This is a genomic window from Chryseobacterium gleum (genome assembly GCF_900636535.1).
Taxonomy (GTDB): Bacteria; Bacteroidota; Bacteroidia; order Flavobacteriales; family Weeksellaceae; genus Chryseobacterium; species Chryseobacterium gleum.
Genome location: NZ_LR134289.1, coordinates 288,358 through 519,043, shown reverse-complemented (window position 1 = coordinate 519,043; position 230,686 = coordinate 288,358). Strand labels below are relative to the sequence as shown.

At 36.9% G+C, this 230,686-nt stretch carries 208 protein-coding genes, 1 tRNA gene, 2 pseudogenes and 1 riboswitch (2 of these 212 running past the window's edge); of the genes and pseudogenes, 94 read left to right on the top strand and 117 right to left on the bottom strand.

Going from position 1 to position 230,686, the window contains the following annotated elements; genetic code table 11:
* Positions 1-443: the 3' portion of a GNAT family N-acetyltransferase gene (locus EL165_RS02335; protein ID WP_002979779.1), read on the top strand. The gene continues 94 nt to the left of window position 1, outside the view; only the last 443 of its 537 coding nucleotides appear in the window; the start codon falls outside the window, past its left edge; the stop codon is at positions 441-443.
* A gap of 257 nt (positions 444-700) precedes the next feature.
* On the opposite strand, the gene EL165_RS02330 is transcribed toward EL165_RS02335, so the two are convergent.
* Together EL165_RS02330 and pnuC are read right to left on the bottom strand one after the other, a co-directional pair.
* Entirely contained in the window at positions 701-925 is a 225-nt protein-coding gene (locus tag EL165_RS02330; RefSeq protein WP_002979780.1) for a hypothetical protein, read from the bottom strand.
* Positions 926-1,310: 385 nt separating this feature from the next.
* Entirely contained in the window at positions 1,311-1,907 is a 597-nt protein-coding gene (pnuC, locus tag EL165_RS02325) for a nicotinamide riboside transporter PnuC (RefSeq protein ID WP_002979781.1), read from the bottom strand.
* Positions 1,908-1,931: 24 nt separating this feature from the next.
* Positions 1,932-2,039: riboswitch (TPP riboswitch) on the bottom strand.
* A gap of 125 nt (positions 2,040-2,164) precedes the next feature.
* Here pnuC and EL165_RS02320 point away from each other — a divergent pair.
* Positions 2,165-2,626, top strand: coding sequence for a PA2169 family four-helix-bundle protein (locus EL165_RS02320; RefSeq protein ID WP_002979782.1), 462 nt, complete (start codon positions 2,165-2,167; stop codon positions 2,624-2,626).
* A 128-nt stretch (positions 2,627-2,754) separates the two neighbouring features.
* Here EL165_RS02320 and EL165_RS02315 read toward each other — a convergent pair whose 3' ends face one another.
* From EL165_RS02315 to EL165_RS02285, 7 genes are all read right to left on the bottom strand, one after another.
* Positions 2,755-3,366, bottom strand: a complete 612-nt coding sequence (locus EL165_RS02315; RefSeq protein ID WP_002979783.1) for a DUF4142 domain-containing protein — start codon at positions 3,364-3,366, stop codon at positions 2,755-2,757.
* 117 nt (positions 3,367-3,483) lie between these two features.
* Positions 3,484-4,095: an alpha-ketoglutarate-dependent dioxygenase AlkB family protein gene (locus tag EL165_RS02310; protein WP_002979784.1), complete on the bottom strand. Its 612-nt coding sequence runs from the start codon at positions 4,093-4,095 to the stop codon at positions 3,484-3,486.
* Between the two features lie 220 nt (positions 4,096-4,315).
* Entirely contained in the window at positions 4,316-4,888 is a 573-nt protein-coding gene (locus tag EL165_RS02305; RefSeq protein ID WP_002979785.1) for a YciE/YciF ferroxidase family protein, read from the bottom strand.
* Between the two features lie 163 nt (positions 4,889-5,051).
* Positions 5,052-6,518, bottom strand: coding sequence for an alpha-amylase (locus EL165_RS02300; RefSeq protein WP_198418446.1), 1,467 nt, complete (start codon positions 6,516-6,518; stop codon positions 5,052-5,054).
* A gap of 21 nt (positions 6,519-6,539) precedes the next feature.
* Positions 6,540-7,292, bottom strand: a complete 753-nt coding sequence (locus tag EL165_RS02295; protein WP_002979787.1) for an SDR family oxidoreductase — start codon at positions 7,290-7,292, stop codon at positions 6,540-6,542.
* Between the two features lie 32 nt (positions 7,293-7,324).
* Complete coding sequence (locus tag EL165_RS02290) at positions 7,325-7,894, bottom strand: CinA family protein (RefSeq protein WP_002979788.1); 570 nt, start codon at positions 7,892-7,894, stop codon at positions 7,325-7,327.
* Between the two features lie 29 nt (positions 7,895-7,923).
* The gene (locus tag EL165_RS02285; protein WP_002979789.1) at positions 7,924-8,322 is read right to left on the bottom strand and encodes a low affinity iron permease family protein; all 399 of its coding nucleotides are present in this window, start codon (positions 8,320-8,322) and stop codon (positions 7,924-7,926) included.
* Between the two features lie 372 nt (positions 8,323-8,694).
* Between EL165_RS02285 and EL165_RS02280 the strand changes: the two genes are divergently transcribed.
* Complete coding sequence (locus EL165_RS02280; protein WP_002979790.1) at positions 8,695-11,304, top strand: TonB-dependent receptor; 2,610 nt, start codon at positions 8,695-8,697, stop codon at positions 11,302-11,304.
* An 86-nt stretch (positions 11,305-11,390) separates the two neighbouring features.
* Here EL165_RS02280 and EL165_RS02275 read toward each other — a convergent pair whose 3' ends face one another.
* Positions 11,391-11,963 (bottom strand): YdeI/OmpD-associated family protein, encoded by a 573-nt coding sequence (locus EL165_RS02275; protein ID WP_002979791.1) that lies wholly within the window; start codon positions 11,961-11,963, stop codon positions 11,391-11,393.
* 226 nt (positions 11,964-12,189) lie between these two features.
* On the opposite strand from EL165_RS02275, the gene EL165_RS02270 reads away from it, so the two are divergent.
* Entirely contained in the window at positions 12,190-12,771 is a 582-nt protein-coding gene (locus EL165_RS02270) for a hypothetical protein (protein ID WP_002979792.1), read from the top strand.
* 8 nt (positions 12,772-12,779) lie between these two features.
* Here the strand turns inward: EL165_RS02270 and EL165_RS02265 are convergent, their stop codons facing one another.
* A complete protein-coding gene (locus EL165_RS02265; protein ID WP_002979793.1) occupies positions 12,780-13,259 on the bottom strand; it encodes a MarR family winged helix-turn-helix transcriptional regulator in 480 nt (159 codons plus the stop codon).
* A 2-nt stretch (positions 13,260-13,261) separates the two neighbouring features.
* A complete protein-coding gene (locus EL165_RS02260) occupies positions 13,262-13,750 on the bottom strand; it encodes a GNAT family N-acetyltransferase (protein WP_002979794.1) in 489 nt (162 codons plus the stop codon).
* A gap of 167 nt (positions 13,751-13,917) precedes the next feature.
* On the opposite strand from EL165_RS02260, the gene EL165_RS02255 reads away from it, so the two are divergent.
* On the top strand, positions 13,918-14,898 hold the full coding sequence (locus tag EL165_RS02255; protein WP_002979795.1) for a BtrH N-terminal domain-containing protein: 981 nt from the start codon (positions 13,918-13,920) through the stop codon (positions 14,896-14,898).
* 84 nt (positions 14,899-14,982) lie between these two features.
* Here the strand turns inward: EL165_RS02255 and EL165_RS02250 are convergent, their stop codons facing one another.
* The 8 genes from EL165_RS02250 to amaB all read right to left on the bottom strand — a co-directional run bounded on the left by EL165_RS02250 (position 14,983) and on the right by amaB (position 25,590).
* The gene (locus EL165_RS02250) at positions 14,983-16,398 is read right to left on the bottom strand and encodes an efflux transporter outer membrane subunit (RefSeq protein WP_002979796.1); all 1,416 of its coding nucleotides are present in this window, start codon (positions 16,396-16,398) and stop codon (positions 14,983-14,985) included.
* A 91-nt stretch (positions 16,399-16,489) separates the two neighbouring features.
* Positions 16,490-19,636 carry an efflux RND transporter permease subunit gene (locus EL165_RS02245; protein WP_002979797.1) on the bottom strand — a complete coding sequence of 1,049 codons (3,147 nt, stop codon included), beginning with the start codon at positions 19,634-19,636 and terminating at the stop codon, positions 16,490-16,492.
* Entirely contained in the window at positions 19,636-20,823 is a 1,188-nt protein-coding gene (locus EL165_RS02240) for an efflux RND transporter periplasmic adaptor subunit (RefSeq protein ID WP_002979798.1), read from the bottom strand. Before EL165_RS02240 ends, EL165_RS02245 begins: the two co-directional genes overlap by 1 nt.
* 1 nt (position 20,824) lies before the next feature.
* Positions 20,825-21,280, bottom strand: a complete 456-nt coding sequence (locus EL165_RS02235; RefSeq protein ID WP_002979799.1) for a hypothetical protein — start codon at positions 21,278-21,280, stop codon at positions 20,825-20,827.
* A gap of 116 nt (positions 21,281-21,396) precedes the next feature.
* The gene (locus EL165_RS02230) at positions 21,397-21,909 is read right to left on the bottom strand and encodes a GNAT family N-acetyltransferase (RefSeq protein ID WP_002979800.1); all 513 of its coding nucleotides are present in this window, start codon (positions 21,907-21,909) and stop codon (positions 21,397-21,399) included.
* 400 nt (positions 21,910-22,309) lie between these two features.
* Positions 22,310-22,540 (bottom strand): DUF2007 domain-containing protein, encoded by a 231-nt coding sequence (locus EL165_RS02225; RefSeq protein ID WP_002979801.1) that lies wholly within the window; start codon positions 22,538-22,540, stop codon positions 22,310-22,312.
* Positions 22,541-22,602: 62 nt separating this feature from the next.
* Entirely contained in the window at positions 22,603-23,928 is a 1,326-nt protein-coding gene (gene lat, locus EL165_RS02220) for an L-lysine 6-transaminase (RefSeq protein ID WP_002979802.1), read from the bottom strand.
* 111 nt (positions 23,929-24,039) lie between these two features.
* Positions 24,040-25,590 carry an L-piperidine-6-carboxylate dehydrogenase gene (amaB, locus tag EL165_RS02215; protein WP_002979803.1) on the bottom strand — a complete coding sequence of 517 codons (1,551 nt, stop codon included), beginning with the start codon at positions 25,588-25,590 and terminating at the stop codon, positions 24,040-24,042.
* Positions 25,591-25,725: 135 nt separating this feature from the next.
* Between amaB and EL165_RS26700 the strand changes: the two genes are divergently transcribed.
* A complete protein-coding gene (locus tag EL165_RS26700) occupies positions 25,726-25,875 on the top strand; it encodes an FAM210 family protein (protein ID WP_002979804.1) in 150 nt (49 codons plus the stop codon).
* Between the two features lie 189 nt (positions 25,876-26,064).
* Here EL165_RS26700 and EL165_RS02210 read toward each other — a convergent pair whose 3' ends face one another.
* The 6 genes from EL165_RS02210 to EL165_RS02185 form a co-directional block, all read right to left on the bottom strand.
* The gene (locus EL165_RS02210; protein WP_002979805.1) at positions 26,065-26,253 is read right to left on the bottom strand and encodes a type II toxin-antitoxin system antitoxin; all 189 of its coding nucleotides are present in this window, start codon (positions 26,251-26,253) and stop codon (positions 26,065-26,067) included.
* A gap of 80 nt (positions 26,254-26,333) precedes the next feature.
* Positions 26,334-27,200, bottom strand: a complete 867-nt coding sequence (locus EL165_RS02205) for an SPFH domain-containing protein (protein ID WP_002979806.1) — start codon at positions 27,198-27,200, stop codon at positions 26,334-26,336.
* A gap of 1,055 nt (positions 27,201-28,255) precedes the next feature.
* Positions 28,256-31,525 carry a cytochrome c biogenesis protein CcsA gene (locus EL165_RS02200; RefSeq protein ID WP_002979807.1) on the bottom strand — a complete coding sequence of 1,090 codons (3,270 nt, stop codon included), beginning with the start codon at positions 31,523-31,525 and terminating at the stop codon, positions 28,256-28,258.
* Between the two features lie 213 nt (positions 31,526-31,738).
* Positions 31,739-32,818: an alpha/beta hydrolase gene (locus EL165_RS02195; protein WP_041461499.1), complete on the bottom strand. Its 1,080-nt coding sequence runs from the start codon at positions 32,816-32,818 to the stop codon at positions 31,739-31,741.
* A 100-nt stretch (positions 32,819-32,918) separates the two neighbouring features.
* Entirely contained in the window at positions 32,919-33,497 is a 579-nt protein-coding gene (locus EL165_RS02190; protein WP_002979809.1) for a Crp/Fnr family transcriptional regulator, read from the bottom strand.
* Between the two features lie 262 nt (positions 33,498-33,759).
* Positions 33,760-34,398 (bottom strand): cysteine hydrolase family protein, encoded by a 639-nt coding sequence (locus tag EL165_RS02185; RefSeq protein ID WP_002979810.1) that lies wholly within the window; start codon positions 34,396-34,398, stop codon positions 33,760-33,762.
* A 373-nt stretch (positions 34,399-34,771) separates the two neighbouring features.
* Between EL165_RS02185 and EL165_RS02180 the strand changes: the two genes are divergently transcribed.
* The 5 genes from EL165_RS02180 to EL165_RS02160 all read left to right on the top strand — a co-directional run bounded on the left by EL165_RS02180 (position 34,772) and on the right by EL165_RS02160 (position 41,210).
* Complete coding sequence (locus EL165_RS02180) at positions 34,772-37,366, top strand: FtsK/SpoIIIE family DNA translocase (RefSeq protein ID WP_002979811.1); 2,595 nt, start codon at positions 34,772-34,774, stop codon at positions 37,364-37,366.
* Positions 37,367-37,459: 93 nt separating this feature from the next.
* Positions 37,460-37,921, top strand: coding sequence for a hypothetical protein (locus EL165_RS02175; RefSeq protein WP_002979812.1), 462 nt, complete (start codon positions 37,460-37,462; stop codon positions 37,919-37,921).
* 145 nt (positions 37,922-38,066) lie between these two features.
* A complete protein-coding gene (gene lolA1 / locus EL165_RS02170) occupies positions 38,067-38,714 on the top strand; it encodes an outer membrane lipoprotein periplasmic chaperone LolA1 (protein WP_002979813.1) in 648 nt (215 codons plus the stop codon).
* A gap of 120 nt (positions 38,715-38,834) precedes the next feature.
* Positions 38,835-40,292, top strand: coding sequence for an LptF/LptG family permease (locus tag EL165_RS02165; protein WP_002979814.1), 1,458 nt, complete (start codon positions 38,835-38,837; stop codon positions 40,290-40,292).
* Positions 40,293-40,421: 129 nt separating this feature from the next.
* Positions 40,422-41,210, top strand: a complete 789-nt coding sequence (locus EL165_RS02160) for a hypothetical protein (protein WP_002979815.1) — start codon at positions 40,422-40,424, stop codon at positions 41,208-41,210.
* A gap of 49 nt (positions 41,211-41,259) precedes the next feature.
* On the opposite strand, the gene EL165_RS02155 is transcribed toward EL165_RS02160, so the two are convergent.
* From EL165_RS02155 to EL165_RS02145, 3 genes are all read right to left on the bottom strand, one after another.
* Positions 41,260-42,321, bottom strand: a complete 1,062-nt coding sequence (locus EL165_RS02155; protein ID WP_002979816.1) for a 3-oxoacyl-ACP synthase III family protein — start codon at positions 42,319-42,321, stop codon at positions 41,260-41,262.
* Positions 42,322-42,530: 209 nt separating this feature from the next.
* The gene (gene frr / locus EL165_RS02150; protein ID WP_002979817.1) at positions 42,531-43,085 is read right to left on the bottom strand and encodes a ribosome recycling factor; all 555 of its coding nucleotides are present in this window, start codon (positions 43,083-43,085) and stop codon (positions 42,531-42,533) included.
* Positions 43,086-43,379: 294 nt separating this feature from the next.
* A complete protein-coding gene (locus tag EL165_RS02145) occupies positions 43,380-44,027 on the bottom strand; it encodes a hypothetical protein (RefSeq protein ID WP_002979819.1) in 648 nt (215 codons plus the stop codon).
* Positions 44,028-44,375: 348 nt separating this feature from the next.
* Here EL165_RS02145 and EL165_RS02140 point away from each other — a divergent pair, with 348 nt between their 5' ends.
* Complete coding sequence (locus EL165_RS02140) at positions 44,376-45,734, top strand: lipase family protein (protein WP_002979820.1); 1,359 nt, start codon at positions 44,376-44,378, stop codon at positions 45,732-45,734.
* Positions 45,735-45,822: 88 nt separating this feature from the next.
* Here the strand turns inward: EL165_RS02140 and pyrH are convergent, their stop codons facing one another.
* A complete protein-coding gene (gene pyrH, locus EL165_RS02135; protein ID WP_002979821.1) occupies positions 45,823-46,530 on the bottom strand; it encodes a UMP kinase in 708 nt (235 codons plus the stop codon).
* 167 nt (positions 46,531-46,697) lie between these two features.
* Between pyrH and porQ the strand changes: the two genes are divergently transcribed.
* From porQ to EL165_RS02110, 5 genes are all read left to right on the top strand, one after another.
* Positions 46,698-47,690: a type IX secretion system protein PorQ gene (gene porQ, locus EL165_RS02130; protein WP_002979822.1), complete on the top strand. Its 993-nt coding sequence runs from the start codon at positions 46,698-46,700 to the stop codon at positions 47,688-47,690.
* Positions 47,691-47,773: 83 nt separating this feature from the next.
* The gene (gene cmk, locus EL165_RS02125) at positions 47,774-48,448 is read left to right on the top strand and encodes a (d)CMP kinase (protein ID WP_002979823.1); all 675 of its coding nucleotides are present in this window, start codon (positions 47,774-47,776) and stop codon (positions 48,446-48,448) included.
* Between the two features lie 95 nt (positions 48,449-48,543).
* The gene (locus EL165_RS02120) at positions 48,544-48,894 is read left to right on the top strand and encodes a YtxH domain-containing protein (protein ID WP_002979824.1); all 351 of its coding nucleotides are present in this window, start codon (positions 48,544-48,546) and stop codon (positions 48,892-48,894) included.
* A 79-nt stretch (positions 48,895-48,973) separates the two neighbouring features.
* On the top strand, positions 48,974-49,282 hold the full coding sequence (locus EL165_RS02115; protein WP_002979825.1) for a phage holin family protein: 309 nt from the start codon (positions 48,974-48,976) through the stop codon (positions 49,280-49,282).
* Between the two features lie 3 nt (positions 49,283-49,285).
* A complete protein-coding gene (locus EL165_RS02110) occupies positions 49,286-49,786 on the top strand; it encodes a hypothetical protein (protein ID WP_002979826.1) in 501 nt (166 codons plus the stop codon).
* A gap of 73 nt (positions 49,787-49,859) precedes the next feature.
* Here the strand turns inward: EL165_RS02110 and EL165_RS02105 are convergent, their stop codons facing one another.
* Positions 49,860-50,585, bottom strand: coding sequence for a TrmH family RNA methyltransferase (locus tag EL165_RS02105; protein WP_002979827.1), 726 nt, complete (start codon positions 50,583-50,585; stop codon positions 49,860-49,862).
* On the opposite strand from EL165_RS02105, the gene tamL reads away from it, so the two are divergent.
* Positions 50,571-53,180: a translocation and assembly module lipoprotein TamL gene (gene tamL, locus EL165_RS02100; protein ID WP_002979828.1), complete on the top strand. Its 2,610-nt coding sequence runs from the start codon at positions 50,571-50,573 to the stop codon at positions 53,178-53,180. The genes EL165_RS02105 and tamL overlap by 15 nt on opposite strands.
* On the opposite strand, the gene EL165_RS02095 is transcribed toward tamL, so the two are convergent.
* Complete coding sequence (locus EL165_RS02095; protein WP_002979829.1) at positions 53,177-53,794, bottom strand: SanA/YdcF family protein; 618 nt, start codon at positions 53,792-53,794, stop codon at positions 53,177-53,179. The genes tamL and EL165_RS02095 overlap by 4 nt on opposite strands.
* Entirely contained in the window at positions 53,791-54,915 is a 1,125-nt protein-coding gene (locus tag EL165_RS02090; RefSeq protein WP_002979831.1) for a ferredoxin--NADP reductase, read from the bottom strand. Before EL165_RS02090 ends, EL165_RS02095 begins: the two co-directional genes overlap by 4 nt.
* A 33-nt stretch (positions 54,916-54,948) precedes the next feature.
* Between EL165_RS02090 and EL165_RS02085 the strand changes: the two genes are divergently transcribed.
* The 13 genes and pseudogenes from EL165_RS02085 (at position 54,949) to EL165_RS02025 (ending at position 68,236) form a co-directional block, all read left to right on the top strand.
* Positions 54,949-55,509, top strand: coding sequence for a TlpA family protein disulfide reductase (locus tag EL165_RS02085; protein ID WP_002979832.1), 561 nt, complete (start codon positions 54,949-54,951; stop codon positions 55,507-55,509).
* 24 nt (positions 55,510-55,533) lie between these two features.
* Positions 55,534-56,502: pseudogene (locus tag EL165_RS02080) on the top strand (FecCD family ABC transporter permease).
* A 253-nt stretch (positions 56,503-56,755) separates the two neighbouring features.
* Entirely contained in the window at positions 56,756-57,133 is a 378-nt protein-coding gene (locus EL165_RS02075) for a GxxExxY protein (protein ID WP_002979836.1), read from the top strand.
* Between the two features lie 99 nt (positions 57,134-57,232).
* Positions 57,233-58,156, top strand: coding sequence for an ABC transporter ATP-binding protein (locus EL165_RS02070; RefSeq protein WP_002979838.1), 924 nt, complete (start codon positions 57,233-57,235; stop codon positions 58,154-58,156).
* Between the two features lie 165 nt (positions 58,157-58,321).
* Positions 58,322-58,774, top strand: coding sequence for a MarR family winged helix-turn-helix transcriptional regulator (locus EL165_RS02065; RefSeq protein ID WP_041461799.1), 453 nt, complete (start codon positions 58,322-58,324; stop codon positions 58,772-58,774).
* 53 nt (positions 58,775-58,827) lie between these two features.
* Entirely contained in the window at positions 58,828-61,221 is a 2,394-nt protein-coding gene (locus tag EL165_RS02060; protein WP_002979842.1) for a 3-hydroxyacyl-CoA dehydrogenase/enoyl-CoA hydratase family protein, read from the top strand.
* A gap of 119 nt (positions 61,222-61,340) precedes the next feature.
* Positions 61,341-62,522, top strand: coding sequence for an acetyl-CoA C-acyltransferase (locus EL165_RS02055; protein ID WP_002979843.1), 1,182 nt, complete (start codon positions 61,341-61,343; stop codon positions 62,520-62,522).
* A 54-nt stretch (positions 62,523-62,576) separates the two neighbouring features.
* Positions 62,577-62,945 (top strand): four helix bundle protein, encoded by a 369-nt coding sequence (locus EL165_RS02050; protein ID WP_002979844.1) that lies wholly within the window; start codon positions 62,577-62,579, stop codon positions 62,943-62,945.
* Between the two features lie 107 nt (positions 62,946-63,052).
* On the top strand, positions 63,053-64,828 hold the full coding sequence (locus tag EL165_RS02045) for an acyl-CoA dehydrogenase family protein (RefSeq protein ID WP_002979845.1): 1,776 nt from the start codon (positions 63,053-63,055) through the stop codon (positions 64,826-64,828).
* A 148-nt stretch (positions 64,829-64,976) separates the two neighbouring features.
* Positions 64,977-65,291 carry a hypothetical protein gene (locus EL165_RS02040; protein WP_002979846.1) on the top strand — a complete coding sequence of 105 codons (315 nt, stop codon included), beginning with the start codon at positions 64,977-64,979 and terminating at the stop codon, positions 65,289-65,291.
* Positions 65,292-65,317: 26 nt separating this feature from the next.
* Positions 65,318-65,653, top strand: coding sequence for a YegP family protein (locus tag EL165_RS02035; protein ID WP_002979847.1), 336 nt, complete (start codon positions 65,318-65,320; stop codon positions 65,651-65,653).
* A gap of 80 nt (positions 65,654-65,733) precedes the next feature.
* Positions 65,734-66,180 (top strand): phosphohydrolase, encoded by a 447-nt coding sequence (locus tag EL165_RS02030; RefSeq protein ID WP_041461800.1) that lies wholly within the window; start codon positions 65,734-65,736, stop codon positions 66,178-66,180.
* Between the two features lie 124 nt (positions 66,181-66,304).
* Positions 66,305-68,236 carry a M48 family metallopeptidase gene (locus EL165_RS02025; protein WP_228370531.1) on the top strand — a complete coding sequence of 644 codons (1,932 nt, stop codon included), beginning with the start codon at positions 66,305-66,307 and terminating at the stop codon, positions 68,234-68,236.
* On the opposite strand, the gene EL165_RS02020 is transcribed toward EL165_RS02025, so the two are convergent.
* Entirely contained in the window at positions 68,233-68,949 is a 717-nt protein-coding gene (locus EL165_RS02020; RefSeq protein ID WP_002979850.1) for a DUF2490 domain-containing protein, read from the bottom strand. The genes EL165_RS02025 and EL165_RS02020 overlap by 4 nt on opposite strands.
* 71 nt (positions 68,950-69,020) lie before the next feature.
* Positions 69,021-70,832 (bottom strand): TonB-dependent receptor plug domain-containing protein, encoded by a 1,812-nt coding sequence (locus EL165_RS02015; RefSeq protein WP_002979851.1) that lies wholly within the window; start codon positions 70,830-70,832, stop codon positions 69,021-69,023.
* Between the two features lie 639 nt (positions 70,833-71,471).
* Here EL165_RS02015 and uvrA point away from each other — a divergent pair.
* Together uvrA and EL165_RS02005 are read left to right on the top strand one after the other, a co-directional pair.
* A complete protein-coding gene (gene uvrA / locus EL165_RS02010) occupies positions 71,472-74,264 on the top strand; it encodes an excinuclease ABC subunit UvrA (protein WP_002979852.1) in 2,793 nt (930 codons plus the stop codon).
* A gap of 78 nt (positions 74,265-74,342) precedes the next feature.
* Positions 74,343-75,110, top strand: a complete 768-nt coding sequence (locus EL165_RS02005) for a methyltransferase domain-containing protein (RefSeq protein ID WP_002979853.1) — start codon at positions 74,343-74,345, stop codon at positions 75,108-75,110.
* 77 nt (positions 75,111-75,187) lie between these two features.
* Here the strand turns inward: EL165_RS02005 and EL165_RS02000 are convergent, their stop codons facing one another.
* Positions 75,188-75,826 carry an NAD(P)-dependent oxidoreductase gene (locus EL165_RS02000; protein WP_002979854.1) on the bottom strand — a complete coding sequence of 213 codons (639 nt, stop codon included), beginning with the start codon at positions 75,824-75,826 and terminating at the stop codon, positions 75,188-75,190.
* 339 nt (positions 75,827-76,165) lie between these two features.
* Between EL165_RS02000 and EL165_RS01995 the strand changes: the two genes are divergently transcribed.
* From EL165_RS01995 to EL165_RS01985, 3 genes are all read left to right on the top strand, one after another.
* Positions 76,166-77,275, top strand: coding sequence for an epoxide hydrolase family protein (locus tag EL165_RS01995; protein ID WP_002979855.1), 1,110 nt, complete (start codon positions 76,166-76,168; stop codon positions 77,273-77,275).
* A 10-nt stretch (positions 77,276-77,285) separates the two neighbouring features.
* Positions 77,286-78,056, top strand: coding sequence for an alpha/beta hydrolase family protein (locus tag EL165_RS01990; RefSeq protein WP_002979856.1), 771 nt, complete (start codon positions 77,286-77,288; stop codon positions 78,054-78,056).
* 421 nt (positions 78,057-78,477) lie between these two features.
* A tRNA-Arg gene (locus EL165_RS01985) sits at positions 78,478-78,549 on the top strand.
* An 89-nt stretch (positions 78,550-78,638) separates the two neighbouring features.
* Here the strand turns inward: EL165_RS01985 and EL165_RS01980 are convergent.
* On the bottom strand, positions 78,639-81,689 hold the full coding sequence (locus EL165_RS01980; protein WP_002979858.1) for a DNA polymerase III subunit alpha: 3,051 nt from the start codon (positions 81,687-81,689) through the stop codon (positions 78,639-78,641).
* A gap of 9 nt (positions 81,690-81,698) precedes the next feature.
* On the bottom strand, positions 81,699-82,847 hold the full coding sequence (gene dinB / locus EL165_RS01975) for a DNA polymerase IV (protein WP_002979859.1): 1,149 nt from the start codon (positions 82,845-82,847) through the stop codon (positions 81,699-81,701).
* Positions 82,848-84,335: 1,488 nt separating this feature from the next.
* Here dinB and EL165_RS01965 point away from each other — a divergent pair.
* Positions 84,336-84,821, top strand: a complete 486-nt coding sequence (locus tag EL165_RS01965) for a hypothetical protein (RefSeq protein WP_002979860.1) — start codon at positions 84,336-84,338, stop codon at positions 84,819-84,821.
* 4 nt (positions 84,822-84,825) lie between these two features.
* Entirely contained in the window at positions 84,826-85,869 is a 1,044-nt protein-coding gene (locus tag EL165_RS01960) for a serine/threonine-protein kinase (protein ID WP_002979861.1), read from the top strand.
* A 216-nt stretch (positions 85,870-86,085) separates the two neighbouring features.
* Here the strand turns inward: EL165_RS01960 and EL165_RS01955 are convergent, their stop codons facing one another.
* From EL165_RS01955 to EL165_RS01945, 3 genes are all read right to left on the bottom strand, one after another.
* Positions 86,086-86,646, bottom strand: a complete 561-nt coding sequence (locus EL165_RS01955) for a DUF2441 domain-containing protein (RefSeq protein ID WP_002979863.1) — start codon at positions 86,644-86,646, stop codon at positions 86,086-86,088.
* A gap of 431 nt (positions 86,647-87,077) precedes the next feature.
* Entirely contained in the window at positions 87,078-87,464 is a 387-nt protein-coding gene (locus tag EL165_RS01950) for a Rid family hydrolase (protein ID WP_002979864.1), read from the bottom strand.
* A gap of 203 nt (positions 87,465-87,667) precedes the next feature.
* Positions 87,668-88,963: a cryptochrome/photolyase family protein gene (locus EL165_RS01945; RefSeq protein ID WP_002979865.1), complete on the bottom strand. Its 1,296-nt coding sequence runs from the start codon at positions 88,961-88,963 to the stop codon at positions 87,668-87,670.
* Between the two features lie 192 nt (positions 88,964-89,155).
* On the opposite strand from EL165_RS01945, the gene EL165_RS01940 reads away from it, so the two are divergent.
* Positions 89,156-89,398, top strand: a complete 243-nt coding sequence (locus tag EL165_RS01940) for a hypothetical protein (RefSeq protein ID WP_002979866.1) — start codon at positions 89,156-89,158, stop codon at positions 89,396-89,398.
* A 302-nt stretch (positions 89,399-89,700) separates the two neighbouring features.
* On the opposite strand, the gene EL165_RS01935 is transcribed toward EL165_RS01940, so the two are convergent.
* On the bottom strand, positions 89,701-90,549 hold the full coding sequence (locus EL165_RS01935) for an AraC family transcriptional regulator (RefSeq protein ID WP_002979867.1): 849 nt from the start codon (positions 90,547-90,549) through the stop codon (positions 89,701-89,703).
* Between the two features lie 71 nt (positions 90,550-90,620).
* Here EL165_RS01935 and EL165_RS01930 point away from each other — a divergent pair, with 71 nt between their 5' ends.
* Complete coding sequence (locus EL165_RS01930) at positions 90,621-92,009, top strand: MFS transporter (RefSeq protein WP_002979868.1); 1,389 nt, start codon at positions 90,621-90,623, stop codon at positions 92,007-92,009.
* 25 nt (positions 92,010-92,034) lie between these two features.
* Positions 92,035-92,424: a hypothetical protein gene (locus EL165_RS01925; RefSeq protein ID WP_002979869.1), complete on the top strand. Its 390-nt coding sequence runs from the start codon at positions 92,035-92,037 to the stop codon at positions 92,422-92,424.
* A gap of 82 nt (positions 92,425-92,506) precedes the next feature.
* Here EL165_RS01925 and EL165_RS01920 read toward each other — a convergent pair whose 3' ends face one another.
* The 3 genes from EL165_RS01920 to EL165_RS01910 all read right to left on the bottom strand — a co-directional run bounded on the left by EL165_RS01920 (position 92,507) and on the right by EL165_RS01910 (position 95,386).
* Positions 92,507-93,157 (bottom strand): HD domain-containing protein, encoded by a 651-nt coding sequence (locus EL165_RS01920; protein ID WP_041461500.1) that lies wholly within the window; start codon positions 93,155-93,157, stop codon positions 92,507-92,509.
* Positions 93,158-93,249: 92 nt separating this feature from the next.
* The gene (locus tag EL165_RS01915) at positions 93,250-94,107 is read right to left on the bottom strand and encodes a helix-turn-helix domain-containing protein (RefSeq protein ID WP_002979871.1); all 858 of its coding nucleotides are present in this window, start codon (positions 94,105-94,107) and stop codon (positions 93,250-93,252) included.
* Positions 94,108-94,225: 118 nt separating this feature from the next.
* A complete protein-coding gene (locus EL165_RS01910) occupies positions 94,226-95,386 on the bottom strand; it encodes an MFS transporter (RefSeq protein WP_050791118.1) in 1,161 nt (386 codons plus the stop codon).
* 190 nt (positions 95,387-95,576) lie between these two features.
* Here EL165_RS01910 and EL165_RS01905 point away from each other — a divergent pair, with 190 nt between their 5' ends.
* Positions 95,577-96,179: a GNAT family N-acetyltransferase gene (locus EL165_RS01905; RefSeq protein ID WP_041461501.1), complete on the top strand. Its 603-nt coding sequence runs from the start codon at positions 95,577-95,579 to the stop codon at positions 96,177-96,179.
* 66 nt (positions 96,180-96,245) lie between these two features.
* On the opposite strand, the gene EL165_RS01900 is transcribed toward EL165_RS01905, so the two are convergent.
* Positions 96,246-97,160, bottom strand: coding sequence for a helix-turn-helix domain-containing protein (locus tag EL165_RS01900; protein ID WP_002979874.1), 915 nt, complete (start codon positions 97,158-97,160; stop codon positions 96,246-96,248).
* Between the two features lie 76 nt (positions 97,161-97,236).
* Positions 97,237-98,034: an SDR family oxidoreductase gene (locus EL165_RS01895; protein WP_002979875.1), complete on the bottom strand. Its 798-nt coding sequence runs from the start codon at positions 98,032-98,034 to the stop codon at positions 97,237-97,239.
* Between the two features lie 133 nt (positions 98,035-98,167).
* Here EL165_RS01895 and EL165_RS01890 point away from each other — a divergent pair, with 133 nt between their 5' ends.
* Positions 98,168-101,509, top strand: a complete 3,342-nt coding sequence (locus tag EL165_RS01890; RefSeq protein ID WP_002979876.1) for a DEAD/DEAH box helicase — start codon at positions 98,168-98,170, stop codon at positions 101,507-101,509.
* 382 nt (positions 101,510-101,891) lie between these two features.
* Here EL165_RS01890 and EL165_RS01885 read toward each other — a convergent pair whose 3' ends face one another.
* From EL165_RS01885 to EL165_RS01870, 4 genes are all read right to left on the bottom strand, one after another.
* Positions 101,892-103,067 (bottom strand): acetyl-CoA C-acyltransferase, encoded by a 1,176-nt coding sequence (locus EL165_RS01885; protein ID WP_002979879.1) that lies wholly within the window; start codon positions 103,065-103,067, stop codon positions 101,892-101,894.
* A gap of 156 nt (positions 103,068-103,223) precedes the next feature.
* On the bottom strand, positions 103,224-103,724 hold the full coding sequence (locus EL165_RS01880) for an endonuclease V (protein ID WP_002979880.1): 501 nt from the start codon (positions 103,722-103,724) through the stop codon (positions 103,224-103,226).
* Positions 103,721-104,095, bottom strand: a complete 375-nt coding sequence (locus EL165_RS01875) for a VOC family protein (RefSeq protein ID WP_002979881.1) — start codon at positions 104,093-104,095, stop codon at positions 103,721-103,723. The genes EL165_RS01880 and EL165_RS01875 overlap by 4 nt, the downstream gene beginning before the upstream one ends.
* 73 nt (positions 104,096-104,168) lie before the next feature.
* Positions 104,169-105,209: a M28 family metallopeptidase gene (locus EL165_RS01870; RefSeq protein WP_002979882.1), complete on the bottom strand. Its 1,041-nt coding sequence runs from the start codon at positions 105,207-105,209 to the stop codon at positions 104,169-104,171.
* Positions 105,210-105,369: 160 nt separating this feature from the next.
* On the opposite strand from EL165_RS01870, the gene EL165_RS01865 reads away from it, so the two are divergent.
* The gene (locus EL165_RS01865) at positions 105,370-106,509 is read left to right on the top strand and encodes an aminotransferase class I/II-fold pyridoxal phosphate-dependent enzyme (RefSeq protein ID WP_002979883.1); all 1,140 of its coding nucleotides are present in this window, start codon (positions 105,370-105,372) and stop codon (positions 106,507-106,509) included.
* 158 nt (positions 106,510-106,667) lie between these two features.
* Here the strand turns inward: EL165_RS01865 and EL165_RS01860 are convergent, their stop codons facing one another.
* On the bottom strand, positions 106,668-109,397 hold the full coding sequence (locus EL165_RS01860) for a sodium-translocating pyrophosphatase (RefSeq protein ID WP_002979884.1): 2,730 nt from the start codon (positions 109,395-109,397) through the stop codon (positions 106,668-106,670).
* Between the two features lie 135 nt (positions 109,398-109,532).
* Between EL165_RS01860 and EL165_RS01855 the strand changes: the two genes are divergently transcribed.
* On the top strand, positions 109,533-111,263 hold the full coding sequence (locus EL165_RS01855) for an amidohydrolase (RefSeq protein WP_002979885.1): 1,731 nt from the start codon (positions 109,533-109,535) through the stop codon (positions 111,261-111,263).
* A gap of 72 nt (positions 111,264-111,335) precedes the next feature.
* Here EL165_RS01855 and EL165_RS01850 read toward each other — a convergent pair whose 3' ends face one another.
* From EL165_RS01850 to pdhA, 10 genes are all read right to left on the bottom strand, one after another.
* Positions 111,336-111,947: an inorganic pyrophosphatase gene (locus tag EL165_RS01850; RefSeq protein ID WP_002979886.1), complete on the bottom strand. Its 612-nt coding sequence runs from the start codon at positions 111,945-111,947 to the stop codon at positions 111,336-111,338.
* Positions 111,948-111,964: 17 nt separating this feature from the next.
* Positions 111,965-112,477, bottom strand: coding sequence for a DUF7935 family protein (locus EL165_RS01845; RefSeq protein WP_002979887.1), 513 nt, complete (start codon positions 112,475-112,477; stop codon positions 111,965-111,967).
* 24 nt (positions 112,478-112,501) lie between these two features.
* Positions 112,502-113,677 carry a hypothetical protein gene (locus tag EL165_RS01840; RefSeq protein ID WP_041461502.1) on the bottom strand — a complete coding sequence of 392 codons (1,176 nt, stop codon included), beginning with the start codon at positions 113,675-113,677 and terminating at the stop codon, positions 112,502-112,504.
* 82 nt (positions 113,678-113,759) lie between these two features.
* Positions 113,760-114,692, bottom strand: coding sequence for a phytanoyl-CoA dioxygenase family protein (locus EL165_RS01835; protein ID WP_002979889.1), 933 nt, complete (start codon positions 114,690-114,692; stop codon positions 113,760-113,762).
* A gap of 73 nt (positions 114,693-114,765) precedes the next feature.
* Entirely contained in the window at positions 114,766-115,680 is a 915-nt protein-coding gene (locus tag EL165_RS01830) for a hypothetical protein (RefSeq protein WP_002979890.1), read from the bottom strand.
* Complete coding sequence (radC, locus tag EL165_RS01825) at positions 115,677-116,354, bottom strand: RadC family protein (protein WP_002979891.1); 678 nt, start codon at positions 116,352-116,354, stop codon at positions 115,677-115,679. The genes EL165_RS01830 and radC overlap by 4 nt, the downstream gene beginning before the upstream one ends.
* A gap of 21 nt (positions 116,355-116,375) precedes the next feature.
* Positions 116,376-116,954 carry a murein L,D-transpeptidase catalytic domain-containing protein gene (locus tag EL165_RS01820; RefSeq protein ID WP_002979893.1) on the bottom strand — a complete coding sequence of 193 codons (579 nt, stop codon included), beginning with the start codon at positions 116,952-116,954 and terminating at the stop codon, positions 116,376-116,378.
* Between the two features lie 16 nt (positions 116,955-116,970).
* A complete protein-coding gene (locus EL165_RS01815; protein ID WP_002979895.1) occupies positions 116,971-117,639 on the bottom strand; it encodes an ABC transporter ATP-binding protein in 669 nt (222 codons plus the stop codon).
* A 241-nt stretch (positions 117,640-117,880) separates the two neighbouring features.
* On the bottom strand, positions 117,881-119,482 hold the full coding sequence (locus EL165_RS01810; RefSeq protein WP_002979897.1) for a dihydrolipoamide acetyltransferase family protein: 1,602 nt from the start codon (positions 119,480-119,482) through the stop codon (positions 117,881-117,883).
* A gap of 108 nt (positions 119,483-119,590) precedes the next feature.
* Positions 119,591-120,592: a pyruvate dehydrogenase (acetyl-transferring) E1 component subunit alpha gene (pdhA, locus tag EL165_RS01805; RefSeq protein ID WP_002979899.1), complete on the bottom strand. Its 1,002-nt coding sequence runs from the start codon at positions 120,590-120,592 to the stop codon at positions 119,591-119,593.
* Positions 120,593-121,131: 539 nt separating this feature from the next.
* On the opposite strand from pdhA, the gene EL165_RS01800 reads away from it, so the two are divergent.
* From EL165_RS01800 to EL165_RS01790, 3 genes are read left to right on the top strand one after another with little or no spacing between them, the layout of a single operon-like run.
* Positions 121,132-121,734 carry a phosphatase PAP2 family protein gene (locus tag EL165_RS01800; RefSeq protein ID WP_002979902.1) on the top strand — a complete coding sequence of 201 codons (603 nt, stop codon included), beginning with the start codon at positions 121,132-121,134 and terminating at the stop codon, positions 121,732-121,734.
* Between the two features lie 8 nt (positions 121,735-121,742).
* Positions 121,743-122,240: a BlaI/MecI/CopY family transcriptional regulator gene (locus tag EL165_RS01795; RefSeq protein ID WP_002979903.1), complete on the top strand. Its 498-nt coding sequence runs from the start codon at positions 121,743-121,745 to the stop codon at positions 122,238-122,240.
* Positions 122,241-122,262: 22 nt separating this feature from the next.
* A complete protein-coding gene (locus EL165_RS01790) occupies positions 122,263-124,047 on the top strand; it encodes a DUF4153 domain-containing protein (protein ID WP_002979905.1) in 1,785 nt (594 codons plus the stop codon).
* Positions 124,048-124,208: 161 nt separating this feature from the next.
* Here EL165_RS01790 and rbp read toward each other — a convergent pair whose 3' ends face one another.
* Positions 124,209-124,559: an RNA-binding regulator gene (rbp, locus tag EL165_RS01785; protein WP_002979907.1), complete on the bottom strand. Its 351-nt coding sequence runs from the start codon at positions 124,557-124,559 to the stop codon at positions 124,209-124,211.
* A gap of 295 nt (positions 124,560-124,854) precedes the next feature.
* On the opposite strand from rbp, the gene EL165_RS01780 reads away from it, so the two are divergent.
* The 10 genes from EL165_RS01780 (at position 124,855) to EL165_RS01735 (ending at position 135,552) form a co-directional block, all read left to right on the top strand.
* On the top strand, positions 124,855-125,268 hold the full coding sequence (locus EL165_RS01780; protein ID WP_002979909.1) for a DUF6157 family protein: 414 nt from the start codon (positions 124,855-124,857) through the stop codon (positions 125,266-125,268).
* A 95-nt stretch (positions 125,269-125,363) separates the two neighbouring features.
* Positions 125,364-125,759, top strand: a complete 396-nt coding sequence (locus EL165_RS01775; protein ID WP_002979911.1) for an acyl-CoA thioesterase — start codon at positions 125,364-125,366, stop codon at positions 125,757-125,759.
* Complete coding sequence (locus EL165_RS01770) at positions 125,756-126,316, top strand: helix-turn-helix domain-containing protein (protein ID WP_002979913.1); 561 nt, start codon at positions 125,756-125,758, stop codon at positions 126,314-126,316. The genes EL165_RS01775 and EL165_RS01770 overlap by 4 nt, the downstream gene beginning before the upstream one ends.
* 175 nt (positions 126,317-126,491) lie before the next feature.
* The gene (locus EL165_RS01765; protein WP_002979914.1) at positions 126,492-129,338 is read left to right on the top strand and encodes a heavy metal translocating P-type ATPase; all 2,847 of its coding nucleotides are present in this window, start codon (positions 126,492-126,494) and stop codon (positions 129,336-129,338) included.
* Between the two features lie 4 nt (positions 129,339-129,342).
* Positions 129,343-130,071 (top strand): DUF72 domain-containing protein, encoded by a 729-nt coding sequence (locus tag EL165_RS01760; RefSeq protein WP_002979916.1) that lies wholly within the window; start codon positions 129,343-129,345, stop codon positions 130,069-130,071.
* A gap of 282 nt (positions 130,072-130,353) precedes the next feature.
* Complete coding sequence (locus tag EL165_RS01755) at positions 130,354-131,220, top strand: polysaccharide deacetylase family protein (RefSeq protein ID WP_002979918.1); 867 nt, start codon at positions 130,354-130,356, stop codon at positions 131,218-131,220.
* Positions 131,221-131,285: 65 nt separating this feature from the next.
* Positions 131,286-131,945 (top strand): YggS family pyridoxal phosphate-dependent enzyme, encoded by a 660-nt coding sequence (locus EL165_RS01750; protein ID WP_002979920.1) that lies wholly within the window; start codon positions 131,286-131,288, stop codon positions 131,943-131,945.
* Between the two features lie 56 nt (positions 131,946-132,001).
* Complete coding sequence (locus EL165_RS01745) at positions 132,002-133,186, top strand: sigma-54-dependent transcriptional regulator (protein ID WP_002979922.1); 1,185 nt, start codon at positions 132,002-132,004, stop codon at positions 133,184-133,186.
* A gap of 100 nt (positions 133,187-133,286) precedes the next feature.
* A complete protein-coding gene (locus EL165_RS01740) occupies positions 133,287-134,663 on the top strand; it encodes an MATE family efflux transporter (RefSeq protein WP_002979924.1) in 1,377 nt (458 codons plus the stop codon).
* 67 nt (positions 134,664-134,730) lie between these two features.
* Positions 134,731-135,552, top strand: a complete 822-nt coding sequence (locus EL165_RS01735; protein ID WP_002979925.1) for a GLPGLI family protein — start codon at positions 134,731-134,733, stop codon at positions 135,550-135,552.
* A gap of 33 nt (positions 135,553-135,585) precedes the next feature.
* Here EL165_RS01735 and EL165_RS01730 read toward each other — a convergent pair whose 3' ends face one another.
* Both EL165_RS01730 and EL165_RS01725 read right to left on the bottom strand, forming a co-directional pair.
* Entirely contained in the window at positions 135,586-136,089 is a 504-nt protein-coding gene (locus EL165_RS01730) for a GNAT family N-acetyltransferase (protein ID WP_002979927.1), read from the bottom strand.
* A 169-nt stretch (positions 136,090-136,258) separates the two neighbouring features.
* Entirely contained in the window at positions 136,259-136,822 is a 564-nt protein-coding gene (locus EL165_RS01725; protein ID WP_002979929.1) for a Crp/Fnr family transcriptional regulator, read from the bottom strand.
* A 76-nt stretch (positions 136,823-136,898) separates the two neighbouring features.
* Here EL165_RS01725 and EL165_RS01720 point away from each other — a divergent pair, with 76 nt between their 5' ends.
* Positions 136,899-137,588 carry an HAD family hydrolase gene (locus EL165_RS01720; RefSeq protein ID WP_041461807.1) on the top strand — a complete coding sequence of 230 codons (690 nt, stop codon included), beginning with the start codon at positions 136,899-136,901 and terminating at the stop codon, positions 137,586-137,588.
* A gap of 64 nt (positions 137,589-137,652) precedes the next feature.
* Here EL165_RS01720 and EL165_RS01715 read toward each other — a convergent pair whose 3' ends face one another.
* The gene (locus EL165_RS01715) at positions 137,653-140,055 is read right to left on the bottom strand and encodes a S9 family peptidase (RefSeq protein ID WP_081457787.1); all 2,403 of its coding nucleotides are present in this window, start codon (positions 140,053-140,055) and stop codon (positions 137,653-137,655) included.
* Between the two features lie 115 nt (positions 140,056-140,170).
* Between EL165_RS01715 and EL165_RS26600 the strand changes: the two genes are divergently transcribed.
* Positions 140,171-140,323 carry a bacteriocin-like protein gene (locus EL165_RS26600; protein ID WP_429826415.1) on the top strand — a complete coding sequence of 51 codons (153 nt, stop codon included), beginning with the start codon at positions 140,171-140,173 and terminating at the stop codon, positions 140,321-140,323.
* Between the two features lie 58 nt (positions 140,324-140,381).
* Here EL165_RS26600 and EL165_RS01710 read toward each other — a convergent pair whose 3' ends face one another.
* The gene (locus EL165_RS01710) at positions 140,382-140,810 is read right to left on the bottom strand and encodes a DoxX family protein (RefSeq protein ID WP_002979936.1); all 429 of its coding nucleotides are present in this window, start codon (positions 140,808-140,810) and stop codon (positions 140,382-140,384) included.
* Positions 140,811-140,876: 66 nt separating this feature from the next.
* Positions 140,877-141,752 (bottom strand): GTPase Era, encoded by an 876-nt coding sequence (era, locus tag EL165_RS01705; RefSeq protein WP_002979938.1) that lies wholly within the window; start codon positions 141,750-141,752, stop codon positions 140,877-140,879.
* A gap of 224 nt (positions 141,753-141,976) precedes the next feature.
* Here era and EL165_RS01700 point away from each other — a divergent pair, with 224 nt between their 5' ends.
* The 3 genes from EL165_RS01700 to EL165_RS01690 all read left to right on the top strand — a co-directional run bounded on the left by EL165_RS01700 (position 141,977) and on the right by EL165_RS01690 (position 143,957).
* Complete coding sequence (locus EL165_RS01700) at positions 141,977-142,540, top strand: Crp/Fnr family transcriptional regulator (RefSeq protein WP_002979940.1); 564 nt, start codon at positions 141,977-141,979, stop codon at positions 142,538-142,540.
* A 225-nt stretch (positions 142,541-142,765) separates the two neighbouring features.
* A complete protein-coding gene (locus EL165_RS01695; RefSeq protein ID WP_002979942.1) occupies positions 142,766-143,098 on the top strand; it encodes a DMT family transporter in 333 nt (110 codons plus the stop codon).
* A 148-nt stretch (positions 143,099-143,246) separates the two neighbouring features.
* Positions 143,247-143,957: a T9SS type A sorting domain-containing protein gene (locus tag EL165_RS01690; RefSeq protein WP_002979944.1), complete on the top strand. Its 711-nt coding sequence runs from the start codon at positions 143,247-143,249 to the stop codon at positions 143,955-143,957.
* A 44-nt stretch (positions 143,958-144,001) separates the two neighbouring features.
* On the opposite strand, the gene EL165_RS01685 is transcribed toward EL165_RS01690, so the two are convergent.
* The 6 genes from EL165_RS01685 to EL165_RS01660 all read right to left on the bottom strand — a co-directional run bounded on the left by EL165_RS01685 (position 144,002) and on the right by EL165_RS01660 (position 150,016).
* Complete coding sequence (locus EL165_RS01685) at positions 144,002-144,769, bottom strand: class I SAM-dependent methyltransferase (protein WP_002979945.1); 768 nt, start codon at positions 144,767-144,769, stop codon at positions 144,002-144,004.
* Complete coding sequence (gene map / locus EL165_RS01680; RefSeq protein ID WP_002979947.1) at positions 144,769-145,578, bottom strand: type I methionyl aminopeptidase; 810 nt, start codon at positions 145,576-145,578, stop codon at positions 144,769-144,771. The genes EL165_RS01685 and map overlap by 1 nt, the downstream gene beginning before the upstream one ends.
* Before the next feature lie 162 nt (positions 145,579-145,740).
* Positions 145,741-146,172, bottom strand: coding sequence for a BT0820 family HAD-type phosphatase (locus EL165_RS01675; RefSeq protein ID WP_041461503.1), 432 nt, complete (start codon positions 146,170-146,172; stop codon positions 145,741-145,743).
* Positions 146,173-146,272: 100 nt separating this feature from the next.
* A complete protein-coding gene (locus EL165_RS01670; RefSeq protein WP_126358570.1) occupies positions 146,273-147,250 on the bottom strand; it encodes an acyl-ACP desaturase in 978 nt (325 codons plus the stop codon).
* 150 nt (positions 147,251-147,400) lie between these two features.
* Positions 147,401-148,942 carry a 2,3-bisphosphoglycerate-independent phosphoglycerate mutase gene (gpmI, locus tag EL165_RS01665; protein ID WP_002979953.1) on the bottom strand — a complete coding sequence of 514 codons (1,542 nt, stop codon included), beginning with the start codon at positions 148,940-148,942 and terminating at the stop codon, positions 147,401-147,403.
* Positions 148,943-149,086: 144 nt separating this feature from the next.
* On the bottom strand, positions 149,087-150,016 hold the full coding sequence (locus EL165_RS01660; protein ID WP_002979955.1) for a DUF2268 domain-containing putative Zn-dependent protease: 930 nt from the start codon (positions 150,014-150,016) through the stop codon (positions 149,087-149,089).
* A 155-nt stretch (positions 150,017-150,171) separates the two neighbouring features.
* Between EL165_RS01660 and EL165_RS01655 the strand changes: the two are divergent.
* A pseudogene (locus tag EL165_RS01655) lies at positions 150,172-150,494 on the top strand (translation initiation factor).
* Between the two features lie 2 nt (positions 150,495-150,496).
* On the opposite strand, the gene EL165_RS01650 reads toward EL165_RS01655, so the two are convergent.
* Entirely contained in the window at positions 150,497-151,396 is a 900-nt protein-coding gene (locus EL165_RS01650; protein ID WP_002979958.1) for a leucine-rich repeat domain-containing protein, read from the bottom strand.
* Positions 151,397-151,454: 58 nt separating this feature from the next.
* On the bottom strand, positions 151,455-153,608 hold the full coding sequence (locus tag EL165_RS01645; RefSeq protein ID WP_002979960.1) for an alkaline phosphatase PhoX: 2,154 nt from the start codon (positions 153,606-153,608) through the stop codon (positions 151,455-151,457).
* Positions 153,609-154,013: 405 nt separating this feature from the next.
* On the opposite strand from EL165_RS01645, the gene EL165_RS01640 reads away from it, so the two are divergent.
* On the top strand, positions 154,014-154,433 hold the full coding sequence (locus EL165_RS01640) for a helix-turn-helix transcriptional regulator (protein WP_002979962.1): 420 nt from the start codon (positions 154,014-154,016) through the stop codon (positions 154,431-154,433).
* A gap of 201 nt (positions 154,434-154,634) precedes the next feature.
* On the opposite strand, the gene EL165_RS01635 is transcribed toward EL165_RS01640, so the two are convergent.
* Positions 154,635-156,464 (bottom strand): cytochrome-c peroxidase, encoded by a 1,830-nt coding sequence (locus EL165_RS01635; protein WP_002979964.1) that lies wholly within the window; start codon positions 156,462-156,464, stop codon positions 154,635-154,637.
* A gap of 229 nt (positions 156,465-156,693) precedes the next feature.
* Here EL165_RS01635 and EL165_RS01630 point away from each other — a divergent pair, with 229 nt between their 5' ends.
* Both EL165_RS01630 and EL165_RS01625 read left to right on the top strand, forming a co-directional pair.
* Complete coding sequence (locus EL165_RS01630) at positions 156,694-157,179, top strand: hypothetical protein (protein ID WP_002979967.1); 486 nt, start codon at positions 156,694-156,696, stop codon at positions 157,177-157,179.
* Between the two features lie 22 nt (positions 157,180-157,201).
* Positions 157,202-158,056, top strand: a complete 855-nt coding sequence (locus EL165_RS01625; protein WP_002979969.1) for a nucleoside phosphorylase — start codon at positions 157,202-157,204, stop codon at positions 158,054-158,056.
* Positions 158,057-158,201: 145 nt separating this feature from the next.
* Here the strand turns inward: EL165_RS01625 and EL165_RS01620 are convergent, their stop codons facing one another.
* From EL165_RS01620 to EL165_RS01590, 7 genes are all read right to left on the bottom strand, one after another.
* Positions 158,202-158,429 (bottom strand): hypothetical protein, encoded by a 228-nt coding sequence (locus EL165_RS01620; RefSeq protein WP_126358569.1) that lies wholly within the window; start codon positions 158,427-158,429, stop codon positions 158,202-158,204.
* Positions 158,430-158,463: 34 nt separating this feature from the next.
* Positions 158,464-158,973 (bottom strand): hypothetical protein, encoded by a 510-nt coding sequence (locus tag EL165_RS01615; RefSeq protein WP_002979972.1) that lies wholly within the window; start codon positions 158,971-158,973, stop codon positions 158,464-158,466.
* 144 nt (positions 158,974-159,117) lie between these two features.
* Entirely contained in the window at positions 159,118-159,426 is a 309-nt protein-coding gene (locus EL165_RS01610; RefSeq protein WP_041461809.1) for a hypothetical protein, read from the bottom strand.
* Between the two features lie 6 nt (positions 159,427-159,432).
* Positions 159,433-160,266: a hypothetical protein gene (locus EL165_RS01605; RefSeq protein WP_002979975.1), complete on the bottom strand. Its 834-nt coding sequence runs from the start codon at positions 160,264-160,266 to the stop codon at positions 159,433-159,435.
* 211 nt (positions 160,267-160,477) lie between these two features.
* Positions 160,478-161,287: a class I SAM-dependent methyltransferase gene (locus tag EL165_RS01600; protein WP_002979976.1), complete on the bottom strand. Its 810-nt coding sequence runs from the start codon at positions 161,285-161,287 to the stop codon at positions 160,478-160,480.
* 335 nt (positions 161,288-161,622) lie between these two features.
* The gene (locus EL165_RS01595) at positions 161,623-162,384 is read right to left on the bottom strand and encodes a Rossmann-fold NAD(P)-binding domain-containing protein (protein WP_002979977.1); all 762 of its coding nucleotides are present in this window, start codon (positions 162,382-162,384) and stop codon (positions 161,623-161,625) included.
* A gap of 40 nt (positions 162,385-162,424) precedes the next feature.
* Positions 162,425-162,994, bottom strand: coding sequence for a DNA-3-methyladenine glycosylase I (locus tag EL165_RS01590; protein WP_002979978.1), 570 nt, complete (start codon positions 162,992-162,994; stop codon positions 162,425-162,427).
* Between the two features lie 138 nt (positions 162,995-163,132).
* On the opposite strand from EL165_RS01590, the gene EL165_RS01585 reads away from it, so the two are divergent.
* Positions 163,133-163,432 (top strand): hypothetical protein, encoded by a 300-nt coding sequence (locus tag EL165_RS01585; protein WP_002979979.1) that lies wholly within the window; start codon positions 163,133-163,135, stop codon positions 163,430-163,432.
* A gap of 120 nt (positions 163,433-163,552) precedes the next feature.
* A complete protein-coding gene (locus EL165_RS01580) occupies positions 163,553-164,365 on the top strand; it encodes an enoyl-ACP reductase FabI (protein WP_002979980.1) in 813 nt (270 codons plus the stop codon).
* Between the two features lie 149 nt (positions 164,366-164,514).
* Here EL165_RS01580 and EL165_RS01575 read toward each other — a convergent pair whose 3' ends face one another.
* From EL165_RS01575 to EL165_RS01550, 6 genes are all read right to left on the bottom strand, one after another.
* A complete protein-coding gene (locus EL165_RS01575; RefSeq protein WP_002979981.1) occupies positions 164,515-165,954 on the bottom strand; it encodes a glycoside hydrolase family 30 protein in 1,440 nt (479 codons plus the stop codon).
* Positions 165,955-165,990: 36 nt separating this feature from the next.
* Complete coding sequence (locus EL165_RS01570; RefSeq protein ID WP_002979982.1) at positions 165,991-166,800, bottom strand: glycoside hydrolase family 16 protein; 810 nt, start codon at positions 166,798-166,800, stop codon at positions 165,991-165,993.
* 83 nt (positions 166,801-166,883) lie between these two features.
* Entirely contained in the window at positions 166,884-169,106 is a 2,223-nt protein-coding gene (gene bglX, locus EL165_RS01565; protein ID WP_002979983.1) for a beta-glucosidase BglX, read from the bottom strand.
* 9 nt (positions 169,107-169,115) lie between these two features.
* Positions 169,116-170,540, bottom strand: coding sequence for a glycoside hydrolase family 30 protein (locus tag EL165_RS01560; RefSeq protein WP_002979984.1), 1,425 nt, complete (start codon positions 170,538-170,540; stop codon positions 169,116-169,118).
* A 3-nt stretch (positions 170,541-170,543) separates the two neighbouring features.
* A complete protein-coding gene (locus tag EL165_RS01555; RefSeq protein WP_002979985.1) occupies positions 170,544-172,073 on the bottom strand; it encodes a RagB/SusD family nutrient uptake outer membrane protein in 1,530 nt (509 codons plus the stop codon).
* A gap of 9 nt (positions 172,074-172,082) precedes the next feature.
* Entirely contained in the window at positions 172,083-175,001 is a 2,919-nt protein-coding gene (locus EL165_RS01550) for a SusC/RagA family TonB-linked outer membrane protein (RefSeq protein WP_002979986.1), read from the bottom strand.
* Between the two features lie 176 nt (positions 175,002-175,177).
* Here EL165_RS01550 and EL165_RS01545 point away from each other — a divergent pair, with 176 nt between their 5' ends.
* The 4 genes from EL165_RS01545 (at position 175,178) to EL165_RS01530 (ending at position 180,592) form a co-directional block, all read left to right on the top strand.
* Complete coding sequence (locus EL165_RS01545) at positions 175,178-176,362, top strand: MFS transporter (protein ID WP_041461504.1); 1,185 nt, start codon at positions 175,178-175,180, stop codon at positions 176,360-176,362.
* Positions 176,363-176,378: 16 nt separating this feature from the next.
* On the top strand, positions 176,379-177,167 hold the full coding sequence (locus EL165_RS01540) for an NUDIX hydrolase (protein WP_050791148.1): 789 nt from the start codon (positions 176,379-176,381) through the stop codon (positions 177,165-177,167).
* A gap of 129 nt (positions 177,168-177,296) precedes the next feature.
* The gene (locus EL165_RS01535; RefSeq protein WP_002979990.1) at positions 177,297-178,475 is read left to right on the top strand and encodes an acyl-CoA dehydrogenase family protein; all 1,179 of its coding nucleotides are present in this window, start codon (positions 177,297-177,299) and stop codon (positions 178,473-178,475) included.
* 158 nt (positions 178,476-178,633) lie between these two features.
* Positions 178,634-180,592, top strand: a complete 1,959-nt coding sequence (locus tag EL165_RS01530) for a T9SS type A sorting domain-containing protein (RefSeq protein WP_002979991.1) — start codon at positions 178,634-178,636, stop codon at positions 180,590-180,592.
* Between the two features lie 76 nt (positions 180,593-180,668).
* Here EL165_RS01530 and EL165_RS01525 read toward each other — a convergent pair whose 3' ends face one another.
* From EL165_RS01525 to EL165_RS01500, 6 genes are all read right to left on the bottom strand, one after another.
* Entirely contained in the window at positions 180,669-183,032 is a 2,364-nt protein-coding gene (locus EL165_RS01525; protein WP_002979992.1) for a patatin-like phospholipase family protein, read from the bottom strand.
* Positions 183,033-183,217: 185 nt separating this feature from the next.
* Positions 183,218-185,905 (bottom strand): PD-(D/E)XK nuclease family protein, encoded by a 2,688-nt coding sequence (locus EL165_RS01520; protein WP_002979993.1) that lies wholly within the window; start codon positions 185,903-185,905, stop codon positions 183,218-183,220.
* Positions 185,902-186,438, bottom strand: coding sequence for a DUF922 domain-containing protein (locus EL165_RS01515; protein ID WP_002979994.1), 537 nt, complete (start codon positions 186,436-186,438; stop codon positions 185,902-185,904). Before EL165_RS01515 ends, EL165_RS01520 begins: the two co-directional genes overlap by 4 nt.
* Positions 186,438-186,842 carry a hypothetical protein gene (locus tag EL165_RS01510; RefSeq protein WP_002979995.1) on the bottom strand — a complete coding sequence of 135 codons (405 nt, stop codon included), beginning with the start codon at positions 186,840-186,842 and terminating at the stop codon, positions 186,438-186,440. Before EL165_RS01510 ends, EL165_RS01515 begins: the two co-directional genes overlap by 1 nt.
* A gap of 62 nt (positions 186,843-186,904) precedes the next feature.
* Positions 186,905-187,540, bottom strand: coding sequence for a 16S rRNA (guanine(527)-N(7))-methyltransferase RsmG (gene rsmG / locus EL165_RS01505; RefSeq protein ID WP_002979996.1), 636 nt, complete (start codon positions 187,538-187,540; stop codon positions 186,905-186,907).
* Positions 187,541-187,634: 94 nt separating this feature from the next.
* Positions 187,635-188,972: a M20/M25/M40 family metallo-hydrolase gene (locus EL165_RS01500; protein ID WP_002979997.1), complete on the bottom strand. Its 1,338-nt coding sequence runs from the start codon at positions 188,970-188,972 to the stop codon at positions 187,635-187,637.
* Between the two features lie 229 nt (positions 188,973-189,201).
* Between EL165_RS01500 and EL165_RS01495 the strand changes: the two genes are divergently transcribed.
* From EL165_RS01495 to EL165_RS01475, 5 genes are all read left to right on the top strand, one after another.
* On the top strand, positions 189,202-190,395 hold the full coding sequence (locus tag EL165_RS01495; RefSeq protein WP_002979998.1) for a pyridoxal phosphate-dependent aminotransferase: 1,194 nt from the start codon (positions 189,202-189,204) through the stop codon (positions 190,393-190,395).
* A gap of 33 nt (positions 190,396-190,428) precedes the next feature.
* Positions 190,429-193,368, top strand: coding sequence for a M16 family metallopeptidase (locus EL165_RS01490; RefSeq protein WP_002979999.1), 2,940 nt, complete (start codon positions 190,429-190,431; stop codon positions 193,366-193,368).
* Between the two features lie 148 nt (positions 193,369-193,516).
* Positions 193,517-194,149 (top strand): peroxiredoxin, encoded by a 633-nt coding sequence (locus tag EL165_RS01485; RefSeq protein ID WP_002980000.1) that lies wholly within the window; start codon positions 193,517-193,519, stop codon positions 194,147-194,149.
* A 126-nt stretch (positions 194,150-194,275) separates the two neighbouring features.
* The gene (locus EL165_RS01480) at positions 194,276-194,584 is read left to right on the top strand and encodes a thioredoxin family protein (RefSeq protein ID WP_002980001.1); all 309 of its coding nucleotides are present in this window, start codon (positions 194,276-194,278) and stop codon (positions 194,582-194,584) included.
* Positions 194,584-194,832 carry a DUF6952 family protein gene (locus EL165_RS01475; protein ID WP_002980002.1) on the top strand — a complete coding sequence of 83 codons (249 nt, stop codon included), beginning with the start codon at positions 194,584-194,586 and terminating at the stop codon, positions 194,830-194,832. Before EL165_RS01480 ends, EL165_RS01475 begins: the two co-directional genes overlap by 1 nt.
* A 775-nt stretch (positions 194,833-195,607) precedes the next feature.
* Here the strand turns inward: EL165_RS01475 and EL165_RS01470 are convergent.
* The 3 genes from EL165_RS01470 to EL165_RS01460 are packed head-to-tail and all read right to left on the bottom strand — an operon-like array spanning position 195,608 to position 197,852.
* Entirely contained in the window at positions 195,608-196,297 is a 690-nt protein-coding gene (locus EL165_RS01470; RefSeq protein ID WP_002980003.1) for a Bax inhibitor-1/YccA family protein, read from the bottom strand.
* A gap of 38 nt (positions 196,298-196,335) precedes the next feature.
* Complete coding sequence (locus EL165_RS01465) at positions 196,336-196,770, bottom strand: peptidylprolyl isomerase (RefSeq protein WP_126358568.1); 435 nt, start codon at positions 196,768-196,770, stop codon at positions 196,336-196,338.
* 47 nt (positions 196,771-196,817) lie between these two features.
* Positions 196,818-197,852: an acyl-CoA reductase gene (locus EL165_RS01460; RefSeq protein WP_002980005.1), complete on the bottom strand. Its 1,035-nt coding sequence runs from the start codon at positions 197,850-197,852 to the stop codon at positions 196,818-196,820.
* Positions 197,853-197,911: 59 nt separating this feature from the next.
* Here EL165_RS01460 and EL165_RS01455 point away from each other — a divergent pair, with 59 nt between their 5' ends.
* The 8 genes from EL165_RS01455 (at position 197,912) to EL165_RS01420 (ending at position 207,087) form a co-directional block, all read left to right on the top strand.
* The gene (locus EL165_RS01455; protein WP_002980006.1) at positions 197,912-198,262 is read left to right on the top strand and encodes a 4Fe-4S binding protein; all 351 of its coding nucleotides are present in this window, start codon (positions 197,912-197,914) and stop codon (positions 198,260-198,262) included.
* A gap of 111 nt (positions 198,263-198,373) precedes the next feature.
* Positions 198,374-199,438 (top strand): 3-phosphoserine/phosphohydroxythreonine transaminase, encoded by a 1,065-nt coding sequence (gene serC, locus EL165_RS01450; protein ID WP_002980007.1) that lies wholly within the window; start codon positions 198,374-198,376, stop codon positions 199,436-199,438.
* A gap of 110 nt (positions 199,439-199,548) precedes the next feature.
* The gene (locus tag EL165_RS01445; RefSeq protein WP_002980008.1) at positions 199,549-200,514 is read left to right on the top strand and encodes a D-2-hydroxyacid dehydrogenase; all 966 of its coding nucleotides are present in this window, start codon (positions 199,549-199,551) and stop codon (positions 200,512-200,514) included.
* A 2-nt stretch (positions 200,515-200,516) separates the two neighbouring features.
* Complete coding sequence (locus EL165_RS01440) at positions 200,517-201,761, top strand: DUF1015 domain-containing protein (RefSeq protein WP_002980009.1); 1,245 nt, start codon at positions 200,517-200,519, stop codon at positions 201,759-201,761.
* 55 nt (positions 201,762-201,816) lie between these two features.
* Positions 201,817-203,220 (top strand): M28 family peptidase, encoded by a 1,404-nt coding sequence (locus EL165_RS01435; protein ID WP_002980010.1) that lies wholly within the window; start codon positions 201,817-201,819, stop codon positions 203,218-203,220.
* Positions 203,221-203,222: 2 nt separating this feature from the next.
* Positions 203,223-204,581: a M28 family peptidase gene (locus EL165_RS01430; protein WP_002980011.1), complete on the top strand. Its 1,359-nt coding sequence runs from the start codon at positions 203,223-203,225 to the stop codon at positions 204,579-204,581.
* Positions 204,582-204,584: 3 nt separating this feature from the next.
* Positions 204,585-205,943 (top strand): M28 family peptidase, encoded by a 1,359-nt coding sequence (locus tag EL165_RS01425; RefSeq protein WP_002980012.1) that lies wholly within the window; start codon positions 204,585-204,587, stop codon positions 205,941-205,943.
* A 913-nt stretch (positions 205,944-206,856) separates the two neighbouring features.
* Positions 206,857-207,087, top strand: coding sequence for a hypothetical protein (locus tag EL165_RS01420; RefSeq protein ID WP_126358567.1), 231 nt, complete (start codon positions 206,857-206,859; stop codon positions 207,085-207,087).
* Between the two features lie 172 nt (positions 207,088-207,259).
* Here the strand turns inward: EL165_RS01420 and EL165_RS01415 are convergent, their stop codons facing one another.
* The 5 genes from EL165_RS01415 to EL165_RS01395 all read right to left on the bottom strand — a co-directional run bounded on the left by EL165_RS01415 (position 207,260) and on the right by EL165_RS01395 (position 211,231).
* Complete coding sequence (locus tag EL165_RS01415; RefSeq protein WP_002980014.1) at positions 207,260-207,481, bottom strand: hypothetical protein; 222 nt, start codon at positions 207,479-207,481, stop codon at positions 207,260-207,262.
* Positions 207,482-207,631: 150 nt separating this feature from the next.
* Entirely contained in the window at positions 207,632-208,207 is a 576-nt protein-coding gene (locus tag EL165_RS01410) for a hypothetical protein (protein ID WP_002980015.1), read from the bottom strand.
* Positions 208,208-208,359: 152 nt separating this feature from the next.
* Complete coding sequence (locus tag EL165_RS01405) at positions 208,360-209,397, bottom strand: peptidylprolyl isomerase (protein ID WP_228370561.1); 1,038 nt, start codon at positions 209,395-209,397, stop codon at positions 208,360-208,362.
* 81 nt (positions 209,398-209,478) lie between these two features.
* The gene (locus EL165_RS01400; protein ID WP_002980017.1) at positions 209,479-209,991 is read right to left on the bottom strand and encodes an FKBP-type peptidyl-prolyl cis-trans isomerase; all 513 of its coding nucleotides are present in this window, start codon (positions 209,989-209,991) and stop codon (positions 209,479-209,481) included.
* 169 nt (positions 209,992-210,160) lie between these two features.
* The gene (locus tag EL165_RS01395) at positions 210,161-211,231 is read right to left on the bottom strand and encodes a branched-chain amino acid aminotransferase (RefSeq protein ID WP_002980018.1); all 1,071 of its coding nucleotides are present in this window, start codon (positions 211,229-211,231) and stop codon (positions 210,161-210,163) included.
* Between the two features lie 85 nt (positions 211,232-211,316).
* On the opposite strand from EL165_RS01395, the gene mnmC2 reads away from it, so the two are divergent.
* Positions 211,317-211,991, top strand: coding sequence for a tRNA (5-methylaminomethyl-2-thiouridine)(34)-methyltransferase MnmC2 (gene mnmC2, locus EL165_RS01390; protein WP_002980019.1), 675 nt, complete (start codon positions 211,317-211,319; stop codon positions 211,989-211,991).
* Positions 211,992-212,144: 153 nt separating this feature from the next.
* Positions 212,145-212,561: an NUDIX domain-containing protein gene (locus tag EL165_RS01385; RefSeq protein ID WP_002980020.1), complete on the top strand. Its 417-nt coding sequence runs from the start codon at positions 212,145-212,147 to the stop codon at positions 212,559-212,561.
* 21 nt (positions 212,562-212,582) lie between these two features.
* On the opposite strand, the gene EL165_RS01380 is transcribed toward EL165_RS01385, so the two are convergent.
* The gene (locus EL165_RS01380) at positions 212,583-213,287 is read right to left on the bottom strand and encodes a DUF4294 domain-containing protein (protein ID WP_002980021.1); all 705 of its coding nucleotides are present in this window, start codon (positions 213,285-213,287) and stop codon (positions 212,583-212,585) included.
* A 51-nt stretch (positions 213,288-213,338) separates the two neighbouring features.
* Between EL165_RS01380 and chrP the strand changes: the two genes are divergently transcribed.
* The 3 genes from chrP to rpe are packed head-to-tail and all read left to right on the top strand — an operon-like array spanning position 213,339 to position 215,391.
* Positions 213,339-214,412: a chryseobasin maturation metalloprotease ChrP gene (gene chrP, locus EL165_RS01375; RefSeq protein WP_002980022.1), complete on the top strand. Its 1,074-nt coding sequence runs from the start codon at positions 213,339-213,341 to the stop codon at positions 214,410-214,412.
* 1 nt (position 214,413) lies between these two features.
* A complete protein-coding gene (locus EL165_RS01370; RefSeq protein ID WP_002980023.1) occupies positions 214,414-214,713 on the top strand; it encodes a hypothetical protein in 300 nt (99 codons plus the stop codon).
* Between the two features lie 27 nt (positions 214,714-214,740).
* Positions 214,741-215,391: a ribulose-phosphate 3-epimerase gene (gene rpe / locus EL165_RS01365; RefSeq protein WP_002980024.1), complete on the top strand. Its 651-nt coding sequence runs from the start codon at positions 214,741-214,743 to the stop codon at positions 215,389-215,391.
* Between the two features lie 216 nt (positions 215,392-215,607).
* Here the strand turns inward: rpe and chrI are convergent, their stop codons facing one another.
* The 3 genes from chrI to chrA are packed head-to-tail and all read right to left on the bottom strand — an operon-like array spanning position 215,608 to position 217,449.
* On the bottom strand, positions 215,608-216,093 hold the full coding sequence (chrI, locus tag EL165_RS01360; protein WP_126358719.1) for a chryseobasin maturation helper ChrI: 486 nt from the start codon (positions 216,091-216,093) through the stop codon (positions 215,608-215,610).
* Positions 216,094-216,129: 36 nt separating this feature from the next.
* The gene (gene chrH, locus EL165_RS01355) at positions 216,130-217,212 is read right to left on the bottom strand and encodes an MNIO family chryseobactin maturase (protein ID WP_164720324.1); all 1,083 of its coding nucleotides are present in this window, start codon (positions 217,210-217,212) and stop codon (positions 216,130-216,132) included.
* A gap of 15 nt (positions 217,213-217,227) precedes the next feature.
* Positions 217,228-217,449, bottom strand: coding sequence for an MNIO class RiPP chryseobasin precursor ChrA (gene chrA, locus EL165_RS01350; protein ID WP_002980029.1), 222 nt, complete (start codon positions 217,447-217,449; stop codon positions 217,228-217,230).
* Between the two features lie 154 nt (positions 217,450-217,603).
* On the opposite strand from chrA, the gene EL165_RS01345 reads away from it, so the two are divergent.
* Positions 217,604-219,451 carry an alpha-L-fucosidase gene (locus EL165_RS01345; protein ID WP_041461505.1) on the top strand — a complete coding sequence of 616 codons (1,848 nt, stop codon included), beginning with the start codon at positions 217,604-217,606 and terminating at the stop codon, positions 219,449-219,451.
* Between the two features lie 71 nt (positions 219,452-219,522).
* Here EL165_RS01345 and EL165_RS01340 read toward each other — a convergent pair whose 3' ends face one another.
* The 9 genes from EL165_RS01340 to EL165_RS01300 form a co-directional block, all read right to left on the bottom strand.
* Positions 219,523-219,939 carry a nucleoside-diphosphate kinase gene (locus tag EL165_RS01340; protein ID WP_034722935.1) on the bottom strand — a complete coding sequence of 139 codons (417 nt, stop codon included), beginning with the start codon at positions 219,937-219,939 and terminating at the stop codon, positions 219,523-219,525.
* A 587-nt stretch (positions 219,940-220,526) separates the two neighbouring features.
* A complete protein-coding gene (gene rsgA, locus EL165_RS01335) occupies positions 220,527-221,453 on the bottom strand; it encodes a ribosome small subunit-dependent GTPase A (RefSeq protein WP_002980036.1) in 927 nt (308 codons plus the stop codon).
* Between the two features lie 160 nt (positions 221,454-221,613).
* Positions 221,614-222,696, bottom strand: a complete 1,083-nt coding sequence (locus EL165_RS01330; RefSeq protein WP_002980037.1) for a chorismate mutase — start codon at positions 222,694-222,696, stop codon at positions 221,614-221,616.
* 401 nt (positions 222,697-223,097) lie between these two features.
* Complete coding sequence (locus EL165_RS26145) at positions 223,098-223,673, bottom strand: hypothetical protein (RefSeq protein WP_002980038.1); 576 nt, start codon at positions 223,671-223,673, stop codon at positions 223,098-223,100.
* 38 nt (positions 223,674-223,711) lie between these two features.
* The gene (dnaX, locus tag EL165_RS01320) at positions 223,712-224,797 is read right to left on the bottom strand and encodes a DNA polymerase III subunit gamma/tau (protein ID WP_126358566.1); all 1,086 of its coding nucleotides are present in this window, start codon (positions 224,795-224,797) and stop codon (positions 223,712-223,714) included.
* A 99-nt stretch (positions 224,798-224,896) separates the two neighbouring features.
* A complete protein-coding gene (locus EL165_RS01315; protein WP_002980040.1) occupies positions 224,897-225,529 on the bottom strand; it encodes a TetR/AcrR family transcriptional regulator in 633 nt (210 codons plus the stop codon).
* A gap of 5 nt (positions 225,530-225,534) precedes the next feature.
* Positions 225,535-226,791: an aminotransferase class I/II-fold pyridoxal phosphate-dependent enzyme gene (locus EL165_RS01310; RefSeq protein ID WP_002980041.1), complete on the bottom strand. Its 1,257-nt coding sequence runs from the start codon at positions 226,789-226,791 to the stop codon at positions 225,535-225,537.
* A gap of 428 nt (positions 226,792-227,219) precedes the next feature.
* A complete protein-coding gene (locus EL165_RS01305) occupies positions 227,220-227,576 on the bottom strand; it encodes a helix-turn-helix domain-containing protein (RefSeq protein ID WP_002980042.1) in 357 nt (118 codons plus the stop codon).
* A 91-nt stretch (positions 227,577-227,667) separates the two neighbouring features.
* Positions 227,668-228,405, bottom strand: coding sequence for a LuxR C-terminal-related transcriptional regulator (locus EL165_RS01300; protein ID WP_002980043.1), 738 nt, complete (start codon positions 228,403-228,405; stop codon positions 227,668-227,670).
* Positions 228,406-228,493: 88 nt separating this feature from the next.
* Here EL165_RS01300 and EL165_RS01295 point away from each other — a divergent pair, with 88 nt between their 5' ends.
* Together EL165_RS01295 and EL165_RS01290 are read left to right on the top strand one after the other, a co-directional pair.
* Entirely contained in the window at positions 228,494-229,141 is a 648-nt protein-coding gene (locus tag EL165_RS01295; protein ID WP_002980044.1) for a DUF1349 domain-containing protein, read from the top strand.
* A 738-nt stretch (positions 229,142-229,879) separates the two neighbouring features.
* On the top strand, positions 229,880-230,686 hold the start of the coding sequence (locus tag EL165_RS01290; RefSeq protein ID WP_002980046.1) for a sensor histidine kinase. It continues 2,184 nt past the right edge of the window; only the first 807 of its 2,991 coding nucleotides appear in the window; its start codon is at positions 229,880-229,882; the stop codon falls past the right edge of the window.

The window sequence follows — 230,686 nt, the reverse complement described above, 5'->3', positions numbered from 1 at the left end:
AATTTCAAAGCTGGATTCCTGAAACCCCGGAAGATGTGGAAAGTTTTATCCAAAGAAACAGTACAGAGTTCAATCAGCCCGAAAGCTGGTACCAACTGTTAATTACTGATAAAGAAACAAAAACAGTTATTGGAGATATCGGAGTTCATTTCTTCGGACATGAAAATGTACAGACGGAATTAGGAATTACTTTAAGTACAGCTTTCCAAGGCAAAGGCTACGCATCCGAAGCTTTAAAAGGTATTATCGGTTTCCTTTTTAATGATTTGCATAAGCACAGAATTACTGCTTCTGTTGATCCTGATAATACAGCTTCTATTCAGTTACTGGAAAGAATCGGGCTGAGAAAAGAGGGGCATTTTGTGAAAAGTCTCTTTTGGAAAAACAATTGGGTAGATGATGTTATTTATGCTGTTCTACGTGAAGAGTGGCCCGCAAAATAGATAGTATACTTCAATTTCAAGAGCGACTTTTTTAGTAACCGGCATTAAAAAGCAAAAATAAAACCTCCTGAATGATCAGGAGGTGAAAAAGTGTAAAATGAATTATAAGTTATGTGAAGTGGTGTCTGATAAAGCTTTTCTCAACACATCAACGAGCATGCCAAATTACTCACTTAATATTGAATAATATATTTTTGTGGTACTTTTTTACGAAAAATCCTGCAGATAAAAATCAGTGAGTGAAAAACAGGCAATTACTAGATTACTGTATATCTTTCGTAAAACGGAGTGATTTTTGTCTTTACAATCATTAAAGTAACCATATCATTACATATCATATAGGATACAACCATTGTTCTGCACCACTTCTTAGTGATAACAGTAATCCAGCCATCCTTTTCTTTCCATTGATACATTTCTTTTTTAAAATGCATAATAACATAATCCCTATTCTTACCGTTTAACGAAAATAAGTCTTGCATAATCTCTGATAATTTATTTTAACAAGCTTTTATGACAGCGCATTCCATGGATTAGTTTTATTATTCCAAATATAGTGAAATAGTTGAAATTATACTATACAGTTGTTTGATTTTAATAATTTTAACAGTAATTTTAGAATATTCCTTTAAATCGTAAAGATGAAATTCCGGATCCGTATCTTCTAATGAAAAACCACCTCTTTTTCCTATTACTTTGGAAGATGCTCAATTTATTGAGGAGATACCCTGCTGAAACAGATTTCAAATCAGAGTTTTATTCATCATGCTTCCCTGAATTTTAAAGGAATAGTACCACAAAAATATCTAAAAGCAAATTCAATGGTATTAAATCTATATTAACTTTATCCCAAAAATGAGGTTAACTTTAATAGTGAGTATCAGCTTTAGCCCTCATAACTTTCTGCCATTCTATATAACCGGAGATGGCCACTATGAATAAAAATGAGGTTAAAACAGCATATAGATATAATTCTTTATGCAGTAACAGAGGTATAGAAATTATATTGCTGATATTGAGGATTACCCAGTTCTCAATTTTTCTTCTTGCCATAAGCCACATGCCAGCCCATGCAAAAGCGCTTACCAGAGAATCCCAGACAGGAACATCCGAGTCGGTAAAATGAGTGAGAAAAGACCAGAACAAAATGAATGTTCCCAGAACAATTCCTCCCGCAATCCATTTTTCTGTCGTGGAAGTAACTGAGATTTCCATTTCAGATTTCTGCTTTCCGAATTTCCAGTAAAGCCATCCATAGATGCTCATGATCAGATAATAAAGGTTTAATGTAAATTCAGCATAAAGCCTGGAAGTCAGCATCACATATAGCGTAAGCAGAATGCCTGCAATTCCGAAAAGATAATTGTTAGAATTGTTTTTACGGGCCAGTAAGACCTGAATTACCGAAAATAAAACCCCGAACCATTCAGGCCAGGTAATTTGATTTAAAATGTCCTGCATCATGTTAATTTTGAAAATCAAATGATGAGATGATCAGTAAGCAATCCCTACGCCGGCATTATCCGGATCAGGTGTGGAATATATCCTGGGTATCATCTCAGCCACCGTTAATTTGTAGCACCCCATTGTTGAAGCAAAGTTGCTGTTTTTTTTCGGAAAAAGAAAATACATCATCCTTTATTTTAGAATTATATGACTAGGATTATAAAGAATCCGTCAGGCAAATTATAATTTTATGCTTAGTCTAAAAAAAATATATTATGAACAATCAGGAAGAAATCGCAGTATTAAATGACCTACTTCATATTACCAACGACAGAAGGGAAGGCTTTGAAAAAGTTGAAGGAAAAGTATGGGAAATGTATCCCGATGTAAAAGATGAGTATGACCATATGATTTCACAATCGAAAATTATGAAAAATGAACTGATTAACCTCATCACAGAAAAACAAGGTGTTCCTGATGACTCCACTTCCGTGGCCGGAGCCCTTCACAGAACATGGATTGATATTAAAAATTCATTTACCATGGGGAATCTGGTAGAGTCTACCCTGGAAAATGTAGTGTTTGGAGAAAAAGCAGCTATAGAAACCTATCAGAACGCTCTGACCAGCGGTAAACTTAGTGAAAAGAGTAATAAAATAGTATCCGAACAGCTTCGCAGCCTAAAAAATTCCTACAACCAGTTCAGGAAAATTGAAGAATATAAAAAGAAAGAGTAAATCCATAAAAAAACCCCTCTTAAAAAAGAGGAGCTTATTAATCAAGAACAAAATAATATTTAATCCTTTCAAAAATATCAAATATATGGTGCTCTTTTTATGATGCAGGTCATAAGATCTGCAAATCATTATTTCACTGCATTTTTTGCTTTTTCAGATTCGTGCAAGTGATGTTCTAATGTAGGAAGGGTCTTACTGGCAAACGTTTTAAGAGAAGATTCTTTTCCTTCTGAGGATTCTTTTCGGAATGCTTCAATATCTTCTTTGTGATCACTCACCATAAGATCTGTATACTTTTTGTCAAAGTCTTTTCCTTTTTTGGCTTTCAGATCATCATACATCTTCTGCTTTTCGGCATCCAAGGCTGCAGGCAAGGTATAGCCAGCTCCTGAAGCCCATTTCTTAAGTTCATCATTTGCTTTGCTATGATCTGTAACCATCATTACACCCAGGGACTTCACAGCTGAATTCTCTGCATTGGTTGCGGCCAGTTTTCCCATCATCACTTCCATCAGGCCTCCTATGGCTGCAGCATCTGCAAATTTTTTGTCCTGATCATTCAGAGTACCGATGTCACTCTTTGTTTCAGGCATTTTAGTGGAGTCAGTTACGGTCGTACCCGATTCTGCAGGGGCAGACATTGATGTACTTTCATGCGATTGGGTACTTGATGTCGATTCGTTTTTTTTGCAGGCCATCAAAGCAGCAGCTGCAAAAATTGTTACTACAAAATTTTTCATAATAATAAATTTTAAATGGTGTTATCAATAAAGTCTGTAATGACTTATTTATACAAGCAACAATTTATCTGCCAAAAAAAGAACAAACCTTACCATAAAACTTTATGAATGAATATTTTAAGACTGATTAACCAATCGAAATGTCAGATTAATACGCTCTTTCATAGCAGTTACAGATTTGGCAATACGGTGCTCCCAATGCTCCTGCAAATCTCCTTTCATAATCAATAATGATCCATGTGGAAGCGGGAGACTGTATTTACTCTGATGATGATCTTTTTTCCTGAAATCAAAATTTCTGGTCTGTCCTAAACTTACTGATGCAATCACGGGACGTTTGCCATATCTGCTTTCTTTGTCCCTGTGCCAGGCAACAGAATCATTATGATCTCTATACAGATTGAGCAATACAGAATTGAACCGATACCCGAATGTCTCCTCTATTTTTTGTTTCAAAGAAAACAGCTCAGGTGTCCAGTAACAGGTTTCCAGTTCGCCGTTACCCGAAGGATAGGCTGTTTCATCATCTCCATACCATGCGGTTAACCGCGGCGTTAAGACAGTCTTATCGTACATTTTCTGGGTTCTTTGTTTCCAGGAAACCGTTTCAAGCAGATGAGCCCTAAGCTGGTCAGCTTCTTCCCTGCTCAGGAAATGCTCTCTGTACTCCAGAAGATCTTTCGGAAATTCGTACAGATCTTCTGTATTAAATAAACTAAGCTGCTCCATTGTTGTTATTATTTTCAGTCAAAACATATAATCCTTTCCACATATTGATACAAAATATATCTGCAAATATATTAAATATGATACATAAATGAACAACAGCTCTATTTAATTATTACTTCGCAGAATAGCCGCTATTTAAGAAGCAAGCACAGGAGACCAATAAAAAGAAAAAGGAGACCTGGTTTTTGTTCAGGTCTCCTTTTTTATAAAGATTGTATGTTTACATTGCTTTGCTGTTGAGATTGGTATCAGCAACTTTTGTAAGCAGTTCATCACATTTTTTTTCTTCTTCCAATGTGCTTAAAAAGTTTTTAAGACATTCTTCTTCCTTCAATACTTTTGCGAATGCTGCCAGTGTACCATACGTAGCAATTTCATAATGTTCAACTTTTTGTGCAGCTGCAATAATTCCTGCGTCTCTTACTGCTCCCGGTTCTGTCTCTTCCATGATGCTTTTCCCTTCATCCAGCAATCCCTGCATGGCATCACACTTCTTGGCCTGGGCTTTTTTACCCAATGCTTTAAAACATTCCTCCAGTCTTTCCACATGACCTTCTGTTTCGGTGATATGCTTGTCAATGCCTTTTTTAAGTTTTTCATCGGTAGCATTCTTCATCATTACCGGCAGCGCTTTCAACAGTGCTTTTTCAGCCCAGTAAATGTCTTTCAGTGCATCTTCAAAAAGATCTTCCAGACTCTTGGCTGCATTTTTTTTAGCCGGCGTTTTGGCTGTTGTTTTTGCGGTTGTTGTTTTTCCTGTTGTTGCTTTTTTGGTTGCCGTTTTAGTTTCCATAATATAATATTTTAGTGTTTGATTGGTGATAAATCTGCAACTATAAGACCATTTTTGCCTGAAATAAGAAGATGTGGTATCTAAAACTTCCGGAGATACTATTGTAATATATAATAAGAACAGCTGTATGCAGTGAATAAGAAACCTGCAAATCCGTAACCCATTACGGTGTTTGTTTTTTCACCCATACACTTACCGAGCCGGAATTTACCCGGAATACAGCTTTTCCGTTCTGATCAGCAGCAATTTCTTCATGGCGGTTCTTTAAGAAATCAATATAGACTGAATCTGCATGTTCTTTTCCCAATTCTATTTCTTTATAGCCTTCTTCACTGTTGGACATGATCACAACACAGCCCGGATGCTTTTCATCTCCTGTCCGAACAAAAGCTATGCAGTTGGGATGATCAAAATAATCAATCTGATTACCATATGCAAAAAGCTTTCTTGCTTCAAGGAGTCCGGGAAGTTCTTCTACCTTCGGCATAATAATATGTACTTCCTGATCTTCTTTTATATCAATATATTCTGCGCCAAAAAGGTCAGGATAAAATACACAGGGATAAGCCTCATCAGTAAGGAGAATAATAGCATAAGCCAAGGGCTTAAACCAGTCTTTCACCGCAGACTCAAGAGCCTGAAGCTGCTGCGTATCATGATTTTCCACAAAGGAAACCGAGAAAACAGGTTTCTTTTCCAGAAAACTTCCTTTTAATATTCCACTCAGATCATAATTTCTACCTTCGTCTGAGGCTCTGAAGAAATTGTAATGCAGCGGCGCATCAAAACAGGAAATGAGGCCAGTCATCTGATCAGAAAAATATTCAATTTTCTCGGCTTCGTCTTTCCAGAATTCTCCCAGAATATAGCATTCAGGGTTAATTTCTGTCTTTATATATTGGGTCCAGTCTTTCAGGAAGTCTGAAGAAATGTGTTTTAAAGCATCCAGGCGTATCCCGTCAACCTTTGTTGTTTCCATATACCATCTGATCCAGTTTTTCATTTCCTGCACAACATAAGGATTACGGTATTCTATATCAGCGCCCATCAGATAATCATAATTACCAAACTGGTGGCTTACCGCATCCGTCCACTCTTCACCATATTCATTATGGATTTTAAAAACACCCTTCATCTCCTCTCCTTCTCTGATCACATAATCAATACCACTGAAGCAATGATAATCCCATATAAAGTCCGAATACACTCCTTTTCTTCCCGGAAAAGTAAATTTCGTATAGGCCGAAACCTCCATATTTTCTGAGATTCTTTCATTACGGTTTTCTTCATTCAGCTGATGCACCACCATCTTTTCTTCTTCATCTCCTCCCATCCTATGGTTTAAAACAATATCTGCGTACACAGACATTCCCACCTCATGCGCTTTCTCTATAGCCATTAAATATTCAGCTTTCGTCCCGTAACGAGTGGGTATACTTCCTTTCTGATTAAATTCTCCCAGATCGTAAAGATCATAGACATCATAGCCACGTCCTTCCATATTGAGACTGCATTTATTGGCAGGAGGAAACCAGACGGCAGTAAACCCCAGATCTTTTAAATATTCTGCTTTTTCAGCAAACTCATTCCAAAGGTTTCCCGGATGGTACCAATGGAAAAACTGAATCATAACCCCGTTCATATATTATGATTAACCGTTAACAATTAAGCCGCCATTCGGGTGAAGAACCTGCCCGGTAAACTGTGCGGAGGCCTCTGTAGCAAGAAATAAAAAGCTTGCTGCCACTTCTTCAGTAGAGGCATTACGTTCTAAAGGCGGTTTATCCTGATCCTCATCCTCTTCGCCGAATGTTTTTTCCGTAAGCGGTGTGGCTACAGGTCCTGGCGCTACGGCATTCACACGTATTCCTTTCGGTTTAGCCTGAAGCGCCAGTGAGCGTGTGAACGAAACAATGGCTCCTTTGGTTGCGGAATAATCCAATAGTTCTTCATGTCCCATATAAGCGGTGGCAGAGGTTGTATTAATAATAACACCACCCTTTTTTAAATGGGGAAATACAAATTTTGTCAGCAGGATCATTCCAATAATGTTTGAATCAAAAGTCTTTCGGATATCTTCTTCTTTGAGATCCTCTATCGCATTGCACGGAACCTGTGTCCCGGCATTATTAATGAGGATATCTATTCCACCGAATTTGGAAACGACCTCATCAACAACAGTTTTACAGAATGTACTGTCATTAATGTCTCCTTCAAATGAGAGAACTTTGTGTCCCAGTTTTTCAATTTCCTGACTTGTTTTCTGAGCATCTTTGGCGTCATGGTAGTGTATAAATGCAATATCAGCTCCTTCCTTGGCAAACAAAAGAGCGATGGCTTTACCAATTCCGCTGTCTGCTCCTGTAATAAGGACCGATTTATTTTTCAGTTGTAAATCTTTCATAAGTGTGATTATAGTATATTATTGAAATAGGCTTATTCTTTGTTTTCATGGCGTTTATCGAGTTCCAGCTTAAAGCATCCCAGAATGAATTCACTGTAATAAAGCTGAGCATTAACAGACTTTGTTCTGGAATGCAGATCTAATTTTTCAGAAAGAACAACCTTTCCTTTATAAGCAATGGCGAAGTAAGCGAAAAGCTTTCCATGTGATTCTTCCACCGGAGTAGCATACCCCGTTACTCCGATAGACCAGTCTGTTTTGTATATTTTACCTGCCTGTAGCGCCATAGTTTCAGCAATATGAGGAGATACACTGTTAAATTGCCTGGCTTCAGCAGCATCTACATCAAGAAGATTTACTTTTTCTTCTAAAGTATACGCGGTCATTCCCCCTTTAAAGAATTGGGAAGCATCTTTCATCTGGGAAAACGAAAACTGCAGGAAGCCAGCAGTAACACTTTCGGCTGTTGAAACAGTTTCATTTCCCGAAAGCAGATATTCTCCTATACGCTTAAACAGCTTTTCCAGTTCTATAACGAAATGCACTAAGGATTTCACTGATAGCGAATCAGCGTGAGCAATTTGTGAAGATTTTAAAATCATTAATTATATTTTATATCAGGACTTCCCAACTATTCATCTTTCGCAGAATCCCTGGAATCTTGTTGTTCTTTGGACTGCTTGCTAAGCTGCTCATAATATTTATGGAGTTTGTCCAGCTCTTCTTCCGTCAGATCTTCAATATCAACCAGCCGGTTGCTGGCTTTTTCATAGGATGCAATCAGTTCATTAAGCTTTATCTGAATCGCCTTGGAATCTTTGTTCTGAGTTTTTTGAATCAGAAATACCATCAGAAAAGTTACAATTGTGGTACCTGTATTGATAACAAGCTGCCAGGTTTCAGAATAATTGAAAAGAGGTCCACTTACAGCCCAGACAATAACCAGTAAACTTGCTGTAATAAAAGCACCTGGACTTCCGGTTATACAAACAACACGATCCGAAAACCTTTCAAAAAATTTTTTTTTCATAAATAATACGATTTGAATAAAATGATGATACAAGTTATCGAAACAACAGTATAATAATTATGATTCAAGTCATCTACGGCTTTTATTACTTAGCTATTATTATAATATATTTTCCAACAATATTTGGTTTTATTTAAAAATGTGAAGAACCGCATAATTATTTTTATCCGTTAAAAGCAAGCGGGTTTTGCCATGATTTCCTGTCTTAACAAATTGTAAACGAAAGAGGTAAAACAATTAACATATTCAAAAAAGTGAGCAATACAGCATGATTCAAAAACTGAATAAAATCACTTCGTTAAGATTTAATACTTAATTAAAAAATAATTATTCATCTTTGCAGCCTTAAAATCAAACACGCTAGTTTATTTCATGAGCATTATTTTTAAAAAGCGTCTAATTATAGCGCTTGTATTACCTACGGCGGCCTTGTATTACGGGCAGAGTACGAAGGATTCATTAGAAAAATCCAAATCTATTGATGAGGTGATGTTGGTGGGTAGAAACCTTTCCCAAACAGCCAAAGAGAGAAAAACTCCTGTTGCAGTTTCCAACATCAAGGCAGCAGAAATTCAGGAGAAACTGGGAAATAGAGAATTCCCTGAGATTATGAAGTCTACCCCATCCGTTTACGTCACTAAAGTAGGTGGAGGATTCGGAGACAGCAGAATCAACATGAGAGGTTTTGATGGTGCTAACATTGCGGTGATTATCAACGGACAGCCGGTGAATGACATGCAGGGAGGTACTGTGTATTGGTCTAACTGGACGGGATTGGCGGATATTGCCAGCAATATTCAGATCCAGAGAGGTTTGGGAGCTTCTAAATTTGTAGTTCCGTCTGTAGGAGGAACGATCAATATTGTAACCAAAGCTACCGATGCCGAGCAGAAAGCAATGATTAAAGGTGAAGTTGGAAATGATAACTACTCCAGAATTTCTGCGATGTACTCCTCAGGGTTAAAAAACAAATGGGGAACAACCGTATTGCTTTCCCGCTGGCAAGGTGACGGATACATCAACGGAACGAAAGGAGAAGGTTACTCATGGTTTTTCTCAACAGGATTTAAGCCTAATGAAAAACATGCTTTCAATTTAATTGCAACCGGAGCACCACAGGTACACGACACAAGAAGATCTTCTGCCACCGGAGCAAACGTAGCAACACTGCAGCAGTTTGAAACCTATGGAAGAAGATACAACCCGCAAACAGGAATGTTAAACGGTTCTCAATTCAACCTAGCTCCTAACTTCTACCATAAGCCTATCGCATCTTTGAACTGGGACTGGACAATGAATGATAATCTTAAGTTATCTACAGTTGTTTATGGTTCTTGGGGACGTGGCGGTGGAGGTACCGGACTTAACGGTTCTATCAAGAACGCCAGCGGACAAACCATGAATTTCATGAATTATGGTCCTGGTGGAGACGGTACGATCAACTGGGATATGATTTACCGTTACAACAGAGGTGGTATGGTAACTGATTATAATGGAAATACCTTCCAGAAGTCTACCTTTACTGCACCTGCAGGTTCTCCCGGTGATTACAACGGACAATATGTTTCTACTCTGAACGGAACCAGCGGTATCGTAAGAAAACAGAGTATCAATGCTCATGACTGGTATGGAGTGATTGCTGACCTTAATTACAAAAAAAATAACTGGACTTTCAACGGAGGTATTGATCTTAAGACCTATAAAGGCGCGCTGTACGATATTGTAACAGATATGTTAGGATCTGATGCGTTATTTGTTCCTTCCACAGCCAATGCTCCGAAAGGATATTACATTAATCAAACTGTAAAGCCGGAGCCGCTTACCAAGCTTAAAGATGCTCAGAAAGTATCTATCCACAACGAAGGTCTGGTAAAATGGGCAGGTATTTACGGAATGGTTGAATACAGCTCTGAAAAGCTGAGTGCATCTGTTCAGGGATCTGTTTCCGAGCAATATTACAAGAGAAGAGATTATATGCTGTACACTCCTGGAAACCAGGAAACAAAATGGTACCACAAAACGGGTTATATTGTAAAAGGAGGTGCCAACTATAATATTGACGATCACCACAATGTATTTTTCAATACAGGGGTTATTTCAAGACAGCCGTTATTCAACGCTTTATTCCCTTCAAACCAGAACATCTACAATGATGCGAAGAATGAAAGAATCTTCTCTGTAGAATTAGGTTACGGTTTCAAATCCCGTTATGTGGATGTGAACATCAACGCTTACAGAACGCAATGGGATGACAGATTCATTTCAAGAACATTCAATGCTACGGCTGCAGATGTTGCCAAATTCTCTCAGTTAACCCTTGGAAATGCTTACTTCTATAATGCATTGAACGTAGGACAATTACACCAGGGAATCGAATTGGAAGCAAAAGCAAGACCTTTCACTAATCTTAGATTAAGAGGAATGGTATCATTGGGGAACTGGAAGTATAAAGGAAACGCCAACTTCAACATTCTTGATGTTCAGAACAACCAGGAAATTGCAGGTGCAACGGGAACGATCAATATTAAAGACCTGAAGGTTGGGGACGCAGCTCAAACAACAGCCAGCATCGGAGCTGATTATAATATTACCAAAGCTTTCAGTATTGATGCCAACTGGGAATATTATGACAAGCTTTATGCACAGTTCAACCCGATCAATTTCCTTACAGAAGCCGCAAGAGAAAAAGGAATTGTAAAGTTACCAAGCTATCATTTATTTGATGTAGGGGCTTCTTACAAATTCACATTGGATGCGAAAAAGTCTTTAACATTGAGAGCGAACGTATATAACTTATTCAACAAATATTATATTTCTGAATTAAGCTCCAACATCTTCGCAGGCGATAAAATTGCCAATGGCCCGGATGCCGGAAAAACTTATCAGGAAGCTGGCAGAGTGTATCAGGGTGTTGCAGACGGTAATACAGGATTCCTTGGTTTTGGAAGAACCTGGTCTGTTGCAGCAACTTTGAGATTCTAATACAATATCATTTCAACAATGAAGTAATAAGCAGGCTGTTCCAAAAAGGAACAGCCTGTTTTATTTATTAATCAGCAATAAGAAACTTAAAAGTTTTTAGGTTTTCTGTTCTGAGCAGCCTGTCTTGCAATTTCATCAATACGATTTTTCCGGGTTTCAGGTCTTTTGGCAAGCACAATCCATTGCAGCATCATTTTTTTTATGGACTTGCTCAAACTTTGAAAATAGGCTTCAGAGCCTTCATGAATTTTAAAAGCTTCATTCAGATCTTCCGGGATTACAAGGTCTTCCACACTGTCTAAAATATTCCAGGAGCCATTTTCTTTTGCCATTCTGATGGTTTCAAATCCAGCTTTCATCATCAGATTATTTTCTATCAGCTTCTGAACCTTCTCCTTATTGATTTTAGACCAAGTACTGCCGGGCTTACGTCTGCTGAATAACTGTATAAAGGATCCTTCATCAAGGGTCTTTCTTGTACTGTCAATCCAGCCAAAACAAAGAGCTTCATCTACCAGTTCACTCCAGGAAACAGAGGGTAAATTGGATTTTTTGGTATTGCAAATAAGCCAGACAGACTGTTCTATATGATGATTCTCTTCCAGCCATTGCCGCCAGTCCTTCCTTGTTTTGACATGAAAAGTTTTTTTCTCATCCATTTTCCAGTAGTTTAGTTTTACTATGATGCAAAGTTAGGATACTTTGGCGACAACAGTTTGTCAGTAGCAAATTTCTATTTCTTAATTATCACAATCCATAATGTAAGTCTGTTTTAAAGAAATAAATGATAAATTAGCCCAAAATAAATAATTAAATATTTATCTTGTTCAGTCAGATATGGATAGGGAAACTATAGATTATATCATTAGGTATTTCAGAAGGTTAATGACAGAGAATGAAATATTAGCATTGAATCATCATATGTATACTTACAAAAGTTCTGATAGTATTTATTTGAGGAATATAATGATTGAACGAGGGTGGATTAATACTGAACCTGAAATCATAAAGCTATTGGAGAACGGATATGAAGCTTTTGAACAAAATACAGTAAAACGGATCATGAGAGAAACTCCTGAAAAAGTTTTTTTCAATTATTGTCCAAATTGCAATAAATTAGCCCGTACTCCACAAGCAAAGCAATGCAGATATTGCAGATATAGCTGGCATCATTTAACGGTTGCTCAATTTAAGCTTAATAATGCATTTCAACTTACCGGAAGAAACTTTTTCTTAATAGGACAAATTGCAGAAGGTAAAATAAAAGAAGGACAAAGAATAGATTTAAGAATATTGGGACTCAATAAAAAGCCTAAAATTCAATCCATTGAATTTGCCCTTACACGTAAAGGAGGAAAAGCATGGGAAGATATTGCACTGGGTATAGCTGAATTAACTGCAGAAGATAAAGAATATTTAATAGGTATCACACCTGTCAGAGATCCGCTTGACATAATAGTGGAATAAAAATCTACTTACTTCTCATTCTTCACCTGCATCGCTCTTTGATAAAAAGACTGACTGGCAATTTTCTCTTCTGCTTCATCAATGGCAGTCAGCAGATTATTTTTATTGTCTGCGATATCTCCCAAAACCCGGGACAACAGTTCCCAAACGGGTTTCATTTTTTCAATAAGCTCATTCCCTTTTGAAGTGAGCTTAAACAGTCTTTTTCTTTCGTCCTGCTTATCTTTTTCCCACTGTATCAGTTCCAGCTTTTCAAGTTCTTTGAGGAGGGTTATGGTTGATGGATGTGTATATCCGATTTCATTAGCTATCTCTACCACACTTGCTATTTCTTTTTTGTAAATGGTAAAAATGACCGGAAACCACTTCAATTCAAAATCGATTCCGAATGCTTTATAGATCAATGCGCCATCCTTTCTCAATTGTTCACTGAGGCGGTGTAGCCTTGTGGATATGGCAAGAATTCCTGCTTCGTTGATTACATTCATGTTCAGTCAATATGTAAATGGTAAAAAATATCATCAGCACTCATCAGAGGAAATTTACCTGGTAGATTTCCTTTTTCAATCTTCACAAAATGATTCCTTTCATAGAAACGCTGGGCTGCTTTCAGTACCGTTATGGTTCCCAAATATAGATCATCAATTCCGTTTTTACGGCAGAAAGTAATTAAAACTTCCAGTAATTCCTGTGCAATATTGAGTTCTTTTCCCCTGAATTCTTTTTTCACAAACATTTTCCTGATTGCTCCTGCCCTTTTGTCAAACTTAACCAAGGCAATGGAACCTACCAGTTCTCCGTTTACAAAAGCTCCCCAGAAGTTACCTCCGGCTTCCGCATAAAAACTTTCTATCTGCAAAAGATCAGGCTGATCTTCTATAGTAATCGGAATATTAAACTCTTTCTGCTGAATCGTTAAAATCAGGTCAATAGCTTGTTCCGAATAAGAATTTCCTATGGGCTGTATTTCCAATTTCATAGTGTTTGTATTTTAAAGTATAAAACTACGTAGTTAAATACATATTTCCAAATTAATTTTATGCTTTAAAGAAATTTAACACAAAAGAGCAAACGTGAATTTTTATCTGATGATATTTATGTAATTTTCTGATCGAATTAATACCACACAAAAACATCACTTTAAAAATGAAAATAGAAAATCTAAAGGCCTTTGACGGACAGCACTGCGAAACTACTGCAACCGGTACTCTACTTCGGCAAATTGGAATTGAACTTTCTGAACCAATGCTTTTCGGGTTGGGTGAAGGTCTGGGTTTTATCTATTGGAATATGAAAACGATGGACTTCCCTTTCATCGGAGGACGAGTAAAACCTGATCTGCTCACACAAAATTTGGCCAAAAATCTTAACCTTGAACTAACGGTTAAAGAAACCTCTTCACAACAAAAAGCATGGGATCAGGTAAAAGCGCTTCTTGATAGCGGGCAGACAGTGGGATTAAAAATGGATTGTTACCATCTGGAGTATTTTTCAAATCCTTTCCATTTTGCCGGGCATTATGCTGCTATTTATGGTTATGATCACGAAAATGCATTCCTGGTTGATACCAGACAACAAGGCGGTAAAGTAACAACTTCATTAAAAAGTCTGGCAATGGCCCGCGCTGAAAAAGGCCCGATGTCTTCTAAAAATATGTATTATACTATCCGAAAAACAGAGCGAAAATTCGATCTGAATAAAGCGGTAATCACTGCAATCAAAAATAATGCTGCGGAGTATCTGAACCCGCCTATCACAAATATTTCTTATAAAGGAATCCTCAAAACAAGTACTGAAATTGTCAAATGGTTCAATACAAGTAAAGATATTGAAGGAGAATTTAAGCAAGCAGCCTTACTCATGGAAAAAGCAGGAACAGGCGGAGCTTTATTCAGGAATTTATACCGTGATTTTTTGAAAGAAAGTTATGAACTGCTTCAACTTGATCCGTTAAAAGCTGGTTATGAAGCCTTCAAAGAAATTGCTGAACTTTGGACAAAGGTATCTCAACTGTTTGAAAAAGTAAGCCAGACAAAAGAAATGATCTATATTCATCAGGCTTCGGATATTTTAAAAACACTTTCTGAAAAAGAGAAAAAGGCTATGGAAACATTGGCCATGTTGTAAGGGTCTTACTAATTCTTTCCTCACCATAAAAAAACGTATGCCATTGCTGACATACGTTTTTATGATATTATATTGCTGAAACGGTTATTTCCAACCTCCGCCTAAAGCCTGATAAAGCTCTACGGCTGCTTTCATTTTACTGTATCTTGCATTGGAAATGTTAAGCTCTGCATTCAAGGAATTCACACTTGCATTCAACACTTCAAGATAGTTGGCCATACCATAGTTAACCAATTCCTGGGAATAGTCAACAGATTTTTTATAGGCATCCAGTTCTTTTTGCTTCAATTCAATAAATGAATCCTGTACAGAAAATACTCTGATGGCATCAGAAACTTCTTTTCCTGCAGTTAAAACTGTTTTTCTGAAGTTCAGATAAGCCGTTTCCTGATTGGCAAGACTTACGTCATAGTTGGTCTGGATCTGTCTTTTATTTAAAATCGGCTGTGCCAATCCTGCCACTACATTTGCAAACAATGAATTTACACTGAATAAATGGTCTATATCCACAGACTGCAATCCGCCGCTTCCTGTCAGTTTTAAAGTAGGATAAAATTGAGCTTTGGCAGCATTCGTCAGTTGGAAAGCATTCATTAAATTAAATTCTGCTCTCATTACATCCGGACGGTTGGCCAGAAGCTGAGTCGGATATCCGAGTTTCAGATCAATCGGAAGTTTTTGTCCTTCCAATGTAGATCTTTCAATTGAGTGAGAGGGCTCTCCCATCAAAAGACTCATGGTATTTTCCAGCAGCTGGATCTGTGTATCAATATCAATCAGTAATGATTTGGCATTGAAAACAAGCGCTTCGCTTTGCTGTACGGCTACTTCAGTAAGAGTTCCGGAAGCTTTTAAAGCTTTTGTTGCTTCAAGATTTTTCTCCCTTACGGCAATTGTTTCTGTAATGATTCTTTTCTGAGCATCAAAAGTCAGCAACTGATAATACGCAGAAGCAATGGAAGACACCAAGCTGCTTTTAACTGCTTTATGAGCGGCAACAGTTCCTAAATAAGTCGCAAGCTGTGCTTTCTCCTGTGCTTTTAATTTGCCCCAGATATCAGCTTCCCATCCGATACTTGCCGTAATGTCAAACTGGTTTACATAACGCCTTTCTCCAATAATCTGTCCAAACTGGGTGTTGATAGACTGCGTCTGAAATGTATAGTTGGGCCCGATAGAAAGTGTCGGCTGATAGGCTGCTTTACTCTGTTTAAGATAGGCCTCCGCAGAATTAATACTTTCCAAAGCAATCCTGATGTCAAGGTTGTTCTCCAGTGCCTTGGAAATATGCCCCTGCAATATCGGATCAGTGAATATTTCTTTCCAGGAAATATCTGCAATATTCGTACTGTCCGAAGGAAGCATATCTGTACGGAAAAGCTTTTCGTCCACAACGTTCTTCGGTCTTTCATATTCTTTTCTCGCCATACAGGATGAAATGGCTCCGAGTATGAAAACTGAAAAAGTGATTCCTTTTATGATGTTTAATAAACTCTTCATTATTTTTAATTAGAAGTTAGAGTTTAGAAGTTAGAAGTTAGTTTTTAGACTTATCCCTAATTGCTAACTTCTAATTTCTTAAATCTTAATTTTATTCTGCTAAATTGATATCTTCTTTTTTGATAGGTTTGATTTTTTCCTGCAGTGTTTCAAAAATCACATACAGAACCGGAATTACGAATAATCCCAAAACAGTTCCTATCAATAATCCGATTGCCGCACCCGTAGCGATAGATCTGTTACCTACTGCTCCGATTCCACTTGCCAGAACCAACGGTAATAAACCGAAAATAAAAGCAAATGAGGTCATCAGAATAGGTCTTACCCTTGCTTTCGCCGCATTGATAGCTGACATAACAATCGTTTCTCCGTGATGCCTTCTCTGAACAGCGAACTCGACAATAAGGATAGCATTCTTCGCCAGTAGTCCCACAAGCATGATCAGGGCAATCTGGAAGTAAATGTTATTTTCCAGTCCCATAATCTTCTGGCCGAAATAAGCTCCCATTACCCCAAGAGGAAGGGAAATAATAACGATCAGCGGAAGAATGTAACTTTCATACTGTGCAGAAAGGATAAAGTAAACGAAGATTAAGCTTAATCCGAAAATCAAAAGCGTTTGAGATCCTGAATTTAATTCTTCTCTCGTTAACCCGGTAAATTCTACCGCATAGTTTTGATTCAGGGTTTCATCTGCTACCTGCTGTACAGCGGCAATTGCATCCCCGGAGCTGTATCCGTCAGAGTTGGCTCCTGTTACTTTTACTGAAGTAAACAGGTTATAACGGCTTACAGATTGCGGCCCGTATGCTTTTGTCAATGTCACAAATTGTGAAATCGGAGACATGATACCAGATCCTGTTCTTACATAAAGCTGATTCAGATTTTCAATATTCTTTCTGTTTTCAGGAAGAGCCTGAACCATCACTCTGAACTGTTTTCCATACTTGGTAAAGTCAGCAGTATAAATTCCTCCGATGTATCCTTGCATAGTGCTTAGAATATCATTCACAGAAACTCCTAATTGTTTTGCTAATGGAACATTAATTTCCATCTGATACTGAGGATATTTTGTATTGAATGAAGTCTGTGCAAACTGAATTTCCGGTCTCTGCATCAGCTTACCGATGAATTCATTGGTTTTCGCATCCAGGTCAGCATATTCTCCTCCGGATTTATCAAGCAATACCATTTCAAAACCGGCACTGTTACCAAATCCCGGTACACTTGGCGGCTGGAAGAATACTACTTTGGCATCAGGAACAGATCCTACAATTCCGAATAACTTTTTAGTGATATCTTCAGAAGTCTGTCCATCTTTTTTTCTTTCTTCGAATGGTTTCAGTTTCACAAAGGCAAGACCGTTGTTACTTCCGTTTCCGGATAAGAATCCTCTACCTGTTGAAATCGTTACGTTCTGTACGCCAGGAACTTTCAATGCCTTCGCCTGAAGGGTTTTTAAAGCATTATAAGTTCTTTCCATGGAAGCTCCCGGAGGAAGCTGTACGTCGGTAAAGATAATCCCTCTGTCTTCTGTAGGTACAAACCCTTTCTTCATACTGCTGCTTGCCCAGAATAAGATACCTCCGGTAACAGCAAAAATGATTAAGGTAACCCATTTATGTCTTAACAGGAATACAAATCCTCTTCCGTAACGCTCAGTAGTTGTTTTAAAAGCAATATTAAACTTATAGAAAAACTTCTGTAACAGGTTTAGATTTTTATATTCTGCATGATGCGCTTCGTGAGGTTTAAGGAATAATGAACATAAAACCGGACTCAGCGTTAATGCATTAATCGCAGAAATGATGATGGCTATAATCAGCGTAATACCAAACTGCTGGTAGAATACCCCTGTAGGTCCTGTAATGAACGTTACCGGGATAAATACTGCTGCCATTACCAAAGTAATCGAAATAATAGCTCCTGTAATTTCATCCATCGCTTCTACCGTAGCTTTCTTAGCATCAGAAATACCGTGCTCCATTTTAGCATGAACCGCCTCGACGACGACAATCGCATCATCCACCACAATACCAATGGCCAGTACCAATGCAAATAAGGTTAAGAGGTTTAATGAATATCCAAACAAGTTCAGGAAGAAGAATGCTCCCACAATAGATACCGGAACAGCAATAGCCGGGATCAGTGTGGATCTGAAGTCCTGAAGGAAAATATATACTACGATAAATACCAGAATGAAGGCCTCAATCAAAGTATGAACTACCTTATCAATAGAAGCTTCCAGGAATTCATTGGTATCAAAGTTGAAAGTATATTTGATTCCCTGCGGGAAAGTTCCCTCAGCTGATTTCAGATAGGCTTTGATATTTTTAATAATCTCCTGTGCATTGGATCCCGGAGTCTGGAAGATCCCCATACTGATGGAAGGGTTGTTTCCGTTCTCCCCGATTCCTGTATAAGACTGTCCTGCCAGTTCTACTTTAGCAACGTCTTTTAGCATCAGGTTTTGTCCGTTTGCAAGAGATTTGATGATGATATTGTCGTACTGCTCTTTATCGTTGAATTTACCTACATATTTGATGATATACTCAAAAGAGCTTCCGCTGTTTTGTCCGATAGAACCTGCAGCGGCTTCTCTACTCTGCTCATTGATGGCATTGGTAACATCAGTAGGTGTTACGCTATAAGCAGCCATTTTTGCAGGGTCCAGCCAGATTCTCATTGAGTAGTTTTTACCCCCGAAAACGTTCGCATCCCCAACACCATTTACCCTTTTAAGGTTCGGAATAATATTGATATTCAAAAAGTTCTGAAGGTATACATCATCCAGGTCCTTATTTTCAGAATAGAAGGACATATACATCAGGGCACTGGTCTGCTGTTTCTGGGTAACCACCCCTGAACGCGTTACTTCAGCAGGAAGTAAAGGTGTAGCTCTTGCTACACGGTTCTGTACGTTTACCGCTGCAATATCCGGATCTATTCCCTGTTTGAAGAAAACCTGGATTTGCGCAGAACCGTCGTTTCCTGCAGTGGAAGTAATATAATCCATTCCTTCCACCCCGTTGATCTGTTCTTCCAAAGGTACTACAACACTTTTCATTACCGTCTCAGCGTTGGCTCCCGTATAGTTTGTGGAGACACTTACCGTAGGCGGTGCAATATCCGGATACTGTGTAACCGGTAACGAGATCAGCCCCAGCACACCGAGAATCACAATCAGGATTGAGATTACGGTGGATAAAACCGGTCTGTTAATAAAGTTTTTTATCATTAGAATTTCGGTTTTATTGATTGAACAAGACTATCCATTTTGATGGGCTTCGGCTTCACTGCTGTTCCCGGTTTCAAACCTCCGATACCAGCTGCAATAACTTTTTCGCCTTTATTAACTCCTGATTTGATCAGCGCTAAGTTGTCGATTCTGTCAATAACATTCACAACAACATTTCTGGCAGTATCTCCTTTATCTATTTTGTATACGTAGACAATACCCTGCTGTTCGTAAGTAGCACTTTCAGGAACTACAAGAACATTATCATAATGCTGAGGGAATCTGATCGTTCCGCTGTTACCATTACTTAATAATTTCTGAGCATTGGAGAACGCAACTCTGAACTGAATAGTCCCGGTTGTAGGATCAATCTGACCGGTAATGGCTTCAATTTTTCCTTTTTCAGGATAAAGACTTCCATTAGCCAACTGAAGTTCAACCATTGGTAAGTTTTTGATTTTCTCAGGCATAGAGGCTCCCGGAGATTTTTCAAGGAAATCAAAATATTCTTTTTCATTCATGGCAAAGTAAGCATAGATCTCAGATGTATCAGAAATCGTTGTCAGAGGAGTCTGATCAGACGGGCCTACCAAACTTCCCACTTTTAATGGAAGCTTTCCGATTACCCCCGAAATAGGTGCACGGATGATAGAATATTCGATGTTGGCTTCTACTCCTTTATAGTTGGCTTCAGCCTGTCTTTTGGCTGCATTGGCCTGCTGCAGCTGGGCCTGAGCCTGAGCTAACTGAGCCTGCGCAGTCTGTAACTGTACGTTGCTGATGATATTTTTCTGAACCAGAGGTTTTAGTTTGTTTACTTCAACCTGAGCCGCATTTACAGAAGCCTGAGCCGCTGCAACACTGGATGCTGCTGCACCGATTCCTGCCTTGGAAGCCGCTGCATTTTCGTTCAGGATATTGGTCTCCAGACGGAACAGTGGCTGTCCTTTCGTAACATATTGCCCTTCATCTACCAATACTTGGGTGATATATCCCTGTATTTTTGCACGTACATCATTGTTTACCCTACCCTGAATGGTAGCCGGAAACGTCTGATAACCCACTATATTTTTTGACTCCACTGAGATAACAGGATACGGCTTGGCACCATCCTGTTTCGGAGCTTCTTTTTTGCACGCTGTCAGTGAAAGCGCTGCAATGGAAAGTATAACTAGCTTATTATTCATTTTATAGTTTATTAAGAGATTCCTGAATATTTTCTATGTTTTTATTTAAGAGTGCTTTGTAAACTTCTATTCTTTCGTTGTATCCATCGTCTTTACTTGTTTTAAAATTGTTTAAATCCTCTAATAGTCTTAATTCGTCCTGCATTTTCTGGACAATTTTCTCGAATCGTATTTTTTGGTATTCATCATTGATGAAAAAATACCGTTTCCGCTCATCTATTTTGTTATGGTCTACGATAAGCTGAGCATTGAGCAGTAATGAAATACTGGTGGAAACAGAGCTTTTGCTTGCGGAGAGCACTTCAACAAATTCGTCAAAAGTAATTCCTACTTTCTCATAATCGAAAAGAAGGTAGGAATAGATTTTTGATGCTAAAGGGGGTAAGCTGAACACGGTGCCATAAAATTTTACGGCATCCTGAAAAATTTTCTCATCAATTTCTATACTTTGGTGCATAATATAAAAATTTGAACAAAAGTAGAAATTAGTTCAGAACCAAACGAACAAACCTGATAGAGTTTATAAATACACGCTCTTTTAAAAATTCAATGAAAGTTGATTTAACTTTTTACCTAAATTATAATCTTCTCAAAAGCTTTTCTCATGCCATCTCGTAACAGAACTTCTCCGCAATAAGAATATCCTCTCCCTTCAAGGATTTTCAGCATAGCGATATTGTCATGGTTCGTATCAACCTTAATACTCTGAATGCCATGGGATTTTGTAAACTCTTCGATATGGTCAAAAAGTTTTTTCACCATACCCTGTCCTGCAAATTTTTCATCAACTGCCACTCTGTGAACGACTACAAATTCACCATCACTCAGCCAGGCTCCTTCTATAGTGCTATAGGCAGGTTCATCATTCAGAATCAGGGCTGCATACACTGCAATCTCTCCATCTACAGTCAAAACATGTCCGAATCCTTTGGCAATATCACTTTCTACCGTTCCAAGATTAGGGTATCCGTTCTGCCATTGGGTGCTTCCGTCCTGTCTTCTTCTTTCAATAGATTGCTGGATGATTTCCCAAATAATGTTCCTGTCTTCAATTTCCGCTTGTCTTAGTTTAATTTCTGGATTCATGTTGTTGATTTTGATTGATTAAAAAGTATAAAGTTAAAAGGCTAAAGTCTGAACTGTTTCTCTTTGATTATATGAACTAAAACCTAATTTTTATTAACGCAAAGACTTTATTTATAAAAAATTAAGATTTTAAGTGAGCAAAGATTGCAACTCCGTCGTTGAATAAGCGAATGGCTACCCGCTCGCTTAATGAGAATCAATGAAATTGATTCCTTCTTTGCTTTCTTAAAATATAATATAGAGTTACTAAAACTTTGCGTCAAATTTAAAACTGACCAATACTTCTGGTTCTGATATAAAATAACAGTTCTTCAAGTCGTCTTATTTTAATTAAAAAACCGAAAACTAATTAAAATTAATTTTCGGTTCGAAGTAGTAAAATTTAAAATTATGAAATTGTTTATTGATTTTCACTTTGTTGAAGGTAAGCATCAATAATTTCAAATGCTTTGGATTCATCTTCCAGATCTACCATTACTTTCAGCGAAGTTGCTGTGGGTGTTGTAGTAAATGTAAGATAGTTGTTTTCAACCGTATTTGTAATCTGTGCGTCATCCAATTTAGATTTAACCAACTGAATTTCTGAAGGGTTATCACTTTCATAAACTGATACTCTCGTACTTCTTTCCATATTTCTAAATGTTTGAGTATCTAAATGTACAACGTTTTTTTTAAAATTACAAATTCCAGGTTTTAAATTTTATTAATATTGCTCTCAATTTTATCTAAAGCAAGCTGGATTTCTTCTTTCGTAACATTCAGATGAGGTCTGAAACGAAGAGACTGATCTCCACAAGGAAGGATGATCAATCCATCTTTGAAAAGCTCGTTCATCAGGTGGTTTCTTTGTTCTGCCGTTGGCAGATCGATCGCACACATCAATCCTCTTCCTCTTGCATTTGAAATTTTTTCTGGATATTTTTCAGCAAGAGCTTTTAAACTTTCCAACAGGAAGTCTCCAACAACCCTTGCATTCTCCACAAGGTTTTCTTTTTCGATCACTTCCATAACAAGCTGAAAACGCAGCATGTCAATAAAATTCCCTCCGAATGTTGAATTGATTCTGGAGCTTTCTCTGAAAACATTGTTCGGAACCTGATCAAATTTTTCTTTGTTGGCAAGGACACCACAAACCTGCGCTTTTTTCCCGAAAGAAATAATATCCGGTTTTGCTGTAAAATGCTGGAAAGCCCACATTTTTCCCGTAATGGCAATCCCTGTCTGAACTTCATCAAAAATAAGTAAGATTTCGTTGTCATCACAGATTCTTCTTAATCCCAATAAGAATTCGTCTCTGAAATGGTTGTCACCTCCTTCTGCCTGAATAGGCTCTATGATAATACAAGCCACTTTATCCGGGTGCATCAGGATAGCCTCTTCAATCTGAAGCAAAGCAAGGTTTTCGTTTTTGATGGTTTCTTCAAGGTTCTCTTCTGTAATCGGGAATTTTAATTTCGGGTTTAAAATTCTCGGCCAGTTGAACATAGGGAAATATTGGTATTTTCTTGGATCAGCAGTGTTTGTTAAGCTTAAAGTATAACCGCTTCTTCCGTGAAAAGCCTGTTTGAAATGGATACAGATTCCGGCTTCAGTATCAAGTCCTTTTTCAAAGTTTTTGCGGGTTTTCCAGTCGAAGCATGCTTTCATCGCATTTTCAACGCCTAACGTTCCTCCTTCGATAAAGAAAGCATATTGTAATTCTTCTGGTATAACAACCCTTTCAAATACTTCAAGAAAATGGGCATATTCTTCTGAATAAACGTCAGCCAAAGTAGGTTTGTTCACAGCCATTCTTCCCAGCCATTCTGATCTTTCAACAAGATAAGGATGGTTGTATCCGATAGACGCCGATGCAAACATAGAAAACATATCCAGGTATTCTCTGTCTGTAAGCTTATCATATAGCCATGAACCGTGTGATTTTTCAATATCCATCACAAAATCGAAGCCGTCAGCTAGTATATGTCTTCCTACTGTTTCTTTAACTTTATTTACTTTTATATCTAATGTTTGTTCCATAATAAATTGTAGTGTGATTTAATAAGTGAATGATTAAATGATCCAGGAATGAAGCATTTAATCATTCAGGTTATTAATTTTTTTGTTTTTAATTACTTTAAAGCTATGCTTTTATAAATCAAATTTAATCCCCTGTGCTAAAGGAAGTTGCGTGGTATAATTTATAGTATTGGTTTGTCTTCTCATATAGTACTTCCAGGCATCTGATCCGGATTCTCTTCCTCCTCCGGTTTCTTTCTCACCACCGAAAGCTCCTCCGATTTCAGCACCTGATGTTCCGATATTAACGTTGGCAATACCACAGTCTGAACCAGCATGAGAAAGGAATAATTCTGCCTCTCTTAAATTCTGGGTCATGATTGCAGAAGACAATCCCTGAGGAACATCATTCTGAATAGCGATCGCTTCTTCTAATGTTTTATATTTGATAAGATATAGGATTGGTGCAAAAGTTTCATGCTGAACAATCTCATAAGAGTTTTTCACTTCTGCCACACAAGGCTTCACATAACATCCGGATTCGTAATCTTTCCCAGATAATACTCCGCCTTCTACAACAAATTTTCCACCTTCTTTTTTACATTTCTTGATGGCTGCTTCATATTGATTCACTGCATCAGTATCAATCAACGGACCTACATGATTGGTTTCATCCAGAGGATTTCCGATTTTCAGCTGACCATAAGCTTTCGCCAGTCTTGTTTTTACTTCGTCATATACACTTTCATGGATAATCAGTCTTCTTGTTGAAGTACATCTCTGTCCTGCGGTTCCTACCGCTCCGAAAACAGCTCCGATGATCGACATATCGATATCTGCTTCTTTTGTAATGATAATCGCATTGTTTCCTCCTAATTCAAGAATAGACTTTCCGAATCTTTCTGCCACTTTGGAAGAAACCATTCTTCCAACTCTTGTAGATCCTGTGAAAGAAACAAGGGCAACTCTTTTATCGTCTACTAATTTCTGTCCGATTTCGTGGTCTGATACCAGTACGCTTGAAATTCCTTCAGGAAGGTTATTTTCCTTTAAAACTTCAGTCATAATATTCTGACAGGCAATAGCACAAAGCGGTGTTTTTTCAGATGGCTTCCAGATGGTAACGTTACCACAGATCCATGCCAACGCTGTATTCCATGACCATACGGCTACCGGAAAGTTGAATGCTGTAATAATTCCTACTACTCCAAGCGGGTGGTATTGCTCATACATTCTGTGACCCGGTCTTTCAGAGTGCATCGTATATCCCTGAAGCTGTCTTGAAAGTCCTACAGCAAAATCACAGATATCGATCATTTCCTGAACTTCACCAAGACCTTCCTGCAGTGATTTACCCATTTCATAAGAAACAAGTTTACCAAGGTCATCTTTATATTCTCTTAATTTTAAGCCCAGCTGCCTTACGATCTCTCCTCTTTTAGGAGCCGGGATAAGCCTGAATTCCTGAAATGCCTTTTGAGCAGTTTCAATTACTTTGTCATAATCACTTTCTCCGGAAGTTTTTACTTTAGCGATCAGTTTTCCGTCTACAGGAGAAAAGCTTTCTATCACCTTTCCTGAAGCGAAATATTTTCCGCCCACTGAAGTCCCTTTGTTCTCTTCTTTGATACCAAGATTTCTAAGTGTTTTTTCAATTCCGAAATCCTTTACTTTTTTTGACATAAAATCTTACTTTTCGTTCTCTCTAAAGATAAAAATATTATGTGAACCTCAAAACTTTAATTTTTAACAAGCTTTTTATTTGGACTAATTATAAACATGCTTATCTTTGCAGAGTAATCATTTTGATAATCACCAATGGAAAATTCACAAGAAAATAACTCAAAGCTTAAAAAGTGGTTCAAGCGTGTGGGATGGGCTGGATTAGCTTTCTTTACCATTAAAGGCTTGATTTGGCTGGTCATATTCTACGTTGGAGCAGATAGTCTCCAGAGTTGTATACAATAAAAAAGCAGAGAAAAATTTCTCTGCTTTCTTTTTAGTATAAGGTTAAGTGAATTGCTATTTCTTTATTGAAAAGCTAAAAAAAGAGGTCTTTTTTATGTTTTCTGTAATTTAAAAAAAAGAGGATATCATAGATTTTATTAAAAATATTCCCCAAAAAGATTATTCTTTTTCTTAATTCTTCCTTTTAAACTACTCTTTTTTCTTTCTCCCCGCATTCACAAGGCTTTGATGCAACAGGTATTCTATCTGTCCGTTTACACTTCTGAATTCATCATTGGCCCACTTTTCAAGGAGTTTATAAGTAGACTCATCTATTCTTATTACAAAGGATTTTTTGCCTTTGCTTTCCGAAGAGTTATGAGCTTTTTCTGATTTCATTTTCTATTTCTCTAGCATTATTCTTACTATTTCAGTGGAGAAACCCTCTGCACTAAAACCAAATTATTCAATTTCACTTCTTAATTATAAAGTGTTCCAGCATTTAATATAGGAGTTGCTGCTTTTTCACCACAAAGAACAACCATTAAATTGCTTACCATTGCCGCTTTTCTTTCATCATCAAGATCAACGATATTTTCTTCGGATAGTTTTTTCAATGCAAGGTCTACCATTCCTACCGCACCTTCTACAATTTTGGTTCTTGCAGCAACAATCGCAGTAGCCTGTTGTCTCTGAAGCATTGCTCCGGCAATTTCTGAAGCGTAAGCCAGGTGGGAAATTCTCGCTTCCTGAATAATTATTCCGGCTTTTGAAAGACGGTCTGTAAGTTCCTGCTCCAAAATAGAATTGATTTTATCCCCTCCTTCTCTCAAGGTAATAGGAGCATGATCATCTTCTAAATTATCATACGGGAAGCTCATCGCCAAATGCCTTACAGCGGCTTCACTCTGCATTCTTACAAAGTCAGAATAACGTTCTACATCAAAAGCTGCTTTATAAGTATCCCCCACTTTCCATACGATAACCACAGCAATTTCAATTGGGTTACCCATTTTATCATTTACTTTCAATGTCTGTCCCTGTAAATTTTCAGAACGTAAAGAAATTTTCTGTGACGAATACAAGGGATTGATAAAGAATAATCCGTTCTCTTTTACACTTCCGACATATTTTCCAAAGAAGTTCAGTACCCTCGAGTGGTTAGGCTGAATAATCATTAAGCCTTTTAAGAAAAAGCATGACAGAAGAAAGCAAAGCATTGAGATAACAACATAGGCTATACTTTGATCTACTCCGCTAACAAAGAAATAGACAGCCGCGGCAAACAAGGCAAGGCAGATAACCAGTGTAAGATAGCCCGACATGGGTTTTAATGTTTTTTCCATGATATAATTTTATTTTGATATTATTTTGATATCATAAAGATAGTAATCAATTTTGAATTATGAATGATAAATTTTGTTTTTTTTAGGTTCGAGGTGCGGGGTTCGGGGTTGCGAGGTACGGAATATAGGATACGGGTATTTCAGATAACGCAAAGTTCGCGAGGTTAATCTATTAGGATGCATTATATTTTTGTTCGCAAAGCCACTTCGTTTAGCTAAGATCAGAATTTCTTCGCTGAGTGAAACGTCTTTGCGAACGATATCTATCATCATAAAATCATTGCGAATCTTGGTGTTAGAATTCGAGTTCTCAGTATTTAATTTTACGCAAGGATCACAAGGTTAATTTTATTGGGATACATCATATTTTTGTTCGCAAAGCCACATCGTTTAGCTAAGATCAGTAATTTCTTTGCTGAGTAAAACGTCTTTGCGAACGATATCTATCATCATAAATTCATTGCGAATCTTGGCGTTAGAATTCAAGATTCTCAGTATTTAATTTAACGCAAGGTTCACAAGGTTAATTTTATTGGGATATATCATATTTTTGTTCGCAAAGCCACTTCGTTCAGCTAAGATCAGTAATTTCTTTGCTGAGTGAAACGTCTTTGCGAACGATATCTATCATCATAAATTCATTGCGAATCTTGGCGTTAGAATTCGAGATTCTCAGTATTTAATTTAACGTAAGGATCACGAGTTAATTTTATTGGGATACATCATATTTTTGTCCGCAAGGCCACTTCGTTTAGCTAAGACTACTATTTCTTTGCTAAGTGAAACGCCCTTGCGAACGATATTTTATAATCCAAAAAAATCATTGCTAACATTAGCGCCAAAAAAACACAAGCTTTTTACCTTTTACCAACCTTCCAGCTTAACTAAAACTTCTTCTCTTGCTGAATGAAATGCCTTTGCGAACGATATTTCATCCCAATACATGCTATTGCGAACTTAGCGTTTATAACTAATCATCTTAAAACAGGGAACATTATGAACAAAAAAAATCCCGGAAAACGAATTCCGGGATTTTAAATTTTATGTTCAGATCTTTATTTCTTTGTTAAAGTTTTAAACTTCCAGTAAGAAACAGCCGATAAAATAATCATTGTTGAGATTCCGATGTATACCCATGCCGGTACCGGTACCGGATCCCCTGCTGCGTATGAGTGAAGTCCGCTCAGGTAGTAATTTACTCCGAAATACGTCATTACCATTGAGCAGAATGCAAACATCGTTGCTACGTGGAACGCCCATCTGCTTCTCAATCCCGGTACCAATCTCATGTGCAATACAAACGCATATACCATGATGGAAATGAAAGCCCAAGTTTCTTTCGGGTCCCAGCTCCAGTATCTACCCCATGATTCGTTTGCCCAGATTCCTCCCAAGAAGTTACCTACCGTTAGTGCAAACAATCCGATTGTCAATGACATTTCAGAAACAATGACCAATTCCTTTAATGTTGTATCGTGGTGAATTTTATAAGTTTCTTTATTTGAAATAATATAGAACACCAAAGAGATTACAGCAATAATCATCGACAGTGCAAAGAATCCGTAACTGGAGGTAATAATTGCTACGTGAACAATCAGCCAGTAAGACTTCAATACCGGAACAAGCGGTGTAATCTGCGGATCAAGTGCTGAACCTCCGTGTGCAAATCCCATCATGATAACCGCTACCATGAATCCGGCTGCAGGAATCAATGCATTGGCATTTCTGTACAGAATTAAACCTGCCGTGATCCCTACCCAGGAGATAAAGATAATCGCTTCATACCCGTTACTCCATGGAGCGTGTCCTGAGATATACCATCTTGCCACAAGTCCTAAGAAATGGCACAGATATCCGATTAAACCAATCGCAATGATTACTTTAATTACTTTGTTTAATACTTTATTTGATTTGAATAATTCAACAAATCCTAAGATCAGAAGAAGTCCTCCGACAAGCGTGTAGAAGATCAACAATTTGAAGTTAATATCTACTTTATTCATGAATACTTCAAGATCAACCTTGGATTTTGCAGGAACTACTGCTTTACCCCATTTCTGCTGATAGTCTGAAAGCTTTTTCAATTCCGCATCTGCTTTGCTCCAGTCTCCGGTTTTTTGTGCTGTAAGAGCTTCCGCAAAGTATGGCCCCATTACCTGCTGAGATTCCATATCCGGTTCAAATTTCTGATCCAGCCACGAGTGCCATGTATGATTCGCATCATTTTTCACAGGAACAATTCTCATAAACTGACCGCTGAAGAACTCATTGAAGATCTGTACTCTTTCGTTTACAGCAATTACTTCTTTATCGTAATTCGTTTGTTCAGCCGGTTTCTTACGGAATGCGGTGTTGTAATCATGTTCAAGAATGTAGGTAAGATTACCGTTTGCATCCGCAGGGAAAAGATTCATCAGAGAAGTATAACCATCTTCATCCGCTTTTGTTTTATTCTTCAGCTCATCACCTCCTTTAGTTCCTACTTTAATAATCGGAACCATTGTCCAGCTTGGGGTGTCTGTATTGATGGAAAGGAACCATTGGTTGGCAGTAAGATACTTCCCGTCTGTTCCTTTAAATTCGTCTTTTTTGTATAGTTTTCTTAAAATATCTATAGCCTCTGTATTGATCGGAACAATTCTTCCTTCATAATTCTGTACCAGAAGATATCCGAATTTATCAGCATGTTCTTTACTGATTTTGTTTCTTGCAATAATCTCATCCGGGGAAATCATTCTCATTTTCCCCATTGGAGTTGCCAGAGAGTTTTGTTTCGGAGCGGCACCATCAAGAGGCTGGGCAGACGGAGCCGGAGCATGAGTATGGTTATCACCTTCTACATGGATGTGTTCTCTGCTACCATCAGTTGTTCCATGAGTTTCAATTTTCTGAGCATTTAATCCTAAGCTTAAGAACAACAAAAGCACACCTGCTGCTTTCTTTTTATTAACATCAGCAAGCATTTTATTTAGTTTCCAGAAATGAGTTCCTTTCCAGAAGAAAATAACAAACATTCCAAGGAATAAAAGTCCGTATCCGATATAAGAAATCAAAGTTCCCCAGTAATCGTGGTTTACAGAAAGAACAGTTCCCATTCTGTCCGGGTCAAAGCTTGACTGGAAGAAACGGTATCCTTTATGGTTAAGAACGTGATTCATATAGATTTTATAAGGCGTTTCTTTTCCTTCATCTATGATCTTCACGTGGCTTTCATAAGCACTTGGCGAAGAACTTCCCGGATAGGTTTCCATTACGAAGTCATCCAGTTTCAAGGCGAAAGGAGTGTTGTATATTTTAGGTCCGAAACCTACCATAATGTTTAAGCCATCCATCGTCACCTGCTTGTAGGCATTCGGGTTTCCTTTTTCAACAGAAAGATCTACCAGCTGTTTTGTTTTCGGTCCCTGAAGCTCAACCTGAAGCATATCCGGTACGTTTGCATCTTTTTTTCTGTCCCCTTCAATCGCCATTAGCCTTCCTTTTTTAAGGCCTTCAGGAACTACAAGCTTCAGCTCATTGATCGTATATAAACTTCTTAATGCCAGCGGCTGGAATTCATCTTTTACAGTAGTTCCAGTTGCCTGGGTAGCCATGGTCATATAGCTTGCGTCTACAGGCGTTTTGATGAATAATTTTCCACCTTCATTTTTGAATTCAACAGCTCCGTCAATCGCTCTGTTGAAAGTCACCAAGGTTCCGTTGATCGATTTTGTTTCTCCCGGTTTGATATAAATATTCTGTCTTCCGGTGTTTCCGGTAGAAACCAGATGAAGATACTCAGCACCATTTGGCTCAGCAACAAGGCTGTCTTTTTTTCTCTGAATGTATTCCTTGGCAAACACTTTCACTTCTTTTCCGTGGAAGTCATAGGTTGCCTGGAAATCTTTGTGTAACGGCGACATCAGATAAGGAACATCCTGATAGTTAAGAACATCTCCTTTTTCCTCAATCTGGATTTTAAAGAAATTTTTATCCGTTACAATTTCGTTGGAGGTTTCACCCTCTCTGATATGCATTGTTCCTTCGAAACTGATGTATCTTGTGATAGCACCACCGATAAAAATGAAAACAAAGGCAAGGTGGAAAACAAGAACCGGCCATTTATCCTTTTTCCAAAGTCTGTATCTTCCGATATTTCCTATGAAGTTAAGAATAAGCAGGACCATGATCAGTTCGAACCACTTGGCCTCATAAATTAATGCTTTTGCTGTAGGAGTTCCGTAGTCGTTTTCTAAGAACGTTGCATAAGCCATCGCAAATGCGTACACCAGCAACAATACAGCCATTGTCCTGGTTGAGATAAGAATATCTTGGAGCTTCTTCATGATTTATTGTACTTGACATGCAAAAATAAGCATGATAAACCATAAAGAGCTTAAAAAAAGCTGTTTTTTGTCACTTTGGCCTTGGTTTTGCTTATTTTGAAACGTTCTTAATAAGCTTGAAAATATTAAGGAAAATTCAATTTTTAAAAACCTCAGAATTCAGATTCATATTACCTATCCGGGTAATCGAAGTATTCTATTTAAAATTCATCTTTATTTTAAAACTTCTGAAAAGAAATGTGTTAACAATTCTTTATTGATCTCCGGATTATAAATGAAAGCATGAGATCCTTTCTCCAGGGTTTTAAATGTCCATCCTGTTGCCCTGGATTTATTTTGATTATAAATTTTAAAGACATTTTCATAGCTGAAAACACCATCATCTTTTGCATTCACAGTATACAACGGATGCTTTTTTGTGATATTCTCAAATGAAACATCCCCGATATTCAATACAGGGTTGGGAGCAAAAGCATAAAAAGCCCGGAAAGGTGTCTTTTTCTGTGATGCAAACCAGAAGGTGGCAGTTCCACCGTTAGACATTCCTCCAAGGTATATTTTATTCCGGTCTACATTGTATTTTTTCTCAATATCATGTACAATTGTAAATATATTCTCAAATGCCTTCTTCTGGTCAACCCATCCAAAATCTTTTTTAGCAAAAGGATAAACAATAATGGCATTAAAATTTTCCCCTACTGAAAAAATGGGTTCTGCTTTGACGTCAGTATTTTTATAGTAAAAATCATTCAGTGAATTTACTCCTCCATGAAGGTAAAAGATCACTCTTGTTTTTGCAGAAGCTTTATAACTCTTGGGAACGAAAACAATATATGGAATTTTCATACCTCCAGTTTCAGTAAAATACAAGGCAAACCCGGGTGAAGGCTGATTGAAGGGTTTATTTTCTGTAATCTGATTACGGATAATCTCCTGGTTCCACAGCTCTGCTTCTTTTCTTTTATCCTCTTCCTTTTGAGCCAGTTTATTTTCCATACCTGTTATAATCTGCTGAAATTCCGTATCAGAAGTAAGATTTTTAAATCTTTCATTGGTTTTCAGATAGATTATTTCATCACGGTTTTTTCCTAATCCAAGATCATAACTTTTTTTTAACCACTCTACTGCTGTTTTTGTATCACTGCAATTGGCGGCCGCTGAAGCACCACTTACATATTCATACACTCCAACTTTTGCCTGCAGACCAAAAGCGTTTTTAAAATCTGAAAGTGCAGCACAATACTCCTTTGCTTTTAATTTTTTGGAGGCATCCATCCTGCATAAAACTTTCATAAGATTGAGAAAACATACTCGAAAAACAAAGCAGACATGGCAATACTAAAGTTCTCATGGTATTTTTTTATTTCAAAAATAAAAAATATTCATATTCAATTCATTGACTTGAAATTTTCTTTCTTATTTTACTTAAAAACTCATGGGTAATTCCCAGATACGAAGCAACCTGCTGCTGGGTAATTCTCTGTTCCAGTCCCGGATACTTTCCAAGAAATTCAAGATATCTTTTATCAGCTGTTTTTCCTGTTAAAGAAAGAATTCTCCTTTGCAGTGCTACCGAAGATTTCTGATTCATAATTCTGAAAAGCTTTTCTGTGTTTGGCATTGTTTCGTATAGATTTTCTTTCTCTTTTTTGGAAATCATCAGCACTTCACTGTCTTCAAGAGCTTCAATATTCAGAATACTGGGAACATTATTGATAAGACTGTCAATATCTGTAATCCACCAGCCTTCAACAGCAAAATATAAGGTTTGCTCAAAACCGTTTTCATTAAGATAATAGATTTTAAAGCAGCCACTCAGTACAAAACCCTCAAAAAGGCAGTAATCACCTTCTTTGAGAACAACCTCTTTCTTTTTAAACATTTTGAGTTCAAAAGGCTTTACAAACTGCTGAAAATCCTCTTCTGAAAGATTGATGTATTGACTGATATTTCTAAAAAGTAAATCGGACATGGAATTATTTAAGCAAAATAAAGGTATCAAAATTATTGACACCTTTATTGATAAAGTTATGTTAAATCATTTTTGTTAGGTAAACGCTAAGGCGCAAAGTTTTATCATACATATTGTTTATTTTAAGACGCAAGAAAATCGAAGATTTTCAGCAAGATGACTTGTTTTTAAATTTTATCGGAGATAAAATCCTTGCGCCTTATAGCAAAATTTTTAATATCATTTTGCGCCTTTGCGTATCCAAACATGCTCACTTTTAAGCCTATTTATTTAAAAATTCTTTTGCATTTATTACTCGGGCATAAAGATTTCCAAGAGCAGATATCCCCGCCATGAAGGACCTTTGAACTTCTTCAGCCTTTAGTACTTCCCCATTCAGTTCACGATTTCTGGTTGCAGTGGCATCACCAATAACGGTATTAGTGAATCCGAAATCAAAAGCCGCTCTGGTAGTAGATTCCACACAGACATCTGTCATCATTCCTGTAATTACAAGACTTTTAATTTTCTTTGACTGAAGATAGTTCAGAAGGTCAGTTTCCCTGAAGCTGTTGGGAAAATGTTTGGTAATTATTTTTTCATTCTCCTGCGGTAAAACCCGATTATTGATTTTAACCCCATCTGTATCCGGAAGGAAAAAAGTCGCCCCGTCATTGGTAGAGATATGCCGGATATGAATAACAGGAAGATGATTTTCTCTGAAATAATCTAATACTTTCCGGATATTTTCTGCAGCCTGTTCAGACTTTTCCAGGGTCATTTTTCCTCCCGGGAAATAATCATTCTGTACATCGATAATTAATAATGCTGTGTTTTCCATTTTTTGTTGTTGTGCGTTCATTGTAATCATTGAAATTAATATCAGACCTAAGGTCAGAATAATTTTGAATTTGTTTTTCATATATGAAATCTTATGAGACAAAATTACTCAGGCCTCAGCTGCTGGCCTTTGAACTAGTTCAAAAAACACGATTGCATATTATATTATCAACCAGATATTCAATATTGTTATTTTTTTCAGCTATATTCATTTAGATCGAAAATTTTATTATCTTTTTTAAAGAAAAACGAATTATAATTAATTAATAGTATTTAACGGTATCAGATTTGGATAAGCAAAAAAAATAACCTTATTTTATCATAGTAAAACATAAAATAATTTTCGAGTAAAAATTTTAAATACCCTTTATAAAAGCTGGATTACCCAAATGTTTTTTGGATAAAAAAGATTCATTTAATGTTGAATAAAACATTAAATTTGCGACATTGATATTATGGATAAAAAGACACAAAAAAAACCGACTGAAATGCCTGAAAAAGGCAGAATTTTATCTAAGCCACGTATTTTTTTCGGGCTTACCTTTATACTTTTATCTGCTGTTCTTGCCTTCTCATTCATCTCTTACCTGATGAACTGGAAAGCAGATCAAAGCCAGGCAGGGACTATGCTGGACAAGAGTATAAAATCTTCCAATATCTTTGGTAAGGTGGGTGACTGGCTTGGTAATATTTTCATTTTTGAAAGTATTGGTATAGCCTCATTTATCATCGCATTTTTGCTGCTTGTAGTAGGAACACTGATTCTTAAGAAGAAAATATTCAAGCCATGGAAAACCATTGGCCACTCTCTGTTTTTTATCTGCTGGCTTCCTATTTTTATGGGAGCACTTACGAAAGGTCAGGGTGTTTTAGGTGGCGTCTATGGATATCAGATTATGGATTATCTTAATTCCATCATTGGCTCTGTAGGTCTTTGGACCGTACTGGCAGCAAGTATCCTGTTATATTTTATCCTTGAATTTAATCTTCGTCCTAGTTCAATCAAAGCGAAACTGAATAAAATTAATGAAAATACGATTGGAAAAGTAAAATCTATGATGCCGGACTCTAATGAAGATTTCGAAGCGGATGAGGAACTGAAAGAAGAAGCAGAGGAAACAGAAGAAGAAAAAGAAGCTGCTCCCCGTGTTACAGTAAGTGATGTTACCAATAACACTTCCAATACTTCAATGAATGTAAAAAAGGAACCGGAGCCGGTAAGTGTTCCGAAAGGATTTCCTGAAGTTCCCGTTTCGTCAGATATAGAAACCATTACCACTCCAAATCATACTTCTTTTGATACTTTTGATACGAATCCGGGCAGTACTTCTGAGCCGGTAAGTTTAAACCTGTCTACAAAACCAGTTGTTCCTGTATCAACTCCGGAGGAGGCATTTGACATCAGACCTTCTGCTCCATCTGCTGTTATCACAGGTTCTCAGGTGAAGGAAGATATTAAGTTTAACGTAGAAGTAGCTCCTGTTATTGATATTCTGGATGATTCCGAAAAAAAATCCCAGGATCTGGTAGAAAAGCATGGTTTATATGACCATAAGCTGGATCTGGCCAATTTCCAGATGCCACCTGTAGATCTGCTGAAAGATTATGGTAATGAAGAGATCTCCATCAATAAAGAAGAATTAGAAGAAAATAAAAATAAAATCGTTGGACTTCTGAAGAATTTCAACGTTGGAATTGCAGAGATCAAAGCAACAATCGGTCCTACTGTTACCTTATACGAAATTGTTCCGGAAGCAGGAATCAGAGTGGCAGCGATTAAAAAACTGCAGGATGATATTGCATTGAACCTTTCTGCATTAGGAATCAGAATCATTGCTCCAATGCCCGGAAAAGGGACAATCGGTATTGAAGTGCCAAGAAAAAATCCTACAATGGTTTCTATGCGTTCTGTAATTGCTTCCCAGAAGTTTCAGAATACAGATATGGATCTTCCGGTGGTTTTCGGGAAGACCATTTCCAATGAAATTTTCATGGCTGACCTTTCAAAAATGCCACACTTACTGATGGCGGGAGCTACGGGTCAGGGTAAATCTGTAGGGATTAATGCCATCCTGACTTCCCTTCTTTATAAAAAGCATCCAAGTGAACTGAAGTTCGTAATGGTGGATCCTAAAAAGGTGGAACTTTCATTATATTCAAAAATTGAAAGACATTACCTGGCCAAACTTCCTGATGCGGAAGAAGCAATTATCACAGATACCAATAAAGTAATCAATACCCTGAACTCTCTGTGTATTGAAATGGATACCCGATATGACCTTCTTAAAAATGCTTTCTGTAAAAACCTGAAAGAATACAATAAGAAATTTGCAGAAAGAAAATTAAATCCTGAAAACGGGCACCGTTACTTACCTTATATTGTACTGGTAGTGGATGAGTTTGCCGATCTTATTATGACCGCAGGAAAAGAAGTTGAATTACCGATTGCCAGACTTGCACAGCTTGCCAGAGCCGTAGGTATTCACCTTATCGTTGCCACGCAAAGACCTTCTGTAAACGTTATTACAGGTATGATCAAGGCTAACTTTCCGGCAAGAGCTGCCTTCAGGGTAATCTCCAGCGTAGACTCCAGAACGATTCTTGACTCTCCGGGAGCGGATCAGCTGATTGGTAAAGGAGATATGCTTTATTTCAACGGAAACGAAATCTTAAGACTTCAGTGTGCTTTTGTAGATACTCCGGAAGTGGAAAGACTGGCAGAATTTATCGGAGAACAGAAAGGCTATGCCTCAGCGTTATTACTTCCTGAATATGTTTCTGAAGATTCAACAAGTTCAGTAGGCGCTTTTGATCCAAATGAAAAAGACGCCCTGTTTGAAGAAGCTGCAAGAATTATTGTTTCTACACAACAAGGGTCTACATCAATGCTTCAGAGACAGTTGAAGCTTGGTTACAACAGAGCCGGAAGAATTATGGATCAACTGGAAGCAAGCGGTATTGTGGGAGGATTCAATGGGGCTAAAGCGAGAGAGGTGCTGATCAGTGATCTACATTCTTTGGAGCAGTTCCTTGAAGATTTACGAAACTAATCATTATATTATAACAATCATCAATACAAAGATTAATCCCGGATACTCCTGACTGGGTACCGGGATATAAAAAATTCAATTCAAACTATTACCATGAAAATTACCCTAAAACAAACTATTACATTGAGTCTTTTTGCATGTACATTAACATTATCTTCATGCGCCTTAAGGACTGTTCCCAGTGATTATGCTTCTGTGAAACTGGATGTTATTGATAATAACACTCTGGGAAATGGTAAAGTCCTTATTTATAATGGCGCCGGAATTCTCCATAAAATGGATAACACAGCAAGATTGAATATCGGACTTGACGGCAAATCATTAGGACAGATAAGGCCCAAAGAATATGTTATTGTTGATTTAGCAAAAGGAAAACATGAGTTTACAGTTCTTCATATAGATATGGTGAATATGAGAAGTAAGCATCCGGTTGAGATTAATGAAAACACTAAAGTAATTAAAATTGAACCAACGATTACTTCCAATAAATTAACTGTCACCAATATGCTCCCTGAAAAATTTGATCAGTACATTGAAAGACCGGAGATAAGGTAATCTGTAAACAATATCTGTCATACAGTATCCGGCATTGAAAGGTGGATTTTGGAACAGTTTTTGGAAGATCTGCGTAGTTAAAGGAAAAACACATCGTTTTAACCTTGAGAATTAAAGAAAATCTAACGATTATTAAATTAAGAAAATGAAAAATATTATTTCAAAAGTTATATTGGGAAGTTTTGTTGTAGGTGCAGTAGGTATGGCCAATGCTCAGAAGATTGATGCTAAAGCTAAAAAGATATTGGATGATATTACAGCCAACTATAATTCTAAAAAGAATTCTTACTTCAAATTTTCTTTTGGAAGCGGTCTTAACGGACAGGTGACAAAAACAGAACCCGGTATTTATTATGTTGCCGGAGAAAAGTACAAACTGAAGATCATGGATACAGAACAGATCTTCGACGGAAGCAAAATTTACAACATCAACGCTGATGATATGGAAGTAACCATTGCCAAACCTAACGGAAGCAGTACCATGTTCTCCCCTATCAATTATCTTACCACCTACAGGAACGATTATAATGTAACCTACAACGGTAAGAAAATGGTAAACGGCGTTAATGCTGACTTTATCAAGCTGACCCCGGTAAAAACAAACGGTATAAAGTATGTTTATCTTTTTGTAGATTCAGTAAAGAAGCAAATGGTAAAACTTGAACAGCATGGAACCAACAAAGATGTTGCAGTAATCGCTATTAAAGAATACAAAGAAAACCAGGAGCTGGATCCTAATATGTTTGTTTTTGATAAGAATAAATTCAAAAACTACATTATAACAGAACTTTAGAAAGGTAAAAGGCAAAACTGCTTATCCGCAAATTTGTTTTTTTGCGATTTAGTTTAAAAAAAATAACAAAATATAAAAAGCCACAAGTAAACTTTGTGGCTTTTTGATTAATTTTGGCGCATGTTAAAAATACTAGACCGATATATCATAAAAACCTTCTTTGGACCGTTTTTCTTTATATTCAGCGTATTGTTTTTCATTTTTATTGTAAACATTATCTGGGTTCAGTTGGGGCAGTTTATGGGAAAAGGATTAAGCTACTGGCAGATCCTCAAACTTCTTTTTTATCTTGGGGTGAACGTTATCAGTATGGTTCTTCCGCTTACTATCCTCCTGGCGAGTATTATGTCTTTCGGTGAATTTGGAGAACGTTATGAGCTTGCGGCAATGAAAGCGGCAGGAATTCCTTTGACCAGAGTAATGACTCCCCTTCTGGGAATTTCAACAGCGCTTGCTATTATGCTGTTTTTCTTTTCCAATAATATCATCCCGGATTTTCAGAAGAAAGCTAAAAATATGCTTTTCAATATTGCCCAGACAAAACCGGCCATCAACTTTACTCCGGGACAGTTTATCGACCAGATTCCCGGCTATATGGTAAAGTTTGACAAAATATACGGGGAAAACGGGGAAAATATTGAAGGGGTTTTTGTTCATAAAAAAGCCAACGCTTATGAAAACCAGCAATCCGTTGTTGCGGAAAAAGGAAAATTTGTTCCTGCCGCTAATAAGAATTACCTAAAGCTTGTGCTGTATAACGGATATGTATTTGAAGACGCTTTTGCCGGAAAAGGAGATAATGTAAGACAGAAACAGCCCGACCAGGCCATTAAGTTTGACACACTGGTTTCCCATTTCGACATCAGTGAAATCATCAATAAAGCCATCGAAAAGGAACAGATTACGGATGACTACCGTTTCCAGACGTACAACCAGCTCGACGGAACGATTACCAAAACCAAGAAAGACAATAAGCAGTTCTTTGATAATATAGGCTCTGAAGTCCTTAATCAGACCAATTCTGTTATTACCTATATGGATAAAGGTAATAAACATAAGGTAGCTCCTAAAACCCAGATCAAGCTGGATACGGTAAAAGGTGAAAAAAAACTTGAAATCATTTATAATTCCTACAACAGGCTGGATAATCTTAAGTCTACGCTGGAATCTAAAAAGAATGAGTACAGTTCCAATGTAAAATACTTCAGTAAAGTGGTTATTTATCAGCAAAGAATCGTTGCCTATTCGGTAACCTGTATTATCTTCTTCCTGATCGGATCGAGTTTAGGGTCTATCATCAGAAAAGGTGGAATGGGACTTCCGGTAATTATTGCTATTGTTATTTTCATTATTTTTTATGTAATGAATGTTGGCGTGGAAAACATGTCATGGAGCGGAAAAATGAATCCTTATCTTGCCGCCTGGCTTCCTAACCTGATCCTTCTTCCCTTCGGAGTGTGGATGACGTATAAAGCGCTTACAGATTCGCAATTGTTTGATGCAGAAAAGTACAAAGCATTATTCAAACCGATCACCAAAAGGTTTACAAAAAGTAAAGAACATCAGAGGTATCAGTAATGATGATATCAATATAATAAAAGGCTCCGGAGAAATTCCGGAGCTTTTTGTTGATTGCTGTAAACATATTCCGTTTCGTATTATTTTGAATATAAAAAAATTATATTTGTGGAAACTTAAAACAGAACCATGAAGAAATTACTACTTATTGGCTTATTCAGCCTTGTGTCTCTAAATGCTTATGCCCAGGATGAAGAGAACGGTACCTACAACGGTGAAAAATACGGATACATCATCAATAAAGCCGGAAAAAAAATTGAAGGGGTTGTGCATCTGCATGGCGGCTACTCCAGCCCGTGGCAAAATCAGTTAAAAGTAAAATTTGCTCCCATTGCTGATATTGATAAAGTAAAAAACAGGATTAAGTTTAAAACTTATGATACTGACGATATCAAGGAATATATGCTCTATGAAGGTGATACACCCAGGGTTTTTAAATCTGTAAAATACTCCAATATGAGAGAAGCTTTAAACAGTTCCGAAAGCTCAACAGGGCTCGCTGCAGGCTTTAAGGCGATCAATAACCTTTCAAGAACGGAACAGTTTGCAGAAGTGGTAACGGAAGGGAAAATCACGGTGTATAAACTTTACGGCTATCCTACTGCTCTTTCCGCAAACAGCACACAGGCTATCTCTCAGGCAGAAACAGACCGGTTAAGAGAGAATCCTAATTATATATTTTCAAAAAAAGGAGGAAAAGTAGAAGAACTGACTCCGGCAAAGGCCAAAATTATCCTGGCAGATTGTCCTTATGTAAAAGCCAAAATAGCAAAAGGAGAATATGGTTCCCTGAAAAATGAAGAAAAGAAAAGGTCCGGTTTTGGGAAATTTATCCGGGATGAAATCAGCAATGCTACAGTAGATAAACTTTCAATCATCAATGAAGTTGTTTATGATTATAACGAAAACTGTAAATAAATACTAAAATAAAAAAGGCTGTCTCCTAACAGGAGGCAGCCTCTTAATTTTAAAACTGATAAACAAAAGCATTAATGTTCATTCCAGCCCCTACAGACGCAAATAATACGATATCACCTTTGCTGATCTTATGATGTTCCAGCTCATCCTGCAGAATCATTGTCAGTAAAGAAGGAATCGTAGCCACACTGCTGTTTCCAAGTTTATGGATCACCATAGGCATGATGTTTTCCGGAACCGGCTTTCCATATAACTGGTAAAATCGGTTAACGATGGCTTCATCCATTTTTTCATTCGCCTGATGGATAATAATTTTATTCAATTGCTCGATGGAATATCCACTGTTATCAAGACATTTTTTCATGGCATCCGGAACATTTACCAGGGCAAATTCGTAGATTTTTCTGCCATCCATTTTGATGTACCGGGTATCAGGACATCTTTCGTTGTTGTAAGATTTTCCAAAATACAGATAATCTTTTTCTTCCAATGTATAGGAAGCGGATAAGTGAGCTTTAATACCGGAGTCATCATCATTATTGACTTCCAGAACGGCTGCTCCTGCCCCGTCAGCATAGATCATGCTGTCCCTGTCATGAATATCTACCACGCGCGAAAGGGTTTCTGCTCCAATTACAAGACACCTTTTTGCCATTCCGGATCTGATAAATGCATGGGCCTGTATCACTCCTTCAATCCAACCCGGACATCCGAAAAGGACATCATAAGCTACGCAGAAATTATTTCTGATTCCCAACAAATGTTTTACCCTTGCTGCAAGGCTGGGTACCATATCCGACTGAACCGTTCCAAAGCGGACATCTCCAAAGTTGTGGGCAAAGATAATATAGTCTAAAGTTTCCGGATCAATTTCTGAATTTTCTATAGCCTTCTTTGCGGCAATATATCCAAGATCAGAAGTAACCTGTGTATTGTCGGCATATCTTCTTTCTTCAATCCCCGTAATCTTCTTCAGCTTATCCGTAATGGAAGCATTATTCTCTTTTAATACGACTCCTTCTTCATTAAGAAAAATATGTTTATCAAAAAATAAATTGGTTATGGTTTCCGATGGGATGTAGTTTCCTACCCCGATAATTTTTGTCATCATTATAGTAAGTTTGTTACCTGTTTTTTAATCATATCTCAGGATTATTTATTAAATATAATGAATGAACGTAAATATTCATCAATATCGTATGAAACAAGAATGTATTGCATTATAAAAAATGAAAAAGAACAGCAAATAAGGAATACAGCAAGAAAAAAGAGGCTTCCTTTCGGAAACCTCTCTTATTATTTTATTTTCAAAACTGAAAATTATACTTTCATAATTTCAGCTTCTTTTGTCTTAAGATGCTCATCGCAAAGCTTAACATATTTATCTGTATACGTCTGGATTTCTTCTTCCACACCTTTGATAACGTCTTCAGAAACTCCATCCAGTTTTTTAAGTTCTTTCAAACCGTCCTGTCTTGCGTTTCTTACTGTAACTTTAGTTTGTTCTGCTTCAGCTTTTGCCTGCTTTGCAAGCTCTTTTCTTCTTTCCTCTGTTAAAGGCGGAACGTTAAGGATGATATTTTCTCCGTTGTTGGAAGGTGCAAAACCTAAGTTGGAATTGATGATCGCTTTTTCAATCGCATTGATTGCAGTTCTGTCCCAAGGTTGAATAGAGATAGTCATGGCATCCGGAATAGAAACATTCGCAACCTGGTTGATAGGAGTCATAGCCCCGTAATATTCTACCATTACATCCTGAACCATTGTTGTAGAAGCACGTCCCGCTCTGATTCTTTGAAATGCGTGATCAAGGTGCTTTACAGCTGCATCCATGTCTTGTTTTACAGATTCTAATATAAGATCTAATTCTTCCATTATTATAGTATAGTTTGATAAATTACACATCTATTAATCAGTCTGAATACTCATTAAAGCCCAAAAAACGCTGTAAACATCAATGTTTCTCATTACTTTTAATGATTTTTTACTATTCAGTGCTGCAAAAATAATGATTGTTTTCGATATTTTGGTAAGACAGCATTCTGTATTTTGGAAAACGTTGATATTTTTAAAAATGACGGTATATAAAATTATTTTATTATAGCAATTACTTTATAACAAAAGCCCTCTCAAAGAGAAGGCTATTATTAGTATTAAAGAAGAAGATATTTAATTACTAAATTTCAATCTTATTCTTATTCCTTTTGCGGCAGGTATACAGAGATAGCTTTCAGTAAAAATGTGTACTGCTACCACATGCTTACCTTGAGATGTCCATTGGTCAATGTAAGTTTTAAAATGATGATAGACAGTATTAGCGGCATCATTCGTCATTGGTGCATTATAAGGGAAAATATCTCCGTAGAATGAAGCATTATCAGCATCTTGCCCGTACGAATACTCCGCATTATTATCATAAGGAGTGGGATCGCTCAGGAAATCCCCGTATGCATTATATCCATAGTAGATTGTCGGACCTAGAGTGGGAAATGGACCATTTGCAGACGGAAATAAAGCCTCTGCAACAAATTTATCAAGATATATTTGGTTTCTTCCCCACATTGGAGTTCCTTCCTTATACAATACCTCGTAATTATTGATGTACGGATAGTTCGGATTTACGTTGATGGGATTAATGTAGCTGGTTGAACCACATTTAAAAGTAACAGGATCACCAGATGAACCTTTTTCGGAAGCTTTTTTAAAAGCTTGAATTTTTGTTTCAGAAAGTGTAGATTTTTCGTGCTTTTCTATTTCTTCATTTGTTGAGCAAGAAAATAGCAATACACTGCTTGCTAGCAGAAGTAATTTTTTCATAGTTATTAGTTTAGTTGAGTCTCAAAGATAGAAAAATTATTGAATCTACAAAATACCACACGTTTATGCATATTTTCTCAAAGAAAGCTGGCTTAATTTTTCAGATATGCACTTACTATTTTCTCATTTCAGAGTTTGTTTTCATTTTAAACAAAGAATCCGGGTATAAATACCTATAGAACATTTCGGTTATTTCTACTCTGTGAGATATCATTTTTTCTAACTTCCTTTACTATGCCTTTTAAAAGATGATTAAGGAGGCTCTACCATTGATACCTCCATGATCAACAGAGAGTCTTGAAGAAGACAATATTTAATGATTATAAACTAATTTAAACCTATCACATCATGACAAATCCATCTTTAGACGCATACCAACAGGTTTTTGCAATGTCAGGTCTTGCCAACCGTGCCGGGGGCTACAATGGTACCGGCACCGAATTGCAGCAACAGCTTCAGTATGACCTATCTTTTTATTTCAACAATGTTCCTCCTGTTAAAATAATGAATCAGACTACCCCCTCAACAGCTGATCCTTCAGTTACTCCGGTATTGGGAGACTGGAATCTTGTCTGGGGCCCAGCTCTGATTGAAGAAACCGACGAAAATGACAAACCTACAGGGGTTGCAGATAATGCTTTGTATGTAGCTCAATGTGACACAGTCGCATTTCCGGGAGGGCCTGCAGTGCCTGTCTACGTTGTGGCTATCGCAGCTACCAATCCATCCTCCCTTTACGACTGGGAAACGGAAGATTTTTCAGTATCGGAGGTGGTCAACTGGACAACGTATGATCCTTCCAATTTTACACCATCATCGTATAATGGAACTGATCCCTATATTTCAAAAGGAACCGCTACCGGTGTAGGTATACTCCTCGGACTTATAAGCCCGGATACGGCCGCATCACCTAATACCACACTCCAGCAGTTTCTTGCCGGTTTAAATCCGGATCCTGATACAGCCATTATTTTTTGCGGACACAGCCTTGCAGGAGCATTATCACCTACCCTTGCCCTCTATCTGAAAGAAAATAAAGATCTTGATGCTTTCGGGGTAACACTGGTATATCCTACTGCCGGACCTACTCCGGGTGAGACAGCGTTTGCCAGCCTGTTCAATACTACATTTCCACCTTTACCTGCCGGATGGCAGGCTCAGACAGGAGATTATCAGAGCTGGAACACCATGCACTGGAACGATCTGGATGTGGTACCACATGCCTGGCCGGCAGCAGATCTGGAAGAGATTGCAACGATATATGGCCAATCTCCTGACAGGCTTACTGCCTTTACATTAGAAACTTTGCAGAATATTGCCCTTGCTGATGCTTCCGTGTCAGGTGTAACCTATACAAGGATACAAAACCAGTCACTTCCGGGTAAACTTCAGAACTCGGATGGGCCTGGTGTCAGCATCAATACACCACCCCAGTCTTTGTATGATTATATGTACCAGTTATTTTTGCAGCACGTAGATATGTACTCGGGCATCCCTTCCTTTGGTCCTGGTTATCCTCAGGTAAACGGACTTATTCTGCAGCAGCCATTACCTCAGCCTCAGCAGGTGAAGCTGGTACCGGGAGTAACTGCTGTTACAAAATTTGAGATGATTATGAAAATAATCAATCAGATCATCGGCTGGATTTCTCTTCGTTATGCGGCGACCCAGGGAATCACTCAACAGAACGTTGAAGTGAATGAATAATTAGAATTATAGCTTAAATCAAAAACACCTGTCAAAGCTAAGTCGCCATGACAGGTGTTTTTTATATTATCGTATTGATACAGGTTGATTATAAATCAACAAGAGTACCTACATTTTCACCATCTACAATTTTTTCTAAATTTCCATCTTTATTCATATCGAATACAATGATTGGCAATTTATTTTCGTGACTCAAAGTAAATGCAGTCATATCCATTACTTTAAGGTTTTTCTCAAACACTTCATCAAAAGATAATGAATTGTATTTTACAGCATCTGCATTCTTTTCAGGATCACTGTCGTAGATTCCGTCTACTCTTGTTCCTTTCAGGATCACATCAGCACCGATTTCGATAGCTCTTAACGTAGCAGCCGTATCAGTTGTAAAATAAGGGTTTCCTGTTCCTGCACCGAAGATTACTACTCTTCCTTTTTCAAGGTGTCTTACTGCTCTTCTTTTGATGAAAGGTTCCGCTACTTTATCCATTTCGATCGCAGACTGAAGTCTTGTTTTGATTCCTGCATCTTCCAGTGCTCCCTGTAAAGCCATTCCGTTGATTACAGTAGCCAGCATTCCCATATAATCTCCCTGTACCCTGTCCATTCCTTTTGCTGCTCCTGCAACACCGCGGAAAATATTTCCTCCTCCGATTACGATCGCCACTTCACATCCCTTGTCAACTACTTTTTTGATCTCTGCAGCATACTCCTGCAGTCTTTCATTGTCAATACCGTATTGTCTGTTTCCCATTAAGGCCTCACCGCTCAGTTTCAGAAGGATTCTTTTATATTTCATCTTTTATTTTTAATAACTTTTTATTAGTACTGGTTTCCCAGGAATTTGATTTTGCAAATATAATCATTAAAAATGTTGATAAAAGAAAAATATTTAAATAGAAATAATGTAAGAAATATTTTGAAAAGTACGAAAAAGGATTATTTTTGCATTAATTATAAATTGAATTGAAGAAAATTATCATTTTTTCATTATTTCTATCAGGAATTGTTTCTTATGCGCAAACAGGAACAAATGTTTATCCGTTCTTAAATGTACCTGTATCTGCAAGACAAGCTGCCCTGGGCGGTGATGCAATTTCAGTAAGAGATTATGATGTTTCCTTTGCTATTGCAAACCCTGCCCTGTTAAATAAAGATTCTGATAAACAGCTTTCTGTAAATGCAACGGCATACCTTGCCGATTCGAAATACGGAACGATTGCTTATGCCAAAGACTTTGAAAATGGCCATATGGCGACCATCAATGCAAGGTATATGAGCTATGGAAGTATTCCGAGAACGGATGAAAGCGGTTTCGAAAACGGAGAATTTAAGGCTTCTGATGTAGCCATTGGTGCAGGCTATGCCTACCAGTTTGAAGAAGACTGGACTATTGGTGGAGGACTTAATTTTATTACCTCAAAAATTGATAATTATACTTCTTCCGCCATCTCCGGAACAGCGGGAGTTACCTATCATAATAAAAAGAACAAAGAAGTGGTTTCATTGGTGATGAGAAACTTTGGCTTTCAGCTGAAATCTTTCAATGGAACAAGAGAAAACCTTCCTTTCAGAATAGATCTGGGATACACCAAAACCATCAAGAATTTCCCTCTTGCCATCACTATTACCGCACATGACCTGCAAAAGTTTGATATTTCTTCAGAAGAAAATCTGGACGGGCAGAAAGTGGGTACCGGAAGAAAGATTGCCGATCACTTTTCATTGGGAGCAGAATTGTTCCCGGAAAAGAACTTCAATATCAGACTGGGATATAATGTAAAAAGAGGAAATGAGCTGGCGGTGGCAGATCAGAGAAACTTTTCAGGGCTTTCTGCAGGATTTGGAGTTAAAGTGTCCAGATTCCGTATAGATTATGCGCACGTTAGATATCACAACTCTTCAAATGTCAATCAGATAGGAATTTCCATGGACCTTTCCAGCCACAGAGGAGAATAATCTTCAGGCCCGAAATTTCTTAATTATTCCGAAAATTTCTTACTTCTTCTTGATTTTTAAGAAAAAATCTTGAAATTTGCAGTATGAAAAAACCTGTAATTGCTATCGATGGGTACTCGTCTACCGGAAAAAGTTCTATCTCTAAAATCATTGCTGATCAACTGGGACTTATTCATATGGATACAGGAGCGCTTTACAGAGGAGTTACCTGGTATGCTTTGCAGCATTGTGTGAATGAAAACGGTGAAATTGATCTGAATACACTGTTCTCTTCTTTTGACCGGATCAAACTTGAATTTAAAAACAACGGCGGCACACTGATTCTTTTTCTTAATGATTCTGATATCTCCAAAGAAATCCGTACCAACATCGTATCCGATAATGTAAGCCTTGTGGCCAAACAAAAAGAAGTAAGAGACTTCTTGCTACAGTCACAGCGCACTTTGGCAGAAAAAGGAGGTGTTATTATGGACGGACGTGACATAGGGACAGTAGTTCTGCCAAATGCGGACTATAAATTCTTTCTTACTGCCAGCATTGACGAAAGAACCAACAGAAGATTTCTGGAGCTGAAAGGCCTGGGCATAGAAGCTGATAAAGAACAGGTAAAACAAAACCTTATAGAACGCGACAAGATCGACAGTGAGCGTGAGATAGCCCCATTGAAGCAGGCTGAAGACGCCATTGTTATAGATAATTCTGAACTGACCAAGGACGAAACCATAGCCCTTATTTTATCTCACATCAAAAAGATTTAACAATTTTTAATAGGCTTAAAGCCTCCTTTGGTATACAAATTGTAAGTTTTATTACTGTAAAAACTAATCTATTATTAATTATTAAAAAACTTAAAATGTCTAGAAAAGGAAATAATACAGCAGGTATATTGGCAGGACTTCTTGCAGGTGCTGCGGCAGGTGTAATCTTAGGAATGTTATACGCACCGGAAGAAGGTAAAGAAACCAGAAAAAAAATTAAAACTAAGGCTAATGATCTAAAAGATCAGGCGAAAAATAAATATGGAGAGGTTTCTGAAAAAGTAAAGGACCAGTACAGCAATATTTCTTCTACTTTCAAGGAAACTGCTAGCAGCGTAGCACATACTGTGAAAGACGGATATGATAAATACAAGGATCAGATTGTTTCCAAAACTGCAGATCTGGCAAAAGATGTGGAAGCAGAACTGAATGACCTAAAAAAATAAGTAATTTATCTTTTTAAGTAAATTACGGGAAGGAACTTTTGTGCGAAAGTTCCTTTTTTTGTAACTTTAAAAAAAAACAATGATAGAAACTATTAAAGAATACGCCTCCAAGAGAATAGATCTTCTGAAAATTGAAGCCACTGAAAAGTCGTCTCTGTCTGCCGGGCTCATTACTTACTTTGTAGTACTGCTTGTTGCTTTTGCTTTTTTTATTATCCTTTTCAATTTTGGAATCGCCTTCCTTATCGGGAAAGCACTGGATAATTACTCTTACGGATTCTTAATTGTTGCAGGGTTTTATGCTTTGGTAATGGCATTTGTTGTTGCATTCAAAGGTAAAATTGTCAACACGGTTGCAGATCAGGTTATTAAATTTTTAAATCATTAAACTATGGGCAGAAAATACGAGAGCATAGAAGAATTAAGAAGAAAGAAAAAACTGCTTCAAAGTGAAATAAGTGATCTGGAAAATCTTCTTACCTTCAAAAATACGAAGGAAAGCCTGAGTGCATTTACCAATGGCTTAAGCGACCAGTATCTTCAGGAAAAAATAGATGAAGACGGTGATGAAAAAGTAGTTCTCAGAAAGGATGTCATTGCCAAGCAGCTTACTTCAGAGGTAAAAGACCTTTTGATCAGCAAAAATACAGCTGTAGGAATTGCAAGCTCCGCGTTCAAAGGAGGAAACATTACAGACAGCCTTGTTAAGCTGGGAGTTACTGCTATCGTAGGAAACTATGCCAAAAAAAATATGAAAAGCTCCAACTGGAAGAAAAAACTGATTGGCGCAGTTCTGATTTATCTAGCTCCAATAGCACTGAAATATGTCAGAAAAAAGATTGAGGTCTATCAGAAAAATAAAAGTGTTTCAAGTATGGAACAGCTTATATAGACGCTAGAAACCAGAGGTTAGAAAATACTCAGGAAGTGATGTACACGAGTTTCTAACCTCTGGTTTCCTGTTTTTATTTCGAAAACAGCTGTCCTAAAATAATCCCTGCAGCCATAGATACATTCAGGCTTTCTGTAGACTGGGATTTTCCAAATCTTGGAATACTGATACTTTTCTGCAAAAGCTTCTCTGTTTCCGGTCTCATTCCGTTTCCTTCGTTTCCTAAGATCAGGTTGATTTTCTCAGGTTTCTCAAAAGTATAGATATTCTCCCCTTCCATATCTGTTCCGATGTTTACATTTTCTGTTTTGGAAAGATATTCCACAAGATCAGTATATACCACATTCACCCTGGTAAAAGAACCCATGGTTGCCTGAATTACTTTCGGGTTGTATACGTCTACCGTATCTTCACTGCAGATAACCTGCTCAATCCCAAACCAGTCTGCCAGACGTATGATGGTTCCTAAATTTCCCGGATCCTGTATACCGTCCAAAACCAGCTGTATATTCTTATCTTCCAGTTTTTTTTCCTCAGCAAGATAACATACCGCAACGGAATCTTTTGGAGTTTTGAGAAAACTGATTTTTTTTAATTCATTTTCAGAGATATGGGTAACAGGGATATCAGTACGGTCCAATTTTTGTGGATCGGTTGACAATATTTCTTTAACTTTAAAGTTAGAATTAAAAAGTTCACAAATGATTTTATTACCTTCAACCAAAAACAAATTGTATTTTTGTCTGAACTTCTTTTTATCTAAAGATTGTAAAACTTTTATTGTATGAGCTGTAAGCATTATAAGAATTCTCCTCAAAAATATTATAAAATTATCTCATTTGCAACATTTGTTGGTCTCCTTTATGCTTGTAGTACTACGAAAAAAGTTCCTGATGGCGAATACCTGCTTACCAAGAACACTTTAGAGTTCGAAGATAAGAAAGTGTTTTTCGATGAGGAGCTCAAGGACTACATTCAGCAGAAGCCCAATAAAAAGCAATTCCTTTTTATGCCATTGAGTCTCCTTCTGTACAATATGGCTGATCCGAAATACGACACTATACTTAATGAATATATGACCTATCCCGGTGAGATGAGAAATCAGAAACTGAGAGACTCTTTATTCCTTAAATATAATATGAAAAGCAGCGTTGGAAAAAGCCTTCTTTTCGACCGTTTACTGCACAATTGGGGAACACCGCCTGTCATTCTTGATCAGGGCAGAAGTGAAAAAAGTGCTGAATCTATTAAGAAAAGACTTACCTACAGAGGATATTGGGATGCAGATGTAAAATTCAAGCATAATTTGGACTCCGCATCTAAAAAAGCATCTGTTAATTATTTTGTCAGACATAATGATCCTACACGCATCAAGGATTATTACTACAATATCCCGGATCAGGGGATCAAAGGATACTACAAGTCTTTCCTGAACAAAAGTCTTATAAGATCCGGACAAATTCTTGACCAGACAGTTCTTGAAAAAGAAGTAACAAGAATTACCGATATGATGAGGGAGTTTGGGTATTATCGATTCAATGCTTCCAATGACGAAGTTTATTTTGTAGCGGATTCTCTTAAAAGCAGGAAACAGGTTCCTTTAACAATGGAAATTCATAAAGACTCGCTGGATACCCCCTATAAGATTGCTACTTTTGGGAATATTGATGTTGCCATTGTGGATGAACCCGGTGATTATCCTAAAAATACAAAAAAAGACAGCTTAAGGAGAATAAGATTCCATACGGTGAATGATAAATATAAAATTTCATCCATTTGGAGAGCTATTATTCCGGACAGTAAAAAAGTCTTTGACCAATCTAAACTGGATGTCACCAAAAGAAATCTTTTGGCGATGAACAACTTTAGTATCGTTAAAGCAAGAGACTCTCTGAGACAAGGTGGAATGTCCTCACCTAACGACAGCATTGTTGATCTTTTATATGTACTGAAACCACTTCCTAAATATGAGTTGAAAGTGGGAACAGATATTAATTATTCCCAGGTGCTGAATCTGGGGATCTCTCCTTCTGTTGACCTTACCACACGAAATGTTTTCAGAGGTGCGGAAAACCTTTCTACCAGCCTTTCCGGAACGTTCGGATCAATAAGAAGTACGAAGGATATCAGCAAAAGAGTGGCTGCGTATGAAATATCAACACAGGCTTCATTGAATTTCCCGAGACTGCTGCTGCCGTTTAATTATTACAAACTGATTCCGAAACGATATACTCCAACATCTTCTATTTTGCTTGGAGCATCAATCCAGAATAATATTGGTCTGGGAAGGTTAATTTTCAATACAGGGCTTAATTATCAGGCAAGTGTAAATGACCAGGTATATCATAAGCTTACGTTATTTAATACTCAGGTCAGCCTTACAAAGAATAAAGATGCCTACTACGATTATTTTGTGAATGACGGAAGGGTAAAAGATGAAGTTTTCGGGAATTATTTCATGTTCAATGCGGAAACAGCACAGGTCGGCCAGGATTACAAAGATGGAAAACTGAGTGTAGATGAAGTTTCCAAACAGATTATCGATAATGAAGCTTACCGTGCAAGTCTTAACCAGCAGGGCACAGATCTGCTGACAGCCTTCAGAGGAACTTTGGTCAATAAAGACAGGCAGACACAGGATGTCCTTATTTCTTCCATGATCTATAACTTTGTTTATAGTGAAATCGGAAAAAAAGAATATCCAAATGCATTTTATTTCAACGGGAAAGTTGAACTTGCGGGTAATATCTTAAGCATATTCAATAAAAAAGACAACAGCGGAGGTGTGGTTACCGGTCCGCAAAGAACTATTTTCGGACTGCCATATGCGCAGTTTGTGAAATTTGATATTGACACAAGGAAATATTTCAGATTTAACGGGAACCAGACATTAGTTCTTCGCCAGTTTATCGGAGTAGGAATACCATACGGAAACTCCCAGGATATGCCTATTATCAAATCATATTTCAACGGAGGTTCCAATGATATCAGAGCTTGGGTAGCCTTCGGAGGATTGGGTCCTGCAGATTCTCAGGTGGATGAAAGAGTTCGTACCTATATGACGGACAACTTAAAGCTGACGACTAATATTGAATACAGAATTCCGTTTAATAAGACTTATGAAGGGGCTTTATTTACGGATATCGGGAATACCTGGAGTCTTCGTAACTACAATGACGGGTATGGTGATGAGTTTAAATTCAGTAAATTCTGGAAACAGGTAGGTATCGGAAGCGGGTTCGGATTAAGGTTAAACATTGCTTATGTTACTGCAAGAATCGACCTTGCCTACAAGATCTATGATCCGAATAAACCTGAAGGTGACCGCTGGAGAATCAAATACATCCAGCCTTTCAAACCAACAGTTAATATTGCGTTCGGGTATCCTTTCTAATCCGGAGAAACACCTAAAATAAAATACACAACAGCAATCACACGGGCGAGGATTTCCCTCGCCTGATTTCTGTAAAAGCTTTCAGGTTTTGTGACATCCTGCGCATCAAATCCCAAAGCATTCATATCATTATTTCTGGCAAAAAACAATGCTCTGAGGTTATGATATCCCTGAGATACAATGATGACATTTTTCTTTTTATAAACATCCTTACAGCGCAGAATACTTTTATAGGTATTGAATCCTTTCGGATCTTCTACAATAATATCTTCCGGAACACCTTCCTGATTCACCAGATAATTTCTCATAGCTCCCGGCTCATTGTACCCTTTGCTCTTCTCCCCGCTCACTATAATCTTTTTGATTTTTCCGTGATGATAAAGAAGTGCTGCAGCGTCCATTCTTTTGGTAAAATAAGGATTGGATTTTCCTGATCTCATTTTAGGAGATGTTCCCAGCACCAAAGCGATTTCTCTGGGTGGTATTTTTGAGATTTTGGTATAGGTTCTCCCGTTGGTAAGCCCGAAAACCCACGCATTACACAGGCATATCATCAGAATCCCTAATTCCAGTGATATAAACCCAAGGTTAAATATGTTCTTAATAACTCTCAACTAAGATCAAAGTTAAGCTTTATTTTTTTACTTTTCACAATAGACATGCAAGCTAAAATATGTCCCTGCGCTTCCTCTTTTTCGGTAAGATACTCATTCTCCAGAAGTTCCACTTCTCCCTCTTCCAAAGAGCATTCACAACTGCCACATATTCCCGACTTGCAGGAATAAGGTACCGGGAATTTCTGAATCAGAAGTTGTTGAAGAATTTTATCCTTGTTATCAGGAAGCTGGGTTGTATATTTTTTTCCCAGCATGGTAAATTCAACTTCTATATTTTCAATAAGAGGAAATTCTTTTTCTACGGGATAAATATCATCATTGAATTCTTCAAAAAGCTCAAAATGAATGTTCTTTTTCGGAATGCCATGATGATAGCATGCATTAGCCAGGGTTTTGATCATTTCTCCTTTTCCGCAGATCAATACCTCGTCTACCGCATCCCAGATGGTAGATTCTTCATCAGTATCATCCAAATGGAGAATCTGATTAATAATAAGATTCAGTTTCTTCTCATCCAGCCGGCCATAAAAAAACTGATCATCAATTTTCTCCTGTGAAAAAAAGTAAAAAATCTGAAGCCTGTCGCCACATGTTCTGGCAAGGTTATCCAATTGATCGCGATACACAAGATCATCCGAACTTTTATTTCCAAAGAATAAAAACAAACGGGTTCTGGGCTCGTTGTGTAGGATATTTTTAAAGTGGCTTAAAATAGGAGTAATCCCGATTCCTGCTGCAAAAGCAACAATAGTTCTGAATTCGCTTGGCTTGGAGACCAGTGTAAATCTTCCCGCCGGCTCACTTACCCATAGAATGTCACCCATATTGTAGTTTTGAAACAACTGGGATGTAGCTCCTTCAGAAGAGTTGATCTTTATTCCCAGGCTTATTTTTCCTTCATAAGGTGCTGAAGTCATTGAATAATCATTAATAACCTCTTTCCCATGTGACTGAAATCTTATACTGACATACTGCCCTGCTTCAAATCTGAAATTTTCCTTTACATTCTCTGGAATATCAAACTCCAGAGAAAAAGTATTTTTGGTCAGCTGTTCCTTTTTCGCTATTTTTAACGGATGAAACTGTATCAGTTTCCCTTTATAGATTTGTTGTTCCATAACTTCAATTCAAAAATAGATAAAAAATAATTTATGAAGAAGATAATTTTATCCACGTTACTTCTTACTGCATTGTACAGCTGTAAAAAAGAAGGTCAGAAAACTGAAAATACGGCTGCTGCAGATTCTCTTTCTGTATCTCAAACTACAGAAGCTGAAGGAAGTACAGTTCTTCCCAAAGAACTTTCCCCGGAAAATGTAAGCCAGCATCTGGCAAAAAATAATGACACTTTATATGTTACCAATTTCTTTGCAACCTGGTGTGGTCCGTGTATGAGAGAAATTCCAAGTTTTAAAAATAAAATGGAGGAATTAAAAGGAAAACCTGTAAAGTTCACCTTTGTAAACCTTGATGATAAGGCTGAATGGGCAGGTGCTGTTAAAAATTTTGCTGTAGAAAACAAACTGGGAAGCAGTATTATCTTGCTGGACGGACAAAAATTAGATCAAAACTTCTTCCATAACAACTTCAAACAGTGGGACGGAGGTTCTATTCCTTTTACTTTCATGAGAAAAGGTGATAAAACTGATGAATATCTTGGAATGATGACGGAAGATGTTCTGAATTCAAAAATCGATTCTTTCTTAAAATAAAATAGACTGAACGCTTTCTGAATCATGTCAAAAAGATTTAAAATCCTGTGTTTATTATTTGTGATCGCTATTATCATCAGTGCTGTCATTAATATGAACACAGGATTTTTAAGTTTAAGTTTCGGGGATTTCTTTCAGGATTCAGCTCATAACCAAATTGCTGAGATCCGTATCAACCGTGTTCTGGTTATGATGCTGGCCGGAATTTCAATTCCGACTTCAGGTTTTCTGATGCAGGAATATTTTCAAAATCCATTGGCAGGACCTGATATACTGGGAATAACATCTGTCGCCAGTTTATCGGTCGCTTTTTATATTTTCTTCTCCCATAATTTTCTACTGCCTGAGTTTTTACAGAATAGCTTCCTGAGTTTATCGGCGATTGGTGGAAGTTTACTGCTGATGCTGATATTACTATCTATGTCCAATAGATTTCAGGATAAATCATACCTTATTATTTTCGGATTCCTTGTATCTGCCTTTGCTGGTGCTATTGTGTCGCTGCTTCAGTTTTATGCGGAAAATCAAAGTCTTAAAAACTATATTTTATGGTCTTTCGGAGCGAATAATATGGTGACCAGAAACCAGATTTATGTATTGTCTGTCCTTGTTTTCATCGGTATGTTCATCTGTTTAAGGCTATAAAGCCACTTATCGGGAATTCTCTCGGCAATTCTTATGCACAAAGTTTAGGAGTAAACCTGAAGCAGCTCAAGCTTTTAATTATAATTGCATCCTCTCTCCTATCCGCTTCTATTACTGCATTTCTGGGACCTATCTTATTTATCGGAATCATTGTTCCTCACTTCTGCAGATTGGTTTATAACCCATCCAGACTATGGCAGCAATGGATTCTTAATATGTTTCTGGGAATGCTGATCATGCTGCTTTTCTCCGTCATTGCAGAAAAACACAGATTCCTTTGAATGTCATAAGCTCTGTTTTGGAATCCCTGTAATTCTGATGATGCTATTGAAACAGAATAAAGTGTGATTTTTTTGTTTGACAAACGCAAAGGCGCAAAAAACTTTTAAAAACCTTATATTTTAAGACGCAAAGATTTTATCTCCGATAAAATTGAGCAATGCATATTTTAATTCACAAAAAATTACCCCATCCTTGCCGAAAATCTTCGATTTTCTCGCGCCTTACACAAAATATTAAAGCCTTTGCGCCTTCTCGCTTACCCGACATTTTGCATCAATAAGCAACTATTCATATATTTAAGTCCAACAAAACAACACAAATGACAGAAAATGAAATTTCAAAAATTGTTTTTGAAACAGGTTTAAAGATCCATAGAAAAATTGGTGCGGGATTATTTGAGCATGTTTATGAAGAATGTTTATTTTATGAATTAACAAAATCAGGTTTTCTGGTAGAAAGACAAAAATTGCTTCCAATCATTTATGAAGATTTAAAAATAGACAATGCTTTTAAACTTGATCTACTGATTGAAAATAAAGTAATTCTGGAAATAAAAACAGTTGAGTACATATCACCTGCTCATAAAGCACAACTTTTGACTTACTTAAGAATGACAAACTGTAAATTGGGGCTATTACTCAATTTTCAATCCGATGTTTTCAAAAACGGAGTAACAAGAATTGTAAACAATTTATAAAATAAAACAGGATAAAAATTTGACAAAGTCAAATTCCTTGCGCCTTAAAACATTATTTTTGTAAAATAATTTGCGCCTTCGCGTGTAACCAACAAAAGTATGCACCTACAGATCAAACAGGCAGATATCGGCTACAATACAACTTTAATCTCCAATGCCAATGCGGATTTAAAGCTTGGTGATGTATGCCTGCTGATTGGTAATAATGGTGTAGGAAAAACAACGCTTATCAAGTCTATTCTTCACCAGCTTCCTTTACTGGATGGTAAAATCTCTATTAATGGCAAAAATGTGAAGAGCCTTTCGGTAAAGGAAATTGCAGAAAACATTGCCATCGTTTTTTCAAAGTCTGTAATACCGCAGCATTATACAGTTGAGGACCTCATTTCCCTGGGAAAGTACATTTACTATCCTTTTTATTTTGAATTAACAAAACAAGACCGCGAAGAAGTTGCCCATATTATTGAAGAACTGGACTTAAATCAATACCGATATACGCTTCTTAAAAACCTCTCAGACGGAAATCTGCAGAAAGCGTTTATCGGCCGTGCCATTACCCAAAACTCGCCTGTCATTATTCTGGATGAGCCAACAACCCATCTGGATGAAAAAAACAAAATCATCATTCTTAAAACCCTGAGAAAACTGGCCAAGGATCAGAATAAGCTTATCCTGTTTTCTTCCCATGACTGGCGATTAGCCAAAGAGTTTGCAGACAAGATCTGGTATGTAAAAGAAAATCATCTGTATTCCGGGATTGTTGAGGACATTTTACTTCAGCATGGTGAGCTTACCAATGCTTCCTTATTCCAAATCAACGAGACTTTTATTCCACCTATTATCTCTGCCCCTCAGTTTCACAAGGAAATGCTGTATTCTCTGCTTCAAAAAAACTTCCAAAAAGACCTGTCTGACCTGAATTTTGAATTTCAGGACCCATTTTGGGTAATCACTAAAGATTCCGCTCATTACCAATGTGAATCTTTTGAAGAAATCACCAAATTAATTCCAAACATTCATTAATACTAAGTTTTCTTTGATTAATTCACATACTATGCATGCATAGTATTATGCTAATCATACAATTTAATCTATTTACTATCAGGTTATTAACAAAATTTAACGTTAATAAATATTATGCATGCATAATATTTATTAAATTTGGGTAAAACCATTGACGCAAAAATGATGGATAATAATAAGGAAAAAATAGAAAACGTAGATTTGATTTTAAAGCAGACCTGGCTGGCTGTTTCAAAAATGTACACAGAATTAGCTCAGGAACATGATTCAACGGCTGTACAGGCCCTTACTCTTCTTAAAATAGACCCTAAAGAAGGAACCCGAAGTACCAATCTCGGTCCAAAGATGGCTATTGAGCCTACTTCTTTAACGAGAATCATCAAACTTCTGGAAGATAATGGATATATCTATAAGGAAAAAACAACCACCGATAAAAGAGAGGTTATCATTAAACTTACAGATAAAGGGTTAAACTCCAGAAATATGTCTAAAGAAGTCGTTGTCAACTTTAACAAGAAGGTGATGGAAAAAATCTCCCCTGAAAAAATGGAAACGTTCAAAGACGTCATGAGCGAAATCATGAAAATAGCAAACGAATTATTAAATAACAGAAAATAAATTATGATGAACCTTTCGGTTCTATCTAATCTTCTCAAAATAAAAATTTACATATGAAAAGAAGAATCAAACATGTAACGGTTCTTGGTTCAGGAATTATGGGAAGCGGTATCGCAGCTCACTTCGCCAACATTGGTGTTGAAGTATCACTCTTGGATATTGTTCCTTTTGAACTTACTGAAGCTGAACAGAAAAAAGGTTTGACCAAAGATGATAAGGCAGTAAGAAACAGAATTGCTTCCGAAAACTTTGAAAAACTTAAAAAAGCAAGTCCTGCACTTCTTTATTCACCAAAGTTTGCAGACAGAATCAAAATCGGAAATTTCGATGACGATTTACCGAAAATCAAAAACACAGACTGGATCATTGAAGTGGTAGTAGAAAGGCTTGATATTAAAAAGTCGGTTTACGAAAAGATTGAACAGTTCAGAAAACCAGGGACATTAATTTCCTCCAATACTTCCGGGATTCCTATTCACCTGCTGACAGAAGGCAGAAGCGAGGATTTCAAAAAATACTTTGCCGGAACGCACTTCTTCAACCCGGTAAGATATCTTCCTCTTTTAGAGATTATCCCTACTAACGATACAGATCCTGAGATCATTGATTTCTATATGAACTATGGAGCAAAATTCTTAGGTAAAACAACGGTTTTGGCGAAAGATACTCCGGCATTCATTGCCAACAGAATCGGAGTTTTCTCTATGATGGATCTTCTTCATAATGTACAGAAACTAGGACTTACCGTTTCTGATGTTGATAAATTAACAGGTCCGGTTATAGGACGTCCGAAATCTGCAACATTCAGAACAGCTGATGTGGTAGGTCTTGATACATTGGTAATGGTAGCCAACGGTGTTCGTCAGAGCGGTGCTGAAGCCAATGATTTCAATGATGTTTTTGCACTTCCTGACTATATCCAGAAGATGATGGATAATAAGTGGCTAGGTTCAAAAACAGAGCAGGGATTCTATAAAAAAGTGAAAAATGCAGAAGGAAAATCTGAGATTCACGGATTAAACCTTGATACTTTAGAATATGAACTACAAGGAAAATCATCATTCCCTACCCTGGAATTAACAAAATCTATTGATAAGCCGATAGATAGATTCAAAGTGCTGATCGGTGGTAAAGATAAAGCCGGAGAATTGTACAGAAAATCTCTGGGAGCATTATTCGCTTATGTCTCGCACAAAGTTCCTGAAATCTCTGACGAAGTTTATAAAATCGATGATGCCATGAGAGCCGGTTTCGGATGGGAAAACGGACCGTTCGAAATCTGGGATGCCGTAGGTGTTCAGAAAGGTATTGAACTGGCAAAAGATGCAGGATATGAAGTTTCGGATTGGGTAAAAAATGTAGAAACTTTCTATAAAGTTAATGATGAAGGACAAAGTATTTATGTTGATAAAAACTCAGGAGAATACAACAAAATTCCTGGTCAGGATGCTTTCATCATTTTAGATAATATCAGAAAAAATAAAACACTTTGGAGCAATTCAGGTGCTGCTATTCAAGATTTGGGAGACGGAATTATCAACTTTGAGATCCGTTCAAAAATGAACTCTCTTGGAGGCGAAGTTCTTGACGGATTAAACAGAGCCATTGATTTAGCAGAAAAAGAGTACGACGGATTGGTCATCGGAAACCAGGGAGCAAACTTCTCTGTAGGAGCCAACCTTGCCATGATCCTTATGATGGCTATCGAACAGGATTGGGATGACCTGAATATGGCGATCGCTTACTTCCAGAAGTCCATGATGAGAGTTCGCTATTCTTCTATTCCTGTGGTAGTTGCTCCTCACGGAATGACTTTAGGTGGAGGCTGCGAAATGACAATGCATGCAGACAGAGTGGTTGCAGCCGCAGAAACATATATCGGACTGGTAGAAACCGGAGTTGGGGTAATCCCTGGCGGTGGTGGTACTAAAGAACTGACTTTAAGAACTTCCAGAGAATTCCACAATGATGATGTTAAAAATAACAGACTTCGTGACGCTTTCATGAACATCGCTATGGGTAAAGTGGCTACTTCAGCTTATGAAGCTTATGATATGGGAATCCTTGAGAAAGGAAAAGACATCGTTTCCGTAAGCAAAAACAGACAGATTGCTGAAGCTAAAAAAGTAGCGAAACTGTTAGCAGAACAAGGTTATACACAGCCCATTGAACAGAAAGTGAAAGTTTTAGGTAAAGATGCATTAGGAATGTTCTATGTAGGAACAGATCAGATGTTAACCGGAAACTATATTTCTGAACATGATAAGAAAATTGCAGATAAGCTAGCCAACGTAATGGTAGGTGGAAACCTGTCTGAACCTACAGTTGTTACAGAACAATATCTGCTGAACCTTGAAAGAGAAACTTTCTTACAGCTTTGCGGTGAGAGAAAAACTCTGGAGAGAATTCAGTACATGTTGCAGAATGGAAAACCGTTGAGAAACTAATCATTTCAAAAAAAGATTAACGAACACTTTGTCATTCCGAAGAATCTAAACTTTGTAGAGAGGCTTCCAGCATGATAAACAGTACGATTAATTTTTTATAACAATTAATTAATAAAACAATGTCAAAGACAGCATACATAGTAAAAGGATTCAGAACAGCAGTAGGAAAAGCGCCAAAAGGCTCTCTGCGTTTTACACGTCCTGATGTGATGGCGGCTACCGTTATTGAAAAATTAATGGCTGAGCTTCCGCAATTAGATAAAAACAGAATTGATGACCTTATCGTAGGAAATGCAATGCCTGAAGCTGAACAAGGGCTGAACGTTGCACGTCTGATCTCTCTGATGGGATTAAATACCGATAAAGTTCCGGGAGTTACCGTAAACAGATACTGTGCTTCAGGAAGTGAGGCGATTGCCATTGCTTCTGCAAAAATTCAGGCTGGTATGGCGGATTGTATCATCGCAGGCGGTACCGAATCAATGTCATATATTCCAATGGGAGGTTATAAGCCTGTCCCTGAAACGGATATCGCAAAAACAAATCCTGACTATTACTGGGGAATGGGTTACACTGCTGAAGAAGTGGCGAAACAATATAAGATAACAAGAGAAGAACAGGACCAGTTTGCTTTTGAATCTCACATGAAAGCTTTAAAAGCGAATCAGGAAGGCAGATTTGCCAACCAGATCGTGCCGATTCCTGTAGAATATAACTTTCTTGATGAAAATCAGAAACTACAAACTAAAAAGTTTGATTTTTCAGTTGATGAAGGTCCAAGAGCTGATACTTCTTTAGCTGGCCTGGCAAAATTAAGACCAGTATTTGCCAACGGAGGAAGCGTAACTGCCGGAAACTCTTCTCAGATGAGTGACGGAGCAGCTTTCGTAATGGTAATGAGTGAGGAAATGGTAAAAGAATTAGGATTAGAGCCTGAAGCAAGATTAGTAGCTTATGCAGCTGCCGGACTTGAGCCAAGAATCATGGGAATGGGGCCTATCTACGCTATCCCGAAAGCGTTGAAACAAGCAGGTCTTGAATTAAAAGATATCGATTTGATCGAGCTTAACGAAGCTTTCGCCTCTCAGTCAGTGGCGATCAAGAAAGAATTAGGTTTAAATCCTGACATTTTAAATGTAAACGGAGGAGCTATCGCCCTTGGTCACCCGCTTGGATGTACAGGAACAAAGCTTACCGTTCAGCTTCTTGACGAAATGAGAAAGCGTGGCAACAAATACGGAATGGTTTCTATGTGCGTAGGAACCGGACAGGGAGCAGCTTCTATTTTCGAACTCCTTTAATAGACAAATAGAGAATGGACGGATAGATAATAAACTTAAAGACACCAAAAATGTATGAATGATTTTAAGAGGCACAATTTTAAGAAGCTTAAAATTTGGCAAATGAGTATGGAATTATCAAGATTAACTTTAGATCTTACAGATACTTTTCCGACTTATGAAAAGTATGGTTTGAAAAATCAAATGGACAGATGTGCAATTTCAATTCCATCAAATATAGCTGAAGGTTCAAGCAGGACAAATAAGTCTTTTAGTCATTTTTTAGATGTTTCTTTAGGTTCTTCATTTGAATTGCAAACACAAATATTGTTAGCAAATCATAGAAAATATTTATCTGATGAAAAAACTGAAATCTTTGAAATTAAGATTGAAGAATTTCAAAAAGCAACAATGGTATTTCAGAATACTTTAAACAAAGACTAAGAAAAGAATAAGAGGTAATAGAACGAAAGAAAATAGACAAGGATGAAAGTCTATCATCTATTTGTCTATTTTCTAAATGTCTCAAAAATTAAATAACAAAATAATATATGGCTACATTAAAAGGCGGGGAATTCCTGATCAAACAAATTCCTGCAAATGAAATTTTCAGTATTGAAGAACTGAATGAGGAGCAAAAGATGCTTCGTGATTCGGCAAAAGAATTCATAGACAGAGAGGTAGTTCCTCAAAAAGAGCGTTTCGAAAAGAAAGATTATGCATTTACAGAAGAAACTATGCGTAAACTGGGAGAAATGGGAATGTTGGGGATTGCTGTTCCTGAAGAATACGGAGGTCTTGGAATGGGATTTGTGACTACAATGCTTGCCTGCGATTATCTTTCCGGAACAACGGGTTCTTTGGCAACAGCTTACGGAGCACATACCGGAATCGGAACTCTTCCTATCGTTCTTTACGGAACCGAAGAGCAAAAGAAAAAATATCTTCCGGATTTAGCAACAGGAACAAAATTCGGAGCTTACTGTCTGACAGAGCCTGATGCTGGTTCTGATGCCAACTCAGGAAAAACAAGAGCAAAACTTTCCGAAGACGGAAAACATTATATCATCAACGGGCAGAAAATGTGGATCTCTAATGCAGGATTTGCAGATACATTTACATTATTCGCTAAAATTGATGATGATAAAAATATCACAGGATTTGTAATCAACAAATCTGAGCTTGAAAACCCTGAAAGTTTAACTTTCGGTGAAGAAGAGCATAAATTGGGTATCCGTGCTTCATCTACACGCCAGGTTTTCTTCAATGACATGAAGATCCCTGTAGAAAATCTTTTAGGAGAAAGAAACAATGGTTTTAAAATCGCTTTAAATGCATTGAACGTAGGCCGTATCAAGTTAGCAGCAGCGTGTCTTGATGCACAGAGAAGAATCTTAAACCACTCTATCCAGTATTCTAACGAAAGAAAGCAGTTTGGTGTATCCATTTCCACATTCGGGGCTATCAGAAAGAAAATTGCTGAAATGGCAACCGGAGTGTTTGTAAGTGAGGCTGGTTCTTACAGAGCTGCTAAAAATATTCAGGATAAAATTGATGAATTGGTAGCAGCCGGATTAAGCCACCAGGAAGCAGAATTAAAAGGTGTTGAAGAATTTGCTGTAGAATGTTCAATCCTGAAGGTATTTGTGTCTGACCTTGCTCAGCATACTGCAGATGAAGGAATTCAGGTATACGGAGGGATGGGATTCTCTGAAGATACGCCTATGGAAGCAGCATGGAGAGACTCAAGAATTTCAAGAATTTATGAAGGGACAAACGAAATCAACAGATTATTAGCTGTAGGAATGCTTATCAAGAGAGCAATGAAAGGTGAATTAGACCTCTTGTCTCCTGCAATGGCTATCAGCAAAGAATTGATGGGTATTCCTTCATTTGAAGTTCCTGATTACTCAGAATTCATGAGTGAGGAAAAAGCAATTATCGCAAATCTTAAGAAAGTATTCTTAATGGTTTCCGGAGCTGCTCTTCAGAAATATATGATGGATATTGAGAAACAACAGCATTTATTATTGAATGCCTCTGAAATCCTGAACCAGATCTATATGGCAGAATCTGCTGTGTTAAGAGCAGAAAAACATTTCTCTCCTGATTCTGTAGAAGCAGCTATGGCTCAGCTGAACCTTTACAAAGCTGTTGAGAAGATTATCACTGCGGCTAAAGAAGGAATTGTATCTTTCGCTGAAGGAGACGAGCAGAGAATGATGCTTTCAGGATTAAGAAGATTCACGAAGTATACCAACCATCCGAATGTAGTAGCTTTAACCGAAAAAATTGCTGCTCATTATATTGAAAAAGGATCTTATTAGTCTTTAATAACATAAATTTGATTCAGCGTCCCAAAATTGGGACGCTTTTTCTTTTCACCCCTATTTATTATGATTATCATTGGATTTATTAACAATCATTAAATACATTCAAAAAAAATCATTATTTTTATTCTAAATTAAATAACACATGAAAATCTTATTATTTCCGATATTCCTTATTTCAGTGGCTTTCTCAGCACAAAAAAAAGAAGATGTAATCCTTGTTCCCAAAGTTGATACAACAAAAATCGTTTCTAAAAGAAAATTCCCCGGGTATTTTGCTGTAAAACCTGAGCTTCCTCAAAAAGAACTTTATAAAATATTAGCAGTTAAACCTAAAGATACTACCCTCTATCTGGCTTTAAAAGAACCAGCAAAAGATTACTCTCAATATAAAATTCTGAATGCCATTACACGTGAAAAACTCGATATAAATCCGAAAAAAACAACACAATCGAAATAAAACAACACAAACTAAAAACTATTATCATGGGAAAATTTATTATCTCTAAACGATCAAACGGTGACTTTCAATTCAACCTTAAAGCAGGAAACGGTCAGGTTATTTTAACCAGCCAGGGATACAGCACCAAACCTTCATGCGAAAACGGAATTACATCGGTAAAAACCAACGCTCAGGAAGATTCAAAATTTGAAAGAAACACAGCCAATGATGGCAGATGTTATTTTAATCTGAAAGCAGGAAACGGACAGATCATAGGAACCAGCCAGATGTATGAATCTGATAATGGTATGGAAAACGGAATAGAATCTGTAAAAAACAACGCTCCGCATGCTCACATAGAGGATGAAACTACGATGTAAAAATCATCTGAAATATTATGGATAAAAATGCCTTAGTTTTTAAGGCATTTTTTATTTTTGTACTCTATTTTTCATTAAAAATGACAAAAGAAGAATTACTGAATAAAGCAATCAAAATCGCCGATAAGGCTCATAAAGGACAAACCGATAAATACCATGCTCCATACATTGCCCATGTAATGCGTGTGATGAACTATGGTAAGACACTGGATGAAAAAATCGTAGGGGTACTGCATGATGTGGTAGAAGACCACCCACAGGAATTCAGTCTGGATTATTTGAGATCGGAAGGGTTTCCAGAATATATTATCTTCGCCATCAGCTGCCTTACAAAGCTGGATCCGGAAGAAGATTATGACGAATTTATCAAAAGAACAGAAAGATCTCTCCTTTCCGTTGCCGTAAAACTGAATGACCTTCGTGACAATATGGACCTTAGAAGGGTAAACCGAGAGCTTACTCCTAAGGATATCAAAAGATTCAATAAATATCTGAAAGCCTATCGTTATCTGATAGAGAAATATTAAAAAAAACATGACTAATAACCTACCCAAAATTTCATCGGCTTATCAATCTAAGCTGGTATCTGCTATTGCATCCATTTCAGTTTTTTTCCTGATATACCTGATACTTATACTTGTCTCTTTGCTCATGATATTCTTATTAGGATATGGAGCCATAAAAATGCTGAGTATTGCTGTTAATTATTTTACCGTTTTAGCGGCAGCAGGACTCTTAAGTGTAGGTATTTTTGTGTTTATATTTCTTGTTAAGTTCATTTTCAGAAAAAACCATTACAGTACCCGTCATTTACTGGAAGTGAACAGATCTCATCAGCCACAGCTGTTTGCGATCATTGATGAAATTGTGGCTGAAACAGGAGTGAAAGCGCCTCAAAAAGTTTTCCTTTCTCCGGATGTAAACGCCAGTGTAAGCTATAATTCTATTTTCTGGAGCATGTTTCTACCTGTTAATAAAAATCTGACAATTGGTGTTGGGTTGATCAACTCTACAAGTGTAGGAGAACTGAGAACAATTCTGGCTCATGAATTTGGGCATTTCTCTCAGAAAAGCATGAAAGTGGGTGGCTATGTGAATCAAGCTGAAAAAATAATTTTTGAAACCGTTTACAATAATAAAGACTACGAAAACTTTATAATGGAGTTTTCAGGAGGAAATGCCATTTTTAAAATTTTTGGTCTTATTTCTGTCAGTTTCATTAATGCATTTCAATCCGTTCTTAAAAGTATATCCAATTTTCTTTTTAAAAACCACGCTTCCCTTCAAAGAGAAATGGAATATCATGCAGATGCTATTTCAACATACATAACCAATCCTGATGAACAGACGTCATCTTTATTAAGGCTGGAATTAAGTGATGTTGCTTTTAATTATTCTTTTAATTTTTACATTGGAAGCAATCAGAAATATCTTCCGAAAGACCTGTATAAGAATCAGTTCTCTTTGATGAAAATTTTATCTGAAAGAAACAATCATCCTTACGTAAACGGACTTCCTAAAATAGATGCTGAAGATCTTACCCGCTATAATAAATCCAGAATAGAAATTGAAGATCAATGGACGTCACATCCCGATATTTTAAAAAGAGTTGAAAGGATTAAAACAAACAAAACCAGAAATATAGCAGCAGACCATAGATATGCAAAAGAAATAATCAGCGGATTTGATAAGATCTGCGAAATTATGACCTCAAAATATCTGACTCTACATGCTGTAAAAAACGTAGGTGAAGTATTAGAAGATGAAACTTTCATCAAACTTTACCTGGATGATAATATTTATAAGACGCTCAGTTCAAATTTTAATGGATATTACGAAAGACACAACCCTGTTATAGAAAATATTGAATCTGTCATTTCTGACATATCCTCTCATCATGATGTTGATCTTTTTAGTGACAAAAAAGTATCTTTAGTCTACGAAAAAACAGGAATAGAGAATGATATTCAGACACTGCAATATCTGGCTTCCTATCCGAAAGAAATAAAGACATTCAGATTTGACGGTACTCTATATAAAGCGAAAGATGCAGCAAGTCTTATTCCTAATCTTGAAAGTGAACTGAAGAGAGTAAAAGATGAACTTCTGAAAAATGATAAAGCAATTTTTCAGCATTATTACCATATTTCCAATGAGGATATTAAGAAACAACTTCTTAGCAAGTACAGGAATTTTGCAGTATTAGACAGGGAGTTCGATGTATTTCAGAAAAGTCTTAATGATTTTACGGCATACCTGCAGTTTATGACTGTTACTTTACCGTTTGAAGAAATCCGACAACACAGAGCCAAGCTTTTGAAGGCAGAAGAACCTTTTAAACAAAAGACTAAAGAGCTGATAGAAAACTCAGCTTACAAAGAAGCTTTAAAAGCTGACGATAAAAACCTTTTACAGGAATTTGTAAACTCTGAATATATCTATTTCAACAAAGACAAATACCTTGAGCATGAAGTAAATGCCATATCAATAGTGGTTGAAAAGTATCAGACACTACTGAATGATCATTATCTTAATTCTAAACTTGAGTTACTAAATTTTCAGGCAGAATTAAATAAGAATTAATCTGCTCCCGGGAAATCGTAAGTTTTCGTGTGGTGGTCTGTTCCGTCAATGTTAATGTTTAATGCCAGGTAAATAAAATGTAAATTTTTATTTCCTTTTGCTTCGAATTCACGCTGCCACAGATATCCGCTTACGATACCAAAATAATCATCGATCTGATAGCCGAAACCGCCATAGACTCTGTTTCTGGCGAAAGTAGGCTTCATCGGAGAGACAAAGAAAACCTCATCATAAGCGTTGGCAAAAACAGTTCCTTTCTTTATGGTTTTGGCATTTAGAGGGACACTGACGTTCAGACGATACCTGTAACGCATTCTCTGAGATGTCTGGTCTGTTTTAGGCTCATAGAACCAGCTTTTTTCAGCGCGGAGTCGGTTTTCAAACTTTACGATGCCTTTTTTAAGATCAATAACATCCTGAAGCCATACTCTGAATTCTTCCCTGCTTAAACTATGATCCTTATAATTAACGTACCTTCCAAGTCCTACGAAAGGTTTGTGATTTTTAGTAAGATTATAACCTACTCCTCCTTTTATTTCATAATAATCAGGGTAAGTATAATCTTCATTACCACGCAGCTGTCCTTCTGCATACAGGAAAAATTTAGGATGAAACTTATAGGTCAGAGTTACTGCGTTGAAGCTGGAAATATGTTCCTGTGCTTTAAAGAAAGAAATTCCAAGTAGTAAGCCTAAGCCTATAAAACGTTTCATAAAAAATTTTTGCAAATGTAAATTTTTTAACAATTTGTTAATATTAACTTTAATTAATATTGAATTAACAGCTACTTAATATTAATTGTATACGAAAATCCGATGTGGAACCATCTTTGAGGCATTGCCACACCAAACGCTTCGGTATAATTTGTATTCGTAAGATTGTTAACCAACACATAAACAGAGTAATCTTTACCGGAAAAGCTCAGTTTTTCATCTACAAGATTATAAGTTCCCAGATTTACCCTTTCGTTATAACGGTAAACAAGCTCATTGGTAAAGTTTTTAAGGAATCTGACCTCTAGCTTAGAAATAAACTGATGCTTCAGATTATCCAGAATATACCTTGAAACCAGGCCTTCTTTTTCTTCATATTTACTGTCGATATACGTATATCCAACTGTATATTTCAGCCAGTCTACCGGTCTGTGGCTCCACTCTGCTTCTATTCCTTTGGTTTTGATATCTCCTACATTCTGGGCAAACCATACTTTATCACTGATGTCATTTTTCACCCAGTCAATAGAATTGCTGGAATTTCTTAGAAATCCACTGATTTTAGCTAAAATCCTGTTGTTCTGATATTGATATCCTACCTCAGACGAAACTGCATTTTCAGGCTGCAAATCAGGGTTTCCCTGTTCTGTTCTGCTGACATAATACAGTTCGGTAAAGGTTGGTATACGATGTACTTTCGCAATATTTCCGTAGATTTTATTATTGGCATTAAAGTTATATCCTACATCAAGCCCCGGATAGAAGAAATTACCTTCCTTGGAGTAATTGGCCCACGAAATCCCCGGACTGATATTCAGTTTTTTGTCAAGTAATGAAAAATGATGTTCAAAGAAAACCTGGGAAACAAAACGGTTTCTGTCTCCTAAATTACTGCTCGCCAGAAACTCTTTTCTAAGCTCAACTCCAACTCCGGTTGTTCCCAGTCCCCATTGGTAGCTGGAATTCACTTCTCCACCTACGTTATTTCCGATATGCATATTTCTGTAAAAGTCAGGATCCCATCTGTTGTAAAGATACATATCCTGCCCTCTTCTCCAATACACATTTGAATTAAGTTTAAGCTTTCCGAAAGTCTGCTGGTGGGCCACACTTACAATAGAAGCCTGTGTTTCCTCATACTGTTTTGTAGCACTACTCGAAGCATAAAAACCATTGGCTCCGAATTTCTTTTCTGAAAAACCGGCCTGTATTCTTACATCTCCGTTTTTAATATTCAACTTTCCCTGGTAAAATACATTCCTGATTTCGTAATCCGTATTGAACATATAGCCTTCTGAAGAAGCAGAATTGGCCTGAATAGCATTGGTAAACTTCTCATTTCCCACCTGCGCATTAAATCCAAGACCATACGAACCGTAATCTCCTCCTTCTGCACTGATCTTCACTTTTTTTCCCGGAGTAGTTTTCGTAATGATGTTAATAACTCCGGCATAAGCATTCTGCCCGAAACGTCTTGCTGCCGGGCCTTTTATCACTTCTATTTTCTCTACATCATCCAGGTCTACCGGAATATTCATATTATTATGGCCGGTCTGGGAATCATTCATCCTGATCCCATTTAACAACAGAAGAACCTGTTCAAAAGAGCTTCCACGGAAACCGATATCACTCTGCACACCATTGGCTCCTCTCCTCCTGATATCCATTCCCGGCACCTGCTGAAGAATTTCATCAATACTTTTGGCAGGAGAATTTACGATATCTTCTCTGGTGATAACACTAATGTTCTGGTTGGCGCTTTTATAAGGTGTAGAGATGAATTTTCCCTGAAATTCAATGCTTTCAATATCTGTTGTCTTTTCCTGTGCATTCACCCAAAGTAAAGATCCCAGAAAAAAAGCACTTCCTATCTTTTTGATCATAATCGTTTCCGTAGTTTTTTAACAGGTCCAAAAGTAAGGGAGTTCACCAAGACAGGCAAATGATAGTTGTCATAAAAAAAGATGCAACATCATGCTGCATCTGTGTGAGGGAGTAATTTCTATCTTTTTCTCATTAAATGTGTAACTAGATCTCTGAATAATTTTCTCATTTCTATATTACATATTTACGGGTACAATTTTAAATAATTTTATAATATAAAACAATAGTTAAACAAAAAAAATACAACGTATTAAAAAAAATTAAGTAAAATACCTTAATTTAAACAGGAAAATAGAAGCAAGTCCACAAAACATACTTTTTCTTGTTGTTTATTGAAAATAATATTTCGGTTTTAGTACTCTAATTTAACATTCATTATAACAATTTTTAACAATAAGATATACATCAGATTTTCGCTAAAATTTCGTAATTTTGTTGGTCTTAATTTTACGATGAAAACATTCTTTTTCAACTGGATATTGAAACAGCAATCTTAACAAAATGCTGCTGTGAAACGACAGACGAATTCAGGAATATATTCAATGTTTCAATTGATGACAGCCCCGGTATATGCTGAGGCAATACACCATTATTCTGACAGCCTTATTGCTGTACAGATACTTTAGAATAAACAAAATATGGCTAACACAACAGAAATAGACATAAAAAAACAGATCTTCGTTAAGAATGCACATCTTAACAATCTGAAACATATAGACGTCCTGATCCCGAAAAACAAACTGATCGTTATTACCGGGGTTTCAGGAAGCGGTAAATCATCTTTGGCTTTTGATACCATTTATGCAGAAGGACAGAGAAGATATGTTGAAAGTTTAAGTTCTTATGCCCGTCAGTTTTTGGGAAAATTAGAAAAACCAAAAGTAGACGACATCAAAGGGCTGGCACCATCTATTGCAATTCAGCAGAAAGTAATATCGTCCAATCCTCGTTCTACTGTAGGAACATCTACAGAGATCTATGATTATATGAAGCTTTTATTTGCAAGGATCGGAAAAACTTTTTCTCCCGTTTCCGGAGAAGAAGTAAAAAAAGATTCCGTTTCGGATGTGGTAGATTTTATTAAAGCATCCAAAAAAGACAGTTCTTTTCTATTGACAGCGCCACTGGAATATGATACCGACAATTTTAAGGAGACTTTAAATGTTTTAAAACTGGCTGGTTTCACAAGACTTGAAATCAATGGAAATGTAGCAGGTATTGAAGATCTGGAAAGTTTTGGTTTTACCCCGGAAAAAGGCATGACCATTAATCTTGTGATTGACCGTTTCTCATATGAAGAAGATGAAAGCTTTTTACAAAGGCTCGCAGATTCCATTCAGATGGCATTTTATGAAGGGCGCGGCTATTGTGCATTGAAGAACACAGATACCGGAAAGGTGAAAGAGTTTTCCAATAAGTTCGAGCTGGACGGAATGGAATTCCTTGAACCCAATGTCCACTTTTTCAGCTTTAACAATCCTTACGGAGCCTGTCCGGCATGTGAGGGATATGGTAAGGTCATTGGAATTGATGAAGATCTTGTTGTTCCCAACAAAACACTATCCATCTACGAAGATGCGGTGGTATGCTGGAGAGGAGAAACGATGAGTGAATGGAAAAAGGATTTCATCAAAAAAGCGGGCGACTTCCCTATTCACAAACCTTATCACCAGTTAACAAAAGAACAGAAAAACTTCCTATGGAAAGGTGATGGCAGGAGTAATTTCCCATGCATCAATAATTTCTTCAAAATGCTTGAAGAGAATCTCTATAAAATCCAGTACAGAGTAATGCTTTCCCGCTACAGAGGAAAAACCCTTTGCCCAACATGTGAAGGATTAAGACTTCGTGAAGAAACAAGTTGGGTAAAAGTAGACGGACATAATATCCAGTCGATGATCGAACTTCCTCTGGATGAACTCGCTCCGCTGATCAATGGACTCAAGCTTTCAGAACATGATAAAGAGGTTGCAAAACGGTTATTGTATGAAATTACAACCCGCCTGGAATTTTTATTAAAGGTAGGATTAGGGTATTTGACCTTAAACAGGACTTCCAATACGCTTTCAGGAGGAGAAAGTCAGAGAATCAACCTTGCAACAAGCTTAGGAAGTTCTTTGGTTGGTTCTATTTATATTCTGGATGAACCTTCTATCGGACTGCATTCCAAAGACACTGAAAACCTCATCGAAGTATTGAAAAATCTTCGTGACCTTGGAAATACTGTTATTGTAGTAGAACATGATGAAGATGTGATGAGGGCTGCAGATTACATTATTGATATCGGTCCGGAGGCTGGTTATCTTGGTGGAGAGCTGGTATTTTCCGGAGATTATAAAGACCTGAAAAAAGCCAACACCCTTACTTCAGAATACCTTACAGGAAGACTGGAAATTGAAGTCCCACAAAAACGCAGAAAAGCAAAAGAATGGATTCACATTAAAGGGGCCCGTCAGAATAACCTTAAAAATATTGATGTAGATGTTCCTTTGGAAAATCTTGTTGTAATCTCGGGAGTTTCAGGAAGCGGAAAATCTACTTTGATGAAAGAGATTCTTACCAATGATATTCAGATTCAGCTTGGAATGGGTGGTAAAAAAGGAGACTACGATTCTGTAGAATTCCCGAAAAAGCTGATTAAAAACATCGAATTGATCGATCAGAACCCGATTGGAAAATCATCCCGTTCAAACCCGGTAACTTATCTGAAAGCTTACGATGATATCAGAGACCTTTTTGCTAAACAGAAAGTAGCCAAAATGATGGGTTACAAACCTAAACATTTCTCTTTCAACGTAGACGGCGGAAGATGTGATGAATGTAAAGGAGAAGGCGTGATCAACGTTTCCATGCAGTTTATGGCAGATATCGAACTTGAATGTGAGGTTTGTAAGGGAACACGATTCAAAAATGAGATTCTTGAAGTGAAGTTTGATGAGAAAAATATCTCAGACATTCTTCACATGACCGTAGATGAGGCGTTGGAATTCTTTAAAGATAACAATGAAGAAAAAATCGTAACGAAGCTGAAACCTCTTCAGGAAGTAGGTTTAGGTTATCTTCAATTGGGACAAAGCTCTTCTACCCTTTCCGGAGGTGAGGCTCAGCGTGTGAAGCTGGCTTCGTTCCTTGTAAAAGGAGTAACAACAGACAAAACGTTATTCATCTTTGATGAGCCTTCTACGGGTCTTCATTTCCATGATATTCAAAAGTTATTGAAATCATTACAGGCACTGATCGATCTTGGACACTCGGTGATTGTTATTGAGCATCAACCTGATATCATTAAATGTGCCGACTATATTATTGACATCGGCCCTGAAGCAGGAAAGCATGGTGGAGAAGTTGTTTTCGCAGGAACCCCTGAGGATCTTACTAAAAACAAAAAATCCTACACTGCAAAATATATCAAAGAAAAACTTGAACAATAAATACAATCGGCTGTTTTTGAAACAGCCGATTTTTTATTCAGATTCTTTATCTTTATTAACCATTACAAAATTATTTTTATGCCCTGGAATCCCGAACTATACGACCAGTACAAAGATGTACGTTACAAACCTTTTTACGATTTAGCCGCATTAATCAAGCCTGAAAACAATATTAAAGCGATTGACTTAGGCTGTGGTACCGGAGAACAAACTTCTATTCTGACAGAAAAACTGACAGGTTCTGTATTTTTAGGAATTGATTCATCAGCAGAAATGCTTGAAAAATCGAAGAAGTACGAAAGTGAAAATCTGCATTTTAAGCTCCTGACCATTGAAGAAGCAGCACAATCTGGCCAGAGGTGGGATCTCGTTTTCAGTAATGCCGCTTTGCAGTGGGTGGATGATCATGAAACTTTATTTCCTAAAATCATCGGATTGCTAGCACCAGAAGGTCAGCTAGCCATCCAGATGCCTGTTCAGAATGAAAATATACTGAACCAGATCCTGGCGCAAATGACAGATGAAGAACCTTACGTATCTTATCTGAATCATTTCAAACGGGATTCCCCGGTACTTTCCATGGATGATTATGCACAGATATTATTTGACAACGGAATCCATGATATAGAAATCTTCCAGAAGGTTTATCCTATTATTGCAGATAATCACGAAGCTTTATATGACTTTATCTCAGGAACTGCATTATTGCCTTACCTTGAACGTCTGGACGGAGAACAGAAAGAGAGTTTCATCACCGAATTTAAATCCCGTATCGCAAAAAGATTTACAAAATATCCGGCCATTTATGCCTTTAAGCGTATCCTGATGTACGGACGTAAGAAATAAAGATCTTATTTAATAAGCTGTCACGATTTTGTGACAGCTTATTTTTTAGTATTCTTTAATTTTCAGATTGAGATTGTTTAAACTTTATTATATAAAAACGGGCGCTTCCGTATATAATCTGAATTTTCAATCTGAGAACCCAAAAACTCAGCAAGATCCGCAGCACTGATATTCTCACCCTTACAATCTGTCAGATTTGCTTCAGTTGTAAAATTTTCATCTGTAAGATTGATTAATGGTAACCTGACCAAAGTCCAGTCGAGGTTACTTTCCAGAAGGAGTTCATACTCTTTTTGTTTGTCTGCGGTTGTTTCAGGGTAATTTTGATACATCCATTCTGTAGCCATTTTTACTCTTTCATTTTTTTGATCGGATAATGTATTTACGCTCAATCCGGTAGTGACAATATACCGGCTTATTCCATGCGAGTCCATTGCTTTAATAATATTTCCGGCAGCATCACTGAAGATAGATTTCTCCCCTTTTGGCTGTCCTAAAGTACTCATGACAAGATCAGTTCCCATAATCAGTTTATGGATCGCTGCTTCATCCCTCGCATCTCCTTTTACCGTTTCAATTAAAGGATTCTGAAGGGTAAAGTTTTCAGGATGTCTCAGTAAAAGCTTAAGAGAATGTCCTTTTTCAAGAAGGTGTTTTACCAGATATTGTCCGGATTTTCCTGTTCCGCCGATAACGGCAATTTTATAGGTATTCATAATGATTGTATTTAATATTAAACATCAATAATCAACAGCCTGTTCAATGCTGATGGTCATTAAAACAACAAATGACTTATAGCCTTTTGCTTTGGTTATGATATAATATAAGTATGGGTTCAGAAGATTGAACCTAAGATTTTCAGGTTAAAAAATACCACCTGAACAAGAGTAATATGTATTACGAGATTTTAATGAATTAAAGTTACATTTTTTCCAGCATTAAAAAATCAAAAAATTTATGATTTTGACAACACTTTATAAAACATAAAGTATTTAACTTTGATAACAATCTTACTATCAATACATTCCACCTACACCAAATAAAAATATAATTATATGGAACCATTTACTGTTAACATTCCTGAATCGGTAATAACCGACATGAAAGCCCGTTTACAAAATACGCGATGGCCTGACGAGCCTGAAGATGCCGGCTGGCATTACGGAACCAACGAAACCTATCTGAAAGAACTTATTCAATACTGGATCAATGATTATGACTGGCGGATAAATGAACTGCAGTTGAATCAACATCCTCAGTATACAACACGTATAGACGGAATTCTGATTCATTTTCAATACATCAGGGGAAAAGGTCCCAATCCCAAGCCTTTAATCCTTACGCATGGCTGGCCGGATAGTTACTACCGTTTCCATAAGATCATTCCATTGCTTACAGAGGGTGAGCAAAGCTTTGATTTAGTTATTCCTTCCCTGCCGGGATTTGGATTTTCTGATAAAACAGCAGTCAGCAGTGAAAAGGTCGCAGATCTGTGGAAGAAACTGATGACTGAAGTACTTGGATATAAAAAATTCTGTGCTGCCGGAGGAGATATAGGCATGGGAGTTGTAAAATCACTGACTTCAAAATATCCTGAAATCATAGAAGCTGTCCATCTTACTGATGTAGGTTATCCAACCGGTCAGGAGGATCCGGCAACAATGAGTGAAGAAGAAAAGAAATTTGCACAGTTTGTCCAGCACTGGTGGTATAGTGAAGGTGCTTATGCCATGGTACAGTCTACCAAACCTCAGACGCTTGCGTACGGTCTGAATGACTCTCCCGCAGGACTTGCAGGCTGGATCATAAGTTTTGTGAACGCCGGCGCTCCTCCGGAACTCATCGAAACTGCATTTGGCGGAAAAGACGAAATGCTTACCAATATTATGATTTACTGGGTAACGCAAACCATAGGTTCCTCTGCGAGAATGTATAAAGAAGATGCAGCGGCTTTATGGAGCGGAACTCAGGTTCATCAAAAAACTAACGTTCCCGCAGGTGTGCTTGTATTTCCCCGTGAAGCTCAGTTTCCAAAAGAATGGGCAGAACGGTTTGTAAATGTGACCAGCTTTAAAAAAATGGATGAAGGAGGACATTTTGCCGCATTGGAATTACCGCATATATTTGCAGACGAGTTAAGGTCATTCTTTTATTCTGTCACATAAAAATCAAACCATGAAATATCCTGTATCCATTATTCTTACAATTCCTTTGTTGGTCATGAGCTGTTCTGTTCAAAAAAAGAAGACTGAACACAAGGATTACAAGGTACAACTGGATACCTTAACCCTGTTTGACCAAAGCAGACATCGAAAGATTCCTGTTGCCATTTATCACCCTGAAAACAATAAAAAGATTCCCAACCAACAGGTGATTATTTTCAATCATGGATATGGCCTTAATAAAGGCGGAGATTATTTTGTTTATTCTTATTTAACGGAAATGCTGGCTTCAAAGGGATATTTCACGGTAAGTATTCAGCATGAACTTGCGACAGACAATTTAATTCCTACGGAAGGAATTCCGCAAATCGTGAGAAGACCTTTCTGGCAAAGTGGCTCGGACAATATTCTTTTTGTGATTAACGAACTTAAAAAAACAAACCCTGATCTTGATTTCCGGCATCTTACCTTAATAGGACATTCCAATGGCGGTGACATGGCAGCACTGTTCAGCAATCAGCATCCTAATATGGTGTATAAGCTAATCACAATGGATAACCGGAGAATGTTTCTGCCGAGGACTTCCATTCCTAAAATTTATACTTTACGCTCCAATGATTACCCTGCGGATCAGGGTGTATTGCCTGATGAAGGAGAACAGAAAAAATACCATATCACAGTGCAGCCTACACTGATCAATCATGGTCATATGGACAATAAGGGAAGTGATGAAGAAAAGCGGATCTTAAACAATTGGATCTTACAATATCTTTCAGAACAGTAGTTTCTGAAGATCACCACAAGTTATCCACAAAAAAATGTGGATAACTTGTGAATTTTAACATTTAATTCATGTTTCGTATTGAAATTATCACTACATTTACTATGTAATAAACATCGAAGTGGAAACTTTATTTGCTTTTCTTACTACTATTGAAATTGCAATTAAATTTGAAATAAAAATTTAAGCACAGCATTGTCGGCTGTGCTTTTTATTGTTGTCTAATTAAAAAAATGAGATGTATTATCTACTGGATCTGCCCCTAAAGGGCAGATTCTTTTATCTGTATGCCTTCTACAATAAAGCTTTTAAAACTGATGACTCTCAAAAGCACAATAAAATATTCTCAAACTTCTCTGCAACCTGTGGTTATCTTACTCGTTGGTATTATATTAAATAATTTGTAATTTTATTACTCAAACCAGGCCTCATAGTTCAATGGATAGAATAGAAGTTTCCTAAACTTTAGATCCAGGTTCGATTCCTGGTGGGGCTACAAAAATATTCTTAATCACATGTTATACGGTAACACCTTCAAATAAATCACAAACCGGGCTTTTAAAACTTACTTTAGCCAGCTTGAAGTTATTTGATATTACTTTTTCTCGGCAGTCTGATCTCATGATCCTGCGGATACGGTGCGCGAAAAGTCATGCTAACATCTTCTTTTATTTTTTCCTGAGTCTCATATCGTTTATCTTCATCATGCGAATATCTGGGATCGGGTATGAATGGCATTTTTGCCATTTTTGTGACAGTAATGGTAGGAAAATGAAAATCAACCTCCACGGTTCCCAGGAGCAGATAGCATCCCCCACCCTGAAATGGGTATTTTTCCAGGCAGTCCGGAAAGTGCGCCGTATCAAAATAGTTTCCTTCAACATCTATCCAGGTTCCAAAAAACATGGTTCCTCTTTTGGTAGGCACATGTTTCCTTGCGATCAGATATGCCAACATCTTAACCTCCCTTTTATGGTATTTTACCAGATCACTAGCCATTATCTGCCCTTTATATTTTGTCTGTAAAAGGTCGAAAGGAGTACAGGAAACCGGGAAACTCAGTATTTCGATTTCATCAAAAGCATCTTCAAAGACATTTCGTTTCAGTTCCGGAAGCTTAAAATCCTTTACAGGTGTATCAAACAATGTCTGCAACCGGTGCTCTGGTTTAAATTCACCTAGTAATACTCTGGCTTTTAACAACAGCTCATTTTTGGGTATTCCCGTAAATCTAAAGGCTCCGATAAATATTAAGATCTGGAGTGTTTCAATACCTACAGGAATTCTTTTAATGAAATCTTCCATTGACAAATAATCCCCAGATTTCCTTCTTTCTTCCGGAATCAATTGGGCTATTTTAGATTCAACTTTTTCCAGAAGCATTAATCCCAAATAAATATTATCACCATAAATCGTTGTTTCATATTCACTTTTATTAACACATGGATTAAGTATTTTTCCCCCGGACATTTTAGCCTCATGCACATATACTTCAGTCCTGTAAAAGCCTCCCATATTATTGATGGCTGAAACCATGAACTCCAAAGGATAATAAACTTTAAGATAAAGACTTTGGTAGCTTTCAACAGCATATGATGCAGAATGCGCTTTACAGAAAGAATATCCGGCAAAAGATTCTATCTGCCTGTAAACTTCCCTGCTTAATTCTTCAGAATGGCCCAGTTCTCTACATGATTCGAAGAAATGATTTTTTACTTTCTGTAAGTCTTCCAGTGATCTGTACTTACCACTCATAGCTCTTCTGAGAATGTCTCCATCTGCAGCAGACAATCCTCCGAAATGTAAAGCAATTTTTATTACATCTTCCTGGTAAACCATTATCCCGTATGTTTCTCCCAGTTCCTCTTCAAATACTTTATGAAAATACTCAAATTGATTCGGATTGTTATGCCTGAAAATATATTCCCTCATCATTCCGGATTGCGCCACTCCAGGACGTATAATTGATGATGCCGCTACCAGTACTTTGTAATTATCACACTTCAGCCTTCTCAGCAGTCCCCGCATTGCCGGTGACTCAATATAGAAGCAGCCAATGGTCCGGCCCTGGCTTAAAAACTCATTACAGATCTTTTCATCCTTTGAAAGTGCAGTATCCTTAATATCTACTTTAATACCCCGTTTTTCTTCAATGAGCCTAACTGTGTCCTTAATGGTACCGAGCCCACGCTGTGAAAGAATATCGAGCTTTTCAAATCCAAGTTCTTCTGCCATATACATATCCCATTGTACAATCGGAAATCCTTTAGGAGGCATTTCCAGTGCGGTGAAGTTTGTTAATGGTTCCTCAGAAATTAAAATACCACAAGCGTGCATACTTCGCTGGTTGGGAAATTTCTCCAGCAGTTTTCCGTATTTTTGAACTTTCTGTACGATTTCGTCTCTGAAAACGCTTTCAGGATTTTTACTCAGTTCGTCCAACTCTTCTTTCGGTAATCCGAACGCTTTTCCAACTTCCCGTATAATCGAACGGTATTTGAACTCAACATTTGTCCCGCAGAATGCTACGTAGTCTTTTCCATATCGGTTAAAAATGTAATCCAATATAATATCCCGTTTCTGCCAGCTCCAATCAATATCAAAATCTGGTGGACTTTTCCTGTTTAAATTAAGAAACCTCTCAAAATATAAATCGAGTTCTAATGGGCATATGTCTGTAATTCCAATACAATAGGCTACAATACTGTTTGCTCCACTACCACGGCCAACATGCATAAATCCCATACTATTACTGTATTGGATAATATCCCAGGTTATAAGAAAGTAACCACTGAAATCAAGTTCATCGATGACCTTCAATTCTTTTTCAACCCGCAACTTAGCCTGCTCATTTTTCCTTCCATATCTTTTTTCTAAACCGGCATAGGCTAAACGGGTTAACAGTTTTAAATCATCTGCTTTTGTACCGGTGTAATGCTTTTTATTTCGAGGGGTAGAAAACGCAAAATCAAAGCTACATTGAGACAGAAGCCTTTTAGTATTTTCAATTATTTGAGGATAGTACTTAAATTCATCCAGTAAAGATTGTGGAGATTTAAAATACTCTGATTTATGACAGATTTCATTCTCTGGCAATAGCGACAACAAAGTATTATTGTCAATGGCCCTTAAGATGCGATGTAAATTGTATTCTTTTTTTGTTCCAAAAGTTACCGGCTGCAGGATTACCATTTTTGAAATGAGATTCCTGTATTCTGACCGGATCAGTAGATTTAATTCCTCCTGTCTTATTCCTATATATTCATTTTCCTTTAGCCCTTCCGGATTATTTTGTAAAGAATAAATGATAAAGTTATGATCCAGATTTGGTCTTTCCGGTAACTCGGTGCCATCACAGTTATATTCGGTCAGCATCTTGTTTACTTCTCCTAAACCGGCAAATTCTTTTGCAATGGCAATATATAAAAGCTTACTCCCTTTTCTGACTTCTATGCCTGCTACTGGTTTAATTCCTTGTGATTCGCATTTCTTTTTGAATTCATACACCCCGGTAATTGTGTTGATATCTGTAAGTACAAGCTCATTGATTCCCAATGCTGATGCTTGAGAAACAAGGTCATCTATAGATAGTGTTCCATATCTTAAACTATGATATGAATGACAATTCAAATACATATGTGAGCATTAATGTGTAAAATCAAACCCAACTGCTCTACCGACAGCAGCACTTCCAAATCTATTCTTAATATTGTCCATAGCCTGGTAAAGGCTCATCAGTTCCGCAGTATCTTCAAATAAATTCATTTGATAGCTTCCATGTACTAAATCTGTGAACCTTAATCCTACCAGCCTCAACCGCATACGTCTTGAATAAACTTTATCAAATAATTCCAAGGCAACCCTGGAAAGCGTGTGATCTGCAGAAGTATATGCAACACGACATTGCTTCGTTTCCGTATCAAAATTGGCATATCTGATCTTAATAACCACAGTAGACGTCAGCCATTTTTCTTGACGCAGTTGGTGAGCCAGCTGCTCAGCCATCCCTGAAATCAACCTTTTCACTTCATTAATATCCGTAGTATCACTGCTGAATGTTCTTTCTTTTGAAATAGATTTTCTTTCTGAATATGGCACTACAGGCGTTTCATCAATTCCGTTTGCTTTCCTCCATAGATCAGTGCCATTTTTACCAATCATTTGCTGCAGAACTTCAACAGGTATTTCAGAAAGCGTACCGATAGTCCTTATTCCCACTCTGGAAAGAAGTCTAAAAGTAGCATCGCCAACCATCGGCATTTTCTTTATGGGAAGCGGGTTTAAAAATGAATGAACTCCAATGGAAGGTATTTCACGATGTCCATGTGGTTTAGATTCTCCGGTTCCTATTTTGCTGACGGTCTTATTTATGGAAAGAGCATAGCTGATGGGAAGACCTGTTTCCTTTTCAATTGTTGCCCCCAGTTCATTTGTCCATTTATAAGCGCCGAAAAACTTGTCCATTCCGGTTAGGTCTAAGTAGAATTCATCGATGGATGATTTCTCCATAACCGGAGCTTTCTCTTCGATAATTTCCGTTACAGTATGTGACATTTTAGAGTACAATTCCATATCTCCTTTGACTACTTTAGCTTGGGGACAAAGCCTCAAAGCCATACGCATTGGCATGGCAGAACGCACGCCAAATTTCCGGGCTTCGTAGGAACATGAAGACACAACTCCCCTATCTCCACCGCCTATTATCAGGGGTAATCCGTCGAGTTCAGAGTTCACAAGCCTCTCGCAGGATACGAAAAAAGTATCCAGGTCCATATGTACAATTGACCGTTCCATTTTACAAAATTAGATATATTTTTAATCAATTACGACAATATATATTGATATATTTTGTATCAATTTTAATACAACAAAACAAAACCCTTTATATGTCAGAACTTGACGCAATAAAAAGTTATCCACAAAAAGTAATATAATAAAAAAACCTCCTGGGAAATTAGGAGGTTGAATACATATCATCCGATATTGAAGTAATCGAACACTTAAATATATAAAATATTTCATTATTTAGTGATGCATTAAGAAATTTAGCACAATCCCTTTATTCATAGTACTTACAGACAAAAACACCTCTCAGAAAGAGAGGGGTATACAGACTGATTAGTTCATAAATAAACCACAAACGAGTCAAAAATAAAAAAACTTCATCAAAAAATGAAGTTTAAAGTGTGTGATTAAGTATAGATAAATGATGTGGTGTTGTGTAGGTTTCATTTTTAAAAACCTGCATTAACACCAACAATACACATGCCACTATCATCACTGTTTAATGAAAAGTTGTTTTTTGTGGTATCTTTTTTTTAAAAATCTGACAACCGAACAAGTATATTAATAACCCACCTTGTTAACATTTTATCTTAAAACATCAAAAAACTCCTGCAGGAGGTGATTCTGTAAATCAGTAGAAACTTGTATTATACAAACATAAAAAATCCCCAGCCATAGCCAGGGACATTAAAAAAACTTTCTGTACTTGTTGTTATTTAAAACTCCGTAAATATACGGACTGGCTGTAGTAATAACTCTACGGGAAACCGTAATTGAGCATATTACTTATTTGTAATTAGCATAAAATAAAATCTTCCAAATCTATTCCTACTATTGTCCATAGCCTGGTAAAGGCTCATCAGTTCTGCAATATCTTCAAATAAATTCATTTGATAGCTTCCGTGTACTCAATCTGTGAACCTTAATCCTACCAGCCTCAACCGAATACGTCCTGAATAAATTTTATCAAATAATTCTAAGGCAATCCTGAAAAGCTATCCACAAAAAAATCCCCGGATTTCTCCGGGGATAAAACTAATAACCATGAACTCAAAAAAATATGAGTTGTATCTTAATATACGATGAATTATAGAATTCAGATTTAAATATCAAATAAAAACCTCCCGGGCAAACAGGAGGTATAAAAACTTATGTTAAAAATTTTATTAACAGTTCAAAATTAATAATTCTCTATTAAATGATTTATGATCATGGTCATAAAAAACTTCTGGCAGCAATTATCCACCTTCTTTACCCCAAAACTACTCAAAACAGAGAACAATTGTACTACAGAAACTGATCTATTAAAAATCCACAAAAAAACCTCCCAACACATCAGGAGGTAAAAAAATGTCTCTTTTCAAACAATTTTAATTATCGTTTTCAAATATAATACCTCCGTATTTTTACGGTTATGATTGTAGTCATAACTCTACGGAAAACCGTAAGGACTAAGTGTTAATTATTTGTACATTCGAAGTTAAAAACATAACCATTATGACATCAATAGGATTTAGAGTTCGATCTAATAACAAAATATACTATAGTATAGAAGAAGAAGATCCTGATAACAACCTAACTTATCGAGATATTTCTATATTGCACGTACCTCAATCTTTAAATTGGCCTGAAGCTCTTAATTTCACTCGCAACACGATAATTGATATTATTAATCTTTATGAAGTTAAAAAAGCAGTAATTAAAATTAATGAATATGGGAGCACATATGACAAACTAATGATTCAGAGAACTTATATCGAAGGTGTATTACAGGAAGCAATAGCTAACTCGTCGGTAGAAAAGAATAAAGCTGGACAAATTTCTGACATTTACCATCTCTTAGATATACAAAAGGAGGATTTTAAATTATACGCGAGAGGTGAACTTAATTTCATTAATTTTCCTACAGAAATTGGATGGGGCAATTTATCACTTGAAGAAAGAGAATCAATACTTGCAGCAAATGCTGCTTTAAAACTATAACTACATGTTTACAAATTCAATTCTTAATTTTACTTTAGGGGCTCAGATTGGAAATGGGGGTGAAGCAACAGTCTTCCTAGCAACAGACCATCAGTTAAATGCGGAGATTGTTATTAAAAAGATACCTCAAACCAATTTTACTGATAAGGATTTATTTTTTGAAGAATCAAAAAAAATATACCTCACCAATCATCACAATATTGTTAAAATCATGTATGGATCACAAGATGCAGACTTCGTATATTTAGCAATGCCATATTACCCAAAAGGTTCTTTAAAGTCAATAATTGATGGTAGATACCTTACTTCTAGAGAGATCATAAGGTATTCGTTACAATTTTTATCCGGGCTGAATAATATACACTCGAAAGGGCTTATGCACTTTGATGTAAAGTTGGAAAATATATTGGTGGATCAGTCAGACAAGGCATTAATATCTGATTTTGGATTAGCAGAGTATATGGGCGTTTATGGATTTGCAACTGTAAATGGAACAACTCCCGTATATGCACCACCTGAGCTATTTAGCCAGGCTAATCACAACTTAAAGTTTGATATATACCAAGCGGGAATTGCCATCTATAGAATGTGTAATGGTGACATTGAATTCATAAACCAAATGAACAATGCTTTCTTATCAAGAGGTGTTCGCAATGACAATAACTTTATAAATAATATAACAAGGGAAAGATTTCCTGATAGATCTAATTATTTACCGCATATTCCAAAGCCTTTAAGAAATGTAATTAAAAAATGTCTAAAAGCAAATCCTGCTGAAAGATATGATTCTGTAATTGATATATTAAATGATCTTAGTAAAATTGATATAGCAACGGATTGGCAATATGTAAAAATAGATACTAATTATGAACAGTGGACCAAACCAAATTGCATTGTAACATGCAACTATGTTAACAATAAATTTTCAATCCAATCGTTAAAAAATAATAGACGAAAAACCGTATATTGCAAAACATTAGACAGTAAAAACGAGGCATATAATTTGCTATATACATGTTTACATGATCCTAATTGGAATGACTCCTAAAAAAATTACATACAACCCTAAAACTAGAAAATCAATTTCTAACCCTTATAGTGATGTGTCTTATGACAAATTACTAAAGCAAGCTAATGTAACTACATTTAATGGCAATTTTGAAATTGAGCAACTGCCAAATGGCAGAATAAAGGTTCATAAGAAAAATAGCAGAAATAAATGATAATACTCTCCAATGATTTGGGGAGTATTAAATTTATAATCTTAATTTACCTTTCCTAAAATATTCACAGGCCCATAAAGAAGACATTCCCATAATGGATTTTTAGTACTTTCCCCTTTCCAATATTTTTCTGCAAATATCATAGCACCCGGTATAGATCCTAATAGTAACAAGTTCATATCTGCTTTAAAATAATTTTCACAGGACACTTTATAAATATCTCCACAACCATTACAATTTTCTAGCTTAAACCTAATCGCATCTTCAAATGTCTCCCAAGCATATGTAGATGTAAATCTAGATGGGTTAGAAGGAAATTTCAATAGCCGAATAAGCTCAAAAATAATCTCTATCGCATGATAATTTGATACATATGAATGGTGGTATTGATCATAAACGTGATCAATGCTTCCATATAAGTACTGCATGCCGTGTCTTGATATTCCGTGTGGGTATAAGTTATCAATAACAGCAAGAGCATCACTTTGAGAAAATATATCAACCACTTCGATTAAATCTATGTTAATATCCTCTTTTTTTGATAATTTAAATTGTTTAATATTTGAAATATCATCTCTGGATACTGTGTAAAATTCTGGCATATAAGTTTATAATTTAAAGAACAAAAATACACCTATTTACGACAAGCGTTTTATGGTTTACCGTAAAGAACATATCCGACTCTGCCTTTCTTCTCGGATTAACCAGTTTCGGATTTCTAACTTTATTAATTGTTTGATAAGAAAAAAACAGAATATGTAACCTCCATTATTCCACGTCTAGAAACAATCACGTCAACCTGATTTTAAGCCGGGCTACTTAAAAACAAATTATACCACAGAATCTTCCACAAAAAAAACCTCCCGAATCACTGGGAGGTCATACTGTAATTTGTCAGAAATATGAAATTTTCAATGGGCCAAATTTAGTAAGCACTTATATCATAGGTATATGATTTCAATCATAAGCCCATCTATTTCTCATACCATCATTTTGCTGTTTTGCCATTATCGTCAATAATGGAGATTTATATTTAAGCTCTTGCTGTAATTTTAATTTCTACTTTCTGGCCCGGCAAAGCCAGGTCAGTCACTCCAACAATAGTGCTGGCAACAATACAGGATTCACCATAAAATTCTTTTCCCAAAGTCTGTCGGTTTGCAAACCCTTCCTGCATATCCGTTACGTAGATCACTTCCTCCGTGATATGACTGGCATTTAACCCATATTCACTTAGTAATTTACCTATATTCTGATACGTCTGCCTGAATTGATTTTCCATTCCCTCTGCAAGATTCCCTTCCATATCATGTCCCAGTTGTCCTGAGATCCAGACCAAATCACCGCTTTTCACAGATTGTACATATCCGTATACCTTTTCCCAAGGCATATCAAAGGTTTTGAATTCTTTAGTATTCATAATTTATTTTATTATTACCATACTTTATATTCAACAAATACGCACAAAATTTCAAGTAATTAATTATCAGAAATTTACAAAATATATCGTTTTGTAAACAAATACGAAATACCGTAGTTTTATATGTGCATTATATAATATCCGGAGTTAAGAGTTCATATCAGATAATTCGCCAGGGCCCGGTAAAATTTTTATTGATTACATTATGCTAATGCTTTCTTGTACTCAGATAAGGCTCTTTCACGGGCAAAGGTATGTTCTACTATAGGTGAAGGATATTCAGGGGTATTCCATTCAGGAAGCCATTTTTTAATATACTGCAGGTCTTTATCAAATTTTTCAGTCTGAGTTGTCGGATTAAAAACTCTGAAATAAGGAGCGGCATCACAACCGCTTCCTGCCGCCCACTGCCAGTTTCCGTTATTGGCTGCAAGGTCATAGTCATTCAGCTTTGAAGCAAAATAGGCTTCGCCCCACCTCCAGTCTATCAGCAGATGTTTACATAAAAAACTGGCCACAATCATCCTCACGCGGTTATGCATATATCCTGTCTGGTTAAGCTCTCTCATCCCGGCATCTACTATGGGATATCCTGTTGTTCCTTCGCACCAGTGCCTGAATTCTTTTTCGTTATTCCGCCATTGAATATCATCATACCTTTCTTTAAAAGACTGATGAACAACTCGCGGAAAATGATATAAAATCTGCATAAAGAACTCACGCCAGATCAGTTCCGAAAGCCAGACGGCATTATGCTTCAATGCAAAAGCCACACATTTTCTGATGCTGATGGTTCCAAAACGCAAAGCAATCCCCAGCTGTGTTGTATGTTGTAATGCCGGATAATCACGGTATTGGTCATAATCATCAATAATGGAAGCATCCAGAACAGGCTTTGAAAATTTAAAATCTGTTTTTTTGAAACCAATTTCCTTTGACGTCAGGATATCAGAGTATTCCTGTGAAAAGAGGTTTTTAAAATTTAATTCAACAGCCTGATAATGTTCAGGCGTTAATAACTCACGCCACTTCTTTGCATAGGGTGTGTACACCGTGTATGGAGTGCCGTCTTTTTTAACAATCTGGTCTTTATCAAAAATTACCTGGTCTTTACAGGCTTTAAAAGGAATTTTCTTTTCAGTAAAAAAATAATAGATTTCCTTGTCTCTTTCAATCGCCTGCGGCTCATAATCACGGTTACAGAATACACTTTCAATATCATATTCTTCAGACAATTTTCTGAATATTTCTATAGGTTTGCCATAGTAGGTATTGAGCTTTGAATGGTATTTTTTTAATGAAATATTGATATCCGTCAAAGCCTGATGGATATAATCAACCCTTCGGTCTTCTTTATCTTCCAGTTTTCCGAGAATATCGGTATCAAATATAAAAACAGGCATTACCGGAGCATCTGATTGAAGTGCATGGTGAAGTCCGATATTGTCTTCCAGCCTTAAATCACGTCTCAGCCAGAACAGGGTGATTTTACTTTTCATGATTTTTAAAATTCAAACTACTTCTTTTATTCTTTTGTACAGAATGTTTTTTATAACGAAGATAAAGATACTGATTATCATATGAAATTTTAAGCCTCAACATAAATAAGCTTTATCATTACCCATTTATTTGATAATATCCATTAAAATTTACGACCTTTATCGGAATTTTAATTGAAAAACCTCACAGCAATGGAAGAATTTGAAGTACCGGTAACTTATAAAGGACAGGACCTGCTTTTCAACGGAAAGCTTGCTACTTTCTCTTATGGTTATAAACTGTATGTGGATGTTGATGGAACCGAAGTTGTTATTGAGCGTGACGACCAGGGTGACTTAAGAGCTCTTCTTCCAGATACCGCTTCAGAAAAAAATATAGATAAAGGGCTTATAGAAGCGATTGTTGAAGTTTTTAAAGGACTCCAGGTTTTATAGAAACAAGCCAGGAAATAATTCAGCCTCTGAAAAAAATTTCATTGCAAGGCTAAAAAAATCTGATTAGCTTTATTTTCAGAATTAATTCACTGTTTACATTTAATATACTGTGATATGAGAAAATTAACTTTTCTTTTTCTGATGATACCCATTCATTTGCTTCATGCACAGCAAAGCAATGTAAAACAATTCATAATTACCCGGTAAAGTGATGACATAGTTCTCTTTAAACAAAATAGCTGAAACCGATATAAAGCTAACTTATATTATTTTGAAGGGAAAATCCTTTTCAAAGAACTTAGTTATTTTAAATTTTTCCTGTATTTTCCCGGAGTTACTCCCTTATGTTTTTTAAAAAGTTTGGAAAGATGGCTTTCGTCACTGAACTGGAGTTCATAGGCAATTTCACTTAATCGCACACTGCTGTATTTCAAATAGGTCTCTACCAGCTTCAGTCTATAGTCCAGCAGATAATCCTGATAGGAAATTCCGGTCTGCTGCTTAAAATATTCCCCGAAATAGTTCCCTGAAATTCCAAAATGATCAGCAATAACATGAATTCCTGTTTTCTCACGGTCTTTTATATGCTGCTGAATATAAGCGATGATTTTCATGATGGAAAATGCTTTCCGGTTTTCCTGAAGGTCTGAAGTTTCACTCTGAAGGATATTCCGGGCAATAAGATTCAGAAGGATCGACATGCAATTTCGGATAATAAGATAGTCATCAGCTTTGTTTTTAAACTCATTGGCAATCTGCAGAACAAGGGTTTCCGCAAACTGTTCATCATTTTTATTCCTGAAAACACAGCCAGCCCTTGCGTGATAATTATGGCTGATGTATTGCAGTTTATACAAATTTTCACAGCTCTCAATCCGGTCTGCTTCCAACCGGATTCTGTCAATAAACTCAACCGGACACTGAATACTAATCAGGCGGGATCCTCCACTTTGAAAACAATATACTTCCTGCTGCGGGATAATGAAAAGCTTACCCTGAGAGAAAGTAATACTACGTTCATCATACCTAAGTGTACCCCTCCCTCTGACAACATAAACAAACGAAAGAAAAGTTTTTGTTTTAAACATGATCTCTTCTCCTTTTAATTCTATGTCTTTTACATCAATCTCTTCAAGCGGAAGCCCTTTCATATTATACCCTATTTTCCTCCAAAAGTACAATTTTAACAGAATATTTAGCGGGTATTTTTGTATAAAAAATTATGAATGTAAATCCAAAACGGTGGCAGGCGCTCAACTTTCTGATCATAGGAGCCTTTCTTTCGCCACTGGATTATTTTATTGTCAATATGGCCCTGCCTTCTATAAAAAAAGCGTTCAGCGCCAGTGATCATGAGCTCCAGATGGTTATTGCCATTTACGGCCTTACCTATGCAGCACTTGTGGTTTGCGGAGGACGGCTGGGTGATATTTACAGCCGTAAAAAGGTATTTGTATGGGGATTGTACACTTTTTTGGGTTCATCTCTCGCCTGCGCATTTTCTCCTGATATTACATGGCTGATTGCATTCAGAATGTTTCAGGGTATCGGGGCTTCACTGCTTGCCCCCCAGGTATTGGCTTCTATAAAAGATCTTTTCAACAGTCAGGAACAGCCTAAGGCTGTAAATCTTTTCAGTTCAGTATTCGGGCTTGCTTCAGTTATCGGACAATTGCTTGGCGGAGCGCTTTTAAGCATGCATTGGGGAAATTTTTCATGGGAAATGGTATTTCTTGTGAATGTACCAATCACGGTTATCTGTATTATTGGCATTCATTTTACAATGGATAACAGTAACAAAAAAGAACAAACAGGGATTGATTTTATAGGCGCTTTACTGTTAATTCTCGCTTTGCTTATGCTCATCTGCCCTCTTATTTTCGGACAGAAATATGAATGGGTCTGGTGGATTTTCGGGATTCTTTTTTCTGGGATCTTATTATTTATTTTATTCTTAAGATATGAAAGAAAAAAACTTCAGAAAAATCATCCGGTGCTGATAGATCCGGCATTGTTACAGCAGAAACCTTTTGCATTAAGCCTTCTGATTATTTTCTTCTACAATTTCACCGCGGGTTTATTTATATGCTATCCTTACTATCTTCAGCAATTTCTTCATCAAAACTCAATGCAGGCAGGACTCGCTATAGTTCCCTATGGATTGGCTTTTTTCCTGGCCCCTTTAGTGAGTTCCCGGATAAAAATGACACCTGTAAAAATGATCAATGCAGGATTGGGATTGTTAATAATAGGTTTTGTAGGAAGTGCAGCAGCTTTTTATTTTCAGCAAAAACCATCTTTTATCACCCATACGACCCTGTTCATAGCCGGATTTGGTCATGGTACGGTGATGCCCGTCATGATGCGGACAGCCATCTCTTTGGTTTCCAGGGACAAAGCCGGGCAGGCTTCAGGACTCGTCAGCATAGGAATCCAGATTGGAAGTGTTACAGGAGGAGCCATTATTGGCACTTTATTTTTCAATCTGATAAAAGTCATGGGCTTCACAGAAGCATTTACTGTCGCCATAGGAATGATTGGCATTTTTCAGTGTATTGGAATATGGGCAGGAAATAGATTAAGAAAAATTTTGATTCAACATACAGATTAATTCAAAAAATACAATACATTTAAATATGAACAATACAGAAAAAATTATCATGGAAATTATAGAATTCCATCAGAATATTGAGAAATGGTTCCAGGGCAAAACAGAAAACCGGGAAAATCTTCACAGAAAACTATTGTCAGGATTCTCACCGGAATTCAGAATGATCAATGGAAATGGTGACACAGTCACTTTATCCATGCTATCCGACTGGCTTCCAACTGTATTCGGTAAATTTCCGCAACGTACCATTCACGTAGAAAATATAGAAGTAAATCATTCTGAACATCATGGACTTGCTACCTACACGGAAACCCAGGTTACGGGAGTAACTGTTACCAGAAGAGCATCATCAGCCGTTTTTCTGCTGCATGAAGAAAAAGCCCTTTGGCTTCATCTTATAGAACGATGGATATAGAATTTCATAGCTGTAAAAATTAAACAGCCCTGATTATCCGCGATAAACAGGGCTGCATACCTTTAATGGCAGAGTTCTTCTGTTATTCAGCCCATGGGGAATGTAAAATACAGTCACAGAAATTTTTCCTTTTAAAATTCGGAATCATGAAAGCACATACATCCGCTTTTATATTTCCAAAAGTGGTTTCTGTTTTATGCTCAAAGCCACTGAAAAAAGTGGGAATAATTTTCTTTTTGAAATCATTCCTTGGAAAAATTTTAATAATCTCTTCCCGATGCTCGTCACTCAGATTTTCATACCCTTCTCCCATCACATCAAGACCTACTCCCGAGTACATTAAAGCTACTTCATTTTCTTTGTGTTCTGCAATTCCGATAGTGGTATGAAGGGCAATGGTGTCCCATACCAGCTGAAGTTTATCCTGAGCAATACCATGACCTTTTAAGAAATCTCTTGCAGCATTGGCACCATCAACTTCAAATCTGAGATCAGGGCTGCTGTAATGGGGAACAAGCCCAAGATCATGAAATACAGAGGCTACATACAACAGCTCTGAATCATGAGTCTTATTTTCCCGCTTTGCATTTAATGAAGAGAATAAAAAAACACGTAAAGAGTGATTATAGATAAATTCTGTACCGTGCTCCAATAAAAGTTCTGTAGCTTCTGTAGCGATTTTACTGTCTGGAATTATTATTCCTGCAACTTCTTTCATACGATTTACTGACATAGTTTTAAATAATTTTATCCAAAGGTATCCTGATTACTGGTCCCGGGGAATATCAATACATACTGATGACATGTCAGAATTTCAAATCTATTTTATACTTTGGTATGAATGAAAATGCTGCGGTAGTTTGCAGGAGATATGTCTGTGTTTTTTTTAAAAAAGTGACTGAACTGTTCAGAAGTAGTAAAATTAAGCTGATAAGCAATCTCTTTTACCGTATATGAACTGAATTGTAAAAGTCTTTTGGCTTCCGCTATAATCTGCCCGTTAATAATTTCTTTTGCACTTTTATGGCTGCAACGCTTACAGAGCTCACTAAGTCTTCGCGATGTAATATTCAATCTGTCAGCATAGTCACTGACGGCATGAAGGGTATGAAACCGGCTACTCAGAAGTTCCATAAATTTGCGATAGATAATATAATCCTGACTATCAAAAGTTATCTCTTTCACAATTTTCACATTGGCCAGCTTGATCATAATAATCTTTAAATAAGCTGCCAGCACATCCATCTGATTGGTATAGGAATCTGCTTTGTATTCTGTAAATAAAATTTTAAACAGGTTCAAAAATTCCTCTTTTTCAGTGTGATCTGGTTCTAACCTTTGATTTGCCGAAGCATTATTAAACAAAACAGCTTTACAATTGCTGGCACTGGAAGGAACTTTCTCCCAAAAGCAATCTCCAAAAGAAATATGATAGCCTCGTACAGACAAGTCGTTTTTAAATTTGCAGACCTGTCCCTTGGAAAGCAAAAAAATTTCCTGTCCTGATATTTCAAAAGAATGCTGATCTACCATAAACATCCCTCTGCCACTTTCTATCATAATAATATGATGATAACTGAGCCTTACGAAATCCCCCGAATAGAGCAGCTGATCATGTAACCGTTTTACAGAAAAAGAATGCTCAATAGAAGGTTCCGATAATATTTCTGAAGCCAGTTTCATAGAATGATTTTTTGATAAAGATAAAAGTTTTGCCTATAATTTGAACTGCAAGTTTACCCAACTTTATCAAAACAGAGCATGTCAGAAAACCTGTAACACATGCCAGAATTTACCAAGGTTAATTCTTATTTCTGAATACTTTCATCTGCCCGGCCATTACAGCCAGCAAAATTCCAAAACAGGCGAAAAGAGCATATGAATATCTGAGATCAAAACTTCCGGCAATATACCCGATAAGAGGCGGTCCTATTAAAAATCCTAAAAATGAAATACTGGAGACAAAAGACAATGCTATACTCGGCGCTACCGTACTCACCTTTCCTACCGTACTATAAACAGAGGGAACACTCAGGGAACTTCCAAGCCCGATGATCATAAAAGCAATGATACAAATCCAGAGCTCCGGGAAGAAAACACTAAGAAAAAGTCCTCCGCTCATCAGCAACCCGCAACATTGCAGAACAATCTTTTTCCCATATTTCTCAATAATTCTGTTTCCGATAAACCTACCTAAAGTCATCATTAAAATAAAACTCGTATACCCCAGTATAACAAGGTTTTCAGGTGCTTTAACTATAGTCTGGAAATAAACTCCACTCCAGTCAAACATAGCGCCTTCAATCGCCATACTCAGGAAGCCTATAATTCCCAGCCCAACCAGTGTTGGATTTACGGATTTAAAGATTGAACGGGTCTGCGGTTCCGCTTTATGGATAATATTGGTCAGGTTCTGTTTGCTGTATAACCATAGTATTCCTACAAGCATAAAAGTAATCATGAAATGATAGAATGTACCCACATGCAGATTAATCATCAATAAACCGAGAACTGCTCCTGTAAGCCCGGCAAAACACCATGCGCCATGATAAGATGAAAGAAGAGTTCTTTTAGTAAGAGATTCTATTTCTATTGCCTGAGTATTGATGGCTATATTACACATGTTCCCGGATACCCCGAAGAAGAACAGAACAATTGCAAGAGTCCAGTAGGAAGGTGATAACCCAATCAGTAAAAGAAAAAAAGGATATAGCAAAAAACATCTTTTAATAATCCCGCTGCTTCCGTATATACTGATCAGCTTCCCGGCCAGAACCATTGTGGAAAGCTGCCCGATCGGCATCAGAAGCAAAAGTGTCCCTAATTCTGCCTCGCTGATAGAAAGGGCATTTTTAATGATGGGAATCCGGCTGGCCCAGGAAGAAAAAACAAGTCCGTGGGCAAAGAAAAGTAAAAAGCAGGCTGTGGGCATTTTCGCATTAAAAGATTCTCTCTCATTCATTATAACAGGGTGATAAAATTCCATGGCAAAGTTAAACACACACATCAGTTAAAATATAATCCGTTTTTGTCATTTTTACGTTCCATTTTAACCAATAAAGAATAAATCACCTGACGTTTTGGTAGAATATCATTTTGCTTTTGGTTTACAGATCTTCAATTTTCATTAATTTCGTTCATAAAAATGAACCATAAAAGAGAAATGGATTCCCTATCCAACAATTTTAGAAGGAAAAACAGTTGAACTGATACCTCTTGAAAAAGAACATTTTGAAGCGTTATATGCTGCGGCTGCAGATAAAGAACTTTGGGACCTGATTCCTACAGACTGCTCAGACAGAACTATATTTTATAAAACTTATGAGTTTGCCCTTAGTGAAAGAGAAACCGGAAATCAATATCCGTTTGTAATACGTCATAAAGAAACTCAGAAACTGATAGGCTCTACTCGTTTTTTTGAAATCTATCCTTCCGATAAAAAACTGGAAATCGGATGGACGTGGATTACAAAAGAGTTCTGGGGAACAGCCATTAATCTTGAATGTAAACTATTGCTTTTAACCTTCTGTTTTGATACTCTGAAAACCAACAGAGTACAATTAAAAACAAAAGACAATAATTTCAGGTCAAGAAAAGCCATTGAAAAGATTGGTGGTGTATTCGAAGGTATCTTACGAAAAGACAAGGTATCGAGTGACGGAACTACAAGAAATGCTGCCTATTACAGTATTCTCGATGATGAATGGAATAATGCGAAGCTTACAATTGAAAAACTGATTAGGGAAAAACAATAAGTTCACTACCAATCACTAGCAGGTATGGACAAAAAAACACCCGGTATCGGAGCCGGGTAAATATCTCTAATTGAATGATTGTCTGTAACTCAACGGTGTTTTATCTGTTTTCTTTTTAAACAGTTTATTGAACGACTGCGGATGTTCAAATCCGAGTGCGTAGGCTACCTCTGATACGGAGAAACCTGTAGTAGTAAGATATTCTTTAGCCTTTTCAATCAGTTTTTCATGAATATGCTGTTGAGCATTCAGCCCGGTAAGATTACGGAGCATATCACTTAGGTAATGAGGTGATAAATTCAACGTGGAAGCCAGAAATTCAACGGTAGGAAGTCCCTTGTTCAGCGTTTCCTGCTTGTTGAAATAATCTTCCAGCACAGTATCCATTTTCGTCAGCAGATCATGATTGACAGCCTTTCTTGTAATAAACTGTCTTTTATAAAAGCGATTGCTGTAATTGAGAAGTACTTCAATATAAGAAATGATAACATCCTGGCTTACTTCATCAATCGCTGTATTCAGCTCATATCTGATGTTATCCAGAAGTCCCGTTATTGTTGTTTTTTCCTGATCAGAAAGGTGAAGCGCCTCATTGGTATCATAAGAAAAGAAACCGAAGTTCTTAATGTTTCTGGCGAGAGGATAACTTCTGATAAAATCAGGATGTACAAGTAAAGTATAGCCGGAATATTCGGCATTTTCTTCAGTTGAAAGGACCTGTCCCGGAGCCGTAAACATCATTCCTCCTTCATTGAAATCATAATATCCCTGTCCATAGCCCATTTTTCCGTTGGTAGAATATTTATACGAAATTTTATAAAAATCCAGAGTAAAACTTCTCTTCAACATCTCTTTATTGACCTTCATTTTTGTATTATCAACAAGGCTTACCAACGGATGAAGAGGTTTGGGAAGCTGCAGGATATCATGCAGTTCCGATATGGATGAAATTTTCAAAGGGACGTTGTCTTTCTTTTCCATGATATAAAGTTATAAATTATTAGAGGAAAAGACAGCATAAATGTGATTTACTTTATACTGCCTTTTAAGTTTCGGATTACATAAACTGCTTACGGAATTCTTCTCTGAAAGCTTCATCTCCTACTTCAATACGCTGTGCATATAATGCTTTTGCGTCTTCACCGGCAACGTATCTCAACTGTTTTTTACCGTCTGTAGCTGCTTCATATACCACTTCTGCAATCTGCTCCGGTGTAGAAGCAGTTTCCATCATCTCTCCCATCTTAGAAAACAGGGAATTCGTCATTTCATCATACGCCGGAGTGGATGCTGAGTCCAGGGAACGGCTTACAAAATCTGTTTTGATACCTCCCGGAGACACGGTTTTAATGTCTATACCAAATGGATTAAGCTCAAAAGCAAGGCTTTCGCTCCAGCCTTCCAGTGCCCATTTGGTTGCATGATAAGTAGAACCTAACGGAAAAGCAATCAGACCTCCAATTGAAGTGGTGGAAATAAACATTCCGTTCTTTTTCTCTCTGAAATAAGGAATAAATGCCTGGGTTACCCGGATAACTCCTAATAAATTAGTATCCAGCTGTTTTACGATCTGATCATCAGAAAGCGCTTCCAAAGGTCCTATAAGCCCATATCCTGCGTTGTTGTAAACCACATCAATGTCTCCCAGTTCAAGAGCCTGCTTAACGGTTGACTTGATCTGTTCCGGATTGGTAACGTCCAGCGGAAGTACAGTTACATTTTCCAAAGCAGCAAGATCAGCTGCTGCTTCAGGATTTCTCATGGTAGCGATTACCTTCCATCCTTTGTTTTGAAATAATTGGGCAGTTGCTTTTCCTAATCCTGTAGAAGCACCTGTTATAAAAATTGTTTTCATTTTTTTCTTGTTTTAAAATTACATGACAAAGTTCTGCATTGGAAGAAAACCGGGAGTTGCCAAAATGGGGTAAGCTGTAGCCAAAACGGATATGAAATAGATTTGTTTTTTGTAAGTTTGTTCTATCAATTTTATGGCAGAATATATTCTTGACAACGTCAATATCAGTACACTTTCCGTATACGACCTGCTGAAACATACCTCAGACAGCACATTTATCGGAATCAGGGATTTTCGGGACATCTCCCCCGTTGCCATTGAAAAAGACACCGGAATATTTACCAAACAGTCTACTTTATATGATTTTCCGATGGTAAACATTACCAGAATCGGAAGTTCATTGCTTTGCTCCTGTACCTGTAACAATGAAAAAAAGCAGCTTTGCATTCATCAGGCAGAAATTATCCATTGTATCATAGAAGATAAGAATTACAGGCTGTTTTTCGATGATATACTCCGTAAAAAGACCTTTCTTCCCAAAGCAAAAGGATATGGTCTTGAAAACGAACCGGATCTGGATCAGTATTTTGAACTGCAATATACTGATGGCAGAATTGAGATAGTTCCCAAAATCAAGGAAATGCTTCCTGTAGATGATGTCATTTTAAAAAGGGATTTGCTGCCTCAGTTTTCCTCGAAACTAGATGAACTGGCTGTTCAGGAAACGGCTAAAAAACAAATTCTGGTAATTGGCAAACACAGGTATTATAATCACCTGACCTTTTCGCTGATGGAAGCAGAAACAACACAGTCCGGAAAAATAAAAAATCCGGTTTCCCCTATCGATGCCATGGAGCTGATATGGAAAGCAGAACAACCTGCAGACATTAAGTTTTACACAGCCATTACTTCCTTTCAGAACAATTACAATGAAGATTACAATCCGGCAGAACTGGAAGCTTTAAAGCTCATTGTACAGAACCCTCTGGAACTTGAAGTCTATTATCATGACCGGGAAATCGCAGAAACGGTTTCTGCAAAATCACTTTTTAGAGTTGAATTAAACACTTTAGATGCCGAGGTACAATTATCTGTATTTAAGAAAGATCCGTTTTATGAAATAACAGGAGAATTGCAATTCAACGATGTGTCTGTCCCTTTTAAAAATGTTGTTCTCAGAAATGAATATTTTGTATATAACCGTAACATTTTCAGCTTTGTAGATGATCCGGACATGCTCAAAATCATAAGGTTTTTTAAGGCTAATAATGAGATTTTACTGGTTCATTCTTCAAAATACGAGGCATTTATGCAGAATATCCTATCAGCCATTGAAGAACGTATCCACATCAATTATAGCTATATACAGCCCGCAACGAAAGTACAGCTTGAAGATAAGAATTATCAGGTTGAAAAAGTCATTTATCTTCGCCAGCAGGAAAATTATATAGGAATTACACCGGTCATGAAATATGGTGACATAGAAGTTCCGGTATATTCAAGAAAGCAGATTTTTGATACTGATCAGAATGGCAATCCATTTAAAATAGAAAGAAACGAATCAGCAGAAGCCCGTTTTACCTCCCTGATTATGCAGCAGCATCCTGATTTTGAGGATCAGATGGATGGGTATCAGTATTTTTATCTTCACAGAGATAAGTTCCTGAATAACAATTGGTTTCTCGATGCTTTTGAGACCTGGCGAAATGAAGGTATAACGATTCTTGGATTTAACGAATTAAAAAACAATAAATTAAACGCCCACCGGGCTAAAATCAATATTCAGATCACCAGCGGACTGGATTGGTTTAATGCTAAATTAAAAGTAGGATTTGGTCCTAAGGAAGCTTCTTTACAACAACTTCACCGTGCGATCCGGAACAAGAGTAAATTCGTCCAGTTAGATGACGGCAGCATGGGAATTCTCCCTGAAGAATGGATGGAAAAGATATCCGCCTGTTTCCGGGCAGGAGAAATTGATGAAGAAATCCTGAAAATTCCTAAAATCAATTTTACGGAAGTGACATCGCTGTTCGAAAAAGAAATCCTGAGCAAAGAAATTCAGGAAGAGCTTACCTCCTATTCTGCAAAGTTTTCAAAAGTAAAGGATATTCCGGAAACAGCTATTCCTGCTGAACTGAAAGCAGAACTCAGGGATTACCAGCATGACGGGCTTAACTGGCTCAACTTTCTGGATGATTTCAACTTCGGCGGATGTCTTGCAGATGATATGGGTCTTGGAAAAACGATCCAGATCATTGCTTTCATTCTTTCCCAGAGAGAAAAAAGAGGGCATACCACCAACCTGGTTGTGGTTCCTACTTCCCTGCTGTTCAACTGGCAGGAAGAGATCAGCAGATTTGCACCATCTGTAAAGGTTCTGCTTCACTATGGTGCAGACCGGCCTAAAGCAACTGCTCATATTTCCGAATACGAAGTTGTTCTCACCACATACGGAATGCTGCTTTCAGACATTAAGTTTCTGAAAGGTTTTAATTTCAATTATGTATTTCTGGACGAATCGCAGGTTATTAAAAATCCGAATTCTGAAAGATATAAAGCCGCGCGTCTGCTTCAATCACGAAACAGGATTGTACTGACCGGTACTCCTGTGGAAAACAGTACTTTTGACCTATATAGCCAGTTGTCTTTTGCCTGTCCCGGATTGTTGGGTAGCAAGCAGTATTTTAAAGATATTTATGCCATTCCCATTGATAAGTTTGAATACAGCAAACGCGCTATGGAACTTCAGCAAAAAATAAAACCTTTCATCCTCAGAAGAACGAAGAAACAGGTTGCCAAAGAGCTTCCGGAGAAGACAGAAACAGTCATTTACTGTGAAATGAATACGGAACAGCGCAAGATTTATGATGCCTATGAAAAAGAGCTCCGTGAATTTGTTGCAGCCAATGATGACGATGACCTGAACAAAAACAGCATGCACGTTCTTACGGGACTTACAAGGCTCAGACAGATCTGTAATTCCCCTGTTTTGATGAAAGAGGGATATTCCGGTGAAAACGCCGTTAAAATTGAAATTCTGACGGAGCAGATCCTTGGAAAGTCAAAAGACCATAAAATCCTTGTTTTCTCACAGTTTGTCGGAATGCTGGATCTGATAAAAGCAGAATTGGAACAACACAATATCGGGTATGAATATTTAACAGGGCAGACGAAAGACCGGGGAGAAAAGGTAACGCATTTTCAGAACAATGAAGATATCCGGGTATTTCTTATCAGCTTAAAGGCTGGCGGCGTTGGCCTCAACCTTACCCAGGCTGATTATATTTACCTTGTAGACCCATGGTGGAATCCTGCAGCGGAAAATCAGGCCATTGACCGCAGTTACCGTATAGGACAGACCAAAAATGTAATTGCTATACGGATGATCTGTTCCAATACCGTTGAAGAAAAAATCCTTACGCTTCAGAAAAAGAAAAAGCAACTGGCTCAGAATCTGCTCACTACCGATGGAAAGAAACTTCAGGGATTGTCTAAGCAGGATCTCATGGATTTACTTGGATCCGGCTCATAATGTGCATTCTTTCATAAGCTTAAACAGAAGCCTTTACAGTTTTTTAAAAATAAAACCGACAGGTAAAAAGCCTGTCGATAAAAAAACAAAAATTGATATGGATATGATTTAGATATGATGTGTCTGTTGTATCTTCTTCCTACTGAATTATTAGGGGAAGCCTTTAAAATATTATCTTTTTTTCTTGAGACAAATTTATATTTATTTAGAATTAATAAAAATAATAAAGCAATGATATTTATCATTCATTCAAAAATAACTTCTTATAATTAAAAGAAAATACAATTTAAAACAGATTATCAGTATACTATACATAAACAGACCCATCCTGAATTTCAAGATAGGCCTGTTCTATATAATAGTAATCTAAGTATTAAACTGTTTAACCTATATTTTCAATAAGAATTGCTGAAGCGCCTCCTCCTCCATTACAGATGGCAGCTATACCGTATCTTCCTTTTTCCTGACGAAGTACATTGACAAGAGTGGTAACGATTCTTGCTCCTGAAGCGCCAATTGGATGTCCCAAAGCAACTGCCCCACCATATACATTCACTTTGCTGAGATCATAGCCGAGAATCTGCTGGTTAGATAAAATAACAGAGGAATAGGCTTCATTGATTTCGAAATAATCAATATCGGATAAAGTGAGGCCTGTCTGTTTCAGGATTTTCTGAATCGCTACAGACGGAGAAGTGGTAAACCATTCCGGAGCCTGGGCTGCATCAGCATAAGCTACGATTCTGGCCAAAGGATTCAGATGATAGCGCTCTATAGCTTCCTGAGAGCCTAACAGGATGGCTGCTGCTCCGTCGTTCAGATTACTGGAGTTGGCAGCGGTCAGTGTTCCGTCTGCTTCAAATGCAGGTTTAAGGAGAGAAATTTTCTCCGGAATCAATTTGTCAATATCTTCGTCTTTATCAACAGTTATTGTTCCTTTTTTACTTTCAATCGATATTGGGATCAGTTCATTACCAAATTTACCATTTTGGGCTGCTTCCTGCGCCCTCTGATAGGAAAACAGTGCATATTCATCAAGCTGCTGCCTTGTTAATCCATACTTTTTCACACCTAATTCTGCTGCACTTCCCATGTGAAAATCATTATAGACATCCCACAGTCCGTCCTTTATCAATCCATCAGTGAGGCTGGTATCTCCTAATTTGTTTCCCTGCCGTAGTTTTACGTAATGCGGAACATTGCTCATACTTTCCATTCCTCCTGTCATAACGATATTTTCCAATCCAAGCTGGATCTGCTGAGCCCCAATCATGGCCGCTTTCATTCCTGATGCGCAAACCTTGTTGATTGTTGTGGCGTCTTTATCAACAGGAATTCCTGCAAAAATTGCAGCCTGTCTTGCCGGCGATTGCCCAAGTCCTGCACTCAGTACATTTCCCATATATACACTGTCAATATGTTCCGGAGTAAGTCCAAGGCTTTCAAAGCTGTTCTTTATGGCAATAGCCCCAAGCTGAGGAGCTGTAAAGCCGGAAAGGCTTCCCATAAAACCACCAACAGGGGTTCGTTTTGCTGCTACAATAAATACTTCTTTCATAGATTTAAATTTTACTATATACCGATCAGTATATTTTAAATTAAAAAAAATCCCTTTTTATCTGCAAGGGAACTTAACAAAGATAATAAAAATATACCGATTGGTATATTAAAAATACAGAAAAATCTTACTTGTAAGGGTAAGATTTTAAACTTCTTATGCTCTGCTCAGCTGGTCCAGTTTTTTCAGCAGTGTTGGTATTCTGTAATTGCCATGCATCTTTTCCAGCATCAGTTTAGCTTCATCCACATCAATTCCCCTGGCAGTAACAAAAAGCGGAGTTTTGCTTTCTCCACGGAATACGCTTCTGCGTTGAGAATCCGGAGTTGTGAATTCATTTTTTGCCACTCCAACGATAGGACATTTGATTTCCAATGCTTCGTAAAGATGTCCTCCCAGTCCTATTTTCCCGTCATTATCCAAAGTAACATATCCGTCAACAATGATAATATCTCCTGGCCTTAATGCAATTTTTGTCAGCAGACTCAAAATGCAGGGTAATTCTCTCTTGTAAAAGGCTCCACTTTCATATTCCGAACTTACAGGTGTTTGTTCTATAAAGGTTTCCACTTCTTTTTCAGATGTCCAGTCTTCAAATGCAATACATACGGTATTGGCATAATCTTCATAATAGTAGGTATCAAATGCGTAAATCATATTTCTTTCTTAAAAAACTCACCGAAATGCCACAAAATTCCCGACGGATCATGTACAAAACATTCTTTCCCCCAATCCATTGTTCTTACGGGAGTAAGCTTCACATTTTTATATTTTTCTGTAAGTCTCAAAGACAAAAGTTCTTTCCAAAACTCATCGGTGTTGTCAACTTCCATAAAAACCATAGTATTGTCAACCCAGTCTTTTGTATAATAATCCTGAAGATAAAAGCCTATTTCTTCCCTTATAAACAGGGAGAGTTTTGGCTCCAGAACAATTTCTTCAAATCCCAGATCCCTGTAAAAGTCTCTGCTGATCTTAAAGTCCTTTGCACCAATAAAAGGTCTGATGGATTTAACTGTTGGTTTCATATCCCTGATTTTTTGAGTCTGTTTTTAATCCTTACCAAAGCTTTAAACCTTAAGCAAGGATTAAACTTCCTGATTATTTTCTGTCAACTACCAGTCTTTCTTCCCTGTTGGCAATGTCCCATGCAGTGGTGAAAATAAGTTGGGTTCTTTTCTCCAGCAACTGATAATCAATCTTTTCAGGATCATCTGTTGGCTTATGATAGTCTTCATGAATACCATCAAAGAAAAATGCTACAGGAATATTATGCTTGGCAAAATTATAGTGGTCTGAACGGTAATACAACTGCTCAGGGTCATTTAAATCATCATATTTGTAATTCAGTTCCAAGTTGTTCGTTCTTTTATTTGCAGCTTCATTAATTACTTTAAGCTGAGAACTTAACATGTCAGAACCAATTACGTACACATACTGTTTTCCCCTGTTGGCAGGATCATCACGTCCTATCATATCTATATTAAGATCTGCAACAGTATTGGCTAATGGAAAAACAGGATTTTCTGAATAAAACTCTGAGCCAAACAACCCATGCTCTTCTCCGGTAACATGTAGGAACAAAACAGATCTTTTAGGCCCTTTTCCTGCTTTTTTAGCCTGCTGGAATGCTTTGGCAATTTCCATTACAGCTACAGTTCCGCTTCCGTCATCGTCTGCCCCGTTGTATACTACTCCGTTTTTGGTCCCTACGTGATCATAGTGGGCAGAGACCACCACAATTTCCTCAGGTTTTTCACTTCCTTCGATAAAGGCAAGAATATTTTCGGAATCAGGAAGGTTTCCTCCTCCTCTTTTTTTCATGAATTCAGCCGGAACTTTCTGATAGTAAGAATGTAGTGCTTTAGGCGCTGAAATTCCCAAGCTTTTATAATAGTTAACGATATACTCACCCGCTTTTTTCTGCCCTTTGCTTCCGGTGTCACGTCCTTCCATATCATCTGCTGCAATCACATACAGGTTTTTCTTTAAATCCGCTGCATTAATTTCTTTATAGGCATTGTTAAATGCTTTATTATGTTTTGTTGAAACGGGATGTGAAGCGTTTCCGTCAGATATTTTTGCCGTTCCGCAACTGGTCATCATCGCCATTGCAAATAACGGAATAAGTATTTTTTTCATAAAGAATAAATTTCTTAAAAATAACAATTTTTATCCAACCATAATATGATTAATAAATATGACAAAAGAATAAACAATTTATTATGGATTTAATAATAAATCAGCTTAAAAAATAATTCGATATTAAAATTTTATTATATTTGATTTAAATACAAAATAGGTGGATAAAATTTACGGATTTACACATTACTCCTTTTTTACGGAAATGTCTGAACTGGCAGCCAGACACGGAAGCTTTGATCTTTCTCTGGGACTTCCCGATTTTGATATTGATGAACGCCTAAGGGTATTTTTAAAAGAAGCTGCAGACGAGCAGACCCATCATTATGAACCTCTCGCAGGAAACCCTCTCCTGATTGAAAGTATTATCCGTTTCAACGCAAAAAGACTCCATAAAATTTCTATTACAACCAATGAAGTTACTGTTGTACCATGTGCAACCTTTGCTTTATATACCTCCCTCAAATCTGTTATTAATCAGAATGATGAAGTGATCATTATTCAGCCGTCTTATTATACCTATGGACCTGCTGTTGTCATGAATGGGGGAATTCCTGTTTATTATGATCTTCAAGAAGACTTTACCATCAACTGGGACTTGTTTAAAAACTGTATTACTGAAAAAACAAAAGCAATCATTGTCAATTCTCCCCAGAATCCAACCGGAAAAATATGGACAAAGGAAGACTGGCATCAGTTATATGAACTGATTAAAGACCAGAATATCTATTTGATTTCCGAAGAAATATATGATACTTACTGCTACGATGAAACGGAACACTACAGTTCTTTCATTCATCCGGGGCTCAGGGAAAAGACCTTCTGTATTTTTTCTTTTGGCAAAATGTTTCATACTTCCGGGTGGAAAGTAAGCTATATGCTCACTTCTGAAGCTTTAACAAAGAAATTTCGATGCCATCAACAATATATTTCCTACGGCGCCAATGCTCCGGCTCAATTTGCGATCGCAAAATATCTTGATGTATTTAATCCGGATATCAATAAAAAGCTCATGCAGAAGAAAAGAGATATTTTTAATGAAATGATTAAAGAAACCCCTTTTCAGATCGAACAACAAGCGGAAGGAAGTGTTTTTCAGGTTGTTAATTTCAGAAATATTTCTAAAAACATGACCGATGTAGAGTTTTCAAAGTGGCTGACGATTGAGAAAAAGGTTTCGTGTCTCCCACTTTCGGCTTTTTATAATTCGAGACAGAATTCGGATTATGTCAGGTTCAGTTTTGCTAAAAAAGATGAACTGATTATTAAGGCACTGGAATATTTGAGAAAGAACCTTTAATCATTTCACATATTTGTTTTTTCCTGCAGATCACACAGATTTGCACAGATGATGATGGATATTTTATTTTTGCTGTTGTCTTTTGATCTAAATGACAAAAAAATATAATAAAAAAAGCACCGCCAAAGCGATGCTTTCCTATTATTTTAATATTGATTTTAAAGAGCCAGAACCCTTACATCAATTCTTCTGTTTTTTGCTTTACACTCATCTGTATCATTAGCTTCACATACAGGATGCTGAGATCCGTAGCCTTCTGCTTCTATTCTGTCTGCTGAAACCCCTAGCTCAAGTAATTTAAGCTTCGCTGTTTGTGCTCTCAGGTTAGACAGGCTAAGATTACTTTCTTCATTCCCACTGTTATCTGTATAACCTCCTAATTTTATTTTAAGGTTGGGGTAAGCATTTAAAATTTCAGCCAGCGTGTTTAACTGAAGTTCATAGCCTGGTTTTAAATCGCTTGAACCTGTTTCAAAATAAAGGTTTTCTATCGTGTACCACTTATTAGGATCCAGGGCAGATTTATCTTTTTGCTTAACCACATTATACAGCTGATAAAGCTGGCTTCCGTCTCCGATAGCAATTGTTTTTCCACCCTCCAGTTTTATTTTCTGAATATTTCCCGTTTCATACACAAAGTCCCCGTTTTCATTAAGATGTCCCTGAACCTGACTGGGAATCACCTGTACTGCTTTAGTATCTGTAACGACAGTAGCAGTGCCGGTTACTCCGGTAAGACTTTCAATCTTTGCTTTTCTGTTCGCTTCAATTTTATCTTTATGCAGCACAGCCAAAGTAGGCGCAATAACCAAAGAAACGATTGACATTAATTTGATCAGGATATTCATAGAAGGGCCTGACGTATCTTTAAACGGATCTCCTACCGTATCTCCGGTTACGGAAGCTTTATGAGGCTCTGAACCTTTGTAATAGGTTTGTCCGTTGATGTCCACTCCCTTTTCAAATGATTTTTTGGCGTTATCCCAGGCACCTCCGGCATTATTCTGGAACATTCCCATCAAAACTCCGCAAACAGTGGCCCCCGCCAGGAATCCTCCCAAAACCTCAGGCCCGAAAATAAATCCGATCAGTAAGGGAGAAATAATGGCTATCGCACCGGGAAGTATCATTTTTCTGATGGATGCATCTGTAGAAATAGCAACACATTTTTCATATTCAGGTTGTGCTTTTCCTTCCAGAATTCCCGGAATTTCACGAAACTGTCTCCTTACTTCTTCTACCATTGCCATAGCTGCCTGTCCAACTGCTGTGATTGCCAATGATGAGAAAATAAAAGGAATCATTCCGCCAACAAATAGTCCCGCCAGAACGTCTGCTCTGTAAATATCAATACCGTCAATTCCTGCGATTCCTACAAATGCCGCAAATAAGGCTAAAGCAGTCAAAGCAGCTGAAGCAATAGCAAATCCTTTTCCGGTAGCAGCCGTTGTATTTCCTACAGCATCCAGAATATCTGTTTTCTCTCTTACTTCTTTCGGCAGCTCACTCATCTCAGCAATACCTCCCGCATTATCGGCAATAGGACCAAACGCATCGATGGCAAGTTGCATGGCTGTAGTAGCCATCATTCCGGCTGCTGCAATAGCTACTCCATAAAGTCCCGCACAGAGATAAGAACCATAGATACCTCCTGCCAATACAATAATCGGAAGCAAGGTAGATTCCATCCCAACGGATAGCCCTCCGATGATATTGGTTGCATGTCCTGTAGAAGACTGTCTCACAATGCTGGAAACCGGTCTTTTACCCATTGCTGTATAATATTCTGTAATAATACTCATTAAAGTTCCTACAACCAGTCCGACCATTATGGCCCCGAACACTCCCATTTTGGTAAATTCATGGCCTCTGAGAACCATTTTTTCAGGAAGGATATATGTTACCAGAAAGTAAGAAGCAATAGCAGTAATCACAATACTTCCCCAGTTTCCAAGGTTAAGCGCATTCTGAACACTTGAAGTGGATGAACCTTCATTATCATTTACTTTTACAAATAAAGTTCCGACCATTGAAAATATAATTCCTGTTCCTGCAATAAGCATCGGTAAAAGAATCGGGGCAAAACCTCCGAAAGCATCATCAGAAACGGTTTCTCTACCCAATACCATGGTAGCTAAAACCGTTGCCACATAAGATCCGAAAAGGTCAGCTCCCATTCCTGCTACATCTCCCACATTATCTCCTACGTTATCTGCAATGGTTGCGGGATTTCGGGGATCATCTTCCGGGATTCCGGCTTCAACTTTTCCCACAAGGTCGGCACCTACGTCTGCTGCTTTTGTATAAATACCACCTCCTACTCTTGCAAAAAGCGCTATGGATTCTGCACCAAGAGAAAATCCGGTGAGAATTTCAATGGTTCTTTCCATTTCATGAGAATCTACTGTAGCATCCGGCGCAAAAATCTGTTTAATAATCAGAAATAAGGCTCCCAAACCTAAAACAGCTAGTCCGGCAACCCCCATTCCCATTACTGAACCTCCGGTAAAGGATACTTTAAGAGCTTTAGACAGTGAAGTTCTTGCCGCTTCTGCCGTTCTGACATTAGCTTTAGTAGCGATTTTCATTCCGATGAATCCTGCACAGGCAGAGAATATAGCCCCCACCACAAAAGCGATTCCTATACTCCAATGTGAATTGGCATTACTAGACCCCATCACTGCCAGTAAAATAGCAACCACTACAACAAAGTACGTTAAGATTTTGTATTCAGCCTTTAGAAAAGCCATTGCACCGTCTGCAATATGCCCGCTGATTGTTTTCATTTTTTCATTTCCGGCATTCTGTTTATTGACCCAGTTGCTCTGAAGAAATGTATAAAGCAAAGCTATGACACCAAAAATTGGCACTAACACAAATAGATCCATAGTTTATTATTTTATATTAAAAAATTGAGATTAGTCTTATAAATATAATGAAATTATAAACACACCATAAAATTCATTAATAATAATCTATTATTTTGTAAATTTGTTTCTCACTATGATTTGAATTAATTATTTATGAGAAAGATACTATACACCCTTATCCTATCTGCAGGCATAAGCAGCTGTCATCATAAGATGCCACAGGAAAAAGCTGAAATACTATATTTCGGAGGACCTATTATAACAATGGAGGATTCTTCTCCCCAGGTTGAAGCAGTAGCCGTTAAAGACGGAAAAATACTTTTTGCAGGAACAAAATCAGATGCAGAGCGTTTTTCAGGATCAGCCACTAAATTGATTAACTTAAATGGAAAGACTCTTCTTCCTGGTTTTATAGATGTTCATGGACATCTTACATCAAGAGCCGGGATTATGGACGCTGTAGATCTGTCCCCCGAACCTTATGGCACTGTAAATTCTATTAAAGATTTACAGATTACGTTTAAAAACTACATCAAAGACAATAAAATCTCAGTTCAACAGCCAATTATCGGAAATGGTTATGATGATGCAATAATGGCGGAACACCGTCATCCTACAAGAACAGAACTGGATGTCATCAGCAAAACCAATCCTATCATTGTCATTCACGCCTCAGGTCATGCCAGTGTAGCAAACAGTGCAATGCTGCAACTTCTGGGAATAACAGAATCATCAAAAGATCCTGAAGGAGGACACATCGGAAGAGATAAAGCAACAGGAAAACTGAATGGAAAGTTGGAAGAGAATGCCAGTTTCACAGCGTTGCTGACCTTAACGGAAAAAATGAGTAAAGGCAAAGATACCCAGGCTCATGCCATGGAAAACCTGATGAAAGCCCAGGATGAATGGCTCAGCTATGGGCAAACGACTATTTGTGATGGAAGAACTATGGGAGAAAGTGTAGTTTTGTTAGAAAAGGCAGCTTCTCAACATCTTTTTAAAGCCGATATTGTTTACTTTCCTGATTATGAATATTTCAAAAAAGATTTCAACAATTTCAAGCCAAAGTATATGAAGTATGAAAATCGTTTGAAACTGGCTGGCTTCAAATTTTCTAATGATGGTTCTCCTCAGGGAAAAACAGCCTGGTTGACACAGCCTTATTTAGTTCCGCCGGAAGGTCAGTCTAAAGACTATAAAGGATTTCCCATTTTTACGGATGAAACGTTATATAACGATCTGAAAACACTTTTCCAAAATCATATCACTGCGCAGCTTCATGTAAACGGAGATGCAGCAATTGATCAGGCTATACGCGTTATCAAAAGGTTAAAAGATGAAAATATTTACCAGCCGGAATTGCGCGCAACATTAATTCATGTACAAAACAGCCGTCCTGATCATATTCAAAAGATAAAAGAATTAGGGGTAATTCCTTCTTACTTTTCTACTCATGCTTATTTATGGGGAGATTGGCATTACTCAAGTGTTTTTGGTCCCGAAAGAGCAGCTTTTATAAGTCCGGCCAACTCTGCATTAAAAGCAGGCATTACGTTTACGATTCATCATGATGCTCCGGTTACTCCACCAGATCTGATAACGGCAGTATACGCAGCAGTGAATAGAAAAACGCGCTCAGGAATGATTTTAGGACCGAATGAAAGAATCTCTCCCATTGAAGCTCTAAAAGCGATTACCATTAACGGAGCTTATCAGTTGCAGGAAGAAAATAGAAAAGGATCTATTAAAGCAGGTAAAATAGCGGACTTTGTTATTCTGGATCAGAATCCTTTAACGATAAATCCTGAAAATCTTAGAAAGATCAAAGTTCTTGAAACTATAAAAGAAGGAAACTCCGTGTACAAAAGAGTCTCAATTTATTGATACATCAAGAGTATACATAAAGAAAAAGCAGATGAAAATTCATCTGCTTTTTGTATGCTTTTGGAAAGAATTTTATCCTCCGAATTTATCTGCATAATCTATTTGAGAAGCTTTAATCACTTTTCTCGCATGTTCTGCACCGTAAACTTCCTGGATTCTGCATTTTGCAGGCTCATCCGGTAAGTTTTTGTACGTAAGGAAATAGTGCATTAATCTCTTCACTTCTGCTTCAGGTAATTCAGAAATATCTCTGAAATGCCCGAAAGCGTGATCATTGATCATTACTGCAACAATTTTATCATCCGCTTCACCTCCGTCGATCATTTTAAAACCACCAATTGGAATAGCTTCCATCAAAAGACCTCCGGCGTGGATGTTGTGAGAACTTAAAACACAAATATCAAGCGGATCATGATCTCCCATTGTAACATCATCAGCTCCTGATTCTACAGCAAGTCTCATTACTTCTTTATCACAGTATGTTCTTGGAACAAACCCATACAAAGCAGGGATAATGTTAGAAAATTTCTGCGGCCTGTCTACCTTTAAATATCCTGTTTCTTTATCTACTTCATATTTAATAGTATCTGAAGGAACAATTTCCACAAATACGTTTACAACATTTGGCGCATCTTCTCCTGCAGAAATTCCGTGCCATGGATGTGCTTTAAAATTTGGAATCATTATTTATCTGTTATTTTTTAAGTTATTATTAAAATTTCTTTTCTTAAATCTTCTATTGTTTCGGCAATATAATCGTTGCCTTCCATATAATTCATGATGAAAACCGTTTTGAATTCATCCAGCTGAACCTCTCCCTTCAGCCCGTCATAGGTTTTATGAAGTAGTTCTATAATTGCATTTTTTGAGTCTACAATATTCTGCCATGAATTTTTTGTAATGTATAACTGCTGGGATGAGTTATATTCAAACTCTTCATTGATCGCTTTTTCTGTAAGGAAAATAAACTCATGAACGGCCAGCCCTCTGTCAAATCTATGAATAAGGTTTGAAGGCTTAATCCTGTCCAGAAACAGTGTCATTCTTTCATAGGAATGTGCTTTGTTCTCTGAATTTGATTTCACGGTAAGTAATTTGATTTCCTGGTTCTTAAGAGTAATGTATGAGTGTACAAATTGTCTGAGCAAAACCAGAAAAGGAATCGCAATAATCAATGCAAATGCATATGGTAAATATCCTGAGAGACTCGTCATAATTTTAGACTGCAAAATTACTAATTATTTTCCGTCTTCTAAAGAGTTTTTAAAGATATCCACTTTAGAAATTTGTATATAGATCAAAGAGAGAATAATGATAAGATAAAAGCCAACCATCATCCTGTTTACCAGAGCCGGAAAAATCAGAAATCTCAACATAACAGTTCCATAAATAACAGCAAAAAACAAGACCTGAGCCTGATTTTTTTTATTGCGGAAAGAAAAATGATTGGTCAGAATGACCACTATAAAAATCAGTAAGATTGGAAAATAGGAAGAATTGAATTCCAGCATTATATTACTTTTAATAAAATGAATATAATCTGAAAAGGAGAACGGATCAGGCTGTGAAACGGGATAAATCTGAACTTTCGTAAACTGATTCATAAAAAGCGTAGACCACGACACCTGATTAAAAGCTTGTATTAAACAGAAAGAAAGAAACAAATATCCGTATGATATCAATAACGGCGCTGTTTTAATCTGAAACCTGTTTCTATATAAATAAACAAAGACATACAGGAATGAATACAAAATAAAATATTCAGGTCTTGTAAGCACACATAGCATGCCTACTATACCTGCCCAGAAAATATTCTTCCTCATTAAAAAAATATAGAAGCTGAGAAGAAGAAGAAGGCATGATAAAGAATCCGCAGAAACGTGCCGGGCAGATTCCGGCAAAGGTTTGAACATCGAAATTAAAATAGTGAGGATAAAAGCAAGCGGATAATTTTTCAAAATCCTTATTAAAAAACTGAAAATCAGAATAAGAATACATGCATAAGAAATAGCCGAAATTAAAGAGATCGAGGCAGAAGCACTCAAACCAAGTTTAAAGAATGACCAGCCGATAAAGTTATAGAAAGGCTTCACCACAAAAAGTTGCAGCTCTTCTTCGTAGGCCTTAGGATTTTGTGAAATAATTTTATAATAGGTGCTTTCCCCTTCTGCTACTTCTTCCGCTATAGGATTTACAGGTCCAAGTCCGGCAAAATCAGGATTCTTTTCCCTCAATTCATGGTATACCTTCTTATGAATATCTTCAATTTTCATATCAGGATATTCCGTTTTATAAATTAGCCCCATATAGGCTTCCATATCAGTATTGTAATAGTGGTTGGTATACAGGTAGTATGACATGAAGCATACGTAGATTGAAAAGATAAAAACAAGAATACCGTTCTTTTTTTCCATATACTGATATTATATGAATACAAATGTAAAAAACTATCTTTTAATCTGTATTCCCAGGAAAGTTTACTAAAGGATCAGTATACTATAGTTCAAACAGGGCCGGTCTTTGTGTTACTTCATGGTAGCAGACACTGTTTTCATCAAAGAAGTGGTATACAAGGCTTTTTCTGGTTCTGTCTTTATCTGTATGAGGTTCTCCTCCATGAAGAATATTGGCATGCCAGATTAATAAATCTCCTTTTTTTGCTTTAAATATTTCTTTTTTTAAGCCTAATTCTTTTACCTTTTCCTCAAGGAAAGTTTCGTAAGCCCTGTAGCTTTTCTTGCCGATTTTCAAGGCAGTGCCTTCGTTATCGTAATCAGAATTCAGAAAATAAGGAAGTTTATGGCTTTTAGGAATGTAATGCAAAGCTCCGTTGCTTTCATCCACATCTTCCAGAGCAATCCAGACCCCAAGCAGTCCTCCCAACGGATAAGTAGTCATATGGATACTGTCTGAGTGTGTTTTCTGCTGGCTACCGTTAATAAAATTGATGCTCTGAAAAAGTTTGGATTTTCCGTCCAGTAAAACGGATAAAAAGTCTAACAGTTCCGGATCACTTCCTATATTTTTAATGATTTCCGAATGATGAATGGCAAACATCAGCTTTCCTCCATAAATAAACTTTAAAGTTCCGTCCTTCATCAGTTTATCAATTTCAAAATTGATCTGATCTGCCGTTTCCGGAGTAAGATAATTCCTCAGAATCATGTACCCGTTATCGTCGTATTGAAGAGCACTTTCTTTATTTTCTTCGGAAAGCTTATTAAAAAACGGAGTTTCTTTAAGCTTTGTATAATCTACCGTCCTCTCACTGGCCGGAAGGTGGGCAAAATCTTTACTGGAAATGCTTGAAAAATAGCTCTTATTGATTCCGTATTTCTTATACAATGGAATATTATGCTTTAATTTACTCTTTTTAAACAGGTTATAAAGCATATATGATAATTTGTACTGACGAATCTGTTGTAACATAACTGTTTTACTAAGGATTTTATAAAGTTACTGATTATTACCTAATTAGAACCAATCTAAACAATGCTTTTCATCATAAAAAAGATTTCCCTTTCAGGATAAGATAGGCCAGCTTTTTAAAAAGGTTTATTTTTGAATTCTCAATAATGCCATAAGGTCTCAACTCGGGCCGGAATCCTCTGAAAAATTCTTCAATATTGGGAAGTTCGCCTCCTTCAAAATCAAAAATATGAGTTTCAATATTTTCTTTAATGAGATAATCAATCAATACAGATGCTCCCGATAACTTCACATAATTCTTATCATTGAAATTACCTAAAAGCGCTACCATATTGCAATCGGAATAAGTAGCAATTACATTGATAATCTTCTGCTGATAGTAAAATGCGGTAAATTTCAGATATCCCAGATTGTAAAAGCTCTCAAAAATCCTCATGAACTCAGGCAGGTCATCTTCCTTGCTCAGCCCTATTGTGTTAGCTTCAATGAAAGCTCTGGCTTTGTCAAAAGATATCGTTTTGATTTCAGAATCTTTTAAAACAGCTTCATCTAACCGAAGTTTTCTTTTTCTTTTGGGTGAATATTTTGCGTACACTTTCTCATAAGCGTCAGGATATAATAAAAAGTTTTTCTTGATTCTGATCTTTGTACGAAGTTGATTAACATCATTAAAAGGATATGCCCGGATCATGTAATTTTTTTCCAGATATTCTAAAAAAGCCTCATTTACATCCAAATTATCTTTGGCAGAAAAGACACCAAGCTGCTGACAAAGCTTAGGATTATGTACAATTTTCATCCCGTATTTTCTTACAAAAGGAACAGGCATTACTGCTTCGTAATCTTTATAAACAAGAATTTCCCAGGGCATTGTAGAAGTAGTATCTAAAAAATGCTTTGTAGCAGAATATTTTCTTTGTTCGGAATTTTCTAAACATCGAGCATATTTAACAAAGTCAATTTCATGGTATTTTAATCTTCTAATCATAGTAATCCTGAATCCGAAAAGCTAAAATAAGACTCCTGTGTGACAATAATATGGTCTAAAAGCTGGATGCTTAACGTATTTCCGGCTTCTTTTATTTTCTGTGTGATATTAATATCTTCCCTGCTTGGTTTTAAACTTCCGGAAGGATGGTTGTGCGCAATGATAATTCCTGTTGAAAAATGATCCAAAGCTCCTTTATAAAGAGTTCTTACATCTACAATAGACTGGCTGATCCCACCCTGTGTAAGTTGGGAGATATGAATCACTTTATTATTGTTGTTCAGGAAGATGGCCCAGAATTCTTCTGTTCTCAGATCGGAAAGCTGGTTTCTAAGAACTGCATAAGCATCATGACTGTTACCTATTATCGTTTTTTCAGGGATTTCCTGTACAGCTCTTCTCTTTCCGATTTCTAAGGCTGAAATGATTGAAATAGCCTTTGTCTCTCCGATTCCTTTGAATTTCATCAGATCTTTAACAGAAAGCAAGCTTAGCTGATGCCAGCTGTTATTAACAGAATTGAGAATTTTTCTTGCAAGCTCTACAGCATTTTCGTCCTTATTTCCACTTCCCATGATGATGGCTAACAGTTCAGAATCAGAAAGCGAGCTTTTGCCTTTCTGCAAAAACTTTTCTCTGGGTCTGTCATCTTCTGCAAGAAATTTTATAGCCATGAAAAATTAAAATATTATGAATTAATAGAATGCATATAAGATCATCGGCTTTTTGGAATGATCAATGTATTTAGCAGTTTCTTTAAAAGCATTTACCGACAGCATAGGACAACCTAAACTCAGGCATGCCGGAGTTTCAGATTCCATATCGGAAACACATTCGTAAGAGTGAAGAACGATAGCTCTCTGCATGGCATTACTGTTGGTAGAGTCCAACCCTGTCAACCGATAGGCTTTGCCAAACTTTCCTACATAGCTTTCTCCAATGACATACTTTCCAAGTGAAGACTGATAAGAGCCTTCAATATTACTGAATTTTAAGGCGTCTGATTTTGGTATAACAGAACCTGAGCCATGGGAAACTACAGCCTGCTGTACAATCCTGTTATTTTTCAGGTTATAAATGAAATAACGGTATTTACCGGAAGGTTTTTTAAAATTGATAAAAACAGCCAGTTCCTGATTATACTCTTTTCCTTTAATATAATTCTTAATTTCCAAAATTCTTGCCTGTGGCACATTAAGTGAATTCAACTGCTGAGACTCAGCCTTTGAGCAGGAAATTACAATTAAAAGAAGAAAAATATAGTATTTCATCATCCTGTTTAGTATACTGTTATTCTATGATCATTCCGTCTTTCATCACGAGTTTGCGGTCAGTAATTTCTGCAAGATTCGGGTTGTGGGTAACGATCACAAATGTTTGATTGTATTTGTCTCTAAGATCAAAAAACAATCTGTGAAGGTCATCCGCATTTTTGGAATCCAGGTTACCGGTTGGCTCATCTGCAAAAATAATTTTTGGTGAATTGATTAAAGCTCTCGCTACTGCTACCCTTTGTGCTTCTCCACCGGAAAGCTGGTTAGGTTTATGATTCAGCCTCTGTTCTATCTTTAAGTCTTCAAATAAAGCATATGCCTTTTCAATAGCTTCTCTTTCATTGGCTCCGGCTATTTTTGTCGGAAGCAATACGTTTTCCAGAGCGGTAAACTCAGGAAGAAGCTGATGAAACTGAAATACAAAACCGATATTCTGATTTCTGAATTTTGATAACTGTTTATCATTCATATTGATAAATGATTCTCCCGCTATTTCAATTTCAGTATCATACTTACCGGATTGGGTCGGATGATCCAGTGTTCCTAAAATCTGCAGCAGTGTAGATTTTCCTGCTCCTGATTCTCCTACAATAGAAACCACCTCTCCTGTTTTGATGTGAATATCAACTCCTTTCAGTACTTCTAAATTCCCATAAGACTTATGGATATTTCTTGCTTTAATCATGATTCAAAAATAGTGAATTGCCTTCAAATAAAAAACCGCTTTTTGAAGCGGTTTATATTTTATTTTAGTTTTAAGATGTTTAGATTTCGGTAATCCATTCAATTACGTCTTTTCTGTTAATTTTTTTAATTATTGCTTCCAGATTTTGGGCAGAAAAGTTAGGTTTTATGTATTATTGCATCCGTTCAATTCACAAAAAAACCTCCCGGTTTGGGAGGTTTCAATATTTTTAATTCAGAAATTACAGTAACAATGTTAATGGACTTTCCAAATAGGTTCTTAATGTCTGTAAGAACTGAGCACCTGTAGCACCATCTACTACTCTGTGGTCACAAGCCAATGAAAGTTTCATGGTGTTTCCAACTACAATCTGACCATCTTTAACGATTGGTTTCTCGATGATTGCTCCTACTGAAAGGATAGCAGAGTTTGGCTGGTTAATGATACTTGTAAATGTTTCGATACCAAACATTCCTAAGTTGGAAATAGAGAATGTAGATCCTTCCATTTCGTTAGCTTTAAGACCTTTGTTTTTAGCTCTTGAAGCCATATCTTTTACAGCTGCAGAAATCTGTGTATAAGTCATCTGGTCTGTATTTTTCAATACCGGAACTACCAATCCGTCCGGAATAGCTACTGCTACACCGATGTTGATATTTCCTCTGTGAATGATCTTGTCCCCTGCCCAGCTTGAATTTACCTGAGGGTGTTTTCTTAAAGCAATGGCAGTTGCTTTGATGATCATATCATTGAAAGAGATCTTAGTATCCGGTAAAGAATTGATTTCTTTTCTGGCCTCAATCGCTTTATCCATATTGATCTCAACCATCAGATAGTAATGAGGCGCAGAGAATTTACTTTCAGAAAGACGTTTCGCGATAACATTTCTTACCTGAGAGTTAGGAGTCTCTGTATCTTCACCTTGTACGAAACTTACTGCAGCCGGAGCAGCGCTTGCCGCAGGAGCTGAAGCAGCTGGTTTCGCAGCTGGCTGATAGTTTTCAATATCTTTTTTAACGATTCTTCCGTTTTCACCGGATCCCTGAATACTGTTGATATCAACTCCTTTATCCTGAGCCATTTTTTTAGCCAGTGGAGAGATTGCAACTCTGTCCGAAGATGAAGTGTTTACAGCAGGCGCAGCTTTTTCTTCTGTTTTAGCTTCAGCTTTTTGCTCAGCCGGTTTTGCCGTTGACTGGCCCGCAGCTTTTGGAGCACCTACCGCGGAAACATCTGTTCCAGCAGGACCTATGATTGCTAACACGGAATCAACCGGAGCAGCTCCTCCTTCTTCTACACCTTGCTTCAATAATACTCCATTGAATTCAGATTCGAAATCCTGTACTGCTTTATCTGTTTCGATTTCAGCAAGAAGATCTCCTTCTTTTACTGTATCGCCTACATTTTTGTGCCATTTAGCCACCTTACCTTCTGTCATTGTATCAGAAAGTCTAGGCATTGTAATAATTTCTACTCCAGCCGGAACTTCTGCAGCAGCAGATTCAGTGGCAGGAGCCTCAGCTTTAGGCTGTTCTTCTGATTTTTTCTCTTCAGAGCCGGCACTTGGAGCAGCAGCTCCTCCTGTCAATCCTGAAATATCTTCTCCTTCATTTCCGATAATTGCCAAAACAGAGTCTACAGCAGCAGCACCTCCCTCTTCTACACCAATGTATAAAAGGGTACCTTCTACTTCAGATTCGAAATCCTGAACTGCTTTATCAGTTTCAATTTCAGCTAAAATATCTCCTTCTTTTACTTTATCCCCTACTTTTTTATGCCATTTTGCCACCTTACCTTCCGTCATCGTGTCGGACAGGCGGGGCATCGTAATTACTTCTGCCATAATTTATTTTAATTTGAAAATTTAGCAATCTGAAAATTTGAAAATTAAAAAAGGACATAATCTATCGCATTTTCAAATTCTCAAATTGTCAAATTAACTCATTATCTTTTAGTTTTCTAATTTGTCTAGGAATGGATAATCTTCCTGAGCATATACATACTCATAGATTTTTTCCGGATCCGGATATGGAGAGTTTTCCATGAACTCAATACACTCTTCAACAAAATCTCTCGATTTGTTATCGATAGTTTCCAACTCCGCTTCAGTAGCCCATCCGTTTTCTAAAATTCTGTGTTTTATCAATTCGATTGGGTCATCATTTTTATGAAGAGCAACTTCTTCTTTAGATCTGTATGGCTCAGCATCAGACATAGAGTGTCCTCTATAACGGTAAGTTCTTGCTTCGATGAAAGTAGGTCCATCTCCTCTTCTTGCTCTTTCAATAGCCTCGTAAGCAGCTTCTGCCACTTTTTCAGGATCCATTGCATCTACAGCAAGGCAAGGCATTTCATATCCTAATCCTAATTTATAGATATCTTCGTGGTTGGCAGTTCTTTTTACTGAAGTTCCCATTGCATACTGGTTGTTTTCTACAACAAATACTACAGGAAGTTTCCAGTTCATCGCCATGTTGAATGTTTCGTGTAAAGAACCTTGTCTTGCAGCACCGTCTCCGAAGAAACAGATGTTTACAGCCTTTCTGTCGAAATATTTATCAGCAAAAGCAATACCTGCACCTAAAGGGATTTGTCCTCCAACGATACCGTGCCCTCCGTAAAAACGGTGTTCTTTACTGAAAATGTGCATAGATCCACCCATACCTCCGGATGTACCAGTAGCTTTACCACAAAGTTCCGCCATGATTCTTTTAGGATCCACTCCCATCGCCATTGGATGAATGTGACATCTGTAAGCAGTAATCATACTGTCCTTTGTCAGATCCATTGCATGTGTAAACCCGGCAGGGATAGCTTCCTGACCGTTATACAAATGTAAAAATCCTCTGATCTTTTGTTTTAGGTAAAGAGAACGGCATTTGTCTTCAAACCTTCTCCACATTGTCATATCTTCATACCACTTCAGGTATACCTCTTTAGAAAATTCTTTCATGTGTTAGCTCTTGCTTTTTTATGATGAAATAGTTGAGCAAAATTATGAAAAAAACTTTGTTTTTATTCTATACATAGATAACTTTTCAATTTTTCTGTAAAATCTATTTGCGGGCTGAATGGATTATTCTTAATTTTCGAGCCCTGCAGGTCCTGATAAAACGGTGTTATCTCTTATTCTTCATGACGATCACAACTATAAAACATGCCTGTTTATAAGGCTTTCATAAAACAACAATAAATATGAAGCATCAGAAATGTTTCATATTCATCCATCAATCTGTTTCATTTTTAATTATTGTTAACATAGCTTTTGGTTATTTCAACAGCATCTTTTTTTTAATGAAGAAAGGTTTAAATTTCAAACCTATCCTTATTTTCATCAGTAAATGTAAAAGCAGGATTGAAAAACTGATAAATATTTTACGTCTGAAAAGCAATTGATAATCAAATAAATTCTCTGCTACCCGTCAGTTCCCCACCATTCTTCTTAGTTGCTTTTTGAGGTTATAATGGTATATTTGATCATTAAACCTGATTATGGAAGGAAAGAAGTCTTCATTACTGCACAAAATTTCAAGAGTCATCTCTGATTTTTTTAATCCTCTGGTCTCTCTGATCCTGTTTTTTGTATATATGAGTATCAGAGAATATTCTCTTAAAGATTCCATGCTGTACTTTATTCCTATATTATTAATGATCATTGTGCCGATCATCATATGGCTGGTCTGGAATGTAAAGACGGGAAGATATACCAACATGGATGTTTCCAACCGTGTTCAGAGAAAAACGCTGTATATATTTATTGCAGTTTGTGTAATTGCCTATCTTATTTTTAATTATGTCAGAAACGGATATATTGATCTTGTTATGCTTTTCATTTTGATTCTTTTATTTGCGCTTCAGATCAGCAATCTGTTTATCAAAAGTTCGATGCATACAGCATTTAATATATTTGTAGCAGCTCTGTTTTTCTCGCTTGACTGGAAAATAGGTCTGGTATGGCTGGGAATCGCAATTTTGGTTGGAATCACCCGGGTTATATTAAAAAGACACACCATAAAAGAAGTATTTATGGGAGCTGGAATAGCTTTTATGGTATCTTTTATCTATCTTTATTGCAATATTCAATTTCAACATTAGAATACTCTATGAAAATACATCATCTTACTGCCGCAGAAGAAAACTTTATGAAGCTGTTTTGGAAAATGGGATCTTTCTATCTGAAGGACGTTATGGAACAGCATCCGGAACCGAAACCCCATCAGAATACGGTTTCCACTTATTTGAAAATATTAGTTGAAAAAGGCTATTTATCAACTGTAAAAGAAGGAAGAATCTTCAAATATACCACGATTGTTCCATTGGAAGAGTATAAAAAATTCCTGCTGAAAGAGCTTTCTCATAATTTTTTCAGTGATTCAGGAAAGGAAATCCTGGAACTTTTATTAAGCGAAAAATTAATTTCCCAGGAAGATATGAAAGGTTATTTTGATCTTAAAATCGAAATAAAGCCTGCTAAAACCGAAGAACCAAAGTTTGAGTTGGCTGAAGAAATCTTAAGTCCGAAAAAGGAGAAGAAGGCCAAAGGAAAGGAGAAAGAGAAAGAAAAAGACAAGGACAAAAAGAAGAAAAAGAAAAAAGAGTAATCTACCTTAAAAACACCAAATCATGAAAACAAAATTCCAGGAAACAGTAAGCCGGGCCAATGAAGCCATTTTCCGGTATCCGATGATTCTGGTAATGGCTTTACTGGCTTCTATTGGTGCTATATGCATTATAGAAACGGAACACACTGAAATTACCTCTTATATAAAATTTACCATTTGTGCGTGTCTTGGAATTTCTCTGATGTTTGCATTAAAAATGCTGTCACAGAGAATCGGGAAAGAATTACTACTGCAGATTTCCGGTATTATTTTCCTTATTGGCTTTTACTTCATCCTGCCTGATAAAAAGAATTATTTCACCGAAGTCTACGCTTATATCATTGCTGTTACAGCGCTTCTCTCCCACTTACTGGTTTCTTTTATTCCGTTTCTGGAGAAAGACAGAGAACTCAGATTCTGGCAGTATAATAAAAATCTCTTTGTCAATATCTTTCTTACCGCTGTATTTACAGGAGTTCTGACCGGAGGAGTTGAATTGGCCATCTTAGCAGTTGATAAGCTTTTTGACTTTAATTTTCATGATAGAATTTATAGAGATACTTTTTTTGTCCTGACTATTTTCGGAAGCAGCTTTATCTTTCTTTTATTTAATGATAAAGGTTTAAATGATCTTGAAAAAGACGGAACTTATCCGGTTGTTTTGAAGTTTTTCACTCAGTTTATTTTAATTCCTTTACTGCTTATTTATGCAGTGATTCTTTACTTCTATTCCGCTAAAATACTTATCAACTGGCAACTTCCGAGAGGTTGGGTTACTTACCTTGTTTTAGCATATAGCATTGTTGGTATTCTTGCATTGCTTCTGGTACATCCACTGAAAGAAGAAAACTCAAAATCATGGGTCAGGATATTCTCAAAAGCATTTTATTATACGATTGTTCCTTTGATTATACTGCTTTTTACAGCGATCTTTACCCGAATTCTGGCATACGGTTATACAGAACCAAGATACTTTGTTCTCCTGCTTGCCTTATGGCTGTTAAGTGTTGTAGCTTACTTCATTTTCAGCAAAAGAGCAACCATAAAATTCATTCCGATAAGTTTATTTCTGTTTGGCGCTTTTGCTCTGGTTTTTCCTTACCTCAATGCCTTCAGCGTTGCGAAAAGAAGCCAGAAAACGGAACTTATCAATATTTTAAACCAAAACCAGCTGATCAGTGACGGTAAAATTAATTTCCAGAAGAAAATTACCGATACAATCCGTGATGAAATTGCCGATAAATTTGAATTTCTGGCTGAAAGAAAGCAGGGAGAATTTTTATCAACTTTACTAAATAAGGAAGATCAGGATGAATTAGCAGCTCATATTGATTTCGGTACATTTTACAGTATACGATATAATATTCAAAAAAGATTTTCAGATGTGAATGTCACGGTAGAAAACAAAGTATATAAAATGAACAAACAATCTCTTGTTTCTGAAAAACAGGTTGTGGAAATTGGAAACTACCAGTATCTGCTTTCTTTCTATCCTTACAGCAAAAGTCCAAAAAAGCTCAATGATGACCAGTTTGAGCTTACAGATTACCTCTTCAAAAAATCTTCATTAAAATTAAGGCTAAATTCCAAAGAGGAAATAGATTTCGGACCACAAATCATTAAGCTGTTTGATCAAAACAAAAACAAGCAAGGCATCATAAAAGTCCCTGAAATAGCAATGGAATCTGATTTAGGCAAATACCATGTCAAACTTATTTTCAGTGAAATTACACGGGAACTGTATTCAGATAATAACATGTCAACCATTTATTATCAAAATGCTTATTTACTTATAAGATTAAAATAAAAAATAGGATATCTGCGATATCCTATTTTTATTAATATTACTTCATTCTACAACACAGAAAATTATATCAGTCATCTAAGAATATAATTTTGGATTCTTACGAAACCTGACCGGAGATTAAATTTCACAAAAAAAGCGGCTTAAAAGCCGCTTCATTATTTTTACCAACGATTTCCGCCTCCGCCACGGTTGTTACCATAGCCTCCGCCTCTGTTGTTGTTATTACCGTAACCTCCGCTTCTGTTATTATCGAAGCTTCTTCTTGGTTTTTCTTCTCTTGGTTTAGCTTCAGATACGTTTAAAGTTTTTCCGTTGAATTCTTTTTGGTTAAGAGATTCAATAGCTTGCTTTCCTTCATCATCACCCATCTCTACGAAACCGAAACCTCTGGAACGACCAGTTTCTCTGTCTGTAACGATTTTAGCTGATGATACATCTCCAAATTCTGCGAATAGATCGTGCAACTCATACTCTTTAGTTGCGTAATTGATGTTTGAAACAAAAATGTTCATTTTAAATAAATTAAAAAATTAATAAAAATTTGGTATATAAAAGAAAAACAACATAAATTAATGAACAAATATTGATTCCAAATATAAACGTATGCAAGATACAATTAAAAATTTCAAATCAAAGCTTTTTTTACATATTTCTCACATTATGTTGAATCGGGATTGCTAAACACAATAAATAAACCACATAAACAATTGATATAAAACAACTTACACCACATTAATTCTTTTAGTTAAATTATTTAACATTTAAGTATCTGTCATAATTTTTTTTAACTTTTAACTCCCAGAAAATATGAAACAACACACCACCAATTATATCAATACGCTTATTGAAGTTGCTGAAGACTGCCCTGCTTCCCAGGCGAAAATTCCTGCTGAAAAGAAAGAAAAAACACTGGCCAATCTTCAATATGAAAAACTCATAAAGAATCCCTATCAATATTCTTCAGATGATATTATTTTTGAGTGTTATGCCATTAAAAATGACATTCCGGAAAGTGAAAGACAGCATGAAAGGGAAAAGTTCTTCTCCAAGGGACAGCCTTGTCTCCGCTGTTCTCCTTTAGCAAAAAAGTACGGTTTCGGATTTCATCATAACTTAGAAGGAAAAGTTGCCCTGGTTCCTATGGAAAGTAAAGAATATGAAAAATTACTGAATGATTCCTCCATAGCAAAAACCAAAGCCATGCGTTCCAAAAGAAAATGATTGAGAAAATGAATGATTCTTTTCAGATCAATAAATGCTATTGTTTTGAAAAGATCAGCTTTTAACAGTAAATTTGTACTGCAAATTATTAAAAGATGAACTATCATACAAGAAAATGGGTAAAACCCGAAGATTTAAATCCTAACCACTCACTTTTCGGGGGAAGACTCCTTCAATGGATTGATGAAGAAGCAGCGCTGTATGCAATTATCCAATTGGAAAATACAAAAGTGGTGACTAAGTTTATCTCCGAAATCAACTTTGTCAGCTCCGCCAAACAGGGAGACATTATAGAAATAGGAATTGAGGCTACCCATTTCGGATCCTCCTCTATTACATTAAAATGTGATGTCCGAAATAAAATGACTCATCAAACGATTATTACCGTAGACAAAATTGTAATGGTAAACCTTGATGCAGATGGCAATCCTGCTCCTCATGGCAAAACCAGAATCGAATTTGTAAAAGACAGGTTAAACAGCGGCCTATGAAAATTTTCATAAAAAATATGGTCTGCAACAGGTGCATTGCGGCAGTGGAAAACATTTTCCGTAATGCAGATGTGAAGATCAAAGATATTCTGCTGGGAGAAATAGAAACCGAAAATGAGATTTCTCCGGAAAAAATGAAGTCTATAGAGAAAGAATTACTGAATACAGGTTTCGAAAGAATTATGGATTCTGCCCATCAGCTTGTTGAAAAAATCAAAAACCTGATCATTACAAAGGTCAGCGAGCTGGATATTGCAGAAAATTTCCTGCTTTCTGAATTTTTAAGCTCAAAACTTCATAAAGATTACAGTTCCCTTTCAAAAACATTTTCACAGAATGAAAATATTACCTTGGAACAGTTCTTCATTCTTCAGAAAATTGAAAAAGTAAAAGAACTCTTACTCTATAACGAATTCAATCTTACTGAAATTGCAGGAAAACTAGGCTATAAAAGTGTTCAGCATCTTTCTACCCAATTCCGGAATGTAACCGGATTTACCCCTACAGAATTCAAAAAACTGAAAGAGCATCACCGCAAAGCGCTTGACAATCTTTAATACGTTTGGGCGTTTAGGTATTTCAGGGGTTAAATATTCCTTTTTCACCTAAAAACGCTCAAACCCTTACCCTCCCACTCTCAAACTCTCCAACCTAATTTTATAACTATTATCCTTAAATTTATAACAACCTTACTTTTCCATTTTGGAAATTTGTAGTATAAATTTAAGAATCATGGAACAACAGTATAAAATACTCGGAATGACCTGTTCAGGCTGCCAGAAAAAGATTTCAAATCAGCTGAACAGCATTGATGGAGTGAAAGCCGATGTAAACCTGGAAACCAATACCGCAACCATCACTTCTGACCATGGAGTGAAGCTTTCCGTTTTAAATGATGCACTGGCAAAAATAGGAAAATACAGGCTTGAAGATCCTGATAATCCTGAAAAAACCTTTGTAAAGCCCCAGGATCGCATATCACCGTCTTCAGTATACTATTGCCCAATGGAATGCGAGGGAGATAAAGTCTATTTCAAACAGGGAGAAAGATGCCCTGTATGCAATATGTATCTTGTACCCATTGAAGAAAAGCTGGCCAAAGATCCTCATCACAAACCGGCTTATTCTGCAGCCCATCTTCCTGAAAACTTTAAAGACAGCATTGGAAAATATTATTGCCCCATGTTTTGTGAAGGAGATAAAGTGTATGATGAAAAGGGAGACTGTCCGGTTTGCCATATGCATTTGGAACCTATCACTGAAGAACTAGTTCAGAAAGCAGGCACTCATCAGTATCATTCCCATTCCCACTCTCACAACCATCATCATGACGCACCTAAAGTAACAGATGAAATGGCAGGTAGATATTACTGTCCGATGTATTGCGAAGGAGATAAGACTTACGATTCCAATGTCGGATGTCCGGTGTGTGGAATGGACCTTGTAAAATACCCTGAAAAGAAAACCGCTAAATATACCTGTCCTATGCACCCGGAAATTATCCGGGATGAACCGGGAGACTGTCCGATCTGTGGAATGGATCTCGTCAGAATGCCTGACAGCGGTGATGATGAAGAAGATGAAACCTATACTATCTTAAAAAGAAAATTCATTATTTCATTAGCATTCACCATTCCGGTTTTCATTCTCTCGATGGGAGGAATGTTTATCAACTTCCCTTTTTCCCATCAGATTCAGGGATTTATTGAGCTTGCTCTTACTCTTCCGGTGATGTTCTATTCCGGGTGGTTCTTATTAAAAAGAGGCTGGGTTTCTTTCAAAACATGGAATCTTAATATGTTCAGCCTTATTGCCCTGGGCGTAGCTGCGGCATTTATTTTCAGTATTGCTGCTTTAATTTTCCCGGATATCATTCCACATGAAATCCGTGGACATAATCATGAAATTCCGCTGTATTTTGAAGCGGTCTGTGTGATTTTAACGCTTGTTATTTTAGGTCAGCTGATGGAAGCTGCTGCTCATAAAAAAACAGGGAATGCCATCAAAGAATTGATGAACCTTTCGCCGGATGAAGCCAATCTTATGGTGAACGGTGAAGAAAAAAGAGTGTTACTTTCACAGGTAAAAATAGGAGATTTATTAAAAGTGAAACCCGGTGAAAAAATTCCGGTAGACGGAAAAATCACTGAAGGCAGTTCTGTTGTAGACGAAAGCATGATCACGGGGGAGCCTGTTCCGGTTGAAAAAAATGTTGATGACAAAGTATCATCAGGAACAATAAACGGAAATCAGGTATTCATCATGAAAGCGGAAAAAGTAGGTGACGAAACCCTGCTTTCACAGATCATTAAAATGGTTAATGAAGCCAGCCGAAGTAAGGCCCCTATTCAGAAACTTACGGATAAAGTCTCAAAAGTATTTGTTCCTGTCGTGATCCTTATTGCTGCGCTTACCTTTGTTCTGTGGCAGTTTTTCGGTCCGGAAGGAAAAAGAAGCTTATTTGCCTTCGTCAATGCAGTTGCTGTACTCATTGTAGCTTGTCCCTGCGCATTGGGACTGGCAACGCCAATGTCGCTAATGGTAGGAATCGGAAAAGGTGCTAAAAACGGAATTCTGATCAAAAATGCTGAAGCACTTGAGCAAATGAACAAGGTGAATGTTCTGATCACTGACAAAACAGGAACTTTAACAGAAGGGAAACCTTCAGTAGAACATATTGAAACGGTAAATGGAGATGAAAGTCACATTTTAAAACTGGCTTTTTCTTTGAACCAGAATTCTGAACACCCACTGTCCAATGCTGTTATAAAAAGAGCAAAGGATGAAAATACAATTGCTGAAAAAGTAGACCGTTTTGAAAACATTTCCGGAAAAGGAGTGAAAGGAAATATTAATGGAAAAACAGCGTATTTAGGAAATGAAAGTCTGCTGGCCTCACATCAGATCCAGATTCCTGAAACTTTAAAACAAAAAGCAGTAGAAGTACAGTCCAAAGCACATACGATTTCTTATGTCGCACAAGACCAGCAAGTACTTGGATTCATTAGTTTTACGGATAAAATCAAGGAAAGCTCTAAGAAAGCTGTTAAACAATTAATGAGCGAAGGCATCGATGTGATCATGATGACCGGGGACAACGAACACACTGCCAAAGCTGTAGCTGATGAATTAGGAATCAAACATTTCAAAGCAAATTGTCTTCCCGAAGATAAGCTGAATGAAGTGAAAAAACTGCAGCAGCAAGGAAAAATAGTAGCCATGACCGGGGACGGAATCAATGACTCCCCTGCCCTGGCCCAGTCTGATGTGGGAATTGCTATGGGAACAGGAACGGATGTTGCCATCGAAAGTGCTGAGATCACTTTATTAAAAGGCGATATCTTAGGGGTAGCGAAAGCCAAACTACTCAGCGAAAAGCTTCTCAAAAATATTAAAGAAAACTTATTCTTTGCTTTTATTTATAATGTACTCGGGGTTCCCGTTGCGGCAGGATTATTGTATCCATTCTTTGGAATTCTGTTATCGCCGATGATTGCAGCTGCAGCAATGAGCTTCAGTTCCCTCTCCGTGATTCTGAATTCATTGAGATTAAACTCCGTGGATCTGGATATAAAATAGCATTATGAAAAAAGAAAATCTTTACATAGGGTGTTCGGGATTTTATAATAACGACTGGAAAGGGTCTTTATACCCTGAAAATGCCCAAAGTAAAGATTTTCTTTCTTTATACTCAAAAACATTCAATTCTGTAGAAATCAATTCTACTTTTTACAGAAAACCAACCTCAAAAACACTGTCGAAATGGTATGATGAAACTCCGGACGAATTCAGATTTTTTATTAAAATTCCAAAATCCGTTACCCATCAGAACCGGCTTGAAAACTCAAAAGAAGAAATTGCCCTCTTTTGCAGTCATATTGAGAGTAATCTCAAGGAGAAACTTTCCGGATTTCTCTATCAGCTTCCTCCTTCCTTTAAAAATTCAACTGAGAACACAGAAAGAATCATCAACAATATTGATCATCGATTTCTGAATGTCATCGAATTCCGTCACAACTCATGGTGGCAAAAAGAAATATTTGATCTTTTAAAAGACCATGATATCATTTTTTCCGGAGTAAGCTTTCCCGGTGATCTTCCTGAGGATGTAATCATCAATCATCCGGATATTCTTTATTACAGACTTCATGGGAAACCCATTCTTTATAAATCTGAGTACAGCAGGGATTTTATGGATAAACTTGCGGAAAAAATTAGAAACAGCGGGAAAACAGCTTATATATTCTTCAATAATACCTGGGGAACCGCTGCGATTAACAATTCATTGTATTTGAAAAACATTTTAGAATAAACCTCTGATTTTGTTAAAATAAAATAATTCCCCAATAAATGAAGGATATTGAAATCTTAACAAATATAGAGAAAAGCTATCGGTTTCGTATTTATAAATGTTAAAAATCAAAGAAAAGGAAATTATAAATTTATAACATTCTATAAAATTGAAATATCCCTTAAAATAAAGTTCTTAAAATAAGCTTAAAAAGGAAATCAGATGCACAGCATGGCATATAATTTGTTAACTTTCAATTGTTATTTTTAACGATTTTTAACAATTTAAAATTCCATTATTTTTATGAGAAAAATTTTTGCGGGAAAGTCAAAAAATAAGACTTTTCTCGGGATGTTTGCATTGGTGAGTGCAACTTCGGTTTTATTGAACAGCTGTAATTTCAAGAGTGAAGTGAATACTGACTCCGCCGTCAGTTCACAGGAACATCCTGCCGCAGAAATAGTCCCCAAGATGGACGATGAAAGCGTAGACCCGGATAAAAGAGTGATCTACCTTACCTTTGATGACGGTCCCAACCAGGGCACCGAAAATCTCTTAAAGATTCTGGACAAAAGAAACGTTTGTGCAACTGCCTTTCTGGTTGGGAAACATGCATATGGAAGCAAAAAACAGAAAGACGATCTGTTGCTGCTTAAGCAAAATCCGCTGATAGAACTGGCTAATCACAGCTTTACCCATGCCCATAACAAGTATACCGACTTTTATAAAAATGCTGATGCTGTAGTTCACGATTTTGACATTGCCAAAGACAGCCTGAGGCTTACTGATAAAATAGCAAGAACTCCCGGAAGAAATATCTGGAGGTTGAACAACATTAATGTAACTGATATCAAAAGTTCTACTGCTGCTGCAGACGGTCTTAAAAAAGCGGGCTATAAAGTAATCGGATGGGATCTGGAATGGAGACCTTCTCAAAAAATGACTTTAAAAGGAAGTCATGAAGTTATGATTAAGAAAGTAGACAGTATTTTCTTAAACGATCTTGAAAAGACTTCAAGACACCTTGTTTTCCTTACCCATGACCAGTATCTGAGAGATGCAGATTCCATCAACGAACTGGATCTGTTTATTGAAAAATTACAGAAGAGCAACAAGTTTGTTTTCAGAAAAATTTCTCAGTATCCTAAAATCAATGAGGTATTAAATTAAGTAACACTTCAGAACTGATATCACTGAACTTTGAACATTCAGAGAATTTTCGGACATTTGTATTTATGAGTATTAAAGAGAACTATAACGCAATAAAAAACCAGCTGCCATCCACTGTGCAGCTGGTTGCTGTTTCTAAAACACATCCAGCATCCGCCGTTCAGGAAGTTTATGATCTTGGACAAAAAGTTTTCGGAGAAAATAAGGTTCAGGAACTGATGGAAAAAGCTCCCCTTCTTCCTCAGGACATCCAATGGCATCTGATTGGCCATTTACAGACCAACAAAGTAAAATATATTGCTCCTTTTATAGATACTATACAAAGTGTGGATTCTGAAAAAGTATTGGCAGAAATCAATAAAGAAGCAGGAAAAAATAACAGAATCATTAAAGTTCTTTTACAGGTAAAAATTGCGGCTGAAGAAAGCAAGTTCGGACTTGACATTTCAGAAGCCAGAGACCTGTTCGGGAAATATAGGGATGGGCAGTTTCCTAATGTTGAAATTACCGGCTTAATGGGAATGGCTACATTCACGGATGATGAACAGCAGGTACGAAATGAGTTTTTAATCCTGAAAGGTCTTTTTGATGAATTCAATCAATTAAAAGCATTAAATACCTTATCTATGGGAATGAGTGATGATTTCCCAATAGCGATTGAATGCGGAGCTAACTCTGTGAGGGTTGGATCTGCCATTTTTGGAAGAAGAGACTATTCAAAATAGAATATTTAGGTACAGTTTTTGCTAATAATTGAAACAAAAAATTTAAATTTGCAACTATGCAAAAAATCCTTATAGTAGAAGACGAAAAAGCAATCTCGGGAGTACTTCACAGTATTCTTTCGGATGAACTAACCGATTATGAATTTGTTATTGCCGAAGACGGCCTTGAAGGTTACAAACAGGTAGAAAAAGAAGATTTCGCACTGGTGATTTCTGATATCAAAATGCCTAAGCTTTCAGGAACGGAGCTTTTGAAACAAAGTCTTGCATTAAAACCAGAAACTACTTTTATCATGATCTCAGGGCACGCAGACATCGATTCTGCCGTTTCCTGTTTGAAAGAAGGAGCATATGATTTTATTTCCAAACCAATTGATATCAACAGGCTTATTACAAGTGTGAAAAATGCATTGGTAAAGGAAACTCTGAAAAAAGAAAACAAGAATCTTCAGACTGAAAATAAAACCTTAAAGAAAAAAGTAAGCAAAAAGTACCAGATGATCGGTACCTCTCCTGCTCTTCAGAAAATCCAGGATATGATCGAAAAGGTAGCTGCGTCTGACGCCAGAGTACTGATCACAGGACCTAACGGTGCGGGAAAAGAATTGGTAGCCCATGCTATCCACAATCAAAGTGAGCGTGCAAGAGGCCCAATGGTAGAAGTAAACTGCGCTGCCATTCCATCTGAACTTATTGAATCTGAACTTTTCGGTCACGTAAAAGGTTCTTTTACGGGTGCTATTAAGGATAAACAGGGAAAATTTGAACAGGCTAACGGTGGTACTATTTTCCTTGATGAAATTGGAGATATGAGCCTTATCGCTCAGGCTAAGGTATTGAGAGCACTGCAGGAAAGCAAAGTTTCACCTGTAGGAAGTGATAAAGAAATTAAAGTTGACGTAAGAGTAATTGCGGCAACCAATAAAAATATGCAGAAAGAAATAGAAGAAGGGAAATTCAGAGAAGACCTTTATCACAGACTTTCTGTAATTGAAATTTATGTTCCGCCATTGGATGAAAGAAAGGAAGATATCAAGTTATTGGTTGAGCACTTTGCGGGAATGATTGCTGATGAGCATGGTACTGCTGCAAAGAAGTTTGACGATAAAGCTATTGACGCTTTAAAAGCCCTTTCATGGACAGGGAATATCAGGGAATTAAGAAATGTTGTTGAAAGATTGATTATTCTTGGTGGAAATACTGTTTCAGAAAGCGACGTTGCAAGTTTTGTAAGGAAATAATAAGCTATTATTTACCATATTATAAAAATTTGCAGTGTTACCACTGCAAATTTTTTTTTATCCTTATTTGAATAATAAACTATATGAATCTTAAAATATTATGAGCTTTTTAAACAAAAACTATACGAAGGAATGCCTGACTCTGGCTCTGCCTGTGATGCTTACCCAGGTAGGGCAGGTTTCAGTAAACTTATTCGATAATATTATTGTCGGAAAATTATTGGGTGCCGATGCGCTGGCATCCGTTTCATTGGGAAATGCTGTATTTTTCTCCATATTTGTATTGGCCCTTGGATTTTCATTTGCCATCCCGCCGCTGGTTTCGGAGGCACACTCCAGAGAAGATCATGCTACGATCAACTCTGTGTTCAGCCACGGTTTTATCATCAATATGTCTGTCGGGATTATTCTGATGGCCATTTTACTGCTGGGAATGCCACTGCTCTATCATTCAGGGCAGCCTGCCAAGATTATTCCTGATACAGTAAGCTTCTTAAGCATCATGGTGATCAGTATGATTCCATTTATGGCATTTCAGACGCTTCGTGAAGTATCTGAAGGACTATCATACACGATTGGGGTTACAAAAGCAACCATTATTGCCAATATCATCAATATTGCCTTGAATTATGTTTTCATCAAAGGACTTTGGGGGATTCCGCCGATGGGTGTAAAAGGATCAGCTTTGGCGACTCTGATTTCCAGAATTTTCATGGTTGTTTTCCTTTATTTTGTATTGCTTAAAGAAAAAAGAACAAGACGTTATATTAAAGATTTTTCTTTAAAAATTCAGGGCTTTTCAAAACAGATGTTTGATAAGATGGTGAAACTTGGACTGCCTACAGCTTTACAGATGTTCTTTGAAGTAACAGCTTTTGCCGGAGCAGCATTTATCTGCGGGTTGATTTCTGCCCACGATATTGCTTCTCACCAGATTGCACTAAGCATGGCTTCATTCACCTTTAACCTGTGTGTTGGGTTCAGTGTTGCCTCTACGGTAATGATTGGAAGAAAGTTGGGAGAACAGAACTTTGTTGAGCTGAGAAAAGTAGGAATCAACAACTTGAAGATCGCCTTTATTTTCATGTGCATCTGCGGGTTGGTGTTTATTTTAGGTAGAAATATACTCCCGACTTTCTTTACGAAAAAAGAAGAAGTGGAAGTTATTGCCCTGGCTGCAAAGCTTATGATTATTGCAGCGTTGTTCCAGCTTTCTGACGGAATCCAGGTAACAGCTCTGGGAATGCTGAGAGGACTACAAGACGTTAAAATACCGTCTATTTATACTTTTATTGCCTATTGGGTGATTACAATTCCATTGGGATATTTCTTCTGTGTTACCTTAAAAATGGGTGCATTCGGAATGTGGATCGCACTGGGACTAGGACTGACAGTATCTGCAGTTTTCCTCGTAAAACGATTTTTAAACATGTCCGCAAAACGAATTAAGCAGAATATGCAGACAAAAGCACAATAAAACTAAGCGCAGATGTAAAAAATCTGCGCTTTTTCATTATTTTTGGTGTCGATAACCATCAATAGAAATGAAAAAAACACTGATTTTCCTTGCCTTATATGCAGGTTCTTTTTTCCAATCTCAAACTAACAGATTTACTTACGAACTTCAGTACCGCAAAAATCCATCACAGCAATATTTAATAACCCTTATGAATCTGGATGTCAGTCCCGGGTCTGTCAAATTTTATGATAAAGGCTTTGCTGATTATGATGAAAAAAATAAACATGCAAATCAGCAGATTTCCCGGTACAGTACGAAAACAGACCAGGTGGTGGAAAGAAAACCGGATTCTTTTAAAAATAACTGGTACAGAGATTTTTTTGATTATTTTGTGGTAAAAACAAATGATGAAATGAAATGGCAGATCATTCAGGAGACTAAAGAATACAATGGGTATAAGCTTCAGAAAGCCAGTACAGATTTCGGAGGCAGAACCTGGAACGCCTGGTTTTCCAACGAAGTGAATATACAGGAAGGTCCTTATAAATTCAGAGGTCTTCCCGGTCTCATCTTTATCTTGGAAGACACGGATCAAAACTTTGTCTATAAACTGATTAATAATGAAAAACTTACTACAGACTACGATACCCAAGATTTTGTAGAAACGCATTACGGCAAACTGGCTATCCCGATAACCAATGAGAAATTTAATAAATACATTGAGGACATCTACCAAAATCCTACAAGAATTTTTTCCGAGAGGATACAGAACGGAGAAAAGAGTAACTTTAAAAATGAAACGATAGAATCTGTAGAAGAACTCAATAAAAAAAAGGAAATGCTCCAAAACGGAATCAAGGGCCGTTATATCTATATTGAAAAAGATAAACAACCTGAATTCAACTGATACAAATAAAGCGGCCCCCAGCCGCTTTTATATTTAACTAATTCTTCTTCCCAATATGACCAGGCTTCTTTCTATTCCGTCCAAAACTGCTACATTAGGAAGGTTTCCCCAATCTTCAAATCCGAAATGCCTGAAGAGCTTTAAGCTGGGTTCATTGTGAAGGAAAATAAGGGCAACCAGATTAAGTACTCCAAATTTCTCTGCGTTATCAATACAATACTGCAGAATGGTTTTCCCATATCCTTTTCCTCTGCAGGACTCATCCAGATAAATGCTTACCTCTACCGTACCCTTGTATGCTGCTCTTTCATGGAATGAACTGAAGCTTACCCATCCAATGACCTGATTCTGTTCATCTTCAACTACCCAAAGCGGTCTTGTCTGAGGATTATGCTCTTCAAACCATTTTAGCTTGCTTTCCACAGAAACTTCTTCCATGTCTGCAGTGACCATCCTTGAGGCAATTGTTGAATTATAAATGGCTACGATTTTGTTCAAATCTGACAATTCAGCATTCCTGAACTTTAATTTTTCCATGGATGAATATTCGACTTTATTTCACACAAAACTACTAAATTTCAAACACAACCCCTGTAGATTCACAAATGAATTATTCAATTTCGTTGTTTACCAAAGTTCACCCCTAAAAATATACATCAATCCAATCTTATCGGCACTTAACAATTTCATTTTTTATTCTGAAAAATTATTTTAAGTCTTTTAAGATTCTATTCAGACTTCTTACTGTAATTCCCAGGTAAGCGGCCATATCTTCTTTTGAAATCTGAATTCCTTCTTTGGCCTGCATTTTCAGTAATTGTGTTAAAGTATGCTCTGTTGTATAAAGCTGTTGATAAGATGCCCTGCTGGAAGTATTGATAATTCGTTCCGCAAAAATATCCAGCAATAAATTATTCAAAGCAATATCATTTTTAAGCAAAAATCTGAAATACGGAATGGCAATCTCATAGACGGAAACTTCAGTTAGTGTTTCGATACTGCATAAACAGGGTGTATTTTTGATCATCTCTATTTCTCCGACAATTTCACCGCTTCCGGAAAACTCTACGATATATTCTTTTCCGTTTTCTTCCGTAAAATAGCATTTGGTAATTCCTTCCTTAATAATCATAGGCTTGAGAATAAACTGCCCCTGTACCAGAATCTGCTCTCCCCTGGGATAAGTTTTCAACAGAATATCTCTGCCACTCTCCTGTTTATGATAAAGCGCTTCAAAATAGCTTAAAAAGGTCTGATTGGTGCGTAACATATTGATCCGGGACAAATGTCCTTTGCTTGTTGGGTTTTTATACTGAATTTTGAGATCAGAAAATTACAAAACAAAAATGAATAATCATATCACAACCATTGCATTTGATGCTGATGATACCCTTTGGATCAATGAACCGTATTTTCAGGAAGCGGAAAAAGAGTTTTGCATGCTGCTCGAAAATTACCTTCCACAGCATTCTGTATCACAGGAATTATTTAAAACAGAAATGCAGAATCTTCATTTATATGGTTACGGGGTAAAAGGTTTTATGCTGTGCATGATTGAAACCATCAGCAGGGTTTCCAATAATACGGCGCCATTGGAACTGGTTAATAAAGCTATACAATTGGGACAGGAACAGCTTCAGAAACCCATTGAACTCCTGGATGGAGTTACAGAAACTCTTGAAAGCTTAAAAGGAAAATACAGGCTTGTTGTAGCCACCAAAGGAGATCTTCTGGATCAGGAACGGAAACTGAAAAAATCAGGATTACAGGAGTATTTCCATCACATAGAAATTATGAGTGATAAAAAGGAGCATGATTATAAAAAGCTTCTGAAGCACCTTGACTGCAAACCTGAAAATTTTATGATGCTTGGAAATTCTATTAAATCAGATGTTTTGCCGGTGTTGGAAATCGGAGGTTTTGCAGCTCACATCCCTTATCATATCACATGGAGCCATGAACAGCATGATGTTAACCTGGAACATCCGAGTTTTATGGAGCTTAAGAGTGTTGATGAGATTCTGAAATATCTTTAATCTTAAGCCATTAAGATTTATTAAAAAAAAGAGACTGTTTATGATAAACAGTCTCTTTCGTAATTTATTTCTTCAGACACTTTTCAAGGAACTGATCCTGTTCCCATAAAAGGTGTAAGATATTTTCTTTTGCCTGATATCCGTGGGCTTCTTTTGGAAGAAGGACCATTTTTACAGGAGCACCCAGATTTTTCAATGCCTGGAAGTATCTTTCAGTCTGTAAAGTGAAAGTTCCCGGATTGTTATCTGCATCGCCATGTATCAGAAGAAGCGGAGTCTTCATTTTATCTGCATGCATAAACGGAGACATCGTATTGTAAATTTCCGGAACATCCCAGTAATTTCTCTGCTCACTCTGGAATCCAAAAGGTGTCAGCGTTCTGTTATAAGCACCACTTCTTGCAATTCCGCATGCAAAAAGATCAGAATGGGTCAGAAGGTTTGCCGTCATGAAAGCGCCGTATGAATGTCCTCCTACAGCCACTTTCTTCCTGTCAATATACCCAAGATGATCCACAGCATCAATGGCTGCTGCTGCATTGGCTACCAACTGCGGGATAAACGTATCATTCGGTTCCGTTTTTCCTTCACCAATAATAGGGAAAGCAGCATCATCAAGCACAGCATATCCTTTCGTGGTCCAGTATACGAAAGATCCGTAATATGGGAATGTGAATTCATTAGGGTTTTGGGTGTTCTGCCCTGCTGTATTTTTGTCTTTATATTCTGTCGGATAAGCCCAGATCAGTAAAGGTAGTTTTTCTTTTTTCGCCTTTCTGTCGTAATTAGCGGGAAGATAAAGAGTTCCTGTTAAAGTAACACCATCATTTCTTTTATAAGTAATCACTTCTTTGTAAACGTCTTTGATACTTTCAAAAGGATTTGCAAAGTTGGTTACAGCTTCCGCTTTATTTGATTTAATATTCTTTTTAAAATAATTCGGATACTGGCTTGGAGACTGCTGAGTGGTTAAAATCTCACCTTTTGAAGGATTAAGAATATCTACGATGGTCTCTTTTGCATTTTTAAGGTTAGAAGTATAAAGCCTTTTCTTCTTCAATGATTTAACATCCATTTCATCTATGAACGGGTGCTGACCATCTTTGGTAAAGCCATCTCCTATCAGGTAAGCTTTTCCGCCTTTCATATCCACTACATATCTCCCGTATTGGTTTTTCGTTGTGTTAAAGTTCCCGGGATCGCTGTAAACATCCTGATAATTCCTGTCATCAAAAACTTTAGATTCTCCGTTAGTAAGATCTATCAGGTATGATTTTGTATTTCTTGTATCGTACCAGCCTTCAGAAACAATGGCATAATGGTCATTTGTCCAGACTACATCTTCATATCTCTGCTTTGTTTTAAAGAAAGATTTCGGAGCTGCAGTAAAAGGTGCTTCCCAAGTAAATATCTCATCTCTGTAATCTGCTGCTTTTGACTGATCACCTCCGTCCAGAGCTTCAGCATAGGTAAGAGTTGCGGGAGCATCATTTCTCCATGTCATATCTCTCTTTCCGGTTCTTACTGATGAAAATCCTTTCGGCATGATTTCATTCAAAGGAACTTCATTCACTGTTTTTACAGCATTTCCTTTCATATCATATACAATCGTTGCTGATGGGAATCTGCTAAGCGGCACGATATAGGAAAAAGGTTTTTTAATTACGGTAGCCATCAGGTAATTTCCGTCAGGAGAAAAACTTAAGCCTGCAAACATATCCTGATCTTTGAATTTCTTAAGATTTCCTGTAAGGTCTACATTATAGAGTTCAGAAGCAGTAAGTGTTTCAAAGTTTTTTTCGTCCTGAGGATTTTTCAGAAGATCCTGGTATGTTCTGTTCTGGGAAACTTTACCATCAGCCGTTGAAACAATCGGGCCTGTAGGAAGATCTTTGGCTGCATCTATAAGGGCCGGTCTGTTTTGCGGAAGTGTTCTGATCAGAAAGCTTTGAGAATCATTATACCATAAATAAGGCATTCCTAAATTGGCATTCAGATTATCAGCTGTAATTTTTTTTGCAGAAGCGGTTTCCATATCTACAATCCAAAGCTCTACGCCTTTATTGGTTGTATTGGTAAAAGCGAGTTTCTTTTCATCCGGAGAAAACGAAACGTATGCAATTTTCGGATTGGAAGGCAGATTTTTTACCTGAATCTCATTTTTATCATTGATCTTTCTGATCTTCAGATTATTTGAGTAGGTCATGCTGCTTGAGATATTGGTAACCGGGTTGATTCTGAGTCCGCCAAGCTTCATTTCATTCTGGCTCAGATCTTCCAGTGTTTTATATGTTGGACGATACGTAAAAACTACCCAGTCTTTTTTGCTGTTCATCAGAACAACTGGAGGCCTTTCATAGTCTGCAAGCTTTAAAATCTCAGCAGAAGGTTTCTGGTACGTAATATTTTCCTGTGCATCGTAAAAATTGAGAAATGCCAGAAGGCAAATAGTCAGTTTTATCTTCATATAATTCATTTTCTACGAATGTAGTGAATTTAAAAGAATTTTAACATTAAAATTAAGACTCCTTTTGGTGTCATAACTATTTTTTATTACATTTACTTTACAAATTAAAAATAATATGAAAAATTTACGCAAACTAACAAAGAGAAATCTAAAGACTATTATCGGAGGAAATGCTCCATTATGTGATACAGGATATGTAGCTTGTATAGTTGCCAGAACACCAACAGGTTCTCCTATATGGGATTGCTTGCCTTCTTGCAGACCTTAAAAACAAAAAGGCACTTCAAATGAAGTGCCTTTCTTTATTTTGCATTTTATCCTTTAAATTACCAGTCTGAAGCTCTTTTTCTTTTTTCTATCATATGATCTACGGAAACTTTTCCGGCTCCTATTACCATGAGCAGAAGATAAACAGACAGATAGACCAGTGCCAGTTCTCTCTTTTCAAAAGGATCTGCACCATGCACTATAAAACCAGCAATGATCATGGTAAAAATCAGGAATCCCAAAGCAACTCTTGTAAAAAGTCCTAATATAAGTAGTATAGAACAAACAAATTCAGCAAAAACCGTAAGAATTAGCGATACCTGTGGTCCCAGTCCCATAAAATCGAAAAACTCGATTTTACCACCTTCCAATAGCATCTGAAGCTTTGGAAAACCATGAGAAAGCATTGCAAAACCGACAAATACTCTCACCACCAATAAAACAATATCTTTAGGTATTGAGCCTGAATTTGAATTATTATAGTTCATCTACTAAAAAATTTATACTAAGGTAATAAAAATCTTTTAATACAACGGGATTCCGGCCGTTTTAGTTTATCTGTAACCGAAATTTTTGAGATCCCTGTCATTCTTTCTCCAGTCTTTTTTCACTTTTACAAATAAGTTTAAATGGATTTTTTTAGTAAAGAATTTTTCAAGGTCCAATCTTGCTTCAGTTCCTACTTTTTTGATAGCTTCCCCTTTGTGGCCGATAATAATTCCTTTCTGGGTATCTCTTTCTACATAAATAATAGAATCAATAAAGATAATTCCTTCTTTCTCCTTGAACTGCTCTGTAACCACTTCTACAGAGTATGGAATTTCTTTATCATAATTCAGAAGAATTTTCTCACGGATGGTCTCATTAACAAAAAACCTTTCAGGCTTGTCTGTGAACTGATCTTTATCGTAGTAAGGAGGATTCTCAGGAAGTAACGATTTTATTTTAGGAAGAATCACTTCTGTATTGAAAGCATTCAAAGCAGAAATAGGCAAAATTTCCGCCTTTGGAATTCTGTTGTGCCACTCTTCCACCAATTTCTCAAGACCTGCCTGATCCGTCTGATCTACTTTATTCAGCAGAAGAAGGACAGGTACAGGAATTTTATTCAGTTTCTCAATTAAAAATTCTGACGGTTCTGCTTTATCGGTAACATCTACAATAAACAGGAAAACATCAGCATCCTGCAGAGAGTCTTTTACAAAGTCCATCATTTTTTCCTGCAGCCCGTATTTTGGGTCCAATACTCCTGGAGTATCAGAAAATACGATCTGAAGATCATCTTCATTATAAATACCAAAAATTCTGTGACGGGTTGTCTGCGCTTTCTGCGTTACAATCGCCAGCTTTTCACCCATTAATTGGTTAAGCAAAGTCGATTTTCCGGCATTGGGCTTTCCAACTATATTTACAAATCCAGCTTTGTGCATAAAAATAATATTACGAACTGCAAAGTTAGTAAAACAAAATCGGTCTTTACAGTTTATCTCAATATTTAGAAGAAAAAAGAGAGTTATATAACCTTAAGTGGCTGTAATAAAAGAAATTTTAAAAATAAATACAAAAACGGATATTTTGCAAGGTTAAAAAATATCCGATTATTTTGTATTGCATTACCTAAAACTGATATTTTTGAAAATTAGAATTCATCTTTATGAATATAGACCAGATTCTTGACCAGATTTACCTTCTTCCTGAAGCATCAAAAAACAGTTTAAAAAAGTATATCACTGAAGTTTCGCATCCTAAAGGTTTCTGCCTGATGGAAGCAGATAAAGTGGTTCCCTATCTGTATTTTATCAGGAAAGGAATTGCACGTGCCTATTCTTCAACGTCTGAAAATGATATTACATTCTGGTTTGGAAGCGAAGGCCAATGTATATTATCCATGAAAAGCTATGTAGAGGATAAGCCCGGCTATGAAAGTATAGAACTTCTGGAAGACTGCGATTTGTACAGAATGGAAACGGAGAACCTCAAAAAACTCTTTAATGAGGATATTCATATCGCTAACTGGGGACGAAAACTGGCAGAAGCTGAAATGATCAAATCCGAGGAACTGATCATTTCCAGACAGTTCAAAACCTCTTTGGAACGTTATAAGGATATTATGACCTATCAGCCTGAATTGCTTAAGAGGGTTCAGCTGGGTTATATTGCGTCTTATCTTGGAATTACCCAGGTAAGTTTGAGCAGAATAAGGGCGGAGATAAAATAATTTTGATTTTGAGGATGGAAGCTGGAGGATGGAAGAAGGAAGTTATGATAGTCCATTAAGAAATCCTGCTCATTTTTATTAATTAATGCTTCTAAGAACTTTATCTAAAAAATGTTTGCTAATTATCTTATGAGACAATAACTTCCAGCTTGCCTTCATTTTTTAACAATTGTAAAATTTTTTCTGCCTCCAAATTCTGAACTTTGCAGTAGAAAAATTAAAAAAATGAATTGGATTATATTAATTGTAGCCGGGTTATTTGAAGTCGCGTTTGCATCTTGTCTGGGAAAAGCAAAAGAAACTTCCGGAACAGAATCCTATTACTGGTTTGCCGGTTTTCTGGTAACAATGACTATCAGTATGCTTTTACTGATTAAAGCAACCCAGACTTTACCTATCGGGACAGCTTATGCGGTTTGGACGGGTATCGGAGCGGTGGGAACTGCTTTAATGGGAATTATCTTCTTTAAAGATCCTGTAAGTTTTTGGAGAATATTCTTTATTGTAACCCTTATTGGTTCTGTAGTAGGTTTAAAAGCCGTGTCTTCATCACACTAAAAGCGCATAACTTCAATCAATATTTAAAAACAAAAACCGTCTTCATAATAGAGACGGTTTTTTGTTTATTTAAAATCTTCACTTTAACTATACTGGCAAAACAGATAAAGAAGAAATTCTTTATATCTTTACCGGAAACTTTTAACCTATGAAAAAAATTCTATTCCTTTTAGCAGGCGGTTTACTGACTGCCCAGCAAACTTCTGAACTACTTTCCAATAACTGGTATATTTCCAAGATGGTATCTAACAGCGGCCAGACAACCAATACCCCTTTAATAGATAACGGAGTTCCTGCTACCACATTCAATTCAGCGGGAGGTACAAGCTATGTTATCAATTCAAGGTATTACAATACATCCATGATGAGTTTTGGAGTTATGCCCGGAAGTAACAATCTTATCAAAACAGCCAGCTCGTGTACTCTTTTGTTTTATAATGGCGGAAATGCATCAGCTGTTCGTGCCTACGATCAGAAAAACTGTGACACTTACATTTCAGGAGCTTATGCATCTATATACAGCTATCAGATTATTACAAACGGTAACCTCAAAACACTGATAATTACGGATCCTTCAGGAAATAAAGTTTATTATAACAATACTTCACAACTGAGTACTAAAGAAACTGATGCCGCTGCAAAAACGTTTAAAGCATATCCAAATCCGGTAAAAGAGATGTTACATATTGAAAATATTGAGAGAAATCTTCGGCTTAAGATTTATGATCTCTCCGGAAAACTGGTATTTGAAACTATAACGAGTGGTGTTAATATGTCCATTGATACAAGCAGTTTTCAAAAAGGGCAGTATATTTTAGCTCTTGAAAATTATAAATCTTATCCTTTTACGAAAGAATAACATAAAATAAAACCCGTTTTCAATTGTTGAAGACGGGTTTTATTTTATTTTTTATAAACTACAGGCAAGATCTCATTATGTCTCAGCCCATATTTTTTTATTTCTTCTTCAGAAAATTTCTGTGAGTAAAAATTGGGTTCTGTTTCAAAGCCAGCCTTTCTTAAGCGGTCAAAATAATCCATTCCATACCAGCGGACATGATCGTATTGCCCGAAGTGTTTCTGGCGTTCCTTAGGATCTTTAATGGTAAAATCTTCATAGGTTTTCTCCAGTGAATTTTTCATCGGAACCTGAAGAATTCCCCATCCGCCGGGCTTTAATACCCTGTACAGTTCGCTCATTGCTTTTGCATCGTCTTCTATATGTTCCAGCACGTGGTTACAGAAAACAATATCAAAGCTTTCATTTTCAAACGGCAGGTCCAGGATATCAGCCTTTACATCTACAATCGGAGAATATAAATCTGCTGAGATATAGTTAAGATTGCTCATTCTTTTGAACTTCCTTAAAAACTCCTGTTCAGGAGCAATATGCAGAACTTTATAATTTTTAATGAAAAAATCAGTTTCATTCTGAAGATAGAGCCACATCTGGCGGTGTCTTTCCAAACTTAAAGTTCCTGGGGAAAGAGCATTTTCACGCTGCTTACCATATCCGTACGGAAGAAATTTTCTGTAAGATCTTCCATCAATAGGGTCTAAAAACTGATCTCCTTTGAAAAACTGATAAATAAGCGGCCTTGCCCAGATGCTCATTTTAATAAGCATCGGACGTGGAATTTTATTCAGTAAAAGCTTCGTTAATTTTTTCATTAAAAATCAAGTTGGAACTGCTTTTCTTCATCACTTACAATCCCTAAAGCTTCATATACATATTCAAATGTTGAAAGTAATACCGGCTTACCGTTGATTACCGCTACGTCATGTTCGAAGTGAGCGGATGGCATGTTATCTAAAGTAGTAACCGTCCAGCCGTCATTATGGAATTTCACTTTCTCAGTTCCCATATTAACCATCGGTTCTATAGCAATGGCAAGACCGTCTTTAATTACTTTTCCGCTTCCCTGTCTTCCGTAGTTAGGAACCTGTGGATCTTCATGCATTTTTCTTCCTAAACCGTGTCCTACAAGTTCTCTTACCACTCCATACCCTTCTTTTTCACAGTGTGCCTGGATTGCATGGGAGATATCTCCTATTCTTTTCCCTCTGATACACTGCTCAATCCCCTTATATAGAGATTCCTTGGTTACCTGCAGTAATTTTTTAACTTCCGGCTTTACTTCCCCGATTTCAAAAGTATAGGCATGATCTCCAACAAAACCGTTAAGAATAACTCCACAGTCTACGGAAAGAACATCTCCTTCTTTTACTACATCGTTGTTTGGAAAGCCATGAACCACCTGCTCATTCGGAGAGATACAAAGAGAATTAGGGAATCCTCCATACCCTAAAAATGCAGGTTCAGCCCCATGATCTTTAATAAAATCATGAGCCAGTTTATCTAAATATAAGGTTGTAATTCCCGGTTTAATTTCTTTTGCCAACATTCCCAATGTTTTAGAAACCAAACGGGCACTCTCCTTCATCAGACGTAATTCGTCTATCGTTTTTAATTGAATCATTGTATATAGATGTTAGATATTAGATGTTAGAAGCTAGACTACAGCGTTATGCTTATTTTTACTTCTCATCATCTACTGAACTTTCTACTATAAATTATAAAAGACCAAAAGCACTTGATATTAAAAACTAATGTCTGATATCTGGCTTCCAATTTCTATATTCTACCAAAAAAGTCCTTTTTTCTTTTCTTTTTTAAGTTTTGAGTAGGCAAGAACTTCTTTTCCTTCTACACGGAATTCTATTCTTTCCTGAATAATGTTATAGATTTCACCCCAGCCCGGGAATCCTCCTAAGTTTCTGTCATCAATAAACCAATCTGCATCTAATTTTCTGGACTGTGTTTCAGGATCAAAAACCTCTCCTTCAAAGCTTGAGTTCACAGAATAGAACTCTATTCCGTTTTTTCTGCAGAATTCTACAGCTTCATCCAACGTTTTTCCGTGTCTGTATGTCCAAAGTATAAGTCTGTATCCTTCAGCCTGAAGTCTTTTTAAAGTTTCGAATGCAAAAGTTTTCGGTTTTCCGATTGCCGGGTAGGCATCATCAACAATAGTCCCGTCAAAGTCAACAGCAATCTTTTTATTATTTAACATTTTGTTGTTTTTTTTAGCTTTGCAAAGATAAGAAATAAAAAGAGTGCCAAAAAGAAAGGCACTCAATACTTTTTATATTTAAATAATAATAAACTTCTTATCAGCTCTTTACCCAGCTAAACTGGAACTGAAGATCCGGAGTAGAAACCCTGTCTGTGATCTTCTGAAGTCTTGCAGGAAGCTTCATCAGGTATTCCTGAGCTTTTTCTGCTTTTTCTGTAAGGCCTTTTACGTGCTCAATTTTCCATTCATCCAAAAGGTCTTTCATAATATTGATATAATCCTGTCCTGTATATACCATACATCTTTGGGCAGCATCTGAGAAATGTCCCCAAAGCTCTCCGGCTTTTTGTCCGGACTGTCTCATTAGGTGAGCAGGCATTACAATTTTCTTACGCATCATATCTTCAAACGCAAGAATCATTTCCGAAGGATCTATTTCAAGAATTTTTGCTACGAAATGCTTATATGCTTTAGCATGTCTGGCTTCGTCTGCAGCAATAACACCACACATTTTTGCCAGTTTTCCGTTACCGGATTGTTTTGCCAGCGTTCCTACCCTTCTGTGGGAGATATTGGTTGCTGTTTCCTGAAAGCTTGTATAAATGAAGTTTCTGTACGGATCCATGCTTGTTCCCAGATCAAAACCGTCATTGATAAGGTATTGGGTAGTAATCTCAACCTCTCTCATATTTACTCTTCCGCACAGGTAAAGATATTTGTTTAATAAATCTCCGTGTCTGTTTTCCTCAGCGGTCCAGGCTCTTACCCAGTTAGCCCAGCCTACTTTTTCTTCCTGATTGATTCCGTCAACACCCATCAGCCATGACTCATAGGAAGGAAGAGCTTCTTCTGTAATACAGTCACCGATTAATGTTACGAAAAGATCGTAAGGCATTTCACGGGCAAATGTCTGGATTTCTTCTAAATCATGTTTGAAATCTTCGCTTGACGGGTCTGGCAAATAATCGGAGGGTTGCCAAATTTTTTCAATTGGCGTTAAAAATTTATCAAGAAAAGAAGTCACTTCCTTTTCCAATATCCCCATTACTTCTTTCCTTACAAGCTTTTGATACATTTTACTATTCAGTTTTAATTTACAAAGATATGATTTATTTATTATTTGGCGCATAATAAAGTATGCAAGTCATACCTTATCTGACATAAATCATAAAAAAAATGCCGTTATAAAGGTATAACGGCATTTTTATTCGGATATTATTGAATTTTAATTAACCAAAACTTCTCCGGTCATAGCATCCGGTATTTCAACTCCCATTACTTTAAGGATGGTTGGAGCTACATCGCCTAGTTTTCCAGGTTTTAAATTCCATGTGTCGTCTTTATCCATTACGATAAAAGGAACCAGGTTCGTAGAGTGCTGCGTATTTGGGGTTCCGTCCGGATTGATCATAACATCTGAATTTCCATGATCGGCAAGGATGAAAACAGCATAACCGTTTTCATAGGCAGCTGTTGCTACTTTTTCAATACACTGATCTACCACCTCAGCGGCTTTAACTGCTGCTTCAAAGACACCTGTATGTCCTACCATGTCTGTATTGGCAAAATTCAGGCATACAAAATCAGCGGTCCCCTGCTCCAGTTCAGGTACAATTGCATTGGTAATATCGTATGCGGACATTTCCGGTTTTAAATCATAAGTAGGAACGTCTTTCGGGCTTGGGCACAACAGTCTTCTTTCTCCCACAAATTCCTCTTCTCTTCCTCCTGAGAAGAAAAAAGTAACGTGAGGATATTTCTCTGTTTCTGCGATTCTGATCTGAGTTTTCCCATTTTTCTCAAGGATTTCACCCATAGTTTCCGTCAGTACATTTTCATCAAAAACTACCTGTACATTCTGGAAGGTTTTATCATAGTTCGTTAGTGTAATGTAATACAGGTTCAGTTTCTTCATTCCAAACTCAGGGAAATCCTTTTGGGAAAGAACTTCTGTAATTTCTCTCCCTCTGTCTGTACGGAAATTAAAACAGATCACCACATCATCTTCAATAATTCTTGCTACCGGCACTACATTTCCTGTAGCGGTAGTGTTCATTAAAATGATTGGTTTCAGAAACTCATCGGTTACATTATTATCATAATACATTTTAATGGTTGCCAGAACATCCGTTGTCTGTTCTCCTATTCCTTCTACAAGGGCTCCGTACGCTAATTTCACACGTTCCCATCTTTTATCTCTGTCCATCGCATAGTATCTTCCCACCACTGTTGCCAGCTTTCCGGTAGTAGCTTCCATATGCTTCTGAAGTTCATCAATAAATCCTAATCCGGAATGCGGATCACAGTCTCTGCCATCGGTAAAAGCATGAACAAATACATTTTCATTTAAACCGAATTCTTTTGCAGCCGTCAGTAATCCTTTCAGGTGATTGATATGTGAGTGTACTCCTCCATTGGAAACCAATCCGATAAAGTGTACTTTTTTATTTTCTTTTTTTGCGTAGTCAAAGGCGTCCTGAATCACTTTTTCCTGTCCCAGTGTTCCGTTCTCAACCGCCATGTTCAGTTTTACCAGGTTTTGGTATACTACTCTTCCGGCACCCAGGTTCATGTGTCCTACTTCAGAGTTCCCCATCTGTCCGGCCGGTAAGCCTACAGCCAGTCCACTCGCTTCAAGCGTTGTATGTGGAAATTTTTGGTAACAGCTGTCTATGAATGGTGTATTTGCTTTATCTATTGCAGAAACGTTTGGGTTTGTTCCCAATCCCCATCCGTCAAGAATGGCCAGTATTGCTTTTTTCGACATGTTGTAAAAACTTTTGTTATACAAATTTACCTAATTTCCTATGAATAGAAGAATTTGAAGTCCTGAATTTTATGTATTCGCGATAAACAGGAACCTCAACAGACAAATCAATTCTTGAATTCACTATCTCGTTTATCTTAAAGTTTATTCTTTAAAAAAGTCTTCGAATTTGGTATTATTCTGCCTTGTATATTCTCTGATGTATTGATCTAAAAAGCCACTCTCTTTTAAAAACAAAAGCGGATTCTGAATATGTAAGATATCATAAATAGCTTTATGCTTATCTGATTGTTTATTAAAATACGCCTCAGAAATTTTATACCCCATCCAATACCCAAGATCATTAGGACGATCATCTTTTTTGGTAGTTCCATAAAGCCAGTCAGTAGGATCTTTCTTCTTTAATACAGTTACAAATTCTTTATACAGTTTATCAGCATGGGCCTCTCCATATTGATAAAATGGGCTGTTATTGGTTTCTCCAGACACCAATTCACTGATAAAATCGGCACTTCCTTCGCTTAATGTGTATTTTAAAAGGTTATCAGTTCCTTTGATATCCTGTTGGAAATGAATCGTCTCATGGGAAACAAGTCCTGCAATGCCATCCAGATTCTGAAGAGTTTCGGTACCGATCATAATTCCTTCTTTAGAAAATGTTCCTCCCGTATTAAACCTTCCGTATACAAAATATATAGGCGGAAATTTTGCCTGCGGATACCAATATTTCAATGCGCTGTAAACAGCTCTGATCCTTCTTTCTTTTTGGCTGATTCCTGCCAGAACATTACGGCTTTTCAGATAATCTTCTTTTCTCTTCCTGACCATCGTATATAAAGAATCAGCATTGATTATCCGATATTCCATGAAACCTTTTACACCTTGAGATCCGTTGCTGATATAATCTGTAAAGGGATTTTCTTTCGAAGCATCCATCTTATCGAATGCTTTCCAGAAACGGTCTGTGTCTCTTGTTTCAAATACTGCGTTCAATGGATCAGTGGAGAAGTTTGTCTGGGCTTTTGTCATTGCGGAAGCTAAAAGAAGAACTGAAAAAATGTATCTGGTTTTCATATTAGTTTTTAAAAGATTTCTTATCAAACGGTTAAAAATATAAAAACTTATATAGAATCAAAATAAAGCCTGTAAAAGTTTTAACAGGATTGAAAAAACTGGAATTTCGTTGATTATTTCAATTCATTATCATTAAATCTTTTTAATTTTGCAGTATGGATTTACGAGATCAATTGAAGAATCTTTTTCCTGATCATGAAGAGCAGGATTTTGAAATGCCTGAAGAAGAATTCAAGCAGAAAGAGCCTTTGGTATGCAAATTTGAGAAAAAAGGAAGAAACGGTAAGCCTGTAACGATTGTTGAAGGCTGGGAAGGCAGTGAGGAGGACCTGAAAAAAATCTCAAAGAAAATAAAAACCACCTTAGGTATAGGCGGCTCTGAGAAGGATGGAACGATTATCATTCAGGGGATAACCGTGATAAAATAATGAATATCCTTAAAGAAATGGGATATAAAACCAAACGTGTTGGCGGATAGTTCTAGAAATAGATCTGGGTTTCCGGCAGTAAGGTTTTTAAATTTTCAACAGTAGATTTTTCTATAGGATTTCCTGTAAGAATCAATGTTTTCAGGTTTTTGAGCTGTTTGATTTCTACAGGAATATCTTTCAGATTGTTATTGGCCAGATTCATACTGACGATATTTTTCAGTCCTTTTACTTTGGGTGATATTTCTGTGATATGATTTCCGCTTACATTCAGAAATTCAAGATTCTTTGCTTTGAAAAGATTTTCAGGAAGTTTGATGATAGCGTTCTGCTGAAGTTCAAGATATTTTAGATTTTCAGGAAAAGACAAATTTCCAAGGTCATTGATCTGGTTATCTGAAAGATTGAGAAACTTCAGATTTTTGATCTGATCCAATTTGTCTGCAATAAAGCTGATCTGGTTTCCCTGAAGGTTGATTTCTTCAAGTGCGGGAATTTCCATAAGAGCTTCAGGAAAGGTATTAAGGCTGTTGGCATCAAAATGTACCACTTTCAGGTTCTGAAGCTTTGCAAGATTAGGATTAATGCTTGTAAGGCTATTGAGATTCATAGAAAAAGTAGTCAGTTTCTTCAGATTGCTTACCTCATCAGGAATATATTTAATGCTGTTTTCATTCACATTTAAAATTTCCAGTTCTTTCAAAGCAAAGATTTCCTGATCCATTTTCTCAAGCTTATTCGCCATAATATTTAAAAAGAATAATGAATCCAGTTTTACAATCTGAGGAGGAAGGTTAAACAATCCTTTTTGTCTGAAACTTATACTGTAGACAGTCTTTTTACTTCTTAAAGCCTCTTCAATATTGGTAAAAGTAGGATACTTCACCGGATCAATCTGTGCTTTGATCTGAGAAAGTGAAACTATGGAAATCAGTAAGACAAGCTTTTTCATAAAAATAAAAAGGTCTGCCGGCAACCGTGGCCGCCGACAGACAAGAATTATAAATAATTTATTTCTTTATAAGTTTAACTGTTTTCTGGAACCCTCCTTCAGCTTCAATATTTAAAACTAAAACTCGTGATCCTTCCAACTGCTGTGTGAAATCAAGATCCAATACTTTGTTGGTTCCGTTGAATTTCTTCGTGTAAACAATTTTCCCATCCATGCTGTAAGCTGTTACAGCAATATCTTTCAATCCTTTTGCTGAATTGATTTTTACCATTCCTGAAGTTGGGTTTGGTGCTACCGTTACTGTATTCTCTTCAATTTTAGTATCAATAGTTCCTAAAGTTCCTTCAGTTCCAAGATTATTTTTAAGCGCAATAACAATCGTTGCTGATTTTCCTTTATAATCAATCGTATTTCCTGTTGCATCTACGTCTGTAGAGATCGTTGAATCCGGATGCTGAATAGAGAAGAAACCGAATTTATTATCAGGCGTAAATGTAAGTCCCGTAGGTTCTGCACCTGCCGGCATTGATGCGAATAGTCTTACTTTAGGATTGGCCTGTGTATGATCCGGAGCAATTACCCAGATGTAGTTTTTACCTCCGTCCTGAAGTACCCAAAGGTTTCCAAGCTCATCAAAGGTAAGATTGTCATTTCCATCAGCCCATACTTCAGATTTCACTCCCTGAGCTGTATTGAAAGAATACACTGTAGATCCTCCACCTACGAAAGTTTCTACCTGGGAAGCAGTAGTTCCGTTATCCTGTAAACGGTATACTCTGTCTAAACCTTTTGATGTAAAATAAATTTTCCCATCCAGCGGGCTGATATCCACATCTTCAATACCATTAAATTTTGTTCCTCCTAAAGAAAGAGCTAACGGACCTGTATTGTTCTGGTCTGCTTTTTCTTTATTCGGAACCTGGATCCATGTTGCTGTAGTTGCTGCCGGATCTCCTGCAGCCGTTAATCCCTGGTCTAATTTCAGTACATAAAGATTTCCTGAAGAAAGATCATTTGGCGTATCCATTACATATTTGTAGACCATGTGAGTTCCGCCGTCTTCTCCATAATATGCGATTGTTCCGGCATTATTGATGACCACATTCTCATGGTTCATGATTCCCATCTGCCATAGTTTACCTTTGGAACCGTCAGTATTTTTAGAAATTACCTGTGCCGTTGCAGGGTCAATTTCCACTAACCAGCCGTAATCTTTGTACCCATCATTGTTCACGTCGTTGGAAGTAACAGATTCTTCTGCTGTTACCACAGTTCCCCATGGCGTAATTCCTCCGGAACAGTTTCTGATGGTTTGTACCAGACTTGGAGCTGAGAAGCTTACCGCTCTTGATTTTGTAAGCTGCCAAAGCTTTGAAGTTGCATTATAGCTGATTTCTGCCATAGTAACTCCTCCAGGATTCGTTTCGTGGTTTACAGACAGATATCCGTTTGTACTGCTTCCTGCTTTTGCAACATAAGCGGTAAAATCGTTCTGACCTCCTACCAATCCTCCGCCTTCGGTATAATTGTCACCTTCTTTTAAGATAAGCTGGTATTTGTGTTCAGCAGGGATAATTAATTTATTGGTTTGTGCTGTAGGAACAATAGAAGTAAAGCAGCTGATATGGGTTCCGTTACAAGTTACAGGTGTAGTGGTATTGGCAGTTGTTTTCAGATAAGCATCAATTCTTAAATCTGAACTGGTTGTGCTTCTGTTATGCAATTCAATAGAAAATCTGTTGACACCATTTACAAATTTTGATTTCGGAATAGAGAAAATATTATAAACGCTTTCTGCCGCACCGTCAATAGTAGTACTGGAGAAAGTATTGAATGTAACAGCGCCTGCAGGCATATTATCTCTTACCACTTCTTCTCCGTTAAGGTATACAATAATACCGTCGTCTCTCATTACACCAAGTTCCATAGTATCAGAAAGTGTGGAAAGATCTACCGTAAAATCTTTAGCAAAATAAGCTGTTGTAAGCCCGGAATTGATGGAAGTAGTTACAGGATCTCCATATCCTAGCGGTCCGTTTCCTACCGCCCATGTTGAAATATCATAGTTCTGGGTATTCCATCCTGCCGGCTGAGCCTGGTTGTTATCTTTGTAGCTCCATGATGCATTCTTATTGAATATCATAGTCTGCGCCTGGAGGCCAGAACCGGCCAATACAGCCAAAGTTCCCACTGTTAGTAGTTTTTTCTTCATTTTCTATTTGATTTATTAGACCTTGCAAAACTATTTTTTTAGAACTTTTACTCTGTTAATAGGATTTTAAATATGGATCGGTAAATATTAACTTATCAAAAACCCAATGTTAAGGGGATTAATTTTGTGTTAAATGGTGAGGGACCTTAAGGTTGGAGAGTTTTAGGGTTAGAGGGTTTAAGTTGCGTGTGGTGGATTTGGAATTCAAATGTGTGCGGACAATTATTCATACCATAATGGACATGTATATTTATTCTATTTGTTGATGAGCTCAAAACAGCTATGTTCAACAATCTAAACAGTAAAAGAAGAGAATTTTTTATTCAAAAATGTGAATATTTTAGAAGATAATTTATTTTAAAAACGAGGTCTATTCTTATCTCTTAAAACTTTATATTTGTTATTATGATTGAGACAGCTATGCAAAATAAAAAAATACATCAGGGCAGAAATATTAAACGTTTTCGTGAAATGCTGGGTATCAAGCAGGAAGCCTTAGCTTTCGAATTAGGTGATGACTGGAATCAGAAGAAAATCTCTCTTTTGGAACAAAAAGAAACTGTGGAATCTGATATTTTAGCACAGGTTGCTCAAATTCTTAAAGTTCCGGCAGAAGCGATTGAGAATTTTGATGAGGAATCAGCAATTAATATCATTGCAAATACATTTAATAATCATGATCATTCTTCACCTCAATTTGCTACAATTATTAATAATTCACCAAGCTTCCACCCTCTTGACAAAATGGTTGAACTTTATGAACGTATGCTAAAACAACAGCAAGAAATGATTGATAAGCTGGAAAAGCTGATTCAAAACAAATAAACAGACAGACAGATCCGTTCTGAAAAACTTTAGGCTAAATTCCGAAACATGCGTAGATAACATTTACACAGGTTTCAAAATTTAGCTTATTTTTATTAAAACCATATCATTCCTACCGAATCCCGGTCTTCAGAACCTCGAATCTCCACACTCTCACTCTCAAACCCTCAAACCCTCAAACTCTCTCATTCCGCGCCCCGTCTATTTCGCTTTACTCACATCCGTAAGAGCATTCAGAAAGGCAATGATCTGTTTCTTTTCTGTTTCAGTAAGGTTTAATTTATCCGGTGCCAGCGTCTGGTTTTTCATTTTTAATCCTAATCCTTCTCCTCCGCCTTCGTTGTAAAAATCGAGGACTTCTTCCAGAGTATTGAAAGCTCCGTTATGGAAATACGGTTTCGTAAGGGCAATATTTCTTACTGTTACCGTTTTGAAAGAGTAATCATAAATCCATGATTTTTCCTTTTTCATCGGGCTGTTTCCTCTTCCCAAATCCTGATCAAGCTGTACGGGAAGCTGGCTGATAGGTTTTGTGGTAATTCCCAGGACTTCAGATTCATTTTCATTAAAAAACGGCGGAACCAATCCTGAAAAATGAGGCGCAAAATGACAGGTTGCACAATTCGCTTTTCCCATAAACAGGTTAAAACCTTTTTTCACATCCTCAGAAACAGTCTTTTCATTCCTCATAAAACGGTCAAAATCGCTGTCAAATGAATACAATGAAGCTACATAAGAACTTAATGCTTTTGAAAAATTTTCTTTGCTGATTTTTCCGTCTTTGAAAGCCGCGCGGAAGGCCTTTTTATATTCAGGCTTTGTTTTCAGCTTCTGAATAATACTCTCATAACTGGTATTGAATTCCTGTTCATTATAAATAACGTGTTCTGCCTGCTGTTCAAGATAAAAAGCACGGAGGTCATAGAAAAATCTCTTGGCAAAAGCAGCATTATATAAAGATGGCGAATTTCTCAACACTGTTTTTCCTTCCACATTGCTTTGCGATTTGGGTTTCAGGTCTGTAAAAGCATTTTCCGGAAGGTGGCATGTGGCACAGCTCATTTTCCCGTTACCGCTTAAGTTCTGATCATAGAAAATCGATTTTCCGAGGTTTCGGAGTTCCGGATTATCTTCTGAAGATTTCAATAAGGTATAAAAGTACGGATCTAAAAAATCACTGCTGAAAAAATTCTTGTTACCTACATTCCAGCCTGAAAATTCCTTCAGATCGTCTGGTCTTCCGTCCCATTTTCCAAGTTCTTCGTACAAAGGCTGTATGTATTTTTTGTAAAACTCAATCCTGTCAAAGTTTTCAAAGTCAGTATTTTTTGAAAGATAACTTATTCCGTCTGTTAAGATCTGGTCAGCCCTTTCAATATTATAATTTTTAAAATAAGGATCATCATTGATGTATTTCTGCATTCCGGAAAAAGCGTGGCTTGTTTCTTCGGAAATATTCAGGGAACCTGGTGTATCAAAACCGGACACTCCCAGGGAATAGATCCTGATCAGTTCTATACGCAAAGGCAATGTTTTGTTGTTTCCTTTGCTCAGACCATTTTTTAAAGCACTTAAATAAAACCCGGAATAGCTGTTATACAAAAAAGTAGTTATGGTTTTTATCTTTTCTTTCTCATTTCCTGCTTCGTCTGAAAATATCAGTTCATCCAGCACCTGCAATCCTTCGGGAGGAAGTGTATAGGCGGATGTTCCTGCGGCTTCAATATGAAACAAAGGAGCTGCATTAAGGTGGGTTTTTGTAAATTCAGGATAATGGTAAGCAATATAAAATTCTATTTCCTTGAATGAATTTCTTGCACTGCTGAGTGTTTTCTGTAATTCTTCGAGTGAAATCCGGTCTTCAGAGAACTTATCAACATCTGACTTCAACTGTTCAAGCTTCATTTTAAAGTCGGTCAAACCTTTATTGACAAATGTATTTTCGCTTCTTTTTCCTTGATAAACAGGATTAAAAGACATTACTGCAAACCCTATGAGAAGGGCAATTACAAGCAGTGGATAAGATCTCATGAATTTTTAGCGGCAAAACTATTCATCTGATGTTATCTGAGTTTTAATAAGAGATTAAATAATGTTTATATTTCTGATACAATATTTTTCACTAATTTTAAACCCCGAAATCAAATTCATTATTCTAAGGAAAACGGTTTTTCAACATACCGGTAAATAATGGCGGAAGATTATTGGGAGAGGATTTTTTAAAATTAAATCAACACATCAAAAAAACTAAAATAAAAGTATGAAAACAAAACTATGGTTTGCTGTTGCAGCAAGTTTCCTTTCTCTGACCGCGTTTTCACAAAAGAAAAAGCAACAGGAAAAACAACCTGAAAAGAAACAGGAAATGGCTGTGTATGCTGAGAAAAAAGGAAATGACTATTATCTGATACGTCTTGAAAATAATAAAGAAATTCCTAATGTATATGTGTATTCCAATGGAGTTACAAAGCCATACAAAACCTATACTGATCTTTCAGATATCCTCAGGGATTTTCCGGGAATGATGACTTCCAATAATTCAACAAAAGAAGAGCTTGTATCTGTTCTGAAAAAAGATGATCATTTCTATGAAATTACGTCACAGAGGAAAGATCCTAAAAATATTGAAAAAACCGTTGTTACCGTATATGAAGTAATGAACGGCCAGAAAAGAATTGTAGAAGAATACAATGACATCTACGAGGTTATGGCCTCTCCTTATAAAGAAGCCATTATGACTAATTAAAAAAACAAAAAATATACATATTATGCTAAACAAACTTGCTGCCTCAGAACTTGTTCTGAATGAAGACGGAAGTGTATACCACCTGAATCTTTTACCTGAAGATATTGCTGACAAAATCATCCTTGTGGGTGATCCTGACAGAGTGGCAAAAGTTTCAAAATATTTTGATACGGTAGAAATCAAGAAAAATAAAAGAGAATTTTATACGCATACAGGAACGCTTCGCGGAGAAAGAATTACTGTAATGTCTACGGGTATCGGGACTGAAAACATCGATATCGTGATGAACGAACTTGATGCTTTGGTAAACATCGATCTGAAAAACAAAGAGTTCAAAACTGAGCACAAAGCCCTTGAGTTATTCCGTATGGGAACTTGTGGAAGTGTAAACCCTGATGTACAAGTTGACAATATGCTTGTAACTCAAAATGTAGTTGGTTTAGACGGATTAATGCATTTCTATCAGGATTACAACTTTGAAAATGAATTTTCCAAAAGCTTCCTGGAAAAATTTCCTTATGAAAGAATCAAGCCTATGCTTTACTTCTCAGACTGGGCAGAAGAAATGGGAGAATATTACAAAGATGCCAAATACCATGGAAATACGGCAACATTCCCGGGATTCTATGCTCCACAAGGGAGACAGCTTCGTTTGAAAGCAGTAGATGATCAATTCCTTGAAACATTGAATGATCTTGGAATTACCAATTTCGAAATGGAAACCTCTGCCATCTATGCACTTTCAAAATTATTAGGCCACAAAGCCATCACTGTAAATAACGTAATTGCCAACAGAAGACGTGGGGAGTTCTCTGCAGATCATCATGCTTCTGAGAAAAACCTCATTGAATGGGTATTAGAAAGAATTATTAAGTAATTATTTAATTTATTATACAAATAAAACCTCCGGAAAATGTTTCCGGAGGTTTTTATTAGGTTTTGGCTTATCAAATTGTTCGGGTGTTGTAATTGGGATATGGTCAGGACCAATAATACGATCAGGAACTCCGTGTGTGTGTATCCTAACGGTAATTAGAGCTGTTACACCTCCTGTTCCCACTTCTACGAAAGCTCTGCTCCCTAGAAACCACTGGCACTGAATACCTGTCCCAATCCCCGGAGACTCCTCCTGTGACAGCCCCCATTAACAGGGCATTGGTAAAACCATTCCATGACCAGCTGTTCATGACCAGTGCCTGTATCGCATACATTCCTGTACTGATTAAGGTTCTTACTACTCCCCAAATCACCAGAGAAACATACTATTTTGAATCATTATATTTTTTACAATTCCCATTCTGCCATTGGAAAAGCTTTTTTGTACTCTGGTTTGGATGTTAACAGGTTTAAAAGCATTGATGTAATGTAGCTAAGTTTTTTTTGATCATTATCTGTAATTGCACAATCATTTAAAGTAAAATTATTTTCAGAATTTATTAGAATTACCCTTTCGATTACCACATTATTTCCTTCATCCTTCATTTGTAAGCATAATTTTTTATTTGGAATTTTTAGTTCTTTATACTTGGAATAAATTTTTTTTAAATCTTCTGTTGTAAGCTTAATTATAATTTCTTTATCAAAAGATGTATTTTGTTTTGTTTCGCTAATTTTAAATTTTCCATTTTTACTATTATAATGTTTTTCTCCAACCAATATAGAGTTTTTATAAAATTTTGATTGAAATACTACATTTATATTATTTTCATCTACTTTAATCTTAGACTCTTTAAAAGATCTACAATTTATTACTTGAAGCACTAAAAAAAACATTATTAAATTTAAATTTTTCATTTATCTGTATTTATTTCATTACTCTATTAAATATTGGAAATAACTTCTGATAGAATGTATTGATTTCATTTTGAACGCCTTGGGTAAAATTAATAAACTCCACAGATAATGTTTCAGTATCAATTCCAAACATTTTTAAAACATCTAAACTATTTTGAGTCCGTCTACTTCATCAGTCCAGTCAATCGTTAGAACATCAATTACAGGAACAGGATATAATCTTATCTGTTTCCAAAAAGTTGCTTCATCCATGAGTTGAGATTCAGGCTGAGTTTGAGTTACAGAAAGAGTTTTGGATTCTGTTTTTGCAGACTCTTGTACTGTTTTCCTAGCTATATCAGTTCCTCTGTATCTCTGGTTTCCTGCTTCATCATATTTAAAATAAACTTCGGTTTGGGAAAAGCCGAAGAATCCTATCATCAATGATGATAGTGAGAGTATTTTTCTTTTCATTTGTGGTTATTTTTGTGTTGATAAAAGTTGTTGAACTTGACGTTTCAGTTCTTGAAGCTCTTCGGGTTGTTTTCTTAACGTCTTAATTTCTTCTGCCTGGAGCTTTAATTGCTTATTTTGTTCAATAGAGTATAATGTTAATTCTTCAATCTTCTCAAGTAGTTTGGAATTCATATCAGCAACGTTAATTCCGTTTTCGAGTACTTCCTGAGCAGTGGGAATGTTAGGCAAATGTCCTTTTTCATTAATATGTTTTTCAACGTCTTCTAAAGAATTGAGCTTGTAGTCTTTTTTAAAAACATAATCAGCCCATACATTAGCTTTTACCTCAACTTCTTTAGCCTTAATTTTACCGTCAAATCTGGCAATGGCATTGTTGAAGAACTTTACCCAGGTTCCATTATAGCCATCCTGAATACCGAAATAGGTAGAACCATCATTACCATCATTGGGTTGAGCGATAATAATATTGTGGCTTTTTCCTAAGTTTCTAAGAACTGTATCTCCGATTTGTCCACCCCAACAGCCTGAACAACCTGATTTTCCAATCTGGAATGATCCCAAAGAATTAGCGATCTCAAAAGCCAGATTGTCTTCCTTATAGATTCTGAAATAGGCTTCACCACTTCCTCCTGGATCATTAATTCCTACTTTTACTACACCATTTGGAAGAATATTCATCACTTTTGTATTGTTCGTTTTAAAAACCAAAGGTTGACTATCCGTAGTCCCAATAAAATTATTGGCTGGATTAGTCCCTGAATTCCCTGTTGTATGCCAACTTTGTGCAAATGTAAGTGATGACACTAATAATGCCATCGAAAATAATTGTCTTTTCATAAGTGCTTTTTTATTATGTGTTTATGTTTTAAATAAATATTTATTTTATTGAATATTTAAAAATCAAAAAACAGAACCCTACCATTACTATTATTTATAATGCTATGAGAGATCAATCTTGCTTATAGGTTCTTATTCCGAATCAGATAATGCATTTGTATTTGTATCCCAACATGAATCATTAAACAGTAAATACAAATCACATTGTAGATTATTTTTTTAATACCCAAATATCTTGAGGGATATTTTTTTTAGCCAGATCATCAGAATAAACAATATGATTAAGTATAGTAAAATCTTTAAATAAGCATTTTACAAATGTTTCCGGATGGAAAGCAGAATACATCCTATGCCCTTCTTTTGTATTACCTCGTACAACAAGTTTTCCATTAGTAAATTCTTTTAGCTCTGTGGAAGTAAGTTTTAATTTAAAATTGTTTCCCTGCAGGCTTACAATCAATATACCATCCTTTTTTAAAACCCTTCTTAGTTCCTTGATCCATTCGATATGCATTTTCTCAGATAGATGCGTAAAAATTGAGATCCCATAAATGATATCAAAAAAATCATTTTCATATGATAATGGTGGAGATAGTTTATTTTTTGAAAAATCAACATGATGTATATTTTTTGAACACCAATTAATTGAATCTTCATTATAATCTGTGGCAAAAAATTGATTACTCTCTTCCAAAAGAGTTGGCATATGTCTAATTACTCTCCCCGGACCACATCCCCAATCTAAAATTTTTAGATGTTTAATTTGTTTATAGTGTTTATTAATTAAACTTATAATCCAGTCGGCTGTTACTTTCCCTCCGTTATAATAGCTGTCATAATCTAATAAAAAGGACTCATACATTAAATAATCTTTAGGAAGTTTAGTATGTGGATGAAGTGACCTGAATTGCTTATTTTTTTTATACATTTTCAACCATGTATAATAAAACCTAATTTGGTCAGCGAAACGGAGTAATTTTAGTTTCCTTAAATACTTGGATAACTTACTTTTTATTTTCATCTTGCGTTTTCTTGTCCCAAAACTATTTATATTATACAAAGATTCAAAGTACCTTTTCGTAATTACGAATATCCCTCTAAAAGTTTCTGAAACAGACTAATGATATACAAAAATATAAGCGTTTTATAGTTTTTTTTTGTTTATTACAAAAGAGATTAGAATGAGATCTTTATGTATTATTATGAATCACAAATAAAATTCTCCCATATGAACTATAGAGAAGGTGTACTAAAAAAATAAGTAATCGAGAAATTCCATCCTTAGCCCTTCAAAACCTTACATTTTAAAAACTAAAGATAAATAGAGGAAAATTTGAAAATAAGAAGGATTAAATACTATATATGGAATATTCTAGGATCTGGATATTGAAATGTATAATCCAGCTCTGAAACAAGTTTTGAAGACAGAACCTTCTTCCCTTTCACCTCAAATTCTTTTTCATCCGGAATATCTTTCTGTGCATTGATTACCTGACTTTTTGCAGGATGAATGGGAGCCGTTACATTGTATAGTTTAGATTCAGTTTTCTGTTCAATCATTTCTGAGATAATCCCACTGATATCAGCATAATGAATATGATTCGCCGCATGATCAAGGTTGCCGACATTATAATTTTTTAAAAGCCTGTTGTCTCCCATCAGACCGCCAAGTCTCAGAATATTCAGTTGAGGATATTTATTCCTAAGCATTCTTTCTCCTGATACTTTCTCAAAAGGAACATCTTCTTCTGTGAATTCTTTAGCAATATCAGGATAAACACCTGTGGAACTCATCAGAAACATCTGCCCATTAAAATCTCCGATAAAGGCTGAGAGATTCTGAATCCTGTTATATAAAGAACTTACACAGCAGCTTTTCTCAGAAACAGGGATGGTAATAATCAAAACATCCATATCTTTAATTTCTTCCCACCGGGAAACAGGTTCAGACAATTGATAATCTGGGAAAGATGCTACTATGGCATTGATGCCTTTAGAATGTAGTGTGTGCACTTTATCCTCTGTAGTTGTCGTAGCTGATATTGTATACTTTTCCGATAACGCGGATTCTATTCTTTCTCCCAGCCAGCCATAACCTATAATTCCTATTTTCTTCATATTTCAACAGAGGTTTTCATTTTTTAATCATACAAAAATATCAATAAGTTATGATTTTTCTGGTAAAGCAGCTTTTTAAATGATCATTGACCATTCCGGTAGCCTGCATATGGGCATAAACTACAGTAGATCCTACAAATTTAAATCCTCTCTTTTTAAGATCTTTCGAAATAAGATCAGAAATTTCTGTTGTAGCAGGAACATCAGACAATTTTTCAGGTAGGTTATCAATTGGTTTTCCATCAATAAAAGCCCAGATGTATTGGGAAAAACTTCCAAATTCTTTCTGAACATCCATAAATCTATGAGCATTGGTAACTGCGGCCAGAATTTTAAGCCTGTTTCTTATAATTCCGGGATTGTTCATAAGTTCTTCAATTTTTTTGTCAGAATATGCCGCCACTTTACTATAATCAAAATGGTCAAAAGCTTTTCTGAAATTTTCCCTTTTTGATAAAATAGTATACCAGCTTAAACCGGCCTGGAAGCTTTCAAGAACTAAAAATTCAAATATGGTTTCATCATCATAGACCGGTCTTCCCCATTCTTCATCATGATATTTCCTGTAGAGATCATCTTTTTCACACCAGCCACAACGTATTTTTTTCATAATTATCAAATTTATATGTTAAAGTTACTATTGATTTTGAAAAGGATAACAAAAGATTATGAAAAATTTAACAGAGAAGCTGTGTTTTAGGAATGGTTATTGTTCAATTATAATTATAACACCAAAATTTATATCATTATGAACAATTCAGAGTATAACAAAGCGGAAAATGCAGTAAATAATGTAGAAAACTCTTTACAGAATGCAGCGGACAAAACCAAATGGAAAATCAATGAATTGGCAGACAAGGCTAAAGATTATATCAATGAGAAAAGGAATAATGATGAGGAGGCCAGCCAGGAAGACTGGCTAGACAGGGTAAAAGCTAATGTATCCGATGCCTGGGAAGATATTAAGGATAAGGCAGATGAAGCATGGGAAAAAACCAAAGATGCGGCAGAAGATATAAAGGCAGAATGGAATAAGAAAACCAATTAGTATTTCAGTCATATAAATATTTTCAATAAAATGGAGTCTTAAATTGATAAGGCTCCATTTTTTATTATGCCATAAGCACAATTATTGTTACATTTGTATTATAATAAACATTAAAAAATTATGTCATACGGTTTACTTAAAGGCAAAAAGGGAATTATTTTTGGAGCCCTTAATGAACAATCTATCGCATGGAAAGTTGCTGAAAGATGCCATGAGGAAGGTGCTGAATTTATCTTATCTAATGCACCTATCGCATTGAGAATGGGAGAACTTAATGGTTTAGCAGAAAAAACAGGTTCTGAAGTAATAGGTGCTGATGCTACTTCTGTAGAAGATCTTGAAAAACTTTTTGATGCCGCTGTTGCAAAATTTGGAAAAATCGACTTTATCCTTCACTCTATCGGGATGTCTATCAACGTTAGAAAAGGAAAACACTATACAGAAATGAACTACGACTGGTTGGAAAAAGGCTGGGATATTTCCGCTGTTTCTTTCCATAAAGTAATGCGTGTGGCTTGGGAAAAAGACTGTATGAATGAATGGGGAAGTATTCTGGCCCTTACTTATATTGCCGCTCAGAGAACATTCCCGGATTACAATGATATGTCTGATAACAAAGCGTATCTTGAAAGTATTGCAAGAACTTTCGGAAACTACTGGGGAGAAAGAAAAGTACGTGTAAACACAGTTTCACAGTCTCCTACAATGACTACTGCCGGAAGTGGTGTGAAAGGGTTCGGAGGATTCCTTGGATACGCAGAAGATATGTCTCCGCTAGGAAATGCTACCGCTCTTGAATGTGCAGACTACTGTGTAACATTATTCTCTGATCTTACTAAAAAAGTAACCATGCAGAACCTGTTCCATGACGGAGGTTTCAGCAGCTCAGGAGTTACTCAGAAAGTGATCAGTAAATATGATACTGAAAAATAACAGACTGATAAAGTTTCGTTTACAATAAATAAGACCCATGAAGTTTTTTCATGGGTTTTTTGTTTTTTGTCAGAACATGGTGGTACGTAAATAAACCCGGCGGCCTCTTTGAGGCCGCCGGGTCTGTCAAAAATAATATTAATATGATACTATAAAATTACGGTCTGTATAGAGTGTGCCGGGGCATTTAGTTTTGCAGCCATTCCTTCTATCCATAGATTGGTTTCAATATCATTGTCGGAATCGTTCATGATAACGGTTACCAGCTGTCCGTTTTCATTCATAAAAGCGGAAGATGTAAGCGCGGCTCTGTTGGACGAGCTTCCGATTCTCTGGGCATTGGGTTTGATATATTTTGAAACATGGCCTATATAATAGTATTCGTAAGTATAGAACACCTCGCCTGTTTTGGTATCTGCAATAATCGGGGCAAAGCAGAAGTTACCTTTATGGTTAGGTCCGCCGGTTTCATCCAATAAAATATTCCAGTCGGTCCATAAAGCATTTCCTTTGTTAAAATCATTCAGCATGTTTTTACTGTACAGCTCACCCAGGCTTACATCATAGATTTTATCCATACTGAACTGTTCTTTACATCCTTCAGTAAAAGCCAGGAATTTATCCGGAAAAGCTCTGTGCGTTTCTGCTAAATTATCAAAAAGCTGTGTTTTGTTATTCCATGTTTCATACCAGTGATAGCCAATACCGCTGGCATATTTTGAGGTTTCAGGATCGCTTAATGTGGTTGTTGCTCTTTGATAGATAAGGTCTCTATTGTGATCCCAGATCATTACTTTTTTATCTTTATATCCGTTCTTCCAAAGGGTTGGTCCAAGGTTCTTTTTCAGGAACTCCCCTTCTTCTTCGGCAGTATAGATACATGATTCCCAGCTTTGGGTAGCCATTGGTTCATTCTGAACAGTCAATCCCCAGATGTTAATTCCTCTCTTTTCGTATTCTTTAATAAATTTGATATAATAATCTGCCCACGTCTGGTAGTATTGATTCTCCAATCTTCCTCCTTTGTATAAACTTTTGTTGGATTTCATCCAGGCTGGCGGGCTCCACGGAGAAAAATAGAAGGTAAAATTATTTCCTATTGCTTTCTGAGCTTCTTTGATCATCGGAATCTTATACTTCTCATCATGTGCAATATTGAAAGTCTTCAGGGAAGTATCATTGTCTTCTACATAAGTATAGGAATCACTGGAGAAGTCACAGGAATTCATATTGGTACGTACGACAGTGTATCCCAATCCGTTTTTTCCAAAATAAGCATCCAGAATTTCCTTCTGCTTGTTCTTTGGCATTTTATAAAAAGTTTCTGCTGAGGCGTCTGTAATGGCACCGCCTATTCCTATCAGTTTCTGATATTTAAAATTAGGAGCCACAAAAATACAGGCTTCGGTTTCTTTAGGCTGCCCGAATTGTTCAAATTTAACTGCTCCTTTATCCGCCATCTTTTCATTCGCTTTCGAGTTGGTAAGGATTACTTTAGCTGTTTTTCCTGCATTCTTTTTCCAATAATTCTGAGCATTGACACTGATGACAACACCTACTACAAAACAACTTACAATTATTTTTCTCATGATTTTTTTATTTTGGACAGTTGCGTCCCCTATTCATTATTTATTTTGATAGACTCTTACATAGTCTATGTAATACTTTTGTGGAAAAACAGCATCATCAATGCCTTCTTTTCCTCCCCAAAAACCACCTACTGCAAGATTTAAAATGATAAAGTAAGGTCTGTTAAAAGGCCATGCATCATTATTTTTCTCTTTATTCTCATAGGTGAAAAACTTTTGGTCATCGATATAAACATCTATTTTTTCCGGTGTCCAGTCTGCTTTATAGACATGAAACTTTTCGCTTGCATCTTTTACAAACAGTGTATCGGTTTTCTGGGTTCCCTGAATGTGATTATATTTTTTGGTATGAACAGAAGCATGTATAAATCCCTGATTGTATCCTACATGTTCCATGATATCCAGTTCGCCGTCATCCGGCCATTTCTTCATATTCTCGCTCATCATCCATATGGCGGGCCATGTTCCGCGGCCTTTGGGCAGCTTTGCCCTTACTTCTACTGTTCCATACTGGAAGGCAAATTTTCCTTTGGTTAAAAGCCTTGCGGAAGTATATTTATTGTTTTCCCAGTTTTCTTTTCTGGCTTCAATAATCAGGTTTCCCTTTTCCATTCTGGCGTTTTCAAGTCTGCTTTTGGTGTAAAACTGAGCTTCCTCATTCCCAAAACCACCTCCTCCTACATCATAATTCCATTTTGACGAATCAGGAAGACCTTTACCATTAAATTCATCACTCCAAATAAGTGTTCTGTGAGAATCCGGCTTGTGTGAAGCACAGTTCAGAACAGAAATGAAGGTGGTTACTGTGGCACATATTTTAATGATATTTTTAGCCTTAAGATTCATATGTATTAGGGTTTTAAGTTTTTGGCTAAAGCCATTTTTTTCTGACTTTTGATTAAGCGGGCTAAAGCCCGCTCCTATTGAATTTATTTGCTCCAGCTAATTCTTTTGGTCTGTACATGTTGAGAGTCAGTTCCAATCATAATATCAAATTCTCCGCCTTCCCAGTCAAAATTCAGCTCATCATCAAAGAATTTCAAATCTTCGGGGGTAAGTTTAAAATCGATCTTTTTGCTTTCGCCTTTTTTGATGAATACTTTCTGGAATCCTTTTAACTCTTTTACAGGTCTTACTACTTTTCCAAAAAGATCCCTAACATAAAGTTGCACGACCTCTTCTCCATCATACTTTCCTGTATTGGAAACCGTAACACTGATGTTCAATGTCTGGTTTCCTGTAAGGTTTGCAGAACTTAAAACCATATCAGAGTATTTGAAATCTGTGTAACTTAAGCCGTATCCAAACGGATATTTCGGATCATTATCAAGATCTATATATGCTGAAACATAATTTCTGTCTGTATTATTTTTTGCAGGTCTTCCCGTATTGTAATGATTGTAATACACAGGAATCTGACCTTCTGTTCTTGGGAAAGTCATCGGAAGCTTTCCTCCTGGATTCACCTTCCCAAACAGAACATCTGCAATAGAGTTTCCGGCTTCGGTTCCCAGCCACCATGTGTACATAATGGCAGGAATATTGTCTGATGCCCAGTTGAAAATAAGAGGTCTTCCGGCATTGATCATCAGAATAATTGGTTTTCCGGTTTTGGCAATTTCCTGCAACAAATCTTCCTGGACGCCCGTAAATCCGATATTGCTTCTGCTTTTTGCTTCTCCACTCATCGCATGTCCTTCTCCCAATGTCATAATCACTACGTCAGCTCTTCTGGCTGTTTCTATTGCTTCTGCAAACTGTGTTTTATCCTGATCATCCACATTACAGCCTTTGGCATATAATAAAGTGGAGTTTTTATCCAGCTGATTTTTAATTCCGTCAAATTGAGAAACAATTCTTTGGTTGTCATCTTTGAAAGCAACTGACCAGAAGCCGTGATTCGCTACTGTTTCTTTCCCGAAAGGGCCAATCAGGGCAACTGTCTTTGTATTTTTTGAAAGCGGAAGAATATTTCCATGGTTTTTAAGAAGAACAATACTTTTTGAACCAAATTCCCTCCCGAATTTTCTGTTTTCCTGATTATCGGTTTGTTCTTTTTGCCTTTTTTCATTGCTGAATCTGTAAGGATCATCGAAAAGTCCCATTTGGAATTTCTTGGTTAAGATTCTTCCTGCCGCATCGTCTACCAGTTTTGCATCTACTTTTCCTTCTTTAACCAGTTTGGGAAGTTCTGCCATATAAACACGGCTTTCCATATCCATATCACTTCCGCCCTGCACAGCTCTTTCTGCTGCCTGGGCTGCATCTTTTGCATAACCATGGGGAATCATTTCCCCGATACTTCCCCAGTCTGAAACGACAAAACCTTTATAATTCCATTTTCCTTTTAAAAGATTTCTCTGAATATATTGGTTGGCTGTTGCCGGAATTCCGTTAATATCATTGAAGGAATTCATAAAAGTAGCTACTCCTGCCTCTGCAGCTGCTTTGAATGGAGGAAGATAAGTTTCGTTCAGCTGTCTGAGACTCATATCCACAGAATTGTAATCTCTTCCGCCCACAGCGGCTCCGTACGCTGCAAAGTGCTTGGCACAGGCCATCACAGCATCCAGACTTCCTAAACCCTTACCCTGGAATCCTTTAATTCTTGCCAGTCCGATTTTTGTTCCAAGATAGGTGTCTTCTCCGGAACCTTCCATTACCCTTCCCCATCTCGGATCTCTGGCAATATCCACCATTGGAGCAAATGTCCAGTGAATACCATAAGCTGCAGCTTCTGTAGCAGCTATTCTTTCAGACTTTTCAATCATTCCCAGATCCCAGCTTGCTGCCTGCCCTATATTCACCGGAAAGGTTGTCCGGTATCCATGGATAACGTCCTGTCCGAAAAGTAAAGGAATTTTAAGCCTTGACTGCATCGCGAGTTTTTGAAAGGCTCTGGTTTCTTCCGATCCTGCAACATTCAGCATAGAACCTACTTTTCCTTTTTTAATTTCGTCTAAAACAGCAGCCGAATTGGAATGCTGAGGTCCTGTAGCATATTCGAACCCGCTGTATTGAACCATTTGTCCTACTTTTTCCTCCAGGGTCATTTTAGACAATAGCTCTGCTACTTTCTGATCAATTGTCTTTTGTCCGTAAGCATTCAGTCCAAATGCGGAAAATGCCAGTAAGAAATAAACTCTTTTCATAGTATCCAATTAAAAAATATAGGTTGCTGTAGAACGTCCGGAAATTTTTACTGCAGCGGTTTTGCCGGCAAATTTAATATTAAAATTCTCATCTGCCTGATTATCGTTCTGCACAATTAAAACTATTTTCCCAAATTGAGTCATAAAAGCAGCTGTTGAAAGTGTGTTAGTTTGTGTGGAAGCGATGCGCCGAGATCCTGCCGGAATAAATTTTGAAGCGTGGGCTATAATATAATAGGAAACATTTCTGGTGAAGTTTTCACTATCAGAAACGGTTATGGCGCCTTTACATTCTGTACATCCGCCATCTGTATGAGGGGCAAATTTCGGATCGTTGGCAAGATTCCATTCTAAAGCAATTTTGCTCCAGTTCCTCATAGAACCTATGATTACATTTTTTGTATGCCAGTTCAGATCTTCGGTAAAAGTTCCTTTTGAACCTGTCCACTGCTCCGTAAAGTATAGATTTTTGTCTGGAAAAGCATTGTACACCGTACTTAATGCGGAGATATCTCCTTCGTACAAATGAAAAGCTGACCCGTCTATATATTTGTTTGCCTCAGCATCTTTTAAAATATCAATAGCATATTCCGGTTTGTTGCAGTTGTGGTCGTAAACAACAATTTTGGTTTTGATTCCATTCGTTTTAAAAGCCGGCCCTAAATGATTTTTGATAAAATCACCCTGTTGCTCAGACGGCATATACATACTTGGATTATTTCCAGGATGTAAAGGCTCATTCTGAGGTGTTACCGCATCAATGGTGATGCCTTCTTTTTTCATGCCTTGTATGTATTTTACAAAATATCGGGCATAGGCTTCATAGAATTCAGGTTTCAGGCTTCCTCCTTTTGATTTATCATTGTCTTTCATCCAAACCGGAGGAGACCATGGTGCCGCGATAATTTTAACAGAAGGATTGATCGCTATAATCTCTTTTAGCATAGCAATCAGATCTTTGTCCTTTGCCTGGCTGAATTTTGAAAGCGAAGGATCGCTCTGCCCTTCAGGCAGGTCATCGTATGAAAATACTTCTCCATCAAGATCGGAAGCCCCAATACTAAGTCTTAAATAACTAATGGAGATTGAATTTTTACTATTTCCAAAAAGTTCATGAAGCAGTGCTTTTCTTCTGGAAGGCGACAACCGGTTGATTACCTCAACGCTTCCTCCCGTTAATGTATATCCAAAGCCATCAACATATTGAAACTTTTGAGTATCATCAATTTCAATATTCTGAAAGCTGTTGGAACTGTTTACAAATTTAACAGAGGCCTGCTGCTGTAATTTTACACTTTCATCACCTTTTGTAAGCCAGTACTGTACTTCATTTCCTTTGCCGGAAGATACTGAGCCACACGATAAAGAAAAAAGGGCCACACCACTAAGCAGTGCGGCACCTCTAAAGAAACTATATAAGTTGTGAAACTTCATGGATTAATAACCAGGATTTTGCTTGATCTTCGTATTAAGAAGTTCGTTATAAGGAATTGGTAAAAGTTCATTCTTATTTGGTTTAAATCCTCTCGATGCTAATTTGGAAGGTGCTTCTCCCCATCTTACCAGATCAAACCATCGGTGTCCTTCACCAGCTAGTTCACGTCTGCGTTCATCTTTAACAGCTTGTAATGTTACAGGTATTGACGGCAGGCCAACTCTGGCTCTAACTGCATCCAATAGTGCTTGGGCTCTTGCGCCCGAACCGTTTAATGCTTCTGCTTCCATTAAGTACGTGTCTGCCAATCTGATCACGATATAATTCCTGCTGTAGTTAAGCTCCGGAGCTCCGGGAAGATTAGAAACTTCATCTCTTCTAGGAAGATATTTATTCAGAAAATAACCTGTATCATTATGAGCAGGTGAATATTTGATTTCTCCGTTTGCAGTCAGTTGTTTTGCATTCAGGATAGTAGCATTGAATCTCGGATCGTCTTTCAAGAAATTATAAAGATCTTCTGTTGCAGTGTTAAATGCCCATCCTGAAACAATATCGGGTGCTGTTGTCTTTAATCTATCGTATCCTCTCGGTCCTATCATTATACAGATAGAGTTTCCTTCATCCTTTCCCTGACCCCAGAAGCCCCAATCCGAATTTCCTTTATTGGTATGCATTACTTCCAGAATAGATTCTGTAGTGAACTTATTGTCTGGTCTCCACAGATCATTATAATTGGCAATTAATTTATATCCATACTGGCTGACTTGTCCTGGTGTTCCATTTACTTCGGCAAATTGGGCTGCAGCAAGATCTTTTTTATTGTTATACAAATAAATTTTTCCTAAAATAGCTCTGGCTGTCCCTTGGCTTATTCTTCCCACCTCAGCCTTGTTAGTAGGCGCAATAGAGAGTGGAAGATCATTAATGGATGCTAAAATATCTGATTCGATCTGCTCATATACTTTCTGTGGCTCTGCCTGAGGGATATTATAAAAATCATCAGCAGCTGTAATAGGCTGTAAAATTAATGGAATATTTCCAAACATTTTAAGCAGTTCGAAATAGTAAAGAGCCCTCAACGTTTTAGCTTCAGCGACAAATCTCTTGCGTGTCTGATCATTCATTTTAGCATCCGGAATTCTCTGAATAAGGAGATTTGCTCTAGCAATTCCCTGATAGAAATCATTCCAGTAGGTTTTAGGAACAGTGATCTGATCAATGGAATAGTTAGAAAAACTTTGTATACCTGTACCATCTGTAGGACTTCCGCCCCCAGAATAGAAATCATCTGAGGCTGCATTAAAGAAAGTTACCGTATTTTCAAATCCACCAGAATATTTTCTTAGCAGATCATACACTGATACCAGTGCACTAAAAGATTGTTCTTCATTCTGGAAGTAATTATTGGAGTCAAAAGCTCCTTTATTCTTTACATCTTCAATGAACTCATCACCACAAGATACGGAACTGAATCCAATACCTGATGTAAGAGCGATCAATACTATTGCTTTATAAAATCTATTTTTCATGTTGTTTTTTTAGAATTGAATATTAGCACCAAATATGAATGTTCTGGCCTGTGGGTAATAGGCTCTATCTATTCCATAAGAATCGTTAACTGCAATTTCAGGATCATATCCTGTATACTTTGTAAAAGTGAAAAGGTTTTCTCCGGTTACATAAAATCTTACCTTATTGGCACCAAAACGTTTGGAAATCTCTACTGGCAACGTATATCCCAGCTGAACCAGTTTGATTCTCATAAAATCTCCTTTTTGAAGATAATAATCAGACATTTTGGTGTAATTTTCATTTTTATCATCTGCATCTAATCTTGCCACCGTATTTGAAGTACCTGGTCCTGTCCACCGATCAAGAATTGTAGTCTGATAATTACTGTAGAACAGGTCTAGTCTTCTGAGACCCTGGAAGATTTTATTTCCTCCCTGCCCCTGTAAAAACACCATCAAATCTACATTCTTATAATTAAGATTTAATGTTAAACCATAAGTAAATTTGGGTACAGAGCTTCCCAAATATTCATAATCATCCTGATTGATTTTACCGTCGCCATTTGCATCCAGTCTTTTGAAATCACCAGGCTTAGCATTTGGCTGTATCAGGTCACCATTGGCATTTCTGTATGCATCAATTTCCGCCTGTGTCTGAAAAATTCCCAGATTCTGATATCCATAAAAAGCTCCATAAGGTGAGCCCACCTGAAATCTTGTTACAGGTCCCATAGACTGGAAAGATGCAAAGTTTTCGTAGACTTTATCATCTTCAAGTCTTGTTACTTCATTCTTTAGATACGAGAAGTTACCATTTACTGAAATTCCGAAATCAGACCAAGTCTTTTTATATCCCAGATTAACTTCAACTCCAGTATTGTTCATATCCCCCACATTTCTCCAAGGTCTCTCCGGAGCACCTACATATCCCGGAATATCCACCTGGCGAAGAATATCTGTTGTCTTCTTCTTAAACCAGTCCACTGTCAAAGTAAAATCATTTAAGAATTTCAAATCGGCAGCAATATTCAACTGAGAAGTCTCTTCCCATCGAAGATCCGGATTTTCAAGAGTAGTTGGGGCATATCCGATGATGATATTATTATCACCATAAGTATAATTGCTTCCTGATTTGAGGAAGTTTGCAAATCTGAAGTTTTCGATAGCATCATTCCCTAAAACACCATATCCACCCCTGAACTTCAAAGTATTAACGACCTTATTCTCCGGCCAGAAGTTTTCGTTGGAAATATTCCATCCTAAAGAGAAGGCAGGAAAGTTCCCCCAATGCCTGCTTTTTGCAAATTTAGAAGAACCATCTCTACGGATTGTACCGGTAAACAGATATTTATCATCATAATCGTAAATCACTCTGGCAAAATAAGAGGCCTTATGGGTCTCAACTCCGTCATATGCTGATGTTGAACGATTTTCCTGCGGAACATCAAAATTAAAGGATGCGTCTTCCCAATTATTCACCGGTAGATTGATATAAGTAGTATTATTTCCGGAACCTATATTATAAAAGTAAGCTCCCTGTCCGATTAATACACTTAAATTATGATTTCCCCATTTATTCTGATACGTCAATGTATTTTCCGTATTCCATTCAAGCTTCCTATTGCTTTCTCTTAAGAAACTATTAAATACGGTGTTTCTTGAATTGGTATTAAGATAAAATTTAGGCGTAAACTGTTCTTTTCCCCAATAGGATAGTTTTCCGTTAAGGGTAGTTTTGAAAGTAAAATGTTGTAAAAACTTTAACTCTGCAAATATATTCGCCACAAAATCATCAGACCAGTTGTATCTTCCAAGCTGAGTTTGTCTGAACGCCAGAGGGTTTGTCATCTCATTCTCTACAATAGTTGATACACCATACGGATTTCCGAAAGCATCTCTAATCAGATAAGGAGAAATACTTGCATTATTATATGGGCTTGTATTCAATAAGGCAGGATCTGTAACCACTACCTGTGTTATAGGATCTAAATTGATCGCTGAACTTAAAGGTCCTCCGAATTCGTCATTTGCATTCACCCCTTTCGTCTTTTGATGAGTATAGGAGAATGTTTGTCCAATGGTAAGGAAATCAAAAACTTTATGGGTAGAATTCAGCCTCACATTCATTCTTTTGTAATTTGAAATATCTTTCAGAACAATTCCATCCTGTTCATAGTATCCGAAAGAAGAATAAAAAGTAGACTTGTCATTTCCGCCACTCAGACTAAATTCATGAGAATTTCTTTCAGCAGTATTGAAAACTACATCCTGCCAGTCCGTACCGGCTCCAAAAGACTGAGGATTAGTAAAACGTGGAGCCTTTCCTGCATTGGTTAGAGCTTCATTAATGATAGTTCCATATTGGCTTGCATTCAAAAGATCCAATTTTTTTGAGGCTGAACCTATTCCATAAAAACCATTATAGGTTAAGTTCATTTTTCCCTTTTTCCCTTTCTTGGTTGTTACAAGAATAACACCTTTTGCTGCTGAAACTCCGTAAATTGCTGCTGAGGCACCATCTTTCAGAATTTCTATATTTTCTATATCAGACTGGTTGAGCCATGCAATATTATCTACTACAATTCCATCTACAACCCACAAAGGATCATTACTTCCGGCTCCAAAACTTGTAACACCACGGACTCTCACTGTTGCTGCTGACCCAGGCTGCCCGGAATTGGTAACTACAGAAACACCAGCTGCCCTTCCCTGAAGGACCTGTTCAGGCTTTCCTGAAGGAATATCCTCAATATCCTTCGCCCTGACACTGGAAATAGCTCCCGTTACATTACTCTTTTTCTGAGTACCGTAACCGATAACTACCACTTCGTCTATTTTGTTTTCTTTCGCAATTGTGTCCTTTACCTTGGTGGTCTGGGCACTGAAGTTGGCCGTAAAATAGAGGACGGCAACCACTCCTACGCTTCTTGATATTCTTACATTCATATACAGTTATTGTTTAATTCTCAAATTGAGACAATAAAAATATATTTTTTTTCAATTAATTAACATTCTATTCATAAAAATTTTAATTTTTCTTTTATTTTTCAGGGTTAGAAGCACTATCTTCGCATTAATATTTCATAAAATTTCATAAAAAAACAATAAAGACAACTCCCAAAATGACCTTCAAGCTTTCCAAAATTTCCCTTCCGTTAAAACTTACCTTTCTCATTTTTTCAATGGTTCTGAACTGTATGGGACTTATCATTCTGCAATTATCCGAAGAGAAAATTACCTATGGTGAACTGGGACTTTTGGAGTCTTTCAAAGATTTACCCATTGCTTTTATCTCCCTTTTTGCTGTACGTTTTATTAACAAAACAGGAACAAAAAAAGCATTGATTTCAGCGCTGGTAATTGTGGGATTCTGCTGCTGCCTTCTTCCTTTTGCAGAAGTTTTCTGGTTTTTTAAATTATGGTTCGCCATCATAGGAGCTTGTTTTGCAATAGGAAAGATCTGTGTTTTTGGGATAATCAGGAATAATATTTCGGATGAAAAATCACTGGCAAAGACCATGAACAGTGTAGAGGCTTCTTTCATGATCGGAATCTTTGTCGTTAATACCTGCTTTGGATGGGTGGTATCCAGCGAGTATTCTGAATACTGGAAGTTTTGTTTTTTACTGATCGCTTTTTTATGTGCACTAGCGATCTTCATGTTATCAAAGATTACCATCTTTGAAGCCAAACCTATTGAAAACAAAAACATTTTTTCAGAACTGTCAGGATTTACAACTCCTGCTGTAATACTATTCCTTGGGGTGATATTTTTTATTGTTTTTATAGAGCAGGGATTTAATTCATGGCTTCCATCCTTTTATAAAAATCACCTGAAAGTCAATTCATTTTTTGCACTTCAGGCTACTTCTTTCCTGGCCGTATTTTCTTATGCAGGCAGAACAGTCACCGCAAATATTATCAGAAGGTTTTCGCTACCGAACTACTATATCTCATGTATGGCCTTCATTATTGGTTTATTGCTAATTATTGTAGGAATACAGTATTTTGAGTCGGCAGATTCAAGGATAATTCTCTTTTTATTCCCAGTGATTGGTTTGTTTTTATCACCACTCTACCCTGTCATCAATTCAAAAATGATTGCACAGATTGATAAAGAACAAGTAAATCTTTTCACCTCCCTTATTGTTATTTTTTCTTCTTTGGGCAGTTCTGTAAGCTCTATTATTATGGCTGTTCTGTTTGAAAAACAATGGCTGAATTTCTATCCGCTATATATCTTATCTTTCGTAATTCTTCTTTTTGTGATTAGTTTGATATTTTTTAATGTTTCAAAAAGAAAATAGTTTTATTTTTACTGCCATGAAAATCAAAGACACAAAAAGTAAAGAAACACTTCAGGAACTGATCGATACAAAAGATTTTGTTGCTCACATATCTGTTGACTGTACTATTTTCGGCTTTCATAATAATATTTTGAAAGTTCTTCTTTTAAAGTATCACGATCTGGATCTGTGGTCGCTTCCAGGTGGTTTTGTTTTCAATGATGAAGATTTAAGAGAAGCTGCAGCAAGAGTTTTGTTTGAAAGAACCCATCTTGAAGATATTTTTCTGAAACAGTTTCACACGTTTGGAAGAATAGACCGTACGGAGAATAATGTCCATCAGATTCTCCTTAAAAACAAAGGTATTCAGGTACCGCCGGATCACTGGATTTTTCAGCGGTTTATCACGGTAGGGTATTGCAGCCTTATTGATTTTTCTCTGGCCAATACTTTTCCGGATGCTTTTAATGAAAGCTGTGAATGGTTCGAGGTAAACAATCTGCCTAAGATGGCTTTTGATCACGACAGGATTATTGAAACAGGATTAGAATACCTGAGAATGAACATCAATACAGAAGTAGCAGCCAGCAATCTGCTTCCTGAAAAATTTACGATGAAAGATCTTCAGTCTCTCTATGAAACGATTTTAGGACAAAAGTTCAGAAGGAATAATTTCCAGCGTAAAATTTTGAGCTTAAATATTCTTGACAGACTTGAAAAACTTTACGACGGTTCAGCCAATAAAGCACCCTATCTCTATAAATTTAAAAGCAAGGTTCATAACTCCACCAGCCAGTATCCTATATCCAATGATGAGGAGTCATAAAAATGTGGAATTTTCATTATAAACAAAGAAAAAGAGCATTATCTACCTGAAAACCAATCTCAAGATAAGTTTTCAAAAAAATTTTCACGACAACACGAAAAATGTTACTTTTAACCAAATCAAAAAATCATGTCATATTATCCTCTTACAAGCATCCCTGATTATTATGGAATTGATGCTTTACTTACTGAAGAACATAAACTAATCCGCCAATCTGTGAGAGACTGGGTTGAAAGTTTTGTAATGCCGCAGATAGATCAGGCCGCTCAAAATCATACAGATCTACCGAATCTTATGAGAGAATTGGGGAAAATCGGTGCATTGGGACCTTATATCCCGGTTGAGTATGGCGGTTCAGGATTAGACCAGATTTCTTATGGTCTGATTATGCAGGAGCTGGAAAGAGGAGATTCTGCAGTACGTTCTGCGGCTTCGGTACAGAGCTCACTGGTAATGTTCCCTATCAATGAATTCGGTTCTGAGGAACAGAAAAAGAAATATTTACCTAAGCTTGCTGCCGGAGAAATGATCGGATCTTTTGGGTTGACAGAGCCTAACCACGGTTCTGACCCGGGTTCTATGGAAACTAATTTTAAAGATATGGGAGATCATTATCTTTTGAATGGAGCTAAAATGTGGATCACCAACTCTCCTCTGTGCGATATCGCTGTAGTATGGGCAAAAAATGAGGAAGGAAAAGTACAGGGATTAATTGTAGAAAGAGGAATGGAAGGATTTACCACTCCTGAAACTCATAATAAATGGAGCTTAAGAGCTTCAAAAACAGGCGAACTGGTGTTCAATAATGTAAAAGTTCCGAAAGAAAATCTACTTCCGGGAGTAACCGGACTGAAAGGCCCGCTTTCTTGTCTGAATTCTGCAAGATACGGAATTTCATGGGGTGTAATTGGTGCAGCAATTGACTGTTATTGCACTGCTGTTCAGTATTCCAAAGAAAGAAAACAGTTTGGAAAACCAATCGGTTCTTATCAGCTTCAGCAGAAAAAGCTGGCTGAATTCTTAACAGAAATTACCAAAGCTCAGTTGCTATGTCTTCAGTTAGGTAATCTTAAAAATGACCATAAAGCAACTCCTGCCCAGATTTCAATGGCTAAACGCAACAACGTGAAAATGGCGATCGATATTGCGAGAGAATCGAGACAAATTCTTGGTGGTATGGGAATCATGGGTGAATTCCCGATGATGAGACACGCTGCTAACCTTGAGTCTGTAATTACTTACGAAGGAACGCATGATGTTCATTTATTAATCACCGGATTAGATATCACAGGAATCAACGCTTTTTAAGAAAGACAAAATATAGATAAAGGAGTCTGGCCAATGGTCAGACTCCTTTGTTTTACTCACATTGCAGAGAATTGATATTCAATGAATAATTGTTAATGTCGTAATGTTTTCCTGTTTTTGTTAAACTTATTACCTTAATACCACATAAAAAAACCAATATGAAAAAAACCACAACTTTTTTATTAAGTCTTACGGCGTCATTTTACTTTGCACAGCAGGCAGGTGACGTTGTAAGTACCGAACAGAAACTGGATTTAACACCACAAGGTGTTATTAATTTTATCGCCAATAATCTCGGCGAACAGAACGCTCCGGAATTCTCCAGTTATCTCAGCAGTTTTAATGTTGGTTTAAAAGGGTACAAAATTACCTATTACACCAAAAATGAAAATAATATACTTGTAAAAGCCACGGGATTACTTATGTATCCTAATGTGCCATTTAAGCTTTCAACAGTAGTTTCCGACCACGGAACCACAGACAGCAGGTATAATGTTCCGTCTAATTTCAAAGGGGCATTAACGGCAGGATTTGTAGTTGAACTGTCTTATGTCCTTAACGGTTATATCTTAATGGCTCCTGATTACGTAGGGATGGGAACCGGTGATGGAGTTCATCCATATGTGGATTACGCCACAGAAGCCGGAGCTACCATTGATTTTATCACAGCTGCCAATAAAGTACTGGCACAGCTGAACATTAAACGTTATGACGAATACTTTTTAGCCGGCTATTCTCAGGGAGCTCATGCTGCAATGTCTACATTGAAGAGATTAAGTATTTCAAACCCTGATAATATCAAATTCAAGTATGCATATATGGGTGACGGGCCATATGATTTTTCCGGAGTAACTTTGAATAAAGGTATTCTTGAAAAAGAATTTTATCCGTTTACTTCTTTTGTGGCCAATGTTGTTAATAGCTGCAACAATACAGGCTACAAAACATACAATAATGACATTTCAGAAGTTATTTCTGCTGAATATCTGGATAAATACAATTATCATGTTGTTCAGGATAACGGCGGCCTGTTATGGGGGCCTGTAATCTGGAGAAAACTTTTTACCGGCAGCTTTGTCAATGATGTTACCAATAATCCTGATAATAAGCTCAGACAATGCCTGAAGCCTAAAGATGTCTATGACTGGTATAATAAAACCCCGATGACATTAGGCCATTCAACTGTTGATTTAGCTATTCCGCCTGAAAATACGTCCAAGACGATAGATGTACAACGTGGATATTATCCGTGGTGGGATCTGAATAAATATAAACTGGACTCATTTTATTGGGGACCACTCGGGCATGTAGGAGGAATTCTTCCATTCACTCTGGCTTCCAACGCCAAATTCAATATCTTGAGAAGTGGTGGCTTACTTAATGAATGGGCGATTGCAGGATCAATTTTCGGTAAGCAGAACGCCGAGAAAACCTCTGAAAAGCCTGCACTGTTTTCTTCACAGATAAAACCGGATCTCGGAACGATGCAGCTTCTTGAAATTACAGATTTCAATCAGGAAAAAACACAGAAAAAGACTGCTGATAACCGTAATCTGGCAACCTTAAAAGATGGTGTTTATTTATTGAAAGTACTGGATAACAATGAAAGTAAAATAATTCCCTACATCAAAAATACACCAAAACAAGTTGCTGAAAATGAAATCATACAATCTGCTACTCCATCTGTATTGCAATTAAAAGTTGATCAGGATGAACTTACTTCTGTGAATATTTTTGACGAAAATAAATCCCTTATCAAAAGTATTTCTCAGAAACAATACCGTGAAGCCGGAGGAATTGATGTACAGGATCTGGAAAATAAAAATTATACCTTTGAGGTGGTAACTCCTTATTACAATCTTCAGTTCAGTAAAGCAATCGGAGGTACATCATCTTCCGAAAATAATGCAGATATCTTTGCCCAGAAACAGCAGATTATTGCAAAATCCGGCAATGGTATCAAAAACATCAGCATTTACAGCATTTCCGGTTCACTGATTCTTCAGCAGGAAGTTAACCAACCATTGTTTGAATCCAGAAGCCTGGAGTCCGGGGTATATCTGGTACAAATCACCTTATCTAATGGAAAAGTCATTAATAAAAAAGTAAAACTTTAAATCAATCACTCCTCAATATCTTATTTCAAGTTAATTTTTGGCACTTCAGCAATGAAGTGCTTTTTGTTGCATAACCTTAAAACTTAAACCCGATGCTAAAATATATCCTGGAAAAATCCAGCTGATTGTTTCTGGAAAGGTTAAGACTAATGGGTCCTATTAAAGATTCATACCCCAGGTTTACACCATAACCAAACATATCAAAACTGTTATTAAAAGGAGAAAATTCCTCGCTCACCTTCCCATAGCTGAACGAAGGAGTAAGATAAAGCCTTTTCATAATCCTGTACTGAAATGCCACAGCTGCCTTTGCCACGGAAGTCATAGGAAGTTCCTTCTGACGAAGCCCGTTGAATTCAGGACTTAGAAGATCATAATTGTACTCACTGCCTCCTAAATTGTATTTCTGATTCAGGAAGAGATAAGGTACCTGGTCTTCTCTCTGTGCACCAAAGCTTGTTCCCAGAAAAAGATTCACTTTTGCAGCAAGCTTCCTTGTGATCGGATAAGCGAAGTTTTCATTTAATGTAAAAGAAACCAGGTTTTTTGGCTGATAATAATAAGAGTCTTTAGGATTAAGTATAGGATATAACAGCGGCTGAACGGTTTTCAGATCATACAGCTCATATTGATCTCCGTAATAAAATCTTGTACTTACCTGCAGATTATTCCCTTTTGTAAAGAAATATCTTTTATTGAGATTATTCTGTTCAAACTTCAGAAACGTATTAAAATTACTGTGATTATACAGTTTTTTACTGTAATTGTCTACTTTTGCCTGATCCACTTTATCCAGTAAACTGTACATTCTTTCCGTACTGAATTCTGTTCCGAGTGAAAAATAAGCATTAGGGCTTACATTATAGTTCAGAGCAATCTTTCCGGTGATATTGCGGTACATATGGTTAGGAAAGCTGTCACCACCATCGGCCCCTACATCATATAACCTGAAATTCAGGTCATTACTTTTAAGATGAATCATCTTAGCTTCCAGATCCAGCCACAGCCGTTCTCCACTGTCTAAAAACTGCTGATAAGCAATTTTAGCTTTAAAACGTTCAGAAATATCTACCGTTGCGAGAAATCTTGATCTGTTCAGAAGAATATTTCTGTAGGTATAATTAACAATAATTCCCACCGACTGCTCGGTATCATAATGCAAAGCCAGTTTGAAAGCCCCTTTTTTGGCTCTTTTCACAAAAATATTCATTATAAGGCCATCATTTTCATTTGTATAAGTATAATACACCTTCACATACTGGCGCATTCCGAATACGCGGTCTATTGCTTCATTTACTGTTTTTACATCATAATATTTCCCTTCTGTCAATCCCATCTGTTTTTTAAGGACTTCAACTTCTGCGGCATCCTTAATGGGAGTTCCGTCTTCTTCATTGAAGGTAAATTTTGTAGTAGGCAATTTCACTTCCTCAATCATCTGATGCTCATATTTGATCCCGGCTTTTCGCTGGGCTTCAGCAAGGGCAACAAACTCAGGAAGATGCTTTCTCGCCTCGGTTTCTCCTATTTTGATGATTCTCCTGAATCTGGCAAAATCCTTCGTTGTAATCTCACCCAAAGGATCTACAAAATCCACCAGGATATCGGACAATTCTTTCTGATGCTTGAAATCTTCTACGGAACGGATGGCATGGGTCTGATAAATCATCTTCATGGGGTTTTCAATTTCTTTCTTGGTGAAAAGCCTGAATCCTGTATAACCACCAATCACAAAATCCGCTCCCATTTCCCGAACCTCATTGGCGGGGTAATTACGGTCTAATCCTCCATCCACCAAAAGTTTTCCATCAATATAAACAGGAGCAAAAGCTGCCGGAATAGCCAATGTAGCACGGATAGCCAACGGTAAAGATCCCTCCTTCTGCATTACCAGGCCACCATTTTCAATATCTGAGGAAGTAAGCTGAACAGGAATTCTCAGCTTGCTGAAGTCATTGATATGTTTTGCATTAAATGTAAGCGTATTCAAAACCTCTCCCATATACTGTCCTTCAATATAAGAGCTCGGAAGGGTCGGAAATCCTTTTACTACAGGGAATTCTAGAATATATTTGTCATATTCATCTTTCTCACTGATATTAACTTTGCTATAAGGAATTTTATTGCTGAGAATCCTGTTCCAGTCCATTTTATAGATGGTATGCTTCAGCTGGTCAGCATTATATCCCATTGCATACAAGCCTCCCAGAATTCCTCCCATACTGGTTCCTGTAATGTAATCTACCTTTATTCCCAATGAGTCTATCATTTTAAGAATACCGATATGTGCGAACCCTTTTGCACCGCCGCCACTGAGTGCCAGACCAAATTTTGTGTCTTTGGTTATATTCTGAAGGGCAATATTCAGGGAGTCGTTCTTTTGCTGTGATTTGATAATAAGAGAGAAAGCTATGGTAAAAAATATCAGGATCTTTTTCATTGTTGATTCTTGGTGTATCCGATTTTAACTTAAAAAAGTTTTATAAAGAGTAAAGATACACAAAAAAGTTACCCGTAAAATGACCTGTTATGTGAAGTAGATAAATCTATTTCAGCCTATGAATTCAAACAAATAAACTATTGATTTTCAGAATACATATCCTTTCAAATCAATATTAAATATTTTTAATACGTTTTTATAGTCTCAACAAAGTTAATATCAGGATTCAGGATTTCTAGGATAAGGCTTTTGACGGCTCTCATGGCATCATCAATATTTCCTTTGTCAAACTGCAGGGAAACCATTCCTTTTCTGGCATCTGCAAAGCTCCAGATACCTGTTTCGATCGGGTATCCCCAAAATTCGGGAAGATGCTGTACAACGTAATGGTAAATACAAAGCTGAAGCGCCTGTTTTCTGTCACTGTTGTGAAAATATTCAGCCACATTATCTTCATCAATTTTTACATTGAGATTTTTAATTTTGGCTGTTTTATAATCAATAATTCTTAGCGTTCCATTGAGCTTATCAATACGGTCAATGAACCCGAAGAAAGATATTTTATCATTTCCTTCAAGAGGAAAATCTATATTTTCAAACCTTCTTTCGATATCAACAATTTCCAGTTTGTTGCCTTGCTTTATCAGTTCAAGATCGTGGTTCAGAACATTCTCAATTACTTTTTTAGCGATGGCTTTGTGGATATAGTTCATTCCTTTTTCGTAGAATTCAGGCTGATGCTTCAGCTTTTCAATAGCAATATTTATATATTCATCTATTGCTTTAACTGAATTCTTTAAATCACTTTCTTTTAAAACCTTACCCTTCAACATCTCATACACTTCTTGAAGTGAATAATGAACTAAATTTCCGTAATTTTTCACTGAAAGCTCTTCTTCAATTTCATCCGTTTCCGAGGTATTTAAAATCTTTGAAAGATAGAAATCAATCGGATTATAGAGGTAACTGGTAAGATGTGATGCAGATACTTTTTGCTTCCATTTTTCAAGTCGTTCCTGTACGATCTGTGTCTTGGAAATTTCTATGGCTTGCGTTGCAATAGGCTCTGAAGAATTTTCAATAATCAGATGTTCTATCTCGTGTGAACTTTCCATTTCAATCTGGGTAATAAAACGGCTCTTCTCTCCTGTATTCACTCCAGAGCTTAAAGCATTGTACAACAAATGGACATTCTTCGCATCCTGGATCAGCCTGTAAAAGTGATAAGCATAAATGCTGTCATTTTCCAGGAAGGTATGAAGATCAAAGAACCTTCGGATATCAAAAGGAATATAGGTATTCTGAGAGTTTCCAAGCGGCAGTTTTCCCTCGTTCACAGAAAGCAGAATAACATTTTCAAAATTCAGCAGACGTGTTTCCAGCAATCCCATGATCTGTAATCCTCTCAATGGCTCTCCCTGAAAATCGATACTTTCAGAGTTGATATGCTGGTTGATCAGAATTTCCAGCGTTTCCATCTTGATCTCAATATTGTAAGGAGTCAGCTGATTTTTAATGATTCTGAATGCATTTTCAAAGTGAGAAACATTCTCATACTGAATATCATCTATTTCAAGCCATTTTACCTGCTGGCAGAATGCTATAAGCATATCCAGATAAGCATTTGTTCCCGGAGCTTTCTGCAGAAGCCCGAAATAAGAAAGTCCGCTCAGCAGTTCATGCAAAAGTTTATGAGAGATATAAACGATGTTTCTCTCTTCTACTTTGGCTTTAAAATCATTAATAATCTGTTCATCTTCAACAGATTTTGGTAACTCTTCAAGAATCGGAAAAACATCCCTGTAATAATAGGAAGATTTATTTTTTTCCAGCTGTTTCTGCAGATAGAAAAGACGTTTTATGGCATTGGAAAAAGACAGGTTTTTCAATGGGAATCCCATTGTAATATTCAAATTGTCAACTCCATGCATCACATCAAGGCTTGCAGGTAGAAGGTTTTCATCCAGCAGTACAACAGCTGTATTGGAATAGGTTTTATTATTGATCTCTTTAAAAATTTCGGGCAGTACTTTTGTCTGGGTTACATTCCCCGAAACCTCATACACCTTAATTTTTTTAGGTTGGTTAAAATCGTCTTCAATCCACTGGAAAGCCCTGTTGTCATCAAATTCTTTCCATGTTTTATGGTTTCTGAGGAACTTACCGGCTTCCTGTCTTTCGTCATTGAAATAATACCGGTCTGCCTGAAAGAAGCATTGGGCTTTATTCCACTGTAAAAGACTTCTAACGAGCTTTTCTTCTACCGGAGTGAAGGCATTAAACCCACAGAATACGAACTCCTCTCTTGTATTTTTAGCAAAATCAGCAACCTTAGCTTTGGCAGCTTCATGAATCATTCCTGAAGTGGCCCAGTTTTTTTCCTGTAATCTCTCTTTTAAAGCAGGAAGAAAAACATTCATATTCTGCCAGAAATTAAGGAATTTCTTTCTTGGGACCTCATCATCCTCTCCAAGGTCCTGAGCCCATTCTTTGATCCTTTCTTCATCAAACATATACTGCAGAACCGCCTGATCGCTGTCTGAGAATTTAAGAATATCATCCCAATCCTTCTGTAACGTTGGAAACCACTTCAGAAAGTCTGAAAAATCATCCCTGGGAATAAGATTCAAACTTCTATACACATCAAATGAAAAAAGCCACAGCGGAATCCCCTGAATAAGCTGTTGTCCCGCAATGTTATTCACGAGCTCTTCAATGGTAAAAAAGTTGGGAAGAAACCCTGAATAATGATTCTCTTCCAGAATCTGCCGGATAAATACAATGGGACGTTTTCCGGGCAGAATGATATTAAACGCAGAAAGATCCGGGTTTTGTGCTAGCAGTTCGTGGATAATCTTATTAAGGAATTTCAAAGGGCTTGATAGCTTTTTAAGTTGTCTAGTTGTTCAGAAATTAAATCGTTATATTCTGCCTGTTTTTCTTTGTCGATGCCGTGACGGGTTTCTCTGTCGTAAGCCATCTGGAAATTCTTATAATCCATGGAGATTCCGTCATAAATTGCTTTGAAATACCTGTTGTAATCTCCTGAGTTTTTGATTTTTTCAGCAACTGACTTTCTGAATTTCCTCACAAATAACTCTGCGATGTCAAAATGTTTCTGTTCGTGCAGCAGAATATAATCATTCATTTTTTTGACATCTTTCCATGATTTTTCTTCATGGAATATGGTTGTAATGGAAATCGTAACAGGTGCCTTTGGATCTGAAGACTTTACAGCGGAAAACTCCCAGCCACAATGGGTATATGCTGCTACATCGGGATTCTTTTTATTACTGACCGGACTTTTAAAATTATCCCAGGTCAGCTTTTTATCTTCCTGCCAGGTAATCTTCTGTCCGAATACTACCTGTGCTGCCAGCAGACACAATACGATACTCAATTTCATTATTCTACTACAATTGTTTTGGTAATCCAGCTATTTCCTCCGTTCCAGAATTTAAAAGTATAAGTACCTTTTTTCTGCGGACTGAAGTTGATCTGGCTGGCTCCCACGTAATTTCCCTGTGTACAAGGTCCGTTCGTAATATATTTATAAGAAGTCACCGTTCTTTCCAGATTGGTATTGTAAACATAATCATATCCGTAAAAGCCTTCACAGTGTGACGGATACGTGGAATAAGTCTTTATGCTCTGTATTGCAAAAACATCCATGGTATCATTGATAATTTTTACGCTGTCGATTTTGATCTTATCAATAGATTCAATCGTCTGGTAATCATCATCATTACACGAAACCAGAAGCCCGCCAAACACGAATACTGAAAATCCAATATTTAAAAGTTTTTTCATAACCTTTAGTTTTCTGATTATTAACAAATATTAGCAAAAATTATTCCTTATTTACTTAAAAATCAGGAATTAAAATTACCTTTTGATACATAAACTACCTTTTTAGTATCAAAAAATTCTTCATCAAAATAGTGTTTAAGGTTGAAAATTTCACATTTAATTCCAGCCAGTTCTTCTGCAAGATCACCGCCTTTTAAATATAAAATTCCGTTATGTTTAGGGTTAAACTGTTCTTTTTCAAATTTCCCTTTCAACCATCTTAAAAATTCAGGCATCTGGGTTACCGCCCTGCTGACTACAAAGTGGAATTTCTCTTTCAGTTTTTCTGCTCTTCCGTGGATAGCCGTTACATTGGTTAAGCCTACTCCATCTGCTACAGCCTGTACTACACTGATTTTCTTCCCGATAGAATCAATCAAAGTAAATTCTACTTCAGGAAACAGGATGGCCAGCGGAATTCCTGGAAAACCTCCTCCGGTTCCGATATCCAGAACTTTAGTTCCGGGAGCGAATGCCATCACTTTTGCAATTCCCAGAGAGTGAAGAATATGTTTTTCATACAGGGATTCCATATCTTTTCTGGAAATTACGTTGATCTTTTCATTCCATTCATTATACAGATTTTCCAGTTGTGAAAATTGTTCTTTCTGTTTTTCAGTTAGATCCGGGAAATATTTTAATAGTAACGATGCAGACATGTGAATTATTATAAACCGCAAAAATAAGTTTTATTTCTCTTGTATTCAAATCTACTTTCCGGATAAGCATTGAACTCAGCTTTAACTGAGATCATTATTTCGCAATTCCCGGAATTACCGGCACACCAGGGTTCCCTGATTGGCTGATCGTTTGTACAGCAAAAATATAATTGTCTTTCGAAAGTGGTACTCTTATGGAAAGTCCTGTTGTAAAGATTTTTTTCTGCCACATCGGACTGTCGGTTTCGCGGGCCAGGAGATAATATCCTGCCGGCGTTCCTGATTTTGGTTTTTCCCAGTGAAGTGTTGTGGAGTTCGTTAATTGCTTAACATCCATTTCTACATTCTCAGGCTTTGAAGTGGATTTTGCAAGGTTGGCCAGTACCGCAATGTTGGCAGCAACATTCTTCTTCAGATATTTAAAATCAATAAATTCAGACAGATCGCCATATTGTCTGTTATTTTCCACCCTGATATCCTGATGCTGATGATCATAGTTTTCATAGTATTCAGTAAGCCTTACAGCCGGAAAGCCGTTGTTGACAAAGCTGGTATGATCTCCTCCCCGTAAAAAGCGGTCATTTCTGTAGATCAGCTTTATTTCAAGTCCTTTCACATATTCTTCCGCAATTTCTTTGATATACCTTGCCAGCTGTCTGGATTCGCTGTCATTTTCAAACCCCAGATTTCTGATAGTCATTGCTTTCTTATCGAGGTCTTTGTAAGGCAGACCTTCACTGAACACACGAAGGGTCCGGGTATTGATCTCTCCTGTTTCTCCCGCTTTGGGATTCCCGATCATATCGTTATTCAGAACGGCTTCCAGTTGTAAACCTTCTTTCTTTATTTTTTCCGCCAGCTGTTTAGAGCCTAACAACGATTGTTCTTCCCCGGAGAACGCCACAAAGATAATTGAGGCCGGAAATGAAGACCTGCTCAATATTCTTGCGGATTCTATGACACCACTTACGCCGCTGCCGTCATCATTGGCTCCGGGTGCTGCTGAAGTTCTGTTCATTACATCAGTCACTCTTGAATCCAGATGTCCTCCGATCAGGAAAATTCTTTTATCGTTTGGATCAGTTCCTTTCAGAAAGGCAACAGCATTTCCCAGGTTTACCGTCTTGTCAATTCTTTTTCCATCCGGCTGAATATCTTCCTGCTGAAGGTATACTTCCATCCTGCCTTCGGAGTTTTTAGCATAATCATTGAACTTTCTGATGACCCAGTTTCTTGCAGCACCAATTCCGTGCTTAGGATCATGGGTTGAACTCAAAGTATGCCTTGTTTCAAAGCTTACCAGCTTATTGATATAAGATTTCAGCGAATCTTCGTTGACCTGTGAGACATACTTTTTCACTTCATCATCTTTGGAATGCTTCTGAGAGAAAACAGTACATGAAATCAGCAATAAAAAAACGGAATACTTCATAGAATAGGTCTTAAATGTTTTAAAGATACAAAAGACTGAGCATCAGAAGTAATTTTTATTCTTAATTATCTCACTGTACAGATTAAAATTTAATCGTCTGCAAAAAAACAACAGGATATTCCAACAGGATACATTTAACCAAAACCTGACAAAAATCTTCAATTCAGCCCCATTTTTATTGTCCCTGCAAGACGTTTTTATCATATATTTGTTAAAATTCAAAAAATACATGGATAAACTTTCAGATAGAGTAAAAAGATTAGGATACTCACAGACATTTGTTATGTCTAATAAAGCCAGAGAGATGAAGGCTAACGGAATAGATGTAATCAGCTTAACTCTTGGTGAACCGGATTTTGATGTTCCGGATAATATCAAACAGGCCGCTTTCGATGCCATTAATCAGAATTACAGCCATTATTCTCCTGTTCCGGGATTTCTGGAATTGCGTGAGGCGATTGCTTATAAATTAAAAAGAGACAACAACCTGGAATATAAACCTACCCAGATCTGTGTTTCAAATGGTGCCAAGCAGGCCATTATCAATGTTCTCGCTGCTATCATCAATGATGGTGACGAAGTTCTTCTTCCTGCTCCTTATTGGGTAAGCTATGATGAAATGGTAAAAATGATGGGAGGCAATTCTGTGATTCTTCCGACATCTTACGTTACCGATTTTAAAGTGACTGCAGAACAGCTTGAAGAAGCGATTACAGAAAAGACTAAAGCAGTACTTTTCAGTTCTCCATGTAATCCGTCGGGAGGTTATTACACCTATGACGAATTAAAATCTATCGCGAAAGTTATCGCAAAGTATCCTCAGATAACGATCATTTCTGATGAGATCTATGAGTATATCAACTACGAAACAAAAACGACATCTATCGCTCAGTTTCCTGAAGTATACGAACAGACAGCCGTAATCAACGGAATGTCGAAAGCATTTGCCATGACAGGATGGAGAATCGGATATTCCGCATGCCCGGAATGGCTGGCAAAAGCTTGTGAAAAGGTACAGGGACAGATGACAAGCGGTGCTAATACGATGGCACAGAGAGCTTCTATCGTTGCATTAAAAACAGATCCTTCTGAATACAGGTATATGATTGATGCTTTCAAAAAAAGAAGAGATCTTGTGTATGAATTAATCAAAGAAATTCCTGGATTTAAAGTGGTACTTCCAAAAGCTGCTTTCTATTTCTTCCCGGATATTTCATACTATATCGGAAAAACATTGAACGGAACTGAAATTAAAAACTCTGACGACTTTGCGATGTTCCTTCTGGAAAATGCGCATGTAGGCTGTGTTGGCGGATTCTCTTTCGGAAGCCCTGAATGCATCAGATTCTCTTATGCCGCTTCTGAGGAGGAATTAAGAGAGGCCATGAAACGAATCAAAAACTTATTGGAACAATTCAATTAACAAATTAATAACCCAAAATAAAACACGACAGCAATGAATCTGTTAAAAAAACTGACCATCGCCACAAGTATTGCCGCAGCGAGTTTTGCGGGATATGCTTTTGGCCAGGATTTCCAGTGGAAAGAAGCTACTTCGAATGGCTACAAGTACAAGTATGTAACCAATGACCCTACTTCCGCAAGGTATTACACCTTAAAAAACGGACTGACGGTTATTTTGAGCCCTACCAATAAGGATCCGAGAATTCAAACTTATATTGCAACAAAAGCAGGAAGTAAAACCGATCCCGCAGACCACACCGGTCTTGCTCATTATCTGGAGCATATGCTCTTTAAAGGAACGAATCAATTCGGTTCTAAGGACTGGGCGAAGGAAAAACCGTTGCTAGACCAGATTGATGCACTTTACGAAAAGTACAATCAGACCAAGGATGAAGCTAAGAGAAAAGAGATTTACAAAGAAATTGACAGAGTTTCAGGAGAAGCCGCGAAATTTGCCATCGCAAATGAATATGACAAAATGATGGCTGGTATGGGAGCTGATGGCACCAACGCCTTCACTTCCTTTGAACAGACCGTATATACAGAAGATGTACCCGCCAACGTTCTTGACAAATTTCTTGCTGTACAGGCTGAAAGATTCAGAGAACCTGTTCTGAGACTCTTCCACACAGAGCTGGAAGCGGTATACGAAGAAAAAAACAGATCTCTTGATGACGACGGAGATAAAGTTTTCGACACCATGTTTGCCAATCTTTTTCCTAATAACAATTATGGGAAACAAACGACGATCGGAACGATTGAACACTTGAAAAACCCTTCACTGAAGGCTATCAGAGAATATTACAACACCTATTATGTTCCTAATAATATGGGGATTATCATGTCCGGAGATTTCAATCCGGATGAAGTGATTGCAAAGATTGACAAGGCTTTCTCTTATATGAAGCCTAAAACAATTCCTGAATATAAAGTAGGACAGGAAAAAGAAATCAGCGCCCCGATTGTAAAAGAAGTAGTAGGACCAAATCCTGAAAATGTAATGCTCGGATTCAGATTTCCGGGAGCTTCCACCAAAGATGCAAGAATGCTGAACCTTGTTGGAAACATGCTTACTAACGGGCAAGCCGGATTAATTGATCTTGACCTTGTAAAAAAACAGAAGTTACTTGGCGCTTATGCCGGATCTTATGCTTTAAAAGACTATTCCGTTTTGCTTCTGCAAGGAAAGCCTACTGAAGGACAATCTCTGGATGAAGTAAAAAATCTTCTTCTTCAGGAAATTGATAAATTGAGAAAAGGTGAGTTTTCCGATGATCTGATCCAGTCTATTGTAAACAATGAGAAGAAAGGGATCATTCAGAAGGATGAAAAATATTCGTCAAGAGCAAGTATCCTGATGGATGAATTTACTTCTGACATTGATCATAAAACATCCCTGGAATACGTTGACGAAATCTCCAGACTTACAAAAAAAGATATTATGGATTTCGCTTCCAAATATCTTCAGAACAATAACTATGTTGCTGTTTACAAAAGAAAAGGAGAAGACAAGAGCATTGTAAAAGTTGATAAACCAACCATCACTCCGGTTTCCGTTAACAGAGAAGATCAGTCGCCTTTCCTTAAGAAAATTGATGAAATGCCTGAAAACCCTATCGCTCCGGTATGGTTGAATTATGATAAGGATATTGATAAAAACAAATTAGCAGGTGTAAATGTACTTTCTGTAAAAAATACAGATAACGCCCTGTTCAGAATGTATTATCATTTTGATTCAGGAAAATGGAACAACAAAATCCTTCCGTTGGCAGCTGAATACCTGCAGTATTTAGGAACGAAAGATAAATCTTCTGAAGTGATCAGTAAGGAATTCTACAAACTTGCCTCTAGCTTTAATGTGAGCGCAGGAAACGAAGAGACCTATGTATCACTGGAAGGTTTAAATGAAAACTTCGATAAAACAGTTGCCCTATTTGAAGATCTGATTAAAAACTGCCAGGCAGATCAGGCAGCTCTTGATGCTTATAAGGTTAGATTGAAGAAAGCCAGAGCCAATGCTAAACAGAACAAAGGAGTTATCATGTCCGGATTGAGAAGCTATGCACAATATGGCCCTCAAAATCCATTCAATAATGTATTGAGTGATGCTGAACTTGACGCATTAAAGGCTGAAGACCTAATCAATGTTCTTCACGACCTGTTTAATTTCAAGCATAAAGTATTGTATTACGGTCCGAAAACAGGAAACGAGGTGGTTGCATCGCTAAAACCGATCCACAAACTTCCTGCAACGCTGAAAGATCTTCCTAAGTCTAAAACTTTCGTTCAGATTCCGACAGATAAAAACAAGGTATTGTTTGCGCATTATGACATGGTACAGGCAGAAGTTTTCTGGGTGAGAAACTCTGATCAGTACAATCCGTCAACGACGCCTACTGTAAGCCTGTTCAACAATTATTTCGGAGGCGGTATGGGTTCTATTGTTTTCCAGACCATCAGAGAATCTAAGGCACTGGCCTACTCCACTTATTCTTATTTTGCTCTTCCAAGTAAGAAAACAGATAAGGATATGATTATGGCTTATGTAGGAACCCAGGCAGACAAATTCAATGAGTCTACAACAGCCATGAATGAGCTTTTAACAACGCTTCCAAAATCTGAACAATTATTCGAAACAGCAAAAAGCGGATTGAAAAAATCAATTGCTTCAGAAAGAATTACTCAGGACGGAATCATTTTCTCTTATCTGAAATCCCAAAGGCTTGGAAACAATTTTGATATGAGAAAGAATGTGTATGAACAGGCTCCAAAACTATCTTTTGCAGACATCAATGCTTTCCATGACAAAGAGATGAAAAACAAGAACTACACCTATTGCCTTGTTGCTTCTCAAGATAAAGTAAATGAAGCCGATATGCAGAAATTGGGTGAAGTAAAAAAACTTGATTTAACTGAAATATTTGGTTATTAAAATAAACAAAAAGCCCTGATGTCAGGGCTTTTTTATTAAACAACACGTCAAAAACAATTATAGATTTTATTTATCAATATTTGTTTGTTTGATAGATGAATCTTTTATATATTTGCATAAGAAATTTAAATATAAAAACAGAAAAATTATGTCTTTAGTAGGAAAAAAATTCCCGAATTTAACAATTGACGCAATGTCTGAAATGGGTGACGATCTTAGAATCAACATCCTTGATGAAGCAGTAAACAACCAGCAAAAAGTTCTTTTATTCTGGTACCCTAAAGATTTCACTTTCGTATGTCCTACAGAGCTTCACGCTTTCCAGGAGGCTTTAGGTGAATTCGAAAAAAGAAACACTAAAGTAATCGGTGCATCTTGTGATACTAACGAAGTACACTTCGCATGGTTGAACACACCAAAAGATAACGGAGGTATTGAAGGAGTAACTTACCCACTTTTAGCTGATACACACAGACAATTGGCAAACACTTTGGGAATTGTTGATCAGGATTTCGAATATGATGAAGATGGAAACGAAGTTTTCACAGGTTCTAACGTAACTTACAGAGCAACTTACCTTATCGATGAAACCGGAAAAATTTTCCACGAAGCGGTAAACGATATGCCACTAGGAAGAAACGTAAAAGAATTCTTAAGACTAATTGACGCTTACACTCACGTTCAGAAACACGGTGAAGTATGTCCTGCAAACTGGGAAGAGGGAAAAGAAGCAATGAAAGCTGACAGAACTTCTACTGCAGAATACTTAGCTAAGAACTAATATAATGTGTTAATTTGAAAATGAGATAATTTGAAAGTTAATCTCAGGATTATTAAAAGTTATCTCATTTTCTTCTTTACAAAACATTGACACATTTTCAAATTAACAAATTTTCAAATTACGATCATGTATACAGAATTAACCGAAGATACATTACAAAATATAGTGAACGACAATGAAAAAGTAGTTGTTCAGTATGGCGCGACATGGTGCGGAAACTGCAGAATCATGAAGCCGAAATTCAAAAAATTAGCAGCTGAAAATGATTCTATCCCATTTTTATATGTAGATGCAGAAAAGCTGCCTGAAAGCAGAAAATTAGCAAAAGTAGACAACTTACCTACTTTCGCCATCTTTAAAAACGGAGAGCTTGTAAACCAGGTTCAGTCTAACCAGGCAGAAAGTTTAATTAACCTTTTTAATGAATTAGCATAATGAAATTACCCGTAATCAGACAGTTTTATCAGAATCAGACTCCTGAAAACCTTGAAAAAACATTAGAAGTACTGGAAAGTTTCTGCGAGTTCAGAGGAACAAGCGAAGAAGATTTAAATGTTGCAGGAGAATTAATCACCAACATTTGCGGAGCTTTAGAAGTTCACGCCAATGTACAAAACGGAATGAGTGAGAAAGATGCTTTAAACTCTTTTGCTCAGAAGGTTTTAGGATCAATTGACAAATAATCTTTTGATAATTCTATCAAAAAAATTATAAAAACACAAAATACAATACCTGAGGTTTTTCCTCATTACTATACTTTTTTCTATTCTTTAAGAATCTTTATTTCAACTGTAAAATGTACTTCGAAGGACCGTAACCGGTAACATGAAGCTGGAAGCTGTATGGAAAATTTTAAAGAATAACCAATAAAATCCCGGTGATATTTTTCATCAGGATTTTTTGGGTTTAATTTCCCAAAACCACAAATAACACAAATGATTTCACAAATTTCACAAATACGACAGAACAGTTGAAAAGGTATTCATCAAAAAAAACACATCATCACTGTGTCAATCTGTGAAATCCGTGGAATTTAATAATCATAAGTTTCGGCTAAAGCCTTTGGATGGAACTTATTTATGTAAACGGGCTAAAGCCCGTTCCTATTGAATTCGTGTTATTCGTGAAAAATATTTGTGGCATTAGTGTTCAACCCATTAAACCACAAATAACACAAATGTTTTCGCACAAATTTCACAAATATTAAAATTCGTTTTTTTTAAAAATATATACAACCATCCGTGCCAATCTGTGAAATCTGTGGGATTAAATAATCAATATAATTATAAGTTTCGGCTAAAGCCGTTGAAAAAGATTCATTTAAAATAAACGGGCTAAAGCCCGTTCCTATTGAATTCGTGTTATTCGTGAAAACATTTGCGACATTTGTGTTTAAATAAAAAAAATCCCGATGAAAAATCACCGGGACTATATTTTAAAGCTAATACATCTTATCAATTAGTTTCTTCTGCTCATCAGAATACTCAGAATATACCAGAATAAAAGCATAATAGAAGCAAAAAGCTGCAATGCCGCTCCCACATACTGATTCGTACCATAAGAATCTTTCAGTTTACTTGTCTGATACAGAATGGTAGCTGAAGCTAAAATCACCATTCCTACAGAAAACCATAACCCAAGGTTAAAACCGAAGATCATTCCTCCCACAATCAATCCGATGGAGATAAACCCACCGATTATAATAATGTTTCTTAAAAAAGAAAAATCTCTTTTAGAAGTAAATGCCACAGCAGAAATACCTGCAAACATAGCAATGGTTAAAGTAGCTGCCTGAAAGATTACATTAGCTCCACCCTGGATATTGGTAGCAATAAAAAGAAGTGGCATAAAGATAATTGCTTCCAGCAAAATGTAAAATCCTAATCCTAAATACTGAGTAGATTTGCTTTGAGAAAGCGACCATTTGGAAGCTAAAACAGAAGCTAACCAGAAAACTCCGATAATCAGCAGCCAGATATATTTCTGACTAAACATCATAAATATAATTTCCTGCGGAACCGTTTTCAATAATATTGTTTCCACTCCAATAAATGCAAGAATCGATAATGCGACATGCAAATACGTCTTCTTGTAAAAATTTGCCTTCTCCACCTCTGAAGAATGAGCAACTAAAACATCTGTCATCATAGTTAATATTTTTTTGTTAATCGAAAATAAATTAAGTCTTATTTCGAGGGCAATACCCCAAGAATTTTTCCGTCATCCTCAAATACAGCGGTAATTACTTCCTTGGAAGATCCACCCTCATATTTATATTTAATACTTGGATGACTGATTCCGTCCATTGTTTTATAATATCCGGCCTTCAAGACTTCAAGTTTTTTGTTGGGATCAATACCGTCTTTGACTTTTTTAAGCACATCATCCGTCACAATTTCCTTTACCTTCTCAGAAATCAATCCATCAATAGCCGTACGGTCTGAAGCCTGTAAAGCTACAACGAACTTCTGGAAGTTATCATTATACAAACTGACCTTCTCCTTACTTATAGTGGCCTGCACTTCCTTTTCAGGACTGTTTCCAACCTTTGCACCGGTTACTTTCTGTGCAAAAACCAGCTGTCCGCCAACAAGCGCCAGTCCTAGCAATAATTTTTTCATAGTATTCATTTTTGTTTTGGTGAAATAAGTGATGGAAGATACGAAAATCAGACCAGTTCTAAAAATTTCATTGTATCCACATTATCTGCGTAGGTATCAAGACCCGGATTTTGTGCTTCCCCAAACGGAATTGCATTCATTCCCAACTCCTCCTTTGCCACTACACACTGAATATTTTCTTCATTTTCTGCGATAAAGTCTTTCACATCATCCAAAGATTCATATCTGCTGAAATTGATCACAGAAAGCGGACTGAACAGTTTTTCATCCTCTTTCAGCATCACAAAATTATTATCCCAGAATTTATCCTGATTCAAAAGATAAACCGCTCTGTTATAATCATAATTATTGGCATATTTATTATGATTGATGATATCCTGGAACCCTAAAAAGTTCTCAAACAGCCTGTCAATCACAAAATCCTGCGGAATAAAAATTCTCGTTACATTTCTGCATCCCAATCCGAAATACTGGAAAATATCTTTTGCAAGCAATTGCAGTTCTTCATTCGTTTCATCACCTTTAAGCACCGCAACAGAAGTCCTGTTTTTACGGATAATGCTCAAATGATTTTTGAAATAATATTCCAGATATCTTGCTGTATTGTTACTTCCTGTCGCAATAACGGCATCAAAATTCTCTAATTTTTCTACAAATTCAAAAGTTACGTTCTCACTGGAAAAGTCATTCCATTTCTTTAATAAAAACGGAATCATATATTTATCTTTTGAAGACAGCTTAATCACAGGAATATGATTGGCCAGAATCACGGAAATCACATCATGAAATCCTACCAAAGGAATATTTCCTGCTAAAATAAGTCCAACTCTTTTTGAAATTTTAGAAATGGAATAATGGGCCAGCCAGTTTCTGATGTTATCTTCAGTCAGAAGTTCTGCCCATTGCTGTAAAGCAAATTTCTGATTATCAATGGTAAACCACGGATTCTCTATTTCAGATCTTTTTAACAATAATTCAATATCAGCATCATCTTCATTGTGATCCTCCGGTTTCTTCGCTAAAAACGCTTTTATATAATCGCTTAACTTAATAAGTCCTAAAACTTGATTTTCGGTATTCATAATTACTTTAAAATTGGGTAAAATTTTGTAATTTTGTGCAAATTTAAAAAAAATTAGCGATGGCTATTAAAATAACTGATGAATGCATTAACTGTGGGGCTTGCGAACCAGAATGCCCGAACAATGCAATATATGAAGGAGCTGTAGATTGGAAAGCTTCTGACGGTACGGCTCTTCAAGGTACAATTACTTTGCCGTCAGGACTTACTGTAGATGCCAATGCACCACAGGAACCTGTAAGTGATGATGTATATTTCATTGTAACAGATAAGTGTACAGAATGTAAAGGATTCCATGAAGAACCTCAGTGTGCAGCGGTATGTCCTGTAGACTGCTGTGTGCCTGATGAGGACCATGTAGAATCTGAAGAAGCTCTGCTTAATAAAAAAGCATTCTTACACGGTGAATAAAAAACTTCCGTCTCATGATCTGTGAGGCGGTTTTTTTGTCCAAAAATCCCAAATTAACCAAAAAATAAAGCTAAAGGAATCTCAATCCGGAAGCAACCAAAAAATAAAAATATGAGCAAAAAGCACAACTTCAGCGCAGGACCATGTATTTTACCACAGGAGGTATTTGAAAAATCAGCACAGGCTATCTTAGACTTTAACGGTATCGGATTGTCTCTACTTGAAATTTCCCACAGAAGTAAGGATTTCGTTGCGGTAATGGACGAAGCGCGTGCCATTGTAAAAAGATTGATGAATCTTGGTGATGATTATGAAGTACTTTATTTAGGAGGAGGTGCCAGCCTGCAGTTTGCAATGGTTCCTTACAATCTGATGAAAGTAGGTGGAAAAGCAGCTTACCTGGATACAGGAACATGGGCAGCGGGAGCCATCAAAGAAGCAAAAAAAGTAGGAACAGTAGACATAGTAGGCTCATCAAAAGAAGAGAACTATTCTTTTATTCCTAAAGATTATACAGTTGGATCAGAATATGATTATTTCCACTGCACTTCCAACAATACAATATACGGAACTCAGATGAAATCTTTCCCTGAAGTGGATACACTGATGGTTTGTGATATGAGCTCTGATATTTTCTCAAGACAGCTGGATTTTTCCAAGTTTGACCTGATCTATGCCGGTGCCCAGAAAAATATGGGACCTGCAGGAGTTACTTTAGTAGTTGTGAAAAAAGATATCCTTGGAAAAACAGGAAGAGAAAACATGTTTTCTATCCTGGATTATTCTCAGCACATTGCTAAAGAATCGATGTACAATACTCCACCGGTATTTCCTGTGTATGCCTCTTTACTTACCCTTCAGTATCTTGAAAGAAACGGAGGAATTGCTGCTGCAGAACAAAGAAATGAAGCAAAAGCCAAGCTTTTATATGATGAAATCGACAGCAACCCGTTATTCGAAACTTTCTGCGTAAAAGAAGACCGTTCACTGATGAATGTTTCTTTCAGAATTACAGACGAAAGTAAGAAAGAAGAGTTTGATAATGCATGGAAAGCTGCCGGAATCAGTGGCTTAAACGGGCACAGAAGCCTTGGCGGCTACAGAGCAAGTTTATACAATGCCCTGCCGATTGAAAGTGTACAGGTTCTGGTAGATGTGATGAAGTCGATAAAATAGCTTATATTAGGCGACCGAAAAATAAAAAGATATCAGACAGCAGATGTCAGACAACAGACCTCAAAGTTTGATTTCTGACATCTTGTATCTAACATCTATAAAAATAACAAATGAAAGTTTTAGCAAACGACGGAATCTCAAAAGCAGGAGAAAACGCTCTGAAACAAGCCGGAATTGAAATTCTGGACAATAGAGTAGCCCAGGATCACGTTATTAATTTTATCAACGATAATAATGTGACTGTTCTTCTTGTGAGAAGTGCCACGAAAGTGAGGCAGGATCTGATTGATGCATGTCCTGGTCTTAAAATTATCGGAAGAGGCGGTATCGGAATGGATAATATTGATGTGGAATATGCCAGAAGCAAAGGCATTAAAGTCATCAATACTCCTACAGCATCTTCAAAATCAGTGGCGGAATTGGTTTTCGGACATTTCATCTCACTGGCAAGGTTCCTTCATGAATCCAACAGACTGATGCCTCTGGAAGGAGAAACGCATTTCAATGCGATGAAAAAGTCATTCAGCAACGCGCATGAACTTTCAGAGAAAACATTAGGAGTAATCGGCTTTGGAAGTATTGGCCAGGAAGTTGTAAAAATAGGAATCGCTTTAGGAATGAAAATAACCGTTCTGACAAGAAGTCCGAAAACAGAAGTTCTAACGCTGAATTTCTTCGATGGACAGTCAGTTAACTTTGAAATCACTTCCACCAATGATATGGAAGCATTCCTTAAAGATGCCGATTTCATCAGCATCAATACGCCGAAGACGAATGAGTATATTCTGGACACGCCTCAGTTTGAAAAAATGAAAGACGGAGTCTATATTGTAAATACTGCAAGAGGAGGTGTCATCAATGAAGTGGCACTGATTGATTTTATTGAATCAGGAAAAGTAGCCGGAGCGGCACTGGACGTTTTTGAAAACGAACCGAACCCCGAGTTACCTTTGCTGATGAACCCTGCATTATCACTTTCCCCTCACATAGGCGGAAATACGGTAGATGCACAGGAGAAAATCGGTATCGAACTTGCAGAACAAATTATTAAGCTACAAAAAGAAACTATAAGATAAATATGCCTGTTTTTAAACCTTTCCGTGGAATAAGACCTCATAGAGACTTTGAGAGTACTTTCCCTACCCATCCACTGGATAATTTCACCCAGGAAGAGATTGCAGAGAAAGCTCAAGTTGAAAATACTTACATCAATATGATCAAACCCTATGTTGTAAGTAAATCCAAAGATATTGACCGGAACCTGAGAAAGATCCGTTCTACATTTGAAGAACTTCTGGAAGAAAAGAAATTAGTCCAGGACAATTCAGCCTATTATCTTTATGAGCAGATCTATCCCAACAAACAGATGTTCAGAGGACTTCTGGGATTGGCAAGTATTGAAGATTTCTGGAATGGAAAAATCAAAAGACACGAAAGTACCATTCCGCAGAAAAAAGAAAAACTGGCCCATTATCTTGAAAAAGTAAACTTGCAGGCAGAACCTGTACTTCTTACCTATCCGGCCAATTCAAAGATTGAATTGCTGATGAACCATGAGGAAAAAAATGTTCCTATCTTCAACCATGTGGATTCGCTGGGTATCAGACACAAAATATGGAGAATTGACAATCGCCTGAAACTTCAGCAGTTTAAGGAAGTAATTGATCAGATTGATTCTTTCTACATTGCCGATGGACACCACAGAATCGGATCTACAGCATTAAATGCCAAATACCATAAAGAGAAAAACAAAAAACATAACGGTACAGAGCATTACAATTTTGTATATAGTTTTATTGTTTCTAACCAGTCGATCAAGATTCATGACTATAACAGAATCTTACATGATCTGAATGGAATTGCTCCGGAAGATTTCCTGAAGCAGCTTGAACAATATTTCCTTATTCACGAAAAAGGAGAAACACCATACTACCCTTCTCAAAAGTTCCACATTTCGATGTATATGGACGGTAAGTTTTATTCTCTTCACGTAAAGCATGATCTTCGTTCCAAGGAAATGTCTCTGGACAATCTGGATCACCATCTTTTAGACAAGTATATTTTCAAAAATATTCTGAAAATTGAAGATCCGGACAGCTCTGAGCTTATTTCTTATGTAAAAGGAACCTCCAATATCAACGGAATCAATATTTTAAAAGAAAAAGTGGATAACGGTGAAGGTAAAGTCGGTTTCGGAATTTATCCTGTAAGTTTTAATGATATGATTAAAATTTCAGACTTAAAACTAAGCATGCCTCCGAAATGTACATTCATTGAGCCAAAATTGATTACAGCCTTAGTAATGTATGATATGAAACCTTAATAATTTCCTATTTTTTCCCTAATTTTATCAATGGAAAAAGAAAGGTAAATAATAAATGAAAAAAATATTCATTATACTTCCACTCTTTTTGAGTGGATTTTTATTTTCTCAAAAAAAGCCACAAAAAAATCCGGCAAAAAAAGGAACGGTTGCCAAATTCAATTATCATGATGAGTTCAGAAAAATTTCGGATGAAATTATGACCAACGGCGCTGCTTATGAAAACCTGGGAGAACTTACCAAAGGAATCGGGCCACGTTTCAGTGCCACACCAGGATATGCAAAAGCCGTAGAATGGGCAGAAAAAAAATTTAAGGAAATCGGCATAAACATGATCTGGAGGCAGGAAGCCAAAACCCCGGTTTGGATCAGAGGAAAAGAATCACTGCAGATAAAAGCAGGAAACGGAGACTGGAAAAATATCAGGATGCTTTCTTTTGGAAACTCTGAAGGAACAGGCGGAAAAGACCTTACAGGTGAAATTATTTTAATTAATTCCACATCAGAGCTTAACGCTATGTCGGTAGGGCAATTAAGAGACAAAATAGTTTTCGTAAATGTTCCAATGGACCCGAAAATTATCAATACCAGTGATTCCTATTTACAAACTGCAAAATCAAAATTAATTTCCGCATCTGTTATTGCCAAAACAGGCGCAAAAGCATTAATTATAAGATCATTAACAACTGCCAATGATGATACTCCGCATGCCAAAATGATTTACTACGAACCGGATGATAAAATTAAAATTCCGGCTTTGTCTATCGGGGTAAGATCTGCGGATGAATTGGAGAAAACCCTGAAAAGTCAAAAAGTTACCGCTAAAATCAATATGACCGCACAGTCAAAAAGCGATACCACCAATCCCAATATCATTGCTGAAATTCAGGGCAAAAAAGATTCTAAAGTAATTGTTTTAGGTGCCCAGCTTGATTCCTGGGATGTTGGCGAAGGCGCCATTGATGACGGAACAGGTGTTGTGCAGTGTATTGAAGTCTTAAGGACGTTGAAAGCGCTTGGATACGAAAATAATCACACCATCAGAGTAGTTTTGTATGCCAACAGTGAAAACGGAGGACAGGGCCGCGAAATGTACGCCGCTTATGTAAAAAAGAAAGAGGAAAAACATGTATTTGCTTTAGGAACTGATGCCGGAGGATATTCTCCACGGGGATTTTCTTTAGACATGTCACCTCAGAGAAGAAGACTGGTATATCCATGGAAAGAATATTTTCTTCCTTACGGAGTTTATGATTTTGACCAGACTGAGGCTATTCAGGACATTTCACCCTTGAAAAAACTTGATATTCCCTTGGCAGAGCTCGTTGTAGATACACAAAGATATTTCGATTACCATCATTCCGAGCAGGATACTTTTGATAAAGTGAATAAAAGAGAACTACTGCTCGGAGCGGTTGCCATCACACAGATGATTTTTATGGTTGATAAAAACTGGTAACAATGAAAAAGATATTAGGAACATCATTATTATTTTGTGGAATATTTGCTTTCGGCCAGTCCAAAGAAGATTCCATTCAGTTCAGAAAAATTTCCACCGAAATTCTGAACAATGGCAAAGGATATAATGAATTAAGAGAACTTACCCAAACAATAGGCAATCGTTTAAGCGGTTCTGAAGCCTACGAAAAATCGGTACAGTGGGCAGCACAGAAACTCCGTGATGCCGGAGCTGATAAGGTGTGGCTTCAGGAAGTCATGATCCCGGTTTGGGTAAGAGGAAAAGAATCCCTGCATATTCAAACCTCCAAAGGAAAATGGAAAAACATCAAAATGCTTTCGCTTGGAAATTCTGAAGGAACAGGAGGAAAAGATGTTTCAGGTGAAATCATCATAGTAAAATCACTGGAGGAATATGATCAGCTTCCCGCTGAAAAGGTGAAGGATAAGATTGTCTTTTTCAATTACCCTTTTAATCAGGGAAATGTACAGACTTTCATTTCTTACCGTGATGCAAGTGCTTACAGACGGACTACAGCTTCTTTAACGGCTAAAAAAGGAGGCAAATTTGCCATCGTCAGGTCACTTTCTTCAGCTTTCGACGATGTTCCCCACACCGGAAACATGCGTTATGACGAAAATATTCCCAAAGTACCAGCTGTAACCATTGGAAACAGCTCTGCTGATGAGCTTGAAGCGTTGTTAAAAAATCATAAGGTTACTGCTAAACTCAATTCCAACTGCGGAATGAAAGGCGAGAAACTCTCCCACTCCGTTATCGGGGAAATTACAGGCCAAAAAGATCAAAGCGTTATTGTGGTTGGCGGACACCTTGATTCCTGGGATGTAGGTGAAGGTGCCCATGACGACGGAGCCGGGATTGTGCAGAGTATCGAAGTATTAAGAACCTTTAAAAAATTAGGCATACAAAACAACCACACCATTCGCGCGGTTTGCTTTGCCAACGAAGAAAACGGAACAAAAGGAGGAAAACAATATGGCAAAACAGCGAAAGAAAACAATGAAAAACATCTTTTTGCTATAGAATCAGATGCCGGAGGCTTTTCACCCAGAGGAATTTCCCTGGAAATGAATGCCCCTCAGAGAAACCAGATCAAAGGCTGGGTTAATCTGTTCTTACCATATGGCGTCTATAACTTTGAAGGAAAATATTCCGGGTCGGATATCGCTCCGCTTCACGAAATGGGTGTTCCCACTGCTGAACTGGTTCCAGATCCACAGCGTTATTTTGATATTCACCATACGGAGGAAGATACTTTTGAAAAAGTCAACCGCAGAGAACTGCTGCTCGGTGCTGCAGTAATGACACAACTTATTTATATGATTGATAAAAATTGGTAAACAATGAAAAAGATATTAGGAACTTCACTATTACTTTTTGGAATGCTTGCTTTCGGCCAGTCTAAAGAAGATTCCATTCAGTTCAGAAAAATCTCCACAGAAATCCTGAACAACGGAAAAGGATATACTGAGCTGAGAGAACTTACAAAGAATATCGGACATCGTTTAAGCGGGTCTGAAGCCTATGAAAAATCCGTAAAATGGGCTGAACAAAAACTCCGTGATGCCGGAGCTGATAAGGTGTGGCTTCAGGAGGTAATGATCCCGGTATGGGAAAGAGGAAAAGAATCCCTGCACATCCAGACTTCGAACGGCAAGTGGAAAAGCCTTAAAATGCTTTCTCTTGGAAACTCGGAAGGCACCGGAGGAAAAGATGTTTCAGGGGAAATCATCATGGTAAAATCTATGGAAGAATATGATAAGCTTCCCGCGGAAAAAGTGAAAGATAAAATTGTTTTCTTCAACTATGCTTTCAGCCAGTCTTTCATAGAAACCTTTAAAGCATATGGTGATGCTGCCAAATACAGAACTACAGCCGCTTCTCTGACAGCCAAAAAAGGAGGTAAATTTGCTATCGTTAGATCTCTTTCTTCTGCATTTGACGATATTCCCCACACCGGAGCAATGCGCTATGAAGACAAGGTTTCCAAAATACCGGCTGTAGCCATCGGAAGTACTACAGCAGACGAACTGGAAGCATTATTGAAAAATCAGAAAGTAACGGCAAAACTCAATTCCAACTGCGGAATGAAAGGCGAGAAACTCTCCCACTCTGTTATTGGTGAAATCACCGGTAAAAAAGATCAAAGTGTTATTGTTGTCGGCGGACACCTTGATTCCTGGGATGTAGGCGAAGGTGCCCATGATGACGGAGCCGGGATTGTTCAAAGTATTGAAGTATTGAGAACTTTTAAAAAATTAGGAATTCAGAACACCCACACCATCAGAGTGGTCTGCTTTGCCAATGAAGAAAACGGAGTAAAAGGCGGAATTCAATATGGTAAAACAGTAAAAGAGAAGAATGAAAAACATCTTTTTGCCATAGAAACAGATGCCGGAGGTTTTGCACCGAGAGGAATTGCCCTGGATATGGATGATGCCAAAAGAAACCAGATCAAAAGCTGGTCAAACCTGTTTCTTCCTTACGGAGTTTATAATTTTGAAGAACGGTTTTCAGGCACCGACCTCTACCCGCTTCATGACATGGGAATTCCTGCGGCCGAACTGATGCCGGATTCTCAGCGTTATTTCGATATTCACCATACAGTAGAAGATACTTTTGAAAAGGTGAACCGAAGAGAACTTTTATTAGGCGCTACTGCTTTGACACAGATAATCTATATGATTGACAAAAACTGGTAAATATGAAACCGTCTGTAAAGACGGTTTTCTTTTTAAACACTGTTGATAAATCATCAATTTAAATATTTTTCCCCACTGATTTTGCAGATGTGCACAGATGATCATGCAAATCTTTTAATAGCTTGATTCGTATGATACTATTTGTGAAATTTGTGTAAAAATATTAGTGCTATTTGTGGTTATGATTAAACACAAATGACACTAATAATTTCACGAATAACACCAATTTCATAAAACTCATTTTATTCAAATAAATTAAAAATAAGTTGAAAACAGTATTCTAATCATTAGTTCTATCTTTAAGGACACAAGCTTCATGCTAAACTTTTCCCATCATATTATAAATATGAAAAACAATTTCTCCGTAATATTTTCTTTGTTGTCATTAATAACACCTAAGTAATAGAAAATTTTTCTATGTTTAAGGAAATAACAGAAGAAAACACGCTTCAATACTGATCTCATCAATCCCGTGAAACAAAGTGTCAATCGCATAATCTGAACTTTGGCATAATATTGGCATGTAAATTATGGAGAAAAAAAATAAAAAAACACTAAGGATGAGAAAAAAGGTTTTCTGTGGATTTTCAGTTTTTCCACTGATTCAAATTCATATGTAAATATGAATCCCTTTTTTTTCTACGATGCCGTAAAAGATACGGGCCCCTGATCAACTAACCCCCATTAGTTTTTCATAGCAGTTTTGCACCCGTATCTGACTGGTATCACAATAACCAGGAATCATTTATTGATTCAAAAAAACAAAATATCCCGGACTTTCAGCCCGGTATCATAATATAAATAAATGGCAAAGTCATCGTGAACCTTAGCCCAGTAAAAGAATATATTCTTTTTACCGTGATGAGTGCGCCTTTATGATATAAATTAATGTATAACCCTTAAAATGTTAGTAATGATGAGAGCGTTTTTTGAAATGATTTTTAAGAGAAATGAAGATGCTGCGAAATTGCATATATGGAGCCTAATGCTGGTGTTGAGTTTTGCTGCATTTTCTGTGTTGGTATACGCCACAAAACCAAGCTTTAACAGCTTAATTATATACCTGACGGCATTTGCCGCTTATATCGGGTTTGGCCTTGTATTCATCAGTTCCCTGGCCGGAACACGTGTGAAGAAAAGATAACAAAACATATAACTTTCAATTTATTTTTACTTGGAAAACCGCCCTGTTTTGGGGCGGTTTTTTATTATTCAAGTTATTTAAAAAATATATTTTTCATTTCCAACAAAAAAAGCCACTCCTTCTGGAGCAGCTCCCGTGATAACAACAAGTGCTATCATCACATCGTAAAAATTTATTCTTTAAACATATTCTTCAGCATTTTTTCGAGGATCTTCTGGGTTTCTTCCTCGATCATTTTTCCGGATTTTTCAACCATTTTTTCCCTGAAAGGCTCGCAACAGGCTTTGATACCGAAGCCTTCATCTGTTTTAATCAGTTCCGGATGCAGATTGTGCGTTTCACATACTTCCGACTCTATTTCCTTTTTTATCTCATCGTAATTCAGATCCAACATATTTATTTTGTTTCTTATAAGTGCTGGATAAAGATAGAAGTAATAACTCCTTACCGAAATCCGTATTTTTACGGTATTTACAGAAAATAAAGAAGTGTTTCTTCATGACAGCTCTATGCTTATATAAAACCAGCACTTACTGCTTAATCTTTAAAACTTATCCAGAATTTTCTTCGGTAAAATTTTCACCAGTTCTTTTTTATATTCCTTTTCAAGCATCACAAATTTCCACGCCTTTTTATCTTTTGAAACCGCACAGGTTTTCATACCAGCGTTGATGAGATAAGAACCTTCGCTGGCTACATATTTCACATTATCCGCACCGTACTTAGCTGTTAAGGCACCGCTCATTTTCTTTTTCATGTCATCATTTAATGAACTGACGTTGCATTTCAGTTTCAAAAAGTAATGGGTGATAGAAAAATATTCACCGGTAATGAGTTCAGGTTTTTCAATAGTTCCAAACTTTAAATCCTGTACTTCAATTTTCATGAATGGATTATTGTAAGTCATATTCAAAATTTGGGTCATCTGCTCTTTTGAAACTATCGTGAAGAATTTTGGATATATACAGCTTACCGCCTGATCGATCTTTTTAGATTGAATGCTGTTTACAAAATAAGTAAGTGATTTTTTTATTGCGGCATCGTCCGGATTTGCCCTGGTCTGTGAAAAAGCCATAAAAGACAGCATAACGAACAGAAGCAGAAGTGATTTGGTTTTCATGATTGAAGGGTGTTACATTTTTGCCAGAAAAATTATTAAACTTTCCAACTGTAAAATATGTCGTGATATTGACTCAGATCGTTACAGAATATTTTGAGCAAAATAAAAAAGCCATCCTTTCGGACGGCTTTTACCATATTTTGAAGATTCAATTATTTTACTTTTACAAGCTCAACATCGAAAACCAACCATGAGTTTGGCGGGATTACCCCTCCTGCTCCTCTTTCTCCGTAAGCCATTGCCGGCGGAATCAATAATGTTGCTGTTTCACCTTCTTTCAATAAAAGGATCCCTTCATCCCATCCTTTGATTACTCTTCCCATTCCGATTGGAATTTCGATCGGCTCATTTCTTTTGAATGAAGAATCAAACTCAGTTCCGTCCACTAATTTACCTGCATAGTGTACAGATACATTGTCACCAGCTTTTGGAGCTTTACCGTCAGCTGTTTTTGTGATTTTATAATAAAGACCGGATTCAGTTTTCTGCATACCAGCTTTCAGGCTTTCTACCAATTTCTCCTGGTTAGCTTTGAATTCTTCTTCTTTTTTCTTTCTTTCAGCTTCTTCTTTAGCGATGAAAGCTTTATTGTTTTCTGCGATTTTAGCTTTTCCTTCGTTAAAAGTTTTAGCTGCATCGTAGTGTTTGTACTCGTCACCTTTGCTGAAAACAGAAACTTTTTCTAAAACGATATCTGTTTTAGGCTTATCCTGAGCTCCTTTTTCAACGTTAGCAATAGCATCAATCACTTCAGTTCCTTTTACTACTTTTCCGAAGATCGTATGTCTTCCGTCCAACCAAGGAGTAGCTACTTCAGTAATAAAGAACTGGGAACCGTTTGTGTTAGGTCCTGAGTTCGCCATAGAAAGGATCCCTTTTCCTGTGTGTTTAAGGTCATTTCTTTCATCCTCGAATTTATATCCCGGATCTCCCATACCTGTTCCCTGAGGGTCACCTCCCTGGATCATGAAATCTTTGATTACTCTGTGGAAAATAGTTCCGTCATAGTAAGGAACTCCTTTAGCCTTAGCTTTGTTATCGATTTTCCCTTCTGCAAGACCGATAAAGTTGGCTACAGTTACTGGTGCTTTCTTGTCTTCAAACTTCACAATCATATTTCCTTTTGTGGTTTGAAGATTGGCATAAAGTCCGTCATTAAGACCTTCGTAAGTTTCTTTGTCTACGTTCATTTTTTTATAAATTGGGGTACAACTCATCAGCGAAATACTTGCCGCTGCCAGAATTATATTCTTGTTAAACAATTTCATGTATTATAGAGCTTTTAATTTTATGATTAATGGAATGTCGTTGTCTATTTTCTTTTCGTCTCCGTAGGTTCCGTAAGCCAGTGAAGACGGTACCAAAAGCGTTACTTCCTCTCCATCCCGTATAAAACGTAAAGCATTCTCCACCGCTTTCAGTTCATCAAAATGCCCGAATCTGGCATCTCTCCTTTCAAAAGGCTTGTCATAGATTTTAGTCTCGTCAAAATCATACAGATCATAGGAATAGGAAATCATGGTTTCATCCTTCCTTTTTTCTCTCTGATCATAACCTTCCACCGTTACCCAGTAATTAAGCTGCGTAGGATAATACTTTACAGACTGGCCATTGATCCAGTCCTGAATCTGGCCCCGTTCTATAGTATTTAAGTTTTTCATCCTGTTTTTGGAAACATCCAGATCTTTCTGGCTTAAAACACCGCCTACAGGAGGATGAGCCGTCTGGGCATTTCTGTTGCAGCTCAACAGGCTTATGGCTGATATGAAGAGTATTTTTTTCATAAACTTTTGCGAAAATACACATTTCGGGAATTAATTACAAAACTTGGTTAAGAAATGTGTGAATGTAATAAAATATGAATCTGATCTTAAACTATTCATACATTTTTATAAATACATAGATACAAAAAAGCCGGGAAAAACCCGGCTTTCATATTGTTATTTTATGCTATTATACTGTTTCCAAAGCGTGGTCTACAATAACTCTCCATCCGAAAGGATCTTCAGACAGGTTCGTTTGTAAGTCTACAAGGTCTTTCTTAAGGATCGCTGCAAAGCTTTCTTCATCAGATAATCTTGGAAGATCAAGTTTTTCTCCCTGGTATCCTAAAGCCTGGAACTGAGTGGTTACTACAGCCGTACCTACTCCCCAAACTTCTTTAAGAGAACCGTTCTTTAAAGCTTCAATTACTGTTTTTACAGCTATAGGCTCTACTTTTACTTCGATTCCTCTTCTCTTTGCCAACTGAATAAAGCTGTCTCTTGTTACTCCGTCAAGGATTTTTTCAGAAGTCGGAGGTGTATAGATTGTATCGTTGATTCTTACAAATACGTTCATTGTACCACTTTCTTCGAAATATTCGTGAGTAGCATCATCTGTCCAGATGATCTGCTCATATCCTTCTTCTATAGCCAATTGTGTAGGATAGAAAGAAGCAGCGTAGTTCCCTGCAGCTTTTGCAGAACCTACTCCTCCGTTTGCAGCTCTTGAATAGTGGTCAGAAATTTTCACTGATACCGGTTCTGAATAATAACTCTTCGCTGGCGTTGCAACGATAGCAAACATATATTTATTCGAAACTCTTGCTTTCAAAGCTTCTTCTGTAGCAAAAATCAAAGGTCTGATATAAAGAGACATTCCTTCCCCCTGTGGAATCCAATCTCTGTCGATATCTACTAATGCTTTTAATCCGTCTAAAAACATTTCTTCAGTCACTTCGGGCATAGCAAGACGCTTCGCTGACTTATTGATACGTTCAAAATTCTTTTCAGGCCTGAAAAGGAAAACCTGCCCGTCTTTGTCTTTATAGGCTTTCATACCTTCAAAACAAGCTTGTCCATAATTTACTCCCATCATAGCAGGTGTAAATGGAATCGGACCGTAAGGAACTAATTTTACATCACCCCATTTTCCGTTTTCATACTCACAAATGATCATATGATCGATGAAAGTATTTCCGAATGAAAAATTGTTAGGGTCAAATGTAGAAATTCTGGAGTTTTCAGTTTTTTGAATTATCATTTTTTAAAATTTTTACGATGTTCTACAAATTTAACATAATTTTCTAAATATAAAAATTTTAGAGTAAATTTGACAAAAAAATAGCTTGAAAAGAGAAATTAAGACCACAAACGATGGTAGTAAAACATTGTTTATCAATGAATTAAATGAAAACTACCATTCTCATCACGGGGCACTACAGGAAGCCGAACACGTGTTTATCAAAAATGGACTGAATTTGATAAATGATTGCGAAATTAATATTTTAGAACTCGGTTTTGGAACAGGTTTGAATGTTTTGGTAACAATTAATGAATATTTAAAAACTGACAAAAATCATGTCATCAATTATTTTTCGCTCGAAAAATACCCCATAAATGAATCCGAAGTTAAAGATTTGGCTTACGATGAACTTTTTGATAACCCGGAGTTAAAAAATATTTATCAGAAAATTCATCTGTCAGATTGGGAAAAGTCAGTAGAAATTATTAGTGGATTCAACCTAAAAAAGATAGAATGTGATTTTTTTGACCTGAAAGACATTGATCTGCCTGAAATTAACCTTGTCTACTTTGATTGTTTTGGCGCCAGAGTACAGCCTGACCTTTGGGAAAAACCGTTATTTGAGCTGGTTGCTGACAAAATGGCCATTAACGGATTATTAACAACTTATTCTTCAAAAGGCAGCGTAAGAAGAATTCTTCAGGAATTGAATTTCCAGGTTGAAAAAAAACAGGGCCCGCCGGGGAAAAGAGAGATGATTAACGCAGTGAAACTGTAAAAGGCAAAGGGGCAAAATTGCTAAAAGGCAAAAACTATCCAGAAGCGGATCTTCAAATTTGCTTTTCAGCTATTTTGTTTTTTCCCTATTTCGCCTTTTCACCTCTGTAAAATTTCCTTACATTAGCTATACAAAATATTATACATTATATATATGATAGATAAGATCAACATTAGAGTGTATGCATGTGCGGTAAAAGATAAACAGGTTTTAACCTTATTTGAAGAATATGCCGGCGAACCTTTAATGAAATTTCCGGGTGGCGGACTGGAATACGGAGAAGGCGTACTGGAATGCCTGCATCGTGAGTTTGATGAAGAACTGAATGTAAAAATAAATGTACTGGAACATTTCTACACCCAGGAAAACTTTCTTGTTTCCCGTTTCAGAGAAAATGAACAGCTGCTTACCATATATTATATTGTAGACATCATCAATGAAGAAGATTTTATTATTATGGATCCCTGTATTGAAAAAACAGAATGGATTGATATTGACAGACCAGACAATCCTTTCCCGCTTCCGATAGATAAAATTGTATTTAATAAATTAAAAGAAAAATTCCTGTAAGTAATCTTACAGGAATTTATATTATTTCTTTACTTTAAAATCGCTTGCTCCCGGGTAAGGCTGTAAATAACCTGAGTTCCAATTGGACTGCAGCAGTGATTCTATAAATTCATCACTTCTGTTGGTATGAGGGTCATAACGTTCTTTCAGATCAATATCAGCCATTTTTCCTTTTACATTCCACCAGAAAGCGCTCCATCCACCTCTAAGTTCTTTGATAATTTCAAAGACATTTTTACCGGTAGCCCTGTTCATCAGTTTTGCAAAAACCTGTCCTTCGGTAGTAGTAAGATCTCTCAGTTGTTTCTCATATTGGTCAGCCAGTATATTCTGTCTCTCTCTTACAAACTTTCTCTTGGCTTTACTATCCATATCATTCATATCTTTCTGAATATCCCTGTACTGCTGCAATGCGGTAACAAATAACGGATATACCCTATAGAGTTTTTTATTCAGGAAGTAATAGTAATTCTTATCCAGCTGATTGTTAAACCGTGGCTTGTTCACCAATACCAGTTCATCTAAAACGACGACAGGTTCTCCATTGATTTCATAAACCTTAATTTTCTGCTGCTCGTCGTAATAATATTTATTACCGAATTCATCCACTTTCAGAGATTCGGGCGGGTATTGATTGAGAGGTTTTGCCACAATACCATCCTTCTGACCGAAAACACTGACTCCAAAAAAGAGAATAAAAAGGCAGATAATCTTACTAAAATTCATTATTTTTACACTTATAAGAACAAAAATTGAACGCAAAAATCATTCCTTTTTATGAAATTTGAAAAGAAATCTTTGAAATTTTTAGAAAAATACCTAAACACTTCATCACCAACAGGTTACGAACATAAAGGACAGGAAGTCTGGATGGATTACATCAGACCGTATGTAGATAAGATAGAAATAGACCATTATGGAACCTGCTATGGGATTATCAATCCGGAAGCTGAATTTAAAGTAGTGATTGAAGCGCATGCTGATGAAATCTCATGGTATGTTAATTATATTACTGACGATGGATTGATTTATGTCATCAGAAATGGAGGCTCAGACCAGACCATTGCCCCTTCCAAAGTGGTGCATATTCACGGAGAAAACGGAATTGTAAAAGGAGTATTCGGATGGCCGGCCATTCATACAAGAACAAACCAGAATGAGCCGACTCCAAAAATCGAAAATATTTTTATAGACTGTGGCGCTACTTCCAAAAAGGAAGTCGAAGAAATGGGAATATATGTAGGATGCATGATTACTTATCCTGACGAATTCTTTGAAATGAACGACCGTTATTTTGTGTGCAGAGCTTTGGACAACAGAATCGGAGGTTTTATGATTGCTGAAGTAGCAAGACTTTTAAAAGAAAATAAGAAATCAATTCCTTTCGGGCTTTACATCACTAATTCCGTACAGGAAGAAGTAGGCTTATATGGAGCAGATATGATTGCTGATACTATCAAACCGAATATTGCCATTGTAACGGACGTCACCCATGATACTACCACTCCGATGATTGAAAAGAAAAAAGAAGGTGACCAGAAATGTGGTGCAGGTCCGGTAGTTTTCTTTGCACCGAGCGTTCACCACACCATCAGAGAATTAATCATTGATACTGCAAAGGCTAAAAAAATTCCTTTCCAGAGAGCCGCAGCCAGCAGAGCTACAGGAACTGATACAGATGCCTTTGCCCATTCTAACGGCGGAGTACCAAGTGCGTTAATTTCCTTACCTTTGCGTTATATGCATACTACGGTAGAAATGGTGTCTAAGGAAGATGTAGCTAATGTTATTAAACTTATCTACGAAACGGTCCTTAAGATCAAGCCGGAAATGAAACTGAAATATCATTAAAATGAACGCAATTTCTGATTTAATCAAAAAGCCAACTTTTATCTCTATTGTATTTATCATCCTGGCCGTACTTGGAATTCCTTTAATTGTCTATCAGTTATTGACCATTCCTGAAAGCGGGAGCCTGGGGGTTACAGTAGAAATAATTTTCCTGTTGGTTTTGTTCGGATTTTTTGTAATCGACAGGTTTTTAATCAGAAACATTAGCTATAAAAAGGTTTCCATCATAGAAGTGATGATAATAACAGGATATCTGACTTATTATTATTTCACCAATGACCGTTCATTTTCAATAGGATAATATAAAGTAAAAGTATAAAAAGTAAAAATGAAAACGAAGCTTATTGCTCCATCCCTTTTATCTGCAGACTTCGGGAATCTGCAAAGAGAAATTGAAATGCTGAACAATTCTCAGGCCGACTGGTTCCACGTTGATGTAATGGACGGCAGATTTGTACCCAACATTTCATTTGGTTTTCCGGTAATGAAAACCGTTCAGCAGCATGCTAAAAAATTTGTAGATGTTCACCTGATGATTGTGGAACCTGAAAAATATGTTGATGAATTTATCAATCTTGGTGCAGACCTTGTTTCTGTACATTATGAGGCATGTACCCATCTTCACAGAACCATTCATCATATTCAGAATAAAGGGGCAAAAGCGGGTGTAGTTTTAAATCCTTCCACTCCGGTGTTAATGCTTGAAGATATTATTGCAGATGTCGATCTTGTATTATTAATGAGCGTAAACCCGGGATTTGGAGGTCAGAAGTTCATCGAAAATACCTATAAAAAGATTGCTGAAACCAAAGATCTGATCTTAAGTAACAATTCTACAGCACTTATTGAGGTAGACGGAGGTGTAAATCTTGACAACGCTTCTAAATTATTTGAAGCCGGCGCCGACGTTCTTGTTGCAGGAAATGCTGTTTTCTCAGCTGAAAGCCCGGAAAGAACGATCGAACTTTTAAAGATTTAAGATTATCTTTTATCATACACAAAAGGCAGCCGTTGGCTGCCTTTTCTCTTGTTTGGAAACTTAAGTCGTCTTGGTTATAATCTTTTTTTCAACTTGTTGAAAATGTTTAAAACTGTCTTACTAACAAGACAAAGATCTGAATAAAACCACACGTACACATCCGTAGAAATACTGAATCTGACATTTGCGTATTTTTACCTAATTCCATTATAATTTTTATACTTCCTTATTCCAGACACAAGCACAGACTACAAAAATGATAGAAATGACAGAAAAAACAGTTCTTATATTATTCAGGAAATTCCATCTGTTTTCAAAATTTTCCCGCATCTGTCTGATCGCTTCCGTATTGGAACCTTTAATATCAAACTTATCCAGAGCATCATTCATCGGAACATTTCCGGCAACCGTAACCCCAAAAACTCCAATCAGGTAAGCCAATGTAGCCAGAAGGAGAAAAATAAAGACAGACTGTTGTCCACGAAACAAAAACATTGAAACAGGAAGCAGAACTACAGTACCCATAAAACTCATAAAGAAGACAGGATTAAGGATTTCCCGGTTGATGTTCTGCATAGCTTTCAGGTATTCCGGATCAGACAGCTTTCCCAGCCCGAGGACCACAGAACATGAATAAGCATAAAAAAGTCCTCCTATCAAAGCAGTGAGAACAGAGGTAATGATCAATACTAATGTTGTCATTTTCATATAATTTGATTTTGGTTATCAGAATAGAATTTAATAAGGATTCCATTTTTTAATGATGTTCTGCGCTGTAAGAATCATTTCAGAATCCCAGTTTTCTGTTTTGAAATAATGAAAGTCATGATTTTTAATAACTGCAGCATCAGCATTTTCAAAAAGAAGCTTAGTAAGCTCCGATTGTTCTTCATACAGCACCCTATCTTCCAAAGGTTTCTCCGGAAGTATCATTTCTTTTTTCATCCAGTTCCTTTCTGCCAGTTTCAAGTCGGATATTTCAATAATCTTTCTGACAGTATTAAAATCATTCAGGAAAGAAACTTTTTCTTCTTCCGTTTTTACAGTATGCCCGAGTCTTTCAATAATAATATATTCCAGATTTTGGCATTGTTCCATTACAGAGGGTAAAACCGAAAGAATATCCTGCGGAATGACGTCATCATGAGTATCTCTCCTCACCTGCTTTTTCCCGTAAGCACTCTCCTGCCAGCTTCCTCCTGAAAGATGAATCTCTTTTACCTTATTCAGAGGGTATAAATCAACGATCTCTTTCATTTCTACCCCAAAATTACAGGATTGACAATAAATATTATGGAGATCAAGAATCAGAAATCCATTTGTATCTTCTGTCAGCTGATCAAGAAATACTCCTTGCTCTTTGACATCATCTACGGAAAAAGAAAATGCCAGATTCTCTATCCCTACAGGAATATCCACCGCTTCCTGAAGTCTGCAAAGCCTGTCTTTTCCTATTTGTAAAGTTTTTGGATGCAGAGAGACCGGTAATGGCACTCCCTGATGAAAATTTTCCGTATTCATGAAACCAAAATGTTCAGTAATATGGTTGTAATTCCGGAGCCTGACTTCTTCTTTAAGCTTTTTCAGCCATTCATCCTGTCTTTCTGTCCATCTTGCATCAAACAAAGAATAGTAAACACCATGACCTATCAAACGGCCGTTCTCTGCGTAAAAGTTTAACAAATCACGAAGCCAGTCCGGTTCATTTGGATGATAAAGGGTATCAAAAGACCATTCCAGCACATCAATGGAATTATTCTGCAGCAATGGTAAAATAGCAGAAACAAAGTCTGCTTCTGCCATCATTGATACTCCTAACATGGGCTTTCTCATCTCTTATCCCATTCCGCAGGCCGGGCAGCCGTATCCATGAAGCACAAGTGTATCTTTTTTTACGACCGGTTTAGGAGTTCCCGGTTTTTTCTTTTCAGCCGTATCCGAAGCAGCAGCTTTCTTTACTTTTTTAACAGGCTTTTTTGTTTTAGCTGCAGGCCTGGTAGTCTGTGCAGATACTCCTACCGCTAATAAACTTGCCATTAATATTGCCGGAATTTTCATAATTGCTTTTTTCAGGTAAATTTTACAATAAACGTTCCATTTCTAAAAATACAATAATAAGAAACTGTTTGATAATAATTATTGCTAAATATTAAAACTATTTTATCCTGGAATGTTTTCTTTATTTATATTTAATGTTAAAATAAATCTATATATGAAAAGCAGTCTGATTAAAGCTGTTTTCCTTGGCCTGATATTATCTGCGGGTACTATTGGTGCACAGGAGCAAGCAGCCGGCAACAGCAAAAAAATGGAATGGTTTAAAAATGCCAAGCTGGGTATCTTTATTCATTGGGGAATTTACTCCGTCAACGGAATCTCCGAATCCTGGTCATTCTTCAATAATTACATTAATCACGAAAATTATATGAAACAGCTGAATGGTTTTTCAGCTTCAAAATATCAACCGGAACAATGGGTAAATCTCATCAGGGAATCCGGAGCAAAATATGCGGTGATAACAACAAAACATCATGACGGAGTTTCATTGTGGAACTCAAAAGCAGAAAAAGCGACAACTATTCCTCAAAATTCACTGGCCCAAAAGGATGTTTTAAGCCCTTTTGTTTCTGCATTGAAAAAGTCCGGATTAAAAACAGGACTTTATTTCTCCTTACCGGATTGGAGTCATCCTTATTATGATATCAATACCCGGACAAAAAAGCGTTATGAACTCAAAAACGATCCTGCACGCTGGCAGCGTTTCATCAGCTATTATCAGAGCCAGCTTAACGAACTTTCTTCTCAGTATTCTCCGGATCTTCTTTGGTTCGATGGGGACTGGGAGCATACTTCAGAGGAATGGCAGGCTTCTCAGACTTTAGATTTGCTCAGGAAACACAATCCCAATATCATTATCAATTCCAGGCTCAACAATCACGGAGATTATGATACTCCGGAACAAGGTGTCCCGGTAGTTCCGCCTCAGAATCCTTATTGGGAACTCTGCTATACCATGAATGATTCCTGGGGATACCAACCCTTTGACAAAAGTTATAAAACTCCTAATATGATTGTCAGAACGCTGGCAGATGTAATCAGCATGGGAGGAAACCTCCTGCTTGATATCGGTCCCAGATCAGATGGCAGCATTCCGGAGGAGCAGGTTGAGATTCTTAAAAACCTGGGACGCTGGACCTCAAAAAATCAGCATGCCATTTACGAAACAACCCGCGGAATTCCTTTCGAAAATTACAAAGGGAAATCTTCTTTGTCGGTCTCCAAAAAGTCTTTATTCCTGTATCTTGAAGAAGCCAAAAATTTCACAAAGATTTATGGATTGGTAACAAAACCTCTTTCAGTAAAAATCATCGGAGAACCATCCGCTGTTGTTAAAACGGATTATAACACTGAAAAAACTCTGACATTGAATTTTTCCGATGTAAAATTTGACAAAGATGTCACAGTGGCAGAACTTACTTTTGACACATCTCCTGTGTTTCTGAATGATTTTAAAAAGAAAGAACATCCTCTTGCTGAAATACTGGAAAACAAAAATACCAAGGAAGCAGTTTATGATTTGGCCAATGCCTTACATAATGGTAATAATCTGATCACAAATGCAGGCTTAACCAATGATGGCCTTGACATGAAAATCAAAAAAACTCCTGCAACAAATCCGGAAACGCTGCAATGGATAAGCAAACATGCAGAAGTTTTATTTGAAACAGGAAAAGGACTGCCGGAAGGTCATTTTCCGGGAATGAGTGCTTTATCAAAAGACAAACAGACACTTTATCTTTTTGTGGAAGGAATTCCAACGGGACCAATTGCACTGAAAGGGATAAAAAACAACATTGCCAGAATAAGAATCGCAGGGGAAGGCAGCATGCTTACCCATACCATTTACAATAAACTTTACTGGAGTGACAGGCCGGGAATCATTTACATTGATATTCCTAAAGAAAGACTGGACAAACAGATGACCGTCATTGCAGTTTTACTTGATAAACCTCTTGAGCTGTACAGAGAAAACGTAGGAGCTATTGAAAATAATCTTTAATAAGCCTCTGCACAGAAAAACAAAAATCCGGAGAAAATTCTCCGGATTTTTTATTGTATAAGATGATTTTCTTAGAAAATCTCTCTTCCTGAAAAATGGAATTGAGCTTCGATTAATGCATTCTCGTCAGAATCTGAACCGTGAACAGCATTTTCTCCGATGCTTCTTGCAAACATTTTTCTGATTGTACCTTCTGCAGCTTCTGCAGGGTTAGTAGAACCGATTAATGTTCTGAAGTCTTCAACTGCATTGTCTTTCTCTAAAACTGCAGCCACGATAGGACCAGAGCTCATGAATTCTACTAATTCTCCATAAAATGGTCTTTCAGCATGTACTTCATAGAATTTTTTTGCATCAGCAACTGTAAGCTGAGTTAATTTTAAAGCTTTGATCTTAAAACCTCCTTCAGCAATCTTTCCCAATATAGCACCGATATGTCCGTCAGCAACAGCATCAGGCTTAATCATAGTGAATGTAATGTTAGACATAAATGTATATTTTTTTAATGGCGCAAAATTACAAAAAATATCTTTGATTTTTATTTTAATTTTTTTTTAACATAAAAATAACTTTTATTAAGAAATCATGAACTAAACTTTGGCACAGTAATTGTTTATTCTATTGCGATTCTCATGTTTAATTTGAGTTTTCATGGTTATTAGTTTTTACCCAGCTTCGGCTGGGTTTTTTATTTCAAAAAAAATACCACATTTTTTTTACTAATTCCATAATTTTCAACAACATAAAAAGTCATATAAGATAATTTTATCATTTTTTTTGCTATTATTGCAATAGTCAAAATTACCCTTAGTATCATTTTTCAAGCTCAATCAGAATGTGACAAAATTGGAGTTATTTATGAGAAAGGTAGTTCCAAAAAGTGGAATTATTCAAAAACAGATTTTTTTTCATTAAAATTCAAAAAAAAATAATTCATAAAAAACAAATGCTTCTATGTATCTTAAATTTAATCTATAAGGAAGTAATTTATTAGAATAATATTTTATCTGACACCAAAATAAAATGATACAGATTGTCCGATTCATGTGACATAATAAAAGAAATGTCTGTCCTTTTATTTCTGGGAAGCTTCTTCAGCCTCATCCATCAATTTAATATAAGTAGCATAGCGGGAATGCTGAATTTCACCTGTTTCAAGCGCATCAATAACGGCACATTTAGGTTCGTTTACGTGAAGACAGTTGTGAAATTTGCACTCTTCTCTCTTCTTGAAAATTTCAGGGAAGTAATGCTGTACTTCTTCTTTTTCAATATCGATCATCGCAAATTCACGAACGCCGGGAGTATCAATGACATTTCCTCCAAAATCCCAGAAGTGCATTTGTGCAAAAGTTGTTGTATGCTTTCCTTTCAGATGGGTGTCCGAAATTTCAGATGTTTTTAAGTTCAGCCCAGGCTGTAAAGCATTTACCAAAGTAGATTTTCCACACCCCGAATGTCCGAAGAATACGGAAGTCTTATCTTTCAGAATTTCCTGAAGCTGATCCAGATTTAATTTTGAATAGGAGGAAATTTCCAGAGTATTATAACCGATTTCCTGGTATAGGAATTCGATGTCTTTTACGATTTCAATTTCTTCTTCGTGTAAAACATCAATCTTATTGAAAAGAATAAGCGGGGTAATATTGTAGGCTTCGCAGCATGCCAGAAACCTGTCCAGAAATCCCAATGATGTTTCAGGATGTTTCAGGGTAAAGATAAAGCATGCCAGATCAATATTGGATGCAATAATATGAGCTTCTTTTGAAAGGTTTACAGATTTTCTGATCAGATAATTGGAACGCGGCTCAATTTTCGTAATCCATGCAATATCATCCTGTTCCAGCTGGAATTCAACAAAATCTCCTACAGCAAGCGGATTGGTAAGTCTGGTTTTTATCAGTTTAAATTTCCCCCTGATTCTGGCCTCGAAAATTTTATTTGTTTCCAATTCCAAAACCTGGTACCAACTGCCTGTAGATTTAATGATTTTTCCTTTCATAGATAATACTGCTGCAAATATACGGAATTAGGGCTTAGAATTCAGGAAATAGGTTTAAAAACACATGTTTCAATTGCCTAAATACTGATGCCTAAGCCCTAAATTGTATTGTTGACGAAATAGGTAAAAGTTTTATGTGCTTCTCCCTGTCATCTATAATTTATCTTTTGTCGATCATAATGTTATTCTGAACTTCAATAGACTCTTCGTGGATTGCTTTGAATACTTTTTCAATAAATTCCTGAGACATTCCTGTTTCTTTGGCTTTTTGTGTAGCGTATTCTGTAATTACTTTCCAACGTTCAGGCTGGAAGATTGCAATATCGTTTTCCTTTTTAAGTTTACCGATCTTTTCAGAAATTTTCATCCTTTGGGAAAGAAGTTCAATTAACTGGAAGTCAAGATCGGAAATTAAAGTTCTGTGTCTGCCCATTTCTCCTTCAAAACCTGCAAGGTTAGAGCTTCTCACTTTCAAATTACCGATAAGATCTGCAAGAACCTCCGGTGTGATCTGCTGAGAAGCATCACTCCATGCCTCATCAGGATTGCAGTGCGATTCAATGATTGCTCCCTGGTACCCTACGTTAAGTGCCTCCTGCGTAATATCAGCAAGACCTGTTCTGTTTCCGCAGATGTGTGACGGGTCAATCAGCATTGGTATATTCGGAAACTGGCTTTTGAAATCAAGGGCAATCTGCCAGTTCGGATTGTTTCTGTATTTTGTTTTCTGGTAGGTTGAAAATCCTCTGTGGATCACTCCTAAATTTTTAATATCCTGTCCTAATAGTCTTTCCAATGCTCCGATCCATAAAGCAAGATCCGGATTAACAGGGTTTTTCACGAATACCGGCTTATCAGTTCCTCTTAAAGCCATCGCAATTTCCTGTACTGTAAACGGATTTACTGTAGAACGTGCCCCGATCCAAAGAACGTCCACATCTGCCTCCAGAGCTGCAAATACGTGGTGTGCATTGGCTACCTCAGTAGCTGTTTTAAAACCATATTCTTCTTTTACTTTTTTCAGCCAGTTCAAACCGATCACTCCTACTCCTTCAAAACCGTTCGGTTTGGTACGGGGTTTCCAGATTCCTGCACGGAAAACCGACACGTTAGCATTGGACTCTTTAATTCTCCTCGCAGTTTCAAGCATCTGAGCTTCACTTTCAGCACTACAAGGTCCCGCAATCATTAAAGGCTGTGTAAGCCCATCGATCCACTCATTTTTTAAATCATTTAAATTCATTATTCTAAATTTTATTGTTTTTTTATATATTTTTTTCGTTGACAGCAATAGCCCTTTGGATTATAAAATTTAATTTATAATTCTTTTCAAAAAATGCCGTTCAAAATTGTTTAAAGGAATCAGGAAAATAATAGGGCTCTACTTCTCCTGTATTTTTTGGAAAGAAATTCAGTTAACAGTACCAATAAAATCGGTAATAGGTTCTGAAATTTCTATAATAAGAAGCAGAAAAACTAAAATAACCGCTAAAAAAGTAATTAGCGGGTGCAAAAAAAGACAGATATGTGTTAGTCAGTTTTTCCATTTTATTCTGGAAATGTCTTTGTTTTAGCGTTTCTGGTTGTAATTTGTTTTTGTCAAAAACTTACTTTCGACAGAAATATTTGACAAATATATAAAAATTATGTCAAATCAAACTTCATTAAATCATCAAGATCTTTCAAAAGTGGATTTTTTTCGATAAACTTTTCAAACATTTTTCTCTTCGTCACCACCTCAATCTTCAGATTTTCAACGTCTCTGACGTATTCTATCTCGATTCTATGGTTCTGAACTTTTCTTTTAAAATGATTAAAAAATTCTCCACTTATTTTATCAAATTCTACTTTGGCAGAATCTGAAGGGAATAAAACTTTGATTTTATGCTCTTCAGCTTTTTCCAGCTTAAAGGTTTTTACTGCGTTGAATACAAAGTTATTTTTAACCTGAAGCTGTTTAAGCATAATTTTCCATTCTGTCTGCAGATCTGTATCTGTAAAATGGTTTTGTGGAAGATTTTCAGTTCTTACAACTACCTCTTCTGTTGCTTCCACTTTATCTTCTTTATTCAGAAAGGAATTGATGCTGAAACCTGAAGAGATTCCCGGCCTTGACAATGGCTTGGTTGTTTTGGCTACTGAAACTGCCTGAACTGTCTGAGAAGCTGCAGGCTGCTGCTCTGCTTTAACTTCTATCTTCTCCGGAGTTCTTTCCGGCATTTTCACTTCCTGTTTCTCACTGAGAAACGGAGCCAGTATCAGGAACTTTTTTTTTTAGTATCGCCTAAATTAGCTGTCAGTGAAGCCAGCTGCATTAATGCAATTTCAACCGTAAGTCTTGGGTTTTTGGAGTTTTTATAATTGATGTCCGCATGGTTGCAGATCTCAATACCATCTATCAGCTGCTGGGCAGTCCATTTCTGTCCCTGTTCTACAAATTTGGCTTTGGTCTTCTCTCCTACTTCAATGAGTTCCATTGTTGATGCATTCTGTGCCATCATCAGGTCCCGGAAATGATTTCCTAACCCGGCAATGAAAATATGGGGATCAAAACCTTTTTTTACAATTTCATTGAACGCAGAAAGCACTTCCGGAATTTTATTTTCCTTGACAAGATCCACAATATTGAGATACTGATCGTAATCAAGAATATTCAGTACTTCGGCAGCTTTGGCCAGTGTAATATTTCTCTGGGAGAAAGTAGACAGCCTGTCGAAGATGGAAAGCGCATCTCTTAAAGCACCATCGGCTTTCTGAGCGATCAGGTACAATGCGTCATCTTCATAACGGATATTTTCTTTCTCTGCAATATTTCTCAGATGATTCTGGATGTCTTCAATGACAATTCTCTTGAAATCATAGATCTGACAGCGGGATAAAATGGTAGGAATAATCTTATGCTTCTCCGTAGTTGCCAAAATGAAAATAGCATGGGCAGGCGGTTCTTCCAGCGTTTTCAGGAAAGCATTGAAAGCGGCAGAAGACAGCATATGAACCTCATCTATGATATATACTTTGTATTTACCAACCTGAGGAGCAAAACGTACCTGGTCTATCAGTTCCCTGATATCATCTACAGAGTTATTGGATGCAGCATCCAGCTCATAGATATTATACGCAAAGCCGTCTTCTGAAACCGAGCCATCTTTCTCATTGATCTTTCTTGCCAGAATCCTGGCACAAGTAGTTTTACCCACACCACGAGGACCGCAAAAAAGCAATGCCTGAGCTAATTGGCTTTCTTCAATTGCATGTTCTAAAGTATCCGTAATATGGGATTGTCCTACAACCGTATCAAACTCCTGAGGACGATATTTTCTTGCAGATACTATAAAATTTTCCATTGGCCAAAAGTAAGAAATATAGTTTTAATTTGAAAATTAAAAGTTTTCAAATTATCAACAAAAAATATATTTCTGCTTAAATCGGAAAACTTTTAATTCCTACTTTTTTTTGCTGTATGCAAAGTCGATCAGCTCAACGATAGCGCCTTCAATTTCTTTTCTGCCTTCTTCAGTTTTCAGGTCAATCCCACAGAACTTACTTGCGTTGTATCCTGTATAAAGGTTGAGATAATAAGCACCGGAAACAATAAGAGCCATAATCGCCCTGTGTCTTGTTGCCACACCTTCTCCGAAGTAAGGATCCGAGATATTTCCAAATAGGACCTCTCCCACTTCTTCACGCTGATCAACCAGTTTTTTAAGGATAGGCTTGCTTTCAGAAAGTTCCCAAAGAATAATTTTCTGAAGTTCCTTATTTTTCTTCAGGTTTTCGAACTGATTAAGCACCACCATTTTGGTAAGTTCATGTCCGCCGTCAGAAAAGTCCATATCAACATCCTGGTTGACCTGGCTCCAGTAATCCTGCGATTTGATATACTCATCGATCAGTTTATCAGTACTTCCGAAGTACTCATAGATCAGCTTTTTATCAAATCCGGCAACGGCAGCGATTTTACTTACTTTTAATCCGGAATATCCTTTTACTCTTAAAATTTTACCAACTGCAGCAAGCAGTTTCTGTTTTGTTTTTTCTTTGTCCCTAATGGGGCCCTGCACTACTTTTCTAGGCATAATTATTATTTTTTCGCAATATGCAATTTTTTATTAATATCATCAAACGCATTAAGCGTTTTGTCGAGATGTTCTTTTTCATGTCTTGCAGTCACACTCATCCTGATACGCGCATCTTTCCTTGGTACAGCCGGATAAAGAATCGGGTTGGTATAGATTCCTTTTTCTATTAGTAGTTTTCCGGCTTCTCCTGTTACATAAGGGTCTCCTATTTTTACAGGAATAATGGCGGAGCAGGTTACTCCGGTATCCAATCCCAGATCATCAAGTCCTTTTTTGAAATAGTTGATATTATTCCAGAGTTTTTCTCTCCAGATAGGTTCTTCATCAATTAAATCAATGGCTTTAACGATTCCTGCGGATGATGGCGGAGCTGTAGCTGAAAAGATCTGCTGACGGGAATGGAATCTGATGAATGCAGCTATTTTTTTATCTGCAATGACATATCCTCCAAGATTTCCAAATGTTTTGCTGAATGTACCAGTGATAAGGTCTACTTTATCCAATAATCCAGCCTGTTCCAAAGTACCTCTCCCCGTTTCTCCAAGGATGCCGACACCATGTACGTCGTCCACCATCAGAAAGGCATTGTACTTTTTTACCAGATTATAGATCTCATTAATACGGGAAGTATCTCCATCCTGGGAATACACTCCATCTACTACAACGAGTTTCGTACGGTACAGATTTTCAGATACCTTCAAAATGTGTTCCAAAGATTCCAGATTATTGTGCGGAAATGTTTTTTTATTGGTAAAAGCACATCCTTCGTGTACGCTGGCATGTACTGCCATATCTAAAATAGCAAGATCTTCTTTCTGCATTAAGCATTGTAAAGTCGCACTGTTAGCGGTATACCCGGTAGTGAATACTACGGCTTCGTCTTCTGTTCGTTTAAAAAAGCCTGAAATCTTTTTTTCTAAAGCATTATGATAGTCAAAATATCCACCGATAAGAGGAGTGGCTCCTGTACCTGTACCATATTTTTCTATTCCTTCAATAGCAGCCTGCTTTACTTTCGGGTGCTGTGTAAATCCCAAATAATCACTTGATACGAAACTAACGAATTCTCTGTTGCGGTCTGCAATATTTACATTCAGTACTGCATTGGTTCCTGAAGTATTCTTCAGTCTGTAGTTCATGTGCCCGTTAGACTTTACATAGTCTAAATATTCATAAAAAATTTCAGCCCTTTGAGCCATGTCGTTGTCTGGTATATTCTCAAAGTCTTTAATAGTTGCTGTTGTGAAATTGATGCTCATCCTTAATCTTGTTTGTTGTGTGGTTTTAAAAAAAACAAATATATAATTATTTAGAGGGCTTAAGCTCCCTTCCTAAGATTAAATATTATTAAAAGCACAATAATTTATTCTTATGTTCTGGAAACCAAACTCAATTGTATACCTCTGTTTCTTTTAACATTTTTCTTTATTGAATTAATTAGTTTTTTCTTACCTAAATTTAATAAAAAAAGTAAACAATAAAGAAATATTAATAGATAAATAATAAAAAAATGCAATTATTTTTTACAACCCCTCATTTATAAAAGATTATTTTACGGTAATTTTAACAATATAATTCACTAAATTGTATTTAAAACATCATTACAGCATGATTAAATCCCTACCTAGAGACAGAAATTGCCGTAAATTACCTGCTAAAGTAATTGTAAAGAAATAAAACAAACGGATTAAGATTTATTGGATTTCCTGAATTCCCCTGGAGTCTGTCCGGTCATTTTTTTGAAAAACTTGGAAAAATTGGAAGGGTCATAAGTAAAAATGCGGGCAATTTCCGCTACAGATTTATTGGAAGTAATAAGCGTATTTTTGGCCTGCTCAATTATTTTTTCATCATAGAAAGAACAAGGATGCTGTCCGGTTTCCTTTTTAACAGTATCGGTAAGATGTTTGTGAGATACAGCAAGCTCTCCGGCAATTTCGTTTAATTCCATAAATTCCGGAACGGTCCCGGAAATGACATCCCGGATATGCTTGTCTAAAAAGGTAAAATACTGACGGGTGATCTCTTCACTTCTTTTCATCATTCGGGTTTTTCTTAATCTGCATTCAAGTTATAAAATTAAACATTAGAGACAAAACAGCACGGTGAACTTTTCGGATATTTAAAGTCAACATTTAATAAAAACTATCTTTAAAAGCCTGGGTAGAATTCTTCACCTTCAACTTTTCCAGAATATTCTGACGGTGGCGGCTTACGGTGTTGACACTTATAGACAACATATCCGCAATTTCCTTGCTGGCATATCCTTCACCAACAAACTTCAGAACCTCCAGCTCTCTCGGGCTCAGAATGCTTTTATAATCAAGCTTATCTTTTACAACCACTTCTCCTTTTATCATATTCACTATCATAAAATCAGGAGCATTAGAAGGAGTCAGAGCAATATTATAAAGGCATAATGCCAGCCTCAACCTTTCGTTGTGAGGTGAATAAATATAAAACATACGGTGTTTTACCCATCTGTACTTTTCATTTTTATCTTTCATCCTGATTTTTGAAAGCACGCTATACGCTGTACGTTCTTTCATTTCCATCGCATCAAGTAATTTGAAAAAACGAAGTTCGTGGATATATTTTTTCAGACGGTCATCCGGATGTATCTTCTTCAGCATTTCTTCTTCCCAGATGGTTTCAATTTCTGCAGGATTTTCATCTGTACTAAGTCCAAGTTCTGTTGCTGCTTCAGACTTATAAATATAACTTTTATTCTCCTGCATATCGCTCAATACACATATTGCACCTTCCATCTGAGAATAAACAAGAGCTTTCTGCTTATAGATTTCAATATCAAGCAGGCATTTTTTTGAAGTGTTATCAAGTAATTTATCGCTAAGTTGTTCACGGATTTCCATAATGGTTATTTATCAGTATTGACGAAAATGTGGTTTAATAATACTTTTGCTAAATTAATAATTACGTTTAGAACTTATTTCAAAGAGAATGAAGAAATTGATTTTAGGTTTTTGCACCTTATTCCTGACTCAAAAGTTTTCCGCCCAGACCCTGGAGAAAATGACATGGTTTAATGAACCTGAAAAATGGGAAATCAAAAACAACAGTCTTTCAATGTTTGTAACTCCTCAAAGCGACTATTGGAGGGTTTCACATTACGGATTTACTGTAGATGATGCTCCTTTTTATTATACAACTTATGGCGGCGAATTTGAGGCAAAGGTAAAAATAACCGGAAGCTATAAGGCCAGATTTGATCAGATGGGCCTTATGCTGAGAACAGATAAAGAGCATTATATCAAAGCCGGAGTAGAGTTTGTAGATGGAAAATATAACCTGAGCACTGTAGTAACCCACAATAAAAGTGACTGGAGTGTCATTACACTGGAGAAAACACCTCCTGCAGTATGGATCAAAGCAGTAAGAAGATTAGATGCTATTGAGATTTTTTATTCTTTTGATGACAAGAACTATATCATGATGCGTAATGCTCCTCTTCAGGATAATACTCCTGTAATGGTCGGATTAATGGCGGCATGTCCTGACGGACAAGGATTCAATGCAACTTTTGAACACTTTAAAGTAAAACATCTTCCGGATCAGCGCAGGCTGCAATGGCTTGAGGCCCATCAATAGCGATTGAATTACACTTCAATATACAGTCAATTTTATTCACCTCCCATCATTTCCGGGAGGTTTTTTGTTTTTATAAAGACAGGTGGCAGGTGACAACAAAAAGAGGCTGTTGATGTTATTACAGCCTCTTGTGTTTTTGAGATAAAAACCGTTTGTGTTCTTAGAATCATTATTGTGACAATAAAGCTTCTTTGGTCGTTATGAGAATATTTTGCAAAAATATGAATATCCATGAGCCTTTACAAAGATGTCATGTAGAATTAACCTCAGATTTTTGTCAAATTATTACTACAAATAACAATTAAAAAAAACTTAAGTCGTTATTAATAAATGTGTAAAAAATATACAGATTTACAATATTTGTCATTTATAAAATTCTAAAATAAATCTAAAGTACGGTACACCACTGTGATTTACTAAAGGATTTTAAAATGAATCTGTCATAAATTTATCACTTATTATTGAAATAACATAATTCTTTCAGAAAATTTTGAGTACCATGTTAACAGCAAACCGCTATACAACTTACATAAAACAGGAGATAAGATGCTGATTTATCTCCATAATTTCACTATTTTTACACGATCAAAAAATATAAAACACAAAAGACCAGAAAACTTCAATGATAAAAATTTATTCTCAATCGTTCCTGCCCTTTAAAAAGACTTTGACTTGTATTAATACTATTATTAACCATCTATTGCATTAGCAGCAGATACAGATAAGTCTTGCACATATATGAAAATCTGGGCATTTATTTTTGCTTGCATATATTTAAACATTTCCGGACAGCGCCACACTTCTTCGTGGTACAACATAGACAATGGGCTTCCGCAAAGCAGTGCAAAGGCCATTGTGAAGGATAAATATGGCTTTATCTGGATCTCTACAGAAAACGGACTGGTACGCTACGACGGAACTTCGTTTATTACTTTTAATAATTTCAGGGTAAATAACCTTCATTTCGGTGAATTCATCGGCGATCCGCTACTCGACAGTATAACGGTTCTTAATAATTTTCAGGAGAATAAAATCATCATCAAAAACAGGTTTCCGAAGCTTGCAAGCCTAGCCCAGGATGATAAAATAACCTATTCCAAAGGAGGCAGCATTATACATCGCATTGCGAATAATATCATTACATCGGATTTTTATAATGATGTTCAGTATTTTATCCAGCTTAAGAATTCTGTCTATCATTTTACAGACAAAAATGCAATTATCTATAAGGAAGGAAAAAAAGAAATAAAAATCACGCTCCCCTTTTCCAACCAGGATCTGAACTATACTTTTGTTTTCAATGATACTCTTTTTATTAATGATCTGAAAAAGAGAAAAACCTATTCTATCTACAAAGGTCATCTTTCCTTTTCTTCGCAACCTACCCTTTTTAATCATCCGGATACAAAAGTTTACTGGCAGCAGATCACCAATCAGACTTTCATAATCAACCACAATAATATTTATATCGTAGAAGGTACTGCCAGCGATCTTCGCCTGAGATTTCTTGTAAAATATGAGGAAATCGGAAACCACCCATATTGT

Excerpts from the sequence above, each read along its gene's own strand:
- EL165_RS02330 (WP_002979780.1), bottom strand. The coding sequence starts at position 925 with ATGCAAGACTTATTTTCGTTAAACGGTAAGAATAGGGATTATGTTATT.
- pnuC (WP_002979781.1), bottom strand. The coding sequence starts at position 1,907 with ATGATGCAGGACATTTTAAATCAAATTACCTGGCCTGAATGGTTCGGG.
- EL165_RS02320 (WP_002979782.1), top strand. The coding sequence starts at position 2,165 with ATGAACAATCAGGAAGAAATCGCAGTATTAAATGACCTACTTCATATT.
- EL165_RS02315 (WP_002979783.1), bottom strand. The coding sequence starts at position 3,366 with ATGAAAAATTTTGTAGTAACAATTTTTGCAGCTGCTGCTTTGATGGCC.
- EL165_RS02310 (WP_002979784.1), bottom strand. The coding sequence starts at position 4,095 with ATGGAGCAGCTTAGTTTATTTAATACAGAAGATCTGTACGAATTTCCG.
- EL165_RS02305 (WP_002979785.1), bottom strand. The coding sequence starts at position 4,888 with ATGGAAACTAAAACGGCAACCAAAAAAGCAACAACAGGAAAAACAACA.
- EL165_RS02300 (WP_198418446.1), bottom strand. The coding sequence starts at position 6,518 with ATGATTCAGTTTTTCCATTGGTACCATCCGGGAAACCTTTGGAATGAG.
- EL165_RS02295 (WP_002979787.1), bottom strand. The coding sequence starts at position 7,292 with ATGAAAGATTTACAACTGAAAAATAAATCGGTCCTTATTACAGGAGCA.
- EL165_RS02290 (WP_002979788.1), bottom strand. The coding sequence starts at position 7,894 with ATGATTTTAAAATCTTCACAAATTGCTCACGCTGATTCGCTATCAGTG.
- EL165_RS02285 (WP_002979789.1), bottom strand. The coding sequence starts at position 8,322 with ATGAAAAAAAAATTTTTTGAAAGGTTTTCGGATCGTGTTGTTTGTATA.
- EL165_RS02280 (WP_002979790.1), top strand. The coding sequence starts at position 8,695 with ATGAGCATTATTTTTAAAAAGCGTCTAATTATAGCGCTTGTATTACCT.
- EL165_RS02275 (WP_002979791.1), bottom strand. The coding sequence starts at position 11,963 with ATGGATGAGAAAAAAACTTTTCATGTCAAAACAAGGAAGGACTGGCGG.
- EL165_RS02270 (WP_002979792.1), top strand. The coding sequence starts at position 12,190 with ATGACAGAGAATGAAATATTAGCATTGAATCATCATATGTATACTTAC.
- EL165_RS02265 (WP_002979793.1), bottom strand. The coding sequence starts at position 13,259 with ATGAATGTAATCAACGAAGCAGGAATTCTTGCCATATCCACAAGGCTA.
- EL165_RS02260 (WP_002979794.1), bottom strand. The coding sequence starts at position 13,750 with ATGAAATTGGAAATACAGCCCATAGGAAATTCTTATTCGGAACAAGCT.
- EL165_RS02255 (WP_002979795.1), top strand. The coding sequence starts at position 13,918 with ATGAAAATAGAAAATCTAAAGGCCTTTGACGGACAGCACTGCGAAACT.
- EL165_RS02250 (WP_002979796.1), bottom strand. The coding sequence starts at position 16,398 with ATGAAGAGTTTATTAAACATCATAAAAGGAATCACTTTTTCAGTTTTC.
- EL165_RS02245 (WP_002979797.1), bottom strand. The coding sequence starts at position 19,636 with ATGATAAAAAACTTTATTAACAGACCGGTTTTATCCACCGTAATCTCA.
- EL165_RS02240 (WP_002979798.1), bottom strand. The coding sequence starts at position 20,823 with ATGAATAATAAGCTAGTTATACTTTCCATTGCAGCGCTTTCACTGACA.
- EL165_RS02235 (WP_002979799.1), bottom strand. The coding sequence starts at position 21,280 with ATGCACCAAAGTATAGAAATTGATGAGAAAATTTTTCAGGATGCCGTA.
- EL165_RS02230 (WP_002979800.1), bottom strand. The coding sequence starts at position 21,909 with ATGAATCCAGAAATTAAACTAAGACAAGCGGAAATTGAAGACAGGAAC.
- EL165_RS02225 (WP_002979801.1), bottom strand. The coding sequence starts at position 22,540 with ATGGAAAGAAGTACGAGAGTATCAGTTTATGAAAGTGATAACCCTTCA.
- lat (WP_002979802.1), bottom strand. The coding sequence starts at position 23,928 with ATGGAACAAACATTAGATATAAAAGTAAATAAAGTTAAAGAAACAGTA.
- amaB (WP_002979803.1), bottom strand. The coding sequence starts at position 25,590 with ATGTCAAAAAAAGTAAAGGATTTCGGAATTGAAAAAACACTTAGAAAT.
- EL165_RS26700 (WP_002979804.1), top strand. The coding sequence starts at position 25,726 with ATGGAAAATTCACAAGAAAATAACTCAAAGCTTAAAAAGTGGTTCAAG.
- EL165_RS02210 (WP_002979805.1), bottom strand. The coding sequence starts at position 26,253 with ATGAAATCAGAAAAAGCTCATAACTCTTCGGAAAGCAAAGGCAAAAAA.
- EL165_RS02205 (WP_002979806.1), bottom strand. The coding sequence starts at position 27,200 with ATGGAAAAAACATTAAAACCCATGTCGGGCTATCTTACACTGGTTATC.
- EL165_RS02200 (WP_002979807.1), bottom strand. The coding sequence starts at position 31,525 with ATGAAGAAGCTCCAAGATATTCTTATCTCAACCAGGACAATGGCTGTA.
- EL165_RS02195 (WP_041461499.1), bottom strand. The coding sequence starts at position 32,818 with ATGAAAGTTTTATGCAGGATGGATGCCTCCAAAAAATTAAAAGCAAAG.
- EL165_RS02190 (WP_002979809.1), bottom strand. The coding sequence starts at position 33,497 with ATGTCCGATTTACTTTTTAGAAATATCAGTCAATACATCAATCTTTCA.
- EL165_RS02185 (WP_002979810.1), bottom strand. The coding sequence starts at position 34,398 with ATGAAAAACAAATTCAAAATTATTCTGACCTTAGGTCTGATATTAATT.
- EL165_RS02180 (WP_002979811.1), top strand. The coding sequence starts at position 34,772 with ATGGATAAAAAGACACAAAAAAAACCGACTGAAATGCCTGAAAAAGGC.
- EL165_RS02175 (WP_002979812.1), top strand. The coding sequence starts at position 37,460 with ATGAAAATTACCCTAAAACAAACTATTACATTGAGTCTTTTTGCATGT.
- lolA1 (WP_002979813.1), top strand. The coding sequence starts at position 38,067 with ATGAAAAATATTATTTCAAAAGTTATATTGGGAAGTTTTGTTGTAGGT.
- EL165_RS02165 (WP_002979814.1), top strand. The coding sequence starts at position 38,835 with ATGTTAAAAATACTAGACCGATATATCATAAAAACCTTCTTTGGACCG.
- EL165_RS02160 (WP_002979815.1), top strand. The coding sequence starts at position 40,422 with ATGAAGAAATTACTACTTATTGGCTTATTCAGCCTTGTGTCTCTAAAT.
- EL165_RS02155 (WP_002979816.1), bottom strand. The coding sequence starts at position 42,321 with ATGATGACAAAAATTATCGGGGTAGGAAACTACATCCCATCGGAAACC.
- frr (WP_002979817.1), bottom strand. The coding sequence starts at position 43,085 with ATGGAAGAATTAGATCTTATATTAGAATCTGTAAAACAAGACATGGAT.
- EL165_RS02145 (WP_002979819.1), bottom strand. The coding sequence starts at position 44,027 with ATGAAAAAATTACTTCTGCTAGCAAGCAGTGTATTGCTATTTTCTTGC.
- EL165_RS02140 (WP_002979820.1), top strand. The coding sequence starts at position 44,376 with ATGACAAATCCATCTTTAGACGCATACCAACAGGTTTTTGCAATGTCA.
- pyrH (WP_002979821.1), bottom strand. The coding sequence starts at position 46,530 with ATGAAATATAAAAGAATCCTTCTGAAACTGAGCGGTGAGGCCTTAATG.
- cmk (WP_002979823.1), top strand. The coding sequence starts at position 47,774 with ATGAAAAAACCTGTAATTGCTATCGATGGGTACTCGTCTACCGGAAAA.
- EL165_RS02120 (WP_002979824.1), top strand. The coding sequence starts at position 48,544 with ATGTCTAGAAAAGGAAATAATACAGCAGGTATATTGGCAGGACTTCTT.
- EL165_RS02115 (WP_002979825.1), top strand. The coding sequence starts at position 48,974 with ATGATAGAAACTATTAAAGAATACGCCTCCAAGAGAATAGATCTTCTG.
- EL165_RS02110 (WP_002979826.1), top strand. The coding sequence starts at position 49,286 with ATGGGCAGAAAATACGAGAGCATAGAAGAATTAAGAAGAAAGAAAAAA.
- tamL (WP_002979828.1), top strand. The coding sequence starts at position 50,571 with ATGAGCTGTAAGCATTATAAGAATTCTCCTCAAAAATATTATAAAATT.
- EL165_RS02105 (WP_002979827.1), bottom strand. The coding sequence starts at position 50,585 with ATGCTTACAGCTCATACAATAAAAGTTTTACAATCTTTAGATAAAAAG.
- EL165_RS02090 (WP_002979831.1), bottom strand. The coding sequence starts at position 54,915 with ATGGAACAACAAATCTATAAAGGGAAACTGATACAGTTTCATCCGTTA.
- EL165_RS02085 (WP_002979832.1), top strand. The coding sequence starts at position 54,949 with ATGAAGAAGATAATTTTATCCACGTTACTTCTTACTGCATTGTACAGC.
- EL165_RS02075 (WP_002979836.1), top strand. The coding sequence starts at position 56,756 with ATGACAGAAAATGAAATTTCAAAAATTGTTTTTGAAACAGGTTTAAAG.
- EL165_RS02070 (WP_002979838.1), top strand. The coding sequence starts at position 57,233 with ATGCACCTACAGATCAAACAGGCAGATATCGGCTACAATACAACTTTA.
- EL165_RS02065 (WP_041461799.1), top strand. The coding sequence starts at position 58,322 with ATGGATAATAATAAGGAAAAAATAGAAAACGTAGATTTGATTTTAAAG.
- EL165_RS02060 (WP_002979842.1), top strand. The coding sequence starts at position 58,828 with ATGAAAAGAAGAATCAAACATGTAACGGTTCTTGGTTCAGGAATTATG.
- EL165_RS02055 (WP_002979843.1), top strand. The coding sequence starts at position 61,341 with ATGTCAAAGACAGCATACATAGTAAAAGGATTCAGAACAGCAGTAGGA.
- EL165_RS02050 (WP_002979844.1), top strand. The coding sequence starts at position 62,577 with ATGAATGATTTTAAGAGGCACAATTTTAAGAAGCTTAAAATTTGGCAA.
- EL165_RS02045 (WP_002979845.1), top strand. The coding sequence starts at position 63,053 with ATGGCTACATTAAAAGGCGGGGAATTCCTGATCAAACAAATTCCTGCA.
- EL165_RS02040 (WP_002979846.1), top strand. The coding sequence starts at position 64,977 with ATGAAAATCTTATTATTTCCGATATTCCTTATTTCAGTGGCTTTCTCA.
- EL165_RS02035 (WP_002979847.1), top strand. The coding sequence starts at position 65,318 with ATGGGAAAATTTATTATCTCTAAACGATCAAACGGTGACTTTCAATTC.
- EL165_RS02030 (WP_041461800.1), top strand. The coding sequence starts at position 65,734 with ATGACAAAAGAAGAATTACTGAATAAAGCAATCAAAATCGCCGATAAG.
- EL165_RS02025 (WP_228370531.1), top strand. The coding sequence starts at position 66,305 with ATGATATTCTTATTAGGATATGGAGCCATAAAAATGCTGAGTATTGCT.
- EL165_RS02020 (WP_002979850.1), bottom strand. The coding sequence starts at position 68,949 with ATGAAACGTTTTATAGGCTTAGGCTTACTACTTGGAATTTCTTTCTTT.
- EL165_RS02015 (WP_002979851.1), bottom strand. The coding sequence starts at position 70,832 with ATGATCAAAAAGATAGGAAGTGCTTTTTTTCTGGGATCTTTACTTTGG.
- uvrA (WP_002979852.1), top strand. The coding sequence starts at position 71,472 with ATGGCTAACACAACAGAAATAGACATAAAAAAACAGATCTTCGTTAAG.
- EL165_RS02005 (WP_002979853.1), top strand. The coding sequence starts at position 74,343 with ATGCCCTGGAATCCCGAACTATACGACCAGTACAAAGATGTACGTTAC.
- EL165_RS02000 (WP_002979854.1), bottom strand. The coding sequence starts at position 75,826 with ATGAATACCTATAAAATTGCCGTTATCGGCGGAACAGGAAAATCCGGA.
- EL165_RS01995 (WP_002979855.1), top strand. The coding sequence starts at position 76,166 with ATGGAACCATTTACTGTTAACATTCCTGAATCGGTAATAACCGACATG.
- EL165_RS01990 (WP_002979856.1), top strand. The coding sequence starts at position 77,286 with ATGAAATATCCTGTATCCATTATTCTTACAATTCCTTTGTTGGTCATG.
- EL165_RS01980 (WP_002979858.1), bottom strand. The coding sequence starts at position 81,689 with ATGTATTTGAATTGTCATTCATATCATAGTTTAAGATATGGAACACTA.
- dinB (WP_002979859.1), bottom strand. The coding sequence starts at position 82,847 with ATGGAACGGTCAATTGTACATATGGACCTGGATACTTTTTTCGTATCC.
- EL165_RS01965 (WP_002979860.1), top strand. The coding sequence starts at position 84,336 with ATGACATCAATAGGATTTAGAGTTCGATCTAATAACAAAATATACTAT.
- EL165_RS01960 (WP_002979861.1), top strand. The coding sequence starts at position 84,826 with ATGTTTACAAATTCAATTCTTAATTTTACTTTAGGGGCTCAGATTGGA.
- EL165_RS01955 (WP_002979863.1), bottom strand. The coding sequence starts at position 86,646 with ATGCCAGAATTTTACACAGTATCCAGAGATGATATTTCAAATATTAAA.
- EL165_RS01950 (WP_002979864.1), bottom strand. The coding sequence starts at position 87,464 with ATGAATACTAAAGAATTCAAAACCTTTGATATGCCTTGGGAAAAGGTA.
- EL165_RS01945 (WP_002979865.1), bottom strand. The coding sequence starts at position 88,963 with ATGAAAAGTAAAATCACCCTGTTCTGGCTGAGACGTGATTTAAGGCTG.
- EL165_RS01940 (WP_002979866.1), top strand. The coding sequence starts at position 89,156 with ATGGAAGAATTTGAAGTACCGGTAACTTATAAAGGACAGGACCTGCTT.
- EL165_RS01935 (WP_002979867.1), bottom strand. The coding sequence starts at position 90,549 with ATGAAAGGGCTTCCGCTTGAAGAGATTGATGTAAAAGACATAGAATTA.
- EL165_RS01930 (WP_002979868.1), top strand. The coding sequence starts at position 90,621 with ATGAATGTAAATCCAAAACGGTGGCAGGCGCTCAACTTTCTGATCATA.
- EL165_RS01925 (WP_002979869.1), top strand. The coding sequence starts at position 92,035 with ATGAACAATACAGAAAAAATTATCATGGAAATTATAGAATTCCATCAG.
- EL165_RS01920 (WP_041461500.1), bottom strand. The coding sequence starts at position 93,157 with ATGTCAGTAAATCGTATGAAAGAAGTTGCAGGAATAATAATTCCAGAC.
- EL165_RS01915 (WP_002979871.1), bottom strand. The coding sequence starts at position 94,107 with ATGAAACTGGCTTCAGAAATATTATCGGAACCTTCTATTGAGCATTCT.
- EL165_RS01910 (WP_050791118.1), bottom strand. The coding sequence starts at position 95,386 with ATGAATGAGAGAGAATCTTTTAATGCGAAAATGCCCACAGCCTGCTTT.
- EL165_RS01900 (WP_002979874.1), bottom strand. The coding sequence starts at position 97,160 with ATGGAAAAGAAAGACAACGTCCCTTTGAAAATTTCATCCATATCGGAA.
- EL165_RS01895 (WP_002979875.1), bottom strand. The coding sequence starts at position 98,034 with ATGAAAACAATTTTTATAACAGGTGCTTCTACAGGATTAGGAAAAGCA.
- EL165_RS01890 (WP_002979876.1), top strand. The coding sequence starts at position 98,168 with ATGGCAGAATATATTCTTGACAACGTCAATATCAGTACACTTTCCGTA.
- EL165_RS01885 (WP_002979879.1), bottom strand. The coding sequence starts at position 103,067 with ATGAAAGAAGTATTTATTGTAGCAGCAAAACGAACCCCTGTTGGTGGT.
- EL165_RS01880 (WP_002979880.1), bottom strand. The coding sequence starts at position 103,724 with ATGATTTACGCATTTGATACCTACTATTATGAAGATTATGCCAATACC.
- EL165_RS01875 (WP_002979881.1), bottom strand. The coding sequence starts at position 104,095 with ATGAAACCAACAGTTAAATCCATCAGACCTTTTATTGGTGCAAAGGAC.
- EL165_RS01870 (WP_002979882.1), bottom strand. The coding sequence starts at position 105,209 with ATGAAAAAAATACTTATTCCGTTATTTGCAATGGCGATGATGACCAGT.
- EL165_RS01860 (WP_002979884.1), bottom strand. The coding sequence starts at position 109,397 with ATGGATCTATTTGTGTTAGTGCCAATTTTTGGTGTCATAGCTTTGCTT.
- EL165_RS01855 (WP_002979885.1), top strand. The coding sequence starts at position 109,533 with ATGAGAAAGATACTATACACCCTTATCCTATCTGCAGGCATAAGCAGC.
- EL165_RS01850 (WP_002979886.1), bottom strand. The coding sequence starts at position 111,947 with ATGATTCCAAATTTTAAAGCACATCCATGGCACGGAATTTCTGCAGGA.
- EL165_RS01845 (WP_002979887.1), bottom strand. The coding sequence starts at position 112,477 with ATGACGAGTCTCTCAGGATATTTACCATATGCATTTGCATTGATTATT.
- EL165_RS01840 (WP_041461502.1), bottom strand. The coding sequence starts at position 113,677 with ATGGAAAAAAAGAACGGTATTCTTGTTTTTATCTTTTCAATCTACGTA.
- EL165_RS01835 (WP_002979889.1), bottom strand. The coding sequence starts at position 114,692 with ATGTTACAACAGATTCGTCAGTACAAATTATCATATATGCTTTATAAC.
- EL165_RS01830 (WP_002979890.1), bottom strand. The coding sequence starts at position 115,680 with ATGATTAGAAGATTAAAATACCATGAAATTGACTTTGTTAAATATGCT.
- radC (WP_002979891.1), bottom strand. The coding sequence starts at position 116,354 with ATGGCTATAAAATTTCTTGCAGAAGATGACAGACCCAGAGAAAAGTTT.
- EL165_RS01820 (WP_002979893.1), bottom strand. The coding sequence starts at position 116,954 with ATGATGAAATACTATATTTTTCTTCTTTTAATTGTAATTTCCTGCTCA.
- EL165_RS01815 (WP_002979895.1), bottom strand. The coding sequence starts at position 117,639 with ATGATTAAAGCAAGAAATATCCATAAGTCTTATGGGAATTTAGAAGTA.
- EL165_RS01810 (WP_002979897.1), bottom strand. The coding sequence starts at position 119,482 with ATGGCAGAAGTAATTACGATGCCCCGCCTGTCCGACACGATGACGGAA.
- pdhA (WP_002979899.1), bottom strand. The coding sequence starts at position 120,592 with ATGAAAGAATTTTCTAAAGAGGTATACCTGAAGTGGTATGAAGATATG.
- EL165_RS01800 (WP_002979902.1), top strand. The coding sequence starts at position 121,132 with ATGGAAGGAAAGAAGTCTTCATTACTGCACAAAATTTCAAGAGTCATC.
- EL165_RS01795 (WP_002979903.1), top strand. The coding sequence starts at position 121,743 with ATGAAAATACATCATCTTACTGCCGCAGAAGAAAACTTTATGAAGCTG.
- EL165_RS01790 (WP_002979905.1), top strand. The coding sequence starts at position 122,263 with ATGAAAACAAAATTCCAGGAAACAGTAAGCCGGGCCAATGAAGCCATT.
- rbp (WP_002979907.1), bottom strand. The coding sequence starts at position 124,559 with ATGAACATTTTTGTTTCAAACATCAATTACGCAACTAAAGAGTATGAG.
- EL165_RS01780 (WP_002979909.1), top strand. The coding sequence starts at position 124,855 with ATGAAACAACACACCACCAATTATATCAATACGCTTATTGAAGTTGCT.
- EL165_RS01775 (WP_002979911.1), top strand. The coding sequence starts at position 125,364 with ATGAACTATCATACAAGAAAATGGGTAAAACCCGAAGATTTAAATCCT.
- EL165_RS01770 (WP_002979913.1), top strand. The coding sequence starts at position 125,756 with ATGAAAATTTTCATAAAAAATATGGTCTGCAACAGGTGCATTGCGGCA.
- EL165_RS01765 (WP_002979914.1), top strand. The coding sequence starts at position 126,492 with ATGGAACAACAGTATAAAATACTCGGAATGACCTGTTCAGGCTGCCAG.
- EL165_RS01760 (WP_002979916.1), top strand. The coding sequence starts at position 129,343 with ATGAAAAAAGAAAATCTTTACATAGGGTGTTCGGGATTTTATAATAAC.
- EL165_RS01755 (WP_002979918.1), top strand. The coding sequence starts at position 130,354 with ATGAGAAAAATTTTTGCGGGAAAGTCAAAAAATAAGACTTTTCTCGGG.
- EL165_RS01750 (WP_002979920.1), top strand. The coding sequence starts at position 131,286 with ATGAGTATTAAAGAGAACTATAACGCAATAAAAAACCAGCTGCCATCC.
- EL165_RS01745 (WP_002979922.1), top strand. The coding sequence starts at position 132,002 with ATGCAAAAAATCCTTATAGTAGAAGACGAAAAAGCAATCTCGGGAGTA.
- EL165_RS01740 (WP_002979924.1), top strand. The coding sequence starts at position 133,287 with ATGAGCTTTTTAAACAAAAACTATACGAAGGAATGCCTGACTCTGGCT.
- EL165_RS01735 (WP_002979925.1), top strand. The coding sequence starts at position 134,731 with ATGAAAAAAACACTGATTTTCCTTGCCTTATATGCAGGTTCTTTTTTC.
- EL165_RS01730 (WP_002979927.1), bottom strand. The coding sequence starts at position 136,089 with ATGGAAAAATTAAAGTTCAGGAATGCTGAATTGTCAGATTTGAACAAA.
- EL165_RS01725 (WP_002979929.1), bottom strand. The coding sequence starts at position 136,822 with ATGTTACGCACCAATCAGACCTTTTTAAGCTATTTTGAAGCGCTTTAT.
- EL165_RS01720 (WP_041461807.1), top strand. The coding sequence starts at position 136,899 with ATGAATAATCATATCACAACCATTGCATTTGATGCTGATGATACCCTT.
- EL165_RS01715 (WP_081457787.1), bottom strand. The coding sequence starts at position 140,055 with ATGAAGATAAAACTGACTATTTGCCTTCTGGCATTTCTCAATTTTTAC.
- EL165_RS26600 (WP_429826415.1), top strand. The coding sequence starts at position 140,171 with ATGAAAAATTTACGCAAACTAACAAAGAGAAATCTAAAGACTATTATC.
- EL165_RS01710 (WP_002979936.1), bottom strand. The coding sequence starts at position 140,810 with ATGAACTATAATAATTCAAATTCAGGCTCAATACCTAAAGATATTGTT.
- era (WP_002979938.1), bottom strand. The coding sequence starts at position 141,752 with ATGCACAAAGCTGGATTTGTAAATATAGTTGGAAAGCCCAATGCCGGA.
- EL165_RS01700 (WP_002979940.1), top strand. The coding sequence starts at position 141,977 with ATGAATATAGACCAGATTCTTGACCAGATTTACCTTCTTCCTGAAGCA.
- EL165_RS01695 (WP_002979942.1), top strand. The coding sequence starts at position 142,766 with ATGAATTGGATTATATTAATTGTAGCCGGGTTATTTGAAGTCGCGTTT.
- EL165_RS01690 (WP_002979944.1), top strand. The coding sequence starts at position 143,247 with ATGAAAAAAATTCTATTCCTTTTAGCAGGCGGTTTACTGACTGCCCAG.
- EL165_RS01685 (WP_002979945.1), bottom strand. The coding sequence starts at position 144,769 with ATGAAAAAATTAACGAAGCTTTTACTGAATAAAATTCCACGTCCGATG.
- map (WP_002979947.1), bottom strand. The coding sequence starts at position 145,578 with ATGATTCAATTAAAAACGATAGACGAATTACGTCTGATGAAGGAGAGT.
- EL165_RS01675 (WP_041461503.1), bottom strand. The coding sequence starts at position 146,172 with ATGTTAAATAATAAAAAGATTGCTGTTGACTTTGACGGGACTATTGTT.
- EL165_RS01670 (WP_126358570.1), bottom strand. The coding sequence starts at position 147,250 with ATGTATCAAAAGCTTGTAAGGAAAGAAGTAATGGGGATATTGGAAAAG.
- gpmI (WP_002979953.1), bottom strand. The coding sequence starts at position 148,942 with ATGTCGAAAAAAGCAATACTGGCCATTCTTGACGGATGGGGATTGGGA.
- EL165_RS01660 (WP_002979955.1), bottom strand. The coding sequence starts at position 150,016 with ATGAAAACCAGATACATTTTTTCAGTTCTTCTTTTAGCTTCCGCAATG.
- EL165_RS01650 (WP_002979958.1), bottom strand. The coding sequence starts at position 151,396 with ATGAAAAAGCTTGTCTTACTGATTTCCATAGTTTCACTTTCTCAGATC.
- EL165_RS01645 (WP_002979960.1), bottom strand. The coding sequence starts at position 153,608 with ATGAAGAAAAAACTACTAACAGTGGGAACTTTGGCTGTATTGGCCGGT.
- EL165_RS01640 (WP_002979962.1), top strand. The coding sequence starts at position 154,014 with ATGATTGAGACAGCTATGCAAAATAAAAAAATACATCAGGGCAGAAAT.
- EL165_RS01635 (WP_002979964.1), bottom strand. The coding sequence starts at position 156,464 with ATGAGATCTTATCCACTGCTTGTAATTGCCCTTCTCATAGGGTTTGCA.
- EL165_RS01630 (WP_002979967.1), top strand. The coding sequence starts at position 156,694 with ATGAAAACAAAACTATGGTTTGCTGTTGCAGCAAGTTTCCTTTCTCTG.
- EL165_RS01625 (WP_002979969.1), top strand. The coding sequence starts at position 157,202 with ATGCTAAACAAACTTGCTGCCTCAGAACTTGTTCTGAATGAAGACGGA.
- EL165_RS01615 (WP_002979972.1), bottom strand. The coding sequence starts at position 158,973 with ATGAAAAATTTAAATTTAATAATGTTTTTTTTAGTGCTTCAAGTAATA.
- EL165_RS01610 (WP_041461809.1), bottom strand. The coding sequence starts at position 159,426 with ATGAAAAGAAAAATACTCTCACTATCATCATTGATGATAGGATTCTTC.
- EL165_RS01605 (WP_002979975.1), bottom strand. The coding sequence starts at position 160,266 with ATGAAAAGACAATTATTTTCGATGGCATTATTAGTGTCATCACTTACA.
- EL165_RS01600 (WP_002979976.1), bottom strand. The coding sequence starts at position 161,287 with ATGAAAATAAAAAGTAAGTTATCCAAGTATTTAAGGAAACTAAAATTA.
- EL165_RS01595 (WP_002979977.1), bottom strand. The coding sequence starts at position 162,384 with ATGAAGAAAATAGGAATTATAGGTTATGGCTGGCTGGGAGAAAGAATA.
- EL165_RS01590 (WP_002979978.1), bottom strand. The coding sequence starts at position 162,994 with ATGAAAAAAATACGTTGTGGCTGGTGTGAAAAAGATGATCTCTACAGG.
- EL165_RS01585 (WP_002979979.1), top strand. The coding sequence starts at position 163,133 with ATGAACAATTCAGAGTATAACAAAGCGGAAAATGCAGTAAATAATGTA.
- EL165_RS01580 (WP_002979980.1), top strand. The coding sequence starts at position 163,553 with ATGTCATACGGTTTACTTAAAGGCAAAAAGGGAATTATTTTTGGAGCC.
- EL165_RS01575 (WP_002979981.1), bottom strand. The coding sequence starts at position 165,954 with ATGAGAAAAATAATTGTAAGTTGTTTTGTAGTAGGTGTTGTCATCAGT.
- EL165_RS01570 (WP_002979982.1), bottom strand. The coding sequence starts at position 166,800 with ATGAATCTTAAGGCTAAAAATATCATTAAAATATGTGCCACAGTAACC.
- bglX (WP_002979983.1), bottom strand. The coding sequence starts at position 169,106 with ATGAAAAGAGTTTATTTCTTACTGGCATTTTCCGCATTTGGACTGAAT.
- EL165_RS01560 (WP_002979984.1), bottom strand. The coding sequence starts at position 170,540 with ATGAAGTTTCACAACTTATATAGTTTCTTTAGAGGTGCCGCACTGCTT.
- EL165_RS01555 (WP_002979985.1), bottom strand. The coding sequence starts at position 172,073 with ATGAAAAATAGATTTTATAAAGCAATAGTATTGATCGCTCTTACATCA.
- EL165_RS01550 (WP_002979986.1), bottom strand. The coding sequence starts at position 175,001 with ATGAATGTAAGAATATCAAGAAGCGTAGGAGTGGTTGCCGTCCTCTAT.
- EL165_RS01545 (WP_041461504.1), top strand. The coding sequence starts at position 175,178 with ATGACCTTCAAGCTTTCCAAAATTTCCCTTCCGTTAAAACTTACCTTT.
- EL165_RS01540 (WP_050791148.1), top strand. The coding sequence starts at position 176,379 with ATGAAAATCAAAGACACAAAAAGTAAAGAAACACTTCAGGAACTGATC.
- EL165_RS01535 (WP_002979990.1), top strand. The coding sequence starts at position 177,297 with ATGTCATATTATCCTCTTACAAGCATCCCTGATTATTATGGAATTGAT.
- EL165_RS01530 (WP_002979991.1), top strand. The coding sequence starts at position 178,634 with ATGAAAAAAACCACAACTTTTTTATTAAGTCTTACGGCGTCATTTTAC.
- EL165_RS01525 (WP_002979992.1), bottom strand. The coding sequence starts at position 183,032 with ATGAAAAAGATCCTGATATTTTTTACCATAGCTTTCTCTCTTATTATC.
- EL165_RS01515 (WP_002979994.1), bottom strand. The coding sequence starts at position 186,438 with ATGAAATTGAGTATCGTATTGTGTCTGCTGGCAGCACAGGTAGTATTC.
- EL165_RS01510 (WP_002979995.1), bottom strand. The coding sequence starts at position 186,842 with ATGAAAAAACTTTTAAATATTGGATTTTCAGTATTCGTGTTTGGCGGG.
- rsmG (WP_002979996.1), bottom strand. The coding sequence starts at position 187,540 with ATGTCTGCATCGTTACTATTAAAATATTTCCCGGATCTAACTGAAAAA.
- EL165_RS01500 (WP_002979997.1), bottom strand. The coding sequence starts at position 188,972 with ATGAAGTATTCCGTTTTTTTATTGCTGATTTCATGTACTGTTTTCTCT.
- EL165_RS01495 (WP_002979998.1), top strand. The coding sequence starts at position 189,202 with ATGGATAAACTTTCAGATAGAGTAAAAAGATTAGGATACTCACAGACA.
- EL165_RS01490 (WP_002979999.1), top strand. The coding sequence starts at position 190,429 with ATGAATCTGTTAAAAAAACTGACCATCGCCACAAGTATTGCCGCAGCG.
- EL165_RS01485 (WP_002980000.1), top strand. The coding sequence starts at position 193,517 with ATGTCTTTAGTAGGAAAAAAATTCCCGAATTTAACAATTGACGCAATG.
- EL165_RS01480 (WP_002980001.1), top strand. The coding sequence starts at position 194,276 with ATGTATACAGAATTAACCGAAGATACATTACAAAATATAGTGAACGAC.
- EL165_RS01475 (WP_002980002.1), top strand. The coding sequence starts at position 194,584 with ATGAAATTACCCGTAATCAGACAGTTTTATCAGAATCAGACTCCTGAA.
- EL165_RS01470 (WP_002980003.1), bottom strand. The coding sequence starts at position 196,297 with ATGATGACAGATGTTTTAGTTGCTCATTCTTCAGAGGTGGAGAAGGCA.
- EL165_RS01465 (WP_126358568.1), bottom strand. The coding sequence starts at position 196,770 with ATGAAAAAATTATTGCTAGGACTGGCGCTTGTTGGCGGACAGCTGGTT.
- EL165_RS01460 (WP_002980005.1), bottom strand. The coding sequence starts at position 197,852 with ATGAATACCGAAAATCAAGTTTTAGGACTTATTAAGTTAAGCGATTAT.
- EL165_RS01455 (WP_002980006.1), top strand. The coding sequence starts at position 197,912 with ATGGCTATTAAAATAACTGATGAATGCATTAACTGTGGGGCTTGCGAA.
- serC (WP_002980007.1), top strand. The coding sequence starts at position 198,374 with ATGAGCAAAAAGCACAACTTCAGCGCAGGACCATGTATTTTACCACAG.
- EL165_RS01445 (WP_002980008.1), top strand. The coding sequence starts at position 199,549 with ATGAAAGTTTTAGCAAACGACGGAATCTCAAAAGCAGGAGAAAACGCT.
- EL165_RS01440 (WP_002980009.1), top strand. The coding sequence starts at position 200,517 with ATGCCTGTTTTTAAACCTTTCCGTGGAATAAGACCTCATAGAGACTTT.
- EL165_RS01435 (WP_002980010.1), top strand. The coding sequence starts at position 201,817 with ATGAAAAAAATATTCATTATACTTCCACTCTTTTTGAGTGGATTTTTA.
- EL165_RS01430 (WP_002980011.1), top strand. The coding sequence starts at position 203,223 with ATGAAAAAGATATTAGGAACATCATTATTATTTTGTGGAATATTTGCT.
- EL165_RS01425 (WP_002980012.1), top strand. The coding sequence starts at position 204,585 with ATGAAAAAGATATTAGGAACTTCACTATTACTTTTTGGAATGCTTGCT.
- EL165_RS01420 (WP_126358567.1), top strand. The coding sequence starts at position 206,857 with ATGATGAGAGCGTTTTTTGAAATGATTTTTAAGAGAAATGAAGATGCT.
- EL165_RS01415 (WP_002980014.1), bottom strand. The coding sequence starts at position 207,481 with ATGTTGGATCTGAATTACGATGAGATAAAAAAGGAAATAGAGTCGGAA.
- EL165_RS01410 (WP_002980015.1), bottom strand. The coding sequence starts at position 208,207 with ATGAAAACCAAATCACTTCTGCTTCTGTTCGTTATGCTGTCTTTTATG.
- EL165_RS01405 (WP_228370561.1), bottom strand. The coding sequence starts at position 209,397 with ATGAACGTAGACAAAGAAACTTACGAAGGTCTTAATGACGGACTTTAT.
- EL165_RS01400 (WP_002980017.1), bottom strand. The coding sequence starts at position 209,991 with ATGAAAAAAATACTCTTCATATCAGCCATAAGCCTGTTGAGCTGCAAC.
- EL165_RS01395 (WP_002980018.1), bottom strand. The coding sequence starts at position 211,231 with ATGATAATTCAAAAAACTGAAAACTCCAGAATTTCTACATTTGACCCT.
- EL165_RS01385 (WP_002980020.1), top strand. The coding sequence starts at position 212,145 with ATGATAGATAAGATCAACATTAGAGTGTATGCATGTGCGGTAAAAGAT.
- EL165_RS01380 (WP_002980021.1), bottom strand. The coding sequence starts at position 213,287 with ATGAATTTTAGTAAGATTATCTGCCTTTTTATTCTCTTTTTTGGAGTC.
- chrP (WP_002980022.1), top strand. The coding sequence starts at position 213,339 with ATGAAATTTGAAAAGAAATCTTTGAAATTTTTAGAAAAATACCTAAAC.
- EL165_RS01370 (WP_002980023.1), top strand. The coding sequence starts at position 214,414 with ATGAACGCAATTTCTGATTTAATCAAAAAGCCAACTTTTATCTCTATT.
- rpe (WP_002980024.1), top strand. The coding sequence starts at position 214,741 with ATGAAAACGAAGCTTATTGCTCCATCCCTTTTATCTGCAGACTTCGGG.
- chrI (WP_126358719.1), bottom strand. The coding sequence starts at position 216,093 with ATGACAACATTAGTATTGATCATTACCTCTGTTCTCACTGCTTTGATA.
- chrH (WP_164720324.1), bottom strand. The coding sequence starts at position 217,212 with ATGTTAGGAGTATCAATGATGGCAGAAGCAGACTTTGTTTCTGCTATT.
- chrA (WP_002980029.1), bottom strand. The coding sequence starts at position 217,449 with ATGAAAATTCCGGCAATATTAATGGCAAGTTTATTAGCGGTAGGAGTA.
- EL165_RS01345 (WP_041461505.1), top strand. The coding sequence starts at position 217,604 with ATGAAAAGCAGTCTGATTAAAGCTGTTTTCCTTGGCCTGATATTATCT.
- EL165_RS01340 (WP_034722935.1), bottom strand. The coding sequence starts at position 219,939 with ATGTCTAACATTACATTCACTATGATTAAGCCTGATGCTGTTGCTGAC.
- rsgA (WP_002980036.1), bottom strand. The coding sequence starts at position 221,453 with ATGAAAGGAAAAATCATTAAATCTACAGGCAGTTGGTACCAGGTTTTG.
- EL165_RS01330 (WP_002980037.1), bottom strand. The coding sequence starts at position 222,696 with ATGAATTTAAATGATTTAAAAAATGAGTGGATCGATGGGCTTACACAG.
- EL165_RS26145 (WP_002980038.1), bottom strand. The coding sequence starts at position 223,673 with ATGCCGGAAAGAACTCCGGAGAAGATAGAAGTTAAAGCAGAGCAGCAG.
- dnaX (WP_126358566.1), bottom strand. The coding sequence starts at position 224,797 with ATGGAAAATTTTATAGTATCTGCAAGAAAATATCGTCCTCAGGAGTTT.
- EL165_RS01315 (WP_002980040.1), bottom strand. The coding sequence starts at position 225,529 with ATGCCTAGAAAAGTAGTGCAGGGCCCCATTAGGGACAAAGAAAAAACA.
- EL165_RS01310 (WP_002980041.1), bottom strand. The coding sequence starts at position 226,791 with ATGAGCATCAATTTCACAACAGCAACTATTAAAGACTTTGAGAATATA.
- EL165_RS01305 (WP_002980042.1), bottom strand. The coding sequence starts at position 227,576 with ATGATGAAAAGAAGTGAAGAGATCACCCGTCAGTATTTTACCTTTTTA.
- EL165_RS01300 (WP_002980043.1), bottom strand. The coding sequence starts at position 228,405 with ATGGAAATCCGTGAACAACTTAGCGATAAATTACTTGATAACACTTCA.
- EL165_RS01295 (WP_002980044.1), top strand. The coding sequence starts at position 228,494 with ATGAAGAAATTGATTTTAGGTTTTTGCACCTTATTCCTGACTCAAAAG.